At 28.6% G+C, this 205000-nt stretch carries 180 protein-coding genes, 15 tRNA genes, 2 rRNA genes, 2 riboswitches and 5 other annotated features (2 of these 204 running past the window's edge); of the genes, 39 read left to right on the top strand and 158 right to left on the bottom strand.

The window, feature by feature from the left end; all coding sequences use genetic code 11:
- Positions 1 to 668 carry the 3' portion of a DUF5050 domain-containing protein gene (locus tag ACH36K_RS02885; RefSeq protein ID WP_411169491.1) on the top strand. Its footprint begins 334 nt before the window's first position, so the window shows 668 of its 1002 coding nt (coding positions 335–1002); the start codon falls outside the window, past its left edge; it ends in the stop codon at positions 666 to 668.
- A 29-nt stretch (positions 669 to 697) separates the two neighbouring features.
- On the opposite strand, the gene murD is transcribed toward ACH36K_RS02885, so the two are convergent.
- The 40 genes from murD to purR form a co-directional block, all read right to left on the bottom strand.
- Positions 698 to 2077, bottom strand: a complete 1380-nt coding sequence (gene murD, locus ACH36K_RS02880; RefSeq protein WP_411169490.1) for a UDP-N-acetylmuramoyl-L-alanine--D-glutamate ligase — start codon at positions 2075 to 2077, stop codon at positions 698 to 700.
- 272 nt (positions 2078 to 2349) lie between these two features.
- Complete coding sequence (locus ACH36K_RS02875; RefSeq protein WP_411169489.1) at positions 2350 to 3741, bottom strand: glycine--tRNA ligase; 1392 nt, start codon at positions 3739 to 3741, stop codon at positions 2350 to 2352.
- A 43-nt stretch (positions 3742 to 3784) separates the two neighbouring features.
- Positions 3785 to 3951 (bottom strand) — a binding site (T-box leader).
- 102 nt (positions 3952 to 4053) lie between these two features.
- A tRNA-Asn gene (locus ACH36K_RS02870) sits at positions 4054 to 4128 on the bottom strand.
- Between the two features lie 31 nt (positions 4129 to 4159).
- Positions 4160 to 4234, bottom strand: a tRNA-Asn gene (locus ACH36K_RS02865).
- Positions 4235 to 4265: 31 nt separating this feature from the next.
- Positions 4266 to 4340, bottom strand: a tRNA-Asn gene (locus ACH36K_RS02860).
- A gap of 138 nt (positions 4341 to 4478) precedes the next feature.
- The gene (gene lysS / locus ACH36K_RS02855) at positions 4479 to 5984 is read right to left on the bottom strand and encodes a lysine--tRNA ligase (RefSeq protein WP_411169488.1); all 1506 of its coding nucleotides are present in this window, start codon (positions 5982 to 5984) and stop codon (positions 4479 to 4481) included.
- A 14-nt stretch (positions 5985 to 5998) separates the two neighbouring features.
- A complete protein-coding gene (gene greA, locus ACH36K_RS02850) occupies positions 5999 to 6481 on the bottom strand; it encodes a transcription elongation factor GreA (RefSeq protein WP_411169487.1) in 483 nt (160 codons plus the stop codon).
- Between the two features lie 208 nt (positions 6482 to 6689).
- The gene (dusB, locus tag ACH36K_RS02845) at positions 6690 to 7667 is read right to left on the bottom strand and encodes a tRNA dihydrouridine synthase DusB (RefSeq protein ID WP_411169486.1); all 978 of its coding nucleotides are present in this window, start codon (positions 7665 to 7667) and stop codon (positions 6690 to 6692) included.
- 6 nt (positions 7668 to 7673) lie between these two features.
- Positions 7674 to 8453 (bottom strand): type III pantothenate kinase, encoded by a 780-nt coding sequence (locus ACH36K_RS02840; RefSeq protein ID WP_411169485.1) that lies wholly within the window; start codon positions 8451 to 8453, stop codon positions 7674 to 7676.
- Positions 8454 to 8586: 133 nt separating this feature from the next.
- Positions 8587 to 10257 carry a formate--tetrahydrofolate ligase gene (locus ACH36K_RS02835; protein ID WP_411169484.1) on the bottom strand — a complete coding sequence of 557 codons (1671 nt, stop codon included), beginning with the start codon at positions 10255 to 10257 and terminating at the stop codon, positions 8587 to 8589.
- Positions 10258 to 10596: 339 nt separating this feature from the next.
- On the bottom strand, positions 10597 to 12399 hold the full coding sequence (gene ftsH, locus ACH36K_RS02830; protein WP_411169483.1) for an ATP-dependent zinc metalloprotease FtsH: 1803 nt from the start codon (positions 12397 to 12399) through the stop codon (positions 10597 to 10599).
- A gap of 48 nt (positions 12400 to 12447) precedes the next feature.
- Positions 12448 to 12987 carry a hypoxanthine phosphoribosyltransferase gene (gene hpt / locus ACH36K_RS02825; protein WP_411169482.1) on the bottom strand — a complete coding sequence of 180 codons (540 nt, stop codon included), beginning with the start codon at positions 12985 to 12987 and terminating at the stop codon, positions 12448 to 12450.
- 4 nt (positions 12988 to 12991) lie between these two features.
- A complete protein-coding gene (tilS, locus tag ACH36K_RS02820; protein ID WP_411169481.1) occupies positions 12992 to 14386 on the bottom strand; it encodes a tRNA lysidine(34) synthetase TilS in 1395 nt (464 codons plus the stop codon).
- 158 nt (positions 14387 to 14544) lie between these two features.
- Positions 14545 to 16929: a stage II sporulation protein E gene (gene spoIIE, locus ACH36K_RS02815; protein WP_411169480.1), complete on the bottom strand. Its 2385-nt coding sequence runs from the start codon at positions 16927 to 16929 to the stop codon at positions 14545 to 14547.
- A gap of 504 nt (positions 16930 to 17433) precedes the next feature.
- A tRNA-Leu gene (locus ACH36K_RS02810) sits at positions 17434 to 17520 on the bottom strand.
- A 5-nt stretch (positions 17521 to 17525) separates the two neighbouring features.
- Positions 17526 to 17602 (bottom strand) — tRNA-Met (locus ACH36K_RS02805).
- 6 nt (positions 17603 to 17608) lie between these two features.
- Positions 17609 to 17684: transfer RNA gene (locus ACH36K_RS02800), tRNA-Met, on the bottom strand.
- A 22-nt stretch (positions 17685 to 17706) separates the two neighbouring features.
- Positions 17707 to 17793, bottom strand: a tRNA-Leu gene (locus ACH36K_RS02795).
- 5 nt (positions 17794 to 17798) lie between these two features.
- A tRNA-Met gene (locus ACH36K_RS02790) sits at positions 17799 to 17875 on the bottom strand.
- A gap of 6 nt (positions 17876 to 17881) precedes the next feature.
- A tRNA-Met gene (locus ACH36K_RS02785) sits at positions 17882 to 17957 on the bottom strand.
- Positions 17958 to 17979: 22 nt separating this feature from the next.
- A tRNA-Leu gene (locus ACH36K_RS02780) sits at positions 17980 to 18066 on the bottom strand.
- Positions 18067 to 18253: 187 nt separating this feature from the next.
- On the bottom strand, positions 18254 to 18664 hold the full coding sequence (locus ACH36K_RS02775) for a S1 domain-containing RNA-binding protein (protein ID WP_411169479.1): 411 nt from the start codon (positions 18662 to 18664) through the stop codon (positions 18254 to 18256).
- 82 nt (positions 18665 to 18746) lie between these two features.
- Positions 18747 to 19031: a septum formation initiator family protein gene (locus ACH36K_RS02770; protein ID WP_322379399.1), complete on the bottom strand. Its 285-nt coding sequence runs from the start codon at positions 19029 to 19031 to the stop codon at positions 18747 to 18749.
- An 83-nt stretch (positions 19032 to 19114) separates the two neighbouring features.
- Positions 19115 to 19504, bottom strand: coding sequence for a spore cortex biosynthesis protein YabQ (gene yabQ / locus ACH36K_RS02765; RefSeq protein ID WP_411169478.1), 390 nt, complete (start codon positions 19502 to 19504; stop codon positions 19115 to 19117).
- 8 nt (positions 19505 to 19512) lie between these two features.
- Complete coding sequence (gene yabP, locus ACH36K_RS02760; protein WP_411169477.1) at positions 19513 to 19806, bottom strand: sporulation protein YabP; 294 nt, start codon at positions 19804 to 19806, stop codon at positions 19513 to 19515.
- Positions 19807 to 19857: 51 nt separating this feature from the next.
- Positions 19858 to 20118, bottom strand: a complete 261-nt coding sequence (locus tag ACH36K_RS02755) for an RNA-binding S4 domain-containing protein (RefSeq protein WP_411169476.1) — start codon at positions 20116 to 20118, stop codon at positions 19858 to 19860.
- Positions 20119 to 20180: 62 nt separating this feature from the next.
- A complete protein-coding gene (locus tag ACH36K_RS02750) occupies positions 20181 to 20456 on the bottom strand; it encodes an HU family DNA-binding protein (protein ID WP_016206851.1) in 276 nt (91 codons plus the stop codon).
- A 204-nt stretch (positions 20457 to 20660) separates the two neighbouring features.
- On the bottom strand, positions 20661 to 22133 hold the full coding sequence (mazG, locus tag ACH36K_RS02745) for a nucleoside triphosphate pyrophosphohydrolase (protein ID WP_411169475.1): 1473 nt from the start codon (positions 22131 to 22133) through the stop codon (positions 20661 to 20663).
- Between the two features lie 15 nt (positions 22134 to 22148).
- Positions 22149 to 23687, bottom strand: coding sequence for an oligosaccharide flippase family protein (locus tag ACH36K_RS02740; protein ID WP_411169474.1), 1539 nt, complete (start codon positions 23685 to 23687; stop codon positions 22149 to 22151).
- 107 nt (positions 23688 to 23794) lie between these two features.
- Positions 23795 to 24343: a stage V sporulation protein T gene (gene spoVT / locus ACH36K_RS02735; protein ID WP_411169473.1), complete on the bottom strand. Its 549-nt coding sequence runs from the start codon at positions 24341 to 24343 to the stop codon at positions 23795 to 23797.
- 171 nt (positions 24344 to 24514) lie between these two features.
- Positions 24515 to 25495, bottom strand: coding sequence for a peptidylprolyl isomerase (locus ACH36K_RS02730; RefSeq protein ID WP_411169472.1), 981 nt, complete (start codon positions 25493 to 25495; stop codon positions 24515 to 24517).
- A 96-nt stretch (positions 25496 to 25591) separates the two neighbouring features.
- Positions 25592 to 29098 carry a transcription-repair coupling factor gene (mfd, locus tag ACH36K_RS02725; RefSeq protein ID WP_411169471.1) on the bottom strand — a complete coding sequence of 1169 codons (3507 nt, stop codon included), beginning with the start codon at positions 29096 to 29098 and terminating at the stop codon, positions 25592 to 25594.
- A 20-nt stretch (positions 29099 to 29118) separates the two neighbouring features.
- Positions 29119 to 29694, bottom strand: coding sequence for an aminoacyl-tRNA hydrolase (gene pth, locus ACH36K_RS02720; protein WP_411169470.1), 576 nt, complete (start codon positions 29692 to 29694; stop codon positions 29119 to 29121).
- A gap of 117 nt (positions 29695 to 29811) precedes the next feature.
- On the bottom strand, positions 29812 to 30954 hold the full coding sequence (locus ACH36K_RS02715) for a S1C family serine protease (protein ID WP_411169469.1): 1143 nt from the start codon (positions 30952 to 30954) through the stop codon (positions 29812 to 29814).
- 29 nt (positions 30955 to 30983) lie between these two features.
- Positions 30984 to 32405: an ATP-binding protein gene (locus tag ACH36K_RS02710; protein WP_411169468.1), complete on the bottom strand. Its 1422-nt coding sequence runs from the start codon at positions 32403 to 32405 to the stop codon at positions 30984 to 30986.
- Entirely contained in the window at positions 32405 to 33091 is a 687-nt protein-coding gene (locus ACH36K_RS02705; protein ID WP_411169467.1) for a response regulator, read from the bottom strand. Before ACH36K_RS02705 ends, ACH36K_RS02710 begins: the two co-directional genes overlap by 1 nt.
- 168 nt (positions 33092 to 33259) lie before the next feature.
- Positions 33260 to 34219, bottom strand: a complete 960-nt coding sequence (locus ACH36K_RS02700) for a ribose-phosphate diphosphokinase (RefSeq protein WP_411169466.1) — start codon at positions 34217 to 34219, stop codon at positions 33260 to 33262.
- A 48-nt stretch (positions 34220 to 34267) separates the two neighbouring features.
- Complete coding sequence (gene glmU / locus ACH36K_RS02695) at positions 34268 to 35638, bottom strand: bifunctional UDP-N-acetylglucosamine diphosphorylase/glucosamine-1-phosphate N-acetyltransferase GlmU (protein ID WP_411169465.1); 1371 nt, start codon at positions 35636 to 35638, stop codon at positions 34268 to 34270.
- A gap of 233 nt (positions 35639 to 35871) precedes the next feature.
- Positions 35872 to 36156 (bottom strand): septation regulator SpoVG, encoded by a 285-nt coding sequence (spoVG, locus tag ACH36K_RS02690; RefSeq protein ID WP_322459703.1) that lies wholly within the window; start codon positions 36154 to 36156, stop codon positions 35872 to 35874.
- A gap of 132 nt (positions 36157 to 36288) precedes the next feature.
- The gene (gene purR / locus ACH36K_RS02685) at positions 36289 to 37104 is read right to left on the bottom strand and encodes a pur operon repressor (protein ID WP_411169464.1); all 816 of its coding nucleotides are present in this window, start codon (positions 37102 to 37104) and stop codon (positions 36289 to 36291) included.
- Positions 37105 to 37383: 279 nt separating this feature from the next.
- On the opposite strand from purR, the gene murC reads away from it, so the two are divergent.
- The 3 genes from murC to ACH36K_RS02670 all read left to right on the top strand — a co-directional run bounded on the left by murC (position 37384) and on the right by ACH36K_RS02670 (position 41131).
- Complete coding sequence (gene murC / locus ACH36K_RS02680) at positions 37384 to 38757, top strand: UDP-N-acetylmuramate--L-alanine ligase (RefSeq protein WP_411169463.1); 1374 nt, start codon at positions 37384 to 37386, stop codon at positions 38755 to 38757.
- A 278-nt stretch (positions 38758 to 39035) separates the two neighbouring features.
- Positions 39036 to 39854, top strand: a complete 819-nt coding sequence (locus tag ACH36K_RS02675) for a purine-nucleoside phosphorylase (protein WP_411169462.1) — start codon at positions 39036 to 39038, stop codon at positions 39852 to 39854.
- A gap of 56 nt (positions 39855 to 39910) precedes the next feature.
- Positions 39911 to 41131, top strand: a complete 1221-nt coding sequence (locus tag ACH36K_RS02670; RefSeq protein WP_411169461.1) for a NupC/NupG family nucleoside CNT transporter — start codon at positions 39911 to 39913, stop codon at positions 41129 to 41131.
- A gap of 83 nt (positions 41132 to 41214) precedes the next feature.
- Here the strand turns inward: ACH36K_RS02670 and ACH36K_RS02665 are convergent, their stop codons facing one another.
- Positions 41215 to 42291 (bottom strand): M24 family metallopeptidase, encoded by a 1077-nt coding sequence (locus tag ACH36K_RS02665; RefSeq protein ID WP_411169460.1) that lies wholly within the window; start codon positions 42289 to 42291, stop codon positions 41215 to 41217.
- A gap of 144 nt (positions 42292 to 42435) precedes the next feature.
- On the opposite strand from ACH36K_RS02665, the gene ACH36K_RS02660 reads away from it, so the two are divergent.
- The gene (locus ACH36K_RS02660) at positions 42436 to 43134 is read left to right on the top strand and encodes a metallophosphoesterase family protein (protein ID WP_411169459.1); all 699 of its coding nucleotides are present in this window, start codon (positions 42436 to 42438) and stop codon (positions 43132 to 43134) included.
- Positions 43135 to 43177: 43 nt separating this feature from the next.
- Here ACH36K_RS02660 and ACH36K_RS02655 read toward each other — a convergent pair whose 3' ends face one another.
- A complete protein-coding gene (locus ACH36K_RS02655; protein ID WP_411169458.1) occupies positions 43178 to 43606 on the bottom strand; it encodes a cytochrome b5 domain-containing protein in 429 nt (142 codons plus the stop codon).
- Between the two features lie 93 nt (positions 43607 to 43699).
- Positions 43700 to 44005, top strand: a binding site (T-box leader).
- A gap of 53 nt (positions 44006 to 44058) precedes the next feature.
- On the opposite strand from ACH36K_RS02655, the gene asnS reads away from it, so the two are divergent.
- Positions 44059 to 45453, top strand: coding sequence for an asparagine--tRNA ligase (asnS, locus tag ACH36K_RS02650; protein WP_411169457.1), 1395 nt, complete (start codon positions 44059 to 44061; stop codon positions 45451 to 45453).
- A 108-nt stretch (positions 45454 to 45561) separates the two neighbouring features.
- The gene (locus ACH36K_RS02645) at positions 45562 to 46260 is read left to right on the top strand and encodes a CDGSH iron-sulfur domain-containing protein (protein WP_411169456.1); all 699 of its coding nucleotides are present in this window, start codon (positions 45562 to 45564) and stop codon (positions 46258 to 46260) included.
- A 298-nt stretch (positions 46261 to 46558) separates the two neighbouring features.
- Here the strand turns inward: ACH36K_RS02645 and ACH36K_RS02640 are convergent, their stop codons facing one another.
- Both ACH36K_RS02640 and ACH36K_RS02635 read right to left on the bottom strand, forming a co-directional pair.
- Positions 46559 to 47626 (bottom strand): SIR2 family protein, encoded by a 1068-nt coding sequence (locus ACH36K_RS02640; RefSeq protein WP_411169455.1) that lies wholly within the window; start codon positions 47624 to 47626, stop codon positions 46559 to 46561.
- A 263-nt stretch (positions 47627 to 47889) separates the two neighbouring features.
- Positions 47890 to 49365, bottom strand: a complete 1476-nt coding sequence (locus ACH36K_RS02635) for a leucyl aminopeptidase (protein ID WP_411169454.1) — start codon at positions 49363 to 49365, stop codon at positions 47890 to 47892.
- A gap of 417 nt (positions 49366 to 49782) precedes the next feature.
- Here ACH36K_RS02635 and ACH36K_RS02630 point away from each other — a divergent pair, with 417 nt between their 5' ends.
- A complete protein-coding gene (locus ACH36K_RS02630) occupies positions 49783 to 51795 on the top strand; it encodes a penicillin-binding transpeptidase domain-containing protein (protein ID WP_411169453.1) in 2013 nt (670 codons plus the stop codon).
- A gap of 73 nt (positions 51796 to 51868) precedes the next feature.
- Here the strand turns inward: ACH36K_RS02630 and ACH36K_RS02625 are convergent, their stop codons facing one another.
- The 6 genes from ACH36K_RS02625 to nrdD form a co-directional block, all read right to left on the bottom strand.
- Positions 51869 to 52441 carry a xanthine phosphoribosyltransferase gene (locus ACH36K_RS02625; protein ID WP_411169452.1) on the bottom strand — a complete coding sequence of 191 codons (573 nt, stop codon included), beginning with the start codon at positions 52439 to 52441 and terminating at the stop codon, positions 51869 to 51871.
- Positions 52442 to 52528: 87 nt separating this feature from the next.
- Positions 52529 to 52630, bottom strand: a riboswitch (purine riboswitch).
- 69 nt (positions 52631 to 52699) lie between these two features.
- Positions 52700 to 53209, bottom strand: a complete 510-nt coding sequence (gene nrdG / locus ACH36K_RS02620; RefSeq protein ID WP_411169451.1) for an anaerobic ribonucleoside-triphosphate reductase activating protein — start codon at positions 53207 to 53209, stop codon at positions 52700 to 52702.
- 18 nt (positions 53210 to 53227) lie between these two features.
- On the bottom strand, positions 53228 to 54508 hold the full coding sequence (locus tag ACH36K_RS02615) for a CapA family protein (protein ID WP_411169450.1): 1281 nt from the start codon (positions 54506 to 54508) through the stop codon (positions 53228 to 53230).
- Positions 54509 to 54622: 114 nt separating this feature from the next.
- A complete protein-coding gene (locus tag ACH36K_RS02610; protein ID WP_411169449.1) occupies positions 54623 to 56545 on the bottom strand; it encodes an aconitate hydratase in 1923 nt (640 codons plus the stop codon).
- A gap of 21 nt (positions 56546 to 56566) precedes the next feature.
- The gene (gene nifV / locus ACH36K_RS02605; protein WP_411169448.1) at positions 56567 to 57730 is read right to left on the bottom strand and encodes a homocitrate synthase; all 1164 of its coding nucleotides are present in this window, start codon (positions 57728 to 57730) and stop codon (positions 56567 to 56569) included.
- Positions 57731 to 58176: 446 nt separating this feature from the next.
- Positions 58177 to 60294, bottom strand: coding sequence for an anaerobic ribonucleoside-triphosphate reductase (gene nrdD / locus ACH36K_RS02600; protein WP_411169447.1), 2118 nt, complete (start codon positions 60292 to 60294; stop codon positions 58177 to 58179).
- Positions 60295 to 60621: 327 nt separating this feature from the next.
- On the opposite strand from nrdD, the gene ACH36K_RS02595 reads away from it, so the two are divergent.
- The 3 genes from ACH36K_RS02595 to ACH36K_RS02585 all read left to right on the top strand — a co-directional run bounded on the left by ACH36K_RS02595 (position 60622) and on the right by ACH36K_RS02585 (position 62208).
- Positions 60622 to 61467 (top strand): DegV family protein, encoded by an 846-nt coding sequence (locus ACH36K_RS02595; protein WP_411169446.1) that lies wholly within the window; start codon positions 60622 to 60624, stop codon positions 61465 to 61467.
- 1 nt (position 61468) lies between these two features.
- Complete coding sequence (locus tag ACH36K_RS02590; protein ID WP_411169445.1) at positions 61469 to 61930, top strand: PadR family transcriptional regulator; 462 nt, start codon at positions 61469 to 61471, stop codon at positions 61928 to 61930.
- Between the two features lie 77 nt (positions 61931 to 62007).
- Entirely contained in the window at positions 62008 to 62208 is a 201-nt protein-coding gene (locus ACH36K_RS02585) for a hypothetical protein (protein ID WP_411169444.1), read from the top strand.
- 175 nt (positions 62209 to 62383) lie between these two features.
- Here ACH36K_RS02585 and ACH36K_RS02580 read toward each other — a convergent pair whose 3' ends face one another.
- The 14 genes from ACH36K_RS02580 to ACH36K_RS02515 all read right to left on the bottom strand — a co-directional run bounded on the left by ACH36K_RS02580 (position 62384) and on the right by ACH36K_RS02515 (position 76895).
- The gene (locus ACH36K_RS02580) at positions 62384 to 62572 is read right to left on the bottom strand and encodes a ferredoxin (protein ID WP_411169443.1); all 189 of its coding nucleotides are present in this window, start codon (positions 62570 to 62572) and stop codon (positions 62384 to 62386) included.
- A 71-nt stretch (positions 62573 to 62643) separates the two neighbouring features.
- The gene (locus ACH36K_RS02575; protein WP_411169442.1) at positions 62644 to 63486 is read right to left on the bottom strand and encodes an Mrp/NBP35 family ATP-binding protein; all 843 of its coding nucleotides are present in this window, start codon (positions 63484 to 63486) and stop codon (positions 62644 to 62646) included.
- Between the two features lie 12 nt (positions 63487 to 63498).
- Positions 63499 to 64347, bottom strand: a complete 849-nt coding sequence (locus ACH36K_RS02570) for a hypothetical protein (protein ID WP_411169441.1) — start codon at positions 64345 to 64347, stop codon at positions 63499 to 63501.
- 130 nt (positions 64348 to 64477) lie between these two features.
- Positions 64478 to 64930 (bottom strand): hypothetical protein, encoded by a 453-nt coding sequence (locus ACH36K_RS02565; RefSeq protein WP_411169440.1) that lies wholly within the window; start codon positions 64928 to 64930, stop codon positions 64478 to 64480.
- A gap of 108 nt (positions 64931 to 65038) precedes the next feature.
- Positions 65039 to 66436, bottom strand: coding sequence for a hypothetical protein (locus ACH36K_RS02560; RefSeq protein WP_411169439.1), 1398 nt, complete (start codon positions 66434 to 66436; stop codon positions 65039 to 65041).
- A gap of 155 nt (positions 66437 to 66591) precedes the next feature.
- Positions 66592 to 67437: a 16S rRNA (adenine(1518)-N(6)/adenine(1519)-N(6))-dimethyltransferase RsmA gene (gene rsmA / locus ACH36K_RS02555; RefSeq protein ID WP_411169438.1), complete on the bottom strand. Its 846-nt coding sequence runs from the start codon at positions 67435 to 67437 to the stop codon at positions 66592 to 66594.
- On the bottom strand, positions 67437 to 67991 hold the full coding sequence (gene rnmV / locus ACH36K_RS02550) for a ribonuclease M5 (RefSeq protein ID WP_411170647.1): 555 nt from the start codon (positions 67989 to 67991) through the stop codon (positions 67437 to 67439). Before rnmV ends, rsmA begins: the two co-directional genes overlap by 1 nt.
- Before the next feature lie 143 nt (positions 67992 to 68134).
- The gene (locus ACH36K_RS02545; protein WP_411169437.1) at positions 68135 to 69187 is read right to left on the bottom strand and encodes a 3D domain-containing protein; all 1053 of its coding nucleotides are present in this window, start codon (positions 69185 to 69187) and stop codon (positions 68135 to 68137) included.
- 258 nt (positions 69188 to 69445) lie between these two features.
- On the bottom strand, positions 69446 to 70231 hold the full coding sequence (locus ACH36K_RS02540) for a TatD family hydrolase (RefSeq protein WP_411170646.1): 786 nt from the start codon (positions 70229 to 70231) through the stop codon (positions 69446 to 69448).
- Between the two features lie 164 nt (positions 70232 to 70395).
- Positions 70396 to 72012 carry a Na/Pi cotransporter family protein gene (locus ACH36K_RS02535; protein ID WP_411169436.1) on the bottom strand — a complete coding sequence of 539 codons (1617 nt, stop codon included), beginning with the start codon at positions 72010 to 72012 and terminating at the stop codon, positions 70396 to 70398.
- Positions 72013 to 72337: 325 nt separating this feature from the next.
- The gene (gene metG / locus ACH36K_RS02530) at positions 72338 to 73879 is read right to left on the bottom strand and encodes a methionine--tRNA ligase (RefSeq protein WP_411169435.1); all 1542 of its coding nucleotides are present in this window, start codon (positions 73877 to 73879) and stop codon (positions 72338 to 72340) included.
- Positions 73880 to 73908: 29 nt separating this feature from the next.
- Entirely contained in the window at positions 73909 to 74136 is a 228-nt protein-coding gene (locus ACH36K_RS02525) for a DUF2164 family protein (protein ID WP_411169434.1), read from the bottom strand.
- 107 nt (positions 74137 to 74243) lie between these two features.
- Positions 74244 to 76208: a methionine--tRNA ligase gene (gene metG / locus ACH36K_RS02520; RefSeq protein WP_411169433.1), complete on the bottom strand. Its 1965-nt coding sequence runs from the start codon at positions 76206 to 76208 to the stop codon at positions 74244 to 74246.
- Between the two features lie 51 nt (positions 76209 to 76259).
- Positions 76260 to 76499 (bottom strand) — a binding site (T-box leader).
- Between the two features lie 54 nt (positions 76500 to 76553).
- A complete protein-coding gene (locus tag ACH36K_RS02515) occupies positions 76554 to 76895 on the bottom strand; it encodes a hypothetical protein (protein WP_322413383.1) in 342 nt (113 codons plus the stop codon).
- A 251-nt stretch (positions 76896 to 77146) separates the two neighbouring features.
- Between ACH36K_RS02515 and ACH36K_RS02510 the strand changes: the two genes are divergently transcribed.
- Positions 77147 to 77668, top strand: a complete 522-nt coding sequence (locus ACH36K_RS02510) for an FUSC family protein (protein ID WP_411169432.1) — start codon at positions 77147 to 77149, stop codon at positions 77666 to 77668.
- 27 nt (positions 77669 to 77695) lie between these two features.
- Positions 77696 to 78187 (top strand): FUSC family protein, encoded by a 492-nt coding sequence (locus tag ACH36K_RS02505; RefSeq protein ID WP_411169431.1) that lies wholly within the window; start codon positions 77696 to 77698, stop codon positions 78185 to 78187.
- Between the two features lie 57 nt (positions 78188 to 78244).
- Here the strand turns inward: ACH36K_RS02505 and ACH36K_RS02500 are convergent, their stop codons facing one another.
- Positions 78245 to 80011, bottom strand: a complete 1767-nt coding sequence (locus ACH36K_RS02500) for an aminopeptidase P family protein (protein WP_411169430.1) — start codon at positions 80009 to 80011, stop codon at positions 78245 to 78247.
- Between the two features lie 167 nt (positions 80012 to 80178).
- Here ACH36K_RS02500 and ACH36K_RS02495 point away from each other — a divergent pair, with 167 nt between their 5' ends.
- On the top strand, positions 80179 to 80634 hold the full coding sequence (locus ACH36K_RS02495; RefSeq protein ID WP_411169429.1) for a DUF5680 domain-containing protein: 456 nt from the start codon (positions 80179 to 80181) through the stop codon (positions 80632 to 80634).
- A gap of 133 nt (positions 80635 to 80767) precedes the next feature.
- On the opposite strand, the gene ACH36K_RS02490 is transcribed toward ACH36K_RS02495, so the two are convergent.
- From ACH36K_RS02490 to ACH36K_RS02465, 6 genes are all read right to left on the bottom strand, one after another.
- Positions 80768 to 82495, bottom strand: a complete 1728-nt coding sequence (locus ACH36K_RS02490) for a Na+/H+ antiporter NhaC family protein (RefSeq protein ID WP_411169428.1) — start codon at positions 82493 to 82495, stop codon at positions 80768 to 80770.
- 118 nt (positions 82496 to 82613) lie between these two features.
- Positions 82614 to 82789: riboswitch (Lysine riboswitch) on the bottom strand.
- Positions 82790 to 82874: 85 nt separating this feature from the next.
- A complete protein-coding gene (locus ACH36K_RS02485) occupies positions 82875 to 84107 on the bottom strand; it encodes an aminopeptidase P family protein (protein WP_411169427.1) in 1233 nt (410 codons plus the stop codon).
- An 18-nt stretch (positions 84108 to 84125) separates the two neighbouring features.
- Positions 84126 to 84566, bottom strand: coding sequence for an ACT domain-containing protein (locus tag ACH36K_RS02480; protein WP_411169426.1), 441 nt, complete (start codon positions 84564 to 84566; stop codon positions 84126 to 84128).
- A gap of 91 nt (positions 84567 to 84657) precedes the next feature.
- Positions 84658 to 84870 (bottom strand): hypothetical protein, encoded by a 213-nt coding sequence (locus ACH36K_RS02475; RefSeq protein ID WP_411169425.1) that lies wholly within the window; start codon positions 84868 to 84870, stop codon positions 84658 to 84660.
- A 132-nt stretch (positions 84871 to 85002) separates the two neighbouring features.
- Complete coding sequence (locus ACH36K_RS02470) at positions 85003 to 85527, bottom strand: spore maturation protein (RefSeq protein ID WP_411169424.1); 525 nt, start codon at positions 85525 to 85527, stop codon at positions 85003 to 85005.
- Between the two features lie 15 nt (positions 85528 to 85542).
- A complete protein-coding gene (locus ACH36K_RS02465; RefSeq protein WP_411169423.1) occupies positions 85543 to 86118 on the bottom strand; it encodes a nucleoside recognition domain-containing protein in 576 nt (191 codons plus the stop codon).
- 115 nt (positions 86119 to 86233) lie between these two features.
- Here ACH36K_RS02465 and ACH36K_RS02460 point away from each other — a divergent pair, with 115 nt between their 5' ends.
- On the top strand, positions 86234 to 86419 hold the full coding sequence (locus ACH36K_RS02460) for a hypothetical protein (RefSeq protein ID WP_411169422.1): 186 nt from the start codon (positions 86234 to 86236) through the stop codon (positions 86417 to 86419).
- Between the two features lie 407 nt (positions 86420 to 86826).
- Here ACH36K_RS02460 and ACH36K_RS02455 read toward each other — a convergent pair whose 3' ends face one another.
- Complete coding sequence (locus ACH36K_RS02455) at positions 86827 to 87825, bottom strand: LacI family DNA-binding transcriptional regulator (protein ID WP_411169421.1); 999 nt, start codon at positions 87823 to 87825, stop codon at positions 86827 to 86829.
- A 177-nt stretch (positions 87826 to 88002) separates the two neighbouring features.
- A complete protein-coding gene (ileS, locus tag ACH36K_RS02450; RefSeq protein WP_411169420.1) occupies positions 88003 to 91113 on the bottom strand; it encodes an isoleucine--tRNA ligase in 3111 nt (1036 codons plus the stop codon).
- A 182-nt stretch (positions 91114 to 91295) separates the two neighbouring features.
- Positions 91296 to 91557 (bottom strand) — a binding site (T-box leader).
- Positions 91558 to 91851: 294 nt separating this feature from the next.
- Here ileS and ACH36K_RS02445 point away from each other — a divergent pair.
- Positions 91852 to 92070, top strand: a complete 219-nt coding sequence (locus ACH36K_RS02445; RefSeq protein ID WP_016206921.1) for a (2Fe-2S)-binding protein — start codon at positions 91852 to 91854, stop codon at positions 92068 to 92070.
- Positions 92071 to 92153: 83 nt separating this feature from the next.
- Here ACH36K_RS02445 and ACH36K_RS02440 read toward each other — a convergent pair whose 3' ends face one another.
- On the bottom strand, positions 92154 to 92336 hold the full coding sequence (locus ACH36K_RS02440; RefSeq protein ID WP_411169419.1) for a hypothetical protein: 183 nt from the start codon (positions 92334 to 92336) through the stop codon (positions 92154 to 92156).
- A 270-nt stretch (positions 92337 to 92606) separates the two neighbouring features.
- Positions 92607 to 93323, bottom strand: coding sequence for a hypothetical protein (locus ACH36K_RS02435; RefSeq protein WP_411169418.1), 717 nt, complete (start codon positions 93321 to 93323; stop codon positions 92607 to 92609).
- Between the two features lie 265 nt (positions 93324 to 93588).
- On the opposite strand from ACH36K_RS02435, the gene ACH36K_RS02430 reads away from it, so the two are divergent.
- Entirely contained in the window at positions 93589 to 94764 is a 1176-nt protein-coding gene (locus ACH36K_RS02430) for a class I SAM-dependent rRNA methyltransferase (RefSeq protein ID WP_411169417.1), read from the top strand.
- A 287-nt stretch (positions 94765 to 95051) separates the two neighbouring features.
- On the opposite strand, the gene ACH36K_RS02425 is transcribed toward ACH36K_RS02430, so the two are convergent.
- The 10 genes from ACH36K_RS02425 to ACH36K_RS02380 all read right to left on the bottom strand — a co-directional run bounded on the left by ACH36K_RS02425 (position 95052) and on the right by ACH36K_RS02380 (position 102805).
- Complete coding sequence (locus ACH36K_RS02425) at positions 95052 to 95729, bottom strand: hypothetical protein (RefSeq protein WP_411169416.1); 678 nt, start codon at positions 95727 to 95729, stop codon at positions 95052 to 95054.
- Between the two features lie 69 nt (positions 95730 to 95798).
- Positions 95799 to 95990, bottom strand: coding sequence for a hypothetical protein (locus ACH36K_RS02420; RefSeq protein WP_411169415.1), 192 nt, complete (start codon positions 95988 to 95990; stop codon positions 95799 to 95801).
- 303 nt (positions 95991 to 96293) lie between these two features.
- A complete protein-coding gene (locus ACH36K_RS02415; RefSeq protein ID WP_411169414.1) occupies positions 96294 to 96791 on the bottom strand; it encodes a zf-HC2 domain-containing protein in 498 nt (165 codons plus the stop codon).
- Positions 96792 to 96804: 13 nt separating this feature from the next.
- Positions 96805 to 97320, bottom strand: coding sequence for a zf-HC2 domain-containing protein (locus ACH36K_RS02410; protein ID WP_411169413.1), 516 nt, complete (start codon positions 97318 to 97320; stop codon positions 96805 to 96807).
- A complete protein-coding gene (locus ACH36K_RS02405) occupies positions 97310 to 97798 on the bottom strand; it encodes an RNA polymerase sigma factor (RefSeq protein ID WP_411169412.1) in 489 nt (162 codons plus the stop codon). The genes ACH36K_RS02410 and ACH36K_RS02405 overlap by 11 nt, the downstream gene beginning before the upstream one ends.
- A gap of 172 nt (positions 97799 to 97970) precedes the next feature.
- Positions 97971 to 98225, bottom strand: coding sequence for a hypothetical protein (locus ACH36K_RS02400; protein WP_411169411.1), 255 nt, complete (start codon positions 98223 to 98225; stop codon positions 97971 to 97973).
- Between the two features lie 265 nt (positions 98226 to 98490).
- The gene (locus ACH36K_RS02395) at positions 98491 to 99327 is read right to left on the bottom strand and encodes a CAP domain-containing protein (protein WP_411169410.1); all 837 of its coding nucleotides are present in this window, start codon (positions 99325 to 99327) and stop codon (positions 98491 to 98493) included.
- A gap of 580 nt (positions 99328 to 99907) precedes the next feature.
- Positions 99908 to 100639, bottom strand: coding sequence for a 2-phosphosulfolactate phosphatase family protein (locus ACH36K_RS02390; RefSeq protein ID WP_411169409.1), 732 nt, complete (start codon positions 100637 to 100639; stop codon positions 99908 to 99910).
- Positions 100640 to 100692: 53 nt separating this feature from the next.
- Positions 100693 to 101616, bottom strand: a complete 924-nt coding sequence (locus ACH36K_RS02385; RefSeq protein WP_411169408.1) for a TIGR01212 family radical SAM protein — start codon at positions 101614 to 101616, stop codon at positions 100693 to 100695.
- An 82-nt stretch (positions 101617 to 101698) separates the two neighbouring features.
- Positions 101699 to 102805 (bottom strand): hypothetical protein, encoded by a 1107-nt coding sequence (locus ACH36K_RS02380; protein ID WP_411170645.1) that lies wholly within the window; start codon positions 102803 to 102805, stop codon positions 101699 to 101701.
- Between the two features lie 135 nt (positions 102806 to 102940).
- On the opposite strand from ACH36K_RS02380, the gene ACH36K_RS02375 reads away from it, so the two are divergent.
- Complete coding sequence (locus tag ACH36K_RS02375) at positions 102941 to 103999, top strand: transporter (RefSeq protein WP_411169407.1); 1059 nt, start codon at positions 102941 to 102943, stop codon at positions 103997 to 103999.
- A gap of 59 nt (positions 104000 to 104058) precedes the next feature.
- Here ACH36K_RS02375 and ACH36K_RS02370 read toward each other — a convergent pair whose 3' ends face one another.
- The 8 genes from ACH36K_RS02370 to murI all read right to left on the bottom strand — a co-directional run bounded on the left by ACH36K_RS02370 (position 104059) and on the right by murI (position 112304).
- Positions 104059 to 105834, bottom strand: coding sequence for a heme NO-binding domain-containing protein (locus ACH36K_RS02370; RefSeq protein WP_411169406.1), 1776 nt, complete (start codon positions 105832 to 105834; stop codon positions 104059 to 104061).
- A 130-nt stretch (positions 105835 to 105964) separates the two neighbouring features.
- A complete protein-coding gene (locus ACH36K_RS02365; protein ID WP_411169405.1) occupies positions 105965 to 107368 on the bottom strand; it encodes a peptidoglycan-binding domain-containing protein in 1404 nt (467 codons plus the stop codon).
- 62 nt (positions 107369 to 107430) lie between these two features.
- Positions 107431 to 109236, bottom strand: a complete 1806-nt coding sequence (locus ACH36K_RS02360; protein WP_411169404.1) for a S8 family peptidase — start codon at positions 109234 to 109236, stop codon at positions 107431 to 107433.
- Positions 109237 to 109362: 126 nt separating this feature from the next.
- Complete coding sequence (locus ACH36K_RS02355; protein WP_411169403.1) at positions 109363 to 110043, bottom strand: helix-turn-helix domain-containing protein; 681 nt, start codon at positions 110041 to 110043, stop codon at positions 109363 to 109365.
- Positions 110036 to 110413, bottom strand: a complete 378-nt coding sequence (locus tag ACH36K_RS02350) for a DUF3783 domain-containing protein (RefSeq protein ID WP_411169402.1) — start codon at positions 110411 to 110413, stop codon at positions 110036 to 110038. Before ACH36K_RS02350 ends, ACH36K_RS02355 begins: the two co-directional genes overlap by 8 nt.
- A gap of 30 nt (positions 110414 to 110443) precedes the next feature.
- The gene (locus tag ACH36K_RS02345; RefSeq protein WP_411169401.1) at positions 110444 to 110968 is read right to left on the bottom strand and encodes a peptidylprolyl isomerase; all 525 of its coding nucleotides are present in this window, start codon (positions 110966 to 110968) and stop codon (positions 110444 to 110446) included.
- A 142-nt stretch (positions 110969 to 111110) separates the two neighbouring features.
- Entirely contained in the window at positions 111111 to 111380 is a 270-nt protein-coding gene (locus ACH36K_RS02340; protein WP_411169400.1) for an STAS-like domain-containing protein, read from the bottom strand.
- A gap of 150 nt (positions 111381 to 111530) precedes the next feature.
- Positions 111531 to 112304, bottom strand: coding sequence for a glutamate racemase (gene murI, locus ACH36K_RS02335; RefSeq protein WP_411169399.1), 774 nt, complete (start codon positions 112302 to 112304; stop codon positions 111531 to 111533).
- Between the two features lie 181 nt (positions 112305 to 112485).
- On the opposite strand from murI, the gene ACH36K_RS02330 reads away from it, so the two are divergent.
- The 3 genes from ACH36K_RS02330 (at position 112486) to ACH36K_RS02320 (ending at position 117596) form a co-directional block, all read left to right on the top strand.
- Complete coding sequence (locus tag ACH36K_RS02330; protein WP_411169398.1) at positions 112486 to 114243, top strand: MutS-related protein; 1758 nt, start codon at positions 112486 to 112488, stop codon at positions 114241 to 114243.
- 236 nt (positions 114244 to 114479) lie between these two features.
- Positions 114480 to 116375: a glutamine synthetase gene (locus ACH36K_RS02325; RefSeq protein ID WP_411169397.1), complete on the top strand. Its 1896-nt coding sequence runs from the start codon at positions 114480 to 114482 to the stop codon at positions 116373 to 116375.
- Between the two features lie 123 nt (positions 116376 to 116498).
- On the top strand, positions 116499 to 117596 hold the full coding sequence (locus tag ACH36K_RS02320) for an HD-GYP domain-containing protein (protein ID WP_411169396.1): 1098 nt from the start codon (positions 116499 to 116501) through the stop codon (positions 117594 to 117596).
- A 27-nt stretch (positions 117597 to 117623) separates the two neighbouring features.
- Here the strand turns inward: ACH36K_RS02320 and ACH36K_RS02315 are convergent, their stop codons facing one another.
- The 3 genes from ACH36K_RS02315 to ACH36K_RS02305 all read right to left on the bottom strand — a co-directional run bounded on the left by ACH36K_RS02315 (position 117624) and on the right by ACH36K_RS02305 (position 122361).
- Positions 117624 to 117914 (bottom strand): hypothetical protein, encoded by a 291-nt coding sequence (locus tag ACH36K_RS02315; RefSeq protein ID WP_411169395.1) that lies wholly within the window; start codon positions 117912 to 117914, stop codon positions 117624 to 117626.
- 177 nt (positions 117915 to 118091) lie between these two features.
- Entirely contained in the window at positions 118092 to 121298 is a 3207-nt protein-coding gene (gene carB, locus ACH36K_RS02310; RefSeq protein WP_411169394.1) for a carbamoyl-phosphate synthase large subunit, read from the bottom strand.
- A gap of 13 nt (positions 121299 to 121311) precedes the next feature.
- Positions 121312 to 122361: a carbamoyl phosphate synthase small subunit gene (locus ACH36K_RS02305; protein ID WP_411169393.1), complete on the bottom strand. Its 1050-nt coding sequence runs from the start codon at positions 122359 to 122361 to the stop codon at positions 121312 to 121314.
- A gap of 508 nt (positions 122362 to 122869) precedes the next feature.
- Here ACH36K_RS02305 and ACH36K_RS02300 point away from each other — a divergent pair.
- Together ACH36K_RS02300 and ACH36K_RS02295 are read left to right on the top strand one after the other, a co-directional pair.
- Positions 122870 to 123601: an ATP-binding cassette domain-containing protein gene (locus ACH36K_RS02300; RefSeq protein WP_411169392.1), complete on the top strand. Its 732-nt coding sequence runs from the start codon at positions 122870 to 122872 to the stop codon at positions 123599 to 123601.
- Positions 123594 to 124778: an ABC transporter permease gene (locus ACH36K_RS02295; protein WP_411169391.1), complete on the top strand. Its 1185-nt coding sequence runs from the start codon at positions 123594 to 123596 to the stop codon at positions 124776 to 124778. The genes ACH36K_RS02300 and ACH36K_RS02295 overlap by 8 nt, the downstream gene beginning before the upstream one ends.
- Before the next feature lie 123 nt (positions 124779 to 124901).
- Here the strand turns inward: ACH36K_RS02295 and ACH36K_RS02290 are convergent, their stop codons facing one another.
- The 3 genes from ACH36K_RS02290 to ACH36K_RS02280 form a co-directional block, all read right to left on the bottom strand.
- A complete protein-coding gene (locus ACH36K_RS02290; RefSeq protein WP_411169390.1) occupies positions 124902 to 125180 on the bottom strand; it encodes a hypothetical protein in 279 nt (92 codons plus the stop codon).
- Between the two features lie 14 nt (positions 125181 to 125194).
- Positions 125195 to 125983 (bottom strand): SDR family NAD(P)-dependent oxidoreductase, encoded by a 789-nt coding sequence (locus ACH36K_RS02285; RefSeq protein WP_411169389.1) that lies wholly within the window; start codon positions 125981 to 125983, stop codon positions 125195 to 125197.
- A 181-nt stretch (positions 125984 to 126164) separates the two neighbouring features.
- On the bottom strand, positions 126165 to 127559 hold the full coding sequence (locus ACH36K_RS02280) for an NCS2 family permease (RefSeq protein ID WP_411169388.1): 1395 nt from the start codon (positions 127557 to 127559) through the stop codon (positions 126165 to 126167).
- A gap of 356 nt (positions 127560 to 127915) precedes the next feature.
- Here ACH36K_RS02280 and ACH36K_RS02275 point away from each other — a divergent pair, with 356 nt between their 5' ends.
- Both ACH36K_RS02275 and ACH36K_RS02270 read left to right on the top strand, forming a co-directional pair.
- Positions 127916 to 128311: a hypothetical protein gene (locus ACH36K_RS02275; protein ID WP_411169387.1), complete on the top strand. Its 396-nt coding sequence runs from the start codon at positions 127916 to 127918 to the stop codon at positions 128309 to 128311.
- 14 nt (positions 128312 to 128325) lie between these two features.
- Positions 128326 to 128724 carry a hypothetical protein gene (locus ACH36K_RS02270; protein WP_411169386.1) on the top strand — a complete coding sequence of 133 codons (399 nt, stop codon included), beginning with the start codon at positions 128326 to 128328 and terminating at the stop codon, positions 128722 to 128724.
- 35 nt (positions 128725 to 128759) lie between these two features.
- Here ACH36K_RS02270 and ACH36K_RS02265 read toward each other — a convergent pair whose 3' ends face one another.
- Both ACH36K_RS02265 and ACH36K_RS02260 read right to left on the bottom strand, forming a co-directional pair.
- Positions 128760 to 129410 carry a vancomycin high temperature exclusion protein gene (locus ACH36K_RS02265; RefSeq protein ID WP_322458557.1) on the bottom strand — a complete coding sequence of 217 codons (651 nt, stop codon included), beginning with the start codon at positions 129408 to 129410 and terminating at the stop codon, positions 128760 to 128762.
- A 52-nt stretch (positions 129411 to 129462) separates the two neighbouring features.
- Positions 129463 to 129933: a GNAT family N-acetyltransferase gene (locus ACH36K_RS02260; protein WP_411169385.1), complete on the bottom strand. Its 471-nt coding sequence runs from the start codon at positions 129931 to 129933 to the stop codon at positions 129463 to 129465.
- Positions 129934 to 130213: 280 nt separating this feature from the next.
- Here ACH36K_RS02260 and ACH36K_RS02255 point away from each other — a divergent pair, with 280 nt between their 5' ends.
- From ACH36K_RS02255 to ACH36K_RS02245, 3 genes are read left to right on the top strand one after another with little or no spacing between them, the layout of a single operon-like run.
- Positions 130214 to 130963 carry an ABC transporter ATP-binding protein gene (locus ACH36K_RS02255; protein ID WP_411170644.1) on the top strand — a complete coding sequence of 250 codons (750 nt, stop codon included), beginning with the start codon at positions 130214 to 130216 and terminating at the stop codon, positions 130961 to 130963.
- Positions 130964 to 130975: 12 nt separating this feature from the next.
- The gene (locus ACH36K_RS02250) at positions 130976 to 132094 is read left to right on the top strand and encodes an ABC transporter permease (protein ID WP_411169384.1); all 1119 of its coding nucleotides are present in this window, start codon (positions 130976 to 130978) and stop codon (positions 132092 to 132094) included.
- Positions 132091 to 133194 (top strand): ABC transporter permease, encoded by a 1104-nt coding sequence (locus ACH36K_RS02245; RefSeq protein ID WP_411169383.1) that lies wholly within the window; start codon positions 132091 to 132093, stop codon positions 133192 to 133194. The genes ACH36K_RS02250 and ACH36K_RS02245 overlap by 4 nt, the downstream gene beginning before the upstream one ends.
- Before the next feature lie 49 nt (positions 133195 to 133243).
- On the opposite strand, the gene ACH36K_RS02240 is transcribed toward ACH36K_RS02245, so the two are convergent.
- From ACH36K_RS02240 to ACH36K_RS02230, 3 genes are all read right to left on the bottom strand, one after another.
- Complete coding sequence (locus ACH36K_RS02240) at positions 133244 to 134488, bottom strand: glutamate-5-semialdehyde dehydrogenase (protein ID WP_411169382.1); 1245 nt, start codon at positions 134486 to 134488, stop codon at positions 133244 to 133246.
- Positions 134489 to 134514: 26 nt separating this feature from the next.
- Positions 134515 to 135324, bottom strand: a complete 810-nt coding sequence (gene proB, locus ACH36K_RS02235) for a glutamate 5-kinase (RefSeq protein WP_411169381.1) — start codon at positions 135322 to 135324, stop codon at positions 134515 to 134517.
- 75 nt (positions 135325 to 135399) lie between these two features.
- Positions 135400 to 136467 carry an AI-2E family transporter gene (locus ACH36K_RS02230; protein WP_411169380.1) on the bottom strand — a complete coding sequence of 356 codons (1068 nt, stop codon included), beginning with the start codon at positions 136465 to 136467 and terminating at the stop codon, positions 135400 to 135402.
- Between the two features lie 215 nt (positions 136468 to 136682).
- Here ACH36K_RS02230 and ACH36K_RS02225 point away from each other — a divergent pair, with 215 nt between their 5' ends.
- Positions 136683 to 138044 carry a YjiH family protein gene (locus ACH36K_RS02225; protein ID WP_411169379.1) on the top strand — a complete coding sequence of 454 codons (1362 nt, stop codon included), beginning with the start codon at positions 136683 to 136685 and terminating at the stop codon, positions 138042 to 138044.
- Positions 138045 to 138232: 188 nt separating this feature from the next.
- On the opposite strand, the gene ACH36K_RS02220 is transcribed toward ACH36K_RS02225, so the two are convergent.
- The 5 genes from ACH36K_RS02220 to ACH36K_RS02200 form a co-directional block, all read right to left on the bottom strand.
- Complete coding sequence (locus tag ACH36K_RS02220) at positions 138233 to 139666, bottom strand: DUF4179 domain-containing protein (protein WP_411169378.1); 1434 nt, start codon at positions 139664 to 139666, stop codon at positions 138233 to 138235.
- Entirely contained in the window at positions 139653 to 140198 is a 546-nt protein-coding gene (locus ACH36K_RS02215; protein WP_411169377.1) for a sigma-70 family RNA polymerase sigma factor, read from the bottom strand. Before ACH36K_RS02215 ends, ACH36K_RS02220 begins: the two co-directional genes overlap by 14 nt.
- Positions 140199 to 140425: 227 nt before the next feature.
- Positions 140426 to 141196, bottom strand: coding sequence for an ABC transporter ATP-binding protein (locus tag ACH36K_RS02210; protein WP_411169376.1), 771 nt, complete (start codon positions 141194 to 141196; stop codon positions 140426 to 140428).
- Positions 141197 to 141201: 5 nt separating this feature from the next.
- A complete protein-coding gene (locus tag ACH36K_RS02205; RefSeq protein WP_411169375.1) occupies positions 141202 to 142224 on the bottom strand; it encodes a FecCD family ABC transporter permease in 1023 nt (340 codons plus the stop codon).
- The gene (locus tag ACH36K_RS02200; RefSeq protein ID WP_411169374.1) at positions 142224 to 143228 is read right to left on the bottom strand and encodes a FecCD family ABC transporter permease; all 1005 of its coding nucleotides are present in this window, start codon (positions 143226 to 143228) and stop codon (positions 142224 to 142226) included. The genes ACH36K_RS02205 and ACH36K_RS02200 overlap by 1 nt, the downstream gene beginning before the upstream one ends.
- Before the next feature lie 145 nt (positions 143229 to 143373).
- Here ACH36K_RS02200 and ACH36K_RS02195 point away from each other — a divergent pair, with 145 nt between their 5' ends.
- Positions 143374 to 144318 (top strand): ABC transporter substrate-binding protein, encoded by a 945-nt coding sequence (locus ACH36K_RS02195; RefSeq protein WP_411169373.1) that lies wholly within the window; start codon positions 143374 to 143376, stop codon positions 144316 to 144318.
- Between the two features lie 100 nt (positions 144319 to 144418).
- On the opposite strand, the gene ACH36K_RS02190 is transcribed toward ACH36K_RS02195, so the two are convergent.
- Positions 144419 to 145108, bottom strand: a complete 690-nt coding sequence (locus tag ACH36K_RS02190; protein WP_411169372.1) for a Crp/Fnr family transcriptional regulator — start codon at positions 145106 to 145108, stop codon at positions 144419 to 144421.
- A gap of 93 nt (positions 145109 to 145201) precedes the next feature.
- On the opposite strand from ACH36K_RS02190, the gene ACH36K_RS02185 reads away from it, so the two are divergent.
- The 3 genes from ACH36K_RS02185 (at position 145202) to ACH36K_RS02175 (ending at position 146858) form a co-directional block, all read left to right on the top strand.
- Positions 145202 to 145624 (top strand): DMT family transporter, encoded by a 423-nt coding sequence (locus tag ACH36K_RS02185; RefSeq protein ID WP_411169371.1) that lies wholly within the window; start codon positions 145202 to 145204, stop codon positions 145622 to 145624.
- Between the two features lie 11 nt (positions 145625 to 145635).
- Positions 145636 to 146100: a DMT family transporter gene (locus ACH36K_RS02180; RefSeq protein ID WP_411169370.1), complete on the top strand. Its 465-nt coding sequence runs from the start codon at positions 145636 to 145638 to the stop codon at positions 146098 to 146100.
- Positions 146101 to 146168: 68 nt separating this feature from the next.
- On the top strand, positions 146169 to 146858 hold the full coding sequence (locus ACH36K_RS02175; protein WP_411169369.1) for a YjjG family noncanonical pyrimidine nucleotidase: 690 nt from the start codon (positions 146169 to 146171) through the stop codon (positions 146856 to 146858).
- A gap of 226 nt (positions 146859 to 147084) precedes the next feature.
- On the opposite strand, the gene ACH36K_RS02170 is transcribed toward ACH36K_RS02175, so the two are convergent.
- The 14 genes from ACH36K_RS02170 to ACH36K_RS02105 all read right to left on the bottom strand — a co-directional run bounded on the left by ACH36K_RS02170 (position 147085) and on the right by ACH36K_RS02105 (position 161516).
- A complete protein-coding gene (locus tag ACH36K_RS02170; RefSeq protein ID WP_411169368.1) occupies positions 147085 to 147972 on the bottom strand; it encodes an effector binding domain-containing protein in 888 nt (295 codons plus the stop codon).
- A 196-nt stretch (positions 147973 to 148168) separates the two neighbouring features.
- Positions 148169 to 148936 carry a sensor histidine kinase gene (locus tag ACH36K_RS02165; RefSeq protein WP_411169367.1) on the bottom strand — a complete coding sequence of 256 codons (768 nt, stop codon included), beginning with the start codon at positions 148934 to 148936 and terminating at the stop codon, positions 148169 to 148171.
- Between the two features lie 189 nt (positions 148937 to 149125).
- On the bottom strand, positions 149126 to 149866 hold the full coding sequence (locus ACH36K_RS02160) for an ABC transporter permease (RefSeq protein WP_411169366.1): 741 nt from the start codon (positions 149864 to 149866) through the stop codon (positions 149126 to 149128).
- Positions 149859 to 150779 (bottom strand): ATP-binding cassette domain-containing protein, encoded by a 921-nt coding sequence (locus tag ACH36K_RS02155; RefSeq protein WP_411169365.1) that lies wholly within the window; start codon positions 150777 to 150779, stop codon positions 149859 to 149861. The genes ACH36K_RS02160 and ACH36K_RS02155 overlap by 8 nt, the downstream gene beginning before the upstream one ends.
- Positions 150780 to 150863: 84 nt before the next feature.
- On the bottom strand, positions 150864 to 151565 hold the full coding sequence (locus tag ACH36K_RS02150; RefSeq protein ID WP_411169364.1) for a response regulator transcription factor: 702 nt from the start codon (positions 151563 to 151565) through the stop codon (positions 150864 to 150866).
- A 381-nt stretch (positions 151566 to 151946) separates the two neighbouring features.
- On the bottom strand, positions 151947 to 153164 hold the full coding sequence (locus ACH36K_RS02145) for an OFA family MFS transporter (RefSeq protein ID WP_411169363.1): 1218 nt from the start codon (positions 153162 to 153164) through the stop codon (positions 151947 to 151949).
- A 268-nt stretch (positions 153165 to 153432) separates the two neighbouring features.
- Positions 153433 to 154155: a LytR/AlgR family response regulator transcription factor gene (locus ACH36K_RS02140; RefSeq protein WP_411169362.1), complete on the bottom strand. Its 723-nt coding sequence runs from the start codon at positions 154153 to 154155 to the stop codon at positions 153433 to 153435.
- A 4-nt stretch (positions 154156 to 154159) separates the two neighbouring features.
- The gene (locus ACH36K_RS02135) at positions 154160 to 155764 is read right to left on the bottom strand and encodes a LytS/YhcK type 5TM receptor domain-containing protein (RefSeq protein WP_411169361.1); all 1605 of its coding nucleotides are present in this window, start codon (positions 155762 to 155764) and stop codon (positions 154160 to 154162) included.
- An 83-nt stretch (positions 155765 to 155847) separates the two neighbouring features.
- Positions 155848 to 156018: a hypothetical protein gene (locus ACH36K_RS02130; protein ID WP_411170643.1), complete on the bottom strand. Its 171-nt coding sequence runs from the start codon at positions 156016 to 156018 to the stop codon at positions 155848 to 155850.
- Between the two features lie 106 nt (positions 156019 to 156124).
- The gene (locus ACH36K_RS02125) at positions 156125 to 156295 is read right to left on the bottom strand and encodes a response regulator (RefSeq protein WP_411170642.1); all 171 of its coding nucleotides are present in this window, start codon (positions 156293 to 156295) and stop codon (positions 156125 to 156127) included.
- 936 nt (positions 156296 to 157231) lie between these two features.
- Positions 157232 to 158302 (bottom strand): acyltransferase, encoded by a 1071-nt coding sequence (locus ACH36K_RS02120; protein WP_411169360.1) that lies wholly within the window; start codon positions 158300 to 158302, stop codon positions 157232 to 157234.
- Positions 158303 to 158330: 28 nt separating this feature from the next.
- Positions 158331 to 159113, bottom strand: a complete 783-nt coding sequence (locus tag ACH36K_RS02115) for a hypothetical protein (RefSeq protein WP_411169359.1) — start codon at positions 159111 to 159113, stop codon at positions 158331 to 158333.
- A 103-nt stretch (positions 159114 to 159216) separates the two neighbouring features.
- Positions 159217 to 160920 carry an ABC-ATPase domain-containing protein gene (locus ACH36K_RS02110; protein WP_411169358.1) on the bottom strand — a complete coding sequence of 568 codons (1704 nt, stop codon included), beginning with the start codon at positions 160918 to 160920 and terminating at the stop codon, positions 159217 to 159219.
- 11 nt (positions 160921 to 160931) lie between these two features.
- Entirely contained in the window at positions 160932 to 161516 is a 585-nt protein-coding gene (locus ACH36K_RS02105; protein ID WP_411169357.1) for a DUF1836 domain-containing protein, read from the bottom strand.
- Positions 161517 to 161726: 210 nt separating this feature from the next.
- Here ACH36K_RS02105 and trhA point away from each other — a divergent pair, with 210 nt between their 5' ends.
- Entirely contained in the window at positions 161727 to 162374 is a 648-nt protein-coding gene (gene trhA, locus ACH36K_RS02100; RefSeq protein WP_411169356.1) for a PAQR family membrane homeostasis protein TrhA, read from the top strand.
- Between the two features lie 58 nt (positions 162375 to 162432).
- On the opposite strand, the gene ACH36K_RS02095 is transcribed toward trhA, so the two are convergent.
- The 4 genes from ACH36K_RS02095 to ACH36K_RS02080 form a co-directional block, all read right to left on the bottom strand.
- Positions 162433 to 163191, bottom strand: coding sequence for a hypothetical protein (locus ACH36K_RS02095; RefSeq protein WP_411169355.1), 759 nt, complete (start codon positions 163189 to 163191; stop codon positions 162433 to 162435).
- The gene (locus tag ACH36K_RS02090; protein WP_411169354.1) at positions 163191 to 164066 is read right to left on the bottom strand and encodes an ATP-binding cassette domain-containing protein; all 876 of its coding nucleotides are present in this window, start codon (positions 164064 to 164066) and stop codon (positions 163191 to 163193) included. The genes ACH36K_RS02095 and ACH36K_RS02090 overlap by 1 nt, the downstream gene beginning before the upstream one ends.
- 3 nt (positions 164067 to 164069) lie before the next feature.
- Positions 164070 to 164432, bottom strand: coding sequence for a GntR family transcriptional regulator (locus ACH36K_RS02085; protein WP_411169353.1), 363 nt, complete (start codon positions 164430 to 164432; stop codon positions 164070 to 164072).
- Positions 164433 to 164666: 234 nt separating this feature from the next.
- Positions 164667 to 165977, bottom strand: a complete 1311-nt coding sequence (locus ACH36K_RS02080) for a sodium-dependent transporter (protein WP_411169352.1) — start codon at positions 165975 to 165977, stop codon at positions 164667 to 164669.
- 481 nt (positions 165978 to 166458) lie between these two features.
- Here ACH36K_RS02080 and ACH36K_RS02075 point away from each other — a divergent pair, with 481 nt between their 5' ends.
- Positions 166459 to 168069 carry an ABC-F family ATP-binding cassette domain-containing protein gene (locus ACH36K_RS02075; RefSeq protein WP_411169351.1) on the top strand — a complete coding sequence of 537 codons (1611 nt, stop codon included), beginning with the start codon at positions 166459 to 166461 and terminating at the stop codon, positions 168067 to 168069.
- Between the two features lie 155 nt (positions 168070 to 168224).
- Here ACH36K_RS02075 and ACH36K_RS02070 read toward each other — a convergent pair whose 3' ends face one another.
- The 3 genes from ACH36K_RS02070 to ACH36K_RS02060 form a co-directional block, all read right to left on the bottom strand.
- Entirely contained in the window at positions 168225 to 169547 is a 1323-nt protein-coding gene (locus ACH36K_RS02070; protein WP_411169350.1) for an MATE family efflux transporter, read from the bottom strand.
- Between the two features lie 282 nt (positions 169548 to 169829).
- Complete coding sequence (locus ACH36K_RS02065; RefSeq protein ID WP_411169349.1) at positions 169830 to 171554, bottom strand: ferredoxin hydrogenase; 1725 nt, start codon at positions 171552 to 171554, stop codon at positions 169830 to 169832.
- Between the two features lie 208 nt (positions 171555 to 171762).
- On the bottom strand, positions 171763 to 172083 hold the full coding sequence (locus ACH36K_RS02060) for a DUF1622 domain-containing protein (protein ID WP_411169348.1): 321 nt from the start codon (positions 172081 to 172083) through the stop codon (positions 171763 to 171765).
- A 144-nt stretch (positions 172084 to 172227) separates the two neighbouring features.
- Here ACH36K_RS02060 and ACH36K_RS02055 point away from each other — a divergent pair, with 144 nt between their 5' ends.
- Together ACH36K_RS02055 and ACH36K_RS02050 are read left to right on the top strand one after the other, a co-directional pair.
- Positions 172228 to 173121: a phosphatidylserine decarboxylase gene (locus ACH36K_RS02055; protein ID WP_411169347.1), complete on the top strand. Its 894-nt coding sequence runs from the start codon at positions 172228 to 172230 to the stop codon at positions 173119 to 173121.
- Positions 173122 to 173130: 9 nt separating this feature from the next.
- Complete coding sequence (locus ACH36K_RS02050) at positions 173131 to 173937, top strand: MurR/RpiR family transcriptional regulator (protein WP_411169346.1); 807 nt, start codon at positions 173131 to 173133, stop codon at positions 173935 to 173937.
- A 120-nt stretch (positions 173938 to 174057) separates the two neighbouring features.
- Here the strand turns inward: ACH36K_RS02050 and ACH36K_RS02045 are convergent, their stop codons facing one another.
- The 8 genes from ACH36K_RS02045 to ACH36K_RS02010 all read right to left on the bottom strand — a co-directional run bounded on the left by ACH36K_RS02045 (position 174058) and on the right by ACH36K_RS02010 (position 180223).
- The gene (locus ACH36K_RS02045) at positions 174058 to 174330 is read right to left on the bottom strand and encodes a hypothetical protein (RefSeq protein WP_322382092.1); all 273 of its coding nucleotides are present in this window, start codon (positions 174328 to 174330) and stop codon (positions 174058 to 174060) included.
- 8 nt (positions 174331 to 174338) lie between these two features.
- Positions 174339 to 174722 (bottom strand): hypothetical protein, encoded by a 384-nt coding sequence (locus tag ACH36K_RS02040; RefSeq protein WP_322379156.1) that lies wholly within the window; start codon positions 174720 to 174722, stop codon positions 174339 to 174341.
- Positions 174723 to 174744: 22 nt separating this feature from the next.
- Entirely contained in the window at positions 174745 to 175107 is a 363-nt protein-coding gene (locus ACH36K_RS02035; RefSeq protein WP_411169345.1) for a DUF2089 domain-containing protein, read from the bottom strand.
- A gap of 272 nt (positions 175108 to 175379) precedes the next feature.
- Positions 175380 to 176744 (bottom strand): 6-phospho-beta-glucosidase, encoded by a 1365-nt coding sequence (locus ACH36K_RS02030; RefSeq protein ID WP_411169344.1) that lies wholly within the window; start codon positions 176742 to 176744, stop codon positions 175380 to 175382.
- Positions 176745 to 176845: 101 nt separating this feature from the next.
- On the bottom strand, positions 176846 to 177988 hold the full coding sequence (locus tag ACH36K_RS02025) for a Card1-like endonuclease domain-containing protein (RefSeq protein WP_411169343.1): 1143 nt from the start codon (positions 177986 to 177988) through the stop codon (positions 176846 to 176848).
- A gap of 144 nt (positions 177989 to 178132) precedes the next feature.
- Positions 178133 to 178209 (bottom strand) — tRNA-Arg (locus tag ACH36K_RS02020).
- A 74-nt stretch (positions 178210 to 178283) separates the two neighbouring features.
- The gene (locus ACH36K_RS02015) at positions 178284 to 179204 is read right to left on the bottom strand and encodes a sensor histidine kinase (protein WP_411169342.1); all 921 of its coding nucleotides are present in this window, start codon (positions 179202 to 179204) and stop codon (positions 178284 to 178286) included.
- Between the two features lie 257 nt (positions 179205 to 179461).
- The gene (locus tag ACH36K_RS02010) at positions 179462 to 180223 is read right to left on the bottom strand and encodes a DUF1189 domain-containing protein (protein ID WP_411169341.1); all 762 of its coding nucleotides are present in this window, start codon (positions 180221 to 180223) and stop codon (positions 179462 to 179464) included.
- Positions 180224 to 180412: 189 nt separating this feature from the next.
- Here ACH36K_RS02010 and ACH36K_RS02005 point away from each other — a divergent pair, with 189 nt between their 5' ends.
- Both ACH36K_RS02005 and ACH36K_RS02000 read left to right on the top strand, forming a co-directional pair.
- Positions 180413 to 181645: a L,D-transpeptidase family protein gene (locus tag ACH36K_RS02005; RefSeq protein ID WP_411169340.1), complete on the top strand. Its 1233-nt coding sequence runs from the start codon at positions 180413 to 180415 to the stop codon at positions 181643 to 181645.
- A gap of 101 nt (positions 181646 to 181746) precedes the next feature.
- Complete coding sequence (locus ACH36K_RS02000) at positions 181747 to 183108, top strand: CCA tRNA nucleotidyltransferase (RefSeq protein WP_411169339.1); 1362 nt, start codon at positions 181747 to 181749, stop codon at positions 183106 to 183108.
- A gap of 113 nt (positions 183109 to 183221) precedes the next feature.
- Here ACH36K_RS02000 and addA read toward each other — a convergent pair whose 3' ends face one another.
- The 19 genes from addA to ACH36K_RS01905 form a co-directional block, all read right to left on the bottom strand.
- The gene (gene addA / locus ACH36K_RS01995; RefSeq protein WP_411169338.1) at positions 183222 to 186977 is read right to left on the bottom strand and encodes a helicase-exonuclease AddAB subunit AddA; all 3756 of its coding nucleotides are present in this window, start codon (positions 186975 to 186977) and stop codon (positions 183222 to 183224) included.
- 2 nt (positions 186978 to 186979) lie between these two features.
- Positions 186980 to 190411, bottom strand: a complete 3432-nt coding sequence (gene addB / locus ACH36K_RS01990; protein WP_411169337.1) for a helicase-exonuclease AddAB subunit AddB — start codon at positions 190409 to 190411, stop codon at positions 186980 to 186982.
- A gap of 45 nt (positions 190412 to 190456) precedes the next feature.
- A complete protein-coding gene (locus ACH36K_RS01985) occupies positions 190457 to 190972 on the bottom strand; it encodes a GNAT family N-acetyltransferase (RefSeq protein ID WP_411169336.1) in 516 nt (171 codons plus the stop codon).
- A gap of 119 nt (positions 190973 to 191091) precedes the next feature.
- A complete protein-coding gene (locus tag ACH36K_RS01980) occupies positions 191092 to 191877 on the bottom strand; it encodes an endonuclease/exonuclease/phosphatase family protein (protein WP_411169335.1) in 786 nt (261 codons plus the stop codon).
- A 1-nt stretch (position 191878) separates the two neighbouring features.
- Positions 191879 to 193549, bottom strand: a complete 1671-nt coding sequence (locus tag ACH36K_RS01975) for a PTS transporter subunit IIBC (RefSeq protein ID WP_411169334.1) — start codon at positions 193547 to 193549, stop codon at positions 191879 to 191881.
- Between the two features lie 31 nt (positions 193550 to 193580).
- Entirely contained in the window at positions 193581 to 195245 is a 1665-nt protein-coding gene (locus ACH36K_RS01970; protein ID WP_411169333.1) for a glycoside hydrolase family 13 protein, read from the bottom strand.
- Positions 195246 to 195332: 87 nt separating this feature from the next.
- Positions 195333 to 196277 (bottom strand): ROK family protein, encoded by a 945-nt coding sequence (locus ACH36K_RS01965; RefSeq protein ID WP_411169332.1) that lies wholly within the window; start codon positions 196275 to 196277, stop codon positions 195333 to 195335.
- Between the two features lie 176 nt (positions 196278 to 196453).
- A complete protein-coding gene (locus tag ACH36K_RS01960; protein ID WP_411169331.1) occupies positions 196454 to 197473 on the bottom strand; it encodes a LacI family DNA-binding transcriptional regulator in 1020 nt (339 codons plus the stop codon).
- A 100-nt stretch (positions 197474 to 197573) separates the two neighbouring features.
- A tRNA-Ser gene (locus ACH36K_RS01955) sits at positions 197574 to 197664 on the bottom strand.
- A 23-nt stretch (positions 197665 to 197687) separates the two neighbouring features.
- Positions 197688 to 197778, bottom strand: a tRNA-Ser gene (locus ACH36K_RS01950).
- Positions 197779 to 197936: 158 nt separating this feature from the next.
- Positions 197937 to 198027, bottom strand: a tRNA-Ser gene (locus ACH36K_RS01945).
- Positions 198028 to 198323: 296 nt separating this feature from the next.
- Positions 198324 to 199601, bottom strand: a complete 1278-nt coding sequence (gene serS / locus ACH36K_RS01940; RefSeq protein ID WP_411169330.1) for a serine--tRNA ligase — start codon at positions 199599 to 199601, stop codon at positions 198324 to 198326.
- A gap of 66 nt (positions 199602 to 199667) precedes the next feature.
- Positions 199668 to 199867: a binding site (T-box leader), on the bottom strand.
- Positions 199868 to 199957: 90 nt separating this feature from the next.
- A complete protein-coding gene (locus ACH36K_RS01935) occupies positions 199958 to 200212 on the bottom strand; it encodes a DUF1667 domain-containing protein (RefSeq protein ID WP_322390256.1) in 255 nt (84 codons plus the stop codon).
- Complete coding sequence (locus tag ACH36K_RS01930) at positions 200205 to 201617, bottom strand: NAD(P)/FAD-dependent oxidoreductase (RefSeq protein ID WP_411169329.1); 1413 nt, start codon at positions 201615 to 201617, stop codon at positions 200205 to 200207. The genes ACH36K_RS01935 and ACH36K_RS01930 overlap by 8 nt, the downstream gene beginning before the upstream one ends.
- Before the next feature lie 22 nt (positions 201618 to 201639).
- Positions 201640 to 202146, bottom strand: a complete 507-nt coding sequence (locus tag ACH36K_RS01925) for a transcription repressor NadR (RefSeq protein ID WP_411169328.1) — start codon at positions 202144 to 202146, stop codon at positions 201640 to 201642.
- Positions 202147 to 202161: 15 nt separating this feature from the next.
- Positions 202162 to 202665: an HDIG domain-containing metalloprotein gene (locus tag ACH36K_RS01920; RefSeq protein ID WP_411169327.1), complete on the bottom strand. Its 504-nt coding sequence runs from the start codon at positions 202663 to 202665 to the stop codon at positions 202162 to 202164.
- A 116-nt stretch (positions 202666 to 202781) separates the two neighbouring features.
- Positions 202782 to 202857: transfer RNA gene (locus tag ACH36K_RS01915), tRNA-Ala, on the bottom strand.
- Between the two features lie 11 nt (positions 202858 to 202868).
- Positions 202869 to 202985: ribosomal RNA gene (gene rrf / locus ACH36K_RS01910) — 5S ribosomal RNA — on the bottom strand.
- A 55-nt stretch (positions 202986 to 203040) separates the two neighbouring features.
- Positions 203041 to 205000, bottom strand: a 23S ribosomal RNA gene (locus ACH36K_RS01905); it runs 946 nt beyond the window's last position.

Raw genomic sequence — 205000 nt, 5'->3', positions numbered from 1 at the left:
CTACATTATATTTTTCATCAACATCTAAGGATCACGGGCTTTATAAATTAGATTATGAAAAAAAGGATATAGTAAAAATTAATAATGATTCACCTAAAGGAATAGTCTACCAAAACGGAAAGTTATATTATATTGATTTAAATACTAATAATATGTACTCATATGATATTAAATCTAAGTCTAAAACTATCTTATCAAACAATAAAGCAGGAAATTTTATTTTAAATAGTAATAATATATTTTATAAAAATTTAGATGATAACTCTAAATTATATTGTTTAGTAATAGATAATAATAATGGTAAAGATAATAATTTAAAATTAACCGATATGCCTGTAGATAGTTTTATAACTTATAATAACGAAATATTATTTATAAATACCTCTGATAATAATTCTCTATATTCTTTAAATCTTTCAAATAAAGAAATAAAGAAAGTTTTAAATATTAATGCTAGTAACTTGAAACAACTAGAGAATAAAATTTATTTTATTAATAATGATGACCCAAATTCAATCTATACTATTACACAAGCTACACAAAACGATAAATTTGAATATAATAAATTATTTTCAGATTTCACAAATGAATATTTTCCTACTGAAAAAGGAATTTTTATAGAACCAGCATCGAATTTACAAGAAATAAAAATTCTTTATTCAACCTAAAAAATAAAAGGCTATACAGCCTTTTATTTTTATTTTAGTTGATTTACAATTTCTTTAAACCTATTTCCTCTTACTTCAAAGTTAGCAAACATATCAAAAGATGCACATGCAGGTGAAAGTGTCACAACATCTCCATTATTAGATAAATCTTTTGCTTTAAGTACAGCTTCCTCTAATGAGTTTACTATTGTTATAGGAATTTCAATTCCTTTTTCTTTTTTAAGCTTTTCAAAAGACTCTTTTATTTTATCCTTGGTTACTCCTAATAATATTAATTCCTTTATATAAGGATACCCTTCTTCTGCTAAAGGCTCAAAGGGAATATGTTTATCATACCCTCCAGCTATTAAAATAACTTTCTTTTCAAAAGCAAATAATCCAGCTAAAGTTCTTGTTGGGCTTGAAGCTATAGAATCATTATAATATTTAACTCCATCTAGTTCTCTAACAAACTCGCATCTATGTTCAACTCCACCAAAGGTTTCAGCAACTTTTTTCATAACATCTATGGATACATCATCTTTCGTTGCTAAAAAAGCAGCTAAATAGTTTTCTATATTGTGAATACCCCTAATTACTATATTATCCTTTTTACATACTTCTTCGTTATTTAAATATAGTATACTATCTTTAAAATATGTGCCATTTTCAACTTCTCTCTTAGAACTAAACTCTCTAACCTCTCCCCTAGCCTCAGATGTGAAACTATGAGTTATTTCATTTTCTTTATTTAAAACTAAAACTCCACTTTTTTCTTGATACAAGAATATATTTTTCTTTGCATCTATATATTCTTGCATATCTAAATGCATATCAAGGTGATTAGGTGCTAAATTAGTTACTACAGCAACATCTATAGGTGTATTCATAGTCATAAGTTGAAAACTAGATAACTCTAAAACAACTTTATCATCTTCTTTTATTTCTTCTATGTTAGAAAATAAAGGTGTACCTATGTTTCCTCCAACCCAAGTTTTATACCCTGCTTCTTTTAGAAGCCTAGATATAATTGTCGTTGTTGTTGTTTTACCATCACTTCCTGTTATGCCATATACTTTTCCTTTGCAATATCTAACGAACTCTTCCATTTCTGATGTTATATATGCACCTTCGTTTTTTACTTTTAGCAAAGCATCACAATCTATTCTCATTGATGGAGTCTTAAATACAACATCGAACCCTGATAATTTATCTAAGTATCCTTCACCTAGTTCTAAAGCAACAGATAATTCATTAAACTCTTTTGCTATATCAACTAATTCTTCTCTATTTTTTTTATCAAATGCAGTTACTTTTGCTCCAAGCTTAACCAAAAATCTTATAAGTGGTATATTGCTCACTCCAATACCAACAACAGCAACATTTTTGTCTTTTATAAACTCTTTGAATTCACTAAATTGTTTTTTCATAGCTTTCCTCCAAAACCATATATAAGATATTATATGAAACTCCTCTTACTACGTTCGAATGAGTAAGTTCACCTTGCCAAATATAAAATTTGTAGGCGTTTTATGTAACTCCTTCTCACATGCGTTCGAATGAGTAAGTTCGCCTTTCCAAATGTGAAATTTGGAGGCTCACTTATCTTTAAGTCTGTCCCAATTCTTTCTAATTATAACATTTAAGATATCCAAACTCAAAAAAGAGAGGAGAATTTTATTATACACTCCTCTCTTTTAAATTAAAACTCTAAACTTTTTTCTATATAAGATTCTAAATCTGCAATCTTTACTCTTTCTTGTTCCATAGTGTCTCTATTTCTAATAGTAACAGCTTCATCTTCTAGAGTATCAAAATCTATTGTTATACAGAATGGAGTTCCTATTTCATCTTGTCTTCTATATCTCTTTCCTATGCTTCCCGCTTCATCGTATTCTATGTTAAACTTCTTGCTTAAATCCGCATATACATCTAAAGCTTTTTCAGAAAGCTTCTTTGAAAGTGGTAATATAGCAGCTTTATATGGAGCTAAAGACGGATGTAAGTGCATAACTGTTCTAGTATCTCCACCTTCTAATTCTTCTTCATCATATGCATCTACTAAGAAAGCTAATGCAACTCTATCAGCACCTAAAGACGGTTCAATAACATAAGGAACATATTTTTCATTAGTTGTTGGATCTAAATAGCTCATATCTTGACCTGAATGGTCTTGATGCTTTGTTAAGTCATAATCTGTTCTGTCAGCTATTCCCCATAACTCACCCCAACCAAATGGGAATAAATATTCTATATCTGATGTTGCATTTGAATAAAATGATAATTCTTCTTCTCCATGATCTCTCATTCTTAAACTATCTTGCTGAACTCCTAAATTTAATAAGAAGTTCCAACAGTAATCTTTCCAATATTTAAACCATTCTAAATCTGTTCCTGGCTTACAGAAAAACTCTAATTCCATTTGTTCAAACTCTCTTGTTCTAAATGTAAAGTTTCCTGGAGTTATTTCATTTCTAAAAGATTTCCCTATTTGAGCTATACCAAAAGGAACTTTCTTTCTTGAAGTTCTTTGAACTGATTTAAAGTTTACAAATATACCTTGAGCTGTTTCTGGTCTTAAATATATTGTACTAGCAGAATCATCTGTTATTCCTTGGAATGTTTTAAACATTAAATTAAACTTTCTTATATCTGTATAATTTAATTTTCCACATTTAGGACATACTATATTATTTTTTTCAATATAATCTTTTAATTGCTCATTACTCCATCCATCTGCACTAGCAACTTCTGCTCCATTTTCAGTCATATGATCTTCAACTATTTTATCTGCTCTAAATCTAGCTTTACATTCTTTACAATCCATTAACGGATCTGAAAATCCACCAACATGTCCTGATGCAACCCACACTTCTGGATTCATTAATATAGCACAATCTACTCCTACATTATAAGGACTTTCTTGAACAAATTTCTTCCACCAAGCTTTTTTAACATTATTTTTAAACTCAACACCTAATGGACCATAATCCCAAGAGTTTGCTAATCCTCCGTATATTTCTGATCCTGGAAATACAAAGCCTCTACTTTTACAAAGAGCAACAATCTTTTCCATAGTTTTTTCTACCGCCATTTTAATACCTCCAATTTTTTATAAATAAAAAAGGCCTCAAACCTAAAGGGACGAAATTTAAATTCCGCGGTTCCACCCTTCTTGGCTTTAGCCCAACTTTCCATATTAATACTCAAAAGCGCCCTTCAACTTAAATTAATAACAATTTTCACCAACCATTGTCTCTCTAAAAGAAATACTAAGTCTACTCCTCTTTCTCATAGTATTTATTAAATTATATATTAATTTTACCAAAAGACTTATATATGTCAAGTAAAAAAGAGTTTTATAACAATAGATAATTTATCTACTCTTATAAAACTCTTTTAAAAATGGCTCCGTGGAGAGGATTCGAACCTCCAACCTATCGGTTAACAGCCGAGTGCTCCACCATTGAGCTACCACGGAATATTTTTATAAATTAATTTTAAAATTAAAATGGCTCCGTGGAGAGGATTCGAACCTCCAACCTATCGGTTAACAGCCGAGTGCTCCACCATTGAGCTACCACGGAATATTCCTATAAATTAATTTTAAAATTAAAATGGCTCCGCGAAGAGGATTCGAACCTCCAACCTATCGGTTAACAGCCGAGTGCTCCACCATTGAGCTATCGCGGAATATTAGTTACATTAGTTATTATAACAATTTTTATTAATAATGCAAGTGTTTTTTTATACTTTTTAAAATTTTATTATTTATACACTATATAATTTAGTTAGATAAGGGAATAGGAATCCCATTCCCTTATAAAAAATCTATTTTTGTGGTTTCATTGTTGGGAACATTATAACGTCTCTTATTGATGCAGAATCAGTTAGGAACATTATCATTCTATCAATACCTATTCCTAGTCCCCCTGTTGGTGGCATACCGGTTTCTAAAGCACTCATGAATTCTTCATCTATCATGTATGCTTCATCATCACCTAGTTCTCTTTCTTTTTCTTGTTGGTTAAATCTTTCTCTTTGAACTATAGGATCATTTAATTCTGAATAAGCATTACATACTTCTCTTCCAAATACAAACCCTTCAAATCTTTCTGTAAATTCAGCATTTCCTCTCTTTTTCTTAGTTAAAGGAGAAATTTCTACTGGGTAATCACAAATAAATGTCGGTTGAATCATATGTTGTTCTGCATATTCTTCAAATAACATATTTAATACTTCACCCTTAGTTACATGCTTAAGATCTTTCTTAAATTCTAAGTGTTTTTCCTTAGCTATAGCTTGAGCTTCTTCATTTGTTTTTATTTCATTAAAGTCAACTCCTGCATGTTCTTTAACAGCATCAACCATAGTTATTCTATTCCAAGGAGGCATAAAGTCTATTTCTGTTCCTTGATAATTAACCTTTGTTGTTCCATTTACCTTTTCACATACATAAGCAATCATATTTTCTGTTATTTCCATCATATCATTGTAATCAGCAAATGCTTCATATAATTCTATCATTGTAAATTCTGGATTATGTCTTACTGACATACCTTCATTTCTGAAGGTTCTTCCCATATCATATACCTTTTCTAAACCAGCAACTATACATCTTTTTAAATATAATTCTGGTGCTATTCTTAAATACATATCTATATCTAAAGTATTGTGATGAGTTATGAATGGTCTAGCTGATGCTCCTCCTGCAATTGGTGCAAGCATTGGAGTTTCAACCTCTATAAATCCTCTATTATCTAAGAATTCTCTTATTCCTTTTACAATTCCAGCTCTCTTAATAAAGTTAGTTTTTACTTCTGGGTTAGAAATCATATCGACTTCTCTTTGTCTATATCTTAAATCTGGATCTTTTAATCCATGCCATTTTTCTGGTAACGGTTTTAATGATTTACATATTAACTCAAAACTTTTAACCTTGATTGATACTTCTCCAGTTTTAGTTTTAAATACTTCTCCTGTAGCAACAACCCAATCTCCTAAATCATAAGTTTTATATGATTTTAAAGCTTCTTCTCCTACTTCATCTATTTTTATAAACAATTGAATTTTCCCGTCTCTATCTTGTACATCTGAGAATACAACTTTACCTTGCCCTCTTTTGGACATAATTCTTCCAGCTACTGTAACTACAGTTCCCTCTAAATTTTCAAAATCATTTTTAACAGCCTCTGACATATGTGTTTTTTCAACTTTGTATACGTCAAATGGATCTTTTCCTTGATTTTGTAGCTCTACTAACTTCTCTCTTCTTAATGCTTCTTGCTCACTAAACTGAGATTCTAACTCTTGTATATTCATTTCCTCAGTTGACATTAAATATCCCTCCGTTACTCTCTTCTTATTCCTAGTATTTCGAATTTATTCACTCCATTAGGTACTGATACTTCAACTATTTCTCCAACCTTTTTACCTAGTAAAGCTGCTCCTACTGGTGATTCATTTGATATTTTAAAGTTCATAGGATCTGCTTCTGCTGAACCTACAATAAAATACTCAACTTCTTCATCAAATTCATAATCCTTAACCTTAACAATTGTTCCTACTGAAACTTTGTCTGTTGGAATTTCTGATTCGTCAACAACACTGGCATTTTTCAACATATTTTCTAATTGAATAATTCTACCTTCTGTAAACGCTTGTTCATTTTTAGCTTCATCATACTCTGAGTTTTCGCTTAAATCCCCATATCCTAATGCAACTTTTATTTTTTCAGTTATTTCTTTTCTTTTAACAGTCTTTAAGAATTCTAATTCATCTTCTAGCTTTTTAACACCTTCGTATGTCATTACGAATTTTTTTGTTTCACTCATGATTTTCTCCCCTTCAAAATTACTACTTTATTTAAATACCTAACACTAGGTCTGATATTCTCCAAATCATTTTAAACATTATAAATCAGCAAGTATTATCTGTCAACTCACCAATATTATAAATAAATATATAATATTATTTTAACAGATATATATTATTCTCGCTTTTAATATATTTATTCCTTATAAAACCTATTAATTACATAATCTAATAAATTCTTCTTAACTCTTCTTTATAATTATTAAGTAATTGGATAACAGCATTGCTTTCATCTAGGGCATTCATTACGCCTCTTATATCATTGCTCTTTGGTAATCCTTTAAGATACCACGAAGCATGCTTTCTCATTTCTCTTACTGATTTATGTTCTCCATCATACTTAAGAGCTAGTTCATAGTGTCTTAAGCACATATCTATTCTATCTAAATATGTTATTTCTAAAGGTGGTTCTCCTTTTAGTTTATGTTGAATTTGTTTGAATATCCAAGGATTTCCCATACTTCCCCTTGCAACCATTATTCCATCACAGTTAGCTCTTTCCTTTAACTCTAGCGCATCTTCAGCTGTAAATACATCTCCATTTCCTAGTACAGGAATTGATATAGCCTCTTTTACTGCTCCTATTATACCCCAATCTGCTTTACCTTCATACATCTGCTCTTTTGTTCTTCCATGAACTGTAACAGCATCTACTCCAGCATCTTCAAGCCTTTTTGCAAATTCAACAGCATTTATATTATTTTCATCCCAACCTTTTCTAAATTTAACCGTTACTGGTTTATTTGATACTTTTTTTATTTCTTTTACTATATTGGCAGCTAATTCTGGATTCTTTAATAAAGCTGATCCTTCTCCATTTTTAGTAATTTTATTTACAGGGCATCCCATATTTATATCTACTATACAAACATCTTCTCTATCATTAAAATGTCTTTGTACTACTTCTGCCATTATTTTAGGATCATTTCCAAATATTTGTGCAGCAACAGGCATCTCTTCATCAGCTATTCTAAGTAATGACTTTGTATTTTCGTTACCATAATAAAGTGCCTTTGCACTTACCATTTCTGTATAAACTAGTCCACATCCCATTTCCTTACATAACCCTCTAAAAGATATATCTGTTACTCCTGCCATAGGTGCTAGAAAAACATTATTTTCAAATTCTAGGTTTCCAATCTTCATATTATACTACTCCTTATTTTTTTCGTATATTATTCTTAACCCCTCTAATGTTAAACTAGAATCTACCTTATCTATAACTTTAGTTTCTTTAGCTATTAAATTAGCCAATCCACCTGTTGCTATGACTAAAGGCTCATCAGAACCAAGATCTATCATTTCTTTTTTTATCTTGTTTACTATATATTCTACCTGCCCTATATATCCATAAATTATACCTGATTGCATGCTAGATATAGTATTTTTACATATTATATTTTTGGGTACTTCTAATTCTACTCTTGGTAACTTTGCAGCTCTATCAAATAAAGCATCTGACGCTATTCTTATACCTGGAGTAATGCACCCTCCAAGATAGTTGGCATCTTTAGTTAGCGAACAGAAGGTAGTAGCTGTTCCAAAATCTATTATTATAAGATCTCTTTTGTATTTATCATGTGCAGCTACAGCATTTACAATTCTATCGGCTCCAACTTCTTTTGGATTATCATATTTTATGTTTATTCCTGTTTTAACTCCAGGTCCTACAATCAAAGGATTTATTCCAAAACTCTTTTTTATCATATTTTCTAATGAATGCATTATATTTGGAACAACGGATGAGATTATTATTCCCTTTACTTCCTTCGGATTTAAGTTACTTTGAATAAAAAGTTGCATAACTTGAATAGAGTATTCATCAGATGTTTTTTTTGCATCAGTAGAAATTCTCCAGCCAGCAATATTTTCAGAATTATTATATACACCCAAGACTATATTGGTATTACCTACATCTACCACTAAAATCATACAAGCACCACCTTAATACAATTAAAAGCAGCTTTGAAAGCTGCCTTTATTTAAATAAATATAATCACAATAAATTTAACAATTTAATTTTAACAATTACAGAGTATTTGTCAAGTGTTGTAAATTCCATATATTAAAATAATCCTATTATTTCTCCATTATCTAATATATCCATTTTGTTAGCCGCTGGTACCTTTGGAAGTCCTGGCATTGTCATTATATCGCCATTTAATGCCACTATAAACCCTGCTCCATTAGATATTCTTACTTCCTTTACTGTTATATCAAAATTTTCTGGTCTACCTAATAACGCTGGATTATCAGAAAGTGAATATTGTGTTTTTGCCATGCAAATAGGTAATTTATCTAAGTTGAACTTTTCTAACTCTTTTATCTGCTTTTTAGCATTAGGTGTAATAACTATACCTTTAGCTCCATATATTTCTTTAGCTATTGTAAGTATTTTATTTTCTATACTATCATTCAAATCGTAAATTGGCTTGTATTTAGCCTCATCTTTTTCTAGTGTATCAAATACTATCTCACCAAGTTCTACTCCACCTTCTCCACCTTTAGACCATACATCTGATAAAGCAACCTTTACTCCAAGATTATTGCAGTACTCTTTTATAAATTTAACTTCTTCATCAGAGTCTGTTGAGAATTTATTAATAGCTACAACAACTGGAACATTAAACTTTTTAATATTTTCAATTTGCTTTTCTAAGTTTGAAATTCCTTTTGATAAAGCTTCTACATTAGGTATATTTAACTGTTCCTTATTTACTCCTCCATGATTTTTCAATGCTCTTACTGTTGCAACAATAACAACACAATCTGGACTTAACTCTCCATATCTACACTTAATATTTAAGAACTTTTCAGCACCTAAATCTGCTCCAAATCCAGCTTCTGTTACAACTATATCACCTAATTTAAGAGCCATCTTAGTTGCTATTATTGAATTACATCCATGTGCTATATTAGCAAAAGGTCCACCATGTATTATTGCAGGTGTATTTTCTAATGTTTGAACCAAGTTAGGCTTTATAGCATCCTTCATAAGTAATGCCATCGCTCCTTGTATATCTAACTTCTTTGCATATACTGGGTTACCATCTAAATCATAGGCTATTAATATATTCCCCATTCTTTCTTTAAGATCTGATAAACTATTTGATAAGCATAATATAGCCATTATTTCTGATGCTACAGTTATCATAAAACCGTCTTCTCTTAAGAATCCATTAAGTTTTCCACCTAACCCCACAACTATATTTCTAAGAGATCTATCATTTATATCTATAACTCTCTTAAATATTATTCTTCTTGAATCAATTCTTAAATCATTTCCTTGATGTATATGATTATCGATCGCTGCCGCCAATAAATTATTAGCACTAGTAATAGCATGCATATCCCCTGTAAAATGTAAATTTATATCTTCCATAGGTACTACTTGAGCATATCCACCACCAGCTGCTCCACCCTTTATCCCAAAAACCGGTCCAAGTGAAGGTTCTCTTAAAGCGATAACTGCATTTTTACCCATTTTGCAAAGTGCTTGCCCTAACCCAACTGTAACTGTTGATTTACCTTCTCCTGCTGGTGTAGGATTTATAGCTGTTACTAATACTAACTTTCCATTTTCTTTGTTCTTGTTTTTTTCAAATATATCTAATGATAATTTGCATTTATACTTTCCATATTGTTCTATATCATCTTCTGTTAAGTTTAGCTTTTGAGCAATTTTAGTTATATGCTCCATCTTAGCTTCTTGAGCTATTTGTATATCACTCTTCATACCAATACACTCCCACTTCTTTTAAAATTATTTTCTATTGTTATTTTATACATAAATTATATCATCTAATCTATAACATTCAAATATCAATTCGAATATTTACACTTTTGTATCAATCATTTTTCGTATTTTAGCCACTTTTTTTGCAATTTATTAGCTTTATGATTATATATCGTTCGAATTTTATATTGTTTAATTCTTAGAAATCTTTTATAAGCATAAAATAAATATACTTTTCCACATTTGATTATTAAAAGTCTTATATAATCACATTTTCAAAACTTTAAACTTTTATACTTTCTTATATATGAAAAAGAGCAGTCTATAGACTGCCCTTTTTTAACTTTGGCTAAAAATTCTTTCGAATTCTTCTCCATCTATTTTTTCTTTTTCTAATAAAGTTTCTGCTACTGCATGTAATTTACTTATATTTTGACTTAATAATGTTTGTGCTCTCTCATATGCCTCATCAATAAATCTCTTAACTTCTTTATCAATTTCAGCTCCAACTTCTTCACTGAAGTTTCTACTTCTTCCTAAGTTCCTACCTATAAACACTTCATTATTATCATTTCCATAAGAAATAGTTCCAAGCTTTTCGCTCATTCCATACTCCATTACCATAGCTCTTGCAATAGCACTAGCTCTATCAATATCATTCTTAGCGCCAGTACTTATATCTGATAATATTATCTTTTCAGCTAATCTTCCTCCAAGTAATCCTACCATATCATCTCTTAACTTTTCCTTTGAAGTGTAAGCCCTATCTTCCCTAGGCAAGTGCATTGTATATCCACCAGCCATTCCTCTTGGTATTATACTTATTTCATGTACTGGGTCGGCATGTTCTAATAGCTTCATTACAACTGCATGCCCTGCTTCATGATAAGCAGTTAATTTTCTATCGTGTTCACTTATTGCTCTACTCTTCTTTTCAGGACCAGCTATTACTCTTGTTATAGCTTCTTCAAAATCCAGCATTCCTATTAGCTTTTCATTTTTTCTAACAGCTAAAAGAGCTGCTTCATTTGCTAAATTCTCTAAGTCTGCTCCACTAAACCCAGGGGTTCTCTTAGCTAAAACTTTTAGTTCTACATCTTCGGATAAAGGTTTCTTTTTAGTATGAACCTTTAATATTTCTTCTCTTCCTTTTACGTCAGGAGCTCCAACAACTATTTGTCTATCAAATCTTCCAGGTCTTAATAAAGCTGGATCTAATATATCTGGTCTATTAGTTGCTGCAATCATTATTATTCCTTCATTTGCTCCAAATCCATCCATTTCAACTAATAGTTGATTTAATGTTTGTTCTCTTTCATCATGACCTCCACCAAGACCTGCTCCTCTTTGTCTACCTACAGCATCAATTTCATCTATAAACACAAGTGATGGTGCACTTTTCTTAGCTTGCTCAAAAAGGTCTCTAACTCTTGAAGCACCAACCCCAACGAACATCTCAACAAAATCTGATCCTGATATACTATAAAAAGGAACACCAGCTTCACCAGCTATCGCTTTTGCTAATAAAGTTTTTCCTGTTCCTGGAGGACCAACTAATAAAACACCTTTAGGTATTCTGGCTCCCATTTCAGTATATCTTGATGGTTGCTTTAAGAAATCAACTATTTCTTCTAGTTCTTGCTTCTCTTCATCAGCTCCTGCTACATCATCAAATGTAACTCTCTTTGCATCTGGAGGCATTATTTTGGCTCTACTTTTTCCAAAGTTCATAACACCTCTTCCTCCACCGCCGCCTTGTGACTGCTGTGTCATCATAAAGAAGAACACAAAAACTAAAACCATTAACATTAATGTAGGAATTATACTAATCCATATACTACTATTTGAAGGTTGTTTGAATTCTATCTTTATATTGTCCTTAGGATTTTGAGTCATTAACATTTGTACCATTTCACTTGGTGCATATGTAGTAAACTGTTTATTGGATGTAGTTTTTCCTGAAATTATCATTTTATCAGGATGAACCATAACACTCTCAATCTCATCATTAACCCATTTTTGTTGGAAATCACTGTATGATATTTCATCTGCCATCTTACCGCTATTCCATAGGAATGTTGCAGATAAGAAAAGTATTAAAATTACAAATATCCATACTGTTGCACTTGAATATTTTTTCATTCAAGAGCCCCCCTTTCTTCTAGTTTTTTTATTATATTGCATTTTCTTCTAATTTATATATATTTCTTCTTTCAATATACCTATAAAAGGTAAGTTTCTATATTTCTCTGAATAATCTAACCCATAACCAACTAGGAACTCATCAGGAACTTCAAATCCACAATATTTAACATTTATATCAACTCTTCTTCTAGATGGCTTAGTTAGTAAAGATATTATTTCTATACTATTAGCCTTTCTAGTTTTTAGATATTTCAATAGATAATCTAATGTTACTCCACTATCTATTATATCTTCTACTATAATTATGTCTTTTCCTTCAATGCCATGATCTAAATCCTTTAATATTCTAACAACACCAGAAGTTTCTGAAGAACTTCCATAACTAGATACAGCCATAAAATCAATTTCACATGGTATAGTTATATTCTTAATAAGATCAGATGTAAATACTACTGACCCTTTTAAAATTCCTACAATTAATAAGTCTTTTTCTTTATAATCCTCACTAATTTTACTTCCTAAATCTTTAACTTTTTTTAATATTTCCTCTTCACTTATTAATATTTTTTTTATGTCTCTTATCATTCCTTTATTCCTTTCTAGTAAAAGTAATTTTTATTATCTTTTTTGTTTCATTGGTTATTTTAAATTTATCCGAAACCTTATACCCTACTATCCAAGCTATTTCATCATCAAAACATAAAATAGGAATTTGATCTCTTAATTCCACAGGCACTTTTAAGTCTATAAATATATCTTTTAATTTCTTATTGCCTTTCATTCCTAAAGGAGTGATTTTATCCCCATTTTTTCTTTTTCTAATAACTAGCCCTTCTTTTATATTATCATAATCGAAATATTTTATTAATACATTATTAGAAAATTCTATATTATTTTTGTCTTTTATAACTTCAAAATGAACCTTGCAATTATTATAATCAAAAGAATATTTATCTAACTTATCTTTATTTATTAAGGCTTCTATATCTTCGTATTTTTCATGGTTATATTCTTTATTTTTTAAATATATATCACCATAAATATTTTCTGCCATTATACCATTAGGCAAATCTATCTTTTTATTAGTCGTATTTTTAGATAAATCAATAACTTCATAAATATGTTTCATTTCAAAGTTGTTGTGCTTTCCTGTAAATTCTATAAATGATTTCTTTATAAGCCTTGTCAATATTGCTTTATCTAGCAAAAAGGCATCCTTTGATATAACTATAAATTTATTTTTAGTTATACAATACTTTTTATAACTATTATTACATTGTTTTTCTATAAAGTCATTATCTATTTGTAATAATCTTGACATTCTATTTATTGTATCTATAATATCTTCGTTAAAATTCTCTTGCATATATGGTAATATATCTAACCTAACTTTGTTTCTACTATATATCTTTTCTAAATTAGTTTTATCTATTCTAGGATTTAAATTGTTTTCTTTGCAATAATTTTCTATTTCACTTCTTGAAAGACACAATATAGGTCTTATTATACCATTATTTCTTTTGCTCCTAATTCCACAAAGGCCCTCTATTCCAGTACCTCTCATCATATTCATAAGCACTGTTTCAGCTTGATCATTAGAATTATGAGCTACTGCAATTTTACTATAATTATGTGTATATTTTATGTCATTAAAAAATTTATATCGTTCATCTCTACCTGCCATTTCATGAGATATATTTTTTTCTTTTGCTATAGAATTTATATCTACTCTCGTAGAATAAAACTGTATTCCCATCTTCTTACATAAACTTTCTGCGTAAGCTTCATCTTTTAAAGCCTCTTCACCTCTTAGCATATGATTTACATGGGCTGCACCAATTTCTATATTTAGGCTATCTTTAATTTTGTAAAGTACATGAAGTAAACAAACTGAATCAGGCCCTCCAGATAAAGCAACTAATACTTTATCATTTTTCTCTATAAGATTGTTTTGTAAGATAAAATCTTTTACTTTGTTTATCACATCAAAACTCCTTAGTATAATTATTTTAATATATAATATAATAACCTTAACATCTATATATGTAAATATTTATAATTAGTTAATTTTTACAACATTTAAAATTGAAGAAGATGAGACACTAAAATCAGTTCCCATCCTCTTTACTTTCAAATCTTTCATTAATATACAGAATACATCTTAGATACTAGTACAGTCATGTCATCCCATACTTTTCCACCACTTAAAACTACAGCCTTTTCAAGAATATCTCTAGATAACGCCGATGGATTAGTGTCTGAATATCTCAAGTACTCTTCTAACCAAGAATAGCTACCAACATTATTTTTATCTATATCTAATACACCATCACTAATAGAAACTATTATATCACCATGCTTTAATTTCATTTTGTTTGAGCTTACGTCAACACTATCCAATATACCAAAAGGTAAACTGTTAGATTTTATAACTTTTACCTCTTCTCCACTCTTTATAAAACTAACAACCCCACCAATTTTTATAAATTCTGCTTCTCCCGTATACAAATCTATTATATTTAAATCCATTGTTGTAAATTTTTCATCTTCATTAAATTTCATTGCCATTATAGAGTTTACTGTATTTATAGCTGTTTTTTCGCTAAATCCATTTTCTATGAATTTCTCAATTAAATCTACAGCTAGCCCACTTTCTACTCCAGCTTCTGGTCCTGATCCCATACCATCACTAACTATAGTTAAATAAGTTCCATCAGTGTTCTTAGAAAAACTGTAGCTGTCTCCTGTAGAAGTTTCCCCCTCCTTAGCCCTAATAGCTGCATATGAAGACATGTGATATTTAGGAGTTTCCTCTATTATAATTGAGCATTCATCTGTATCAGGATTAATTCTACATCCTTCGCTAGATATAGATACAGGAACTCTAACTAAACCATTTATAACAGATAGAATATTTTTACTGCAGTAATTTCCACCTTCACAATTACTTAAAGTAATTTTTATTTTCATTCTTCCTTTTCTATCAAGATAACAAAATACATCTTTATATTCTATTTTATTTTTATTTAAAGCCTTTCTTAAAACCTTATCTATTTCTGAACAAACAGATATATCTTTTTCAAAATCTCTAATCATATCACCCATGGTAGAGGATATATTATTTATATGATTTGCTATTAAATTTCTACCTTCACTTAATCTAGTCTTCAAAGCCTCATTTACAGTATAATTATTTACAATCTCTTGAGCGTTTTTAATTAAACTTCTTTTTTTAACACATTTTTTCTCTAAATCCTGAGGAAAATATACATCATTATTTTCACAACTACTTATAAGTTCTGAAAATCCTTCAAACGTAGAATGTAAATTTCTATCCCAGCATCTTTGCTTAAGCTCACAATTATAACATACTCTATCTGCTAAACTTTCCACCATAGCGGTTCCTTTATTATTTAGTGATAATATGTCATTTTCACCTAAATTTAATACAGAAGCAGATAGGCTTGATAATATAGATTTCATAGAATTTAATCTATCTACAAATTCATTTTTTACACCATTTAAGTGTATATCGTTAATAACTTCAGCCTTTTTCTCTTGATTAAACTCCTTACTTATAGATTCTATAATCATTTTAGGAATAGCAATAAATATACATAAAGCAAATAAAACTTCTAGACCTCCATTGATAGTAAGCCTATTAGAATACATGGATATTATAAAGTAACTAACAAAATATGCTAGTGAAGAAAATACTCTCCCAGTATCCTTAAACACTCCAACAATAAGCCCACATAAGCTATATAAACTAATGGATGTAACTATATCATTATTAGTTATTCCTATTACAAATCCCATTGAAATTCCTATTGCAGAGCCTAATCCTACGCCTCCTACATATGAAAAAATAGCTATTGTAAATAATGCAAATATATTTCTAATATAAATCCCTAAAATACTTACATTACCTACTCCCGAAATTAATAAACATACTAGTATTCCTATACTTATTAATTCTTCTGTTGAGAAAAAATAATTACTTTCTAATTCATCTATACAGTTAAACGCATAATTAAGTATATATTTTACTGGTATTATACTTAATACCTTTAAAGCAGAAAATGTTAAATTTACACCTACAGGTTGACTATATGTAACCCAATTATATATAAAAAACGTTAAAAATATTAACCCAAATGTTATTACATCTCTTTGCTTTAACTCTAAATTGTTACATATTTCAATATAACCCATTACAATTACAGCTACTATACAGTATGCTATAGCCCCTTCTAAACTTCTATATATAGATAAATAACCCATTATAATTCCTAATAATGATAAAAGTATATCTTTGCTCTTTTCTTTTTTTATTCCTATAAGATATGCAATTCCAAAAGGTGCTATTCCCATTTCTATTGTTACAGATAATAAAACTCTACTCAGTAAAAAACCCATTATAAAAAATGCAACTGATTTAATAGGTGTTTTTTGTAACCTTAATTCTTTTTTATTGCTTCTATTCTCCAATCTCTTGTATGTTGATATATCCACTCCGTATTGCATATATTTACCTCCAACTTCCATAAAATGTAATTAAAATTATATCATTTCATTGTAGAAATATATGTCATATGATGTACCCTATTACTTTTTTTCGTTGGACAATAATGTATAAAATTCCTTATACATAGATAAATAATTTCTATATGTATATATATTTAAAATTAATATATACATTTCAAAAATCCAGATACTGTAAAGCATTACGTTTATTTTAAATAAAATAGCCTTTGTATTTATATAAACTTTTTTTCAATATAAATTTGTCACTATACCTATTTTTATGAAGAATAAACATTTTAAAAATATTAATAAATACATTTTAGTTATCATATAATTTATTTTGCACTTATCACTAATTATAAAAAAGTGGACATATATAAATTTACTTATTTCGTCGCTCTGATCCAATTCAATGCAAACTTACATATGTCCACCTACAAACTGAAGGTAAGGAAAGTATAAAACAAATATAAAAAAAGCACTTAAGAATATTCTTAAGTGCTTTGGTGCTGAAGACCGGAATCGAACCGGTACGGTATCGCTACCGCAGGATTTTAAGTCCTGTGCGTCTGCCTGTTCCGCCACTCCAGCATATATGGTAGCGGAAATAGGACTTGAACCTACGACACCCCGGGTATGAACCGAGTGCTCTAGCCAGCTGAGCTATTCCGCCATATTATGGTTGCGGGGGCAGGACTTGAACCTACGACCTTCGGGTTATGAGCCCGACGAGCTGCCAACTGCTCCACCCCGCGATATTATAAGCTAAATTCAACTTGGTGCTGAAGACCGGAATCGAACCGGTACGGTATCGCTACCGCAGGATTTTAAGTCCTGTGCGTCTGCCTGTTCCGCCACTCCAGCATATATGGTAGCGGAAATAGGACTTGAACCTACGACACCCCGGGTATGAACCGAGTGCTCTAGCCAGCTGAGCTATTCCGCCATATTATGGTTGCGGGGGCAGGACTTGAACCTACGACCTTCGGGTTATGAGCCCGACGAGCTGCCAACTGCTCCACCCCGCGATATTATAAGTTGAATTTAGCTTGGTGCTGAAGACCGGAATCGAACCGGTACGGTATCGCTACCGCAGGATTTTAAGTCCTGTGCGTCTGCCTGTTCCGCCACTTCAGCATATTTTTTCGCCGTCCTTCAACGACAAAATTAATTATATATTATGTTTTATATAGTGTCAACATATTTTTTGTTTTTTTATACTAACATTATGTAATTTACATTATAAAAGGCTATTATGCATAAAGCACTTAGCCTTTTATATAGATTTATATATTAAATTTATATGATGTCTCTAACTATTTAACTAAAAGCTTTTTCTTCCACTTTTAGATTTAAAATCTTGATTCTTCTTAACATCTTGCATTCTTTCTTCGCTGTCTTTTAAAAATCTTGACATTATATCTTCAAAATTTCCTGCATTAGAACTAGTTTTTTTGTTCTCTGAAGCCCAATCTATTTCGACAGGCTTAATTGATTTTTTTTGAACATTAGCTTGCTTTATTGATAAGCTTATTTTTCCATTATCATCGATTGATATTACTTTTACCTTAACCTTATCTTGTTCATTAAGATGTTGTCTAATATCTTTTACAAATGAATCTGCCACTTCTGAAATATGAACTAATCCTGTTTTACCCTCAATTTCTATGAAAGCTCCAAAACTAGTAATATTAACTACTGTACCCTCTAATATGTTTCCTGCCATTAAGGTCATTTTACAAAGATTCCTCCTTAAAAATTAAATAATATATGTTATTATAATAATAACCTTTTTCTATAATTTTAAAACATATTCTTTAATTTTGCTTCTGGGAATTTACAACTTTTTCTCCTTCTTTTGTCATTCCTAATCTTTCTCTAATAAGCTTTTCTATATATTCATCAGATTCGACTTTTTTTAAATCAGCCTCTAATTTACTATTTTTATCTTTAAGCTCCTCTAATTGTTTTTGACTAATAGAAATATCCTCTTGAATTCTTTTCATTGTAATTTCCTGTTTAATATAATTAAATATAAAAATTGCAAAAATAAAAACTATAACTAATCTTTTAAGAGTTAATTGCTTTTTAATTGCTCTCACCCTCTTTAAAATATATTATATATTATATTTTAAACACTATATATATTTTATTCAAGCTATTTTTTTATGTTCACGCTTTTTCCTTATTTTTTTCCTGAAATATTAGAATATATAATTTTTATAGGATAAATTAAATTTTTTAAAATTACTCTTATAACTCTACTTAATTTATCTATTATACTTCTCTCTAATTTTAAAACTATAGGACTAACAAATCTTAAGTAAATAATCAAAGTTATAGTCATGAAAATATATACATATGGTCCTAAGAAGGCATAATTGGTGTATAGTAAAAAAGTAAACACTATAATAGCAGTTAATATCCAAAATAATATATCTTGTATGATAATTATTATCTTAGGTATTTTTACTCCTCTTATTATGTTGTAAAGATCAAACATAATTCCTATTAATATTCCGGAAATAATTGAATACATAACTATGTCAAATTGAGCTTCTATTGATAAAGGCATATAATCTCCTACTTAAATAACTTAGAAATTATATTTTCTTTTTCTTTTTTAACTTCTTTACTACTATATACTATAGAGGATATATTTCCTATAATTATAACATCACCATTTTGCACATCTAGCTTATTCATTTTCAATTCCGATCCCTTGATTGTTAAAAACCCTAATTTTGTATTTAATAATATCTTTTCATCATCGAAACTTATTACTTCTTCTACTCCAGTAAGTATTAATTTTTTTCTATTCTCTAAAGTTATATTACCCCTTGGCTCTTCTAACTTATTTTCATTCTTCTTTTCCATTTTATCTCCTCCACATATTCTTTATAAAAATATATGAATGAGATAGTATTTTTATTCTTTATCTTCTTCTCCTTCTAGTATCTCGTACATTTCTTTTGCATTTTCTTTTTTAACATGTTCTACAATATTTATTATTCTAGCTTTTAATGATCTATTAGCAAATTGAATTTCTATTATATCACCTTCTTTTACAACTGTAGATGGCTTAGCTACCTTATTATTAATAGAAACTCTCCCACCCTCACATACTTCCTTTGCTACTGTTCTTCTTTTTATTATTCTTGAAACTTTAAGATATTTATCTAACCTCATAGTTAATCTCCTTATTAATTTATATTATTAAAAGAACCCGAGAAATCTCGGGTCCTATTATACTATTTATTAACTTTTTCTTTAAATTCTTTACCAGCTTTAAATACTGGAACTGTTGAAGCTGGAATGTTTATAGTTTCTTTAGTTCTTGGATTTCTTCCTTCTCTTGCAGCTCTTTCTCTTGTTTCGAAAGTTCCGAATCCAACTAATTGAACTTTCTCACCTTTTTCTAAAGCTTCTTCAACGCTTTCTATAAATGCTTTTAGAGCTAACTCAGCATCCTTTTTAGTTAATTTACTTTTTTCTGACATGCTAGTGATTAATTCTGCTTTATTCACAATTACATCCTCCTTAAATAACCCGTTATATATTTTTAGTAGTTAACTATTTCTGTTAATATGTACTATAACTACATTCTCTTATTATATATCGTCTTTTAATACTAGTCTATAAGATTATGATTTTTTTGTTATAAAAGCTATTTATTACAATAAGTTATTTATAGTATAGTATAAACCATTATATATTATTCTTCAAACATCTTATAAATCCTTCTTATTTTCGTAAAATTCTTTACTTTTTGCCTTATTCCATAGTTCATCCATTTCTTCTAATGTCATTTCACTTAAAATTTTATTAGATTTTAAAGCTGTTTCTTCTATAAACGAAAATCGTTTTATGAATTTTTGTATAGTTGAATTAACTGCTTCCTCTTCATCAACATTTAGTATTCTGGCTACATTAACACATGCAAATATTAAGTCTCCTACTTCATCTTTTATTTTTTCCTTATTATTGGATTTATATACATCTAATACCTCTTTTAATTCTTCTTTTACTTTTAAGGCTGCATCTTCTACATTATCCCAATCAAAACCTACCTTAGAAGCCTTTTTTTGCACCTTATGTGCCCTAATTAAAGATGGTAGTGCATTAGCTATAGCATTCATTTCTTCCGTTACTGTAGTAAAGCTCTTTTCCATTTTCTTAAGCTCTTCCCAGTTGCTAAGAACCTCCCCACTATTATCAGCCTTACCTTCACCGAATACATGAGGATGCCTATATATCATCTTATTGCATATAGATTCAATTATATCATAAACGTTAAAGTATCCGTCCTCCTTTCCTATAGATCCATGAAATACTACATGCAATAAAACATCTCCCAATTCCTCAATCATACCATCTATATCATCATTATTTATGCTATCTATAACTTCATATGCTTCTTCTAAAAGTTGATTTTTTATGCTTTCATGAGTTTGCTCTATATCCCAAGGACACCCATTTTCTCCTCTTAAAGTATCTATTATTTCAACTAAATCATTAAAATCTTTTTTATTATTAATATCTTTAGGTATATATATAGATGTTAAATAATCTATATCATCTTGCATATCTAACTCATATATTGGAATTTTTCTTATAGATTCTTCTGAAACTATTCCAGCTGCTCTAACATAATATATCTCAGTATCATCATTATAATATTCTAATAATTTTAACTTTACCTCAGAGGCTATTAATGGGTTATATACTTGAGTTATTATAGTTCCTATTCTCTTATCTAAAATTTGATTTTTCATATCAAATGCGTCTATAACCTTTAACCCTTCTATAGGATCTATTTTTAATACATCCATCATAGCATCTATAAAACTTACGGCTGGTAATATAGTATATTCTATCCCTTTTTCTTCACATAAATTTATAAGATTAAAAACCGATTTTTCTGCTACTAAAGGATGTCCTGGAACTGCATATATCATTTCTTTAGTATCTAAATATTTACTTACTATATCCTTTGCTATATTTTCATACACCTCATCAAAGCTATCAGATATTTCATAATAATTATCATATGTTTTAAACTCTTTTATTTTTCCTTTTAAATAATCTACTGTAGGATGTTTTTCTGTTCTAAAGTATATATTCTTTCCTTCTTCTAAAGCTTTAACCGCTCCTATTGTTAAGGCTTCTGGTGCTCCTGGTCCCAACCCTATTATCTTTATCATTAGGTCCTCTCCTTACTAATTAATTTTTATGACTTTACTTTTTATTTCATCTATACTAAATACTTTTAATATTAGTATTAATACCATATATATAATAATACCCAAAAATATAGCTACTAAGCAAGAAAATCCATTGCTAGATGTCTTATTAAATAAAAATAAATATGTGGCTAATACGCCAGCTATCATAGCTAAGGAAGCAATAATTGGCTTAATAAATGTTTGATATATACTTAACCTTAGTTTCAATCTCTTTTTTAGTGATACTAAATTTAATATAGTTGATACTAGGTATGCTGATATGCTTGCTATTACAGCTCCATATATATTAATATTAGCCATTGGTACTAGTGTAAAGGTTAATATAACCTTTACTATACATCCTATAAACAAATTTATTATAGGTCTTATATAATGACCTATTCCTTGCATAATAGATGTTGTTGTTTGAGTTATTATTATAAAAGGAACAGATAAAGCTAAATACTTAAGTATTAATATGCCATCCCATTTGCCAGGGAATATAACTTTCATTATAGGTCCTGCTAAGAAAAACAATCCCATAGTACAAGGCATCGCTATTAACATAGATAACTTTAATGACAATTGAACTTTCGATTCTAAATCCTTTCTTTTATTCATTATATAATTTTCTGCTATTATAGGAATTAAAGAAGTTCCTAATGCCATAGATAATGTTAGTGGTATATTTGTTATTACATTTGCTTTCCCTGTTAATTGAGCATATAAAATCGTTGCTCCTTCTGAGGTTAATCCTGCTTGTAAAAGCTTTTGAGGAACTAATATAGAGTCAATTAAACTCATGATTGTTCCAACAGTTGTACCTACAGAAATAGGTAATGCTATCTTTAATATAGAAGTCAATACTTCTGGATTGCTTTTAACTTTTTTATTCCACATTTGTTTCTTTACTTTTTTGTATTTTTCATAAAGATATGTTGCTCCTATTACTCCTCCTGCTGCTGCACCAAAGGCTGCTCCCCCTGCTGCATATTCTATTCCCTTTGGTAAAAGTAATATGGCAAGTCCAACTCCTATTATAACTCTTCCTATTTGTTCAAGTATTTGGGATACTCCCGATGGAGTCATATTTTGTAATCCTTGAAAAAAACCTCTATATATTGTCATTATAGATATTATAAATGGTGCAAAGGAGATTCCAAGTAATGCATAATATGATTTTGCATCCCATTGAACAAAATTAATAATAGGTTTAGCAAAAAAGAATAATATAAGGGTTGTACCAACACCTAAAAACATCATTAAAATTGTTGATTCCTTTACAATTTCAAAGACTCCTTGTATATCTCCCTTTGCTTTTTTTTCTGATATCATTTTTGAAATAGCTACTGGTACTCCTGATGCCATAGCAACGAAAAACATATATAGCGGATATGACATTTGATAGTATCCAACACCTTCGTCTCCTATAAGCATTATTAATGGCCATCTAAAAAATAATCCTAGAAATCTTGCAACTATTCCGGCTATTCCAAGCACTAAACTTGCTTTAATTAATGATTGTTTTCTCATAAAATACCTCCAAACTTCAAATAGGCTTTAGTAAATTTGTATTGTAAGTTTAGAGGTATTATTACTTTATTTTATTGATAACTTTATATTTGATTAAATATTTATTTTTATTGTTCCATTTGCTTACCTAAGAAAGCTGAAGCTGTTTCAGATAACTTTAATTCTACTTCTCCCAGCTTTTCTCCAGATTCTTTAGATAATATTATTACTGCTCCAATTGCATCGCCTTCTGCTATTATTGGAGATATTACTTGGCTAGCATATTTTCCTGCTTCATCATCATTATGTAATGGAATAGTTTTTGATTGTTCTGTTATAAGTATAGCTCTTCTATCTTCCATTATTTTTTCTAGTTCTACGCTAACCTTTCTTTCCATATAATCTCGCTTAGGAGCACCGCTAACTGATATAAATGCATCTTTGTCTGCTATTAAAACAATATGTCCAATTGCTTGTTGTAAGCTTTCTGCATATTCTTTAGAGAAATCTGTTAATTCTCCAATTGGTGAATATTTTTTTAAAATAACCCCACCTTCTCTATCAGTGAAAATCTCTAGCGGATCACCTTCTCTAATTCTTAAAGTTCTTCTTATTTCTTTTGGTATAACAACTCTGCCTAAGTCATCAATACGTCTAACAATTCCTGTTGCCTTCATTATTGTGAGATACCTCCTTTTATTAATAATAATTAGTTGCAATATTATTATTTGACTTCTTAGAAATTTTATACCCATATAACCAAATTTTATAAAATTCAATATTTGAAAGTTTATATAAAAATAAGCCCAGCTAATTTTTATATAAATTAGCTAGGCTTATTTAGTTTACTAAAGTTTATCTTCGTATGTCTTTACCTTATAATCTTTTTTCCATTGTTCAAGCGAATCTTTATACACTTCATTCTTCTTTTGATTCTCTAAAGTAGTTTTTATAGAGTCTTTTGATTCATCAAAAGTCTTTTGTTTTACATCTGTTGCTTTAATTATATGATATCCAAACTTACTCTTTACTGGTTCTGATATTTCTCCCTCTTTAAGGTTTTTAACGCCAGCCACGAATTCTGCAACATATTGAGTTGAATTATAAGGTACAACTCCTAAACTTCCACCAGCATCTTTTGTTCCTGGATCTTCTGAAAATTCTTTTGCTAAAGCAGCAAAATCTTCACCCTTTGCAGCTCTTTCTCTTATTTCTTTAGCCTTTGCTTCATCAGATATTAATATATGGGCTACATTAGCCTCCCCGAAACTATCTTTATTTTCATCATAATATGTTTTTATATCTTCATCAGATATATTTATATCTTTAAATATCTCTTCTGCCACCTTAGTTGATATTAATTGATTTTTCATACCTTCACTAAGCTTAGTAGTATATTCATCTAATGTCATACCAGTAGCTTCAAGAGCTTTATTCAATCCTTCTTCTCCGCCATAATTTGCCTTTATACTATCAATATACTTTTTAGTTTCAGTATCAACTTCTTCTTGAGTTGGAGCTAAACCTAGGTCTTCAGCTTTTTTCGTCATGATTTTTTCGTCAACTAACATGTTTAAAGCTTGAGTTTTCACAGTTTTTATTTGTTCTGCAAGCTGAGCATTTTTTTCAAAATCTTTTCCATATTGTTGTTCCATATATGGATTTACAATTTCATCTACATCTCCCTTTGTAATCTTAGTATTCCCCACCTTTGCTACAACTGTGTTTTTAATTGCTTCTGGTGTCTTTTGTATCATTTCACATCCAACTGCTGAAAAAGCAAATATACTTAAAGCTCCTGCAGCTATAATTTTTTTAATTTTAATCAATGATGTTCCCTCATTTCTCATTTAATTTGTTTCAATACCATTATACTTAATTAGTATATCAATATTGTGACAGTTATTCAATTTATAAAAATATCTTTACATATTTTTTGTTAAATTATCCAACATTTCTTTATAAAATGCTAAAGAAGTTTTCTTAATCTCTGAATCTCTTACTGCAAAATAAGGTTTTTCACCAAACATTAAGAACACTTTATCTTTGTAGTTTTCTAGTAAATACTTATATATACTGTTTAAATCTCTAATTCCCTCTGCAAATATAAATTTAACCTCTTTTGGCGTTTCTTTTATTTCTTCTATAGAAAGAATTTTAGCTCTACTCTTTATATAAGCTATATCCATTAAATTATAAACAGGTTCTGGAACTTCTGAATATCTATCTTCTAATTCAGATTTTATATCCATGTAGTCTTCTAATCCATCTATTGCAGCAATCTTTTTATAAACCTCTATCTTTTGTATTTCATCTTCAATATAAGTTCCTGGTATATATGCATCTACTTTTATATCAACTGTTGTTTCAATAGGTTCCTTTTCTATTTCTCCCTTTATAATTTTTATTGTATCTTCTAGCATTCTACAATATAAATCATACCCTATTGCAGCCATATGTCCATGTTGAGATGAGCCCATCATATTTCCTGCTCCTCTAATCTCTAAATCTCTCATGGCTATCTTGAATCCAGATCCTAGTTCTGTAAAATCTTTAAGCGCCTTCAATCTCTTTTCAGCTACTTCTGTTAAAATTTTATCTTTTGTGTACATAAAATATGCATATGCTATTCTATTGGATCTTCCTACTCTACCTCTTAGTTGATAAAGCTGTGATAATCCCATCTTATCTGAATCATGAATTATCATAGTATTAACATTTGGTATATCTATACCAGTTTCTATAATTGTAGTACAAACTAATATATCATATTCCCTATTCATGAAACTTACCATTTCTTTTTCTAACTGTCTTTCTGTCATTTGCCCATGTATAATTCCAACCTTACATTCAGGCACTAGCTCACTTATATATTTAGCCATTCCTTCTATACTTTCAACTCTGTTATATACATAGTAAACTTGGCCACTTCTATTTACTTCTCTTAATATTGCATCTCTTACCAGTTGATCATTTTGCTCAACTACATAAGTTTGAATTGGATATCTTTCTTCAGGTGGAGTTTCTATTACAGATATATCTCTTGCTCCTGTTAATGACATATGCAAAGTTCTAGGTATTGGCGTTGCACTTAAAGTTAACACATCTACATTTTTCTTTAGGCTCTTTATCTTTTCCTTTTGAGCAACTCCAAATCTTTGTTCCTCATCTATTATTAAAAGACCTAAATCTTTAAATACAATATCTTTAGAAACAAGTCTATGTGTTCCTATTAATAAGTCAACATTTCCTTCTTTAGCAGATTGAAGTGTGCTCTTTTGTTCTTTTGCACTTCTAAATCTACTTATCATATCTATTTTTATTGGGAAATCTGAAAATCTTTTTGTCATATTTTTATAATGCTGCTCCGCTAATATAGTGGTAGGAACTAAAAATGCCACTTGCTTTCCATCCATAACAGCCTTAAATGCTGCTCTAATAGCTACTTCCGTTTTTCCATAACCAACATCACCACACAAAAGTCTATCCATAGGCTTATCTGATTCCATATCTACCTTTATTTCTTCCAGAGATGTTAGTTGGTCTGGTGTTTCTTCAAATGGAAATTCATCTTCAAATTGTTTTTGCCATTCTGTATCTTTTCTAAATTTATGCCCTTTTAATGTGGCTCTTGCTGCATAAAGCTTTACTAAGTCTTCTGCTATTTCATTTATTGACTTTTTAACCTTTGCCTTTGCCTTGTTCCACTCATTACTTCCAAGTTTATTTACCTTAGGAGTCTTACCTTCACTCCCTATATATTTTTGAACTAAGTCAAGTTGATCAACAGGCACATATAACTTATCACCTTTATCATAGACAATATCTAAGTAGTCCCTCTTATGGCCTCCTACTTCAATTTGCTTTATACCTTTATAGACACCCACACCATGATTAGCATGAACAACATAATCTCCAAGTTTAAGCTCTGCGAAACTTTTTATCTTTGCTATGCCTTTTCTTGCACTCGCTTTTCGGGATATTTTTCTTTTAGCTTCTCCAAAAACATCTTTATCAGAAATTATGCATAACTTTAAATCTGGGTATTCAAATCCTTTTAGTAAGTTTCCAAAAGTTATTACAACCTCCCCAAATTCTATTGATTTTATATCCTCTCTATATGAACTTTCTATCTCTCTATCTCTTAATGTATTTACAAGTCTCTCTCCTCTTGTTCTTGTTCCTGATAATATTATTGTTTTGTATCCCTTTGACTTCTTATCTTTGATATCCTCTATTAATAAGTCTAATTGACCTTGGTAACTATTAAGTGTGATTTCCTTAATTGAGTATCTGTCTATTGGATTTAACATCTTGGTATTAACTGCAAATACATCTAAAGTTATAACTTTTTGTGTTTCTAGATTTTCAATTAATTTTTCTTTTTCTATTAAAAGCTTATTTTGTGAAGGTAAAATACCACCTCTTTGCAAAAAGGCTTCATAGTTTTCATTAAATTCAAAATAGCAGCTTTCTAACTTTCCTTCACATTTTTTAACATCATCCACTATATATTCATAGTCTTTTACATAGTTAAAAAAGCTATCTGGCTTATCATAAAAATAAGGTAAATAACTATCTAAAGTTTCAAATGTCAAAGTTTCAATTAGTGATTCTATATTAGCATTTACTATAGATTCCAACTTTTGAATTCTTTCATCCTTTTCATTAGAAGAAGCTTTAATAACTTCTAATTCTCTAAGCATATTTTCTTTTCCTCTGCTTAAGGATTCTTCACTTAAGATAACTTCTTTAGCTGGAAATATCTCTACACTGTTAACCTTCTCAATACTTCTTTGAGATTCTGTATTAAAAGTTCTTATAGATTCTATAAAATCTCCAAAAAGCTCTATTCTATATGGGTAAGTAGAAGTTGGTGGAAATACATCTAGTATTCCTCCTCTTAAAGAAAACTCACCTTTTCCTTCTACTGCCTCTACTCTTTCATAACCACTTTCTACTAGCTTTTTAGATAACTCCTTAAAGTTAACCTCATCATCAACCTCAAGTTTAAAAGTGTACTCTAAAAATAATTCCTTTGGAGTATAAACAGAGGTTAGTGAATCTATAGATGTCACTATTATTTTATTTTTGTTATTTAAAATTTCCTTAATTACTTTTAATCTAGCCCATCTTAAATCTCCTGAAATAGCGTCTATATTATAAAAAACTACTTCTTTTGCAGGAAAGTAGTAAATATCATTTGTATAAAAGCTCAAATCTTCATATATATTTTTAGCTTCCATATCACTATGAGTAAGTATTATCATGGATGATTCTAAGTTTTCGTATATTCCATAAATACTATAGCTTTTTCCTGAATCTGATAATCCATTTATATTAATTGGGTATCTTTTTTTCTTAATACTTGATATTATTTCATTAAAAGCAGAGCTGTCCCTTAAAGGCTGCAATACCCCCTTTAATCTCATTAATCTACACCGTCCTTAATCTATTGTTTTTTTGATGCTTTAAAACCATTTAATTTATTCATTGCTTCCTTAGTTCCATCTTTAATTATTCCTTCTACACCAATTAAAGAAGCTTCTATAACTTCCATTAAGACTTCTGATTCTTCCTTACTAAACCTACCTAAAACATGCGAAACTAAATCACCATTAGGTTGTCCTACGCCTATCTTAATCCTTGGGAAAACATCTCCACCTATGTTAGCTATTATACTTTTAATGCCATTGTGCCCCCCTGCACTTCCCTTTTCTCTAATTCTTAGTTTTCCAATCTCTAAACTAATATCATCATAAATCACTATAACTTCATCATCTTTTAGTTTATAGAAATTCATAACTTCTCTTATACTTTCTCCACTTAAATTCATATATGTAGTAGGTTTTAATAAAATAACTTTATTATTATTTATAAAGCCTTCACCGTATACCCCTTTAAATTTTATCCTATTTATATCTATATTATACTTATTTGAAATATAATCTATAGCTTCAAATCCTATATTATGTCTAGTGCCTTCGTATTCCTTTCCTGGATTTCCTAGTCCAACAATTAAAAACATATCCTGAAACCTCCTAATTACTATCGGCATATTTATTATTATACTATTTTTTTACAATAATAAAAGTCCTTTAAAATAAAATTGCAACCCTTTAATTGAGTTGCAACTATTATACATCTATTGGCTAATACTATCTAGTTTTATTTGTAGATTTCTGACTTCCCCATCTCTCATTACCTTACAATTTAAAGTATCTCCATCTTTTTTATTTTTTAGTATTTTAGATACTTGATTTATACTTGTTATTTCATTTCCATCTATATTAAATATTATATCAGTAGGCCTTAGTCCTGATTTATATGAATTGCTATCACGCTTTATACGCGCTACATAAAAACCAACTACAGTAAATCTATCTTTTCCATTAATGAAGCCACCTTCTAAAACACCAAGTATATCTTTAACTTCATTTGTAGAATTTATTATCTCCTCTAAGGAACTTACATCAACAGCATAATATAATCCATTTTGTTTCATATCACTAGTTATCTTATAGCTAGCAATTCCTATAAGCTCTCCATTTAAATTACTTATTATTCCACCTGTATTTATAGGTGTTATTGGTGTATTAAGCTCCAATAATTCATAAGTATTATTTTTTATTTTCAAATTTCTATTAGTTGATGTAATAATCCCTGGTATTATATTATCTATATAGTCATCACCTACTGAGTTGCTGATAAGAGCAATTTTTTGCCCTTCAAATTTCTCTGATTTTGAAGCAAATTTAATTGGTACTAATTCATTACTATAATTGACTTGTATTATTGCCATATCAAGTTCTTCATTTCCTACAATAAATTCTGCACTAATTGGTTCACTATCAATTGATGATAACTTAACATATATTTGACTTAAATCTTTTACCTTAGAATAATTTGTTAATATTTTTCCATCATTATCTATTATTATTCCTGTTGAATTATTATCAAAATATAAGTTTTCAGTTAAATGCTCTTTACTATCACTTATTGTAACTAATGACTTTTTTAACTTTTCTGCCAATCTAGAGTAATCTATAGAAGAAGCACCATTTTCTATATTTTTATTTATTTTATTAGACATATCTTTATATTTTTTTTCTATAATTAAATTAGAAAACAATACTCCTGATAATCCAGCTATAATAAATAAACATATAATCTTGCTACCTATCTTAATGTTAGATTTTATTTTTTTCCTCTTAAACTGTATTGAAGGAAAACTTTCATCCATAAATTTTTCTTTATTTTTTAGTTTGTCTTTTATATTTTTATTCATAGATTTCATTCCTCCTATACTGTGTCTCTCTACTTAACCTGTCTTCTAAGAGTAAATGTGAATTTAACACCTTTATCAGGAATATTATTAACCCAAATATCCTGATTATGCTGTGATAATATTAATCTAACAATAGGCAACCCTAGGCCAGTACTTACTTTGTTTGTTCTAGACTTATCCCTTTTATAGAATCTATCCCATATTTTATTTATATCTTCTTTGGAAATATTAGGCCCACTATTAAATATACTTACATAAACCAATTCACCTTTAGCATATGTTTCTATTTGAATTTTTCCACTTTCCATTCCATACTTTATTGCATTTTCAAGAAGATTAGTTACAACTTGTATTATTCTATCTCTATCTGCAATACAATACTCATGACTATTATTAAATATTACTTCAACATTAATTTTCTTTTGCTTTATCTTTCCTTCTAAATTTAAGGTACATAAAGTGATAATTTCATTTATATCTAATTTAACAATATTCAAATTAAATTTTCCTGACTCCATAGATGATATATCTAAAAGGTCATTCACAAGTCTTGATAGTCTGCAAACTTCATCATTTACGATATTTAAATAGTAGTTTTCTTTATCTTTAGGAATAACTCCATCTATAATCCCTGTTATAAAACCCTTAATAGAGGTTATAGGTGACCTTAATTCATGAGATACATTTGAAATAAATTCTCTCCTTATGTTATCTACTTTCTCTAAAGATTCTGCCATTATGTTAAATGAATTAGCTAGCTCACCTATTTCGTCTTGAGAATCTATATAAACTCTCTTTTCAACTTCTCCTTTAGCTAACCTTTTGGCAGCATTATTTATTTCAGATAAAGGATTTATTAATATTTTCTGAGCGAAGTAATAAGTTACTATGCTAGACAAGATAACTGCAACTATTACAGATATCCAAATTATAATATATATTTTTTTTGATTCACTAATATTTTGATTATTTTCTATAAGAACTACTGATCCATTAAAATTCTCTTCATTAAATAATGGTTTTGAGTATGATTTAAGTTTTTTGTTATCCTTATCAAAAAACTCTTTTTCTATCATTTGTCCAGATTTTAATAGTTTCATCTCTGAATCCGATATACTTAGCTTACTATATTTTAAATAAGAAAGGTTATCATTAGATACAGCATATACATAACCTTGATTATCTAAAATTATAGAGTCCATATTAACTGATATCTTAACCATCTTCATTGTATTTCTTAAATCATCATATGAAGTTTCATTATTCTGATTTAAATATTCTAATGTAGAATCTTGAATTAAGTCTATATACTTATTTGCAAGCTCAGTTCTTTTATTTAAATATTCTCTATTAATAAATGCTGATATAATCATTCCCACTAATATTAGTATTATTGAAGTAATAGATGAAAAAGCAATTAAAATTTTGTATATAACACTTTTTCTCTTCATTATTTCACCTCAAATTTATATCCAACTCCCCAAACTGTCTCTATTTGCCAGTTATCTCCACCACTAATTTTTTCTCTTAATCTTTTAATATGAACATCCACCGTCCTAGAATCACCTGGATAATCATACCCCCAAACCTCACAAAGCAATTGTTCTCTTGTAAAGACTTTATTTTTATTACTTGCTAAATAATGAAGTAATTCAAATTCTTTAGGAGGCATTTTTATTTCTACATCTTTATATATAACATTATAAGAAGCTGAATCTACAACTAAGTCAGGATAATTAACTACCTCAGTGTCTTTTTCATCATAATTATATCTCCTCATAACTGCTTTAACTCTTGCTAACAACTCTTTCGGCTCAAAAGGCTTTACTACATAGTCATCTGCTCCTAATTCTAAGGCTAAAACCTTATCGAAAGTATCTCCTTTCGCAGTTAACATAATTACAGGTATTTGACTAAACTTTCTAATCCACTTTAAAACTTCTATTCCATCCATACCTGGTAACATAATATCTAAAAGCACTAAATCTGGCTCAAACTCATCAAAAATACTACTAGCTTCTCTTCCATTATGACAAATTCTTGTTTCATACCCAGAACTTAATAAATACATATTTATAACTTCACATATATTTTCATCATCATCTACAATTAATACTCTACCTAATCTATTATCCATAATAACACTCTCCTTATTTTTATTATAATTGATTTATATCTTATTTTTAGCTTTTTACATTAATTATAAATAATAATTAATAATTGTAACAATTTATTAACTATTATTTGTAATTAAAAAGCCCCTAAAAAGTTTGTGCTTCTTAGAGGGCTTTTATCCTATTATGTATTAAACTTCAAATAGTTTACTTATCGGTTCATCATCATATATTCTTTTTATTGCTTCTGCAAATAATGGTGCAACTGATAACGCCTTAAACTTTACTAAATTATCTTTTTCAGGTAATTTAACTGTATTTAGCATAACTAATTCTTCGATAGAAGAGTCATTTATTCTTTCAAAGGCAGGACCTGATAAAACTCCATGAGTGCAGCATGCATATACATTTGTTGCTCCTAAATCCTTTAAAGCATTTGCTGCATTTGCAATAGTTCCTGCAGTATCTATCATATCATCTATTAATATACACTTCTTGCCTTCAATGTCACCTATTATGTTCATTATTTCTGATACATTTGCCTTCGGTCTTCTCTTATCTATAATTGCTATTGGTGCATGTAATCTATCTGCAAATTTTCTCGCTCTAGTTACACTTCCTAAGTCAGGTGAAACAACTACAACATCATCTCTATCATCAAATCCCTTTTCTACAAAGTATTTTGCTAAAATTGGTGATCCTAATAGATGATCAACTGGTATATTAAAGTATCCTTGTATTTGTGCTGCATGTAAATCCATAGTTAACACTCTGTGAGCTCCTGCTGCTGTTAATAAATCTGCAACTAGTTTAGCTGTTATTGGATCTCTTGACTTAGCCTTTCTATCTTGTCTTGCATATCCATAGTAAGGCATAACAACTGTAATTCTTCCAGCTGAAGCTCTCTTAAATGCATCTATCATTATTAAAAGCTCCATTAAATTATTATTAACAGGCGAGCTAGTTGATTGTACTAAAAATACATCTGTTCCTCTTACAGTTTCTGCTATATCAACTGATATTTCTCCATCACTAAATGTTGAAACTTTAGCTTTACCTAGTGGCAATCCTAAAATATCTGCAATTTCTTTTGCTAATTCTGGATGTGAGTTTCCAGTAAATATTTTAATATTTTTTCCATGGGTTATCATTGTGTGAAGACCTCCTTAAATTTTTGGCACTTTTGTTTATCTAAATAACTATTTGTTAGTAAGACCTTTTTTATCAACCCAACCTTCGATATTTCTTTGTTTCGCTCTTGCAACTGCAAGTTCTCCTTCTTTTACATCGTTAGTTATAGTTGATCCTGCTGCTATATAGGTATTATCTCCTACTTTAACTGGTGATACTAAATTTGCATTACAACCTATAAAACTATTATTCCCTATTTCTGTTTTATGTTTCTTTTGTCCATCATAATTAACAACTACTGTTCCACAACCAAAATTACAATTTTCCCCTACTGAAGCATCTCCTATGTAAGTTAAATGTGATACTTTTGTATTGTCACCTATAGTTGATTTTTTAATCTCTACAAAATCACCTATTCTAGCACCACTTCCAATTACTGATTCTGGTCTTATGTACGCAAATGGACCAACAGTTGTTCTTTCCCCAATTTTACTATCTATAATAACTGACGATTGTATTTCAACATTATTTGAAATAATACTATTGGAAATTCTTGAGTTTGGATATAATATAACACCTTCTCCAATTTTAGTATTTCCTTCTATAACATTACCTGGATATATTATAGTATCTCTTTCAATCTCAACATCATCACCTATATATGTAGAATTTGGATCTATTAATGTTACACCATTTATCATGTGTCTTAAATTTATTCTTTTTCTTAAAATTTCTTCTGCTTGCGCTAGTTGAGCCCTTGAATTAACACCTATAGTTTCCTCATAGTCTATTACAACAGCCCCAACCTTTTTACCTTCTTCTTTTAAAATTCCAATAACATCTGTTAAATAGTATTCACCTTGATTATTATTATTTGATAATTTATCTAAAGAATTTAGTAGTAATTCTATATCAAAGCAATATATAGCTGCATTCATTTCATTTATTTTTAATTCTTCTTCAGTGCAATCTTTATGTTCAACAATTTTTAAAACCTCGTCATTTGCTCTTACAACTCTTCCATAACCAGTTGGATCATCAACTATTGAACTTAATAATGTAGCACTATTATTATTTTCTATATGTGTTTTAAATAAACTTTCAACTGTTTCTGGCTTAATTAAAGGTGCATCTCCGCAAAAAACACCTACAACACCTTTTTTTCCTTTTAAAAATTCAATAGCACATTTTACAGCATGACCTGTACCTAATTGCTCTTCTTGTAATGAATAACTAACATTTTTTAAAGCAGTTTTTTCTTTTACTAACTCTGCTCCCTTTCCAATAATTACATCCATATCTTCTATGTTAGCTTTTCTCATAGTATCTATAACATGATTTACCATCTCTTTTCCACAAACTTTATGTAGAACCTTTGGTAAGTCGGATTTTATTCTTGTTCCTTGACCAGCTGCTAAAATTAATGCACACTTATACATAAAAAACACCTCACTATAAAATGTTAAGGACAAATTTATAATTAATTTAAAAAACATTCGTAAACATCTCATTATATTATATTGTATTAGAATAAGTATTTCAACCTTATTTATCCCATTACATATCTTTATATCAATTTATTGCTAAAATACAATTTAATATACAAACACTTCTCTAAAATATGACAAAAAAAATAAAAGGGCATACCCCTTTTATTTTTAAACAATATAAATTAGCCAACTATAACTTCAGCTTCATCTTCAACTCTAGCTTTTTCATAAGCTTCAAGTATTGACGTCTGAATCTTTTCTCTAGTGTCTGTGTTAATAGGATGCGCTATATCCTTAAACTCTCCATCTGGTGTCTTTCTACTTGGCATAGCTATAAATAATCCATTTTGTCCTTCGATTACCTTGATGTCATGAACTACAAATTCGTTGTCAAATGTAACAGAAACTATAGCTTTCATCTTTCCATCTGAAGCTATCTTTCTAATTCTTACATCAGTTATTGTCATTGCACTACACCTCCGTTGCTCTGATAGATAATAAATTCTATAAAAAACATAAAAATCCTTTTTTTATTTTTAAATTTTTTAAATTTTTTCAAATTTTACAATTTTCCATCTATATTAGCAAAGAATATATTTTTATATAATAATATTTGAAGGCCTAACCTCTAAATCTTTTGACTCCCCTAAATGTTTAAGTTCAACTATAGATATATAATCTGAAACTCTCTTTTGTAATACACCTATATTATCTACTAACACTCCTATTCCTATTAACTCACTTTCAAACTCTTTTAATAAATCCTTTATTCCTTGAGCTGTACCACCACCTCTTAAGAAGTCATCTATAAATATACATTTACTTTTAGCTTTCATAGACTTCTTTGAAAGTGACATCTGTTGAATTCTTCCACTAGTACCTGATACATAATTTATTGTAACAGTAGATCCCTCTGTTACTTTGCTATCTCTTCTTATTATAACTAATGGAATACCTAAATTCCTTGCAACTTCATAAGCAAGCGGAATACCTTTTGTTTCTACTGTTACTACATAATCTACTTCCTTATCATAAAATTCTGTAGATAAAATAACTCCTGCCTTACTTATTATTTGAGGATTATACATTAAATCTGTCATGTATATAAAATTCCCTGGAACTATTCTACTCTCATCCTTTAAAAGTTCACAAATATCCTCTGCAAATTTTTTTCTGCTTTCAGTTTCTATTCTAGGAATATATTTTATTCCCCCTGCTGCACCTGATATAGTTTCAACTCTTCCCATTTCTAATTTTTCTAAAACTTCTCTAACTATCACTATATCTTCACTTATAGTCGACTTTGCTGCATTTAATAAATCTGAAAATTTATTTAATCCTATAACCTTATTGGGATTTTCAGTTAAAATTTTTGTAATAGCTACTACTCTACTATTTCTGCTTAACTTTTCCAAAATATATCACCCACATCTTTATTTTTTCCGAATTATTCGTTGATTTCAAGCATCTAATATTCATATTTTATTCTATATCCTTCTCAATATCAATACATTTTAAACAGTTATCTCTCTAAATTTATTTATAATTGTCACTTTTTTTAATGTTTTTCACTAAATTATTTAATATACTGCTTTTTTATGTGTTCATTTTCTTAAATTTGTATATAATTATAAGGTGAAAACTATTTATAATAAGCTTGTAAATAATTCTTAATAATAAAGGGGTTGATTTTTTTGTCTTTTGATCTTAACAAAGATTTAAATAAGAAGGTTCATTTTATAGGTATTGGCGGAGTTAGCATGAGCGGTCTTGCTGCTGTTTTATTAACTAAGGGGTTTAAGGTATCCGGTTCTGATTCGAAAGAATCTGGCATTACTAATAAATTAAAATCTGAAGGTGCTGAAATTTACATAGGTCATAATAGAAATAACTTGAAAAATGTTGACTTAGTAGTTTATACAGCTGCTATTCCATCAGATAACCCTGAGATATTAGAGGCTAAGGAAAAAGAAATAGAGATGATGGACAGAGCAGAATTTTTAGGTTTAATTATGAATGGACATAAATATAATGTTGCTGTTTCCGGTACTCATGGAAAGACAACTTGTACATCCATGCTTTCTCATATAACCTTAAAAGCAAATTTAGATCCTACTATACTAGTTGGTGGAGATTTAGATGTAATAGATGGAAACTTTAAAATTGGAAACAGTGAGTACTTCCTAACAGAAGCTTGTGAATATAAAGAATCATTTTTAAAATTCTATCCTTATATAGGAATAATTTTAAATATAGATGCAGATCATTTAGATTACTACAGAGATCTAAATCATATAAAAGAGACTTTTGAAAAGTTCTCTAATATAATTCCTTCTGATGGATATTTAATCGGATATTGTGAAGATGAAAATGTAAATGAAATATTAAATAAAGCTCATTGTAATACTATTAGCTACGGAATAAATAAAGGTGATGTAACAGCTAAAAATATTTCCTTTAATAATAAAGGCTGTGCTAGTTTTACTGTGTGCAGAGATAACATAGAGTTATTTGATATTACACTAAATACTACAGGTAAACACAATATATTAAATGCCTTATCAACTATTTGTGTTGGATTAATATTTAAATTGCCTCATTCTTCAATAATTGAAGGATTAGCTGAATGTAAGGGAGCTCATAAAAGATTTGAATACAAAGGGGAATTTAATGGCTCAACTATAATAGATGACTATGCACATCATCCAGTAGAAATTAAAGCTACTTTAGATACTGCTAATATAATTCCACACAAAAATATTTATGCAGTATTTCAACCTCATACTTATACAAGAACAAAAACATTATTTAATGATTTTACTGAATGCTTTTCTAACTCAGATGAACTGCTACTTATGGATATATATGCAGCAAGAGAAAAAGATACTGGAATTGTAAGCTCTAATGATCTTGGAGATGCAATAAGAGCTAAAGGTATAAAGTGTATTAATGTTCACAGTCACAAAGAAGCTGCTAATTATTTAAAAAGTAAAATCACTAAAGATGACATTGTTTTAACTATTGGTGCTGGAGATGTAGTTAAAGTTGCCGACTTAATTTTAAAATAATAGATATCAAATTTTTACTTATATTATTACTTTATTAGTAAATACTATATGGATATAGAACTTATATGCTAATATTATTTGGTATTGTTCTATTTCCTTATAGTATTTATTTTGTTTTCTTTTGACTAATATCCTAATAATATTGATATTGTTTGCTTTTTATATTTATTTTTATCTAGGTTTATTTTATAATTTACGAGAACTATAAGTATTTTTATATAATATTCTTATATATTTAAAATTATATAAAATACAAATTTTAGAGTAGAGGTGATTTCATGGAATTATCAAACAAAATTCAAAGTGCTGCAGATTTTATATTACAAAAATCTAAATACAAACCTGAAATCGGTTTAATTTTAGGATCTGGATTAGGATCATTAGCTGACTCTATAGAAAATCCTGAATTTTACCCTTATGAAGACCTTCCACACTTTCCAATATCAACTGTTGAAGGTCATGCTGGAAGATTAGTTATAGGTATGTTAAATGGAAAATGTGTTGTTGCAATGCAAGGTAGATTCCATTACTATGAGGGATACTGCTATAACGAAGTAACTTTCCCAGTTAGAGTAATGAAATTAATTGGAGTTAATAAATTAATCGTTACTAACGCTGCTGGAGCTGCTAACACAAGCTTTAAACCTGGAGATTTAATGCTTATAACTGATCACATAAACTTCTCTGGAGATAACCCTCTAATAGGTAGAAACCTTAAAGAGTTTGGACCTAGATTCCCAGATATGTCTACTGCATACGATCCAGAGCTTAGAAGTAAGGCTTTAGAAGTTGCAAAAGATCTAAACATTGATATTAAGCAAGGTGTATATATGATGTTTAGTGGTCCTACTTACGAAACTCCTGCTGAAGTTAGAATGGCAAGAATACTTGGTGGTGATGCAGTAGGTATGTCTACAGCTCCAGAAGTAATAATTGCAAACCATTCAGGAATGAAGGTATTAGGAATATCATGTTTAACTAATATGGCTGCTGGAATTTTAGAGCAACCTTTAAACCACGAAGAAGTAGTAGAAACATCTAATATGGTAAAAGAGAAATTCACTTCATTTATGAATAAAATAATTGAAGTAATTTAATTCTTTAACTATGTTACTAAAGAAAAATTTATAACCAAACGAAGGAGAAATTAAACTTGGAAAGATTTGTTGGAATACTAGGAATTATTGTTATATTAGGAATAGCTTTTTTACTTTCAGAAAACAAAAAGAAAATCAATTGGCGTTTAGTTGTATCTGGTTTAGGATTACAAATAATATTTGCTATATTAATATTAAAAGTTCCAGTTGGTAGAAGAGTATTTGAAAGTGCTAGTAGTGCAATAACAAAACTACTAGACTTTACTAAAGAGGGTACAAACTTCTTATTTGGACCACTTGCCGATGTAAGTGGAATAGGATTTGTGTGGGTAGTTCAAATTTTACCTACAATAATATTCTTTTCAGCATTAATGGGAGTGTTATACTACCTTGGAATAATGCAATTTATAGTTAAATTTATAGCTAAGTTTATAGCTAAGTTACTTGGAACTAGTGGTTCTGAAACATTAAGTGCAGTTGGAAACATATTTTTAGGTCAAACTGAAGCTCCACTTCTTGTTAAGCCTTTTGTAAAGGATATGACTAGGTCTGAACTTTTAGCTATAATGATAGGTGGAATGGCAACCGTTGCTGGTGGTGTAATGGCTGGCTACGTAGCAATGGGAGTTAATGCTGGTCACCTTTTAGCTGCAAGCATAATGGCTGCTCCTGCTGGATTAGTTTTAGCAAAAATTATAATTCCAGAAACAGAAGAAAGTAAAACTAAAAATTCTTCTGATATAGTAGTTGAAAATACTTCATCTAACTTAGTTGAAGCTGCTGCAAATGGAGCAAGTGATGGCTTAGGATTAGCATTAAATGTTGGTGCTATGTTACTAGCATTTATAGCCTTATTAGCTTTAGTTAATTTCTTAATAGGTGCTATAGGGGGTTTATTTGGATTTCCTGAGTTAAGTTTTCAATGGATTTTAGGAAAATTATTCTCTCCATTAGCATTTGTTATGGGAGTACCTTTATCAGATATTTCAGCTGCTGGTAGTTTACTTGGTCAAAAAATAATATTAAATGAATTTGTTGCATACTCTGAGCTTGGAAAATTAATAGCAGCTAATGTACTACAGCCAAAGACTGTGATGATGTTAACATATGCTTTATGTGGATTTGCTAACTTTAGCTCTATTGCAATTCAAATAGCAGGTATAGGTGGTCTAGCACCTGAAAAGAAATCTACTATTGCTAAACTAGGCTTTAAAGCTCTTATAGGTGGTGTATTAGCAACCTGCTTAACAGCAACAATAGCTGGTGTACTATTTTAGTATTTAGCTAAAAAATTTATTATAATTTTCTTTAAATATAATAAGGCTGAGTTTTAGATAATATCTAAAACTCAGCCTTATTTTTAAATTATAGTTATCTCCTTACTTACAGAGTTTAATACTTCGCACCCATCCTTAGTTACTAATACTAAATCTTCTATTCTTACACCAACGTCATCTTTTAGGTATATTCCAGGTTCTATAGAAAATATCATACCTGCTTTTATTTCCTCATTATTTACAGAACTAACGTCTCCAAAATCATGGTCTTCTATTCCTATACTATGACCTGTTCTATGAGTAAAATATTCACTATATCCAGCTGCTTCTATATAAGATCTAGCTGCTTTATCTATATCAGAGAATTTCATTCCTTCTTTTACTTTTCCTATAGCACTTTGATTTGCTTCCTTAACTGTATTATAAATCTTTGCATGCCTTTCATTAGGTGCTTCACCAAAAAATACTGTTCTTGTCATATCTGAACAATATGAATTGTACACACCACCAATATCTAGAACTATACTATGCCCTTTCTTTATAGTATCATTACTAGAATGATGATGTGGGTCGGCTCCATTAGGACTAACAGCAATTATAGGTGAAAATGAAAACTCATTTACTCCATAACTTTCATATAATTCAGTTAAAAGGTTAGCATAATATTTTTCTGTTTTTCCTTCTTTTAAGCTATCCCAAAGTTCAAGCATAACCTTATCATTAATTTCAGAAGACTTTTTCATTAAAGCTATTTCCTCTTGGTCTTTTATCATTCTTAATCTATCTATTATAGGTGATGAATTAACAAAAGCTTTTGCCCCATTATTATTCATAAGCTTTATCAAGAAATGTGCTGGCCAATTTTTATCCACACCTAAGGTCTTTTCTTTGTCCACAACTGTGCATAATATGTTTATTGGATCCTCTATATCTGAATACCAAATTAAATCTACACCCAAATCCTCATATATAGGAAATAATTTATTAACTATAAATTTATGATTACCATTTGTGTTTAAATATAAAGCAATCATTCTCTCACCTGGTGAAATCCACTTTCCTGTTAAGTAAAAAATTGCTGGCGGAGATGATACTATTATTTGATTTAATCCTTGTTCCGCCATAGCTTTTAATACATTTTGTACTCTATTTAGCTTCATATCTGTACCTCCTTTTTTTAACCTATAAATATAATATACCTTATGGATGAAATAATATCTATTTATTATAATCATATTAAAATTATTTATCCTAAATATTTTAAGTGATATAATATAGAATATATTATTTAGGAGGATATACTTATGAAAATAGCTGCAATTTCGGATATACACGGAAATATTTACTCACTACTTAAGGTACTAGAGGATATAGATGAACAAAGAGTTGACTTAATAGTTTGCCTTGGTGATTTAGTTGGCTATGGTCCTCATCCAAATGAGGTTATTGCTTTAATAAAAAGAAGAGAAATCCCTTGTCTAAAGGGAAACTATGATGCATCAGTAGTAGATGAAGGCTTTACTTTTATAAGAGATAATTCAGTTAATTCATTTGCACTTCCTTGGGCATGTGAAGAAGTTAGAGCCTCAAATAAATATTATTTATCACAACTACCAACATTTTTAGACTATGATATAAATGGAGTAAAAATTAAATTTACTCATGGTAGTCCTAATATAATAAATGAATATCTTTTCCAAGATGGGCAAAATACAGAAGATATAATGAAAAATCTTAAAGAAGATGTGTTAGTTTGTGCTCATACACATATTCCTTCTTACAAAAAGTTCGACCAAAAAACCTTTATTAACGTTGGAAGTGTTGGTAAGCCTAAAATAGGAAGACCTAACGCTACATATTGCTTAATTAATATTGATGAAAATAAAAATATAGATGTTAAATTTAGAGAATTAGAATATGAATTTAAAAGAATCGTTAAAGATGCACAAATGCTTAAATTTCCTGCTCAATTAGTTTCATCATATGAAAGTGGAAATGAATAATAAAGATTGCTACACTTTTTTAGCGTAGCAATTTTTATTATTTCTAAGTACATTTTTTTGTGTACTTTACTAGTCCTACTATTCTCAATTTTGATAAAATTTTTTTATTATTATTATGACAATTTTTAAAAGTATTGCTATGGTCACGTCCTGCTTTAATACCAAAATGCTTTCCGTCTTTCCATTGAGGTATATCACAAGCATCATATATAGTTCCATTTATAGCTATATATGTTGGCATACCATTTTGTCCATTATATTTAGCTAATTCTTCTATAGTTAATTCAAGTAATCCATTATCTCTTTTCTTATTGTGAAATGTAACTTCATTCAAATAAGAATTTATTTGATTACAAACCTTGTCCATAACTTGTAATATATTTTCCTTGTATTCTTCAGGATATGTTACTAGCATGCTTTTTAGTTTATTTAATTCAATAAATTTTTCTTCTAAGAAACCTCTATTGCTCATATAATCCTCCATAAAATGCTTCCTCAAATTATCTTATGATTTAAAGTTGCAAATGTTAGTGAATTGGTGTAAAATCGTAATAAACATTATAATTTTATTACTGTGATGAGAAGAGTAGCTATACGGAAGTAGTCTTAGCGAGTAAGGAATGGTGTAAGCCTTATACGAAGCCTTTAGTGAAGAACATCTCTGAGTTTCTAACCGAACAAGTGAAAAATGATCACCTTTTCCTTATGTTAAAGGTGTAAGTTCGACTAACAAAATTAAAATTTTTGGTCTCACTTAAGTAGACTTAGACGGAGTCAAACCGTTATAATTTGAATGACATTATCTGTGTCAATTGAGTGGCTATTTATAGCAATTTGGGTGGTACCGCGAAATTATCCTTTCGTCCCTTTTTAGGGATGAGAGGTTTTTTTATTTTATAAAAATTTATCTTAGGAGGAACAATAATGGATAAAGTTAGTTTAGTAAAATCACTTTACAGAAATCAAGATGAATATTTATCTAAAGAAATAAAAATTTCTGGTTGGATAAAAACTTTAAGAGCATCAAATGCTTTTGGATTTATTGAAGTAAATGATGGTACATTCTTTAAGAATGTTCAAGTTGTTTTTGATAATAAACTTGCTAATTTTAAGGAAGTATCAAAACTACCTATTAGTTCATCAATAACCGTTATAGGTACTTTAGTTGCTACTCCAGAAGCTAAGCAACCTTTTGAAATTCAAGCTAATGAAATAGTTATAGAAGGTATGTCTCAATCAGATTACCCTCTTCAAAAGAAAAGACATAGTTTTGAATACCTTAGAACAATAGCTCATTTAAGACCTAGAAGTAATGCATTTTCAGCTGTATTTAGAGTACGTTCAGTAGCCGCTTATGCTATACACAAATTCTTCCAAGAAAGAGGTTTTGTTTATACTCACACACCTTTAATTACTGGAAGTGATGCTGAAGGTGCTGGTGAAATGTTTAAAGTTACAACTCTAGACTTACACAACGTTCCAAAAACTGAAGAAGGCGCTATAGATTTTAAACAAGACTTCTTTGGTAAAGAAAGTAATCTTACAGTATCAGGCCAATTAAATGGTGAATGCTATGCATTAGCATTTAGAAACATTTATACTTTTGGACCTACTTTTAGAGCTGAAAACTCAAATACAGCAAGACATGCTGCAGAGTTCTGGATGATAGAACCTGAAATAGCATTTGCTGATTTACAAGATGATATGGAATTAGCTGAAGATATGCTTAAGTATGTTTTAGAATATGTTTTAGCTGAGTGTCCAGAAGAAATGGAATTCTTTAATCAATTTGTTGATAAAGGAATCCTAGACAGATTAAATCATGTTATTTCATCTGACTTTGGAAAGGTAACTTATACAGACGCGGTTGAAATATTAAAGAAAGCTGATAAGAAATTTGAATATCCTGTTGAATGGGGAATTGACTTACAAACAGAACATGAAAGATACCTTACAGAAGAACACTTTAAAAGACCTTTGTTTGTAACAGATTATCCAAAGGATATAAAAGCATTCTACATGAGATTAAATGATGATGGTAAAACAGTTGCTGCAACGGACCTTTTAGTTCCAGGTATAGGAGAGCTTATAGGTGGTAGCCAAAGAGAAGAGAGATTAGACATCTTAACTAAGAGAATGACTGAACTTGGACTTAAAGAAGAAGATTACTGGTGGTATTTAGAGCTTCGAAAATACGGAGAAACTAAGCACGCTGGATTTGGATTAGGTTTTGAAAGACTAATAATGTACATTACAGGAATGTCAAACATCAGAGACGTAATACCATTCCCAAGAACTACAGGACAATCTGATTTCTAATTAAACAAACCCTAGTAAACAGCTTGTTTACTAGGGTTTGTTTATTGTCACTAATTGTTTTAGAAAATAATTTATATTTAATTATTAGCCTTGGAAAGGGGTTTTAAAATGAGTTATTACGAAAAAATAGAAGAAAGCCTAAATAAGATTTGTTTAGAATGTAATTTCTATGAGACAAGTGAATGCATAAAATCAAAATGTAATATAGGATTTGCCATAAACTCTGTAAAAGCTGCTAAAAAAAATGGTCTACAAATAATTAATGATGGTTTTAAACTAATACCTAAGAATGATATAAAAGTATATAACAAAGATCTAATTGCTAGAAGTATATCAAGTATCTGCATATTTTATAAGGAATGTAAGCAAGCGCATCACGAAAACTCCATAATATCTTTAGCTAGAAAATCATTAGAAAGTACATATTTAAAAGATGATGTTAATTATCCTGAGAATATATTAATGTATATAATTAATATAGCAAAACAAGACCAACAACTTGCTGATAAAATAAAAGCTGAATACGATGAAATGTTAAAAAAACCTAAGGAAGAAATTGTTATGGACAAGACTTCAATAGCAAAAAAGTATCCTATTTTAGTAGAATTAAAAGAAAATGAAACATACCTTTGGTGTACATGTGGTAAAAGTTCAAATGCTCCTTTTTGTAATGGTGCGCATGTAGGGACATCATTTATTCCTTTAACTTTTACTGCTAAAAAAAGTGAAAAAACATATTTATGTGCTTGTAATCATACTAAAAATCCTCCATTTTGTGATGGATCACATTTAAAACTTAAAATCTAAAAATATCAAAATAAATATTATACTGAATAAAAGGTTAGAAACTTCACATTGCTTGTTTAATTGCAAAGATCAACTGTACAGCAATATGAGGTTTCCCTATTTGTATTTTTGTAGAAAATAAAAAAGACTAGTGATTTCTACAATTAAAATTATAGAAATCACTAGTCTTTTTTCACGGTTTATATTCCCTATGAGAGAACTTATTTTCCAATTAATATTATTTTATCATTGCTACTATACTCTTTATTAATAAATCAATATTTGTATCTATAATAATAATATTATTTAATTAATACTATTATATATCTCTAATGCTATCTATTATATCTGGGATATCATCATGCTCATCTACCCATATAATATTTATTCCTAATTGCTCAAAGGATTTTTCATATAAATCATTATTTATAATATTAAACGATTTAAGAATATCGCCTTTTATATTATCATCCTCTGGAGATTTCTTAAAATCTTTTTTTCTCATAATTGCATAATGCTTTTTCATCTTATTCTTTCTATTGCTTATTGATAAAAGTCTTCTTAAATTAGGATCAGTTAAGGATAGCCCAAGCATTAATGTAGTGTTTTCCCTTAAAAAGTTTAATTGTGTTATATTAGTCCATGAATAAGGATCATTATAAAGGCTATGATATCTATCTTCTGAAAATACCAATAATCCTTCAGATAGTCGCTGATATTTATTAGGATTACGAGGTAAGAACCCATGTACATGATAAATTCCCAATTTATATGAAGTTGTATAATCTAATTCACTATATAATGAGTCATATTGTATATTATATTTGTTAAAGTTTTCTTCTAATAAATCATCAAAATTATATGTAACAATAGCTTTTATTCCAGTTCCATTTTTCCTTGTTAAACATAACCTTGAAATACTATTTAATAGTTCTGAAGTTCCCTTTCCATTATTAATATTTTTATAAAGTAAGTTAGCTAAATTTTCTTCAAAGGAATCTCCTAATGAAGCCTTTATAAATGCTGATTGCAATAAAGGTGATTTATTATTTGTTTCTTTCATTTTTTTTATAAGAAAATCTGCTTCTTTAGGAGAAATTCTAATACTTTTTTCTTTTAACTTATTCATTATCATAAATATTAATAAGTCTGACATCAAATCATTCCAATCGCTTATTCCAGCTTCTTTAGATATTCCTGCTCCCAGGAATAATACCAATTTATCTCTTTTATAAATATCCTTAAGCTCTTTTATTCTTTCTTCTCTTACTTTTTTCCAATTATCATCATTTTCACTTAATATAGCATTTAAAACTAATGATTCAAAATAATTCTCACTATTAGTTAACTCTTTATTATTAAACGTACTTTTATTTTCATTATCCATTTTTCTAGCAAATTCTCCTTTCGTAATTTTATTAAGCATTTATATTTTATTATTTAATATATTATAATTTATTAGATTTAAATTCTCTAAGTACTAATCACTTTATTAGCTATATTAATTTTTCTATTAATATTATAACAAAATCTTTAGATTAAGCTTCTAAATATAAAAAACTCTATAGAGTAGACTTTTTAAATAGTCTGTTCTATAGAGTTTATTTTAAATTGCCAAAATCTCTATTTTATAGTGATTCTCAATTATAATTATTTACTTCTTCTCTTTATTAATTCATATAATGTATGAACTGGAGTTCCTGTTCCACCTTTTACTCCTAAATCACTGTTTTTTGATGCCCAAGCAGTTCCAGCTATGTCTAAGTGTAACCAAGGTTTGTCTTGAACAAAAGCTTCTATAAATAGTCCAGCTGTTATTGTTCCTGCAAATCTTCCACCACTATTTTTTAAATCTGCTATATCAGACTTAATTATTTTTTTATATTCATCAAAAGCTGGTAATTGCCAAACCTTTTCTCCAGTATATTCTGAAGCAGCTTTAAGTTCTCCATAGAATTTATCATTATTTGTAACAACTGCTGTTGTAGTTTCACCTAGAGCAACTAATGCAGCACCTGTTAATGTAGCTAAATCTATAACTTCATCAACATTTTCATTGTTAATTATATAATGAACTGCATCAACTAAAGTTAATCTACCCTCAGCATCTGTATTAACTATTTCTATAGTCTTGCCAGCCATAGATCCTATTACTTCACCTGGCTTGTAAGCTTCTCCAGATATTAGGTTTTCACATGCTGCAACAACTGCAATTACATTTATCTTTAATTGTCTTTTTGCAATAATTGACATCGCTCCTATAACTGAAGCTGCTCCACCCATATCATTTTTCATATCCATCATACTATCTGTTGGCTTTATTGAGTATCCACCTGAATCGTAAGTTAAACCCTTACCTACTAATCCAAGAACCTTATCATTATTGTCTTTATCTCCAAAATATCTCATAACTATAAGCTTTGGTTCTTTTGCAGATCCCTTAGCAACATTATAGAATGCTTCCATTTTTAATTCTTTAATTTTATCTACTCCATTAACTTCTACTTCAAATCCACTTTCAGTACCTAATTCAACTACCTTTTTAGCTAAAGTTTCTGGATAAATAATATTTGATGGCTCATTAACTAAGTTTCTAGCAATTATGATTCCATCTGCTATTTCTTTACCTTCATTAATAGCCTCTTCTATTTCCTTAGTAGCTTCCTTTATTCCACATCTTGCTATTGATACATTAAGTTCTTTTTCTTCCTTAGCATCTGTCTTGTATTTATTAAATGTATAGTTAGCTAATTTAGCAGAACAAGCCATAGATTTTATAATTTCCTCTAGCTTTATAGACTCTGTATGTGGAACTCTTAAGAATATATTATTAATTTTTAATTCTTTACTCTTTTTAATTCCTTTACCTGTAGCAGCTTTTATATTGTCTAAAGTTAAATTTTCTTCTTTTCCTAATCCAACTAATATTACAGTTTGTATATTATCATTAACTTCTCTAGTAAATGTATATAATTCTCCATTTTTTCCTTTAAATAATTCTTTATCTTCTGCAAATTTTATATTTTTATTTAGTTCATCATTTGAAACTCTAAGGTTATCTTCTAGTAAATATATAACTAGAGCATCAGCAGTTGAACAAGTTAAACTTTTATATGATATATTCATTTTATCACCTCACGTTAATTGTCTTTTAATCATAATACCATTATTATAAAATCTATTCAATGGATAACAATTATTATTTGTTTGAAAAAATATTTTATTCTAAAAAATTTTTTTAAATTTTCTGTATAAAAATTTTATTTGTGTAAATAATACTAATGTAGATACAAAACCTGTTTAATACAGGTCCCATCCCCCATTTATTTATAAAGCGCTTCGGCGCTTTTTTATTTTATAAAACAAAAACTCTGCTCTAATAAACATTTCTATTTAAATATATCATTAAAAAACTCAATAATTTCTTAAATTCTTTAGTAAATAATATTTTAATTCTCTTAATCGAATAATATTATGTAACTATATCCAATTAATGCTATAATTTATAATAACTGAATATTTTAAGAAAGGTAGATGAATTTAATGAAAATTAAAAAACTTATTATATTCCCTATATTATTATCATTAATAGTATTAATTAACGGGTGTTCTAAATTAGATAAAGCACAAAAAGCCCTTGATACTTACTCTGATAAATGGGTTCAAAGCGATTATAAAGGTATGTATGAAATGCTAACTAGTGATTCAAAATCAAACATATCTGAGGAAGATTTTATTAAACGATATACTAATATATTTTCTGCCATAGATGCTAATAATTTATCACTAGAAGTTAATGGTGATAAAGAAAAATCTGATGGTATCATAACTATTCCATTTAAATTAAAAATGAATACAATAGCTGGAGCCATTGAACTTACAGATTATAAATTAGTTCTAGTTAAAGAAGATAAAGAATATAAAATTAAATGGGATGAAAGTTTGATTTTCCCTCAAATGAATAAAGATGATAAGGTAAGAGTCAATACCTCTCTTTCAAAAAGAGGAAGCATATTAGATAAAGATGGAAACCCATTAGCTCAAGATGGTGTTATTAAAACTATAGGGATTTATCCTGCAAAATTTAACTTATCAAATGTAGATGCAAAAGTAACTGAAATTGCAAATATTCTAGATATAAGTGAAGAAAATATAAAAAGTAAACTTGATCAAAATACTGATCCTGAGCACTTTGTACCTTTAGTAGATATATTACCAGATGATTCTAAAATAGCTAAGGTTTTAAGTATAGACGATGAGGGAATATTAATAAAACAAAAGTCTGGTAGAGTCTATACTGGTGGAGAAGCCTTTGGCAGATTAATTGGTTATATTGGAAGTATAACTGCAGAAGAATTAGAATCAAATAAAGGTAAAGGTTATAGTGATACAAGTCTTATAGGTAAAGCTGGATTAGAACAAGTTTACGAAGAAACTTTAAGAGGAAAAGATTCCGCTGAAATATATATAGAAAGAGGAAAAGAAAAAATTACTATTGCTAATAAAGAAGGAGAAGATGGAAAAGATATTAAAACTTCTATAGATTCAGCTCTTCAAAGCAAGATATACAGTGAAATGACTGGTGAAAAAGGAGCTGCTACAGCTGTTAATCCTAAAACTGGGGAAGTATTAGCTATGGTTAGTGCCCCTTCTTTTGATTCTAATGTCTTTACAACTTATGTAACCAAAACTCAAAAATCAAAATGGGAAAAGACTAATAACGCTGATGAAATAAATAGATTTAATAAAATATATTCTCCTGGATCAACTATGAAATTAATAACTTCTGCAATAGGATTAGAAAATAAAGTTATAGATCCAAATCAAACAAGAGATATTAAAGGATTAGAATGGCAAAAAGATAGTTCTTGGGGTGACTTCAAAATTACTAGAGTAACTGATCCTGGTAAGCCTGAAAATTTAAAAGATGCGGTTAATCACTCAGATAATATTTATTTTGGACAAGTAGCTTTAGAACTAGGTAGTGATAAGTTTATAAATGGAATTAAAAACTTTGGTATTGGCGAAAAGTTAGCATTTGAATACCCTATGCAAGAATCACAAATTTCTAATGATGGTGCTTTAAGTAGAGAAATTTTATTAGCTGATACAGGATATGGACAAGGGGAAATAATGGTTACACCTTTGCATGTAACTTTAGCCTACAGTTCTTTAGCTAACAATGGAGATATAATGCAACCAAGGTTAGTAACAAGTGAAAATTCTGAAGCAAAAGTTTGGAAACAAGGTGCTATATCAAAAGATAATCTGCCTACATTAATAAATTCCTTTACTGCTTTAATAAATGATGTTGGTGCAACTATTCCAGATGGGGCTGTCCCAGGATTTAGATTGGCAGGTAAAACAGGTACTGCTGAAATAAAAAAATCTCAAGATGATACTACTGGAACTGAAAATGGTTGGTTCGTATCTGTTGATCCAGATACATCTAAAATTTCCTTATCAATGATTATTGAAGATGTTAAAGATAGAGGGCATAGCCACGTAACTGTTCCTAAAGTAAGAAATGTTATGGAATATTATCTAAATAGATAGAACTAAAGCAGTATATAGACAAACACTATATACTGCTTTTTATTAAAATTATTTTTAATTATTAGTCTATATATTATTTAAATATTACCTTATTATCCTCAAATTTATCAATTATAGCTAGTGATTCAACACGAGCTCCCATATCTTCTAAAACGCTTCTTCCTTCTTGGAAGCCTTTCTCTATAACTATTCCAACTCCAATTAAGTTAGCACATGATTGTTTTACTATATCTATCATCCCTTTAGCAGCACAACCCTTGGCTAAGAAGTCATCTATTATTAGTATGTTTTCACCTTCATTTATAAATTGTTTTCCAACCCTAACTTTATAAGTCTTGTTTTTTGTAAAGGAATGGACCTCTGATTCATATACCTCTTTATCTAAGTTTAAACTTTCAGTTTTCTTTGCAAAAACTACCGGAACATAGTCAAAATATTGAGATGCTATAGCTGCTATACCAATTCCTGAAGCTTCAATTGTTAGTATTTTATCTATTTTTTGTCCATTAAATCTTTCTCTAAACTCTTGTCCAACCTCATTTAAAAACCTTATATCCATCTGGTGATTTAAAAAACAATCTACTTTTAATATATTTCCTTCTCTAACTTTTCCTTCTTTTAGGATTTTTTCTTTTAACTTTTCCATATAATTATCCCCTTTATTACTTAATGATATAGTATTCTCAAAAGCTTGTCTTCCTCAGCAATTCATGTAATAAAGCCAAATAAATACATGGCAACAATTGAATTTCGTAGTTAGGATATTTACGGTTTCCTAGTAGAAACACTTGAACCATATTTTCAAGCATATACGAATACTATTTATATCTTTTTGATTTATTATAGCATTCATATATAAAAAATATCAATAAACTATTTAAATTACAAATTTTAACCAATGGTATTAATAATCTAATGTATATAATTTATTTTCATTTAAGCTTTTTTTAACATCTACTATTCTTTGATTGGTAGAACCTCTAAATCTTAATCCATCTTTTAACTTATCTTTTTCAAATTTACCATCTACTAAAACATCTATGTTTTCAATTAGATCTCTCCATCCATTTTTAGCACTCAAGTTATTAATTATATACTCAAATGTATATCCTGTATAACTCCATACATTAATGTTGTTTTCCTTAAATTTTTTAGCCATATATGCAAACTCTTCTGCTCTCTCAAAAGGATCTCCTCCACTAAATGTTACTCCTTTAATAATAGGATTATTTAGTACATCTTCAATAAGACTATCAATATTTTTTTCTTCTCCACCATTAAAATCATGAGTATCAGGATTAAAACATCCCTCACAGTTATGCTTGCATCCTTGAGAGAAAAATACTCTTCTTATTCCAGGCCCATTAACTAAACTTTCATAAGCTATACCAGAAAGCCTTATACTACCTTTCATATATAACATCCCCTTCTTCTATTCTCTTAGTTTTATTTTATCATTATAATTCTCTATTATTACTTTAGTTCTGTTAAAGGATTCTACTACTCTTACTTTACCTTCTTCTGTTAAATACTCAGCATTATTAATAGTTGCTGGAACAACTTCATAAAATAAATTTCCATCTTTATCATACCAATTAACCCAAGTTGGTATATATGTTGGATATTTTACTTTTATTTCATTCTTATCTATATTCTTGCTTATTTTTACTGATACTATAACACCATCTTCTGTATATGGATTTTGTATTCTTTCGGTTCTTTGGCTAGACAGAAAATTTCCCATGGAATATATTACTGCTGTTTCTTTAGTACCATCACTAGACTTTAAAATATCTATAGGTTGTAATGAATGTGGATGAGTACCAAATATTATGTCTACTTTTTCATTAGCTAAAAATTGAGCAATCTTCTTTTGAGTATTATTTGGCTCTAACTCATATTCATCTCCCCAATGCATATAAAACATTATAACCTCTGCTCCAGAGCTTCTCATATCATTTATCTGATCCTTCATTTCTTGTAAATCTAAATCTAATGTATCTTCTCTAAATGTATTCATTAATGGATATATATCCTGAGGAATAACTGCTCCATTTAATCCTCTAGCTCCCCCCTCAGCCGTCATAGTGTAGCTATAAGAGATAATCCCAATTTTAATACCATTAACATCTTTTATTGTATACCTATTTTCATTAGTATTTCCTCTTGTTCCTATTATATCAAAACTTCTATCTTTTAAGATCTCTCTAGTTCTATTAAAGCCTCTTACATCTCTATCTAAGGAGTGATTATTCATATTATTAACTACATCTACTCCAGCCCATTTCATTGCATCAGCCAATTCGTCTGGTGCATTAAAACTTGGATAGCCTGAATAGCCATAATTCTCAATACCAGAAAGGGTTCCCTCCAAATTTGCAATAGTTAAATCAGCATCATTTAGATAATTTTTTACATATTGAATAGTATTTTTAAAATCATATGTGTTATCTTTATTATTATACTGGGTTTCTAATATCTCCTTATGTATTAAAAAGTCTCCTGTTGCAACCACTTCAATAGCTTTTATATTATCTTCCTTTTTAATAACATCTTTCGCTATATCCTTGTCTATATTTTCATTATCTGAGTTTTCTAAAATAGTGTTATGTTTACTTAATAATACCTGGAATTTAGATATGCAAAATATTCCTGATATGATTATAATAATTGTAACCATTAATAAAATTAAAACTTTTCTTCTTCTCATCATAAACATCCCCTTTTTTTACATATTTTAACTTAATTATATAACATTAAGTATAAAGTAAACATACTATTAGGCAAAAAAAATTGCATGTATTCTCACATGCAATTTTTTTTATATTTAACTATTTAATTTAACATAATTTAATCTTCCACCAGCTTTTATTACATCTACCTCTTTATCTGTTAAATTAACATATACATTAAAACTGGTACCGTTACTTAAATTTTTTATTCTAGCCTTCCCATTTACTAAAGCTGCTTTGATGTCATCCACAATTAGCTCATCTAAAAGATTTGCTTTATTATAATCAACTTCTGCTTCAAACTCCATAGGAATAATTCCATTATTAACCAAATTAGCTTTATGAATTCTTGCAAAAGATTTTGCTATTACAGCTTTAACTCCTAAATATAGCGGTGCTAATGCTGCGTGCTCTCTGCTAGATCCTTGTCCATAGTTATTTCCAGCAACTATTATACCTCCATTATTTTCTTTAGCTCTCTTAGGGAATCCTTCATCTAATGTATTAAAACAGTATTCTGCTAAATAAGGTATATTAGACCTAAATGGTAGTAATTTCGAGTTAGATGGCATTATATGATCTGTTGTAATATTATCTTGTACTTTTATAATCACTTTACCTTTTACATTCTCTCCTAACTCTTTATTTACAGGGAATGTCTTTATATTAGGTCCTCTTACAACTTCTACATCATCACCATTTTCTGCCGGCTCTATTATCATAGAATCATCAATCAAAAATTCTTTTGGCATTTTTACTGTGATATCTATATCTAGTTCCCTCGGATCTGTAAGAACTCCATTTATTGCAGAAACTGCTGCTGTTTCTGGACTAACTAAATATACTTTAGCAGATAATGTTCCACTTCTACCATAGAAGTTTCTATTAAAAGTTCTTAATGATACACCATCAGTTCCTGGTGCTTGTCCCATTCCTATGCATGGTCCACAAGAATTTTCTAATATTCTTGCTCCAGCACTTATTATATCACCTAACGCTCCATTCCTAGCTATCATTTCCATAACCTGCCTTGAGCCTGGAGTTATAACTAAGCTTACATCTTTATGAACCTTTCTTCCATTTAATATTTTTGCTACTTTCATTAAATCCTCATAAGAAGAATTTGTACAGCTTCCTATAGCTACTTGATCAATTTTTATTTTTCCAATAGATTCAACCTCTTCTACATTGTCAGGACTATGAGGTTTAGCAGCTAAAGGCTTAAGGTTATTTAAGTCTATTGTAATTTCTTCATCATATAATGCGTCTTCATCAGCTTTAAACTCTACCCAATCTTTTTCTCTTCCTTGTGCCTTAAAATACTCTAAGGTCTTTTCATCACTTGGAAATATAGATGTTGTTGCTCCAAGCTCTGCACCCATATTGGTTATAGTCGCCCTTTGAGGTACTGAAAGAGTTTTAACTCCATCTCCTGAATATTCAAATACTCTGGAAACACCGCCTTTAACTGTAAGTCTTCTAAGAACTTCTAATATTATATCCTTAGCTGCAACCATTGGCTTTAATTTGCCAACTAAGTTTATTTTACAAACTTTCGGAGTTGTTATATAGTAGGCTCCTCCCCCCATTGCTAAAGCCACATCTAATCCACCTGCTCCCATTGCAAGCATTCCAACCCCTCCAGCAGTTGGTGTATGACTATCTGAACCTATGAGAGTGTCCCCTGGAACTGAAAATCTTTCTAGAAATACTTGATGACATATACCATTACCTGGTTTTGAAAAATAGACCCCATACTTTGATGCTACAGTTTGTATAAATTTATGATCATCAGCATTTTCAAACCCTTGTTGAAGCATATTGTGATCAATAAAAGCTACGGATTTTTTTGTTTTTACTTTATCTATCTCCATGGCTTCTAATTGTAAATATGCCATTGTTCCTGTTGAATCTTGAGTTAATGTTCTATCTATTTTTATACCTATTTCTTTTCCTGATTCTATCTTTCCTTCTACTAAATGACTTTTTAAAATCTTATAAACTAAGTTATGCCCCATTTATTTATTGCCCCCTTTTAATTAATTGCTTTGTTCTTCACTTAGCCTTAAATATTCTTTATATATTTGAACAAGTTCTTTATCAAATAAGCTTCTCTTAAGCCTTACCGATGTTGCTCTTACCATCTCAAGTATAACTTGAGCAGATTTTTCATCTAAATTTACCCCATATTCTTTAAACTTATTTACTACTCCAGCTTTTCCTGAATGCTTACCTATAATAATTTGTCTTTCTAATCCAACTATTTTAGGATCAAAAGCTTCATAGTTTCTAGGATTTTTTATTGCCCCATCTGCATGTATTCCTGATTCATGCCTAAACATATTGTCTCCAACTATAGCTTTCCATGAAGGCAATATTCTTCCTGATGCCCTAGAGACATATTCCGAAACCTCTCTAAACATAGTTGTATTTATATTTTTATCATAGTTATAAACAAACATTAAAGCCATTAGAACTTCTTCTAGAGCAGCATTCCCAGCTCTCTCTCCTAAACCATTAACTGTTACTCCAACATGTGATGCTCCAGCCATAACTCCTGCTATAGCGTTAGCTGTTGCCATTCCAAAATCATTGTGAGTATGCATTTCAATATTAAAATTAGTATTTGAATATAAGTGCTTTATATCTTCATTAATTTTAAATGGCTCCATTATACCTACTGTATCACAATATCTAAATCTATCAGCGCCAGCTTGTTTGGCTAGTTCAATAAATTGAACTAAAAACTCTCTATCTGCTCTTGATGCATCTTCCCCATTAACAGATACATATAAGCCATTTTTCTTAGCAAACTCTACTGACTTAACCATATTTTCAAGTACCCATTCTCTAGATGTCTTAAGCTTATGTTGTATATGAATATCTGATACTGATATAGATATAGCTACAGCATCTACACCACAATCTATTGACTCTTCTATATCCTTTATTACAGCTCTATTCCAAGCCATGATACTTGATTTTTTATTTCTTTTAACAATTTGCTTTATAGCTTTCTTTTCATCTCCACCCATTGTAGGTATCCCTACTTCTAACTGATCAACTCCTATGTCACTTAACATTTCAGCTATTGCTATTTTTTCTTCATTTGCAAAAACAACTCCTGCTGTTTGTTCTCCATCTCTTAAAGTAGTATCCACAATAAAAATTTCTTTACCATTATCTAAATTTTTAATGGACATATTCAATTTCCCCCTTTTCAAAAATAATTACTGCTTATTGCTAATTAACTTAACCCCAATTAATAAATGAATAAATTATACTTTTCCTATAATTATTATTACTAATTTTAGCATACACACTAACTTCAAACAAGTAAATTTCATCTGATTTTTATAAAAATTGCAAGTTTTTATAAATTTATTTCAAATAATGTAACCCAAACACCTAAAAGAAGGTTTGAGAATCATAAAAATGAAATATTTTATAAAAATCCTGCATTGTTAACTTAGTTCAAAAAAAAGATTGTAAATTTATTAAAACCTAAATTTACAATCCTCTACTTATATTTTTTAATATTTATAACTAATATTATCTTTAAATAAATTCTACTTAAAGAAAAAACTAATCTAATGTAGTACTATAATTTTTTTATAAATTTTAATACATATTATAGACTAACTGCATTTTATAAAACTTTATAGTTATTCTTCTTACTTCCTACATGAGATATTCTATCTGCTCTTTCCTCATACTTCCCAGGTCCAAATCTTTCATCTAAGCTTAAATAACCAGTTACTCTTGATACACCTTGTATATCGTCACTTCCACATTCAATACATTTTCTTTCACTACTATTTAAGTATTTTCCACAATTTTTGCAATATCTTATATGGAAATTTATTCCTAAATAACTTATGTTAGTATTTTTATACGCATAATTTAATATATCCATAATAGCTTCACCAGATGGACAATCATCTACTTCTATATAACTTATATGACCTGCATTACATAATTTGTGATAAGGTGCTTCTATATCAATCTTATCCTTTATAGATATTGGATAATTAACTGGTATATGAAAACTATTAGTGTAATAATCTTTATCTGTTATTCCTTTAATAACTCCAAAGGCCTTCTTATCCTTTTTTATAAATTTACCTGAAAGACCTTCTGCTGGTGTTGCATAACAACTCCAATTTAATTTTGTTTCTTCTGTTGATCTATCAATAAATGCTCTTATATAACTTATTATTTCAATCCCTAATTCTCTTGATTTAATATTTTCTCCATGATGATTTCCAGTTAAAGCAACTAATGTTTCTGTAAGGCCTATAAACCCAATTCCCCAAGTTCCTTGCTTTAATATTGGCTCTATTGAATCCTCTTGCGAAAGTCCCTCAGATCCCTTCATCAAGCCCTGACCTGCAACAAAAGGTAAGTCTTTAACCTTAAGCTTTTTCAAAATATCATATCTGTGTAATAAGGCTTCTTTAGCCAGCTCCAATCTTTTATCTAATATACTAAAAAATACTTGGATATTCCCCTTTGCCTGAATTCCTATTCTAGGTAGATTAATAGTTACTGGAGCTATATTACCTCTTCCCTTACAACCAGGCTCTCCGTTAACATTTTTCATTAAATAAGTTCTGCATCCCATAGTTGCTGGCATATATCCCATATCATAATACTCTTTATTGAAATCAGCATCTATATTCATAAATGTAGGATTCATTCTCTTAGCTGCAACTTTACAAGCTAATTGATATAAATAGTGGTACTTATCTCCAGGATCCCTATTTACACCTTCTTTTACTCTAAATATTATGTTTGGAAATATAGGTTGTTCTCCCTTACCTAATCCCTTTTCATACTCTAATAAGAATACTTCACATATTAATGCAGCATCTTCAGAGTTTGGTATTCCTAAGTTTATTGAGCTAAATGGAACCTGTGATCCTGCTCTTGAATGCATAGTATTTAAATTATATACGACTCCTTGCATAGCCTGATGCACTCTCTTTTTCAATCTTGCTTCTGTTAATGTCTCTATCTTTTCTTTATCTAAGCCAAGTTCCTCCAACTCTAGCATTAACTCTCTCCTTGTAGGCTCAACAAATATACCCAGGTCATTATCAAAGTCTGGATGTGACTGCCCTCCAAACATATCATTTTGAGTTGATTGAAGTAAAATACAAGAAAGTTCTGCCGCTGTTTCTATTCTTTTAGGTGGATTTATAGTGCCATATCCAGTATTAAATCCTTTTTCTAAAATCTCTCTAGTTGGTATGTGTAAACAATTAGTAGTTAAATTATAGCTATCTAAATCATGATAATATAAATCTCCATTTTCATGGGCCTTTGCTAAATGTTTAGGCATAACAGCTAAATTGTGCCACTTATTAGACTCTGATGCTATTCTTAGCAACTTAGAGCTAAAATTATTTCCAACATTAGCATTATCTCTATCTGTTTCTATTCCTATTTTTTCTATGGCCCTCATTAAATCCGATTTAATTGCTCTAACCTTAGTTCTTTCTTTTCTGTAATTAGAGTATGCCACTTTAATATTTTCATATTTACTATCAATCAATGCTTTTTCAACTAAGTTTTGAATTTCCTCAACAGTTACTTTTTCTTTTCCTGATAATTCTATATAGCTTATAACTTTTTTAACTATATCTAAAAGTTCAATATCCCTTAAATTAATTCCTATTTCATCTCCTGCTTTTTTTATCGCCGTAGCTATTTTTATTGAATCAAACGAAACCTCTCTACCATCTCTTTTTACTACATATAGCATTTATATAACCTCCGCCATACAATATATTGTATTTAATACTATTATTTATTATACTCTCTAAAAATATTCATATCAAATTATAGGGTACTCATATTTTATAGTTTTAATTTAATTTATGGTATTTTTCTCCTTTTATTTAAACTTTTCTTATAAGTAACTAAAAATTTATAGTAAAGATTCTTATTATAAAAAACTATATCAGTACTGATAACTAAAAATAGTATCAGTATTGATATATATATTTGATATGATATAATTAAATGTATATAATTTGAATATTTTGAGATTATAAAATTATGATTTTAATTTGATATCGGGAGGATTTTTATGCAAAAAATAGCATTATTAGTTGATAGCGCTTGTGATTTATCTCTTGAAATACTTAAAGAAAAAAATATAAAGTTACTACCACTTAAAATTATTTATTCTGATAAGGAATATAGAGATAAAATAGATATATCTGCTGATGAAATTTATAACAACTTAGAAAAAGAAGTTCCTAAAACTTCTTTACCAAGTGCAGACAATACAGAAGAAATTTTGGTTTCATTAGAAAATGAAGGATATACTCACGTTATTGCTGTAACTATGTCTAGTGGTTTATCTGGAACATTTAACTCTATAAGATTGGCATTAGAGGATCATCCTAATTTAACATCACATGTTTTTGACACTAAAATTTTGGCTATGCCAGAAGGTATCATTGCACTAGAAATTTCTAATTTAATTGAAAGTGGCAAAAGCTTTGAAGAGATAGTAGATTCTATACCAAAAATAAGAGAAAAAATTAGTGGATACTTTACTATAAATACATTAGAATACTTAAAAAGAGGCGGAAGAATTGGTAAAATTTCTGGTACAATAGGTGAAATGCTCAATTTAAAACCTGTTGTATCTGTTGATGAAGATGGTATTTATTATACTGTTTGTAAAGCTAGAGGAAGAAAACAATCTATACTAAAACTAACAAATATATTAAAGGATGAACTTGCTTTAGGACCTTGTAAGGTTTGGGTTCTCCAAGGTGGAGCTTTAGAAGAGGCTAAAAAATTTATGGAATCTCTAAAGTCATTAAAAAATATAGTTAACCTTGATATGTCTCAAATAAGCCCTGCTTTAGGTGTACATGGAGGACCGGGTTTACTTGGCCTAGCAATTCAAAAGGTTTATTAACATGGATAAGTATAATCTTCACTTAAGCAGTATAGAAGATATAAAAGAAGAGGAAAAAAGACTTCATGAAGAATATAAAAGAAAATTAGCAGAACTAAAAAAGATTCAAAAAGAAAAAGAATCTGTTGGCCAAGTATTTACTAAAGGGCTATTACCTATTTATGTTCTTCATATACTTACCACAGGACCTACTAATGGAAATGATATCGCAAATAAAATAGGCCAGCGTACAAATGGATTTTGGATTCCCAGTACAGGTGGAATATATCCTTTGTTAAAAAAACTTGAAAAAGATGAATATATTACTGGTGAATGGGATGATCCTAAGAAGAAATTTCAAAAGGTGTACTCTCTTACACCTAAAGGACTAAATGAATACAATACTAGAAAACATCTTCTAAAACCCAAAATAGAAGAAGCTTTAAAAGTTTTTAAAATAATATATAAAGATCTTTATAAGTAAAGTAGTTATATTCTCCTTATGTATTTTATTTATAATTTTACACAAAATAATATTAATAATTTCTAGGTGGTGTTATTTTGAAAGGTAAAATTATTGATTATAATTACTTTGAAGCATTTGTAGCATTGGAAGATGATACTGTTGTTAAAGTTCCTCTTTCTCAAGTAAGTGATTATTTAAGTATTGGTGCTTTTGTAAATATAAATTCAAACAGCTTAAGTTGTAATACTAATAGTAATCCTAAAATTACACAAGACAAATTAGTAGATTTTTTCTAATAAAAAATTTCGCCTATGCAATTTTGCTTATTCCGTCGTGTCATCCAAGTCATCGCCAAATTACATAGGCAAACTTCAAAACTGAAGGAAGGAAATTATAAAAAGCTATTCACATGGTAAGCTTCTTATAATTTCCTAAATAATAAAAAGATGCTTGATATCAAGCATCTTTTTATTATGAAACACTTATCGCAGTTACTGGACAACTTGCTTCAGCATCCTTAGCTTCATCCTCGTTGTCGCTAGGAACATCTGGAACCTTAGCTACTGCTTTCCCATCATCATCCATTTCAAAAACTGCTTCACAAATTGATGGACATAGTCCACATCCAATACAAATATCCTTATCTACATGAGCGTTCATATAATTATTACTTCCTTTCTTTTTTAAAATTCAGTAATAATATCCCCAGTAAATATAAATATTATGTATTGTTAGTATAAACCTTCAAAAATTAATGAGTATAAATCATTATTAATTACATACTCTTCTGCTGCTCCCATTTCTAAAGCTTCAGTTAAATCTACATTTATAGGTAGCTCTCCAAGTAAAGGAACTCCTAAATACTCAGCGTGTTCTTCTGCAGATTTTTTACTAAACACCCTCATCTTTGTGTCGCATCCCGGACAAAGAATATAAGACATATTCTCTATAACGCCTCTTATTGGTAATGGCATTTTATTTGCCATCGTTATTACTTTTTTAACTATCATAGAAACCATATCTTGTGGTGTTGAAACAATTATAAGTTCTGTTATAGGAAAACTTTGCATTACTGTCAATGTAATATCTGATGTTCCAGGTGGCATATCTATTAATAAGTAATCCAATTCTCCCCAAATAGTATCAGTAAATAATTGGGTTAATACACTTGTTACTATAGGACCTCTCCATACAACTGGATCATCTTCTTTTGGTATTAGTAAATTCATTGATAATACCTTTACTCCACCCTTAGACTCTACAGGATTATATTTAAAATTATTTTCATCTATCGGTTCTATCACTGCTCTTTTATCATTTATACCAAAAAATCTTGGCATTGATGGACCTGTTATATCTGCATCTAAAACCCCAACTTTATATCCTTTTTTTCTTAGGGTACTTGCTAATATACCAGTAACTGTAGACTTACCAACTCCACCTTTACCACTAATTATTCCAATAACATTTTTTATTTCACCGTACTTCGGCAATAGTTTTCCACAACCTTGTGAGCCTACTGTTTCTTTAGAACTACATTTATTTTTACTTGGACAAGTTGAACAACCTGACATAATTATTACCTCCTACCAGTTTTTTTCTACCTCTTTCGGAACATCTTTTTTTGAGTAAATATCAATGTTCCATTCTTTAAATTCATTTTCCCCAACTACATAGTAATAATCCTCTAATTTATTCTTCTTATCTTCTACTGTTATATTACTTTTATATACAGTTGAATTATGTCCTCTATTCTTAACCTTTATAACTATATCAAACTCACTCTCATTATTCTCTACCATTTCAACATTAGGAGTAATTTTCTTAGCTCTCTCTAAAAAGTCTTCTATATCCGCTGAAAAAATATACTTAAGGCAATCTATATCTCCTTGAATATCAATTCCAACCTTATTATTTCCATCATTAAGTTCTTTTTTCTTTCGATTCATAACTTCTAATATTGAGTTATAATATATGTATTCAAAATCTCTAGGCTTTCTTATAATAGACAAATTTTGTATTATGCTCTCATCTAATCTTTTAGATACTGTAAAGCTCATATTTTCATCATAAAAATTACCATCATAGGCACCTACTATATAGTTAAATTTTTTAACTTCATCACCTATTTTTATTTCAAATATGTAATCTGGTTGTAAATCAGATTTTTTTTCACTAACTTTTGCCTTTGATAAAAGTTCATACATACTTAATATAGCTTTATCGTCTGTTACAATAAATTTAAACGACTTATCCCTAACACTTTGAATACTTATAACATCTACTTTTCCACTTCCTAAGTAGTCAAAATAACCATTATCCCTCTTAAACTTACCCTTTATATTATCCATCACTCCACAGGATGTTAAACTAACCGATAGGATTATTACTAATATAGTAATTATATTTTTTATTGGCTTTTTCAATTGTATCATTCCCCTCTATTTAAAAAGTCAATAGTGTCCCTACAATAAATTATAATTAATTAGGAGAAGCATTAGCTTCTCCTTAACTATAAATAAATTATAATACTTTAATTCTTTAATAGCAAATTTTATTAAAGAATTATTGAAAACTCTTCGATATTGTATCAAAGACAACATTTATGCTATTTTTTTCTTTTCCAGACTTATAAAAATATTTGATTATAAGAACTTTTCCCTCTGAGTATTTTCTTATATAGTATTTATTTATGAATTTCTCTTTATTAATACTTACTATATTCCAAGTATAATCATAATCATCAACAACTATAATCTTAGCATCATTAACAGCAATATTCTCCGCAATATCTTCTACATCTCCAGTTATAATAGAAATATTGCCACTTATATTATTTTTATTATTAAAAATAATATTTATATCACTATTATAGCTTGTATTTTTTTCATCTATCTCCCAACCTTCTGGCAATGAAACTTTATATTTTCCTTCTCTCAATAAATGGTCATTAAATTTTTCTATATTATTATTTGAAATTGCAACTTTTCTTATATCATTTATAAATAAATTCTTCATACAAAGAATAAGAAACATTAGGAATAACAGTAGAGCCATTATATAAATTTTTTTCTTATTCATTTAATATACTCATTAGGGTTTGTAAGTACATTCTATTATTATACCTTACTGCATAGGTACAACAACAGTTGAATTTCTGAAATCATAGAACATTAGCCAGCATCCCATACCATCCCTAGTCTCATTACTTATCCAAGTTACAAATCCAGTTTTTCCCTCATAAGGCTGCTCATCTCTATTTTTCTTTCCTGGAATACCATATACTATATATTTTAAATTCCCTTCTTTATCACATTTGTATCCTAACATGAAGTTTCCATACTTTCTTATATATGGATAGTAATTAAGCATTGGATAATATGCTACAGTATATCTATTGTAGTTTGACATATTGCACATTTCGTGTAAATCATGTATTGGAATCTTATACCACTTACAGTATTTTATTTCTCTATACTCACTTCTACAACACTCAAATCCACTTGCAATTCCTTCAAAGTACTCTCCAACACTTCCTCTAATTTTAAATATATCTGAAGTTTCCTCTATTTTTTCTTCATATTCATCAAATTTATTCTTTTCTCTATTTAATGAATTCATACCATAGTAATTAGGATCAAAGCCTTTGTTTGCAAATGGATTTTGTCCATAGCCATTGTTTATAAATGGATTGTCTGTATTGTGATATTCCATTTTCATGTTCATTCCATTTTCACTTTGGTTAAATACTTCATCTGTATTTTCCTCTTCTACATTTAAAGTATAATAATTTTGATTTTCCTTTACGTAAGGCTTTTCTTCCCTAACATCTTCTTCTCTTATTTCTTCCTTTATTTCCTCTCTTATCTCTTCTCTTATTTCCTCTCTTATCTCTTCTCTTATTTCCTCTCTTGGCTCCTCTAATTCTTCTATTATTTCATTTACTTCTTCTACTATTTCTTCTTTTATTTCCTCTTCTCTATATTCTTCACACTTCTTATGCTCTTTTTTCTTATCGTCCTTTTTCTTCTCCTTCTTCTTATCCTCTTTTTTCATATAATCCATTTTATCTTTTGAATGATCTTTTGCAGATTTAACCATCTTATAATTCTTCCAATTATCTCCCGGTTGTTCTCCATTTATAAATCCACACATAATAATTATAGGCATTTCATTTTTCATTTTAGCTATTGCAGCCCCTGATATTTTATCATAAGATAGTCCTAAGCCTGCTATGTCATCAACAGAATACTCCTTTGTTATTTCTGCCTTTCCCCCATCTGATATAGTGATTTTACCCAAGTCTACTATTTTCTTAGTATCTTTTTTATTGCATATAGCCATAATGCAATAATCATCACCGTCATTTCTTAGATTTTGAGCATAAAATGAAATTTTACATCTATCACCTTTTGCCTCTATCTTTGAATATCCTGATAAGGTTTTGTCATTAGAGCTAGAATAGCCTCTCTCATCTTCTTGTAAAATAATAAAATTTCTATACAATTTATTTAACTGCGACAAACCTCTAGAACCTCCACTTTAGATTAATTCAATACATTATATGCATAGTATAGCTAAATATGTTAAAAATAAAACTCGTGAGATTATTTGATATTACACCAAAATTCTCACGAGTCAGAAATAATTTTATTTCTATATAAACTTATTTAATATAGTTACTTTAACTGCTCATTTATTTTATCTGCTAAATTAGCAAACTCCTGTATAGTTAAAGTTTCGCCTCTTCTTTTAGGATCTATATCTGCATTATTGAATGCTAGCTCTAATTTTTCCTTACTTAATCCTATATTTTTTACACCATTCCAAAGAGTTTTTCTTCTCATATTAAAAGAACTTCTAATAATGTCAAAGAATAATTTTTCATTATCTAACTTTACTTTCGGTTCTTGTAGCTTATCTAATCTTATTACTATAGAATCTACCTTAGGTCTTGGTATAAAACATTGTGGTGATACTTTTCTTATTATTTTAGTATTACAATAGTATTGAACTAATAATGAAAGAGCACCATAATCCTTATTTCCTGGCTCTGCATTCATTCTTTCTGCCACTTCTTTTTGTATCATTATAGTCAATGACTTAAAATTATAACTTTCCTTTAATAATTTAACTATTATAGGGGTAGTAACATAGTAAGGTAAATTAGCAACTAATTTAACGCTTTCTTCGTTTCCAATTATATCATTAAAATTAACTTTTAATGCATCACTATGTATTAATGTGAATTTAGGGTTATCCCCTATTTCCTGATTTAAAATTGGTATTAAGTCATTATCAAGCTCTATTGCTACTACTTTTTTAGCCTTATTTAAAAGCTGTGCTGTTAAGGTCCCAACTCCTGGGCCTATTTCTATTACTAAGTCATTTTCATCAACTTCTGCTCCTAATACTATATCTCTTGGTACAGAATCATCAATTAAAAAGTTTTGTCCTAGACTTTTAGAAAATTTAAAATTATATTTTTTAACCAACTCTGCTGTTTTTATATCTTGTATTTCCATTATCTACTCACCCCTAAGCTTTCTTCTATTTTTTCTATTGCCGAAATAAATTCCTCTTTAGTTATAGAATATTTATTTAATCTGTTTAACATTTGATTTGCATTTCCATATCCTATTCCTAATTCTTTTCCTAAAATAATTCTTCTTCTTTTTGAATCAATATCACCTGTTAGTTTAAAATGAAACATATCTTCTGATGTATATACTTCTTCAACTACTTCTTCTGATATCTTAGCTCTATTTAAAGCTTCTATAATAACTTCTGGAGTTGCATTTTCAACACCTATATCATCACCCTTTATGCCGTCCTCTTGGGCTATATATGCATGTTTTATTCCTTTTACTCTTTTAGATATTATACTCCTAATCTTTTCTCCTGCAAAATCAGGATCTGTTAAAACTATTACACCTTTTCTTCTTTGAGCTTCTTTTATTCTTTCTATTACTTTTGCATTTATTCCAAATCCGCCTACAGCTATAACTTCAGCATCAACTGCCTGTTTTACAGCAGTTATATCATCTCTACCTTCAACAACTATAACTTCTTTAATCAAAATATTAACTTCCTTTCCGTTAATAAAAGTAATTTCCTTATCTTTATTTATTATATCCAAATAATAATTTATCCCTATAAGCTTATTATGTCAAATTAATTGCAAAATAAAAGGATGCTCTAACTTTGAGAGCATCCTCTATTTTACCATTCTCCTGGATAAGCTAAAATATAAACAGGAACATTATATTTTCTTCCCCAACTATTATATGCTTCTTCTTGAGAATTAACATATACATCAATGATATTTCCTTTTATAGCACCACCAGTGTCTGCAGCTACAGCCTTTCCATATCCCTCTACATATACTAAACTTCCTAGAGGGATAACCCTTGGATCAACTGCTATAGTACTTATCCCACTTGGATCTCTTACAGGTACAGTTCCTGTTGCTGTAACTCCGCCTCCACTATATGCAGTAGATTCACAATATATTACGCTCTTATAATTTAATAGTTGACCATCTCTACTTGCAAGGGTTTTTCTTGTTCCTTGCACAACTATTTTGTTAACTGGTTCTGCTACCACTTTGGAACTCTTAATTTCTCTAGAGAACTCCTTGCCATTTTTGTAAACTATTTCATAATTTACTTCTTTTTCTCCTGAAGTTCCATCTTGTCTTACTTGTTCTAGTCCACTATCAAGGCTTGAATCAGACTCTATAACTACATCGAAACCTATAGATTCTTTAGCTAACTCATTTTTCACTTCAACCTTAACAAGGTTAATTTTTAATTCGTCTGAAATTTCTGAATTTAATGTAGGGCTAATTTCATCTATTCCTTCATTAAATTCAACACCTTGATTCTTAAGTTCTTCTTTTTCTGCATCTAGCATTTCTTTTATAGTATCTTCTGCAGTATCAATCTTTAATTGTTTATCTCCTACAGTAAGCTCTACTGAAACAACTCTTTTAATAGCTATTGTATCGCCTTCAGATACTTTACTATTTAAAGCTGGTTGAACTTTATCTTTAGGGCCAATTTCTACCCCGTTAGTATTCAACACATCTTTAACAGTCCCTTTATATGTGACAAAAGTCTTTTCTTCTCCGTCTATTTTCATTGTTATTGTCTTTCTCATACTTATGAACGTCACTGATAGAATAATAGTAGCTACTATAGCGCCTATCAGTATTTTTGCCTTTGGACCGTTAGAAAAATTATTTTTCAGGTATTCTTTATATTTTTCTACCATCTACTTTACCTCCCTTGGCAAGAGCGTCTTTTGAATTATAATTGAAATAAACATTTTTGTCAAATTGAGACCTCTTGCATTAATGAAACTGCGAATAAATGCATACTATGCATACTAAAATATAAATTATAAATTATAAATAATAGCCAAATTGCAGTTCTTTATCAAAAGTAGATTGTTCTTTATTCTAATTTCATCCTTGTGTATCAATAATTATCAATTGTAATTTTTTTCAAGTTATTACTTTTTTATTGTACTTTATATATTATTTCCAATCAACCTCTTAAAATTATCATTTACAGCTAAATTTACTTCTTTTGGGTCTAAATCTTTTATTACAGCAATTTGTTCTATTATATAAGCTATATAGTCTGATTTATTCCTTTTTCCTCTATTTGGCGATGGAGCCATATATGGACAATCTGTTTCAACTAGTAGCTTTTCTAGTGGGACATGCTTAACAACCTCTATTATCTTCTTTGCATTTTTAAATGTTACTACTCCAGTTATACCAATATAATACCCTAATTTTATACACTCCATAGCAAATTCCGTGCTTCCTGAAAAGCAATGCACTATCCCCTTAACATTAGGAAACTCTTTTATTATTTCTAAAGTATCTCCATGAGCATCTCTATCATGAATTACAACTGGTAGATTTAACATTTCTGCTAGTTTCATTTGTTCTCTAAATACTTCTTTTTGAATATCTTTTGATGGATTTTCGTCCCAATAATAATCTAATCCAATTTCTCCAATAGCTATTATTTTCTTATTTTTTTCAATTAAACTTACTATTTCTCTTTTAACATTTTCATTAAACTCATTTGCATTCTCTGGATGTATCCCTAATGCTCCGTATATAAAATCTTTTTCTTCAGTTAACTTATTAGTTTTTTCTATACTTTTATAACTTGATGCACAATTTAAAATTCCTATAACTCCATTATCTTTAATTTGCTCTAAAACATTTTCTCTATCTTCATCAAAAGCTTCATCATCATAATGTGCATGTGTGTCGAATATTACATACTTATTTTCCATCATAATTCCTCCAATTTTATCCCTAAATTATTATAAATATTATTATATTACAAAAAATCATATAATACACACTTTATATACTCTTTACATTAAATAAATATAAAAATATAATTTCATAAATAGTAAAAAAACCTGCTTAAATAGCAGGCTTTTTCATTTATTAATTATTTTATTTTATGCTTTTTTCCTGAATTCCCAATATTATTTGCATGATCCCCTATTCTTTCTAGATTACTTATTAAATCTAAAAATATTACACTAGAAGCTGCGGAACAAGACTTTTCATTTAATCTCTTTATATTATTTTCTCTGAACTGCTTTTCTAATTTATCTATTTCGTCTTCTATTTGTTCTATTTCTTTCGGTGCAACTAACATCTTACTATTATAACTTTCAATAGCTATTTCAATAGCTTTCATAGTTTTACCAAATATAATTGATAACTCTTCTTTTGCACTTTCTCCAAGATGTATGTTTTTATTAATTTTTTCTATAGCTAAATCAGCAATATTTTCTGCATGATCTCCTATTCTCTCTATGTCATTAATTACATGATAAGTTGAGCTAAACAATTTTATATCTTCTTCTGGCAACTCTAATTGTGATAATTCAACTAAGTAATCAGTTATATCTTTTTCTAATGCATTAATTATCTTTTCATTTTGATAAACCTTATCTACTGATTCTACATTATTTTCTGTAAATGCATTCATCGCTAATGCTAAGTTTTCTTTTGCCTTAGTAGCCATTCTTAATGTTTCTTTAAAAACTTGTCCATTTGCGACGATAGGGGTTTCTAATAACTTTTTGTCTAAGTAAATAGCTCCTTCTTTTTCTATTTCAGCATCTCCTGGAAGTATTTTATTAACTATTTTAACTAAATATGCTGATAACGGTAATAACAATACTGTAACTGTAACATTAAATATAGTATGTGCATTAGCAACTTGTCTTGCTACGTTAGTTGGATCAGTTGCTGTTACTAATCTTATAAATGGATCTATAAATGGGAAGAAAATTATAGCTCCTATTGTGTTAAATAACAAGTGCACTAGTGCGGCCTTTTTAGCTGTTCTATTAGCTCCTAATGATGCTAATATAGCAGTAACACAAGTTCCTATATTACAACCTAATATTACAGGAAATGCTAAACGCATATCTATAGCTCCTGTTGTTGCTAAAGCAACTAAAATACCTGTAGTTGCTGATGAGCTTTGTACAACAGCTGTCATTCCAAGACCTGCAAGTAATCCTAGGATACTATTATCTGCAACTACTATAACAAATTCTCTAAACCAACTTGCTTCTGCAATAGGCTTCATAGCACCAGACATTACGCCCATACCCATGAATAATATACCAAATCCCAATGCAATGCTAGCTAAATCTCTAACTCTTTTCTTTTTAGCTACAAGTAATACTATTGCTCCTGCTCCTATAAATAATGGAGCAATTGCATCTAAATTAAATGATACCATTTGAGCTGTAATAGTTGTTCCTATATTAGCTCCCATTATTACTCCTGCAGCTTGAAGTAAATTCATTAATCCTGCGTTTACAAAACTAACAACCATAACAGTTGTTGCACTTGAGCTTTGTATTATAGCAGTAACCCCAGCTCCAACCAGTACTCCTATGTACTTATTACTTGTTAGTTTTTCTAATATTGATTTTAATCCTTCACCGGCAGCATTTTCTAAGCCATCACCCATAAGTTTCATTCCGTATAGGAATAAGCCTAGTCCACCTATAAGACCTGTTAAAATAGAAAACTTGTCCATTAATGTTTCTCCTTATACATTAAATAATTTTCAATTGTTAATGTGTTAATATTCTATTAACAAAAATACTATACAACTATTAATTAGAATTGTAAATATTAATAATATCGAAATTTAATTTTATTAATAAAATTATTTTTAATGCTAGGAAAAGGTTACTAATTTATTCATATTTTATTTATTTTTTTGACACATTACTGTCATATTATTAATGTATTATAATACTTGTAAAGTAGTTAAAGCATTATTATTTACCCCTAAAACCATCTAATGGTCCCTAGATTAAATTATTCCCCAAAGTAATTTAATCTAGGGTTTTTCCTTTTTATTTTATTTTTTCTTCTTTTAATCTTTTAACTTCTTCAAAGGCCCTTCTCTTATCTATTTTATCAAATAACACCTCTAACTCTGATACTTTGCCACTTTTCTTTTCTACATAACTCCATATAGGTTCATCTAAATCTAATGCTTTTCTAATTTTTTCACATGTATTTGGAATAAATGGCTCTAGCAAATTAGATAGGTTTATAACTGCTTGAATACATTCATATATTGTATTTATACACTTTTCATTATTTTTTTCTTTTTCTACAAATAATTTTTCATCATTAAAATACTTACTTATCTTTTTAATAAATGACAATATTTGCGAAAGAGCCTTTTTGAAACTTCCTTCTTCTATACTATCTCCTACATCAAAATATAAATTAAGCACTTCATTTTTAAAATCCTCTGATACTTTTCCATTTGGTATATTAGAATTATACTTATCATGAACAAGTTCAATTGTTCTGTTAACAAGGCCTCCAAAGCAATTAACCAAATCTCTATTTACTGTATTTATAAAATCCCTCCAAGTAAAATCGGTATCTTTAACCTCTGGCGAATTTAAGGATAAATAATATCTAAAAGTATCAATATTATAATTGCCAACTATATTGTCACCCCATATTGCCCAATTTTTAACTGATGAAAAATTTTTTCCTTCTAGCTTCATATATTCGCTTGATATTATTCTTAAATTAGGATTCTTTATTCCAATCCCTGCTAATATAGCTGGAAATATAACTGTATGGAAGGGTATATTATCTTTACCATGAACAAAGTAAATTCTTGAATCTTCTCCTTGCCAATATTCCTTCCAATCTTCATTTCTTTCCTCTAAACACTTCATGCTAGCAGTTAAATATCCCATAACCGCCTCAATCCAAACGAATATTTTTTTATCATCATATCCTTCTAAAGGAACATCTACTCCCCAATTAAAATCTCTTGTTACAGCTCTATCCCTTAAACCCTCATCTAAATATCTTTTTACTATCTTTTGAGCATTTTCTCTCCAACCTTTTTGCCTAATTAAAAGTCTCCTAACATCATTTTCAAATTGCGAAAGTGAAAAGAATAAATGCTTTGTTTGTGTAACTAACTTTTCTTCACAATAAGGACACTTTTCTTCCATATATGCCTTAGGTAAAAACTCATTACAGTTTTCGCAATATTTTTGATCAATTTCCTTTTCATATATGTATCCCTTTTTATATAAATCTAATATAAACTCTTTAACCTTATTCTCATGATAGGTAGAGTGAGTTTTAGCAAATATATCAAGAGAAAATCCTAAGTCATCAAAACACTTTTTAAATTCATTATGATACTTAACTACAGCATCCATAGGGGTTATTCCCTCTTCTTTAGCTCTCATAGTTACAGGAGTTCCGTGACAGTCTGTTCCTGACAAGAACACAACATCATCTCCCATAAGCCTATGATATCTTGCAATAATATCTCCTGGGAGTAATACTGCTATTCTTCCTAAATGTAGTGGCCCATTTGCATATGGCCATGCATTTCCTATAATAATATTCATAAATATCCCCTCACTATTTTCTTATTGCTTTATTTTTGTATTCCAAGTAAATCTTCTGCTCTATCTATAATATATTTATAAGAGTCTTCTATCCCCTGATTATAAAATTCTACTGCTAATTTATCCATAAAGAAATCCAGTATCATATTTGATGCTAAATCACCTAATTCCTCATCTCTTTCTTCATAGAAATAGGTTTTTATTTCATTCTTTAAAGCTTCTCTTTTTTCTTTAGATATATCGAATGTTTTTTTCATATCAATGTCTCCTTATTATAATTATTTTTTTATAAAAATTTGAGGATAGGTTCCCCTATCCTCCTTTATCATCATTTTTAAAATAAACTTAATTAAATTATAAAGATTTATCTTACTTGACTTCCAGTTGGTAATTCTCCTGGATTTACTACCTTTAACAAACTATCATCATCTGTTGATGCTGCTAATATCATCCCTTGTGATAACTCACCTCTTAATGTTACCGGTTTTAAGTTAGCTACTAATACTACATATTTCCCTACTAAATCTTCAGGCTTGTAGTATTGTGCTATTCCTGAAACTACCTGTCTTTCTTCTCCATTTAAATCTACCTTTAATTTTAGTAACTTCTTAGCTTTTTTTATCGGTTCGCAAGCTAATACTTTTACTACTCTTAAATCTATTTTTTCAAAATCCTCTATTGTGATTTCTTCTTTTATTGGAGTAATTTCTCTTTTTTCATCTTTTTTATTTTCTGCTAACTGAGCTTCTCTTAAGGCATCTAATTCTGCTAGCTTCTTATCAACATCTATTCTTGGGAATAAAGCCTCACCTTTTTGAACCTTAGTTCCTACAACAGTACCATTAAAGCTACTTAAGGATTCAAAAGAAATATTAGTTGTATTTATTTGTTCATTTATTTTCTTGCTTGTATCTGGTAAGAATGCAGATAATAAAACTGATGCAAATCTTAAACTTTCTACCAAGTTATATAATACAGTACCTAATCTTTCCTTCTTTTCTTCATCCTTAGCTAGTATCCAAGGAGTTGTTTCATCTATATATTTATTTGCTCTTCCTATTAAATCAAATATATATTCTAGAGCTTCTGGAATTCTTAAATCATCTATAGCTTTATTAACTTTATTTGTAGTTTCTAAAGCTAAGCTTATTAATTCATCATCAATAGCTTCTTTGCTTGAGTTTTCTGGTATAGCTCCATCAAAATACTTTTCAATCATAGCTACTGTTCTTGAAAGAAGGTTTCCTAAATCATTACAAAGATCTGAGTTTATCTTCTTTATAAATATTTCATTATTAAATAATCCATCTGATCCAAATGGTATTTCTCTTAATAGGTAATATCTAACTGCATCTACTCCAAAATGTTCCACTAATGTTACTGGGTCAACAACATTGCCTTTAGATTTTGACATCTTTCCACCATCAACAAGTAACCATCCATGACCAAATACTTGCTTTGGTAATGGTAAATCTAAAGCCATTAGCATAATTGGCCAATAAATAGTATGGAATCTTAAAATATCCTTACCAATTAAATGTACATCTGCTGGCCAATATTTATCATATAAGTCTTTATTTTCACTTCCATAACCTAATGCTGTAATATAGTTTGAAAGAGCATCTATCCATACATATACAACGTGTCCTTCATCAAATGTTACAGGAACGCCCCAATTGAAGCTAGTTCTTGAAACACAAAGATCTTGAAGACCTGGTTTTAAAAAGTTATTAACCATTTCATTTTTTCTTGATTCTGGTTGTATAAACTCTGGATGAGACTCTATATATTCCATTAATTTATCAGCATAATTACTCATTTTGAAGAAGTATGCTTCTTCCTTTGACTTTTCTACTGGTCTACCGCAATCTGGGCAGTTTCCATTAACTAATTGAGTTTCTGTCCAGAAAGATTCACATGGAGTACAGTATAGGCCTTCATATGATGATTTATATATATCTCCTTTATCATATAATTTTTTGAAGATATCTTGAACAGCTTTTATATGGTAATCATCAGTTGTTCTTATAAATTTATCATAATTGATATTCATCATTTTCCATAAATCTTTTATTCCTGCTACTATTTCATCTACATGCTCTTTTGGTGTTATACCTTTTTCTTCTGCTATTCTTTGTATCTTTTGACCGTGTTCATCTGTTCCAGTTAAAAACATTACATCATATCCAGTTAATCTCTTATATCTTGCAAGAGCATCAGCTGCTACAGTAGTATAAGTATTTCCAATATGAAGCTTAGTTGATGGATAGTAAATTGGTGTAGTTATATAATATGTCTTTTTACACATATCTTTTCTCCTCCCTAACATGGTTTCTTCTTTATAATAAAAAAAATCTCTATATAGGTATATTAAGACCTATATAGAGACGTATTATACGTGTTACCACTCTATTTCATACTTATTTCGCAATAAATATCTCAATAGGTGAAATTTATTCACCTTGCAATATAACGGTTGCTACCGTATCCCTCTAACTTAATAAGCTCAAAGAATCTGCTCCAAGTCCATATTCATGAAGATTACTGTCACTAGCTTTCACCTTACCTAGTTCTCTTTTAGACTATATTTCTTCACTACTCTTCTCTTCACTGCATTTTCCATTTATTATTATGATATTCTATATTAAAAATACTGTCAATTATTTTTAACAATTCACTCTTTATCAAACTTTTTCTTTATTATATTATCTATCATCAATCTTGATAAAACAACCATAAATAAATTAAATGCTAATAAAAAAGTAAAAGCACTTTCTCCAATTATAAATAATAATACTGCATTAACTATAAATAGTAATGTTCCTACAGATCCATTTAACTTAGCCACTAACTTATTTGAATATTCCCATGCTAAGCTACTTTGTGTTGAATATTTATTTTTATATCCTATTTTCATATCTGGATATTTTGTAGATTTTGATTCGTACAATCCTCCTACAATAAACAAACCTAATGGTATTATTTCTGTTAATACTAAATAAACCCAAAAACTCATATAATCAATCCTTATTAAACATATTTGTAATATTTATATTTTATAATAGTAATAACTATATCTGCAATATATATTTATAAGTATGTAGTTACTAATTAAAATTAATTAGTAACTACATACCTATAAATATAATCCTCAAATTAAAAATATGTACTATTTCATATAGTCTTATAATTTTAAGTCATATTTATAACACTAACCTTATATAAGTTATATGCTATAATATTATAAAAAAGATTGGAGTTGATACTGTGAGAAAATTTGACTTACCTCATATTGGTTATAGAAATATTAAAACAGCTCTTTCTGTTTTAATTTGCCTAATATTTTGGCCGAATTCTCTTTTTGCTGCAATTGCAGCTGTAATCTGTGTACAAGACACAGTAGAAAACTCAGTTAAAACAGGCCTTAATAGATTAATAGGTACATTACTCGGTGGTATTCTAGGCGTTCTTTTACTTTTTACAATAAATAAATTTAATTTATCATCATTCTCTGCAATAATAGCTGCAATTGGTGTATCTTTAATTATTTATTTGTGTAATCTAGTAAAAAAGCCAGCTGCCTGTTCTATTGCTTCTATTGTTTTAATTGGTATTATTATATCACCTAATTATGATAGTCCATTAATTTACTCTTTTAGAAGAACTATAGAGACAGCTTTTGGAATAATGATTGCAATTGTTATTAATAAATACATTAACCCACCAGAATATAATAAAACTAATGAAATTAATTCATCAAAAGATGATAAAACTAATGAAATCAAATGATATTATAAATATTAAGGAGAACAACATATGAACTTTACTATCCCTAAAGTTGGACTTAGAACTATTAAAACTGCAATTTCAGTATTTTTATGTTTATTGCTATTTCCCCACGAGCCCTTTTTTGCTTGCTTAACTGCTGTTATCTGTCTTCAGAGTACTGTTTCAAACTCAGTTAAAATGGCCATAAATAGGGGTGTTGGAACAATAGTTGGAGCAGCTATAGGATTATTATTTTTAATTCTGTGTAGATATTTCAAGTTTAATATTGAATCCGACATTTTAAGCAAATTATTGATTTACTTTACTATAGCTATAGGTATAATAGCAGTTATATACTCATGTAACTTAATAAAAAAGCCAGGAGCAATTAATGTATCTTGCATAGCCTTTCTTGGTGTAACAACTATTCATGCCTTTTCTGATCCAATTTTTTATGCAGTTAATAGAACTGTAGAAACTCTTTTTGGTATTTTTATAGCTTTACTAGTTAATAAGTTTATAGTTCCACCAAAAGAATAGTATATAATTTAATAAAAAATGGACAATTAGAAATTGTCCATTTTTTATTTTCAATTATTATATTTCTCTAGTTTCATTCTTTAAGAAATCTATCTCTTCTTTATTTAAATATTGATTTAACTTTTCAAATACAGTCTTATGGTAATTATTTAGCCATACTTTTTCTTCTGATGTTAGCATTTCTACAACTACTCCATTTAAATCTATAGGGCAATATGATATAGTTTGAAATTTATAAAACTCACCGAACTCTTCTGATTTAATATCTTTAACTACTAAAAGAGTATTTTCTATCCTTATTCCATGCTTTCCTTCTTTGTACACCCCTGGTTCATTAGTTATTATCATACCAGGCTCTAATACCGTTGTGTTTCCCTCTGGCCTTATTCCTTGTGGTCCCTCATGTACATTTAGGAAATATCCAACTCCATGACCTGTTCCACACTTGTAGTCAATACCATATTCCCAAAGAGGTCTTCTTGCTAATATATCTAAGTTCATTCCTGTGGAACCCTTTAAAAATTTAGCTTTACATAAAGCTATATGTCCTTTTAATACTAATGTGAAATCTCTTTTTTCTTCTTCAGATACCTTTCCTAAAATGAAAGTTCTTGTTATATCTGTTGTTCCATCAAGGTATTGTCCGCCAGAATCTAAAAGGAACATACCCTCTTGTCTTAATTCATAATCCGTTGCTTCCGTTGCTGAATAATGCATCATTGCTGCATGCTCCTTATACCCAGCTATAGTAGCAAAGCTATCTCCTTTATAATTTTCTCCTTGTGCTCTAAGGCTAGTTAATCTTTTACTTGCAGATATTTCTGTTATTTTCTCTTTTCCTATATTGTCCTTTAGCCATTTTATAAATCTAACCATGGCAACACCATCTCTAACTTGAGAATTCTCTATATTGTTTATTTCAACTTCATTTTTTATTGCCTTTAGTCTTGTTGTTATATTAACTTCATCTATTATTTCTATATCTTTACTTAAACATGAATATATTTTAGCATTCAATTTATTAGGATCTATTATAGTTGTTTCATTTATTAATTTAACATGATTTCCTATTTCATCATAATCATATATGTTAAATCCCTGAGATATTAAACTTTCCTTTGTTATATCATCAACCTTTTGCTTATCTATATATAAATTAGCATACTTTTCATTAACAATAATGTATGAAAGTGCTACAGGATTAAACTTAACATCATTTCCTCTTATATTGCATAACCAGGCTATATCATCTAAAGATGATATTATATAATTTTTAGCCTTTTTTTCTCCCATATGGCTTCTCACTTCTTCTAACTTCTTTGAAGAAGACTTACCTGAATATACCTCATCATGTATAAATATTTTATTTTTAGGAAGTTCGCTTCTTGTTAACCAAACTTCTTTTAACAAATCATTATCCATATTTATATGGAATCCAACATTTTTTGCTATCTTTAAGAAGCTCTTATATTGATTTACCGAAAATAATCTTCCATCAAATCCTAATACTTCTCCTGATTTAATATTTTTTTCAATCCACTCTTCAATAGTTGGATATCCTATCGTCCTCATTTTCATAAGTGATATTCCACTTCCAATTAATTCTTTATCAGCCTGAATAAAGTACCTTCCATCAGTCCATAAATAAGCAGAGCTTAACCCCACTAAAAGAGTACCTGCTGAGCCAGTAAAACCTGATATAAACTCTCTTCCTTTAAAATAGTCAGATACATATTCACTCTGATGAGAATCACTACTTGGAATAATATAGTAGTCAATATTTTTTATTTTCATTACTTCCCTAAGTTTAGCTAAATTGCTCATATTAAATGCCCCCTTAATAATTTTATATTTATAATTATACCCTATATACTTTATGAGATTCCATATATTCACTTAATTCTAAATATATTATATTTTCTGAAAACTCGTTGATTTACCTAAGTTTTTTATATATAATCTAAATGATGTATAAAAAAGGGGGAGCTTACATGGGAGACTTATTAAAATTTAAAAACTTTATAATTGAAGCGAAGAAAAATACTTATGCTTCAGGTGCTAAAAAAGAAACACCTTCTAGGCCAAACTCAAAGGACTATGCCTATAAAAAATTTAATTACTATTATCTAGATAGCCATCTAGGTGATAGAGAATTTATAGGAGAGGAATTAGTTTGGGAAAACGAAAAGGTTTCCTGGGGAATGAATTATAAAGGACAAGTTCTTGTTGATGAATTACCTTCAGGATTTAATAAATTTTTAAAGAAATCTTTAAAAAATGTATCCGATGATTGTCCGTTTAGAGGACCTAAATATTTTAAAGAAGATGATTTTACATATCAATGCAATTGGGATGGTGATTTAGCTTCTTTTAATGGAGTTGAATCAATATCACATAATGGAATTGAAATATTTAAGCTCTACTTTCATGGTGGAAGTCTAAAATAAATATCATTTGTTTTAAAGTAAAAGAAGCTTTACAAATAACTAAATTTATTTGTAAAGCTTCTTTTCATACTCTTAATATTTATAAGTATATATAAATATCCATTAATAATTATAACCTAAATATATCTTATTATTATTTTGCTTCTTCTACACTCTTACCTAATATTTGGATTCCTATATATACTGCTAATATAGATATAGGTAGTACAATATACCAAGCTAATCCAAAACCCGCTGGAATATATCCAAATAAAATTGTAATTGCAGCTATAAATAGTGAATACCACATTTGAGTGTTAACATGAGCAATATGATTACAACCTGCTCCCATTGATGAAAGTATTGTAGTATCTGATATTGGTGAACAGTGATCTCCAAAAATAGCTCCAGTTAAAACAGCACTTGTACTAACTATTACATAGCTCATATCTGGATTCATTGAATAAGCTAGTGGAATTGCAAGTGGCATTAGTATTCCCATTGTTCCATAAGCCGTTCCTGTTGCAAAAGAAATAACTGCACCTAATGTAAATATTAAACTTGGAAGCAAGAAATTTGGTAGTGATCCTGAAAGTAATGAAACTAGATATTTAGCAGTTCCTAAATCCTTTATTACAGAACTTAGTGACCAAGCTAATAATAAAATTACTCCTGTTATAAGTAATGGTTTCATACCATCTATCCATGTTTCTATAGCTTCAGAAACAGTAAATATCTTCTTAGATACTCCCATTATAATTGATACTATACTTGCTATTAATGCTGATTGGAATAATGCTACTGATGCATCTGATGCACTAAATGCTTCTTGTATAGCCTTAAATGATATTGGTGAATTAGTCATTATATTTTGAAGGGCAACATCTTCACCACCCATTATTACTGTATAACCACTAAAATAGAAACATATTAATGAAGTTATAACCAAAACACCTATTGGTATTATAGCATTCCATATACTTAACTCTACACCTTCTTTTGGTTCAAGGTCTGAATGATCTAAGTTAGAATCTGATGCAACTTCATCAACATTAGAGTTTAACCCTCTTTTTCTTGCCTCTACTTCCGCCTTATACATAGGACCAAAATCCTTTAATAAAACTGAAGTAATAAATACAAAAACTAATATTAGTATATTATAAAATCTATATGGTATAGTTTGTAAAAACACTCCAAAAGCATCAACTTCTTGCCCTATTCCATTTATAAAAGCATCATTTATTAGCCCTACTTCTAATCCTATCCAAGTAGATACAATAGCTAAGCCTGCTATTGGTGCTGCTGTTGCATCTATTATAAAGGCTAGTCTTTCTCTTGATATTTTCATCTTATCTGATACTGGCTTCATTATAGGACCGACTATTAATGAATTTGCATAGTCATCAAAAAATACAGCTAACCCTAATAACAATGTAACTAATTGTGTGCTTCTAGCATTCTTAGCCCTTCTTGCTAATGCTTCTGCAACAGCCTTAGCTCCCCCCATTTTAGCAACTAAGTGTATAACTCCCCCTATAACTAATACCTGAAGAATTATACCTGCATTCCATGGATCAGATAATGAGTTTAAAACTCTAGATACAAAATCTAAAAAAGATTGTGTAACTGCTCCAAGAAAAGTATTATCAACTAATTGAACTAAAAATGTACCTGATAAAGTTCCGATAAACAAAGATATAATAACATTCTTTGTTATAAATGCTAAAACTATTGCTACCACCGGCGGTATCAAAGTTAATAATCCATAATGATTTGCATTAGATGTAGATTGATCTACCTCTGCTGCGAAAACTATTGATGTTGACATTAAAATCATCATCATAGTCATTAATATTAATCTTAGATTTCTTTTATTATTCATAATGCTCCCCCTATATATTTCATGAATAATTTAAGGGCAGAAATTAAAAAGAGCCTTGAGTTCTCACTCAAGGCTATAGATACACTTTAATTAATATTCTAAATAAAGTTAAAAATCCTCAAGCGATAGCTCACCACAAATTAAGTTTGTGACAGTGTTACACATATTTTGTGAAACCCCAGCCATATGATATTAAAGCATTAATCATACGCTTCGGCGATAATTCCTTTTCTATTAAATCAAAGTGCTTACCTCATTAATAGTACTATTAATTATCGCGCCTCTACCCTTGTCGTTATTCATATTTAATTTATAGGATTATTATACAATTTTTCACTAGTTAAATCAACCTTTAATCCCAGGCTTAATTCTCTTTAACTTATCTATTAGCCATAAATTCTTCTATTTCCTCTACTGTCTTGATCATTTCTTTAGTTAATACTTCATTTCCGTTATCTGTTATTAAAATATCATCTTCTATTCTTATTCCTATACCTTCATTTTCTATGTATATTCCAGGCTCAACAGTATATACCATTCCAGCTTCAAAGGTTACATCCCTATTTTCTAACTCTATATCATGAGTATCCATACCCAAGCTATGACCTATACTATGATAATAAAATTGAGATACATCTTCCTTTTTAGAAATTAATCCAAGAGATATACATTCCTCTGCAACCCACTCTTTAGCCTTATTATTTAAATCTATGAATTTAACTCCTGGCTTCATTTCTTTAATAACTTTTTCATTTACTCTAAGAACTGCATTATAAACTTCTTTTTGTCTTTCAGTAAACTTTCCATTAATAGGGAAGGTTCTTGATATATCACCATTATAATATTTATATTGAGCACCTAAATCAAATAATATTAAGTCCCCATCCCTTAATTCTGAGTCGTTATTTACATAATGTAAAACGGTTGCATTTTTCCCTGCTGCTGCAATAGTTTTAAATGCAAAGTCTTTTACACCATTTTTCTTACAAATAAAATCAAAGTAAGCTTCAAGTTCGTACTCTTTTATGCCCGGCTTAGAATTTTTCATTAATTCTTTTACACCTTCTATAGTAATTTCTATAGCTTTCTTAATCCTACTAATTTCTTCTTCAGTTTTTATAAGTCTTAAATTTCCTATAATCTTATATGCATTTTTAACACTTACATTATAATATTTTTTCTTAATTTCATTTATATACTTATATGATGGATTATCTTTTTCTAAATCTAAATATATATTTATTTCTTCTTTATTAATTAATATTTTTTCTATAAACCCGTTAAAATCACCTAAGTACTTAACATCTTCTATACCACAAATATCTAATACTTCTTCTTTTCTAATAGTTTTACCTTCCCATTTTTCTGTAATAGGATTTATCTCTTTTATAAATAGATGTTCATTAGTTTTTCCATTCATTTTCGATAAAACTAAAATATGCTTTTCTTCATCTATTCCTGTTAAATAATAAAAATTTCTATTTGGTGTAAAAGGATATTTTTCGTCTGCAGTTTTCTTTGGCGAATTACCTGCAAATAATATTAATAAAGAATTATCTTTAATGTTTTCTAAAACCTTATTTCTATTATTCTTATAAAACTCTTTATTCATAAATTCACTCCCTCTTATTTATTCCATAGCTAACACTTTAACACTGACTACATTTGCTAACCCTCTTAAAGTATTAACTAAGTGCTTTAAATCTTTTTTCATATTAGATATATCTAATGTTATGGTTACATTTGCAGCCATATTTATAGGTATATCTTGATTTATTGTTAGTATATTTCCCTTATTAAAAGCTATACAATCTAAAACTTTAGATAAAGTTCCAGCTTCATGAGATAATAAGACAATTAATGTTATCTTTTTACTATTTATCCCCTCTGACATAGGGAAAATATAATCTTTGTATTTATAAAAGGTACTTCTACTTATTCCTGCTTGTTTTACAGCTTCGCTGATATCTTTTGCCTTTCCAATAAGAAGGTTTTCTTTAACCTCTAAAACTTTTTTAAAAACCTCTGGTAGTACCTTACCATTAACTATATAAAATTTTTCTGAAGCCACTAAATCACCTACCCTATAAAAATTAAAAAGTTATATAATTTATAATTATATAACTTTTTAAAAATAAAATACATATTATTAGTGATGTTATTTATATGTGAATCTTATTTGATTTCTTTATTCTAACAAAAAATGTTTTCAAAAGTGAAATCAATATAGATATAACTCCCCCCAAAGCAAAGCATAGCTGAACATTATCTATAAATAAACCAACTAATACTCCAATTCCTACTCCATATGCTAGAAATATAGCTAAAACTTTTATTTCTTCGTCTGACAAAAATAACCTGTCATTCCACTCCATCTCTAAAACACTTCCCTCCCTTTTTCTATACTATTATTATAGGATATTTTACTATATAACTAGTTACAAAATTATTACGTCTTTATTAAAATTTGTTAAATTTTTAAAGTAAATTTTAGTTTAATAAATTTTCTATAATATGAATTTGCTTACTAAAAAAATAGCTGCTATTATTGCCGTTAAATCTGCTAATATAGCTGCCCATAATGTATGTCTAATTTTTTTAATTTGAACAGCTCCAAAATAAACTGTTATTGTATAAAATATAGTTTCTGTAGTGCCCATAATTACCGAAGCTATTAAACCTATAGCTGTATCAGGTCCATATGTTTTTAATATATCCGTTAAAATACCCATTGCCCCGCTTCCAGATAAGGGTTTTACTAAAACTAATGGTATTACTTCTTTAGGTAACCCTACTACTCTACCTATTGGAGATATAAAATTGTTTAATATATCTAACAATTTAGCTTCTCTAAATATATGAACAGCTATAATCATAGCTAATAAATATGGAAATATGTTTAAACAAACTTGTAATCCTTCTTTTGCCCCTTCTATAAACCACTCATACACCTTTCGTCCTTTAAACATTCCATAGGTAATAATTATTACAACTATTATAGGAATGATACTTTTTGTTAAATACTGAAACATTCTAAATCACTCCTTTTAAAAGTACTTCTGTAAGATTTTACAGCAAATAACTCCCATTACAGCTGCAGTGGTACTTGCTAATATAGCGGGTAATATTATTGCCCCTGGATTACTTGAGCCACAAGCAGCTCTTATAGATATAATGGTTGAAGGTACCAATTGTATACAAGCTGCATTTAAAACTAAGAATAATGCCATGTCATTTGATGCAGTTCCTTTCTCTTTATTAAGTCTATCCATTTCTTGCATAGCTTTTATTCCAAATGGAGTTGCAGCATTGCCAAGTCCCATCATATTAGCTGTTATATTCATAACTATAGCTCCTAATGCTTTTTCATCTTTTGCAGCTTCCTTAAATATTAGTTTCAAAATTGGTCTTAGAACCTTTGCTAGTTTATTAGTAAATCCACTTTTTTCTGCTACTTTCATAACTCCGCACCAAAAACACATCAGCCCAACTAATCCTACAATAAGAGATACCGTTGAATCTGCTGAAGTTATTATTGATTTAGATATTACCTCCCCATTTCCAGTAAATAATCCTACAAGTATTCCCAGAAATATCATTATGAACCAGATATAATTTATCAAAATTTCACCCCTTATGAATTACTTATACAATATATGCCTTGCATCAAATATTTATTAGTGATAGGATAAATATATATAATACTAATTATGTTTATATACATAAAGGAGACGAAATATGAAGGAATCAAACTTAAAATTAGCTCAAAAAGATATTGATGACGCTCTAAAAACTGTAGAAGATATGGTAAGTGTAATAGATAACGCCGATCTTCCTAAGGATGTATTAAAAGAAAAATTTGTTACGCTAACAGAAAAGGTTCAAGAATTAGAAGAAATACTAAAAACTGAAGGAATTCTATAAAGTTTATAATAAAAAAGTTCATCTATGTAAATTTTGCTTATTCCGTGGCTTCTCTTCAAGTCATCGCAAAATTACATAGGTGAACTTTAAATCTGAATGAAGGAAATTATAAAAAGTTATTCACAGGGTAAATTTTTTATAATTTCCTAAAAAATAAAATAAAAATTGACTATATAAAATTAATTTTATATAGTCAATTTTTATACCCATAACTCACATTTTTAATTGATTAGATAACCCATTTCTAATCTTATAAATCATACACTCATATTTTCTCTTACACACAGTTGAAATTTGAAAACGTTTAATAACTTACTTTTATTATATCATGGTTTTTATTTCCTGGCAATATATGATTTGAAAAAATAAAAATGTAGTGGTAAAACCACTACATTTTTATCTTATTTTTATTTACAACTTTCTCTTTCAACTAATTCATAATCAAGAATAAATTGTGATTCATCTAGTTCCTTTTTATTCAACATTTTTATAAGCATTCTCATAGCTACTGATCCCATATCATAACTAGGTTGCTTTATTGTTGTTATCTTTGGATAAAATACTGAGGAAACTGCGTTATCATTAAATCCTATAACGCTTACATCTTCTGGAACTTTTTTACCACGTTCTCTTAATGCATTTATTACTCCCATAGCAATTTCGTCTGAAGCGCAAACTACTGCACTATATTCCTTTTTGCTATTTTCGAACTTTTCAACTGCTTCGTATCCAGTACCTACCTTTAAGTTTTTTGTGTACACTAGATTATCATCTAATTTAATACCTCTATCATTTAAGGCATTTTCATAACCTATGTATCTATCTCCCCAAGCGTTCATACTACCTTTTTTAGCTCCTGCAAATGCTATGTTTTTTAAACCTTTATCAATAAGATAGTTCGTAGCTTCTTGCATAGCTTTTACGTTATCTATTGTTACGCTAGGTAAACTTTCTTCCTTATCTTTAGTTTCAACTAAAACTGTAGTTAAATCTAACTCATTTATTATATCCAAAGTTTCTTCTTGTAGTGATGAACTCATATATATAACTCCATCAACCATCTTTTCTTTAAGGACCCTTAAATATTCTTTTTCCTTTTCGTCATCAAAATCAGAGTTACATAATATTACATTGTAATCATAAATATTTGCAACATCTTCAGCTCCTCTAACTATTTCTGGGTAAAAACCACTTGAAATATCAGGAACTAAAATTCCTACTGTTTTTGTCTTTTGCGTTTTTAAGCTTCTTGCTACTATATTAGGTCTATATCCTAGCTTTTTTATTGCATCTAAAACCTTCTTTTTTGTGTCCTCGTTTACAACATCTATGTCATTTAGAACTCTAGAAACAGTAGCAATAGAAACACCCGCTTCTCTAGCAACATCTTTTATAGAAGTAGCCATACCAACATCACTCCATTTTTATTTTATAGTCTTTTATCCCTATTCTAACTATATATTATACTCTTTAACGGTAATTAATACAACATTCAAGGATTTTCTTTATAAAAATTTATTATAATATAGTCAAAAAGTTAGAAGTTTAACCAAAACTTCTAACTTTTTAATCTATTTTATAATTTATCCTAATACCTCAACTGTCATATTTAGCTTTTCTCCATTTATAACAGTTTCAATATAATCAACTTCTGCATCTATCATAATCTCTTGAGTTAATGTTTCTCTTTTAATTATATCAGAATACTTATTAGCAACTTCTAATAACATATCATTTCCTGATATATATAGTTTTATCTTATCTGATACTTCAAAGCCTTTTTCTTTTCTCATATTTTGAACCTTAGATATTATTTCTCTTAAATGACCTTCTTCTTTAAGCTCTTCTGTAATAGTTGTGTCAAGAACAACCCCAATTTGACCTTCACCAGCAAAAGCATATCCTTCTAGTCCTTGCATTGTTACTAAAACACTTTCACTATTTAAAACTATTTCCGTTCCATCTACTACTATAGTTTCAGTTCCACCATTTTGAAGCTTTTGAGCAAGCTCCATTTGATTTCTTGAAGCTATTTCTTTTCTTATTCCTGGAATAAGCTTTCCATAAGCTCTTCCTAATACAGGTAAGTTAGGCTTAATTTCAAAGTTAACATATTGTGATAAGTCAGCTCCAAACTCTACTGCCTTTATGTTAAGTTCATCTTTTATAATATCACCATAATATTCTGGAATAGCATCTGTTGATAATAGCATCTTTGAAAGTGGCTGTCTATTCTTAATATTAGATCCATTTCTAGCACTTCTTCCAAGTTTAACTATTGTGTAAGCTAAATTCATTTCTTCTTCTAAATTTTTATCAATAGCATTTTCTTTAACTTCTGGCCATGTACATAAGTGAACACTTTCTGTAGCATTTTCATCTAAGTTAACTACTAGGTTTTGATAAATCTCTTCTGATATAAATGGTACAAATGGAGATGTAACTTTAACTAATGTAGTTAATACTCTATATAATGTTACATAAGCGCCAATTTTATCATCAGTTAATTCTTCTGACCAATATCTAGCTCTATTTCTTCTTACATACCAATTAGATAATTCATCAGTAAACTCTTCGATAGCTAACGCAGCTGGAGTTATTTGGTATGAATTTAAGTTGTCATCTACATCTTTAATTAAAGTATTAAGCTTAGACATTATCCATTTATCCATTACATTTTCTGATTCAAAATTAGAATATTTTAATGGATTAAATTGATCTAACTCAGCATATAACACATAGAATGAATATACATTCCATAATGTACTTAAGAATTTTCTTTGAGCTTCTGAAACATCATCTACTGAGAATCTAGTTGGAAGCCATGGAGCACTTGCAGTATAGAAATGCCATCTAGTTGCATCTGCACCTTGAGCATCTAATACTTCAAATGGATCTACAACATTTCCCTTTGATTTAGACATCTTTAAGCCCTTCTTATCTAGAACGTGACCTAAAACTATACAATTTTCAAAAGGATTAGTATCAAATATAGCTGTTGAAATAGCTAATAATGTATAGAACCACCCTCTTGTTTGGTCAACAGCTTCTGATATAAATTGAGCTGGGAAGTTCTTCTCAAATAATTCCTTATTCTCAAATGGATAGTGTAATTGTGCAAACGGCATTGAACCTGAATCAAACCAACAGTCAATAACTTCAGCTGTTCTAGTCATCTCTTTATTACACTTAGAACATTTTAAATGTATATTGTCTATATATGGCTTGTGAAGCTCTATATCTTCAGGAACATTAATTCCTTTTTTCTTTAAATCTTCTATGCTTCCTATACATTCCTTATGACCACATTCACATTCCCAAATAGGAAGCGGAGTTCCCCAGTATCTATCTCTAGAAATACCCCAGTCAATAACATTTTCTAAGAACTTACCAAACCTACCTGTTCTTATGTTATCTGGATACCAATTAACCTTATTATTATTTTCTAAAAGCTTATCTCTTAAAGTTGTCATTGCAACAAACCAGCTCTCTCTTGGATAGTAAAGAAGTGGTGTGTCACATCTCCAACAATGCGGATATGAGTGAGTATGCTTTTCTGCTTTAAATAATTGATTATGTTCTTCTAAGTATTTAACTATACTTTCATCACACTTCTTAACAAACTTACCAGCCCAAGGAGTTACTTCTTCAACAAAGTTACCACTAGCATCAACTAAGTTTATGAAAGCAATTCCATTTTTCTTTGCTACTAAGCTATCGTCTTCACCATAGGCAGGAGCTATATGAACTATACCAGTACCATCTGATAATGTTACGTAATCACCATGAATTACTTCAAACGCCTTACCTTCAACTTTTCCAAATGGAAGTAATTGCTCATATTTAGTTCCAATTAACTCTGTGCCTTTAAATTCTTTTATTATTTCAAAATCTTCGCCTAATACTTTTGCTGCTAAATCTTTAGCCACTACTAATATTTCATCATTAACTTTAGCTTCAATATAAGTGTATGATTTATTTATGCATAATGCTAAATTTGATGGAAGTGTCCATGGAGTTGTCGTCCACGCTAGTATATACTTATTTTCTTCTCCTACAACTTTAAATTTAGCTATTGCAGTTAAGTCCTTAACATCTTTATATCCTTGTGATACTTCATGTGATGAAAGACCTGTTCCACATCTTGGGCAATAAGGCATAACCTTATGACCTTTATATAGAAGTCCTTTGTTCCACATTTGACTTAAAGCCCACCAAACTGATTCAATATATGGATTATGATAAGTAACATATGGATCTTCCATATCAACCCAGTATCCAATTTGTTCAGTCATTTTTTCCCACATATTAACGTAAGTAAAAACTGACTCTTTACATTCTGTTACAAATTTTTCTACACCATAATCTTCAATTTGATCTTTTCCTGAAATACCAAGCTTCTTTTCTATTTCAAGTTCAACTGGAAGTCCATGAGTATCCCAACCAGCTTTTCTTATAACCTTATATCCCTTCATCACCTTATATCTTGGGATTATATCCTTCATAACCCTTGTTAAAATGTGACCTACGTGAGGTCTTCCATTTGCTGTTGGAGGACCATCATAAAATGTGAAATACTCTCCATCTTGATTCATATCAAAATTCTTTTTGATAACATTATTTTCTTTCCAAAGGTCTGCTACTTCTTTTTCCATACCAACAAAACCCTTTGGTAATTCAACCTTTTTGTACATATATAAACTCCCTTCTGTTGATTAATTTATATTAAAAGCTACTAAAGCTTTAAGGTTTTACTTAAATAATATAAACTATTCTTAAGTTATATCTTAGATTATTAACTATAGATAGTTAATTATTCACAACCTAGTTGTTAATAGGTAATATAACTATTTAAGTATATAAAAAAAACTTCGCCCAATAGGACGAAGATAATTCGCTATACCACCTAAGGTTAGAGGTTCCCCATAAATATAATTCATATTTGGAAACTCTTTATTTCGAGTACAATCATACTCTATCCTTTAACGCAGGCTAACGTGAAAAACTTAATCAGTAATTTATAACCTTTCAGCCTCAAACTCCTAGGTGATTTTCATTAGTCTTCTCTATGACTTTACACCAACCAGTCACTCTCTTAAAGTATCTAACTAAGTACTTCTCCTAATCATAGCTTTTAAATATTTAATAAAATAATATAAATATAATCATTATGTTAATAATAATTATATTCTACTACAAAGTAAAATAATATAAAAGATTATATTGAAGAATATTTTATATTATTTTTCACAAAATAATAATATAACTATTTGTTTAGATATTAAAAATTAACTAATAATTTTTATCAATTAGTATTGACTTCCTACAAAAGCAGATATATAATGTAAACATAAAGAATAAACATTAAATTTATTTTTTATCCCCTTTATTTTCCTTAGTAAAATTCTTATTAATATTAGGAGGAAAACTAAATGGAAAATAACTTAAACGAACAAGTCCTTGATAAGATTACTAAAGTTTGTACTTGCAAGGCAATACCAAGATCCAAAATAAAAGATGCAATCAAAGCCGGAGCTCACACTGTAGAACAAGTTTCTAAGGCAACAGGAGCTTGTACAGGTGGATGCAGAGGCTACAGATGTACCCCTACAATCCAAAATTTGATTGATAAACATCTGGAAAATAACTAATATAGTTCCCCCAAACTATATTAGCATATAGATTATATCTCCCCTAAAACCACCTGTTATTAAATCAGGTGGTTTTTTATTCTTTAGAAAATCCTAACGGATAATCCACAATTCTTAAAAGTATCTTTACTTATATCAATATGTTCTAATTCTTTATTTCTATAATTATCTTTTGTTATACTTTCACAAGTTAATTTATCTATTGTATTTTCCATATACTTTCTTATTCTTCTTGGAGTTGGTATAACAATTGCCTTAAATATCATATATATCTCCCCAAATAATTGCTTTATACTATAATTATATTTGTGTTTATATTTAATATTCATACTTAGGGGCATAAATTTATGAATGAGTTTAATATATATATTATTAAAGAAAACTAACCTTGATAAAAAAGAAAAATATAATTTAAAAAATTAATTATTAGATTATTTAAACAATCTAATAAAGGAATATTAAAATCAAAGCTTATCAGAAAAAAGTGCTGTATCATATTGAATTTTATTATTCGATATGTATAGCACTTTCCTTTATTATCGTGCAGGCCTTGGCTTATATCCCGCATTTATAGCTTCTTGTTCATTGTTAAATTGTACATAACCTTCAGCCCCCATAATGTCATACACCTTATCTCTTGGAAACACGTAGAATTTTCCACCTAATTTTTCATCCTCATATCCCCTAACTGGACTATTAGATGTTACTACTTGAGTTTTATCATTTTGTGCAACGCTAGTGTTTTTTGGTGCTAGTTGATAACCTGCTGCCTCTGCTTGTGCCTCCGTTGAAAATTCTTCATAGCTTCCAAAGTTAGATAACTTATTATATAGTGGATCAGATGGGTATCTATAAAATTTATTTCCATTCTTTAAGTCAACAAATCCTCTTATTTTCTTATTTACAGTTTGAACTTGTGAATTAACCTTTTGCTCAGCTTGCTGTGCTTCTTCTTCAGTCTTCTTGGTCTCCTCTGCTATTTTAGCTTCCTCTGTTTTTTTTGCCTCTTCAGCTACTCTTGCTTCTTCTGCCTTTTTTTCATCTTCAAGTTTTTTTATTTCCTCTTCTTTTTTTGTTTCTTCAAGTTTTTTATCTTCCTCAGCCTTTTTAGCTTCTTCGGAAGTTTTAGCACTTAGAGCTAACTTTTCCTCTACTCTATTATCAGAAAAAGCCTTATAACCTATTCCTATACCCCCAATTACTGCTATTGCTAACAATTTTGCTATGGTTGCTTTAAGTCTTTTTGATTCCATACTCATTCTCCCAATCACCATTTGATTATTTTCATATAAATATAAATTGTAGTTTTTACCCTTTTACATAGAAACTTTTATATGTATATTGTATCAAATAAATTTACCAAATTAAACCTCAGATGTACTTATCTTACTTTTAAATTTGAATTTATATTTAATATTCATAAAAATAAATGTAATACTTTATTATAACTTTATAATATTTCTTTAATTATATATATGTTATAATCTTATAAGAATTAATCTGAAAGGAGCTAATTTAATGGCAAGTAAATTCTATTTACATAAAGGAAAAAATAAAAGAGCTGAGCAAGGAAGACCTTGGATATATGTTGATGAAATAAATGAATATGATGGAGATTATGAAAATGGAGATATAGTTGAAGTATATAACCATAAAGGATTCTTCATTGGCAAAGGTTATATAAATGATAGAAGTAAAATAACTATAAGAATAATGACTAATGATATTAATGAAGAAATAGATGAGGAATTTTTTAAAAAGAGATTCTCCAATGCCTTTGAATATAGAAAAACAGTTATAGACACATCATCTTGCAGATTCATCTTTGGAGAAGCTGATTTTTTACCTGGTCTTACTGTAGATAAATTTGAAGATTATTATGTAATTCAAATTTCTACTTTAGGAATGGATCAATATAGAGATATAGTAGTAAAAATTTTAGTTGATGAATATGGTGCTAAAGGTGTTTATGAAAGAAGTGATATTAAAACAAGAGAAATCGAAGGCCTTGAACAAACTAAAGGCTTCTTAACAGAGACATTTGATACAAATATTCAAATAGTAGAAAATGGAGTTAAATACATAGTTGATTTAGAAAACGGACAAAAAACAGGTTTCTTCTTAGACCAAAAAGAAAATAGAGCTGCTATGCATAGAATCTGTAAAGATAAAGAGGTTTTAGATTGCTTTACTCACACAGGTTCCTTTGCTTTAAATGCTGGTATTGCTGGAGCTAAGTCAGTTCTTGGTATAGATGTATCCCAACATGCAGTCGATTGTGCAAGAAGAAATGCTGAACTTAATAACCTACAAGATACCGTTAAGTTTGAATGTCATAATGCCTTTGATGTCCTTGGAGAATGGTCAAGAGAAGGTAAACAATTTGATGTAGTTATATTAGATCCACCAGCATTTACAAAATCAAGAAATACAATTAAATCTGCTATTAGAGGTTATAAGGAAATAAATCTTAGAGGATTAAAGATGGTTAAGTCAGGTGGATACTTTGCAACATGCTCCTGCTCACATTATATGAGTGAGGAACAACTTAAAAAGACAGTTCTAGAAGCAGCTCACGATGCTAGAAGAACATTAAGACAAGTAGAAATTAGAACTCAGTCTGCTGATCATCCGATACTTTGGAATTCAGATGAATCATATTACTTAAAGTTCTTTATATTCCAGGTAATTTAACTTCTTTACTATTACTTTAGATAATATTATATTTACACTGCAACTAATAGATATCAGCTTATAATTAAAGATATCTATTAAAATAATATCTCCTTATTAGTAATAATTTATATTCTAATTATTACTAATAAGGAGACATTTTTATTAGATAAAAAACTATCTTTTACTCTCTCATTAAATAAATTACCTTTATATTTAAATTGCTTTTAGTGAATAGTTGAAAAATATATTTCTATAATTTATATATAATCTTCTATAATGTTTTTAATAATTAATTAATGAAATCATTACTTTAATATAGAATTTATTTTTTCATATAAAGGGCCTTCCATTGAGTTATTTAAATTACCGTAATATAATTTATTTTCATAAGATAAAATACAACCTATAAACTCTGCATCTTGAGTATTTAGATAATTTCCATAAATATAATAAATTTTATCAACTTTATTAAAGTCATCCTTATCATACTTAACTTCTCCATATTTTTCTTCTAATTTTATTAAAGTATCCTTATCAATTTGTGTCTTTGTTTCTTTACCTTCATCTCCCTCACACAAAGCGAAATCAGAATACTTTTCAAAAATATTATTACTTAAATTAGGATTTTCTAAAAACTCTGCTTTTGAATAAAATCTTGAATCGTCTCCTAAAGTTTTTACATGAGTATTACTTGAATCTGTTTTATCAGCAATTATTTGATGATCCATAATTAAATAAACAAAAAAGCTCATATTTTTAGGTTCTACAGTGCCTAAAGGTTCTGATTTTAATTTCTCAGGAAATTTAAATCTTGATGGAAAATATATGTTTCCATTAAACTCCATAGGAGCATACTCCAAACTATTACTTGTCAGCATTTTAGCAACTATTTTTTTACTTTTAAATCTTCCTTTTTTGTTGTAATTAAATCCAATTACTACAGCAAAACAAATAATCAAAGCTCCTATCGCTACTATTGACATCATGTCTTTTCTCTTATTAATAATTTTAATCTCCCCCTTATATTAATTTAATACAAAGCTATCCCCACTTTACTTAAATTTTTCAAATTCTTCTGCATATAGATTTATATATCCACAATCTAAACACATATATTTCCTAATTTTTGAGTTTTTCGGATTGATTGTTATCTTCTTAGGAATTTCTACTGCTGTAAAAGCCCCTTTTAGCACAATTTCTATTTCTTTTAAATTTTGTGATTTGCAAGCACTACATATTTTCATAATTTTCTCCTCTCACCATAGTTAAATCATATATAAACTTTTAATAATACTTCCAATATAAACTAGATTACTCTTCAGCTTTTATACTCAAGTCTAGCCCCCTTTACCTTCTATATATTTTTATTTCAGCAATACTCATAAGCAGCTTGTACGCGATATTTTTCTATACTCAATTCATTGTTATTCCCTAAAATACATACTCAGTTCAATAAATATTAAGGCACATCATCTACTCTAATATTTCAAAATTTCTTATATCAATATTATTAATTTAATAAAATTGTAAAGTTTTGAAATTAAAATTTAATAATATATTAGATTTCTTATATAAATATATAAAGATTTAAATAACCACATACTACATATAATTATTGGAACAATAAGAAATTTTTTATGTGTTTTCTTTAAATATATGATGCTAAATATTAATCCAATTAATGGAATTATAAATTTTATTATTATTGCAATAATAATAAAACTTAAAAATATTAATGTTAAAATCCCCTCTTCAAAATTGGGTTCAGTGTAAAATGTCAATAATACAGTGGAAATAACTGTAACTATTAATGATAATATTAGCATAATTAGAAATTTTTTATTAATTTTTTTTAAATAGTTAACTTTTACCTTATCTACGGTATTTATATTAATGGTAGAACTTATAACTTCATATTCTTTCCTACAATGAATACAACTATCAATATGACCTTTCACTAATTCATTTCCCTCATTACTTAATATATTCTCAATATAATTAGGCAATAAATCCTTAATTATCTCACATGATACTATATGTTTCACGATACCCCTCCTACTAAAATTTTAATAAGTTTATATATCTATATAGTAAATTGATTATTAAATATATAACTATAATTATTAAAGATATAAAAAATGCATTCGAAACATTATAGCTACTACTTCCATATGAAGCTTTCTTCCATATCCAACAAAATAATAATGCCATCATTGGAATAAAATAAATACCTATATTTAATACTAACATTAAAGTAATTTCTTTTGTGGAAATTATATCCATACCATATTGAATCTTATTACACATAATTGATAAACTTATACAAGCCACACTTATTATTATTAATGAAATGAATTTTAATATAATTTTCAATTTAAATTTTTTAAATGTATCCATTTCGCTATTTTTTTCATTAGAATTATCAACATTGCACATTCTATAATATTCTTTTTTACAAATATCACATTCACTTAAATGTTGCTTAATACAAACATTAGTTTCTTTGCTTGCAATTCCATCAATATATATAGATAATAAATCCTTAATTATGCTACAAGACAATTTATTCTCCATTCTCTAACCTCCTAATAAGCTTAGATTTACCTCTATAAAATGTAACTCTAGCCCAATTTTCTGATTTTCCTAAAACCTCACCAATTTCCTTAAAACTTAAATCTCCTGTTAATCTAAGATACATAACTTCTTTATAAGGATTCTCTAAAGATTGTATTATTTTATATATACTTTTTTTATTTTCATTTGATATAACTAATTCTTCTGTAGAATCTCCACTTATTTTTATATTCTCATCAAATGAAACATTTATTGTTTTCCCTCTTTTGCTCCATTCCTGAAATAAAAGATGTTTAGCTATTTGACAAAGCCATACTGAAATCTTGCACTTTCCATTGTATTTATGAATTGATTTAATTGCCCTTAAGAAAGTTTCCTGTGTTAATTCTTCAGATAAGTTCACATCTTTTGTATAATTAAGTAAAAACCCGTACACAATCTTAGAATTTTCTTTATATATTTCACCAATAGTAAGCAATGTTTCACCTCCCATAACATATATCCTATTTTTGGTAAATTCGTTACAAAATAAAAAAGTATTTCTCTCTAGCGAATTAAATTCATAATCAAGAAATACTTTTTACTTTAAATACAGTATTATTTATTTGCATTTTTTAAACATCTACTTTTGAGAAATCATTATATTCATATCATTTATTTTTATCATAGCTACAGTATTTAGGACGATCATATTTATAATGTAATATAAATATAGCTGACTCAATTACAACAGAAAATACTATTAATTTAAAACCATGTGTTTTAAATGTCTTAGTGTACTCTTGAATTCCTCTAGAAATATATTGATAATCAACTACTATACCTTCTTCTTTCAAAATTATATTACTCACTATTTCTTTTAACTTATCTCTGTGTTCTTTATCACCGTTCTCCTTATTTTCCAATAATTATTAATTTTAATATAAATGACTTTTATTGTCAATTTATTACTAATTATTCAGAATTAACATCTGCAAATTTATTAATATCATATTTCTTTTTATTCATTAATATTTTTTATAAGCACCAATAATTCCCTATAGAGTAAAAAAGCTATTATCTCCCATATATCTATGAGAAATAATAGCTTTTTACTACTTGTAAGTTTCTGTGAGAGTTTTATTTTCAGTGGTTATTTTTTAACTAGTTTTAGATTATTTACTATTCTAATTATTTATAGAACTCTTGTGTTGCATAGTAAGTGTTCCCTATTTTATAGACTCCAACACCTATGCTACTAAAGTTTGATGAAAGTATGTTTGCTCTATGTCCTGGAGAGTTCATCCAGTTGTCCATAAATTGTGTTGCTAAAGTTGAATTACCATTTACACCTTGGATATAGGCAATGTTTTCTCCCCAAGCTCTGTATGATACTCCATCAGCCTTCATTTTTTCTGTTATTAATCTACCTTCTGGGTCTTTATGATCAAAGTATCCTCTGTCTCCCATATCTTTTGATTTAATTCTTGCATAACTTTCCATAGTTCCATTGTAGCTTAATGCCGGAAGTCCTGCTGCTGCTCTTTCTTGGTTTACTCTTTGGAAAATAGCTTGTTCAATCTCCGCTATATAGCTACTGTCAGAAGTACTTGGTTTTTCAGTAGGTGCTTGTCCACCACCTTGAGATGGAGTTTCTACTGGATTTTGTCCTTGAGTATTTTGTCCATCTGTATAGCAGTTTTCACCAGATTGATTATTTCCGCCTGACTTATCAGCTTGTACATTTGTTTCTTTATTATTATTTAAAGATTCATTATTTGCATTAGTATTTGATTCAGTTGAAGCCTTATTTTCTGAAGCTACAGCATTATTAGATACCTCTGTTGCTTTTTTAGCTTCTTCATTCTTTATTTCTTTATTTTCAGATGAAGCTTCACTGTTAGATTGAATCTTTACACCATCATTATTAGTTACATTAGTTTTAGAAGGCATAAGGAAGCTTCCTACCCCTAAAGCAATTGATAATCCTGTTGATGCTAATAACATTATTAATTTTGATTTTATCATTTGTAAATTCCCCCTTCAGATTTGTAATTCATCTGTCGAAACTATACTAACATATGACCTATAGCTTCTAAATATGAGTTAGTTTCTATTTATTGAATAATGTTCTATCAATAGTAATTGTCTTATTGTAATTGATTTTTTTCCCATAAAACATTTTCATAAAATTCAATTTATTTTTTTATATAATTTTTATTAACTAGATATTATTTAAACTATTGATATCACAAGGATTACAATATGTGTATTTTTATAATAAAATGCATCCTATTCATTAACATCACTATAATTTTCATATTTTTCCCTAGATATAATTACCAGAATATTTTTATTGCTTTTATGATTTATAGCAGATTTAAAAAATAAAAGATGACTAATCATCATAATTAGTCATCTTTTATTGAAATAAATTCTATAATTATAGGAGTTAAATTTGTTTGTATATAGTTTATATTATTAAAAGTGTGGAGCTAATAATAATATATTTATTCCGTTAATTGATATTGATTATCAATCTATTATTATAATATAACCTTTTTATATTATTGTCAATAGTAAAAAAGTGATTATTTGAAATTTATTATCAATTACCTATTATTTCTATAAATCCAGTGTTTTTATTAACATTAGGAACAATATCTATAGTACTTTTTCTACAACAATATTCTAAATCCTTTTCTAGATTCAACTCTTTTAATATATTGTAGTGTCTTGCATCCTTTATATAATCTAATATATTAGTATTGCTTTCATATATATACTTCGCTGTTTTAGATATATCTGATAAGTTATAAGTATGTTTTTTACATAGTAAACTTATTATATATCCTGAACATATAAAGTCATCTATTGAAAACTCTCCATTTGTACCTGAATTTATAAGAACTATATCTGTTTCTTCTTTACTTAACGAGTTCGCAACAGCCTCTGCATTTATCATTGCACCTATAAGTATCTTTTTTGCTTTCAAACTTAAATTAATTGCTCTTGTTCCATTAGTGGTACTTAATATTATATTTTTTCCTTTTACATTTTCTTCAGTATACTCTAATGGTGAATTTGTGAAATCAAAGCCATCTATTTTTACAGCTTTTCTTTCTCCTCCTAGCAAAGGTTCTATTCCTTTTTCTAAAAACTCTTTTTGCTTTTCAAAGGCCTCTTCTACAGTTAACATTGGAATAACTCTTTTTGCTTTATTTGCTAATGCTGTTATAATAACAGAAGTTGCTCTTAGCATATCAATTACTACAACTATCTTATTATTTAAATACTCCTCTTTAATATGGTCTGCAGATATAATAACATCTATATTCATAAGTACTTCCCCCTAACTTTTATAACTCACCCTATATATTGTTTATATTTTCTCTACTTAAAATTCTTACCTTGCCATATATCATTATCTTCTAATGCTTTATCTATAGCATTTAAAACTTCCCACTTTTTTAAACTCCACATAGGTCCTATTAATAACTCTCTTGGAGCATCACCTGTTAATCTATGCACTACCATATCTTCAGGTATCATAGCAACTCCTTTGCATACTAGGTCTATATACTCTTCTTGAGTTAATAACTTTAATTCTCCACTTTCGTATTGTTCAACCATTTTTGTTCCTTCCATTAAGTGAAGTAAGTGAAACTTTATTCCCGTTGCCCCTGAGTGTGCTATATAATCAACAGTTTTTAACATATCTTCTTCTGTTTCACCTGGTAGTCCAAATATAGTGTGAGCTACTACTTCAATGTTTCTTTCCAATAGTCTTTTTAATGTATTATCAAAAACTTCAAAATCATATCCTCTATTAAAATTTCTCGCTGTTTCATCATTTATTGTTTGAAGTCCAAGCTCAACAATTAAATATGTTTCTTTATTTAATTCTGTTAAGAAATCTAAAACATCATCATCAATACAATCTGGCCTTGTTGCTATTGATATAGCTACTACATTTTTTTGCTCTAAAGCTTCTCTATACTTTCTCCTAAGTTCTTCTACTGGAGCATAAGTATTAGTGTAGGCTTGAAAATATGCAATTAGCTTTCCATCTTTCCATTTTTTCTCCATCATATCTTTTCTATCTTCAAATTGCTTTGTTATAGATAATGTTCTACTACCCGCAAAATCCCCAGATCCTCTTGCACTACAAAATGTGCATCCTCCTTTTGCGACCTTTCCGTCTCTATTTGGACATGTAAAACCTCCATCTAAAGATATTTTATATACTTTTTCATTAAATTTATTTCTAAGATAATAGTTTAAACTATGATATCTTTTTCCATTCCATTCTTTCATGCTTCCTCCTAAAAAAATAAAAGTACCACTTTATTTAAGTTGTACTTTTATTCTACTACAATATTTTTATATGTTAAGTCTTTTAAATATTTTTTTTAACTTCCTCTGCTTCCATATTTACCTTATATTCGCCTGTAACATCACTGTTTATATCATTTCTGCCCTCTTTGCCACTAACTTTAACTGTAATAGTATTTTTATCGAAACTCTTTAATTCTACATTATACTTGTCTTCTGGAAACATTTCATTAAATTTTATTTTAACAAGATCTCCTTGAGCACTATTATATATATTTATTCTATTTAATTTATTAGAATTTAAATATTCTACTATTAAATATCCTTCTTCTTTTGAAAAAACTAAATTTTTTACTATTGCATTATCTAATATATCTAAAGGAACAACCTTCTTTACTATAGGTTTATCTAATACTTCTTCTATTGATTTACTTGCATCTGCTCCTCCAGCTTTACTACTTCCTTGATCTGCCTGAGATGGTTGAGCTGCTTGAGTTGCTTTACTTTCTTCTATATATGCAATTGATAAAAATGTTTTGTTATTTCCTATTGTTGATAACGCTACCTTTTGACCTTTATATCCCACTGATATAGGTCCAAAAGCTTCTACTGGTGCTTTTTCTTTATATAACATTATTCTATTTTCCTTTATATACACATCTTTAGGCAAGTTATTTAAATTTAATATTAAATCACTCTTTCCTCCTTCTTCACCTATAATCCTTAAGGAGTTATTTCTAACAAAAACTTGTTTTTTATTCATTGATTTAATTTCATCAATTTTATATTCATTACCCACTTTAACTACTTTTATAGCATAATTATCTAAATCACACTTTGCCTCTGTTGGTGAATTTCTAACAACATTAAATGTAGCATATGCTGATCCTGTTGATTCTATTAAGTTATCTGGTTCATAAGATACAATTCTTGATGTTCCAGTAGTTATTTCCTTATTTCTGCTTAATAAACTATCTGTACATAAGCTATTTGCCATATCCATATTATTTTCCTTAACAAAATTTAAATAGGTTTCTGCAACATCAACTGCAGTTTTAGGGCTAAATAAATCTATCTTAGCTTCTCTATTATTTTCTTTTTTTGTACATGCAGATAATAAATAAAAACTCATAATTATTAATAAAAAGCATATTGTTAACTTTCTTCTCATCACTTTTATTACCTCCTAATATATATTCCTTAAGCTTATTTTCCCTAAGAATATATACCTTATTCATTTTTAAAGAATAAAAGTAATTTAACATATATATATTTGTTAATAGAGAGAATATAGGGGGATATAAAAATGAAACGTGAACTTTCTAAAATTTTTCAGATAGCAGTTGTTTTTATTGGAACAATTGTTGGTGCTGGACTAGCTTCTGGACAAGAAATTAAAGAGTTTTTTACATCTTACGGAATATCAAGTTTTATAGGAGTTATAGCCTGTGGTATATTTTATATAATTATGGGTTCTATAGTTTCAAAAATTAGTATTAAGTATAAACTAAACTCTTATGGTGATGTAATAAAAGTAGTTAGTCCAAATATTCTTGGTAAAATCACAGGTATAATCACAACATTATATCTTATATCCAGTGCATCAATAATCTTGGCAGGTAGTGGTGCTTTAATAAATCAATTTTTCGGAGTTCCTAAAATAATCGGTTCTATTATAATGATAGTCTTAGCTGTGTTCTTCCTTTTAAAAGATACTGATGGTTTAATTGAGGTAAACTCATTTATAGTTCCAACTCTAGTAATAACTATTACTACAATAACCATACTGTACTTTATGTTTTGTAAAGATATGATGTCATTAGAATTTTTAACTAAATTTGAACCCAAAAAAACAGGTATAGCCTTATCAACAACATTGTATGCAGGATATAACACTCTTTGCTGCTTAGGTGTATTAGTACCTTTAAGTAACCAAGTTGGAAAGCCTAAAACTATGTTTTATGGTGTTGCATTAGGTGCAATAGGATTGGCTCTATTGAGTTTTGCAATAAACTTCTTGCTAATGATAAATCAACCTTATATACATCAATATGAAATACCTTTATTATTTGTAGCACAACGTTTTGGAAATATAATACAGGCATTATTGTTGATTGTAATTTGGCTAGAGATGTTTTCAACTGAAGTTTCTGATGTTTATTCTATAAGTAAGACTCTCGACAATAACTTTCATATAGAATTTAAAAAAGCAATTTTCATAGTTCTTATTATAGCTCTGCCTATATCCAGAATAGGATTTTCAAAACTTATCGGATCACTATATCCTCTTTTTGGATTGCTTAGCCTAGTTTTCATAGGTCAAACAATTTACTTTTATTTTAAACATAAAGAAGAGTTAAATTAATTCTTCTTATAAAAATACCCCTATTGAAATATTACAATAGGGGTATCTTTATACATAAATTAAGAATTTACATCATTTACAAAATTTTCTCCAACAGCTTTAACCTTTTGAAGAGTTTCTATCATATCTTGAATATTTCTAGTAAATTCTTCTATATCCTGATTAACTTGTTGTGATGATGCAGCATTTTCTGCTGCAATAGCTGCTAATGAATCTATTGTTTTAAACATTTCTTCCACAGATTGAACTTCACTATTTAATTGAGCTATTGATTTATTAGTTTCATTTGACACAACTTCAATTAAGTCATTTGCTTCTGAACTTATATTTCTTACATTTTCTAAATTAGTTGTTTCTAGCTCTAATACAGTGTATTGACTTTCTATACTTTTAACTAATGAATTTATTTCTCCTGCAAAGAATGATAAATTACTATTAATATCCTTAACTGCTTGTTGAGATTGCTCAGCTAGCTTTCTAACTTCTTCTGCAACAACTGCAAATCCTCTTCCTTGTTCTCCAGCTCTCGCAGCTTCTATAGATGCATTTAGTGCCAAAAGATTAGTTTGTTCAGAAATCCCTGAAACTAATGATACTATATTAGTAATATCCTGAGCTTTATCTTGAAGATTTCTACCTTTTTCTTTTACATCCATAAATGATTTTAATGATTCTTTTATTGCCTCACTTGATTTATCTACATTAGTATGACTTTGATTAATTTTTTCTACTGACTTATCAAGTTCATTTTTATTTCTATCTTCAGACTTTACAAGTTCTTTTAATGCTAATATATTTTCATTTATTTGTTTTACAAGAACTTCTGTGCTTATTTCTTGTTGTGTTGCAAGCTGAGAAACTTGTTCCGAGTAGCTAGATATTTCTTCTGTTGTTTCTCTCATTTTTTCTGTTGTATTATACATAGCCTGAGTAAACACTGCTAATTCATTTATTGCAAGGTTAGCAGATGTTGAATCTTTACCTATATTATCCTTAAGCTTTGATATCCCTAAGTATATTTTCTCAAGTTTATCATTAGTAGAAATATTTTTATCTATCGCTTCAAAATTATTATTCTCTATATTTTCTACTATGTCATTTAAAGGCTTAATTGTCATATAAGTTATAAAAGCTGATATAACCCCAGATACTCCCCCAATTATCAAACCCTTAGTTAATCCTGCAAGAGGTATCCCTACTAAAGTCATAATTAGAAATATAGGTATTGAAATCTTTAATTCTAAGCTTCTCAAACCTACAACAGATAAACTTCTGCTTAGCATATACTTCTTACTATACTGGATAGTATTTTCAAATTTTATATGTACCTTTAATTCTCCTTTTTTTCTTTCTACCTCTTTTATTTCTATTTTTTCACCAAAATACTTAGCACTTCCCTTTAATAGTCCTAAAAAATAATCAAATAACTCTCTTTCAGATCTATAAGTAAAATGAATACTATCTTCTGAAATTGGCTCTAAAACCATTTTAGGAGGCTTTGCACCTTTTATTTTTTTCATTATTATTGAGTGTATAAAGTTAAGGGAATTTAAAAACTTAAATAAGTTTACTCTTTTAAAGAATACTGGATAGTCCTCTGCAAATTTATTTAAATTATTTTCTCCAATTACTTGCCACAAATCATTAACTGAAGTGTTTACATTGTTTGCTATTATTTGTATAAGCTTAAATATATGATTATCATCTACATCTTCAAGAGGTGTAAAGACTATGTCTTCTGACCAATTTACTGATTTTAAGCTTTTGTTTATAACTTCATTTCCGTACAAATCTCTACAAGTTCTTATCCATGTAGATACAACTGTACCTTTCATATTTTATTCCCCCTATTTTGAATTTTAATATTTATACTAAAAAATATAACTTATATAGATAGCCACATATATTATATATCTATTAACATAGAAAATATAGATGGATTGGAAAATTTCCAATCCATCTGTATTATAGTATATCATCTATATAATTAAATTTAGGAACTGTAGAATCATAGTAATTGTCAAAGGACCTAGGTGGTATAAATATTCTTTGTACAGTTTCAGCACTACCTCTTAGTTCTGCTATTCTTGTTACTCCTACATAAACATCTGATATCTTATACCAAGTTGCATAATCAACTATACCTGTTTGAGGTAAATTGAAAACTCCCTGAAATACTTTAACAGCTTCTGCAGTGCTAGTTCCATACACACCATCTTGTGCTACTTTTGGAATTAATGGATAGTTCTGAGCTATTCTATTTAAATATTCTTGTATACTTCTAACTTCTGGCCCTGCTGATCCTACTATTAAATCATATCCAGGATATGATTTAGGAATTCCTTTAACTTGCTCTGCTGTTACTAGCTCTAAATCACTACCATAAAAGTTTTTTAATATTTCGAATGGAGCCTTTCCTTGATCGCCTAAATACTTACTTCCCCACTGAGTCATCCACCCTGGACATTGTACATTTTTTCCATCGCAATATTGAGCTAATAAAGGCTGCTTTCTTCCAACTCTTCTTATATAAGTGGCAAAAATATCATCTACTACTGCACTTATACTTTCAAATATATTTCTTCCATAAGTAAATGCATGATCATAAGCTGTTGAGTTAGTTATGTCAAAGTTTTTGCCTTTTCCTCTATACCATTCTGTATATATTCTATTTAAGGTAAATGAAATTATGGCATATATATTTGCTCTAATTGTATTTTCTGACCAAGTTGAATAAATTTCGCAAGATGCAACATTCTTTATATAATCCTTATATAAAACTCTATAGTTTGGTGCTGATGTATTATTGGGTCCTCCTGCATGTACAATTATAAATTCAGGAACTACCGGCTTTGGTAAAACTACTCCGCTTGTTGGTGGTGGTAGTGGCTTATCTTCCTCTTCAGGAATTTTCTCTGGGTAATTGCCATTTAATGTATTAGGCCCAACATTTATTATTTCATTTACATTCCCACCTTGTTGATTTTGTGGTGTATTAGCTGTATTTGGTGGTATATTTATATTTTCCATTCTAGTTAATATTCCTGAGGATTCTATAAGATTACACTGTTGTATTGCTAGTTCATCTGGGAAAACCTGACACCTATTTATTAAAATACTTTGAAACCCTTCTCTCTCAACTCTTACATCATACATACTATAAGGAACTTGTCCTGTTGGCTGTTGAGAATATTCTAGTGGTGGCGCTTCTAAATCAACAATTTGAGACTCCCCCATAGAATTTGTAGATAATGATATTACTTGCGCACTTGGGCCACCTGTTGACGGTCTTACAGTTATTTTTGTATTGTCAACAGGTATATACGTTTCATTAACAAAACATTGAACCTTTAATCTGCCTTGAGCCATATAATACTCCTTTAATATTTTTCCTTTAATTAATATATGTCTTTAATATCAATTTTGTTCTTTCATATATATTTTGGCTTACTTATAAATAAGTTTCCAACTCTATATTTTTCAACTTCACTTCTATCATTTCTCATTCCAATAAATCCTATATTACTTATAATGCTTTCTATTGCGTTATTTAAACATACTTCTCCATACCCCCAACTAGGATCTGGGTAGGTTATATCTGTTCTAGGTCTTTTAGCTGAAACAACTAAATAATATTTTAGTCTCTCCGCATATAAATAGGGATCATTTCTTTTAACTATTCCCCACTCCATCATTAACCCAGCAATTCCTGACACATGTGGTGTAGCCATAGATGTACCACTTTTAGTATCGAAAGACCTATTAGGGGTTGTTGAAGATATATTTTCTCCTGGCGCAACCAAATCTGGTCTTATTCTTTGAAATACAACTGGCCTTCCTCTTCCACTAAAGGATGATATATTATTTGTAACATAATTATAGCTTCCTACTGCAATTACATTATAAACTGTTGCAGGTATACCCAATGTATTTAAAACTGTAGGCTGAAGAAACTTAGTATTTGTATTTAATCCTTCTGAGATAGGTAACCACATATCAAATATACCTTTATATTCATTTAATAAAGATAATCTAATTTCCCATTGTCCAGATGATATATACTGAGCATTTGTAATTAATGCAATTGATATTTCTCCTATTATATCAAAAGGCTTAGGCCCTGTATAAAAAATTTGATATCTATCTCTTCCTATTATTCCTTCAGTGTAGCCTTCTCTTATTACTATTTCACCACTGGTAAATGCACTAGGCGTAGTAATTCTTATAGATATATTAGACAACACTGGTTTATATAGATTTAATATTACTATAGCCTCATCTTCAGCTACATTTATAGCGATTCTTTTTTCTCCTTCTAAGTCTCCACCAACATGATGTGCCGCATCCCCCTCATTTCCAGCTGCAATAACAATAGATATTCTCTCTAGTGTGGAAATGGTTGATATATATTGCTCTAAAAGACTTGTTCCATTATGTGCCCCATCATTTGTACTTAAGCTTATATTTACTACCAATGGTTTTTTAAGTTCTTTACCTCTGTCAACTAAAAATTTAAGCCCTCTCATTATATTAGTACTAAGAGCAAATTGACCTCTAGTGCATTTAACCATAGCAATAGAACTTTTAGGTGCAACACCATAGAAAGACGGGTTTATATTTCCTCCTGCACAAGCAATTCCTGCCACATGTGTTCCATGCTCAGTACTATCATAAGAAGGAACTACTGAAAAAGGATCTGGATTCTGGAGTGCAGTATTTATAGTCTCTCTGTTATAAATTTTACCATTGTCACTTAAATCGTATATATAATCTATTCTTGTTGTTCCGTCTTGATTTCTAAAACCTGGATGAGTATAGTCTATTCCTGAATCTATAAATCCTATTAACACACCTTCACCTAGAAGGTTAAAATTTTCTCTAGCTGTAGTTACACAAGCTGCCCTATTACTTTGAGAATCTGTTGTATATAGGCTTTTGGGTAACTCTATATATCGTATTGAATCACTACTTGCTAATTTTCCTAAATTACCTATGGGTATAGTAACTATTCCAAATCCAAAACCTAAATCTTCATATTTCCCACCTAAACTTTCTACGATTTTTGTAACATTTTCAGGAGTATCTCCAGATATTATAGTAACTTCTATTAAGTTAGTCTCTGTAAATTTAGTTCCATAGTTTATTCCTAATTTGCTTAATATATTCTTTGGTACATTTTGTATAAGTCCTAACCCGGCATCTACTTTATTTGGATTTATGTTTTCTATAGTTATCACCTCATGTACTTTGTTTATATTTAATATATGTACCTTTTAAAAAAAGTGAGAACCTAATTTAAAATTTGTTTTGTATATAAAAAAAGTTATTTTAAAATGAATACATTTTAAAATAACTTTTATCTTTTATAATGATATCTCTAACTTTTCTAATTTAGCCAGTACAGTTACTTCCTTAAGCTCCATAGTTTCTGTTAATAAACTTCCTCCATTGCTTACTAATAGGATTTTTGAATTTCCTAGACTCTTTATTTGTCTTATAGCTCTTTTACCTTTGTACTCAACTAAAAATATTCCATTATTACTTATTTCTTTAACTAAATAAGCAAATGCTAAATCACCTTTTAAAATTCTAAACCCAGACATTTCATCATCCTGAATTTCTAAGTATAAAACCTTATCTTGAGGATGACCTTCTATTTTATTAGAATGTATAGGCAATTCCTTAAATCCTTTTTTATTTTGAAGTGAATAATCAAAAATAAGAACATTCTTTAATACTGATGAAAAAGCATTAGTCCAAACCTCATCATTTTCAATTTTGTTCTTAGTTTTTTTAGCTAATGATTCTTTTATAGCTTTTCTCTCTTCTAATAAAGCCTCATCTGTAACAACCATACTTACATCATTAAAATCAGTATTTAATACTTTTGCTGCCTTATCTATAAAAGACTCTTGAGCTACCTTTCTCCCTAATTCAACTTCATTTATAAACTTCTCTGCTACACCTAGCTTTTTTGCTAGCATCTTTTGACTCATACCACTTTTAAGTCTTGCCTCTTTTATCTTTTCCCCAACTCTACTCATTTTGAGATCTTCCCTTCTGATGTTTTAAATACCATTCCCTTTCTTCAACTAAGTGTTCAACTAAATAATTAAATTTCCACTCCATTGAAGTTGGTGTTACTGTAGCTAATATTCCGCCTTTAAATTTTTGTCTAATACTTTTTATGGTTTTGTTAAGTTCATCATCTGAAAAATTATTGAAAAGAATAACAGATTCCATTCTTATATTTTGATTAAATGTTTCAAACTTTAATCCATTTAATATATCCCTAATAGTCATTTCTACCATGTCATGTGAAATAACTATTAATTTAAATCCTTCTTCCTTTAATATATTTAACTCTTTTTCTGGAATATTATAAGCTAAAATACACTTATTATTATCAAGCATATAACTATAACCCCTCCTAATAACCCTTTATTAATCTTCTATTATTTCTGGTGCATCATAAGTTTCACCAAAAGTATCTACTGTTACCTTTAGCATTTTTTGATCTTCGTATGGTCTATCACTATAATCTCTTTTTGAGCTTACTATCTTATCTGCAACTTCCATTCCCTCTATAACTTTTCCAAAAGAGGCATATTGTCCATCTAAGTGTGGTGAATCTTGAACCATTATAAAGATTTGACTTCCAGCTGAATCAGGTATCATAGTTCTAGCCATTGAAAGTACTCCTCTTGAATGCTTTAAATCATTCTTAAAGCCATTTCTACTAAACTCTCCCTTAATGCTATATCCAGGGCCTCCTATTCCAGTACCTTCTGGGCAGCCTCCTTGTATCATAAAACCTGGTATTACTCTATGAAATATAATTCCATCATAAAAACCTCTGTTAATTAAATCTATAAAATTTCTTACTGTATTTGGTGCTATTTCCGGATATAATTCTGCTTTTATAACTCCTCCATTTTCCATGTTTATAGTTACTATTGGATTTTTCATAATAAATCTCCCTTCAAAATTTAATTTTTTATTAGTATTATCATATTTTGATTTATGAATTCAAAATCATATTATAATACTAAATTATTTCTTATGGTAATTATATATTATTTAATAGAAAAAGCATAGATTTCTCTATGCTTTATTGAAAAGTAGTTCCTAGTACCACTCTATAATAATCCGTATTATTTGATAAATTTTTAACATCTATTTGTTTAAAAATAAGTTCTCTTCCAAACTTATTTATTAAGTCTCCAAGTAACAAGTTTAAAAAAGTTGTTGGAATTCTATTAAATCCCTCAAAATCAAGAGATACACCTAGGTTTATATTATTCCTAATCATTTCTCTTAATAAAATAGCATCTTCTATAGTCATATTTGCTCCAAATACCTCTTTTATTTTAATTTCCATAAATATACCTCCGTTTCACTTTTTTGAATTTTCTGAAAATTTACCCTTTACTATAATATATCAACTTACCTATTTTTTGTCAACAATTTAACAAATATTTTTATAAAAAATTAAGCTTAGAAGATCTTTAATCCTCTAAGCTCAATTTAATTATATACCTAATAATTCTTTACTTAACTCTATAACTTCTATTTTGTTAGATGAATTAATAATTTCTATAGATCCCTTTTTATTGGACCCTGTTAATAAACCTTTATCATTTAGTCTTCGTCTTAATTCTTTTACTGTTCCTAAACTTCCATCTATTATAGTAATATCACTACCTATAACTTTAATTAAGCTTTCTTTTATAAATGGATAATGTGTGCACCCTAAAACAATAGAAGCTATCTTTCCCTTATTGTATGTATTTATCTTATTAAATAGGTACTCTTCAACCTCTTCTCCTTCAAGTTTACCTTCTTCAATAAATTCCATGAGTCCAGGACATGGAACAGGAACTATAGATGATCTATCACTGTATTTATTCATTAATCTATTAAATTTCTCTTCTTTTAACGTCATTGCAGTTGCCATAATTAATATATTTCCTTCATTATTTAACTCAACTGCTGGCTTTAAAGCAGGCTCTATCCCCACTAAAGGTAAATCTGGATATACTTTTCTTAAGTCGGCTACAGCTGCACTAGTTGCTGTGTTGCAAGCAATTGCTATTCCCTTTACCCCTTTACTTAATAGAAATTCTACTGCCTTAAAAGTTAAATCTCTAACTTCATCTACACTTTTCATACCATAAGGTACATTTTTAGAATCTCCAAAATATATATAGTTTTCATTAGGCATTATTTTTATTGCCTCTTTCATTACACTTAATCCGCCTAATCCTGAATCAAAAAAACCTATTGGCCTATTTTTGTTGTCCAACTCTCTCACTCCATTTTCTTTAATTCTATAATTTATTTTATACCTTTCTTTAGTATAAGTCCATAAATTTATAATGTTACTTGTATGGTGTCAATATTAATAAATTATTCTTATAAATCTATTTTTTAGCTTTATGTTATATTATAATAAAATATACAAATTATGTAATAGGGGTGGTATTTTGAAAAAAAATTTATTAATTTACAGGCTTTTTACTTACTTTTTTATATTCTTATCGATACTTACAATTTACTTTACATTTAATATGGGGTCTCTTTTAGGTGGACGAATATATCAAATAGGAATAATATTATTTATTATATTTGTACTCATATCCTCTAAACTTTTTGACAAGTTAAAAAAGATGCAAGAAATAAACTATTTAATTTCTTCTTGGCCAGATGCTTATGATGCTAAATTTGATTTTAAAAAAATACATAAATTCTATGATGAATACGGCCCAGAATCATTAAATGAGTCTAACTTTCATAATATAGATGATCAAACAGCTCATGATTTAAATATAGATGAATTAATAAAAAATATAAGTATCTGCTCATCTACTCCTGGTGAGCAAATGTTATATTACATCTTAAGAACTCCTAAAACAAATATAGAAGAATTAGAAAAAAGAAATAAAATAATCGAAAAACTTAAAAATGACAAAAATTTAAGGGGTAATATTCAGCAAATATACTCTAACTTAGGAAGGCAAAAAAAAGGTGAAATTTTCAACCTATTTAATACTGATGCAATTGTTAATAGATTAAAAATATTATTGTACAATTTTATAGCCTTATCTGCTGTTGCAGTATTAATTTGGTTTTTAATTGATGGCTCTGATAAGATTGCAATGTTTTTTGGTATATTTGTTATGTACATGTTAATTTCAATGAAGACAGCTTCTGAAATAGAATACGAGCTTACCTCTCTTCAGTACTTAGGAAATTTTATTAGGACTGCTAAAGAACTATGTAAAATAGAAGATTCTGCATTAAATGAAGATATAAATATAATAAAGGAAAAATTAGCTCCTTTTTCAAAAATAGATAGAAAAACATTATTTATATATACCCAAGGGGAACTAGATATATTTCTTGAAACTATAAATGCATTATTTTTAACTAAAATAAGATCTTATTACTCTATAATCAATATAATAAAAGAAAATAGACAATCTTTAATAGAAATTTATGCACTTGTTGGAAAAATAGAAGCTTATATTTCTATAGCTTCATATAGAAGTAGAGTTAAAAATTATTGTTTACCTACATTTGTAAATAATGAAGATAGATTTTTTGAAGTAAAAAATGCACTTCACCCTTTATTAGAGAAGGGAGTGCCTAATAGTATATATCTAAATAAAAAAGGGGTAATTTTAACTGGCTCTAATATGTCAGGTAAATCTACATTTATGAGAACTTTAGCCTTAAATATACTACTATCTCAATCTATTTATACATGCTTATGTGATGAATATAAAGCATCTTTCTTTAGAGTAATGTCTTCTCTTAGTATTTCTGATGATGTTTTATCAGGGACTAGCTACTATTTAGAAGAATGTAATGCAGTGCTTAGAATTCTAAATTCATTAGAAGATGAAATCCCTGCATTTTGTATAATTGATGAAATTTTTAAAGGAACAAATCCAATTGAAAGAATTGCAACATCTAAGCAAATATTAAAATATATTATGAATAGAAATGCACTTTCAATTGTTGCAACCCATGATTTAGAATTAGCTGAAACTTGCGATGATAAGTATTTAAGGTATTACTTCTGTGAGAATGTTGATAAAAAAGAAGGCTTGGTTTTTGATTTTAAACTAAAAGAAGGTATTTGTAATACAGGCAATGCTATAAAATTATTAGAATTTTTAGGATATCCAGATGAAATAATAAAAAGTTCAATTAAAAATATTTCTTTAAATAAAATATAAATGAAATAGAGAGAGTTTTAAACATAAAACTCTCTCTATTTCTCTTTCTATTTTTAGTGAAATATTTTTGCTCACTTTATAAAATTAATTATTGACATCATACGGTGTATATAATAGAATTTCTTTATAAATTAAAGAAATTCACGAATGTTATGATGTCTATACCAGTTGAATATTCGAATTAAAACAGAAAGGAAGTGAATTTTCCTTGTTATATTTCGGCAAGGAAGCTTTTTATGAAAGATTTAATTTTTACAATTCCCAAATCAAAACACAATAAAGAAGACTTATTTAAAATCTTTAAAGACCATCCTGAAATAAAATTTGTATCTATTGTTGGAATAGATTTATCAGGTAACGATACCGACGAAAAAATTCCTGCAAGATTATTTTTAGACGACATTGACTCATTTTTAAACGGAGTTGCAATTCAAACGGATGGTTCTTCAGTTGTACTTCCTGGAATCGCAACACTAAATGATGCAAAAGTAGATATGGTTGCAGATCTTAATGCTAATTGGTTTGTTGACTATAATTTCGATCACATTGACACTTCTACTAACAAGCCTGTTGGTACTCTTAGAATCCCTTCATTTCTAATTCATAATAATAAAGCAGTATGTTCAAGAAACACCCTTACTTCAGTAGTAAACACCTTTAAATCAACTCTTTTAGATATCTTTAAAAATAAACCAGAAACTTTGAAACCATTTAAAATTAAATTTGATGATATTGATCAAATCGTAATTACTTCAGCTTCAGAATTGGAATTTTGGGTTAATACTCCAAATGAAAAAGCACATATTGAGGAGCTATCTACATCTCAAGTATTACAAGAACAATATTGGACTAGAACTAAAGGAGCCGTAAGAACTGCTCTTGAAGAAACCTTATTGCTTATGGAAGAATACGGATTTGAACCTGAAATGGGTCATAAAGAAGTTGGTGGAGTTAAATCCAAACTTGATGCTAATGGACAATTTAATCATATAATGGAGCAACTTGAAGTTGACTGGAAGTATAGTGATGCTATTCAAGCTGCTGATAATGAAATATTTGTTAAAATCCTTATTCAAGAAACATTTAGAAGACATGGATTAGATGTTACATTCAAAGCAAAACCTATAGATGATGTTGCAGGATCAGGTATGCATATTCACCTAGGAGTTAGTTTAAAACTTAAGGATGGAAAGAGAATAAACCTATTCCATGCGACTAAGGAGGATTTCTTAAGCTGCATAGGTTATGGAGCAATAATGGGAGTATTAAAAAATTATGAAATTATGAACCCATTTATTTCTTGTACTAATGGGGCCTTTAAAAGATTAAAGCCTGGTTTTGAAGCTCCTATATGTATAGTAACATCACTTGGGGTATCTCCTGATAACCCTTCAAGAAATAGAACTATATTAATAGGTTTAATAAGAGATTTAATGAACCCATTGGCAACTAGATTTGAGCTTAGATCACCTAATCCTCATACAAATATTTACCTTGCTCTTTCAGTGTCATATATGGCAATGCTTGATGGAATAATGTATGCTCTTGAAAATGATAGAACGGAAGAAGAACTTTTAGCTGAATTATCTAAAAAACCTGGTGAAGAAGCTAAATACCTAGAAAAATCTAGAGCTTATAGAAGTGAGGAAGATGTATTTGAATTCTATTCTGATGAGGAAAGAAATGAATACTTTGGTAAGGCACCTGCTACTGTATATGAGAATTTACTTCAATTAGATAAATATCGTGAAAAGTTAAATATATTAAAAAGAAATGATGTTTTTAGTGATAAACTAATAAATAGCTTTAAGCTTGCTATAATTCAAAGATGGATGACTGACATAATTCATAGAGTTATATTAAACCACTCATCTGAAATCCGGAACTTTAAAAAACTTCATTCTAATGCTGCTTTAGATTTAGATGTATCAAATTGGATGACTATAAATGATCTAAGACACTATATAATGAAGGATACTTATACAAATAAAAGCTTATTCTCTCGTATAAAAGAATCCTTAGCTAATGAAAACTACTCTTTAGCTTCTGATTTATATCTTGAACTAGATGATAAAATGAAAAATTTAAGAAACCTTTATGATAACTATACAAAAAATTTATTGGATATATAAATATAAAAAAAGTTAAGCTCACTGCTTAACTTTTTTTTATGCAGTAACATCATTATGTAAATGCTAGTATTATATCACTAAAATTGATATAATATATACAAATATAAAATAGAGGTGTAAAATATGAGGCTTATTCCTTTAGAAAGTATTAGGGCTAATTCATACCTTAGTAAAACTCTATATGATATTGAAGGAAGAGTTTTATTAAATTCAGGATCTGTACTAACGAATAGTTTAATAAAAAAGCTCAGAAGCTTAAGTATAACTTCATTATATGTTATTGATGATGTAAGTAATTACGAAATAGAAAATATAATAAAACCGGAACTTAGAAAAAAGGCTTCAGAACTAATAAAAAGCACCTTTGATAATGTTAGTTGCATAGATTCCATAAAAGCTGATTCAGAAAAGGATGATTCTTATTTAAAATCTATTCACCTACTGGCTGAGGATCTTTTAAACAGTATTTTATCTAATGAAAACGTAATATATTATTTAGTAGATATTAAAAACTTACATTTAAATACTTATTCGCATTCTATAAATGTTGCTCTTATATCATTAGTTGTTGGAATAAGTTTAAATCTAAATAGAGATGAGCTTTTAAATTTATGCATTGGAGCATTGTTGCATGATATAGGTAAGGCCTTTATAGAAAAAGAAATTGTAGCCAAGGAAGATCCTTTGACTTATGATGAATTTGAGTTAATGAAAAGTCACTGTGAAAAAGGTTATTGTTATTTAAAAGATAAAGATTTTTTGCATAATGATAGTAAAATAATAATTTTACAACATCACGAAAGAATCGATGGTTTAGGCTACCCTAAAGGCTTAATTGGAAATCAAATAAATAAATTAGCTAGAATAGTTTCAATTGCTGATGTGTATGACACATTAACATCTGAGAAATATTATATTCAACCTATGTGCGCTAGTGATGCACTAGAGTATATAATGAGTCACGCTAACACAATATTTGATTTCGAAATGGTTAAAGTATTTTCTAGAGTCATTGTTCCATTTCCAAATGGAACGGTCATTAGATTAAGTAATGGCGATTTAGGTGTAGTTCAACAAACCTTCCGTAATTTCCCTTTAAGACCAAATGTTAAAATAGTAAAAAGTAGTCTAAAGGATAAAGAAGGAGTTACTATAAGTTTAATAGATGAATTATCTTTAGTTATATGTGGTGTAGAAAAAAACATATCAAAATCATATTAAGGTAGAGGTTTTACTCTGCCTTATTTTTTATATCCATGCTTGTATATGAACTTTTTCTCTATCTATCATAGTTATATTATTATTTAAAACATTTTTAATACTATTTCTTTTTGCTCTTAATGAATTATTATTTATAAAATCTTCAGCTTCTTTTATACTATTTGCTTTGAATATAAAAGTCCATCCATTTTTATCATATTTTCCTGTGCACATTAAGTACTTTGCACTTTCTTTATCTATATGCTGTCTATCTATAATTAAGCTCTTAAATTCTCCCATTGTCTTATAATTTAATTTTACAAAAATATCATTATTCATAATTACCCTCCAACCAAACATAAGTTCTATAATCATATTATACGAACGTACGTTTTATGTCAATACTTGTAGAAAACTTTCTATATAAATTTCGAAATTTTTATTTTTTGTAATTATGATACTAATTTCATAATAATTTTACACAAAAAAGTGGTGAATAAATTCACCACCTTTTAACTATTCTACTATATTAAATACTTCTAAGTCCTTTTTATCAATTCCAGCTACTTTAACCTCAGCTATTGCTTTTAAAGTATCTAAAGCTGTTATAACCCCTATATTACGCTCCACAGCAGCTCTTCTAATTAAGAATCCATCTCTCTTAGAGTCATTTCCCTTTGTAGGTGTATTAACTACTAAATCTACCTCTTTATTCTTAACCATATCCAGTATATTTGGAGTTTCTTCATTTAGCTTTCTAACTTCTTCAGCATCTATTCCTGCATCTCTTAATAGCTTAGCTGTTCCTTTTGTTGCTACAAATTTATATCCTACATCTGATAACATTTCAGCTATTGGTAAAAATTCTTCTTTATCATGCTTGTTTATAGTTGCTAATATTTTACCCTTTCTATTTGAAGGATACATACTTCCACCTACAAAACCTTTATAAAGTGCTTCTAATACGTCTCTACCTACACCTAAAACTTCTCCCGTAGATTTCATTTCTGGTCCTAATGACACTTCAACCTTAGGTAATTTTTGAGTTGAGAATACAGGAACCTTAACTGATACTAATTCTGGTTCTGGATATATATCAACACCGTATCCTAAATCTCTTAATTTATTACCAATCATTACCTTAGTAGCTAAATCTACTATTGGCACCTTACTTACCTTGCTAATGTATGGAACTGTTCTTGAAGCTCTTGGATTTACTTCTATTATATAAAGCTCTCCTTCAAATTCGATGAACTGAATATTTATCATACCCTTAATTCCTATAGCTACTGCTAATTTTTTTGTGTAATCTAAAACCTTATCTTTTATATCATCACTAATATTTTGACTTGGGTACATTGTAACTGAGTCTCCAGAGTGAACTCCTGCTCTTTCTAAGTGTTCCATTACTCCAGGTATTAGTATTTCTTCTCCATCTGATATTGCATCTACTTCAATTTCTCTGCCCATTAAGTATTTATCTACTAATATAGGATTTTTTCTATCTTTTATAAATGCATTTTTTAGATAGTATGTTAATTCTTCTTCATCAAAAGTTATTTCCATCCCTTGACCACCTAAAACATATGAAGGTCTTACTAGTACTGGGAATCCTAATCTTCTCGCTTCTTCTAATCCTTCTTCTATAGTCCAAACTCCCTTACCTTTTGGTCTGTCAATTGCTAACTCCTCTAATAAAGCATCAAATTTTTCTCTATCTTCAGCCATATCTATTTGATCTGCTGTAGTTCCTAAAGTTTTAATTCCTTTTTCCTTTAAGAAATTAGCAAGCTTAATAGCTGTTTGACCACCAAATTGAAGTATAACTCCATATGGATTTTCTTTTTCTATTATGTTTAATACATCTTCCTCTGTTAGTGGTTCAAAGTATAGCTTATCTGAAATATTAAAATCAGTACTCACTGTTTCTGGGTTATTATTTACTATTATAGTTTCAATTCCCATCTTCTTTAATGCCATTACACAGTGAACTGAAGCATAGTCAAACTCTATTCCTTGTCCTATTCTAATAGGACCTGATCCTATAACTATTACCTTCTTTTTATCTGATACTTCTACTTCGTCAAATTGCTCATATGTTGAGTAATAATATGGTGATAAAGCTTCAAATTCTCCTCCACAAGTATCAACCATCTTATATGCAGGCTTTATGTTCCAAATGCTTCTTAATCTATATACATCATCTGGACTAACTCTAAGCATATCTGCTATAGCTTTATCTGAGAATCCTTTTTTCTTTAAATTTAATAACCATTCTTTATCTAAATCTTCTATCTTACTTAACTTTAATCTTGTTTCTTCCTCAACAATCCATTTAAACTTTTCTAAGAAGAATATATCTATTCCTGTAATTTTTGCTATACTTTCGATTCTATAATCTCTTCTTATCATTTCTGATAAAGCAAATAATCTTTCATCGTCTGGCTTAACTACTATTGATTTTAATTCTTGGATGCTTAATTCTTTAAACTTTGGATGATCTAAAGAATACTTTCCTATTTCTAAGCTTCTTACTCCTTTTAATAGTGCTGCTTCTAGGTTTGCGCCTATAGCCATTATTTCTCCAGTTGCCATCATCTTAGTTCCTAAGGCTCTATCAGCAGTAAAGAACTTATCAAAAGGCCATTTTGGAATTTTAACTACTACGTAATCTAATGTTGGCTCAAAACAAGCATATGTTTTTTGAGTTACAGCATTTTTTATTTCATCTAATCCATAACCTAAAGCTATTTTAGCTGCAAGTTTTGCTATTGGATATCCTGTTGCCTTAGATGCAAGAGCTGATGATCTTGAAACTCTTGGATTTATTTCTATTACTGCATACTCAAATGAATTTGGATTTAATGCAAACTGTACGTTACATCCACCTTCTATTCCTACTGCATTTATTATATTTATTGCTGATGTTCTAAGCATTTGGTATTCTTTATCTGATAAAGTTTGCGATGGTGCTACTACTATACTATCTCCTGTATGTATTCCAACTGGGTCTATGTTTTCCATGTTACATACAGTTATGCAGTTTCCATAAGAGTCTCTCATAACTTCGTACTCTACTTCTTTCCATCCCTTAACTGACTTTTCTAAAAGAACTTGTCCTATTGTACTTAATTGTAATCCTGAAGCTAATATTTCTCTAAGCTCTGCTTCATTTTCAGCTATTCCGCCACCTGTTCCCCCTAGCGTATAAGCCGGTCTAACTATTACTGGATATCCTATAATTGAAGCATACGCTACTCCTGCTTCCATTTCAGTTATGATTTCACTTTGTATAACTGGTTCATTTATTCTATTCATCATATTTCTAAAAAGCTCTCTATCTTCGCCTTCTTTTATTGATTGAATAGATGTACCAATTACTTTTACATTATACTTTTCAAGTATTCCTGCTTCATGTAAATCTACTGCAAGGTTAAGTCCTGTTTGACCTCCCATTCCTGTAAGTAAACTATCTGGTCTTTCCTTATCTATAACTTTTTCTAAAAATTCTACAGTTAATGGTTCTATATATATCTTGTCAGCAATTTCTGCATCAGTCATAATAGTCGCTGGGTTTGAATTAACTAAAACTACTTCTATTCCTTCCTCTTTAAGTGCTTGGCAAGCTTGAGTTCCTGAATAATCAAACTCTGCAGCTTGACCTATAACTATTGGACCTGATCCTATAACTAAAACTTTTTTTATCTCTTTATTTAATGGCATATCTTAAATCCTCCTATAATGCATATTTCATAAATTTATCAAATATATATTCGCTATCCTTTGGGCCCGCTGCAGCTTCTGGATGAAATTGAACTGAGAATATTGGAAGTGTTGCATGCTTCATTCCTTCAATTGTTCCATCATTTATATTTAAATGTGTCGCTACAACATCATTTGGTAGAGTCTCTACTACATATCCATGATTTTGTGATGTAATATGAACTTTATTTTCTTCTAAATCTTTAACTGGATGGTTACATCCTCTGTGACCAAACTTCAATTTAGTAGTTTTACCACCTAAAGTTAATGCTAAAAGCTGGTGTCCTAAACATATACCTACTATAGGTTTATTTCCTACTAATTTCTTAATATTTTCTATTACATCTCCTAAGTCCTCTGGATCCCCTGGTCCATTTGATAAAAACACTAAGTCTGGATTTACTTCTAAGATTTCTTCTGCTGTTACATTCATAGGAAAAACTGTTAATTTACAGCCTCTATTTTTGAAATTTCTTATTATATTTTCTTTTATTCCAAAGTCAACTATTGCGACATGTTTTCCTTCACCTTCTATTGAATACTTTTCTTTAGTGCTTACTATACTAACAGCGTCTTTATTTGAAAAAGAAGTTATTCTTTCTTTTACATCTTCTAAAGTAACCTCTTCTAAAGAAATCATCCCTTTCATAGTTCCATAATTCCTTAATACCTTTGTTAATGCTCTAGTATCTATGCCCTCTAATCCAATTATCTTATTTTGCTTTAAGTAATTTTCAAGGTCCATTTCACATCTAAAGTTATTTGGAAAATTACATTTTTCTCTAACTATAAACCCTTTAACCTTAGGGGATTTTGATTCCATATCCTCTAAGTTGATTCCATAGTTTCCTATAAGAGGATAAGTCATTGTAACTATTTGTCCATAATATGATGGGTCTGTTAAAACCTCTTGATAGCCTGTCATTCCTGTAGTAAATACTACTTCTCCTATACTGTCTTTTAAGTGTCCAAAGGCTTTACCTTCAAAAGTCATGCCATTCTCTAATATTAGTTTTGCTTTCATATTTAGCCCTCCTCAAAATTAAATATGTTTAGCTAAAAATACACTTTACAAAAGCTCTACTTATCTAAAAATAAAAGGATACTAAGGAGAAATTTAACTATATTTTCTCCCTACTATCCTTATATACTTAATATCAGCATTAGAAAACGTCCTTACTGACATAGCTATGCAATTATTTTGTAAATATAAATATAACATAATTATATACTCCCTTTCTGGCCTCACAGGACCAATTTAAAGTGTACTTTTTAACTTTATTTAAAATTTATTTATCTTTTTGATAATATTCTATATTTTATATAAATATATGTCAAGAAAATTTAATATGGTTATTATAGACATATTTTTTAAAATATTAATAGCTTTGCTTATACCTAACATTAAATATACCTTTTGTAAAAATATTCTATATTTATATTGAAAACAATAATTCTCAGTGTTATAATATTGTACATTATAACTCTTAAAGTTATATAAAATACCACAAACTTATGGGGAGGTTAATATTTTGCTTAAACTAAATAATGTTAGTAAGAAATTTAAGAAGTCTAAGGTAGTTGATAGTTTATCCTTTTCTGTTGATAAAGGAGAAATTGTCGGCTTACTGGGAGAAAATGGAGCAGGGAAAACAACAACACTAAGAATGATTTCAACTATGTTAGAAATAACAGAGGGAGAAATCAAAGTAAATGAAATTGATGTAAAATCAAATCCTGAAAAAGTTAGAAAAGAAATAGGTATTTTATTCGGTGGAGATGTAGGCTTGTATGATAGATTAAGTGGCAGAGAAAATATTAGATACTTTGCTAATCTTTATGGAATGAATAAAAAAGAAGCTGATGCTAGAATAAATGCTCTGGCTAGAAGCTTTAGTATGGAGGAATATATAGACAAGCCTGTTGGAAAATATTCTAGAGGTATGAAACAAAAAATATCAATTGCTCGTTCAATAGTTCATAACCCATCAGTTATGCTATTTGATGAACCAACTACTGGTTTAGATGTTAGTGCTGCTAGAATAGTACAAGACTTTATACTTCAATGTAAAGCTGAAAATAAAATAATATTATTTTCCAGTCACTCAATGAAAGAAGTTGAAAAGCTATGTGATAGAGTTGTAATAATAAATAAAGGAAAGTTAATAGAAAATTGTACTTTAAGTCATTTAAAGGAAGAATATAATAATGAAGATTTAGAAGAAACATTCTTAAAACTTATAGGAGGTAAATCTAATGAGTAATTTTTTAACAGTTTTAAAGAAAGAATTGACGGACATTATAAGAGATAAAAAGACATTAGTATTTACTCTAATACTTCCTATTCTTATTTATCCTATAATGTTCAAATTTATGTCTTCTGCAATGGAAAAAACTCAATCAGATGTTCAAAAAGAAATTAATATATTCATAGATGGTGATAAAAATTCATCTATGGCTAAGGCTATAACATCATTAGATAATATCAAAACTCCCGAAGTTTCTTCACCAAGTGAAGCTCTAAAAAATGGAGATATTCAGATTATAGTAAAAATACCTGAAAACTTTGATAAAAATATATCTTTAGGGAAAAATGACACTATAGAGCTTTTAATAGATGAAGAGTCAAATAAATCTATGATTGCAAGTGGCATGATAAGTGAGGTCTATGAAGGCTATAAAAAGTCTATAGTTGAACAAAGATTATCAGATAAAGGCATAGATTCATCTATATTAACTCCATTTGAAGTCTCTGTGAAATCTGGAATAAACACTGATAGTGAAGATGTTAATGGTGGGGCTGCAATGCTTCTTACAATGATTCCAACTTTAATAGTAATTCTTATGGTATCTTCTACTGTTGGTATGGCTGCTGACCTTGGTGCTGGTGAAAAGGAAAGATTTACTTTTGAACCACTTCTTTCAACCTCCGCTAAGAGATATTCTTTACTTTGGGGTAAAATAGCAGCTTTATGTACAGTTTCCTTTATAGCTTTAATGGCAAACCTTACAGCAATGGTTATTTCAATGCAAAAATTTATGACATTTGGTGAAGAGGTTAACTTTACGATTACTCCAAAAACTGTACTTGGAATGCTTATAGTTGGAGCTTTAGTTTTAGTTACTTTAGCTGCATTACAAATTTCAGTAAGTATATATGCAAGATCAACTAAAGAAGCAAACTCATATTTAGCTGCTATTACTATGCCAACTATGATTTTAGCCTTCTTGCCTTATATGATGGACGCTAAGGGAATAAATCCAGCATTTTTCAATATACCTATAACAAATGCAATTTGTTTAATGAAGGAATTTACCGTTGGAATATTTGATATTAAACATATAGCTATAGTTGTTACTTGGCATATAGTTTATATAGTAGCATCTATATTATTTGCTAAGTTTATGTTCTCTAAAGAAGAAGTTATCTTTAGAAATTAGAAAAATATATTAGTTAATTATAAAATTGTTATAAAATTAAAAAATGCTAAAAACTTAGATAGTTTTTAGCATTTTTTAATTGATTTTACTTAATCTTTTTTAAAATTCTCTCATTATTAATTCTTAATTATTTATCTCTTGTATTTTCAAATCAAACTTTCTTATATCAGGCCAATTATGATAATTCGCGCCTTCCTTTGAATGACATTCTTGAAATTCATCTAATGTAATTTCATATGTTTCAAATCCATCTACTTCTATATTAATGATTCCTTCATCATTTATGTCAAAGCTTGTTATCTCTCCTGTAGGTATAACTTCGCTTCCATAGTAAAATACAACTCCATTTTCTATAAGTGTTTCGTATAAATTCAAAATTTCTTCTTTGTGTTTTTTATACATAAAAATTAATTCACCTATCCCTTATTCATCATTAAAATTATCTTTCTCGATAAGCTTCTAGGTATAACCTTATTTAAGGTAACTATTAACTTATTTTTAAAACCAGGAATTATTATTAACTTTCCCTTTTTAAAGTCCTTATAAGCAATTTCTGCTACCTTTCTTGGTGTCATTAAAGCTTTTTTAGCACTTTCTTTTTTTCTTATTCCAGCTTTATCTTGAAAAGCAGTACTTACAGGGCCTGGACATAAACAGCTAATTTTTATTCCAGTTCCTTTAAGTTCTTCATATATAGCCTCTGTGAAATTAAGTACATATGCTTTAGATGCATAATAATTTGCCATTTTAGGCCCTGCACAAAAAGCTGCTGTAGATGAAACATTCATTATTGAACCTTCTCCATGGCTTATCATTATTGGTAAAAATAATTTGGTTAACTCTGTTAAAGCTCTTATATTTACATCTATTAATTTAAGTTCTTTTTCAATTTCTATTTCACTTAGGTAACCAAAGGATCCTAATCCTGCATTATTAATTAAAATATCCACAGTTAAATTTTTTTTATCAACAAAATTTAATAGTTTTTCACAAGAGTTATCCTCAGCTAAATCTAAAGATATACTATAAACATTAATATTATATAATAATATTAATTCCTCTTTAACTACCTCTAGCCTCTCCTCATCTCTTGCAACTAGAATTAAGTTGTTTCCATCATTAGCATATAACTTTGCTAACTCATATCCAATCCCAGCAGTAGCTCCTGTTATTAATACGCAGCTCCTACCATACGGCTTACCCATAAAAAATCCTCCATAAAATTTATTAAAATTTATATTTAAATATACCATATAGCTTCCAATATATAAATATTAAATAAAGGGAGAATATATTATATAATTAGCCATTTGACATAAAAAAATGGAGAAAGGTTACCCCCTCTCCATTTTACTAAGTTTATCTAATATATAATGAAAATAATATTTACTTTATCCCATTTATTATAAAGTTTATTAAGAATAATGCACTTACAATATACATTATTGGATGAACATCTTTCATTTCCTTTTTTACTATTTTAGCTATGCAATAAGATACAAATCCAGCTGCCACTCCATTTGAAATACTATAAGTAAATGGCATAAATGTTACTATAAAGAATGCTGGCATAGCTACCTCAAATATACTCCAATCAATATTTTTGAATGATTCCATCATTAATATCCCAACAACTATTAAAGCTGGTGCTGTTGCTGCAGCAGGAACCATACCCATTATTGGAGCTATAAATAATGATAATAAGAAAAGAATTGCAACTGTTACTGATGTTAATCCAGTCCTTCCACCTTCACTTATTCCTGATGCACTTTCTACATAAGTTGTCGTATTACTTGTACCCAATAATGCTCCAATTGAAGTTGCAGTTGCATCTGCAAACAATGCTCTTTCAAGCTTTGATGAGAAATTATTCCCTTCTGCAAATAACTTTTCATCATTGTCATCAAATATTCCTGCTTTTCTTCCTGTTCCTAAGAATGTTCCTATAGTGTCAAATGTATCTGATAAAGAAAAAGCAAATACAGTTGTAAAAACTAAAAATATCTTAGCTGGATCACTAAATAATCCTGCAAAATCTAGTTTTAAAAATGTTGGTGCTATACTTGGAATGCTGAAGCTAATTTGAGAAAAGTCTGGAACTTGAGTAACTCCCATAAATATACCTATTACCGTTGTTGAAAGTATCCCTACTAAAATTGCACTTTTAAGTTTTAATAGCATCAAAACAATTGTTATTATAAGTCCAATTAATGCTAATTGAGCTACTGGATCTTTAAAACTGGTTAATGATGGTAATATATCGCTGTAACCTGATGAATTTTGGGAAGCAAATATTTGATTTACACCTTCGCCAGTGAAGTTTAAGAAATGGGCTTGTTTAATTCCTATATAAGCAATAAATAAACCTATTCCACCTGATATAGCATATTGAAGTGATTCTGGAATAGCTTGAATAATCATTTTTCTTATCTTAGTAGTAGTAATTATTATATTTATAATTCCGCAAATAAAAACCATAGCTAAAGCTTGTTGCCATGTGAAACCAAGACCTAATACTACAGTAAATGTAAAGAATGCATTTAATCCCATTCCAGGTGCTTGAGCAAAAGGAACATTTGCTACTAGCCCCATAACTAAAGTTCCTATAGCTGCTGCAATAATCGTTGCTACAAAAACTGCTCCCTTATCCATTCCCGTTAAAGATAGAATTGATGGATTTACAAATAATATATATGCCATAGTTAAAAAAGTAGTTAATCCAGCAACTAATTCTGTTTTTACATCAGTTCCATTTTCTTTTAGTTTAAAAAACTTTTCCATAAAGAGCCCCCTTAATTATAATTCGAATATTGTATTATTATAATATCATTTTATTCGTATTTTGACAATTATATTTTTTGTTTTTTATAAATTTCGCTAAAATTTTATCTTAATAAAAACTTTTAAGCTATATATATGTGCTGTTTTTTAATTCCCTTTCTAAAAACACGAATATTATGTTGAGTCTTTAAATTTTGAAACCTATTCAACATACTACTTTTAATACTATAATTTAAATTAAAACTATAAACCTCCGATATAATATTTCAAATCTAATTATAATGTTTGCAATACAATTTTAAGATGGTATAATATGTATATAATGTAAAATATTTTACCATTTAGGAGGAATTACTATGAAACGAGAAGCACAAAAAATACCAGTGCCTATATTGATTTGGGGAACTGGCCTTAGTATGGATAACACAATTATTTATATAAAAAACTACACTTCTAACAATTTAGAGGAAGCAACTATTGAACGAACCGGTATCGGTGGGCATCCTATTAAGTTAGGAACTATAAAGGCAATGAGTAATGATATTAATGAAGAAATATGCCCTTCACGAGTGATGGAAAAATCAGATTTAATTTTTAATTATGTGTTAAATGGAACAAATTATAGCTCCGTTATACACGGTAATATAACTCTTACTGATATAAGACCTTTAGTTATTGATATAACTGAAGAAAATGGAGAGTTAGTATTTACTGCAACACGTATAACTCATAATGATATTGATCAAATTTAGTTAGGAGGATTAATATGAAAAGAGAAGTGCAAAAAATACCAGTACCGAACTTAATTTGGGCAAGTGGTCTTAATAAGCGTAATACAATTGTTTATATAAAAAATCATACTTCTAAAAAGTTAGAGGAAGCAACTATTGAACACACTGGTATAGGTGGGCATCCTATTAAGTTAGGAACTATAAATGCAATGAGTAATAATACTAGTGAAGAAGTATGTCCTCCACCAGTAATGGAAAAATCAGATTTAATTTTTAATTATGTGTTAAACGGAACAAATTATAGCTCCGTTATACAAGGTAATATAACTCTTACTGATATAAGACCTTTAGTTATTGATATAACTGAAGAAAATGAACAATTAATCTTTTCTGCAACACGTATAACACATGATGATCCTATTAATTACAGATAATAAAGAATAAACTCGGTAAAAAATACTTACCGAGTTTATTTGTTATCATCAGTAATTCTTCCATCAGAATTATTTATAGGTATAGCTTCTCCTAAAAATTTAGGCTTTGGCTTTAATATATTTACATAAATAAAATCCTTTAATTGAGCTAGTAATTCCCTTTCTCTATATTTATCCATTAACTCATATTCTCTTATATCTGATGCCACTCCATATGCATCTATCCCCAATTTTCTTGCTATATATATTGCTCTTGGCAAATGATACTCATTAGTTACTATTACTGCTTTATTTACTTTAAATATTTTCTTTGCTCTATACATGGTATCATAAGTGCTAAAGCCCGCATGATCCATAAATATCCTTTTTTCGTCTAAATTATACTTCATAACATAATCTTTCATAACTCTTACTTCATTATAACCATCTTCTTCATGATCTCCAGATAAAAGTAATATTTTATCCATACCTTTACTATATACATCCACTGATGTTTCCAATCTATCAGCTAGTATATCTGAAGGAGTACCATCAACTCTTACTCCAGCTCCTAAAACTATAATAACATCATATTCCTTAGGAATACCTTCTATATTATATATATACTTTTTATAACTTTGTACTCTAACAATGGTAGTTAATGTAGTTATTATACATATTATTATAAATACTAAAATAGTAATCATAACTTTTACCTATTTACCTCTTTTAAATTTTCTCATACCACTCTCTAAAATATTATATTCCAAACTTCATTTTTATGTGAGAAATTCCTGCTTCATCATACTCATCAGATACTTGCTTAAAGCCTACCCTCTCATACATCCCTTTTATGTAACTCTGAGCCGATATAGTTATTTTATCTTCACCATAATGAGTTTCTATTTCCTTAATTGCAACTCTCATCATTTCAGCTCCAATATTCTTCCCTCTATATTCTTTTAAAACTAATACTCTTCCTATAGAAGCTTCTTTATAAGCAAACCCTGGAGGTAATAACCTACAATACCCAACTATCTTTTCCTTATTACCTTCATTATCTATAGCAAATAAATGTACACATTCTTTATCCTTATCATCAAAATCATTTTCACAAGTTATTTTTTGCTCACAAGCAAATACTTCATATCTAACTTTAGCTATTTCGTATAGCTCTTCTATAGTAAGATCACTGAATCTTTTTGATTTATATAAATATTTTTTTCTCATAATAAACTCCTTTAATAAAAATTTTATATAATACTATTATAATATTATAAAACTATATTTTATAGAAAGCACTTTATCTATACACTTTTATTTTAATTAAACCCACTTTTGATAATAGTTGTTAATTAAAATCAGATATTATAAGAAAACGGGCACTAATCTATAATATAACTGTTTTCATAGCGAAAATTCCTTATTTTTAAGGAATTTTAAACTTTGTAACAATTGTGATATAGTATTAATATAATTTTAAATGAACAATGTTCATAAGGAGGATTAAATTATGTTAGTTGAAATAAAAAATTTAACAAAAAGCTATAAAGATTTTAAAGCTGTAGATATTAGCTCTCTAGATATAAAAGAGGGGGAAATTTTTGGCTTTTTAGGACCAAATGGTGCTGGTAAAACAACTACTATTAGCATTTTAAGTGGCCTTTATTCAAAATATGATGGTGATGTAAAAATTTTTGGTAAAGGCATAAAAGATGATTCTATTTTTATAAAAAAGAATATGGGTGTTGTTCCTCAAGATTTAGCTCTTATAGATGATTTAACAGCTGAAGAAAATGTAAAGTTCTTTGGTGAATTATATGGTTTAAAGGGTCAGAAACTTAAGGATGCTGTACAAGAAACCTTAGAATTCGTTGGTTTATGGGATAGAAAGAAGGATTTCCCACCTAAATTTTCTGGTGGAATGAAAAGAAGACTAAACATAGCTTGTGCTATTGTTCATAAACCTAAATTAATTATATTTGATGAACCAACAGTTGGGATTGATCCACAATCAAGAAACAATATACTTGAAACAATTAAGAAATTAAATGAACAAGGCTCAACAGTTATATATACTTCTCATTATATGGAAGAAGTTGAAGCCATCTGTACTGATATCTGTATAGTAGATCATGGTAATATTATCGCAAGAGGTACTAAGGAAGAACTTAAGGATTTAGTAAAAACTGAAGATGGCAGAAGAGCATCCCTAGAAGAAGTATTCCTTCAATTAACTGGCAGAAGCCTTAGAGATTAAGGGGGATGTGTTATGAAATTCCTAACAATAGCCAAATATAGATTACTACAATCTTGGAGGGATAAGCAAAGTCTTGTTTTCATGACTTTAATACCTATATTTTTAATATTAATTCTTGGAAATGCATTGAAAAATAATGAAGATTTTTCAGCTAGAACAATAGATAAGGTCAATGTTCTATATGTAAATAATGAAGCTTCCCAAGGAGGAGCTGCTTTTGAAGACTTCATAAATCGAAAAGAGCTTAATGACATTATAGAACCTAAAAAGATAGATACTGTAGATGAAGGTAAAAAGTTAATTCAAAATAGAAAATATGATGCATTGGTTATATATGATGAAGAATTAGATGGAAAACTTCAAGTTGTTGGATCTGATTATAACCAACTAGGTGTATCTATAGTTAAAAGTATTATAGATACTTATAGTTCTTCTGCTAACTCTTTTGAAGCTTTAGGAAAGATACATGCTAAAGACTTTTCATTTACAAAGTATGATAATTTAAAGGAAGAGATTATTACTGTATCAGGTAAAAAACCTTCTGCTATAGATTATTATTCAGTTACTATGCTAGTTATGATAATAATGTATGGTTCAATTTATGCTAACTTTGCTATAGATAAATCCTACTACAGTACAGTAGGAAATAAGATAAAGTCATCTCCTGTAAGACTTGCAGATATGTTTATTGGAGAAGGAATTGGTGTAGTTATTACCATAATGCTACAAGTTATAATATTGCTTTTAGTTTCTAACTTTGCCTTTGGTGTTAATTTTGGTAGTAGCATACCTGTTATACTATTAACAGCTTTCTCTCTTTCTGTTGTATCAACAATTCTTGGAATATTTGCATGTATGGCTACTAAAAAAGGTCTAATAGGACTTGCACTTTTAAATGTACTAGTTCCTATATTTACTTTCTTAAGTGGAGGTTTTGTTAAGGTAAACTTTAGTGGAGTATTAGGTTTCTTATCAAAATTAACTCCTAACTATTTAGCTACAAATGCTATATTCAAAGATATATATGGTGGAGCTGCTAAAGAAGTGTACTTAAGTATCCTTGGTCTTTGGATTATAGCTGCATTATTATTCTTCGGTGCGAATGTAATCGGAAGGAGGGAGAGAATATGACAATTTTTAAGACAACATTGAAAAGGCTATTTAGAGCAAAATCTAATATATTATTTTTAATATTATTACCTCTTATCTTTATGTTGATTGCCTTTTCAGGATCAAATGGAACACCTCCATTAAAAGTTACTGTAATAGATAATGATAAGACAGCTGTTACAGAAGGTATTATTAATAATATTACCTCCAAAGCAGAAGTTAATTTTAATGATGAAGATACAATACAAAGCGCTCTAATAAACAATGAAATTGATTATGCTATTATTATACCTGAAGGCTATACTAATGATTTAATATCAGGTAAGAACCCTGAAATAACAAGTTTTGAAGCTAAAGAGGGTAACAGCTCTATGGCAATTAAAACTTCTTTAGATAGTTATATTAACACCTTAAAATCCTTTGCTAAAAATGCTAACGGAAATGAAGATGAATTTTATAAAGCTTTAAATTATTATTCTGAAGGCTCATATAAAGTTTCATATGTTAGTGTAGATAAGGGTGAAGGAAATAAGGCTAAGACTTCTGCAGCTATGGGATTTATAGTTTTAAATATGCTATTCTCAGCTACATCAGCTACTAACATTATTTTAAAAGATAAAGAGAAAAACATATTTACTAGACTATTCACTACTCCTTTAAGCAGATTTAAATATATACTTCAAAGTTTAGCATCATTTTTAGTAATTACTTTTACTCAAGTAACTTTATACTTCTTAATGTTCAAATTTATATTTAAATTTAACTTAGGAGATAAACCATTAAATCTTTACTTATTATTCTTAATCTTTGGTGTATTTACAATTTCACTTGGAGTATTTATTACTACTCACTCAAAAGATTTAAGAATTTCTGGAACAATAAGTACACTTATAATTTTACCTTTTGCAATGCTTGGTGGTTGTTTCTGGCCAAGAGATATTATGCCTAGCATATTAAAAACTATATCTGAGTTTGTACCAACAACTTGGATAAATGTAGCTAATAATAATGTTTTATATGGTGCTCCATTAAGTGAAGCAATTACAACAATTTCTTTATTAATTAGTATTGCTGTAATACTTCTTGGATTATCATCTTATAGATTAAAGAATAGAGCATAATACAAAAAAATTAAAAGGTCGTAGATTTTAATTCTACGACCTTTTAATACTATCTAATTTGTCCATTACCATAAATTATATATTTTATAGTAGTAAGCTCTTTAAGCCCCATAGGCCCCCTTGCATGTAGTTTTTGAGTGCTTATTCCTATTTCTGCTCCAAATCCAAATTCACTACCATCAGTAAATCTTGTTGATGCATTTACATAAACTGCAGCTGCATTTACTTTATTTAAAAACTTTTGAGAATTTTTATAGCTATTTGTAACTATTGCTTCTGAGTGCCCTGATCCATACTTATTTATATGATTTATTGCTTCATCAACATTTTTAACTATTTTAGCACTTATTATATAATCTAAGTATTCCTTGCTCCAATCTTCCTCATTAGCTTTCTTAATGCCTTCTATTAGATATTTTACTTTTTCATCTCCTCTAATTTCAACATCCTTTTCTCTTAAAGCATTTACTATAATAGGTAAAAACTCCTCAGCTACATTTTCATTTATAATCATCTTTTCTGCTGCATTACAAACTGCTGGTCTTGAAGTCTTAGCATTTATTATTATATTCTTAGCCATATCAAAGTCGCAATCTTCGTCAACGTATATATGACAGTTTCCAACTCCAGTTTCTATTACAGGAACAGTTGCATTTTTCACTACTGTTTGAATAAGCCCTGCTCCCCCTCTTGGAATTAAAACATCAATAAACTCATTTAATTTCATCATTTCTAATGCAATTTCTCTACTTGTATCTTCGACTAACTGTATAGAAAACTCAGGTAATCCAGACTCTTTTACTGCATTAGATAATATTTTTACTATTGCCTTGTTTGAATTTATTGCTTCACTTCCACCTCTAAGTATTACAGCATTTCCTGTTTTTAAGCATAGACCAGCAGCATCACAAGTAACATTTGGTCTTGCTTCATATATTATACCTATTACTCCCATAGGAACTCTTTGTTTTCCTATTTGAAGTCCGTTTGGTCTTTTCCACATTTCAACAACTTCACCAATAGGATCTTCTAACATTATAAGATCTCTTAATCCCTTTGCCATACCCTCTATTCTTGTATCATTTAATGATAATCTATCTAGCATGGCTTTAGAAGTTCCTTTTTCTTCTGCTAATTTTAAATCTTCTTGATTTGCTTTTAATATTTCATCTTTATTATAAATTAAAGCATTTGCCATTGAATCTAATGCTTTGTTTTTTTCTGTAGTTGAAGCTATTCCTAAATCATAAGATGATTCTTTAGCTCTTTTACCTAAAACTTCTAGGCCCTCCATTAAAGTTCCACTCCTTTTGATTCAATTTAATTATTTGAAATAAATAAAGTCCCTATTTCTTCTCCATTTAATATATTTAAAATTATTCTTGGATCCTCTCCATTAGCTAACACCATATCCACACCAGATTCAGTAGAAGTTTTTGCAGCTGTAAGTTTAGTTATCATACCACCAGTGCCTAGGTTACTTCCAGCACCTCCACAACACTCTTCAAGTTCTGGAGTTATTTCTTTTATTTCTCTTATTAATTTCGAATGTGGATTTTTTCTAGGATCTGAGTCATAGAACCCATCTATATCGGATAATATTATTAAAAGATCAGCTTTAACTAATTTAGCTACTATAGCTGATAAGTTATCGTTGTCTCCGAATCTAACTATATTTTCTATTTCATCTATTGATACTGTATCATTCTCATTAACTATAGGTATTATTTTATTTTCCATTAAAGTTTCAAAGGTGTTACATACATTTTCTCTTATATGATCATCCTCAACTACATCTCTAGTTAAAAGAACTTGCCCAACAGTATGACTATACTCTCCAAAAAACTTACTATATATGTGCATTAATTCACATTGCCCAACTGCAGCAACAGCTTGTTTTTCCCTTATAGTTTTAGGCTTTTCTTTTAATTTTAATTTTGATACTCCAACTCCAATTGCTCCTGAGGTCACTAGAACAACTTCTTTTCCTGAATTCATTACATCTGATAATATTCTAGCTAGTTTTTCAATTCTCGTTAAGTTAATACTCCCATTTTCATAAGTTAATGTTGAAGTTCCTACTTTAACTACTATTCTCTTGGAATCTTTTATTTTACATCTAAAACTCACCCTGCTATCCTCCCAGTTTATTAATTCTTTTTTAATTATAATTTTTTTTATATATTTTTTCTACACTATTTCTCTTTATTCCTTAAACTCTCTTAATTTTTCTTCTAGTTCTTCATCAAAATATTTGAAAACCACTTTTAGTAAAGCATAAGTAGGTACAACAACAAATGCGCCTATAGGCCCAACTAGACTGGCTGCTCCAACAACTAAGAATATATCTGTAATAGGGTGTATCTTCATCGTTTTTCCCATTATTAACGGAACTATAAACCTTCCTTTAAGTGTTTGAGCTATAACAATTAATATAGATAATTTTATTATCATATTCCAACCTAACGCTATTGCTATTATAAAAGGAATTATCATTGATATAAAAAAACCTACAAATGGTATAAATGCAAGTACAAATGTAAAAGAGGCTAACAATAAGGGTGTTGCCATTCCTATAATTTTATATCCTATATATACCATAGAAGCCAAGGAAAAAGCTACTTTAGCTTGCCCTAAAATATATGATGATAGAACTTCATCACCTTCTTTTATAATGCAATTTATCTTATCTTTATATTTCCTAGGAAATATATTAACTATATTTTCTTTTATTTCCTTTTCATCTCTAAGTAAATAAAAAACTATCAAAACAACAAGTAGTATATTAGAAAATAATTGCATTCCCTTATCAAAGGCGCCTCTTAAAATAGTTACTAATAAATTTGAATACTTCTGTATGTCAAACAAAAACTTATTATAATAATCTAATTTAAACAAACTTCCATTAAATATATCTCTTATTCCATCGTCTATTCCGCTATATTTTATTATCGTAAGAAAGATTGATTTTAAATTAGTAAATTGTTCAATAAAATAATCTCCAAAGTATTTAGCTACTCCAGAAGCAATAAAGAAAAATATTAATAAAGTTAAAGCAGCTGCTTTACCTCCTTCTATTTTTTTCTTTATAAATATGTTATTTAAAGGTTTTAATATATAAAACAAGAATACTCCAAATATTATAGGAACAATAACGACAGCAAATACTACACTTATAAAATTTTTTAATATTGATATTTTTCCTAACGATATTATTAGTACTGCTAAAAGATTGAAAATTATTAAATATGTAATTACATTTTTCTTATGCATAAACTTACTCCTCTTATTAAATTAATTAAAGTTAGTTTATCCTCTAAGATACTTTTTATTATATTTATAAAATATAGAATTACTACCTAATATTTAATATTATGCATAAAATATAATTGTTTTTGTATAAAATTCTATTGATTTTATGTATGAAAATGTATTAAAATAAAATTCGCTGTATAAATATTAAAATTTTGGACATAAAGGAGATCGGAATGAATAAATTAAAAAAAGGTGACTTTTCAATAAAATCATCATTATTCTTTATTATTCCATCGTTAATAGGAATACTTTTATTCATGATTCCTGTTAATTTTAATGGAGAAATAACAATACCCGTAGCTATATTATCTAAGTTTCTAGCTAAAGCTCTTGGAGAATGGCTAACACCAATAATAGCTACCTCTGTTTGTATATCAGTAATAATAAGCATAATAACAAAAGTATTTAAACCCAATTTTATTATAAATAATGAATTTTTAAATACTTTATTCAATATAAAGCCAATATGGTTTGTTACTAGAATTATAGGTGCTGTGTTTTGTGTTTTATCACTATTTAAAGTTGGACCTGAGGCTATAATAAGTGACTCAACTGGAGCTTTTGTATTAAATGGTCTTCTAACAATTTTATTTACTATATTCTTTTTTGCAGGATTATTATTGCCTTTATTATTAAACTTTGGACTTTTAGAGTTTTTTGGTGCCCTGCTAACTAAAGTAATGAGACCTATTTTCACATTGCCAGGTCGTTCATCCATAGATTGTATAACTTCTTGGCTTGGAGACGGTACACTTGGAGTAATGTTAACAAACAAACAATACGAAGAAGGATTTTACTCTAAAAGAGAGGCAGCCATAATAAGTACAACATTCTCAGCTGTTTCAATAACTTTTAGTTTGATAGTAATAGATACTGTAGGGCTATCACATTTATTTATTCCATTTTACTTAACAGTTAGTCTATCTGGAGTAATTGCAGCAATTATAATTCCTAGAATTTATCCATTATGCAAAGTTCCAGATACATATTATAACAATCAAGAAAATAAAGATAATGAATCAATACCAGAAGGATATACCCCTCTTTCTTGGGGATATAAAAAGGCCTTAATTAAGGCTTCTGAGAACTCTGATATAAAACAATTTTTAATAGATGGAATTAAAAATGTAGTAGATATGTGGTTAGGTGTGCTTCCTGTTGTTATGGCACTTGCTACTACAGCTTTAATGATAGCTGAGTATACATCTGTATTTCAAATTTTAGGGCTACCTTTCATTCCATACCTTAAGCTATTACATGTTCCAGAAGCTGTTGCAGCATCTCAAACTTTAGTTGTAGGATTTGCCGATATGCTACTTCCATCTGTTTTAGCTGCTAATACTATAACTAGTGACATGACAAAATTTATAGTTGCTTGTACTTCCGTTTCTCAGCTAATATATATGTCTGAAGTTGGTGGTGTATTACTTGGATCAAAAATCCCCGTATCTCTAAAGCAACTATTAATAATCTTTGTAGAGAGAACCTTAATTACATTACCTGTAATTGTTATTGTTGCTAACATATTATTTTAGACATTATTTAATAAAATGATAATAGATATTCTTTTATAAAAATTTTATAATTTCGTGTACTATAAACAAAGCTTAAACAGTTATAAATAAATGTTTAAGCTTTGTTTTTTATAAATTTATTTATTATAAAGGGAAATGCCTCCACAAATTATTTTTAATCATCTATGGAGACATCTCCTTCCATAAGACTATTTATTTAAATTAACAGTAAAGGCATTATCATTATATACCGTTACTTTTTCTGATATATCATAATATTTCACCTCATAACTTTCTCCAGTCAACTCTCCATTAAACTCTACCATAACTTCGCCTGTCTCATTTAAATATCTTGCTGTAGTTACTTCAATAAAATTTAAAGTATCCACAGATGATATTACTTCATTAGTGTTTTTATCCACAATTTCCTTTGGAGCTGCTAATAACCCATAATCTGATTTAAAATATAATTTAGTTTTTCCATCACTAATTTCTATTCTTGTAATTGTGCTATAATCATTTCCATCTTTATTCTTTAATTTTGTTTCTCCGCTAAGATTTAATGTCTCACTTAAATTAAAATCTTCTATTACATTATTATCAGTTGATGTTATTTCTTTCGGTATTTTTGCATAATTTCTCTCATACGGTATAAATGTTAATGATTTAGTGTCTTCAAATATTTGCTTAAAGTTAGTATTAAAATACATTTTATAATTGTTTTCCTTATTGATAGATCCTAGAGCACTTCCATTCTTCTCTGCTATATATCTACCTTTATCATCAATAACTATAAAATATAAGTCCATATCACTTAATCCTAAATATCCTTGAATAGTTGTATTTATAGGAGTTAATATGAGCTTATTTACTACTGACCCATTATAAATACCATCTAAACTAGCATTTAAATCATATTCTTTAACCATATCTTTTAACTTTTCATTACTAACTGGTATATCAAAATCCCACTCTCCAGAAGTAACATCATTTTCCTTAATATCTCCTATTTTATTAAATTTTATAGAGAGCAAAAACTCATCAGGTATTTCTATATATCCTCCATAGTAGTTTTTTGCTTGTTCTTCTTTAGGAACTATAGAATCTATCCCTACACTATAACTTATAACCCCTGCATATACTTTATTATTATCTAAAAACTCTCCGCCACTTCCCTGTCCAAAGAATGTTGATTCACCATTTATTTTTATTTCTTTTTCTAAGAAGTATGGGACATTAACCATTGGAGTTTCACTTTCAATTGTATAAAAAATAGATAATTCTATTCCATCATATATAACTTTATTTATAGTTGTTTTTATTCCATTGCTTTCTTTCGTTATATTTAAATCAGAGGAATACTTATCATAATTTTCATATCGATTTGATTTAAATATTTCTAATATATTTGCTATAATAGGCAATTTACTTGCATAGGTAGTTATAGTACTTCCAAATATCATAGCTATTACAAGTAAAGATGCACATATTCCTACAACATTCCTAAATTTATTTTTTTTCTTTCTTTTTGCTTTATTTATAGCTTTATCAAAGACTTCATCAATGTTTTGTGAAATATATGAATTTTCAGCATTTATTTTTTCTCTAATTTTTTTATCTAAAATATCATCAGACATTTTCATTTAAATCTACCTCCTCAATAACTTTCCTTAATTGTTGTCTAGCTCTTGAAAGTCTTGATCTAACAGTTCCTTCAGGTATTTCTAAAATCATAGCTATATCTTTAGTTGTCATGTCTTCAAAATAAAATAGTACTGTTACTATTCTCAGTTCTTCACATAACAAATTTATGGCTCTAGTTAAGTCTATATCTTCATATACATCGTTATATGTTTCATGATCTATACCTTCATCTAATGATATTATTCTTTTATTTTTCCTTATTATTTCATTACATTCATTTATTAAAATTCTTATTATCCATGTTCTAAATAAATTATCGTTTTTCAAGGTACTGATCTTTTCATAAGATTTTATGACAGTATTTTGTATTGCATCTTCTATATCATATTGGTTATTTAGAATACCTTTTGCGACTTTATAAATACTCAATCTATTCTCATTTATTAGTGCTAAAAAATCTTCTTTATTGCCACTTTTAGCTTTTGCTACACTTGATTTTTTCTTATAATTCAAAATAGAAATAAGCTCCATATTCCTCCTCCTAATTTTTACTTAGCTAAGTATTTCACTTATTAGATGGATATAACCACTATAATGTTCAGGAATTTTTATACTTTTTTATTAATTATATCAAGTAATTTTATTTCTACTAACTACTAAAGCTATTCCAATTTTAATTTTATATTAGATATCGCTTATTAAACAACAAAAAATAGTAGCTTTCTGCATAATAGAAAGCTACTATTTATCTATAAAATTTATATGAATGGTATACACAATTTACAATTATCTATAGGAGAGTCAATAAGTTTACACTCAACATCAAATACATTTTTTATAAGCTCTTCATTTATTACCTCATCTTTTGATCCTTGAGTTAATATATTGCCATCCTTTATAGCAACAATATTATCAGCATATTTTAATGCATGATTTATATCATGAATAACCATTACTATTGTTCTATTTTCTTTTTCATTTAAATCTTTTAAAATATTTAAAATTTCTAACTGATACTTTATATCTAGGTGATTTGTAGGTTCATCTAGAAGTATGATATCTGTATCTTGTGCTAGAGCTAATGCAATCCATGCTCTTTGTCTTTGTCCTCCAGATAAATTATTTAATGTTCTGTCCTTTTCATCTATAAGTCCTACTTTTTTTATAGACTCTAAAACTATATCCTCATCTCTTTTGCTCCAAAATGATAGTAAGGTATGATACGGGTATCTTCCTTGCTTTACTAAATCATAAATAGTAATATCTTCTAAGGCATTACTGCTTTGAGGAAGCATTGCTAATAACTTAGCCACTTCTTTTGAAGGCATTTTAAGTATATCCCTATCCTCCATTGATATGGTACCACTTTTAGGAGCAAGTATTCTTGCTATAGCCTTTATTAATGTAGATTTTCCACATCCGTTTGAACCTATTAACGCTGTAATCTTTCCTTTTTCTATATCTAAATTAATATTATCTAATATAATTTTTTCGTCATAACATAACTTTAAATCTTTCGCTTTTATCATCTCTATCATCCCCTCTTATAATTTCTTTTCTTAATTAAAAGGTATATAAAGTAAGGTGCTCCTATAAAGGCTGTAAATATACCTATAGGTAAATCCTGTGGATAAAATAACCATTTGGATGCAAAATCAGCTAATAATGTTATTATTCCACCTATGAATATTGAAAGAGGTATTATATTTTCAAATTTAGAATCTACCAACTTTCTTGCAATATGTGGAGCTATTAAACCTACGAAAGATATACCTCCTCCAATAGTTACAGCTCCAGCAGCTAATGCAGCAGAAAGACCTAACAGTATTATCCTACTTTTATGTACACTATTACCAAGTACTGTTATAACATCATCTTCAAGCTGATGAAGATTTAAATCCTTAATAAATATTACAGTTAATATTGTAAAAATACTGAATATAACTATAATTATTGCTGCATGAGTCCAATTGGCACCATATATACTTCCAGTTATCCATGTAGTAGCTTCCTTTATAAAAACTACTGGTCCATTTACTATAAGAATATTAGTTATAGCCTTACAAATAGCAGAAATCCCAATTCCTATTATAATTAACTTATTTGTTGAAGAAGATTTCCCAATTATAAGTAAAATAGATATTAAGGCTATAAATGAAAATGCAAAAGTAAAGATCGGCATATAAAATATAGATGTTGTTAATGAATTATTTTTAGGATCTGTAAAAATAGTTAAAAATACTAATGCTCCAACAGATCCCCCATTAACTACTCCTAATATATCAGGAGATGCTAAATCATTTTTAACTACTCCCTGAAGTATAGCTCCTGATAATGCTAAAGATGCACCTACAAAAAATGCAACAAGTATTCTCGGTAACCTTATATTCATTACTAAAACAGATGAAAACCCAGTATTCATACCTAATATACTTTTTAAAGCATCTAGTGGGCTTACCATTACTTCACCTATACATAAAGAAAATATAAATATTAGAATAGTAACAATTAATAAAATTATACTTAATTTGATAGTCTTTTTGCTTACATTTATCATTATCTATTCCTCCTTTTTGCAATGTATATGAAGAATGGTCCTCCTATAAGTGCGGTTAAAGCACCTACTGGAACCTCTTTAGGATATACTATAAATCTTGACATTATATCTGCAAGCAATAATATAGATGCTCCTGTTAATATTGAAAATGGTATTAACCATCTATAATCCGTTCCAACAAACTTATGTACTATATGTGGAGTTATAAGCCCAATAAATGCAATTGGGCCTGCTAAAGCTACAGATACCCCAGATAAAACTGCAACTATAGCTATTATGGCTATCTTTAAATACATTGTTTTCATTCCTAGTGATCTTGCCATTTCTTCTCCTAATGAAAATACATTAAGTTTTTTTCCAATAAATAATGTAGCTATCATTACTACAAGTATCACTGGCATAAATTCAATAATTACCTCTAACTTTTTACCTTCAACAGAGCCTGTCATCCAATAAATAACCTGCTCTAAAGCAACTTCATTTTTATATAAAATTCCTTGTGCTAAGGAAAAAAACAATGCACCTAATGCTGTCCCACCTAATGTTAAATCCATAGGCTTTATATCTCCTGAAAGTCCTCCACATAATAAATAAACTAATATAGAGGCCCCTAATGCGCCTAAGAATGCTAACCATGCAAGGCCTAAAGAAGAGATATTAGGAAAGTATGTAAGGGCTATAACTAAAGTAAGTACTGCTCCTGAGTTTATACCTAATATACTTGGTGATGCTAATTTATTTCTAGTTAATCCTTGGGTTAAAAGTCCTGATACGCCAAGAGCTCCCCCCACAAGAAGAGAATTTAATGTTCTTGGCACCCTAGAAGCTCTTATGATTATATGTTCTTGAGAATTATTAAAATTCTTGTATGCATCTATTAATGTATCATAAGAAGTATGTATGAATCCTTTAGTAATGCTTAAGTAGCACAATATAATAGTTGTTATTATGAGCAATAAAAACAGTATCAATTTACTACTATTACTCTTTAGTATATTTTTCATATAAATTCCTCCGCCCAACTCTGAAAAATATTATCATTTGTTATTGATAATCTCTATCATTTATGATATCATAAACACGTATTAAAATCCATATTAAATAAATTTAATTTTGTATTATTTAATAAATTATATAGGAGGCATAACTATGCAAAAAAGATTATTATCTATAATTTTATCAAGCGTTTTAGCTGTAAGTCTATTTGTAGGTTGCTCTAATAAAAAAGAGGACACAGCAACAAACTCTAGTACTATAACTATAGAAGATGCAATGGGAAAAGCTGAAATTCCTACAAACCCAAAGAAAGTTGTCGTATTAACTAATGAGGGTTTAGAAGCACTTCTTACTCTTGGTGTAAAACCAGTTGGGGCTGTAACCGGTGTTACTGGCGAATGGTATGGACATACTAAAGATGAACTTGAAGGTGTAAAGCCTCTTGGAAAAGAAACCTCTGTAAATATAGAAGCTGTTGCTGCATTAAAACCTGATTTAATAATTGGTAATAAAATGAGACATGAGAAAATATATGATCAATTAAAATCAATAGCACCAACTGTTTTTTCAGATACAATAAGAGGAGCATGGAAGGATAATTTTAACTTCTATGCTAAGGTTTTAAACAAAGAAACTGAAGGAAATAAGGCTATACAGGAATATGAAAATAAAGTTGCTTATATACAAGAAAATTTTAAAGATAAATTAGATACAGAGATATCACTTGTTAGATTCATGGATGGAAAAACTAGAATATATCTTGGAGATACTTTTGCAGGAACTATTCTTAAAGAAATAGGATTTAAAAGACCTGCCGCACAACAAGGAACAGAGTTCGTTAATGAAATTGGTAAAGAAAGACTAAATGAAGCTGATGGAGATGTAATGTTCTACTTTACTTATGAATTAGGAGATGGTAAAGGATTAGCTAGAGAACAAGAATGGTTAAATGATCCTATGTTTAAATCTCTAAATGTTGTAAAAAATAATAAAGCTTATAAAGTTGACGATATTATATGGAATACAGCAGGTGGTATAAAAGCTGCTAATTTAATGCTTGACGATTTAACTAATATGTTAAAGGAAGAAAAAATATAAACCTTAATACATAATTAAAAAAGCTTAGTGATATAAAAACTAAGCTTTTTTTACTTTATATAACTAAATTTTTGTACTTATTATTACATTTAGTTTTTTATTACAAAGTTTTTATAAATACATTTTTAGATAATTCTCTAAGTTTCTCTTCATGTAAAATATATATTATTTTATTATCACATTTTATAATTGACTTCTCCTCTAATTCTTTAAAAGTTCTATTTAAATGTCTATATGTTGTTCCTAAAAATTGAGCAATTTCTAAAAATGATGAACTTAAATTTATATGGTCTTTATCTGTTATATGCTCAACTAAATATGTTGCTAATCTATTTATAAGTGGATATACAAAGTTATATGAACTATTATTAATAGTCGCATAAAGCTTATCACTTAAAGAATCCACTAAATGATGTAAAAGCTTTGTATTATTAAAATACTTTTTTCTAAGTATATCTGATGGTATTGCTAGTAAATAAGTATCTTCAACTGCATCAATATTACAGAGTATAGGAATATTCTTTAAAAGCTCTAAATCTCCTATAGTATTAAAGTCTCTATAAAACTTTAAAAGCATAGATTTCCCATTTTCAAAAGGATAAAAAATTTTAACTTTTCCATCTACAAGCAAATAATAATACTCAAGACTACCTTCCGCTTCTAATATGTATTCTTCTTTTTCATAAAAATGAAGCTGAGCATATTTTAAAATCTCTTCATCTAATATATTTTCTATATTATGTTTGTGAATATAATAATTTAAAAGTTTATCATCAGAAATTCTTTTCATAATTCCTCCCATCATGACATATGTCACGTCTAGATTAATATAGATAGTGTAATTTATTTATAAAAGATTGTAAAGTTTAGGAGGAGTTTATATATGTACACTAATTTAGCTTTTGTAAATGGAATTATACTTGCTATAATGATTTTCCTTAATGGAATACTAGCAAATATAATAGGCCCTTATATGAGTACCTTAGTATTTCACTTGCTAGGACTTATATTAATTATAATTATATCAATAATAAAGAAGAATAAATTTTCCAATTTAAAAAAGATACCACTTCTACTTTTTATACCAGGAATTCTAAGCGTTATAACTATATTTTTAAATAATATCTGCATACCTAAAATAGGATTAACTCTTACTATTGGTATTACTTTATTTGGCCAAATTATAATGTCTAGTTTTGTAGAGCACTTTGGATTATTTGGAATGCCTATTAATAAATTTAAAAAAGAAAAATTATTGGAATTATCTATAATTTCTATTGGGATGATCTTTATGATTGCTGTATAAGGAGAAATAGAATGATATATATTTTTTTATCATTTATAACTGGAATAACTATAGTTATAAACATGATGTTGAATGGAAAACTTGCACAAACCGAAGGTAAGATAAATGGAGTTATTATAAACTATTTAATGGCTACAATATCATCAATTCTTCTTTGTATTATTATGATAAAATCTCTGCCTTCATATGCTTCTATAAAATCTATTCCACTATTTTATTTATTAGGTGGCATTATAGGTGTTTTAACTACTTATATTTTTAATATTATTGTTCCTAAAGTACCTGCAGTATATATAGTTATACTTCGTTTTATAGGTCAAATGTTTACAAGTGCACTTATAGACTATTTATACTTAGGTATATTTTCCAAAGGAAAGATAATAGGAGGCTTCTTATTTCTTATAGGGCTTATAATTAATGCAAAAGTAGATAATAAATATGAATCTCCAAAAACTAAATTGCAAAATAATATATAACTATTTATTAATGTTTATATAAATTTATATGTTATAATTATAAAATTAACTATATATGGAGGATTATTATGAAATATGAAATTATAATATTTGATGCAGACGAAACATTATTTGATTTTAGAAAATCCGAAAAATATGCTTTTGAAAATACTATGCTTGAATTTAATATGGAATATGATGAGGCTTATCATTTAAAAATTTATTCAGATATAAATAAAATTATTTGGAATGAGTTTGAAGAAGGTCTTATTTCTCAAGAGAAGTTAAAAACAGAAAGATTTAAAAGACTGTCAGATAAATTAAATATACATTTTGATGAAATTAAGTTTTCAGAATCATATTTAAAACATTTATCTAATGCATCATTTTTATATGATGATAGTATACCGCTTATAGAAATCTTAAGTGAAGATTACAGACTTTCTATAATTACTAATGGTCTTAATGATGTTCAAGATAATAGAATAAGAAAATCTATTATATCTAACTACTTTGAAGATATAATTATATCTGAGGTAGTAAAAGTAGCAAAACCAGATCCCAAAATATTTGAACTTGCTTTAAATAATATAAATCATACTGATAAAAGTAAAGTATTGATGGTAGGAGATAGCTTAACTTCTGATATACAAGGTGGTATAAATTTTGGTATAGATACTTGTTGGTACAATCCTAATAGAATTATAAATAAAACTGGAATTAAACCAACTTATGAAATTTCTAATTTAATGGACCTCCCTAAAATATTAAAAAAATAGCGGCTTCATTGTCATATTTGAAGATTACCTAAAAATGTATTAGTTTAATAGCTTACACTTTTTATAATTTTCATGAATAATGTTTGATTTTATTAAGATACTTAAAAGGTACAAAAATATTACTGGAAATGAAAATTTCCAGTAATATTAATATATTAAATAAACCACACAAATTTATCTTTCTTCTTCATGTTATTATAAGCTAATTAACAATTAAAATTGTAAACTATTTTTTTACTATTGGTATATAAATATCCATTACAGTATCTTTTCTCCCATGACACCTTTCATCATAAAATTCAAAATCCAGCTTACTTTCATCAAAACTATATTCGCTATCCTTAAACCATTCTTCAAATATATATTTCCAAGTTTGTTTTATTATATCAGAAAAGTCATTTTGCTCTGAATCATTTGTTGTATCTACTGGTGGAGTTGTAAATACTGCATAAGTTGCCTCTGGTACTTCCATAGTTATCATATTATCTGTAACTTTTGTAAAATCATTAACTATAACACCAAGAAGGTATATTCCATCTCCATCTATTTTACTAGATGATACACATAAACCAACCTCACCATGTTTTGGTGGTTCTAAAATTTTATACATTTTACTTTCTAAATTTTCACCATAATAATTATTCCAAAATGAAGCGACATCTTTTGTATAATTCCCATTAGAAACATTAGTCTTAATACCATAACCAGCAACTTTAAACGCTGACTTTTTAACAATAATAGGATTCATTATATAACCTCCAACTTTTAATTTTGATTTTTCACCAAAATAACCATTCATACGTTTTAGATATTGTGTAGGAGTAAAGCCATACTCCTTTTTAAATGCCTTTAAAAATCCATTATGTGTATCAAATCCATATTCTACTGCAATATCTATTATTCTATTTCCATTAAATAAGTCTATTGCTGCTAATGAAAGCCTTCTCTTCTTAACATAATCCATTAAAGTCATACCTTGATGTATGCTAAATATCCTACAAAAATGAAAAGTTGAATATCCACATTCTCTGGCTATTAATTCTGGTGTTAAATTCACCTTTATATTTTCTTCGATATACTCAATGCATTGTAATATAGTGCTGCTATAGTTCAAATTATCACCAACCTTTTTCCACGTGGTAATTATATTTTATCAATAAACTTAAGGTTAAATTGTTCCTAACTTGCTAATTTAAAATATTTATAAATTTTCTAAAAATTAAATAGTATTATTAAAGAAGAAGATTAATATCTTAATAAAGAAAAGCTTAACAATCCTTAAAATAGATTGCTAAGCTTTTTTTATTCAATTATATGTTTTTTATTTTCCACTTTATTATTATACTGAGTCTTCCATCCTTTAGTTCTGATGAAACTTCATGTCCCATTTGTTCTACTAATTCTTTTGTTATAGCAAGACCAATGCCGGTACTCTTACCACTTCTAGTACGATCCGCTGTAAAAAATCTTTGAAACAAGCACTTTGAATCTTCTTCACTTAAGTTTTTAGCCTCATTTGCAAAAGTTGTAATTATATAATCATCTCTATGCTTTAAACTTATTGATATAAAGCTTTCCCCATACTTCAATGCATTTTGTATTAAATTAAATAATATCCTTTTTACAGCATTTTCATCTCCAATAATACTAGGTGCATTTTCATCTATATCAATATAAGGCTCTATACCTTTATTTGTAAAGTCATTATAAAATGAAGCTATTGAATCACAAATTAAATTAGATACATTAATTAATTCGAAATTAAATTTATATTCCCTTCCCTCAAGCCTTGATAAATCATAGAAACTAGTTATTAACATCTGTAAGGATTTTGTTCTGTCCTTTATTATATTCATATACTCGTTTCTTTCTAACTGGCTTATATTAGGATCCTCCATAAGCTGTAAATATCCCATTACTGATGTAAGCGGTGTTCTAAGATCATGTGATATATTGGAAATTGATTCTTTAATTTCTGAATCCATCTTTCTGTAATCAACTTCTGTTTTCTGTTTCAAATCTATAGTATTATTTATTTCTAAGATTAACCGCTCAACATTCTTATTCCCTGTCTTCAATAATACCCTTGAATTCGTTTTATTTTTATTTATATACCTAAGTTGATTCTCCACACTTTTTATTTCTTTTCTTAATAAGATGTAAAGTGTGACAACTATACTCAATATAATGGTAAGACAAATAACTATTATAAAAATCATATAGGTCACACCTTTCTATTTAATCTTTAGAATTAAATTAATAAATATCTATTTAATTTCTTTCTTCCTTAAATATAGCATACTTAATCCTGTAAATACTATAGTGTATATAACTCCTACTAGTATTGCTGGTCCTATATTCTCCATAATTAAAGGTTCTTTTGCTAAAATATTTAACTTAGTAGAAATAAGAAACTTATTTAAATAACTAAATTTATCCCAAACAAGTAATGATACTAAAGATATAATATTTTTCGTCATTAAAAATATTCCAAAATATACAATGGCAGAAATATTACTACTATTAAAAACTAATGCTATAAATGTACCTATAGATATTGCTGCTATCCATAATACACTTGCTAGTGAAAATCTTATAAGAAATTCTGATAAGAAGTCACTTGGTCCCCCTAAAAGTATTAAACCACTTATTGAAAATGCAGTTAATATAATAAATGCTGATAATATTGAAAGAATAACTGCAGTAATAACCTTAGAAATAGCTATTGTATTTCTTGTAACTCCAAAAGACACTACATTTTTAAAGGTTTGATTCTTTTGCTCATCACTAGTTGCCATTTCAACAAATGCTCCTACTAAATATATAGGAAGAGTAAATGCTTGAGTAGCTATATTAAGTACTAAATTAAAATCTTTATCTGGAATTCCGTTTGAAATATAAAAAAGTACTGTAACTAATACTGCCATTGCAGCTATTATTCCTGTATAAATCCAAAAATATTTTCTATTAAGATTTCTGTAAATATCTGCTCTTATATAATTAAGCATTATGTCCACCCCCAATTAAATTTATAAAGTAGCTTTCTAGGTTTACTCCCTCTGAACTCATGGAGTATAACATAATATTATTATTTATAAGAACTTTAGATACCTTTTCTGGAACACCTATAAGATCATACAATCTTATTTCATTATTATTTAAAATTTCATATTCACTACTTCCAAGCTCTCTCTCAAGGATAACAGCTGCTTTTGCTGTATCATTTACAGTTATAGCCAAGGCCTTTCTACAATTGTCACTTAACTCCTTAGAAGATACTTGCTCTAAAAATACACCATTATGAATAAATCCATAAGTATTTGCAAGCTGAGAAAGTTCGCCTAATATATGACTTGATATAAGTATTGTAGTGTTTCTTTCTCTATTAAGCTTTAATAATATTTCTCTAAATTCCACTATTCCAGTAGGGTCAAGACCATTTATAGGCTCATCTAAAATAAGCATATCTGGGCTAGACATTATTGTAAGTGCTAGTCCTAGCCTTTGCTTCATACCTAAAGAAAAATTCTTGAATTTTTTATTTCCTGTATCATTTAGTCCTACAATTTTAAGGGCATAATCTATGGAATCTTTTTCTGCTATCCCTCTTTGAATCCTATAATATTCAAGATTTTTTCTTGCAGATAAATAAGAGAAAAAACTTGGAGTTTCAATTATAGCTCCAGTTCTCATTCTTGATTTATTTAACCCTTGAGATGAAGTTTCATTAAACAGGTCAATTTCTCCGCTAGATGGCATTGTAAGCCCACTTATCATTCTAAGTAAAGTTGTTTTTCCTGCCCCATTTTTCCCAACAAGTCCATATATATCTCCTTGTTTTATTTCCATATTAACATTATTTACTGCTAATTGATTACCATACTTCTTAGTTAAATTTTTTGTTCTAAGTATTGTGTCCATAACTTAAATTATCCTCCTTTTCTTGTATAACTATATATTAAAGTATAATCAACAAGATACCTTAAAGAAAAACTTAAGAAAGTATTAATTTCGCTGACTTATTTTAAATCCAATTCCCCATACTGTATGAATATACTCATCATTTGGTTTGATTTTAGAAAGCTTTGAGCGCAGGTTGCTTATATGAACATTTATTGTATTGTCGTCTCCTAAGAATTCTTCATTCCAAACATGTTCAAATAAATTTGACTTTGTGAATACCTTATTTGGATTAGCCATCAAAAGCTCTAATATACAAAATTCTCTTGCTGTAACAATAACAGGCTTTCCATCTAATGTAACCTCTACAGTATCTCTATTTAATACTAAATCCTTATGTCTTAATATTCTTTCTTCTTCTTTAGGTTTAGAAAATACCATATAGCGTCTCAATTGTGACTGAACTCTTGCTATAATCTCATTAGTATCAAAAGGTTTTGATATAAAATCATCTGCTCCAAGGTTAAGTGCTTCTACTTTAACACCTTGTTCAGTTTTTGCAGATATAACTATTATAGGCATTATTTTCAGCTTTCTTACGGATTTAATAATATCCTCTCCATTTATTCCTGGTAACATTAAATCAAGTAAAATAAGGTGAAAATCATAATGCTCCATACACATTTTAGCTTCTGTCCCTGAATATGCAGCTCTTACATTGTATCCTTCTTTAATTAATATCTTGCACAGAAGATTATTTATATCTAAATCATCTTCTACAACTAATATATTCACATTATTATCCATAAACTTTCTTTAGTCTGGAAGTAAATTATATACCTCCACACCTAAGTTCCCCCTTCCGTTTTACATCTATAAAATTATATTATAAACAATTTACTTGTTGTATAACTCCAAACAGCTACTTAAAGTGATATTTTTCCATTTATATCTTATCTTTATTTTACATAATTACTGTATAATATCCAAGTTAAAAATACAATTCTTTATGTTATGTCTAAGAGTAAATATGATTTTTACAATCTTGGGTTATTGTTGATTCACATTAATATGAAATAGACAAGATCTATGTACAATACAGAGTTCTTTGCATATAATTCTAAAGTTATTTATAAATAATTAAAACCCCTCAACATTTGTTGAGGGGTTAAATATATCAATAAATTTTTAAGCAGCTTTTGTAAGTATTTCTAAATTTCTATTAGTAGCTTCAACCTTTTTAGGAGGTTTTATTGTAGCTACTATTACAACTGAAGCAATACACAATATTCCAACGACTATAAATGTAGGTTTAAATCCTCCTACTAGTGTAGCAATGACTGATCCTGAAAGAGCTCCAAGTCCGAAACCTTGATATATAATTCCATAATTTTTACTATGATTCTTTAAACCGAAAAAGTCTCCTACTATAGCTGGGAAAACTGTAATGTTTCCACCAAAACAAAATGCAATTCCAGCGACACAGGCAAAGAAAATTCCAAAGTTTAAATGTACAAAGCTTAATACAAACACTGCGATAGCAGTAACTGTAAGTGTAAATACTAATACTTTTAATCTACCTACTTTATCTGATAAGGCTCCTAATATAATTCTTCCAGAAGTATTAAATATTGCAACCATAGCTACTGCACTTGCTGCTACAGTAGGTTCAAGTCCAGCTAATTGAACACCTATATCTTTAACAATTCCTATTAAGTAAAGCCCACTCATACATGCTGTAAAGAATACTGTAAATAAAAGATAAGCTTGTCTAGTTTTTAACATTTCACTTACTGTAAAGTTATTTTCCTTTGTAATGTTATTAGCACTTACCGCTTCAGATGCGGCATCTTTTAATAATTGAGCACCAGTAAATACTAAAATCATTACTATAACTCCCCAATACAAAAACGCTACAGAAACACCTTTCGAATTTATTAAACTTGCATTAATATATTTAAATACCAAGCTTCCAGCTCCATAGGCTCCTACCGAAATACCAGATATAAGGCCTTTTTTCTCAGGAAACCACTTTATACAATTAGAAAGAGTAGTAATATATGCAATACCATCTGCAGCTCCAACAATTAAACCAACCATAACATACAGCATAGATACTGATGTTACCTTAGAGGTTAACATTAAACCAGCTCCCATTATTATTCCAACTATTGATATAAGCTTTCTTATTCCTAGTTTCTCTTGAAGTTTACCTGCAAATAATGTTGAAAATGCTAAAGCAAAACTTGTAATTGAAAAAGTAAGAGCTACTTTACTTAATTCCCAGCCAAATTTATTTACAAGTGGCTGATTAAATAAACTCCAAGTGTATATTGTCCCTAATCCTAATTGAGTAATTATTGTACCTAATACTATTAACCAATTACGTTCTTGTTTACTTTTCATTTTAAAAATCTCCCTTCACTCACTCTTTAATTTTAGTTTTATACTATAATAAATAAGTAAAATCTTTATCCCTTCGTAAACCTTTTCTGATTTATTCCCTTTACTTATTTTAAATTATATAGCAGCACTCCATAAAATTATTAATTATTGAATGAGATGCAAAGAAATCTACATTAAATGCATAAATAAGATAACTAAATACTATTAATACTCTTAACTCTAAGAACTAATATGTCATAGTACTTAATTATCTTATTGAAAACTTGAATTATATATTCATTAGTTGTTTAAATTCCTTTAAATTACTTCTGCTTACTGGTACTTCATAATCTATATCTTGAAGTCTTAAATTATATGTATTATTAAACCAAGGTATTATTTCTCTTATTTTATTTATGTTAACAATATAAGACCTATGAGACCTAAAAAACTTATCTTTTGGCAAACTATTATAGAATTCAGTTATACTCACACCTACTGAGTATTCTTCATCCTTTGTAAAAACATGAGTTATTCTTTCTTTAGCAACACAATAGTATATATCATCTAAATCTACTACTCTTATCTTTTCATTCTTCCATAAATTCATTTTGTTAGGTATACTGTTTTTATGTAAATTATGTTTTTCCTGGATATAGCTACTTTCTAACTTTTTTAACATAGATATAATTCTAGATTCATGGTATGGCTTTAATATGTAATCGAAAGCCTCTATTTCAAAAGCCTCTACGGCATGCTCTTTATAAGCTGTTATAAATACTATATAAGGCCTTTTAGAAAAATTACTTATATTCTTTGCAAGTAGAACTCCATCAAGTGATGGTATATTTATATCTAAGAATATAGCATCAACTTGATTTTCTTGAATAAATTTAAGTACCTCTATTCCATCTTCAAATTCATCTACTATCTCTATACTACTATAATTTTTAATAAAATATTTAAGTTCTTCTCTTGCTAGAAATTCATCTTCAACTATTATAGCTTTCATAATCTTACCTCTTTACATAGAATTCTATTTTAGTTCCTTTATCAAGCCTTTTTATTATAAGTCCTTCCCCATAAATAAGTTTAAGTCTTAAATGTACATTATAAAGACCAATTTTGTTTTCAGGCATAGTATCACTATAAATTCTCTCTATTATACCTTCACTTATACCAACCCCACTATCAGTTATAGATATTTTCACCCTTTCATCATACTTCTTTACACTAATATTTATAGTTCCCGTACCTTTATCTTTTAAAATACCATGGACTATAGCATTCTCAACTAAAGGTTGTATTGAAAGACTTGGAATTTTAATATCTACATCATCTATATCATAAATTATACTTAATTTATTTCCAAACCTAGCTTTCTCTATTTCTATATAATCTTTAACTTGTTTAAGTTCTTTTTTTATATCTATAAACTCACCATTTAATTCCAAGTTATACCTTAAATAACTAGCTAAATTTATTATAAGCTCCCTTGCTTTATCAGGGTCTATTCTTATAGATGAAGTTATAGCATTTAATGCATTAAATAAAAAATGTGGATTTATTTGAGTTTGAAGAGCTTTAATTTCAGATTTATTTGCCATTTCTTTTATTTGCTCAATTTTTGATATTTCCATCAAAGTAGAAATAATTTGTGAAAGTCCCACCGCAAGACTTTGCAATGAATAAGTTATTTTGTGCTCTTTTCTATAGTATATTTTTAAAGCTCCTATAACTTCATTTTTTTCCTCAAGAGGGATTACAATAGCCGACTTTAGCATTGCGCCTTTATCCTCTAGGTTATCATTTTTTATAACTATTCTACCGCTCTTTATTGCTTCTTTAGTTACTTCAGTTATTATTTCATGACCTATATTATAGTTTTCTTCTCCAACTCCAACATAAGCTAATATATTTTTTTTATCTGTTATGGATACTGCATCAGCTTCTATATCATCCTTTATAATATTGCATATCTTATTTAAAGAATCACTATTTATATTCCTAAAGTATGGCAGCGTTTTGTTTGCAATATCAAGGGCCAATTTTGCTTGTTTTGCAGCTATCTTTTCTTTATCATCTGCTACACTTTGAACTAACAAAACAATAAATCCTACACTAATTTGCCCAAGTATCATTGGTATAGCAATTTTAGATACTATATCAACTCCTAATAAATGAGGTTTACTTAATATAAGTATTAGTATCATTGTTATTGTTTCACTTAGCATTCCTGCAGCTATACCAGCTATCCACCTATACTTCCTCTTAATCTTTTTATTTATATATCCAGATACAATTCCTGAAATTATACTACTAATAAGACATGGTATTGATGTTATTCCATTTATGTCTATTAAATATCTGTGTAGCCCAGATACTACTCCTGTTACTATTCCTACAAGTGGTCCAAATATTACTCCTCCAGAAACTATAGTAATTGTTCTAACATTTACTAACGATCCTTCTACATCTACCCCTGTATAATTTGCAAATACAGCAAATATACTAAATACTATGCAAATAATGGCATAATCCTTTCTTTCATAATTCTCCTTTAAAAATATTTCTCTAAAACTTTGTAACCTAGTTATAATAAATAAGCATATAACCAGCAATGTAGCTCTATCTACAACTTGAAATAATATATCGTATATATAATACAGCTTAAATTCATCTCCATTCCTTAGATATTAATAAACTATAAAATCAATTTTCTATATCTGTTATAGGTAGCCATAACTTCTTGCTTCCTTGGCATAGCTAAGCTTCCTGACCCTCCATATATTTTATCTATAGAAATTAATCCATTTTTATTTATTTTACTATATACTTCTTCAATCATCGCTTCAAAAGGTAATGATTTTTTCATCAGCTCCAAGGTTAAGTGCCTCCACTTTAACACCTTGGTCAGCCTTTGCATATATAACTATTATAGGCATTATTTTCAGTTTTCTTACAAACTTAATAATATCCTCTCAATTTATTCCTGGTAACATTAAATCAAGTAAAATAAGGTGAAAATCATACTGCTCCATACACATTTTAGCTTCTGTCCATAAATATGCAGCTCTTACATTATATCCTTCTTTAATTAATATTCTGCACAAAAGATTATTTATATCTAAATCATCTTCTACAACTAATATATTTGCATTATTATCAATAAACTTTCTTTAGCTTGGAAGTAAATTATATACCTCCACACTGAAGTTCCCCCTTTCATTTTATACCTGTAAAATTATATTATAATTAATTGTGGTTTTGTTCAACTACTAATAGTACACTTCAATTGCTTTTAATTCTCTCATCTATAACTATTCTAAATTATATTTTCCCATTTTATTATTATGTATATAATATACACAATTATTATATAACTCTAAAGTATAATTTTGAATTCTGTAATTGATTACTACTTGAGTTGTGAGTGCTTTATTCACCTTGGAATATCTAAATATTTCAATTAAATTTATTAGTCTTAATATTTAATTAAAAGCAGAAAAAGATGCCCATCCTCACAATAGTGGCATCTTTTTTAATTAATTTAATACAATAGATCTAAAGCCAAATAAATATTGCATTTACTTACTTTTTTACTATTGGTACATAAATATCCATAGCTATTCTTTCTGGAGTTAAATCCATTTTTATATTTTTTTCAATATAGTCAATACATTGGGATATAGCATTACTATAGTTCACTTTATCACCAACCTTTTCCCATATGGTAATTATATTGTATCAATAAAATTAAGGCTCCATTATTCCTAAATTGATAAATTAAGATATTTACATTATATATTAGCTTTCTTGTTGCTTCTTAAACAATTGCTGCTATATTTGAATTATATATAGTCTATGCTTTTCTTATAAATTACTCTAATACATAATTACATATTTTATCATTTCATATATAATTCTTAAACCATATTATTCCTCCTACTCCATAGTTATCTCTAAATCTATCTCTTAACTAAGTTCACTTATACTTGAATTTTTATCTACTTCTCTAAACCTTTCTTAAAATATATAAATAAAAAAGCACCTTATTTTTATAGGTGCTAATTTTTATTTATTAAAAACTATTTAATTATTGTTTTAGTAAGAAAATTAAATGTTTTAAAAGCTATTATTGAAGCCACTATTGTTAATAAACTTACAATTGATATAACAAAAAAACACTTAAAAAATAAATTTCCTACAAATAAATTTATTTTTAATATATCTTTAACTATTAATATAAAGATTGGATGTAATAAATAAATATAAATACTACTAACTGATATACTCTGTATTATTGAAGTTACTGATTTATTTAATTTAATTACTTTAAGATTAAAATAAATAAAAATACTAACTGATTGTACATATATATTTAATGTCATTGGATAAATAAAATAATTATTATATATTCCTGTTTCTCTATTTAAGTAAAAATGATTTCCTGCAATAGTAGTTAATACAGCTACTAAATATATTAATAAAACCCAATTTTCTTTTCCTTTGAAAAAACTCTTATAGTAATTGCTTATGGCATACCCCATTATAAAATATCCTAAGTAGTTTACTACTTCTATTCCATACCTAATACTGCTTAAACTATAAATATTAATTATTGTTGGCAGTATTATTCCTAGTGATGTCCATATAGCTAAGTATCCATTTATTATTATTTTTTTATTATTATTTTCTAAATATACTATTACCTTACGAATTAATGGAACTATTAAATATATTCCTATTAATGGTTCAAAGAACCATAAGTGATAATGGGCGTCAAAAGTTAAAATATTTTTTATTATAATCTCCAAAGATATTATACCATTTTTTAAAATTTGATTACCTATTGAATAAAATATTGAAATTAATATATATGGAACAACTATTTTTATTAATCTTTTCTTATAAAAAGTTATTGCACTTTCTTTAAAATTCTTAATTAGTAATGCTCCACTTATCATAAAAAATATTGGTACAGCAAATCTAATAAATGACTCAAATATATTTATAAATGTCCAAAAAATTTCTCCAATTTCATTATAATTTAAAATATAAAAATCTATTATGTGTATTATGACTATAAATATTGAGCAAACAACTCTAAGTATATCAATATTTAAATTTCTATCTCTATTCTCTTTTCTCGTGTTCATTTTTAACTTATCCTTATTTTAAATTTTTCTAAAGCTTTAATATCACTCTTAAAATATCCTTAATATAACTAGGGAAAAATAATGTTAATTCAGCATGACTACTATAATCCTCCTTATCATGATAAGCTGTTAATTTAACACTATTTACTTCGTCTAATAAAGGTTTTATATCTGACTCATAAGTCTCTTCCTTTGTAGAATAGTGAATATATATAGAATTATTATTATCCCTATTTAAGTAAAGCTTGTCCCTCATTAAATTATTAAGCTTTTTAATACCCTCATCACTACAATCCCCTATAATATATTTAAGTATATTCTTATGATTAGGAAGATTTAAATAATCTCCTAATTTGTACTGTGGCGCTCCAGTTATTATATTGCTACTTTCTCTTTCTAAACCAAAATACAAAGCTGCATATCCACCTTTACTTGATCCAATATAAACTTCATTTACAGGTTTTATTTCTTCTGATATTTTATTTATTAAAGCTCTTACATCTTCTTCAATTTTAAAATCATTATCTTTACCTAAATAATAAGCACCTCTTCCATCAAATCCAAAGTCATCTAAAATAAATAACTTATTACATTTAAATTCATCTAAAGTCCTAATGTAATTATATCTAGCTTTTTGCCCTATCTTTGTACAAGCAGAAAATATTATAAGTAAATCCTTTGACTTGCTATTTCTCTCTAATAGGTAATTAACCTTGTAGTTATTACCCATATAAGTTTTTTGTTTAAACTTCATTAAGTACTTTGTTTTCATTAAGTCTATTAACTTATTAACCTTATTCATTATATCCATTCTTCTACCCCTAAATAAATTTTTCAAAAATAAAACAACATATATATTTTGTATATACCTTATTTTATATTATTATAGTATATCAGATAACTAATATATTTTTCTAATTTATATTAAGTTTTCTATATCTGTTATAGGTAGCCATAACTTCTTGTTTTCTTGGCATAGCTAAGCTTCCTGATCCTCCATATATTTTATCTATAGAAATTAATCCATTTTTATTTATTTCACTATATACTTCTTCAATCATCGCTTCAAAAGGTAATGATTTCTTCATCATATTCTCCTCTGCCCACTTCATAATAGCACCTATTGAATTTAATTGTTCTGTATCAACTATTTGTTCAACAGCTCTTAAATCTATATTTTCTTTATTTATACTAATTGAGCTTAATCCCATAGCTTTAATTTTTACACCTTTATATGTGCTTTCTATAGTTCCTTTTTTAATTTTTCTATCAAATTTTATATTTACCTCTATATCTTTTTCTTTTATCCTCTTATTTATTTCACCTCTCATAAGGAATTTTGCTTCTTTTGTAACATCTTTTGCTTCATAATTATCCATTTGAATTACGTAGTCTGCTACATCAAAAAAGTCCCCAGAGCTTCCTACAACTATTATTGTGGATATATTATTTTGCTCATAAAGAGGTTTAACTATTTCTATAAATGGTGTTATTGGTTCTTTTTCTCTTGAAACTAACTTTTGCATTAATTCATCTCTAATCATAAAATTAGTTGCAGATGTATCTTCATCTATAAGTAAAAGATTTGTTTTACTTTCTATAGCTTCAACTATATTTGCTGCCTGTGATGTACTGCCACTAGCATTTTCAGTTGTAAACTTCACAGTATCTTTTCCATTAGGCAGGTTATCTATAAATAATGATATATCTGTATTTTTAATACTTCTTCCATCTTCTGCCCGAACCTTTACAGCTGTGTTATCTGTAATAACGAATTCTCTACCATCACCTTCTATATGATTATAAACACCTAATTCAATCGCGTTTAAAATAGTAGATTTTCCGTGATACCCTCCACCTACTATTAATGTTATTCCTTCCTTTACTCCCATTCCCTTAATTAAACCTTTATTAGGAAGATTAAGTTCTACCTCTAAATTCTTAGGAGATTCAAACTTCTTTCCATTTCTTAAAGGTTTTGAAGATACTCCACTTTCTCTTGGAAGTATAGATCCATTGGTTACGAAGGCAATTAACCCCTTATTTTTAAGTTCACTTCTTATGTATTCTTGATCTTCTACTAAATTTATTCTTTCTATAAGTTTTTCTTTATTTATATTTTGATAAATTAAAGTATTTTCTATTATGCTAGGAATAACACTGTATAATATCTTTTCTAACTCTTTAGCTAAAACACTTCTTCCCCTAGCTGGAAATCCTACATAAAACCTAGCCTCTATATTATCATTATTTATTACTATAGCTGTTCTTTCTAAAATTTCTTGAGGGGATTTACTTATAGTTACCAAACCACTTTTACCTGATCCAAATATTTTTTCTCCATATTTATTTATATTAAAATAAAATAATCTAGTTAGAAAATCTGAAACTGCTATTTTTTTGTACTTTTTATCTAATAAATTTTCTGGGAAATTAGATATATTTTTATCTACAACCACTCTTAACCTTGATGGAGAAGCAAATGGATCTCCTTGAACATAATCTATACATAAAGTATAGTCTTTAAAGTGATATTCACCTTGTAGATTTTTATATAATTTATATCCCTTTCCATCTATTTTATTTAATTCATTTTTTAAAATAATAGAATTTTTCATATCTTTACCTCTTATAACTTGCTAAAATACTCATCTATTAGCTTTTCACCCATTCTTCTATACATATTACTCATATTTATAAAAGAACTTAATAATAGAAAGTTTTTTTCAAATTCATCAGATTTTAAATTTTCTTCTTTTAAAAGCATATTCTGTATATCATTTAATTTATATTCCATTGACTTTTCTACATCAATTAAGTCATTTTCATATTGCTCTAAATAAAGTTTATATAGATCTCTTAATTGATAAGCTTCTTTATTTTCTAAAGATGTAACTATCTTGTTTAATGAACTTTTTATATCACTTATTGATAAAGCTCCCTTTAAATTATATATAAGGCTCATTAAAATTAAGTGTTCTTTACTATATTTTTTATTTTTAACAGACATTAAAAGCTTACCTTTAGCATAATTATTAACCATTGTTTTAGTTAAAGCTTTATCTTCTTCTGTTCTTTTTGAATCATTAAACTTATTATCAAAAAGTTGAGTTACTTGATCCATATATAAATCTATTTCTGGTATCTCTTCTAAAGTTAATTGATTTTGTAAGTTTAGTTCATTAAATTTTTCTTTTAATTCATTTAAATCCATATGTACCTCCATGTAGTTTTATAAACTACTTATTAAAATATATATATTTAAATATACTAGTAATAAAGAGATATTTCAAGAAAATCAAAAAATATATTAATATTTCTAACTATTTCGTCTATTATAACCTTTGACTTTCAAAGTTTATTTTAATAATATAATTATAACAGTACATAGTTTTTAAAACTACTTGTAAAGGAGTGTTTATTTTTGGAAAAATATTTAAGAGAACCTATAAATAGTTTAACTCATTGGATCGGCGCAATTCTTTCTCTTTTTGCTTTAATTGCAATGCTAACAAAAGGCTTAGTAAATAACTCATCTAGTATAGCAATAGTTTCTGTAGTAATATTCGGTATTAGTCTAATATTACTATATAGTGTTTCTGCAACTTATCACGGTGTAATAACAAGTGAAAAAATAATATTTAGACTTAGAAAGTTAGATCATTCTATGATTTTTATCTTAATAGCTGGGTCTTATGCACCATTTTGCCTAATAGGCATTAGCGGCTTTAAGGGAACTGTATTCTTTGCAACTATAGCATCCATAGCAATTGCTGGCATATTATTTAGGATGCTTTGGTTTAACTGCCCTAGATGGTTACAAACTTCTCTTTATATAGGCTTAGGTTGGGCTGCTATATTTATGATTAAACCTCTATCAGCAGTTCTTAGTCCTACTAGTTTATTTCTACTAGTATTTGGAGGAGTTCTTTATACTATTGGTGGAGTTATATATGGATTAAAGCCAAAGAAATTTCAATTAGGTAAGTTTGGTTTTCATGAAATATTTCATATATTCATCATTTTAGGAAGCTTAAGTCACTTTATATGTGTTTTTATATATTTAATATAAAATCAAAAACAGAAGGCTCTAATTAAAACCTTCTGTTTTTTTAATCTATAGAATCTAATTATTTTTCTTTAATTATCATTTTTCTTATCAATAAATATGCAGCTATAATTAATGCTATGAATAAAATAATGAACGTCAATATTGCTGTATATACATTTCTAGGAGTAATTCCAAATATATAAAATAAGAATTCAAGTACTTTTTGTGCTGCATAAGGAAAAATAGATACAAGCGCACCAAAAAGTATAAATAACATTATTGGAGAAATAGATATTACTGTTTTCATAAGCTTATTACATTTATAATAAACCATTGTTATTACAAATCCTAATGCAAATAACATTAAATACAATGCTGCTTGAAATAAGAAAGTATTAAAAAGTGTTACTATATCATTTCCTTGAATCCAGTTAGAAGTTGCCGTTGTAATATCAACATTATTGGAGAAATCAGTAAAAATCATATCATAGTTCGTAGGGCATTTAGAGAATAAACTATATACTCTATTTATTATTATATCTATAACAGACATTAAGGTTGCTATAGGTAATATTGATAAAACTGTTCCTAAAAAATAGCTTTTTCTTGATACATTATTACTCTTCATAAAATAGAAGTTTTCCTTAAACATATTTAATCCTACAATAAATATAAATATCGCTGAAGATAATTCTATTCCTGAGGTTCCAAAATTACCATAATATATTTTACTAAGTGTAACTAAAAACATACATACAGCAATAAATATTAAATAATATACAAATAATGACTTTTTTAAACTATTAATATTATATTTAGCAATCTTATAAGCTTTCATTATTTAATACCCTCCTCTCCAGTTAAATGTATAAACAGCTTTTGAAGTTCAACTTTTGAAACTTCTATCCCTAACCTTTCTATATCCCTTTTATCTTCTTTACTTAATATTTCAACTATAGTTGCTTCCTTAAATCCAGAGATAGTATTAATATTTATACATTTTTTATTTTTAATATATTTATCTATACTTTCTGAAGCTCCTGAAACTATATAAGCTTCACTTAAAAGATTTTCAACTTCTTTATCACTTAAAAGCTTTCCTTCTTTTATTATTATTACTTTTTCTAGAATCTCTGCAACTTCTTCAATTATATGAGTTGAAAGAATAATAGTTTTAGGCTCATCTATATAATTAGCAACTAACTCTTTATAAAATAAATCTCTATGATTTGCATCTAAACCTAAAACTGGCTCATCAAATATCAGTATTTCTGCTCCTGATGAAAGCGTAATAATTATTTTGCATATTGATGAATATCCAGTTGAAAGCTCTTTAAACTTCTTATTAGTATCTAACCCAAACTTCTTACAAAGATTTAAAGCATATTCCATATTAAAGCTTTCATAGAATTCAGATGTCCATTTAAATAGTTCTTTTACTTTTAATCCTTGAGGATATAAATCCTGTTCTGTCATAAAGTATATCTTTCCTATAGGTTCATCTGATTCAATAACACTTTCATTATCTATAGTTATAATTCCTTCACTTGGAAATATTCTGTTTGTTATAAGATTTAATAGTGTTGTTTTTCCTGCCCCATTTCTTCCTAATAAACCATAAATCTTATTTTCTTCAATTGTTAAAGAAACATTGTTTAACACCGTACTCTTGTCGTACTTCTTTGTTAAGTTAGATATCTTTATTAGCCCCATATACTATTCCCCCTTTTCTATCATATCTATAATATCTTCTGTTGATATATTTAACTTTTTAGCTTCCTCTATTAATGCAACTATATAATTTTTATAGAAACTATCTTTTCTCTTTTGTATTAGTATTTCTTTGCTACCACTTGAAACAAACATTCCAACACCTCTTCTTTTATATATAATGCCTTCATCTACTAATAAATTAAATCCTTTAGCCACTGTAGCTGGATTTATTTTGAATTTTACTGATATCTCTGTAGTAGATGGTATTACTTCATCCTCCTTAAATATTCCATTTAAAATGCTATCCTCTATGGCTTGCGCTATTTGAATATATATAGGGATTTCGCTTGTAAAATCTAACTTCATATTAAACCTCCTTATAGAGTTCTATAATATATTATATTCAATTTTAGTTATTTGGTTCATTACTCTTGTAATTAACTATATATCTATTAGAATATTTTGTCAATATCTCCAATAAGTTTTTGTAAATTTATCCATATAAGTATTTATTCTATATTTTATTTAATAAATGATATAAAAATAGAGATTTGAATTATCTCAAATCTCTATACATTACTATATTAAAAATTTTAATTATTATATTCCACCATATATTACTCCAAGTACTATAACTAAAACTGTTATAGTCGTAAAGCCATACTTAGAAAACATTATAAATTTATCTCCAACCTTCTTACTTGCTCCCATATTAATTTCACTTAAAATATCTTCTTTATCTCTCATAAAGTAAAATACGATAAGTACTATCAATGCACCAATTGGAGATATAATTATTGTCATTAAATCTGAAAATCCATTAAATAAGTCCATATTTAAATTTAACGGTATTGAAAGTATAAATAGTATTCCAACAATTAAAGTAGTTGCTTTCTTCCTATTTAACCTTGTTTGAGACATCAATGCTTCTACTGGCCCCTCTAGCATATTTATAGATGAACTTACAGCTGCAAATATTACACTTAAAAAGAATAATACAGATAGTATTTGACCTGCTGGCATTGATTTAAATATTGTTGGTAATGTTATAAATAATAAAGGTGGACCTGACATTGGATCAAGTCCGAATGCAAATACTGCTGGCATTATAACAAATGAAGCTAGTAGTGCTGATATAACATCTAATATTGCTGTGCTTATTGCTGCTGTTGGTATATCCATATCCTTTCCTATATAACTACCATATACAACCATTCCACATCCATTTAATGATACTGTAAAAAATGCTTGCCCTAAAGCCATTACCCATGTATTTACTTTAAATAGATATTCCCATTTAGGTGTTAACAAGTATTTAACGCCTTCCATTGCTCCTGGTAATGTTAATGATCTAACTGCTAATAATATAAAAATTATAAATAATAAAGGCATTATTATTTTATTTATTTTTTCTATACCTTTTGTTACACCTATAATAACTATAATAAGCGCTATAAATATAGCAATTGCATTCCAAAGTATGGTTTCTTTACTTCCTGAAAAATTATTAAAAAAACTGTTTATTTCTATTGCATTTATTTCTCCTGTTACACTTAAGGTAAAATATTTAATAATCCAACCTACTACGACATTATAAAACATGAAAACTCCTGCTAATCCTACCGCTGGTATTACTCCTAATAATATTCCACCCTTCTTACCCTTTTTTTCGAAGGCTCTCTTTATCCCTGTTAATGATCCTCCTTGTGATGCTCTTCCAAATGCAAACTCTGCAATAAGCCCTGTAGAACCAAGTAATAAAACAAATATAAAGTATGGTATTAAAAATACTGCTCCTCCATTTTGCCCCAGTCTATAAGGAAACATCCAAATATTCCCTAACCCTACTGCTGCTCCTATGCAGGATATTATAAATCCTGCTCTACTTGTAAAATGTTCTCTTTTCTTCATAACCTACATTCCTCCTTATTTTATAAAAAAACCACATAGACTACGCTATGTGGTAAATAAGCATCTTAAAAATTAAAGCCACATAGCATTTATCTATGTGGCTAAATTAACTCTGTAAATTTGAGCACAACTAACAATAATAACCATCATAGATACAAACCCCGAATCTTCTTACCGGCCTGTATCTATAATTATTTTTATAAACACAAGACCTATCTATAATAGTTACAATAATATTCTATATTAACTTTTATTTTTTTTAAGTTAATATTACTGCCCATTTCTATTCTCCTAAAACTTCCATTTTAATACATAGTATCACCCCCCTATATAAGTGTCAATCTTTAATTTTTTCAAAATTTTAATAATTTACTTCTTTTCCATTAAGTTTTCTAAATATTATTTTACCTTTAAATGAAAATATGTTAAGTTTATGATATAATAACGAAATGAATAAGATTAGAAATGAGGTCGGTTTTTAGTGATAACTGTATCAAACGTAAGTTTAAGATTTGGTGCTCGTAAGCTTTTTGAAGATGTAAATATAAAATTTACTCCTGGTAACTGCTATGGTGTTATCGGTGCTAATGGTGCTGGTAAAAGTACATTCTTAAAAATATTATCTGGGGAGATTGAACCAAACACAGGAGATGTTTCTATTGCTCCAAATACAAGAATGTCTGTTTTAAAACAAGATCATTATGAATATGATGAATTTGAAGTTTTACAAACAGTTATAATGGGAAACAAAAGATTATATGAAATAATGGAAGAAAAGGATTCCTTATATGCAAAGCCAGACTTTTCTGATGAAGATGGTATAAGAGCTTCAGAATTAGAAGGTGAATTTGCTGATATGAATGGTTGGGAAGCTGAATCAGATGCTTCTTCATTACTACAAGGATTAGGAATCGGAACTGATATGCACTACAAGAAGATGTCAGAACTTGTTGGGGGAGAAAAGGTTAAGGTTCTTTTAGCTCAAGCCTTATTTGGTAACCCTGGAATACTAATTCTAGATGAGCCTACTAACCACTTAGATATACAATCAATTAACTGGTTAGAAGATTTCCTTTTAAGATTTGAAGGAACTGTAATAGTTGTATCCCATGATAGACACTTCTTAAATACAGTATGTACTGTAATGGCTGATGTTGACTTTAGCAAAATCAAGTTATATGTTGGTAACTATGATTTCTGGTATGAATCAAGCCAATTAGCTTTACAAATGTCTAAGGATCAAAATAAGAAAAAAGAAGAAAAGATTAAAGAATTACAAGATTTCATTGCTAGATTTAGTGCTAATGCTTCAAAATCTAAACAAGCAACATCTCGTAAAAAACTTTTAGATAAGATTACTTTAGATGATATTCAACCTTCAAGCAGAAGATATCCTTTCATTGGTTTTAAACCTGAAAGAGAAGTTGGTAATGAAATATTAACTGTTGAAGGATTAACTAAAACAATTGATGGAGTTAAAGTTTTAGACAATGTTAGCTTTAGAGTTAATAAAGACGATAAAATAGCCTTCATTGGAGACAATGATATTGCTATAACAACTTTATTTAAAATAATTAATGGTGAAATGGAAGCAGATAGTGGAGAATTCAAATGGGGAATAACTATAACAAAATCTTACTTCCCTAAAGATAATAATGAATTCTTTGATAACTGTGATCTAAGCCTTGTAGATTGGCTAAGACAATATTCAGGTAACACTGTTGAAGAACAATCAGAATCTTACTTAAGAGGATTCTTAGGCAGAATGTTATTCTCTGGAGAAGAAGCTTTAAAGAATGCTAGCGTTTTATCAGGAGGAGAAAAGGTTAGATGTATGTTATCTAGAATGATGCTTACAAATGCTAATGTATTAGTACTAGATCAACCTACAAACCATTTAGACCTTGAATCTATAACAGCTGTTAATAATGGACTTAATGATTATAAGAGCGTTATACTATTCGCTTCTCATGACCACCAATTTATACAAACTATTGCTAATAGAATAGTAGATATTAAAAAAGATGGTTCAATAGTAGATAGAACTATGACATATGATGAATACTTAGAGTTCGCTGGAAAAACTAAGTAATATCTTTATAAAAAGCTGTACTAAAGGGTATTTTACTCCTTAGTACAGCTTCTATTTTTAATAATCTTTTCTCTAATCTTAGCTCAATAAATGGGTCAATTATAATGAAATACTATTCATATTTTTAAATTAAATAGTCTTTTATTAAACATTACTTAGATAAGTATTTTTTTGTTTTTATTGTAAAATTTAATACTTATAATTAATGTTATTAATTCAGCTAGAGGAATAGTTATCCAAACCCCTGGCATTCCCCATATTCTAGGTAATATAAGTATTAAAGGTATTATAGCAATACATCCTCTCATAATAGATATAATAAATGACTCTCTCGGTTTATTGATTGATGAAAATAATGATGTCGTTACAATGTTTACTCCCATTATGAAGAAAGCAATGAAATAAATTTTAATTCCTTCATCTGCTATACTTAATAAAATTTGATTTTGTTCTTTATTAAATACAGCAATTATTTGATTAGAGAATATAATCCCCATTAAATAACAAATAGTTCCAAGTGTTATTGCTGTTATTAATGCATAATGATATAGTTTTCTAACATTACCACCTTTACCTTGTCCATAATTTTTACTTATTATAGGCTGTATGCCCTGTGCTATACCAGTAAAAATAGCAACTACTATTAGTGCTAAATTTGCCATTATTCCATAGGCTGCTACCCCAATATTTTCAGCAATATTTAAAATTGTAAAGTTAAAAACAAGCATTATTATTCCAGAAGAAAATTCTGTGATAAAAGATGGAACTCCTAATGAAATTATATTTTTTATATACCTTCTATTAATTTTACATTTTATAAGCTTGAAATTATTTTTTTTCTTAATTAAGTGTATTGATAAAACTATTAAGCTAAATATTGGAGCAAGTCCCGTTGCAAACGCTGCTCCAAACATACCAAGCTTCAATGGAAATATAAAAACATAATCTAGAATTATATTACTAAAACTTCCTAAAAGCATTGCTATCATAGATAAATTAGGCCCATTATCATTTCTTATAAAGCAGACCATTATATTATTTATTATGAAAGGACAGGAAAACATTAAAATAGTTTTTAAATACATTCCGGCTAAAGGATTTACATTTTCATCAGCACCAAGTAATGCTGCAATATCATAGGAAAAAAATATACCTATAATAGTTAATATAACACCAATTAAAAATCCCATAATAATAGCATGGGTAAATACTTCATTTGCACCTTTATTATTGTTTCTTCCTCTTAATATAGAGTATTTTGTTCCAGCTCCCATACCTATCATTAGTCCTACCCCACTAACTAAGCTATAAACAGGTAAAACTAAATTTAAAGCTGTAAGTCCAACACTCCCAACTCCATTAGCAACAAAAAATGTATCAGCTAATATATAACATGATAGTCCTATCATACTAATAACATTGAATGATACATATTTAATAAAATTTTTAAAGATATTATTACTTAATTCTACTCTCATAATTGATTCCTCCTATAAATAAAAAAGCATTAGGTGGTTCATACCCAAAGGCCTAATGGTATGAATCCCTAATGCTTGTTATACGAATATTATGTCCGGCGACATAATCACTCAAAAACTATTTAATTGAAATAATTTTATTACAATATACTAATATTGTCAATGTATAAGTTTCTGTACCATAGGGGTATTTTACTATTTAAGCATTTTTTCTATACACTAAATTACTAATAAATTAAAATAGAGGATGCCTATACGACCTCCTCTATTTATAATTAAAATTTATTTTTTATATTTTATATGAAGTAACTCGTGAGCTTTTCCTGTACCAGGCTCTCCCATATATGTTTCATACATTTTATTTAAAGAACCATTTTCATGTGATTTTCTCTTCTTTAAGTTTTTATCTTGATTATATAATACAGATGCTCTTATACTTCTAATATCCATATCTAATCTATCTGAAGCATTTACATGAGGTTGTCCACCACCATTTACACATCCACCTGGACATGCCATTACTTCTATAAAGTGATACTTCTTATCATTGATTTTGCCGCTCTTCATAAATTCAAATACATTTGAAGATCCATTTATAACAGCAACATTATATCCTTGTCCACCTATTTCAACTGTAGCTTCCTTTATTCCTGCTAATCCTCTTACTTGTTCATATTCTATATTTTCTAAATCCTTACCTTCAACAAAATCCTTAGCACTTCTTAAAGCTGCTTCCATAACACCACCTGTTGCTCCAAATATAGCACCTGCTCCGGTGTATTCTCCCATCGCTGGATCTACTTCGCTATCTTCTAATTTAGCAAAATCTATCTTAGCATCTTTAATCATTTTTGCTAATTCTCTTGTTGTTATTACAGCATCTATATTTCTTAAATCCTCATTCTCCATTTCAGGTCTATCTGCCTCATACTTCTTAGCTGTACATGGCATTATAGTTACTGTAAATACTCTCTTTGGATCTATATCAGCAACTTGTGGGTAATAGGTTTTACTTGCTGCACCAAATATTTGTTGTGGTGATTTAGCACTTGATAGATTGCCTATAAACTCTGGATAATAATTTTCAACTTGTCTAACCCATGCAGGGCAACAAGATGTAAACATTGGAAATGGGCCACCTTTTTTAATTCTCTGAACTAATTCTGTAGCTTCCTCCATTATTGTCATGTCAGCTCCAAAGTTTATATCAAATATTTTATCAAAACCAAGTTGTCTAAGGGCAGTATATATTTTTCCTGTAACATCTACCCCATATCCCATTTTGAACAATTCACCCATAGATGTTCTAACTGATGGTGCCATTGCAACTATAACATGCTTTTCTTCATCTGCTAAAGCTTCTTTTACTCTATCCATATGAGATTTTTCTGATAAAGCATCTACAGGACATGCAACAACACATTGTCCACATAATAAACAGTTAGTATCATCAAAACATTTTAAGTTTTCTGGTCCAACTATTTTTTCTCCATCTACTTCTATGAATTTTATTGATTCTGTTCCAGTCTTAGTTTTACATGCTGCAACACATCTGCCACATGTAACACATTTTGTTCTATCTAAAACTATTGATTTACTTCTATCATCCACATATTCTGATTTATCTGCAACAATAAAAGGCTTAGAAGCTCTTGCTTTAGTTTTTATTACTAACTTTAAGAATTCACAGTTTTCTCTTCTTTTACAAGGTCCACATTTAAATTCATGCTTATCTAATAATGAAGAAACAGTTTTTTTAACTTCTTCTTGAACTCTTTCTGTATTTGTATTAATAACCATTCCATCTTCTGGAATAACGCAACATGCTTTAACTAGCTCTTCTTGTCCCTCTACTTCAACTAAACATACTCCACACTGTCCAACATTGCTACAATCCTCTAAAAAACATAAAGCTGGAATATCTATCCCGTTATCTTTAGCTATTTTTATTATACTTTTATCCTCATTAACTACGATTTTATTTCCATTTATAGTTATGTTTTTCATTTAACTTCCCCCTGTATTGCTTTATATAAACATCTTTTGTAATTGATATTTTATTAACAAACTCTATTTTACACTATTTCTCCAATAATTACTATCTTTTAATTATTATTATTTTAATATATTCTCCATATATGATTGTACGACAAATTTATATAACGGACAATGCTAAATTGTAGTCAAATATGCATACTTTTTACTATTATATTAATTAATGTGAGTCTTCCTTCATCTCCCAATGAATAACAAAGGCTAATATTGCTCTTAAAACTATTATTGCAGCTAATATGTACATTTCATCTAAAGACCTCACAATTACTGTTTTTAATATCTCTGCTCCTAACTTAAATTCCAGTGCAAGAGTTAGTGACTGTGCAAACTCTACTTTTATTGGAAAATTATTTTTAGTTACAATATTTAATACAAATTTATAGAAAGCTTTAATTGCTCCTACAATTATTATTAATATTCCCATAGACTCTAACAAATGTATAGCTATGGGAGTTATAGTCTCCACAAAATGATTTAACAAACCTATCCCTCCAAAAATTTATTCCCAACCTTAATTATCTTGTATAATAAAATATATGTAAAGGAACTTTATATATTTTTTAGAATTTTTATTGCGTTTTTATGTTAATATAATAATATAAAAATTTTTTATTCGAGGTAACTTATGATACAAATATATAATAGAAAAACTAATAATTATGAGACAGAAAAAGTAGCAGGAGAAAACTATATAAAATGGTCTTATGAATCACCTGTAGGGAAAAGCTTCACAGAGCTTTTATTAAAGAAAAAGTTGTTTTCTAAGCTTTATGGATCTTATTGCAATACTTCACTTAGCAAAAAGAAAATAGATAAATTTATAAAAGATTTCGATATAGACATGAACATAAGCTCAATGAACGTTTCTGAGTTTAATAACTTTAATGAATTCTTTATTAGGACATTAAGTAAAGATTCAAGACCTGTTCCAACTGACGATAGTTTGCTAACTTCACCTGGAGATGGTAGGTTATTTGCTTTTGAAAATATCTCTACTGACAAACTAATACAAGTTAAAGGTATTCACTACAGTTTATCTGAATTAATAGGTGATGCTTCTATAGCTAAAGATTATGAAGGTGGCGTTTGCTTAGTATTAAGGCTTTGCCCTACAGATTATCATAGATTTCACTTTGTTGATAATGGAATTCCATTGGAAAGTAGTTTTATAGCTGGTAATTACTATTCTGTTAATCCTGTTGCCTTAGAGAGAATCCCTAAGTTATATTGTCAAAATAAAAGAGAATGGAGTATCTTTAAATCTGATAATTTCGGAGATATAATTCATATTGAAGTTGGGGCTACCTGTGTCGGTACAATAGTTCAAACTTATACTCCTAATAAAAGAGTTATAAAGGGAGAGGAAAAAGGCTACTTTAAGTTTGGTGGCTCAACAACTATACTTTTATTTAAAAAGGATAGTATTAAAATTGATGATGATATACTATGTCAAACAGAACTTGGATTTGAATGTAAGGTTTTAATGGGTGAAGTAATAGGTAAAAATTTTAATTCTTAGAGGTATTTTATGGGGGATTTAATATATAGATTATTATTATTTTTAAATAGCAGTAAAGAAAATGATATTAACTATAATATAGCAATAACTATGCTTAGAAATATCAGAGTAATTCCAGATATGTCTATAAATAAATTAGCTGATTTATGTTATACATCTCCAGCTGCTATAACAAGATTTTGTCATAAGCTAGGTTATTCTAACTTAATTGAGTTTAAAGAAAGTATAAAAATAAATATAGGTTATTATAATGTTGGTCTTATGAAGCCAAAAGCTATACATTATAATCTTTCTAGAGAAGATATTCTAAATAATATGTCTTTAGAAATAATGAATGAAATTAAAACTTTTAAATCCTTTGTTGATTTAAAAGTTGTAGATAGGGTTGTAGAGCTTATATTTAATAGTACTAATGTGTGTATATTTGGAACTCAATTTTCTCAGCTTATGGCTCAAGAGTTACAGCGTAAGCTAGTTAATTTATCTAAATTAATTTACCATGCTAACGATGTTCAAGAACAAGAAAGGTTAGCCGATGAATTAGATGAAAATTCTTTAGCTATTCTTATTTCTCCAACTGGAAGATTTACTCTATATCATGAAAGACTTTGGAAAAAGATTGAGAGTAGTTCATCTAAAGTAGTTATAATTACAGAGAAAGAAAAGCCTGAATATATAAGAAGAAGTGATTATATAATTTACCTTCCACCAAGAAACGACTCAAATGAATATGTTCAAAATCATAGATATGATTTAAGTTATCTTATTGAATATATTTATGTTAGATACGGAAGTTTATATAGTTCTAATTCTTAAATTTTCTAGAATATAAATTATAAAAATAAAGTAATATGTTTATATAAAACAAATATATTACTTTATTTTTATAATACTATTTGAAGCAATAGGAGATATTATATAAATTTGTGTAGTTTTTTAAACACGTACTAACACATAATCTCCATCATTAGCATTAATCTCGACTAATATTAAACCCTTATGCTTCTTTAGTTCTTTCATCCCTAGCATAATAGATTCCATATCTATATAGTCTATATATTTAATAAAATTTTGTAAATCTTTATCTGAATTGTTATGCTTGTGATATTTTGTACTAATATAACTCGTAAGCTTTATACCACTAGTTAATATAAACATAGGTATATATAATGTAAAATTAGTTTCCTTTGATTTTACTACTATTTTCATTTTTCTACCTATTCAACAACAACTCTAACAACGTCGCCCTTACTTGAATCTACAGTTACTATCTCTCCAAGCATTTCATTATCTAAAGCTGCAATTATTGATTCACTTAACACTTCAAAGTCAATGCCTTCCATCTCTGCACTTTTAATTGGTAATTTTCCTGTTGCCTTAAGTATTGATGTTATAACAACTATCGGCAAATTAACCTTTACATTATCTCCTTGTGCTGAATCTACAAAGACCTTGAGCATTCTCTTGTCATAGTTCTTATCTACTACTTGTATTTCCTTTTCTTCCTTCTTATACATTGCCTCAATTAATTCTGCACTTTTTTCCACATTAAGCTTTCCCTCTGATAGCATTGTTAATACTTTTACTAAATCCTCTCTCATTCCTTTTCCCTCCAAATACTTATTATTCTTTCATTCTCTCTATGGCTTCCTGCGGAGAAATCTCTCCTTTTTCTAATGCATTGATAACATCACTTGTTGATGTTTTTAAAGGTTTTGAACTATTTTTATAACCCAAGGAATTAATTACCTCATCTAGCTTTGCTCTAACTGTTGGATATGAAATTCCAAGTTCTCTTTCTACATCTTTAATATTTCCTCTACACATAATAAAAACCTCTATAAATTTTAATTGGTCTTTAGATAAATAATCAAACTTAGAAAACTCAAATTCATTTTCAATAACAGTCTTACATGAAGAACAGTTTAATCTAGTAGCCTTCATTTTTTTATTACATACTGGACAAGAAGTTATTACTTTATACATTCCATTATCCCTCCTGTTAATTATATATTATGCCTCCCCCTTATATTTGTCAACGAAAATATTGAATTTAATCATTTCATAATTAATATTTTTAATTTTATACTTCAAATTAATTGATTTTATTTATTTCACAATTAATTTTATTTGAATCCCTCTTAATTATGCTATACTTTACATAAATAATAATTATACCACTTTATAAAATAAAAATTAATTACACATAAAAGGAGATTAACTATAAAAGTTAATCTCCTAAATTAGTAATCACTATATTAAAATTCTGCTCTTTCAACCTTTTCAATCTTTTCTATAACATCTTTAAATTGCGGTAGATAATCTTTATGAGCAACTAACATTTCATTTAATAATTTTCTTCCTCTTATATCATCTGATATTAATGGATTTGTTACCATTGCTAATAATGCTGTATTATAATCTCCTGTATAAGCTGCTTCAGCTGCTAATCTTTCAAATGACTTTATTTGTGCAACTAAGCCTTGAGCAAATACTGGCAATTCTGTAACTGTTTCAACTGGTACAGGACCATTCTTTCCTACATAACAGCTTACTTCTATAGCTGAATCATCTTCAAATTGCTTTAAAGTTCCATTATTTTTAGTATTTACTGCAATAATTGTATTTTTATCATTGTATATACCATTTATAACATTACATGCTACATCTGAATAGTGAGCTCCACCACGCTTAGCCAACTCTTCTGGCTTTTCTTGTAGATTAACATCTTTATACATCTCAAATAATTTCTTTTCAACTTCCATTACTACTTCTGCTCTAGTTTTTCCTGTTTTGAATTCTTCTAACTCGCTATTAAGCATATCTCTAGTTTTGTAATAATATCTATGATATGGACATAGTATAACTCCTAAAGCTTTTATAGTTGCTACATCCCAATTAAATCCTTTGATATTTGCCATAGTTTGTGACTTAGCATTACCTGATGTTAACTCTTTTATTATATCTGCTGTAACATCTTTTCCTTCTAAATAAACTCTTTCTGCATAAACCATATGGTTTAATCCTGCAAAATCAACAGTCACCTTATCCTTATCTACTCCTAATATATCAGCAAAAGAATATTGTAAACCTACAGGAACATTACAAACACCAATTACCTTTTTATGAACTCCATATCTTAATAATGCTTCAGTAACTATACCTGCTGGATTTGTAAAGTTTATAAGCCATGCATTTGGACATAACTCACTTATATCCTTAGCTATATCTAATATAACTGGAACTGTTCTTAAAGCTTTAAATAATCCACCTGCACCATTAGTTTCTTGTCCTAAAAATCCATGACTTAATGGAATTCTTTCATCTTTTACTCTTGCTGGCAATAATCCTACTCTTAATTGAGTAGTTACAAAATCTGCATCTTTTAATGCTTCTCTTCTATCTAACGTTAAGTGTATATTCATTGGAACGCCAGCTTTTTCAACCATTCTCTTAGCTAGTGCTCCTACTATTTCTAGTTTTTCTTTACCTTCTTCAATATCAACTAACCAGTAATCGCTTACAGGCATCTCATCATATCTTTTAATTAATCCTTCTACTAATTCAGGTGTATAGCTTGATCCTCCACCTATAGTAACTATTTTTATTCCTTTTTTAGCCATATGCCAACCCCCCATAATGTTTAAATTATTTTCTATATCTTAATTATACATATATAAACCTTTAAACAATTTCAAAATTTGAAAATCCTTATTACATTAAATTAATTCCTTCTAATAATTTTCTGTATCTTATCTTTAAACTTTTCTTCATCTCCATCAAATATAACAATATCTATGTCCATTTCCTTTGCTCTTTCAATTACTGCAGATTTTATTGGATTTTTTGTTGCAACTAATATCTTATATGCCTTGTCTCCACCAATTTGTTTACTATATACATCTAATTCATTTAATGCGTCTTCATTGTATTTATCGCTATCTTTACAAGATATACATATGGGAATTGAATCTTTTACTGCAACTACATCGACTTCATTTCTTACTATTTTGCTCTTATCATTCCAGAAGAACATAACTCCACTTTTCACTTCATCCATTTCTTTTATTTCGCGTATTATAATATCTGTTGCTATTTCAAGCCATGTACCACTTTTAAAAATAAAAGACTTTAAATATTCATTTTTAAAATTTACTTCTATTTGGTTTTTATCGATTTCTAAATAGTCTATTCCATTAAGCTTTTTTAACTCACTAAGTATTTTGTTTAATAATTGTATTTCTTCTCTATTTAAATTTTCTTTTTTAATTATAACCTTTTCAGAATCTTGATAATCATGCACAAATATATTCATATCATATAGCTTTTGCTTATATTTATGCCATAGATTTAAGTTCTTATATATTTTCTTTGTTAAATATATAAGCTCCTCTTTATCACAAAGTCTAGTAGAATCAGATATAAGTTTTCCTCCTGCAGACTTTATAAGGCTATCTAAGTTCATATCATCAAACTCTTCTTTTAATAACTCTATTTCATTACCTATCTTATACAAAATCTTTTTTCTTATATCTACATATATTGATTCTAATGAATTTTTATTACATATATCCAAAAGTATTAATGAATTTATTCTACTTCCTCCTGTTAAATTAATTAAGATATCTTTATTTTTATTTATGTTTATAACTTTTTCTAACTCCTCTATATTTCCTTCGCTAATACATCTTCTTTCAAATATTACTAGTGGTTCATACTTTAAATAATAGTCCTGTAATGAATTCATTAAATCTTCATCTTTTTTATCATATATAAATAAAACTTCTTTAGGCTTAAATTTTTTAGCTACTAAAATACTTGATTGATTATGTTCATCTAGTTGATTTACTAATATATCTACACTCATAATTAAATTCCTTCTTTTTTTAATTTATATGATTCTAATTTACCCAAAGGAATCAAATTTTATTTTAAAAATAATTAATAGTACATTATTACTATATAATATTTATCTAAAAGTAAAAAAACCTGCAACTTAAGTTACAGGTTATGGTACGGCGGAGAGGATTCGAACCCCCGACCAACTGGTTCGTAGCCAGCTACTCTATCCAACTGAGCTACCACCGCATATAAAATTTTAACAATAATTATATTATCATAATTACTGAAATAAATCAAGCAACTAATTAGCTTATAGCAAACTAATTATTATATATATCAGAGAATTCTACTTCTAACATTTGAATTTTATTACTATCGCCTCTTATGCAGAAATCTTCACTTTCTTCTACAATAGTTATTGGTAATGTTACTATAAATTCACATCCATTTCCTTCTTCACTATTTAACTCTATATTTCCATCAAGTGACTTTACTAAGTAATTTACTAAATCCAACCCTATGCCACTTCCTGAATTTTCTCTTTCTTTTTTGCTTGATATTTGATAAAATCTATTAAATATTTTTTCTTGATATTCTTTTGATATTCCTGGACCTTCATCCTTTATAGAAATTTTTATAGCTTCTTTTAGTACTAATATATTTATATATATATTAGTACTACTATAAGAAAATTTAATAGAATTAGATAGTAAGTTCATAATAATTCTATCTATAACCTCTGGATCAACTGCCATGATACATTCTTCTTCATTTGTATCAAATATTAATTGAATTTCTTTTTGCTTCGCATATTTATCTATACAACTTATAGTGCTTTCTATCATAGATATTATATCTATGTTTTTCTTATTTAGAACATAGTAATTATTTTCTAGTTTTGTTGTATCTATTAAATTATTTATTAACTTTAACATTTTTAAGCTATTTCTCTTCACAATTTTCATATATTCTAATGCCTTTTTATCTTTTATATTTACGCTACCATAATCAATACATTGCATAATACTTAATATAACATTTAAATGACCTCTTAGGTCATGAGAAATATTAAGCAAAAAATTTTCTTGATTAATCCCCTTTCCTATTAACTCTGTTATGACATTAATTAATTCTTCATTTTTAAAATTAAAATTTTCATTTAATATAATCTCACTTATATCTCTTTTATTATCTAATAATTCTATAACTTCACTAATAATCATGATAATAATTCCTTTCATAACAGATTTAGATTTATTTACATAAATACCATATAAACAGTTTAACATATACACATTTTTCCAACAATGCTTTTTGTTGTTTTTTTCCAATTTCCCTTTTGTTTATTTAATTATTAATTATCTAGTGGTATTTTTAATACATTATTATTACACTTTTTTGTATAATAATTCTTTCTATTATGTTAATTTTCATTTTCATTAGTAAAAAGATACATGAAATCAATCTAATATTATTTTATAGGATTTTAAATTTATAATTAAATATTTGCTTCTAGCTTAATTTTACTTATAGCTATCATTAGATAAAATCCCGATACTAATATGCTAAGTGGTCCTATTGGATAAATTAATTTAATTAATGTAGGTAAAGTCATTGCATATAAAGATAATTTAAATATATCTCCATAATCTAAATTTATACCTTGAGTTTTGTTAATAATTGCTCCTCCTAAGGAAATTATAAATGCATAAAATAAGAGTGTTAAATAAACTAAAAAAATATTCACTATAAATACTATATATTTAAGTGGTTTCATAGCATCTATAGCTTTAATAATTAGTTCATTATCAAAATTTTGTGGTAATGGAAGTTCTTTATACTTATAGGTTACTTTTTGATAATTATTTCTTACAGATATTCCATCTTTAAATATTACTGTGGAAATATCCTTGTGTATTACTATTTTTCTTACACTTTCTTCATCTTCTAAAGACTTATTAGTATCTATAAGTAATATTAACTTTCCTTTTTCCTTTATTATAGGAGACTCATTAAAATTTAGTACACCATCCTTCATTTCAAAACTAAATTTATCATCTGTTAATGCATTTCTACTAGCTTTTTGCACTAAATTTATTGCTGCAAACTGAGCAATTCCAGTTACTACCCCAACTAAAATGCTTAATAAAATAGAATAAATTAAGGCTTTAGAAAAGCTTAATCTTAATAGCTCCTTATATTTTCCTATATTTAATACACTAATTTTAACTTTATTTACAAAACTTATGTTTTCTTCCATAAATACCTCCAAATATCTGGATTAAACGCTTACTAAATATTTTACCATATATATTTAATTTTATAAACAATAGTTGTTTTTTATAGCAATATTCATATATAATAGCTATTTTTATAAAAATATTTTTTTCAGATTAAAATTCCCTCTTTTGGTTAATGATTATAGTATGAATTATAAGGAGGGGTACTAATGTTTAATAATAAGCCCAAACCTAAAAATAAATTTTCTATTTTTAAGCTTCTTTCTATTTTAACTTTATTTATTTTATTATGGTTTGGAGTAAATATTTATTTAAACTATCAATACAAGCAAGTAACTTCTAGTTTCTATAAATCATTTAATAATTGTGAGTTTTCAGAAGCAAAAGATACTTTGAACAAAAAAATTATATCTTTTAAGAAAAATCAAACTAGTTCAGACTTAAAAACATACTTTACAGAAATTGTTAATAAGTTATGTATTTCTTTAAAGAACAATGAAATTAGTAATAAACAAGCACTAGCTGTTTTATCTGAAATTAAAAGCTATAATGTATTAAATTCTTCATTAGATAAATTAATTTTAGCATTAGAAAATTCTCCTATTGAAAACAGTGCTTCAAATAGTATATCTTCAAAATCTAATAATTCAAGCACTAATTCATCAAAAAAAGATAATTATCTAAATTTAGGAATTTCAGCTTTTAATTCAAAAGATTATTCTAAGGCGATAAAATACTTTAATCTAGTTCCAAAATCATTAGCTGAAGATTATTCAATGGCACAAGAATATATAAAGGATTGCACAGTAAATTATAAGGGCTATCTTCTTGAAACTTCTGATAAACTAGTTGCAAATAAATATTATACTAAAGCAATTAATCTTTTGTCTGAGTATGATTCAAACTTATTAAGTAAAAATGATATAACAGAAATAAATAATAAAATTAGTTCTATAAAATTATTTAGAGAAGAATATCAAGGAGATGACTCGGAGTATACATCTAATGCAATTCTTCAAGCAATAACGACTCAGAATGTTAATACCTTATCTATTAGTAGTAAAACATCTTATTTTGTTTATTTAAATTTAGCTGAGCAAATGACGTATGTATATAAAGGTTCAACAAATAATTGGGAGTTGATTAAAAATTTCCCTTGCTCCACAGGAATATCTGGAAAAGAAACTCCTAAGGGCATATTTGCCGTTACTAATAGAGGAGATTGGTTCTTCGCAGAGGAATTCGGTCAAGGTGGAAAGTATTGGGTTCAATTTATGGGAGATTACTTATTTCACTCTATTCCCTTTGATAAAACTCAAACTGTTGTATTAGACGATACTCTTGGTACTCCAGCCTCTCATGGTTGCATAAGGTTAAAGGTAGAAGACGCCAAATGGTTATATGACAATATTGCAAATGATACTAAGATAATAATAAATTAACATATAATTAAAATAACCTTAATCACTATTTATGTAATGATTAAGGTTATTTTACCATTTCTTATAAATATTTAATTATGCTATTATATTTATATAATATTTTGAAAGTAGGACAAATAATGCATATATTTATTCCAAATGAAGTTGATTTTATTATAGATACATTTTATAGAAATAACTTTAAAGCATTTATGGTAGGTGGGTGCGTTAGAGATAGCTTACTAGGAATTTCCCCTAAAGATTATGACATAACTACTTCTGCAAAACCTGACACCACCTTATCTCTATTTGAAAAAACTATTCCAACAGGTTTAAAACATGGAACAGTAACAGTTATTATAAGTAATAATCAATATGAGGTAACTACATTTAGAACAGAAGGAACCTATCTAGACAATAGAAGACCATCATCAGTCGAATTTGTTTCTGATATAAAAGAGGATTTATCTAGAAGAGATTTCACTATAAACGCTTTAGCTTACAATAAGTCTATTGGACTTATTGATTATTTTGGTGGAATTGATGATATTAATAATAAAATAATTCGTTGCGTAGGTAATCCTGATGAACGTTTTAAAGAGGATTCCCTCAGAATGCTTCGTGCAATTAGATTTAGTTGTCAATTAGACTTTAATATAGATGAGATTACTTATAAGGCTATAATAAATAATAATAAGTTAGTAAGTAATATAAGTCATGAAAGAGTAAGAGATGAGCTATGTAAAATTTTAATTTCTAATAATTCATCAAAAGGTCTTGTTTTATTAAAAAATACAGGATTACTAGAAATAATTCTTCCAGAAATTCATAGTTTAACTAACTTTACTCCAAAATGTAATAATCATAATAAAGATGTATTTAGCCATACCCTTAAAGTTATTGATAATACCTATAATAATCTTTTATTAAGATTATCAGCATTACTTCATGATGTAGGAAAATTAAACACACTCACATTTAATGGAAATGGATCTTATTATTTTCCTAATCACAATATAGAAAGTTCAATAATGGCCAGAAATATATTATCTAAATTAAGATTTGATAATAATACTATAAATATAGTTTGTAAATTAATAGAACATCACTTAGTTTTAGATGTTAATTATCTTCCAACCAAATTTGAAGTTAAAAAGCTATTAAATGTTATTGGTAAAGACAATATAGGTCTTTTATTTGATTTGCAACGAGCAGATATAAACTCCTTAGATAATCCTAAAATATTTTTAGCTAAGGTTGATTATATGGATAATTTAGTAGATGAAATATTAAACAATAATGAACCGCTTTCAATAAAAGATCTTCATACTAGTGGTGAAATACTAATTAAAAACTTTAATTTAAAACCTGGTAAATTAATTGGCGATACATTAAGCTTTTTACTAAATAAAGTTTTAGAAAATCCTAGTTTAAATGATGAAGAGTCATTATTTAAACTAGCTAAAGAGTTTATCTATAAATAAATTGTATTATTAGCAAGCAAAGAGGTGGTTTAATTTTAATCCACCCCTTTGCTATTTCATACTTATAAAATTATTAACCTTTAACTTTATATTTGTAAATCATAATCTTTTCATTATAGATTCATTCTAAACTCTTTGTTTAATCCAAATAAATATAGATAGCTTTCTTTTACTTTCTTTCCTGTAATTCTTTCTACTGCATCTTTATAATATTTAATTTGAATTCTATATTTATCTAAAATTTCATTCTCTTTGCCATACTCAACATAATCAGTTTTATAATCTAATAAAACAATACAATCATCTTCTTCAAATATGCAATCTATTATTCCTTGAAGTCTTACATTTTCATTTTCATATATCTCTTTAGGTAATGTATTGTCTATGTTTAAACTACTAATTTCGGTATAGAAAGGTAACTCCCTTTTTAATAACTTTCCTTCATTAAATGCATTTAGTAATCTTTTTCCTAGATTACTTTCAAAAAAGCTTATAAAACTAATTTTTTGTACTGCTTTGATTTCTTCTTCTGTCAGTAGATTTTTATCTTCCATAGAATTTATTTGAGCGTCTATTTCTTCTTTACTACTTACTTTATTTAAATCTAGTTTTTGCATTATAAAGTGGGCTATAGTTCCTTTTTCTGATGCTGATAATCCCTTTTTCTCTTGTAAAAACTTTGGCCTTAACACTTCTTTATCACTAAATATATTTAATGTAATAACATTATCATCCTCATTATTATAAAGAGATCTTTTTAAATCAGAAACTGAAACATTACTAGGCAATCCCCCTGATAAACTATACTTATATCTATAATTTAATCTTCTTTCAATTTCCTTATCTATATAATTTATATCTGAGTTTATAAATAAATCAGACTCACCATTTTCATCCACAGCCACTTCACTTTTTTCCACAGTTAATAAATTTTTAGTCCACATTTGTATATTCCATGTTGAAAAATCATTTATTACTGAGCTATTATTTACTTCTATATACTTTCTAAGCTTTTCTCCATCTCTATGCTTACATATAGCCATTCCAACCCAATCTAAATAACTTTTTCCTTTTAAAACTTCTGATGGTGGGATTATATAATCGTCTAAAGCCGCTGCTGAAGCCCACTTTGATATTGATTTTTCTAGATTTTTTGTTGCACCTGTAATAATAAGTTTTTCTTTTGCTCTTGTAAATGCGACATATAGTATTCTCATTTCTTCTGAGAGAGTTTCAAATAGTATTTTTTTCTTTATTGCTTCCTTAGCTAATGTACTGTAGGAATTTCTTCTTTCTAAATCAACATAATCTGGTCCTAACCCTAACTCATCATGATATAAAATAGATTTATTTAAATCCATTAAATTAAACTGCTTACCAAATCCTGATGTAAATACTACAGGAAATTCTAGACCTTTACTTTTATGAATACTCATTATTCTAACAACATCTTCATTTTCACCAAGTATTTTTGCACTTCCCATATCCCCTGATGAATTTCTAATTTTATTTATAAAGTTTATAAAATTAAATAATCCCTTAAAGCTAGTTTGTTCAAATTGCTTTGCTCTTTGGAATAATATTTTTAAATTTGCCTGTCTTAGCTTACCATTTGGCATAGCTCCAACATATCCATAATAAGCTGTATCCATATAAAGATACCAAATAAATTCATCTATAGGAGTATATATTGATTTATTTCTCCACTTACTTAAACTATTTACAAATACAGTACATTTTTCTCTAAGATTTTCATTTACTTCATAGATATCATTTGCAACTTCTTTTATTATCTCGTAGAAATATTTTTCTTTATCCAATAACCTTATATCACCGAGCTCCTCTGCACTAAAGCCTACTAAAGGAGATCGTAATACTGAAATCATAGGAACATCTTGCATTGGATTATCTATAATTTTTAATAGAGCCATCATTGTTCTTATTTCTATAGTTTCAAAATATCCTGTACCTGTATCAACATAAACAGGTATTCCTTCTGAACCAAGCTCTTCTAAAAATATTTCTGACCAATTTCTAGTTGCTCTTAGTAATATAACTATATCCTTATACTTTAAAGGTCTGTAATCTCCTGTTTCTTTATCTAAAACTTTATATATTTTTCCTGTTTTAGGATCCGGATTTAAAAGTTCTTTGATTCTTCTAGCAACTATTCTTGCCTCTAAGCCTATTGAATCAATATCTTCTTCCTCTTCAGTCACACCTTCACCGTCATAATCATCCTCTACCTCAGTAGTGTATTCCCCTGACTTATCAAGAATATGAAGTTCTATTGGACCTGCTATAATTGTATCTTCATCATTATTTTCTTTATAATTAGCTCCAAGATTAAGTGCTTCATCATCATTATACTCAAGCTCTCCTACTGTTTTAGACATTACTTCCTTAAATATATAATTTACACCACTAATTACTTCTTCTCTACTTCTAAAATTTTTATATAATTGTATTTTTCTATTTAAATCACCAGCTTCTAAAGGATATTTATTATACTTATCTAAAAACAACTCCGGCTTTGCTTGCCTAAATCTATATATACTTTGTTTAACATCTCCAACCATGAATACATTTGGATTTTCTAAATTTTTTCTAGATACTAATTCTATTATAGCTTCTTGAACGTTGTTAGAGTCTTGATATTCATCCACTAATACTTCATTAAAATATTCTCTAAAACCTTTTGCTACACTAGATGGTATTAAACTATAATTTTCTTCATTTATAAGTATCTTTAAGCACAAATGCTCTAAGTCATTAAAGTCTAATATATTTCTTTCCCTTTTCTTTTCTTTAAATCTATTTATAAACTCTAAAGTTAAATGGCTTATCATCTTCATATAAGAATAAGAGTTTTTTATTCCATTTAGAGCATCATCTATTGTCATAGAAAAACTATCTTCAATTAACTTTGACGTTTTCTTTTTAATGCTATCTCTTATACTCTTAACTACTTCTAAACTTTCTTCATTTGATACTTTATCTTTTTTTACTGATTTTAATCTAGAAAAACTTATATTGCTAATAGATGAATAAAGCTCTGCTATACCGTAATTTAATGACTCTTCAATATTTTTAAACATATTTAAATCATCTAAGAAAGTAATTTCATATGGATCTAACCCTTCAGTATCTTTTATAATTCCTATAGCTTTTTCTAACATTTTTATATATCCAGAAACTTCAATTTTTATAGTTTCCTTTAATATATCTATCCATATGGTTTTGTTTAAATCATCTATGTTTTCTATATTAAAACTTTCTGCATTTTTAGTTAACCACTTTTCTGGCCATGGTCCACTCATTGAGAATCTATATAAATCAAGTATTATATCTTTTAATCTTTGATCATCTCTTGAACCACTATATGCTTCTATTAAACTTCTAAATTCTTGATTTTCATCTTCATAGTAATCCTCGAATATATCATTTATAACTTCTAACTTTAATAAGGTATTTTCTGTTTCATCAGAAATTCTAAATGTAGGATCCAAATCTATAACATGATAATAATTTTTTATAACATCTAAACAAAATGAATGCATTGTTGTTATATTTGCTCTACTTAAAAGTGTTAATTGTCTTTGTAAAACCTTAGAATTAGGATTTACTTCTAGAGCCTTTGATATGGCAGCTGCTATTCTTTCTCTCATTTCTGCTGCTGCTGCTGAAGTAAATGTAACAACTAATAATCTATCTATATCAACTGGATTATTTTCATTAGTTATTATTCTTATAATTCTTTCTACTAATACTGCTGTTTTACCTGAACCAGCAGCAGCAGCTACTAGCAAATTGCATCCTCTTGTAGTTATTGCCTTAAGCTGATCTTCTGTCCATTTTGTATCTCCCATAATTAGTTATTACCTCCCTTCTCTACCTCATCCTTTATTAACTTCCAAGCTTCATCGTTACTCTTCTTTAAAACCACTCTATATTTATTATTTTCTATTGTTGTATCAAATTGACATACTGATGAGTAGTCACAATAATTACAATATGGAGTACTATTATTTTTACAAGGCTCTATTTTTATGTCACCACTTAACATATCTTCACATATTTCTGCCATTTTATCATTAACATATTTTCGTAATATATCAAATTGCTCTTCTGTAATTACTGAACTACTGGATGTAAAATCACCGTCTTTCTTTATCGCTGCTGGTATTATTAGTGAATATGATTCCATATCATTATCCATAGCCTTAACAACATTTATATCTTTAAGAAGTAATCCACTCATCTTTAATTCTTTTAATATATTCTCTTTTATTTCTTCCTCTGTAAGTTGTTTTTTAGACTTTATTATGGGATCATCTATTCTGAAATATAATATTGCGCCTGGCATTGCTTGCTTGTGCAATATATACTTTGAATTTTTTATAAGAGCATCTAAGTAAACTAATAACTGTATTTGGAGACCATAATAAACTTCTGTTAAATTAAACTTTTTAGCACCTGATTTATAATCAACTATCTTTATATATGTATTCCCATCCAAATCTAAGGTATCAATTCTATCTACTCTTCCAACTAAATATACTGTTTCATTTGATGGTAGGTCTATCTTAATTGGTTCACCATCTTTAAATCCTCCAAAAGCAAACTCATTTTTAAATACTTCAAATTTTCCTTTTCTCATTTGCTCTGATATAACCATTACTGACTTAGTTATAGTTCTCTTAAATCTATCTGCAAAATATTTATATTTTTTTGTACTATTTAATATTGAATTAGAATCATTCTCTAACCTTTTATCAACCAGTTCATTTACTATTAACTTACATCTTTCCTTATTTAAATCAGACCATGCTATTCTCTCATCTCTTATGGTATTTGTAAAATCATCTAATACGTTATGCATAAATGATCCTAAGTCTGGAGCAGAAAATTCATATACTTTTCTATCCTTTGCCTTTAATCCATATTGTACATAGTATGAAAAAGGACACTGCGCATATTTTTCTATTCTAGATACATTAAATATTAGCTTCTTATTTTCTGACTCATATAATCTCTTTATTTTTTCTCTAGGAACCTTCTCAACTAGATTTGTATATGTTAATCCTTTAAACATTCTACTTGACTTATTTTTAAATTCCTCATTATTTTCAAACCACTTAAAAGCTTGAGCCCAATAGTCATCTACCTTTTCTTTTTCAAACTCCATTCTTAACGCCGAAATAAGTTCATTAAAAGTTGGAGTTGGTGCTGTTATTTTATTAAATCTATCGTCTTTATCTCTTTTATTGTATATTTCACTTTCCTCTGTTACATTTGGTAAAATCTTTTTAAGTCTTGGAATAATTATAGATGGTCTTAAAGATTTGCCCTCGAAATCTGCCATAGGGAAAGTTACCATTAGATACTCAGAAGGAATTGTTAATGCTGTATAAACTATAAACTGTTCTTCAAAAGCTCTACTTTTAGTATCTGATGCTAATCTTATTCCTATATTTCTTAATATATCTCTTTCTCTATCGCTTATAATTCCTTCATCCTTATTTGCAGCTGGTAAGACACCATCATTTACTCCTATTAAATACAATGCCTTTACTTCTCTACCTTTAACTCTTGATATATCACCTATATTCACTTGATCTAAAGACATAGGAATTACCCCTATTTCTTTCTCCTCAAATCCTGATATAAGTATTTTAGTAAATTCTTTTATTTCTAAAACTTCGTCTCCTAAAACTTCTACAACTTGATCTAGAATTTCTATTACCATCTCAGGAACTTGTATATATTCTTTTATTTTATCTTGAAGTCCTAAGGTATCAAATTCTTCTAACCAAGTTTCTAAAGTTTTAAATACACCTAGTTCATTCATAAATTCATATATGTTTATAGCAGAATCCTTTACCATATGCTTTCCTTTTATCTTATTATGTAACTTAATTAAAGGTGTTCTTATTTCTTCCATAACCTCAAGAATTATATTTTCTTCTTCAGAAATATTCTCTTTATCATAAAGATCCTTAGTCCATTTATACCCCTTTATTCCATTAGATAATATATAATTTTCTAGTATATCGATATAATCTCTTTCAATATTTACTAACCCACTTTTCAAATATTTAAATACACTTTCATATGACCAATTGCTTGATAATATCTCTAATGATGAAATAATAACTACAACTAATGGATTATTAAGTATTTCTCTTTTTTTATCTATAAAAAATGGAATGTTATATTCATTAAAAATAACTGTAGATATCTTTTCATACTCATCTATATTTCTACATACAACTGCTATGTCTTTAAATCTATAGCCATTATCTCTAACCATTCTTAAAATATCTTTAGCTACAACCTCAATTTCATCATAGCTATTGTTTGCTTTATATACCCTTACATTATTTGCTTTACCTTTATATTCTTTGAATGGATAAGTAAAAAAGTGACGTTCTAAATGTTGCAAATCTTCACTATTTAAAAATCTATATGAATATCCTTTATTTAAATTAATAGGTTCTAAATATGATATATTTCCTTCTTGCATAATTCTTAATATAGAGTTTTCAGTATTCTTTATTGCATCAAATATATCAGTATAATCTATATTGGCACCACTACTTAAAGAATCACTACATAAAGTTATATTTACAACCTTCGCCTTCTTTGCAAGTACCTTTATAACCTCTAACTGTTGAGGTGTGAAAGTAGTAAATTCGTCTATCCATATTTCAGAATCATCATATATAGTACAATCTTTTAATCTCTTTGCTAATAAAGTTAATTCATCATCTGAATCAATAAACCTCTTATGAAGAACCTCATTAAAATTATTAAAAATTAGTTTTAAATCATTGATTTTCTTTTTAAGTTCATCATCATTTATTTCTTCTTCTTTTATATTTAATATTTCCGTGGAAATATTATATTTTTTAAATTCTGTAATTACTTTTGATACTATTGATGAGAATCCTTGTTGCTTAGACATTCTGTTAAAGTATTTCAAGTCTTCTCCTTTATCTTTTAATAATTTATAAATGAGCATATTCTTTCCAGAATCGCTCATTCTAACCTCTGTTCTTCCTCCACATTCTTCTGATACTCTATGAGCCATTCTTTTAAAGCTTAATACTTCCCCCCTCAATAGTCCCCTTTCAGTTACTATGTCTAGGAATTTCTTTTCTGTATCGAAGGTGTATTGTTCTGGAACTATTAAAATTAACTTATTTTCATTATCATTGTTTTCTATTTTCTTTTTTATTTGTTCAAGACAGAATCTACTTTTTCCTGTACCTGCCCTTCCAAAAATAAACCTTATTCCCATAAACACACTCCTAATAATATTCTATCTTAATTATTCCCCTCAGCCTTAAATAAATTCTTCTTTAAATAAGCCCATTACTATGGTATCAAGATATTTTCCGCATATATAGTACTTACTTCTTCTTACTCCCTCTTCCCTAAATCCACATTTTCTATAACAATTTATAGCTCTAATATTTTCCTTAACAACTTCTAGTTCTATCTTATGAGCTTTTCTCTTATTAAATAAATAATTGCATAACGTTCTTATTGAATCTTTACCATATCCATTTCCCCAATATCCCTTACCTATAGTTATACCTATTGAATATACATCTCTTGTATAACTATTTTCTTTATAATAAACATATCCTATTAAATCACTATCTTTGGTTACTATAACCAATTCCTTTTTATTCGGCTTTGTAAAGTGATGGAATTGACTTCTTATATATTCCTTAGTCATAATTCCTGTAGATAAACCATTATACTTAAGTACCTCTTTATCTGCACAAATATCATATAAAGTATCTATATCTTCTCTTACTGGATCTCTTAAATATATATTTTCTCCGTATATCATAATGCCATCTCCCTAAGTAAAGTTTATACCATAAAATAAACCTTTGTATACTTTATTATAAATCTATTGTTATAGTAAAAAAAAGAGTTCAATTAAAAATTGAACCCTTAATTTTCATATTACTCTGAAATATATACTTCTACTCCATAGTGATCAGAAATAACATTTTTGTTTATATTATTAAATATTACATTAGACTTTTTTACATTAACACTTCTATTGGTAAATATTATATCCAGTCTTTTATTCTCCTTTTTACCTTCCCAACCTGCAATTTCACCCTTTACTGTTATACCATCATCTTTCTCAACTGCTATTGTATAAGTATCAATCAATCCACTATTTAATAAATAATCATATCCTTCTTTTTTAATCATAGCATCATTATTAAAATCCCCCATAATAAAACTTAATCCATCAACTTTATTAATAAGATTTTTCACTTGGTACCTGAAGGATTCCTCTTCATCATTCCACCATCCTAAATGACATGTGAAAAAGCTAATTATATTATTATTTATATTTATAGTACATTTAATTATTTTTCTACTTTTATAAAAGGCTTTATCACTACTTTCAGTTATATAAAAAGCTTCTGAATCCTCTATTTTATGTTTAGTTAATATAGATAACCCCTCTTCATATATATCATAACCTATATGTGAAAAATCCCAAATATAATTATATTTACTTTCTCCTAATTCCTTAAGTTCTTCATTTAATAAATGAACAAAATTATCTTTTTTTATAATTCCTTTAATTATATCTTCTTTTATACTTTGACTAACTTCTTGAAGGGCTATAACGTCATATTGATTTTCCTTTATTATTTTTGCTAAATACTTTATTTTTTCTACTTGATCTTCTTCCATCCATGAATGACAATTAAGTGTTAATAATCTCATCTTAAACTCCTAATATATCTTGTATGTTTGATTTCAACACATCCGCCTTAGGTCCATATATAGCTTGAACACCATTATCTCTTAAAATAAGCCCTAAAGCCCCATCTTTCTTCCATTCCTTTTCCTCAGCTACTAGATTTATATCTTTTACAGTAACTCTTAATCTAGTCATACATGCATCTATGTCTTCTATATTATCTTTTTCTCCTAATAATGATATTATATTTACAGCTTGTAAATCATTTACTGCATTTGAATCAGTCTTAGATTTGTCACTTGCTGAATCTTCATTTTCTGAATCTATATAGTTTCCATTACGTCCTGGTGTTGGTATATTAAACTTTTTAATTAATATATTGAATATTCCATAGTTTAATCCAAAGAAAACTAAGCATGTAATTATAAAATTAATTAAATCTCTTATTAACCCTGCATTAATCATCATTGGTGTTCTTGTTAAAAATTCTATAAACCCAAATGCATGAACTCTTAATTGTATTATATCAGCTAAAGCAAATCCTATTCCTGTAATTACTGCATACACTCCATATAATATAGGTGATATAAACATAAACATGAATTCTATTGGCTCTGTAACTCCTGTTAGGAATACTGCTAATCCAGCTGATAAGAATACTGTTTTATATTTACTCTTTTTATCTGACTCAACATTCTTATACATTGCAAATGCTATACCTAGTAATGATGCACTTGAAAGTATAACTTGCCCAGCCTTAAATCTTGCTGGAACAACACTTGTTAATAATATATTATACTCTGAAATATTTCCAGCATCCTTGAAGTTAATTAGATCACCTATCCACGCTAACCATAGTGGATCCTGACCTGCTACTAATGTGCCTGCTGATGAACCTGTCATTATTTGATATACTCCACCTAGCTCTGTATAGTTTACAGGAACCGTTAACATATGATGTAAACCAAATGGTAATAATAAACGCTCTAATGCACCATACACGAAAGGTGCTAAAACTGGTGCTGTATCTTTTGATTCTGCTAACCAAACTCCAAAACTATTTAAAGCTCCTTGTATAAATGGCCAAACTATTGACAGTACTATAGCTGTAACTGTTGATCCTAAAATAACTACAAAAGGAACAAATCTTTTTCCATTAAAGAAATCTAATGCTTTAGGTAACTTATTATAATTATAATATTTATTATATAAAGCTGCTCCTAAGAAACCTGCAATTATCCCTACGAAAACTCCCATATTAAGTGCTGGTGCACCTAATATATTAGTAAAGTAATTTTTAACTATAAGTTCTGTTCCAAATAATGAATTTACTTTTGCTGAAGCATCACTTAGCATTCCTGGATTTACTCCAAATATTGCACCTGTAATACGATTAATTAATATAAAGGATAGTAATCCAGCAAAAGCACCACCAGCTCTTTCTTTTGCCCACGATCCACCTATAGCAACTGCAAATAATACATGAAGATTTCCGATTATAGCCCAACCTATATCTTCCATAACTCTTCCTATAGTATTTATTATTGATATATCTACTGACATTCCTATTAGCTTTCCAATAGAGATCATAAGCCCTGCTGCTGGCATAACCGCTACTACAACTAATAATGCCTTCCCAAATTTTTGCCAGAAATCGAATGATACCAATTTACCTTTTTTCTCAACTTTCCCCATTATTATTCACTCCTTATTTTTATTAAAAATCTTAATCTATTTTATACATTCTCGCTTCATATGGCTTTAAATCTAAATATTTCAAATCATCATGTGGTAAAACCTCATAATTTGATATTAATAAGTTTTCATATTTTAATATTTCATTCTCATACTTATACTGTGCTTTATTTTCTGATAAATTAGTTATAATAATAAACTTTTCCTCATTAATTTCTCTTATATATGCATAAATCTTATCATGATTTTCTAAAATTAATTTGTACTCACCATATATAAGTATCGGATTATTTTTCCTTATTCTTATCATATCTTTATAAAAATTAAGTATTGATTCTTTATCATTAATTTGATCTTCAACATTTATATATTTATAATTTGGATTAATTCCTATCCAAGGTTTACTATTAGAGAATCCCGCATTTATTGAGTTACTCCATTGCATTGGGGTTCTAGCATTATCTCTAGATACTGCCCATAAATGTTTTATGCATTGTTCCTCAGTAAAACCATTTTCTAACATATCATTATAAGCATTTATACTTTTAACATCATTATACTCATCAACAGATTCGTATTTTACATTTGTCATCCCAATCTCTTGCCCTTGGTATATAAATGGAGTTCCTTGCTGCATAAAGTACATCAAACCTAACGCAGTAGCACTTTCTCGCCAATACTCTTTATCATTTCCCCATGTTGATACTACTCTTGGAATATCATGATTCTCTATAAATAATGCATTCCACCCTTTATTATATAAACCCTCTTGCCATCTAGTTAGAACCTCTTTGCACTCATTTACATTAAATGCTTGATTATCTTCATTGTTCCATAAATCTAGATGTTCAAATTGGAATACCATGTTGAACTTACCTGTTTCTTCTCCTACCCACTCTTCTGCTTCTTCAGCACTTACTCCATTTGCTTCTGCAACTGTCATAACATCATATTTTGAAAATGTATTTTCAGTTAATTCATCTAAAAAATCATGTATACCTTCAACATTCATATGCTTTTCGAAACAACTTACATATTGTTGATTTTCTATATTAGGCATATCATTAAATTCTGTATCTTTCTTAATATGACTTATAGCATCTATTCTAAATCCATCTATTCCCTTATCAAGCCACCAATTTATCATTTTATAAATTTCTTTTCTTAAATTCTCATTTTCCCAATTTAAATCTGGTTGCTTTTTCGTGAATAAATGTAAAAAATATTCATTAGTATCTTTATCATATTCCCAAGCTGATCCTTTAAAAATACTCTCCCAATTGTTAGGTTCTAACTCACCTTTTCCTTTTCTCCAAATGTACCAATCTCTTTTAGGATTATCCCTAGATGACTTTGACTCTATAAACCACTCATGTTCATCACTAGTATGATTTATTACTAAGTCTATTATTAACTTCATTCCTTTCTTATGAACCTCTGATAGTAACTCATTAAAGTCTTCCATAGTTCCAAAATCAGTCATTATATCTTTATAATCGCTTATGTCATAACCGTTATCATCATTTGGCGACTTATACATTGGACAAATCCATATAACATCTATACCTAAATCTTTCAAGTAATCTAACTTTGAAGTTATTCCTTTTAAATTACCAATCCCATCATTATTATAATCAAAAAAACTCCTTGGATATATTTGATATGCTACTGCTTCTTTCCACCAAATTTGTTTCATATATTCCTCCAACATAGCTAAATCTGTGCAATCGTTTGCCTAAAATGTTTTAAAATATGTGTACAGAGAATATCTGTACACATCATTCTATTTGCTTTCTAATATTGCTAGTGCAGCTGCACCTAAAACCCCTGCTTGATTACCTAATAAAGCTTTTTCGACTTTACAGTGATTATAAATTGTCTTTAAGCATCTTCTTTCCATTTCATTTTCTATTTTGTCAAATACAATTCTACCAGCTTCACTAACGCCGCCACCTATAACTATTTTATCAGGATCAAAAGTGTTTGCTATATTTGCAACAGTTATTCCTAAATATGATAAAGCATCATTTAATATATCTTGTGAAACTTTATCTCCTTTTTCAGCTTCTACGAATACTTCCTTAGCAGTAACTTTTTCATAATTCTTTAAGCTAGTTTCTACCTTACTTTCAAAAGCTTCCCTTGCTCTCTTCATAATTGCAGTTCCTGATGCAACTGCTTCTGCACATCCAGTGTTCCCACATCCACATCTAGGACCACCTTTCATAACAGTAGCATGTCCTATTTCTAATGCATTTGATGTACTACCTCTAAATAGATTGCCATTTATTATAGCTCCTCCACCTATTCCCGTACTTACAGTAATGAAGACCATGTTTTTACTTCCCTTACCTGCTCCAAACATAAATTCACTTAGTGTTGCTACATTTGCATCATTATCTAAGTAAGTATCTAATTTATATCTATCTTTTATAGGTTGAACTATGTTAAAGTTCTTAAATGGTAAATTAGGAGTATATACTATTAATCCCTTTTCTACATCTAAAGGCCCTGGAGAACCTATCCCTATTGCTTTAACTTCATTTATATCTGTTCCTTCTAATACATCATCTATTGTTTTTAATAATTTCTCTAAAACTACACTCTCACCTTTATGAGCTTCTGTTTTAACGGTAACTTCTTTTATTATAGATCCCTCTAGGTCAACTAAAGCAGTATATATTTTAGTTCCTCCTAAATCAACACCTACTACATATTTCTTTTCCATTTCCATCCCCCTAGATATAAATTTAATTTTATTTCTCTTATATTATAAAAATAGTATATCATACAAGAGAAATTGTTTACAATAATTTAATGTTTTGTTTTACGCGAAAATTGCTAATCATTTTAAATTATCTTCATTTTTCTCTATAATTTAAAGTTTCGTGCAATCGGTTGCACTCACTCTTGAATTTTAATCTTTTGTATGGATTTTCTTTCTATTAATTTTGTATCTATTATGTATGAATTTTTCTCCATATCTCTATCTTCTAATTTATTTATTATAAGCTTTGTCGCATGAAACCCTAATTTTTCTGCATTTATATCTACTGATGATAATGGTACGTTTTGATACTCAGACATAGGTATATTATTAAACCCTACAATAGATATATTATACATATTAAGCTTATTTAAAGCTTCTTGAACTCCAAGTGCTAATAAATCATCAGTAGCTATTATGGCTGTTGGTTTATTTAATTTTAATATTTTATTCGTTGCACTGCTTCCATTTTTTTGTGTAAACTCTTTTCCTTCATATATCAAACTTTCTTCAATATCTATATTATTGTCAAGTAGTGCTTGCTTATATCCATTTAATCTATCTTTAGATACATTTAGATTTGATTTAGCTCCCACAAAACCTATTGTTCTATGTCCATAACTTATAAGTTTTTCTACTAATTTATACATAGCTTTAAAATTATCATTATCTACCCATAATACATTTTCTATATCATCTGGTCTCCCTATAACGACAAAAGGAAATTCCCTTTCCTTCAAATATTTTATAGAATCATCATCTTCTTTAGAATTTAATAAACAAATACCATCAACTAAATTACTGTCTATAAATTTTTCAAACCATTCTTTATCATTTTTTCCTTCTTGCTTAAAGGCATACATTATATAATAATTTTCTTTTTGTGCATATATGCTCATCCCCTTCATTGCTTGAACAAAAAATGGATTAGAAAATATATCTTCTGCCTCTTTTGGTAATATTACTGCTAAAATTCTAGTTCTATTATTAGCAAGGCCCCTTGCAATTATATTAGGAGTATAATTTAATTTTTTTATTGCTTCATTTACTTTTTCTTTTGTTTTATCACTTATTTTATCACTGTTCGATAATACCCTTGAAACTGTTGATGTTGCAACATTTGCTTCCTTAGCTACATCTTTAATTGTAACTTTCATCTTATTTTCCCCCTAAGAATTACTTAATAAGATTATAGTATATTTTAAATATAAAATAAATCTAAAATAAAAAAGCATCCAACTACTGTTAGATGCTTTCTGGCGGAGAAACCGGGATTTGAACCCGGGCGCCAGTTACCCGACCTACGCCCTTAGCAGGGGCGCCTCTTCAGCCACTTGAGTATTTCTCCACGTGCCTTCTATTGAAGTTTTATGGCGGAGAGAGTGGGATTTGAACCCACGGTACCCGCAAAGGTACGCCGGTTTTCAAGACCGGTGCCTTAAGCCAGCTCGACCATCTCTCCATATTCCGTCTTGCGACAAATATTATTATATCAAGTACTATATTTATTGTCAATTATTTTTTTAATTTTTTATTACATAATAAATATTAAAATAATACTTAACTATAATGAGCTAATACTTTAATTAAAAAGCATCTAAGAAAACTTAGATGCCTTTATGGCGGAGAGAGTGGGATTTGAACCCACGGTACCCGCAAAGGTACGCCGGTTTTCAAGACCGGTGCCTTAAGCCAGCTCGACCATCTCTCCATACTTCGTCTCGCGACAAATATTATTATAGCAATGACTTTCTTTATTGTCAATTATAAATTTACATATTTTTAAATTAAATAATAAATCTAATAAAAACAAATTTCTACCTCTTCATCCCCCGCTGAAATTACTGCTTATTAATCTAATAGTAAAATTTAAATAACATATATACTTAGAAAAATCAAACATATTACTTTCTTTTGCAATATATTCCATTACGACTTAATTTTATCTTTCAAATAAATAAGTAAAGACTAAATCTAATAGCATAGATTTAGTCCTTAAAATTAAAACTACTTAATTACCTTCATATTTCCCATGTATGGTTGAAGTGCAGTTGGAATATTTACTGAACCATCTTCATTTAAGTTGTTTTCTAAAAATGCTATTAACATTCTTGGTGGCGCAACAACTGTATTGTTTAATGTATGAGCAAAGTATTTTTTATCCTTAGCATTTACACGAATTTTTAAACGACGAGCTTGTGCATCTCCTAGGTTTGAACAGCTTCCTACTTCAAAATATTTCTTTTGTCTTGGTGACCAAGCTTCAACGTCTACTGATTTAACTTTAAGATCTGCTAAATCTCCAGAACAGCATTCTAAAGTTCTAACTGGTATATCTAAAGAACGGAATAAATCTACAGTATTTACCCATAACTTTTCATACCAATCCATACTTTCTTCTGGTTTACATACAACTATCATCTCTTGTTTTTCAAATTGATGAATTCTATATACTCCTCTTTCTTCTATTCCATGAGCTCCTTTTTCTTTTCTAAAACAAGGAGAATAACTTGTTAAAGTTTGTGGTAATGAATCTTCAGGTAATATAGTATCGATGTACTTCCCTATCATAGAGTGTTCACTTGTTCCAATTAGATATAAATCTTCACCCTCAATTTTATACATCATAGCATCCATTTCAGCAAAGCTCATAACACCCGTTACAACTTCGCTACGAATCATGTATGGCGGAATACAATAAGTAAATCCACGATCTATCATAAAATCTCTAGCATATGAAATTATTGCTGAATGAAGTCTTGCAACATTGCCCATTAAATAATAGAATCCATTTCCAGCTACTTTTCTAGCACTATCTAAATCTAATCCACTTAACTTTTCCATTATATCTGTATGATATGGAACTTCAAAATCTGGAACCTTTGGATCTCCGAAACGTTCAACCTCTACATTTTCGCTATCATCTTTACCGATTGGAACGCTTGGGTCAATTATATTTGGTAGAGTCATCATTATTGTCTTAACTCTTTCATCTAACTCAACTTCCTCAACTTCTAACTCAGATAAACGCTCTGAATTTTCAGTTACCTTCATTTTCATTTCTTCTGCTTCTTCTCTTTTTCCTTGAGCCATTAAAGACCCAATTTGTTTTGAGAATTTATTTCTATCAGCTCTTAAAGCCTCAGCTTGTTGTTTAGCTTCCCTAAGCTTTTTATCTAATTCTATTACCTCATCTACTAGTGGAAGTTTGCTATCTTGAAACTTATTTTTTATATTTTCCTTAACTATCTCTGGATTCTCTCTTACAAATTTTAAATCTAACATTATGTATGCCTCCTAATAATTTATATCTATTAATTTTTTTCAATAAAAAAAGAACCTTTCCCCTAAACAAGGGACGAAAGATTCCGCGTTGCCACCCTAATTAATAGCAAAAAATGCTATTCTCTTTAATAAATTTAACGGTTTAAGCCGTACTGCTCATCGCAGTCCCTCCAAGGTGGATTCATAACATTTTACTATCGATTCACACCAAACATCGACTCTCTTAAAACAAATATTGTTATTACTAGCCTCTTCAACAGTTTTATTATATTTATTCTTAATATATTATAAAATATTATGTATGTCAATATTTTACTAAGATGATTTTTATATATTATTTGTTTTTTGTACTATAATTATTCATCTAATATATCTTTTGTACATATTACGTCAATCCCAGTATTTAATATATTTTTGCAAATTATACTTCCTTCTTTAATTGGAGTACTAACATATATTCTAGCTAAAACTTTAGATAGCTCTATCCATAATGATTTATCTACTTCTTTATTAGTTCTAACTGGTACAACCTTATATTTTTCATTGCCCTTAATTCTAACTATTGATGTAAATATATCTTTATTATCAACTTTAGATTCTGAATTAAACATCCTTAAACTCCTTTATTCGGCTTGATATAATTTTAGAATTCTTAGAATCCTCAACTATATCTGTAACTTTTTTATCAAGCTCTCTAGCTAATATATTTACTATTTTTTCATAGCAGTAGGAACCATGACAACTTCCAAATCCAGATCCTGTTCTCCTCTTAACTCCCTCTACAGTTCTAGCTCCCAAAGGTCTTCTTATACAATCTACTATTTCACCTTCAGATATATTGTTACATACACATATAATCTTCCCATATCTTTTATCTACAGCTATTATTTCATTAGCTTCTTTTTTTCCAAGTTCTCTAAATTTATAAATTTCTCTTCTTTTATCAATAAAGTTTTTCTTTAATGTACAATTTAAATTATTAGCTATAGTATCACAAAGCATTTTTGCTATTGCTGGTGCTATAGTAATTTTCCCATAATGAGTGCCTGTTACTCTTATATATCCTTTATCTATCTCACTATCATCTATTACCATAGAATCTTTATTGTAACTTTCTCTAAATAAATTATTTATATTATTTTTATCTAAGTCTATTAATAAGCTATTTGCATACATTAAATTATCTTCTAAGCTAGTTTTTTCTGTACTTTTTATTCCTATTAACGATCCTGTAGTTGTTGTTGGAGTACTTAGTACAAAAGTATTTTTATCAAAAGTTTCTATTACTATTTTATTTAATTTATTTTTATAATTATCATCGACTAATAAATAACTCATATTTTTAAAGCAAGATTCATTATTATCTATTTCTTTATCTTCAACTTTTCCATTTTCTCTTATATAGATTTCATGAGGAATTGTATTTATAACAACCTTGCATGTAAATTTATTTTTATTGGTAGTTACTTTAAATCCTCTAGCTAAACTTTGTATATTTAAAACTTCTTCTTCTAGCCTAAAATTAACTCCATTATCTGAAGCCACTTCAGCATATGCAATAGCTAGATCATAAGGTGCTACTATTCCTATATTTTCAGAATATAATCCTTTTTTTATATTAGGATTTATATTGGGTTCTATATCATATACATCTTTATCATCTATTAAATAAACGCCGTCTATCCCTCTTTTTTTTGCTCTATCATACATCTCTTGTAATTTCTTAACACCATTTTCATCATTTACAACTCTTAAGGCTCCAATTTTCCTAAAAGGAACTTTAAACTTTTTACAAGTATCCATCATTATTGAATTTCCTATATATTCAAGTCCAGCCATTACATCATCAGATGTCTCTGATCCGTCATATACTATAGATGTATTTACAAATGAAATATCATCTGCTATATCATAATCTCTTTCTATTAATGCTATATTAAAATTATATTTTGATAACTCATATGCAACTGAACACCCTATTATTCCTCCACCTAATATAAGAATATCATAGTCCATAAATATTAAATCCTCCTAAACTCTATAATAAAAATCCTTTTTTCGATAATTCCATCTTTATTGCTTCAATGTTCTCTTCATTATCTGCAGCTATAGTATGAAGATGAACCCCATTAGTCAAATTTGAAAGAGGTTTAATATTTTTTCTTTTAAATTCACTTTCAAATTTATTTAAATCATTTAAGTTTTTTATCATTAAATTTCCTTTTATTTCACCATAGATAGGATGATCTATTATAACATCTTCTATTATACCACCATATTTAACTACGATTTTTAATTCTTCTATAGTTTCGCTACTTCCATGATTAACTGCAATAATAGCTTTTACTTTATTAATATCTTTATTATAAATATATCCATCTGGAGTGGCTATTATATTTTTACCAGCAGCTCTTAATATAGCTATATCTTTTACTATTATTTGCCTTGTAACTCCAAATAAATCAGCTAATTCTGTTCCTTTAATTGCTCTATTCTTTTCAATTATCAACTTTATAATTTTTTCTCTTCTTTCAATAGCTCTCATAAATACACCTCTGTACTAATTTTTATCATCACAAGTACTTATTATATTAAGTATTCTATTATTATTTACTTTATTTTTATTATGATGATATCTTACCACTTGTAAAAATTCTTTATCATAATTAAAATCTTTAAGCATATCTAATCCTATTTTAGGATGATTATAATATATATCTATTTGTTTTACTTTATTGTACTTTTTAATTTTACCTTTAGTTGTCTTATCTAATAACACAATTACAGATTTTTCTATTAAACTTAAATGTTTTTTACTCTTTCCTACATCATGCAATAACGCTGCCTTAGCTAGTTTATTTATATCAACATCTATATTAAAATCTTCTTTCATTTTTATTGAATCTTTACATACTCTTATACAGTGATGCTTATCATTATGTTTTAACTTATTAAATATTTTAATTTCATCTTCACTTAAAAACTTATTTATATAATCATGATCTATATCCTTAAATAATGAAGTAAATCCCCATATAAATTGTTTTATTCTATATAAAGCCATTCTAATCACCTATATTTATTATATCTATATATATATAGATAATAACACTATATATTTTCATTATCAATTATATATATTTTTATAAACAAAAAAAGCTACGAAACCAATCGTAGCTTTGGTGGAGGTAAAGGGATTCGAACCCTTGACCCCTTGCGTGCAAGGCAAGTGCTCTCCCAACTGAGCTATACCCCCATAAAAAAATAACCTGGCGACGTTCTACTCTCCCACACAGTTTCCCATGCAGTACCATCGACGCTGTAGAGCTTAACTTTCCTGTTCGGAATGGAAAGGAGTGTTTCCTCTACGCCATCATCACCAGATATCAGAGTGTTCTCTGAAAATTGCACATGAATTATTGCCAAAATCTTTTAATTATTGGTCAAGCCCTCGACCTATTAGTATCAGTCAGCTAAATATGTTACCACACTTACACCTCTGACCTATCAACCTTGTGTTCTTCAAGGGGTCTTACTAGCTTATGCTATGGGAAATCTCATCTTGAGGGGGGCTTCACGCTTAGATGCTTTCAGCGTTTATCCCTTCCCGACTTAGCTACCCAGCCATGCTCTTGGCAGAACAACTGGTGCACCATAGGTCAGTCCATCCCGGTCCTCTCGTACTAAGGACAGCTCCTCTCAAATTTCCTACGCCCGCGACGGATAGGGACCGAACTGTCTCACGACGTTCTGAACCCAGCTCGCGTGCCGCTTTAATGGGCGAACAGCCCAACCCTTGGGACCTACTACAGCCCCAGGATGCGACGAGCCGACATCGAGGTGCCAAACCTCCCCGTCGATGTGGACTCTTGGGGGAGATCAGCCTGTTATCCCCGAGGTAGCTTTTATCCGTTGAGCGATGGCCCTCCCACGAGGTACCACCGGATCACTAAGCCCGACTTTCGTCCCTGCTCCACTTGTGGGTGTCGCAGTCAGGCTCCCTTCTGCCTTTGCACTCTTCGAACGATTTCCGACCGTTCTGAGGGAACCTTTGGGCGCCTCCGTTACTTTTTTGGAGGCGACCGCCCCAGTCAAACTGCCCACCTAACAATGTCCCGTCACCAGATTCATGGCGTCCGGTTAGAATCCCAATACTGTCAGGGTGGTATCCCAAGGGTGACTCCACTAAGGCTGACGCCCTAGCTTCTCAGTCTCCCACCTATCCTGTACAGACAATATCGAAACTCAATGCTAAGCTACAGTAAAGCTCTACGGGGTCTTTCCGTCCAATCGCGGGTAGCGAGCATCTTCACTCGCACTACAACTTCGCCGGATTTGCAGTTGAGACAGTGCCCAAGTCATTACGCCATTCGTGCGGGTCAGAACTTACCTGACAAGGAATTTCGCTACCTTAGGACCGTTATAGTTACGGCCGCCGTTTACTGGGGCTTAAGTTCACACCTTCGCTTGCGCTAAGTGTTCCCCTTAACCTTCCAGCACCGGGCAGGCGTCAGCCCCTATACATCAGCTTACGCTTTAGCAGAGACCTGTGTTTTTGCTAAACAGTTGCTTGGGCCTATTCTCTGCGGCCTGCTCTCGCAGGCACCCCTTCTCGCGAACTTACGGGGTCAATTTGCCTAGTTCCTTAACTGCAATTCTTCCGATGGCCTTAGGATTCTCTCCTCATCTACCTGTGTCGGTTTGCGGTACGGGCACTACTTCTCTCTCTAGATGCTTTTCTTGGAAGCATGGAATCAGATACTTCGGCCAAATTGGCCTTCCCCATCACACCTCAGAATTGCTAAGACGGATTTTCCTGTCTTAACTCCCTAAATGCTTAGACTAGCATTTCCAATCGCTAGCACATCCTATCCTTCTCCGTCACACCATCGATAATAACGATAATAGTGGTATTGGAATATCAACCAATTGTCCATCACCTACGCCTTTCGGCCTCGGCTTAGGTCCCGACTAACCCTGGGCGGACGAGCCTTCCCCAGGAAACCTTAGATTTTCGGCCTGTAAGATTCTCACTTACATCTCGCTACTAATGCCAACATTCTCACTCGTAATCAGTCCACCGCTCCTTACGGTACGACTTCAGCCCGATTACGACGCTCCTCTACCGCTCAAGTTAAACTTGAACCCGTAGCTTCGGTGGTAAGTTTGAGCCCCGGACATTTTCGGCGCAGGATCTCTCGACTAGTGAGCTATTACGCACTCTTTAAATGAGTGGCTGCTTCTAAGCCAACATCCTAGTTGTCTTAGAAATCCCACATCCTTTACCACTTAACTTACACTTTGGGACCTTAGCTGACGATCTGGGCTTTTTCCCTTTTGACTACGGATCTTATCATTCGCAGTCTGACTGCCGGACTCATAGTATATGGCATTCGGAG

This window comes from Clostridium sp. MB05 (genome assembly GCF_046581255.1).
In the GTDB taxonomy this organism is placed as follows: domain Bacteria; phylum Bacillota; class Clostridia; order Clostridiales; family Clostridiaceae; genus Clostridium.
This window is presented reverse-complemented; position numbering and strand designations above follow the sequence as displayed.

Coding starts and splice junctions, on each gene's coding strand:
- ACH36K_RS02130 (WP_411170643.1), bottom strand. CDS start 156,018: ATGAAAAAATCATTACCTTTTGAAGCGATGATTGAAGAAGTATATAGT.
- murD (WP_411169490.1), bottom strand. CDS start 2,077: ATGAAAAAACAATTTAGTGAATTCAAAGAGTTTATAAAAGACAAAAAT.
- ACH36K_RS01920 (WP_411169327.1), bottom strand. CDS start 202,665: ATGGCTTTATATAGAATAAAACAATTTATATGGGGATTTACTTCATTA.
- ACH36K_RS02540 (WP_411170646.1), bottom strand. CDS start 70,231: ATGGAAAATAAGTATGTAATATTCGACACACATGCACATTATGATGAT.
- ACH36K_RS02015 (WP_411169342.1), bottom strand. CDS start 179,204: ATGAAAGGAATTATTATCATGATTATTAGTGAAGTTATAGAATTATTA.
- ACH36K_RS02320 (WP_411169396.1), top strand. CDS start 116,499: ATGAGGCTTATTCCTTTAGAAAGTATTAGGGCTAATTCATACCTTAGT.
- ACH36K_RS02740 (WP_411169474.1), bottom strand. CDS start 23,687: ATGAGAAAACAATCATTAATTAAAGCAAGTTTAGTGCTTGGAATAGCC.
- ACH36K_RS02635 (WP_411169454.1), bottom strand. CDS start 49,365: ATGAATATATCATATAAAAGTTTAACTTGTTCAACTGCTGATGCTCTA.
- ACH36K_RS01985 (WP_411169336.1), bottom strand. CDS start 190,972: ATGATATACGGAGAAAATATATATTTAAGAGATCCAGTAAGAGAAGAT.
- ACH36K_RS02565 (WP_411169440.1), bottom strand. CDS start 64,930: ATGAAGAATTTATTTATAAATGATATAAGAAAAGTTGCAATTTCAAAT.
- ACH36K_RS02090 (WP_411169354.1), bottom strand. CDS start 164,066: ATGGGGCTAATAAAGATATCTAACTTAACAAAGAAGTACGACAAGAGT.
- lysS (WP_411169488.1), bottom strand. CDS start 5,984: ATGTCAACTGAGGAAATGAATATACAAGAGTTAGAATCTCAGTTTAGT.
- ACH36K_RS02515 (WP_322413383.1), bottom strand. CDS start 76,895: ATGAGTTTTTGGGTTTATTTAGTATTAACAGAAATAATACCATTAGGT.
- ACH36K_RS02700 (WP_411169466.1), bottom strand. CDS start 34,219: ATGATAACCCATGGAAAAAATATTAAAATATTTACTGGAAACTCACAT.
- ACH36K_RS02295 (WP_411169391.1), top strand. CDS start 123,594: ATGAGTAATTTTTTAACAGTTTTAAAGAAAGAATTGACGGACATTATA.
- ACH36K_RS02275 (WP_411169387.1), top strand. CDS start 127,916: ATGAAACGAGAAGCACAAAAAATACCAGTGCCTATATTGATTTGGGGA.
- ACH36K_RS02225 (WP_411169379.1), top strand. CDS start 136,683: ATGAATAAATTAAAAAAAGGTGACTTTTCAATAAAATCATCATTATTC.
- ACH36K_RS02205 (WP_411169375.1), bottom strand. CDS start 142,224: ATGATAAATGTAAGCAAAAAGACTATCAAATTAAGTATAATTTTATTA.
- ACH36K_RS02220 (WP_411169378.1), bottom strand. CDS start 139,666: ATGAAAATGTCTGATGATATTTTAGATAAAAAAATTAGAGAAAAAATA.
- ACH36K_RS02580 (WP_411169443.1), bottom strand. CDS start 62,572: ATGAACGCTCATGTAGATAAGGATATTTGTATTGGATGTGGACTATGT.
- ACH36K_RS01960 (WP_411169331.1), bottom strand. CDS start 197,473: ATGAAAGTTACAATTAAAGATGTAGCTAAGGAAGCAAATGTTGCAACA.
- ACH36K_RS02040 (WP_322379156.1), bottom strand. CDS start 174,722: ATGAGAGAGGATTTAGTAAAAGTATTAACAATGCTATCAGAGGGAAAG.
- ACH36K_RS02395 (WP_411169410.1), bottom strand. CDS start 99,327: ATGATAAAATCAAAATTAATAATGTTATTAGCATCAACAGGATTATCA.
- ACH36K_RS02030 (WP_411169344.1), bottom strand. CDS start 176,744: ATGGCTAAAAAAGGAATAAAAATAGTTACTATAGGTGGAGGATCAAGC.
- yabQ (WP_411169478.1), bottom strand. CDS start 19,504: ATGCCTTTATCAATAGAAGCTCAATTTGACATAGTTATGTATTCAATT.
- spoIIE (WP_411169480.1), bottom strand. CDS start 16,929: ATGCAATACGGAGTGGATATATCAACATACAAGAGATTGGAGAATAGA.
- ACH36K_RS02575 (WP_411169442.1), bottom strand. CDS start 63,486: ATGTCAGGTTGTTCAACTTGTCCAAGTAAAAATAAATGTAGTTCTAAA.
- ACH36K_RS02440 (WP_411169419.1), bottom strand. CDS start 92,336: ATGATATTTAAGGCAATTGTTATACCAACTCCAAGAAGAATAAGAAAG.
- ACH36K_RS02025 (WP_411169343.1), bottom strand. CDS start 177,988: ATGAGTGTAGATATATTAGTAAATCAACTAGATGAACATAATCAATCA.
- ACH36K_RS02290 (WP_411169390.1), bottom strand. CDS start 125,180: ATGTATAAAAAACACAAAGAAGAAATTTTGAATTTATACGAAACACTT.
- ACH36K_RS02710 (WP_411169468.1), bottom strand. CDS start 32,405: ATGAAGAGAAAAAGTGTTATATACAAAATTTTAATTGCTTTTTCATCT.
- ACH36K_RS02210 (WP_411169376.1), bottom strand. CDS start 141,196: ATGATAAAAGCGAAAGATTTAAAGTTATGTTATGACGAAAAAATTATA.
- ACH36K_RS02370 (WP_411169406.1), bottom strand. CDS start 105,834: ATGAAAGGTACAGTTGTATCTACATGGATAAGAACTTGTAGAGATTTG.
- ACH36K_RS01965 (WP_411169332.1), bottom strand. CDS start 196,277: ATGGAAAAGAAATATGTAGTAGGTGTTGATTTAGGAGGAACTAAAATA.
- ACH36K_RS02570 (WP_411169441.1), bottom strand. CDS start 64,347: ATGATACAATTGAAAAAGCCAATAAAAAATATAATTACTATATTAGTA.
- ACH36K_RS02175 (WP_411169369.1), top strand. CDS start 146,169: ATGAAATATGAAATTATAATATTTGATGCAGACGAAACATTATTTGAT.
- ACH36K_RS02455 (WP_411169421.1), bottom strand. CDS start 87,825: ATGGCTACTTCTATAAAAGATGTTGCTAGAGAAGCGGGTGTTTCTATT.
- ACH36K_RS02080 (WP_411169352.1), bottom strand. CDS start 165,977: ATGAAGAAAAGAGAACATTTTACAAGTAGAGCAGGATTTATAATATCC.
- ACH36K_RS02610 (WP_411169449.1), bottom strand. CDS start 56,545: ATGGGGCATAACTTAGTTTATAAGATTTTAAAAAGTCATTTAGTAGAA.
- hpt (WP_411169482.1), bottom strand. CDS start 12,987: ATGATAAGAGACATAAAAAAAATATTAATAAGTGAAGAGGAAATATTA.
- ACH36K_RS02180 (WP_411169370.1), top strand. CDS start 145,636: ATGATATATATTTTTTTATCATTTATAACTGGAATAACTATAGTTATA.
- ACH36K_RS02840 (WP_411169485.1), bottom strand. CDS start 8,453: ATGATTTTAGTGGTAGATGTAGGTAATACCAATATAGTCTTGGGTGTA.
- ACH36K_RS02365 (WP_411169405.1), bottom strand. CDS start 107,368: ATGGCTCAAGGCAGATTAAAGGTTCAATGTTTTGTTAATGAAACGTAT.
- ACH36K_RS02215 (WP_411169377.1), bottom strand. CDS start 140,198: ATGGAGCTTATTTCTATTTTGAATTATAAGAAAAAATCAAGTGTAGCA.
- ACH36K_RS02420 (WP_411169415.1), bottom strand. CDS start 95,990: ATGAAAATATGTAGTGCTTGCAAATCACAAAATTTAAAAGAAATAGAA.
- ACH36K_RS02055 (WP_411169347.1), top strand. CDS start 172,228: ATGATACAAATATATAATAGAAAAACTAATAATTATGAGACAGAAAAA.
- spoVT (WP_411169473.1), bottom strand. CDS start 24,343: ATGAAGGCAACAGGAATTGTTAGACGTATTGATGACTTAGGCAGAGTT.
- ACH36K_RS02340 (WP_411169400.1), bottom strand. CDS start 111,380: ATGGAAATTAAAATAAAAGAGGTATTTGGAGCAAATATGACTATAGAA.
- ACH36K_RS02070 (WP_411169350.1), bottom strand. CDS start 169,547: ATGAGAGTAGAATTAAGTAATAATATCTTTAAAAATTTTATTAAATAT.
- ACH36K_RS02485 (WP_411169427.1), bottom strand. CDS start 84,107: ATGAATAAAGAGTTTTATAAGAATAATAGAAATAAGGTTTTAGAAAAC.
- ACH36K_RS02140 (WP_411169362.1), bottom strand. CDS start 154,155: ATGAAAGCTATAATAGTTGAAGATGAATTTCTAGCAAGAGAAGAACTT.
- ACH36K_RS02590 (WP_411169445.1), top strand. CDS start 61,469: ATGGATAAGTATAATCTTCACTTAAGCAGTATAGAAGATATAAAAGAA.
- ACH36K_RS02250 (WP_411169384.1), top strand. CDS start 130,976: ATGAAATTCCTAACAATAGCCAAATATAGATTACTACAATCTTGGAGG.
- ACH36K_RS02385 (WP_411169408.1), bottom strand. CDS start 101,616: ATGAAAGAATGGAATGGAAAAAGATATCATAGTTTAAACTATTATCTT.
- ACH36K_RS02045 (WP_322382092.1), bottom strand. CDS start 174,330: ATGAAAATAGTAGTAAAATCAAAGGAAACTAATTTTACATTATATATA.
- ACH36K_RS02065 (WP_411169349.1), bottom strand. CDS start 171,554: ATGAAAAACATAACTATAAATGGAAATAAAATCGTAGTTAATGAGGAT.
- ACH36K_RS01930 (WP_411169329.1), bottom strand. CDS start 201,617: ATGGACTATGATATTCTTATATTAGGTGGAGGAATAATAGGGTGTTCA.
- mfd (WP_411169471.1), bottom strand. CDS start 29,098: ATGAGATTAAAGGGGGTATTGCAGCCTTTAAGGGACAGCTCTGCTTTT.
- ACH36K_RS02260 (WP_411169385.1), bottom strand. CDS start 129,933: ATGAGAAAAAAATATTTATATAAATCAAAAAGATTCAGTGATCTTACT.
- ACH36K_RS02350 (WP_411169402.1), bottom strand. CDS start 110,413: ATGCTTGATAATAATAAGTGTATTTTAGCTTATAATATTCCAGAAAAA.
- ACH36K_RS02705 (WP_411169467.1), bottom strand. CDS start 33,091: ATGGATAATAGATTAGGTAGAGTATTAATTGTAGATGATGATGAAAAT.
- ACH36K_RS02325 (WP_411169397.1), top strand. CDS start 114,480: ATGAAAGATTTAATTTTTACAATTCCCAAATCAAAACACAATAAAGAA.
- carB (WP_411169394.1), bottom strand. CDS start 121,298: ATGCCATTAAATAAAGAGATAAAAAAAGTTTTAGTTATAGGATCAGGT.
- ACH36K_RS02240 (WP_411169382.1), bottom strand. CDS start 134,488: ATGGAGGGCCTAGAAGTTTTAGGTAAAAGAGCTAAAGAATCATCTTAT.
- yabP (WP_411169477.1), bottom strand. CDS start 19,806: ATGGAAAAGAAGAATGAAAATAAGTTAGAAGAGCCAAGGGGTAATATA.
- ACH36K_RS02375 (WP_411169407.1), top strand. CDS start 102,941: ATGAAACGTGAACTTTCTAAAATTTTTCAGATAGCAGTTGTTTTTATT.
- pth (WP_411169470.1), bottom strand. CDS start 29,694: ATGTTTTTAATTGTTGGACTAGGAAATCCAGGAAAGGAATACGAAGGC.
- metG (WP_411169433.1), bottom strand. CDS start 76,208: ATGTTAGGGAGGAGAAAAGATATGTGTAAAAAGACATATTATATAACT.
- ACH36K_RS02545 (WP_411169437.1), bottom strand. CDS start 69,187: ATGGTAGAAAAATATAAAGAATACCTGAAAAATAATTTTTCTAACGGT.
- ACH36K_RS02270 (WP_411169386.1), top strand. CDS start 128,326: ATGAAAAGAGAAGTGCAAAAAATACCAGTACCGAACTTAATTTGGGCA.
- ACH36K_RS02005 (WP_411169340.1), top strand. CDS start 180,413: ATGTTTAATAATAAGCCCAAACCTAAAAATAAATTTTCTATTTTTAAG.
- ACH36K_RS02410 (WP_411169413.1), bottom strand. CDS start 97,320: ATGGAGAATAAATTGTCTTGTAGCATAATTAAGGATTTATTATCTATA.
- ACH36K_RS02150 (WP_411169364.1), bottom strand. CDS start 151,565: ATGGATAATAATGTGAATATATTAGTTGTAGAAGATGATTTAGATATA.
- ACH36K_RS02085 (WP_411169353.1), bottom strand. CDS start 164,432: ATGAAGTTAGATTTTACAAGCGAAATCCCTATATATATTCAAATAGCG.
- nrdG (WP_411169451.1), bottom strand. CDS start 53,209: ATGAAAGGTAGTATAAGGCTTTCTGGTATAGCTTATGAAAGTTTAGTT.
- ACH36K_RS02490 (WP_411169428.1), bottom strand. CDS start 82,495: ATGAATAATAAAAGAAATCTAAGATTAATATTAATGACTATGATGATG.
- ACH36K_RS02875 (WP_411169489.1), bottom strand. CDS start 3,741: ATGGCGGTAGAAAAAACTATGGAAAAGATTGTTGCTCTTTGTAAAAGT.
- addA (WP_411169338.1), bottom strand. CDS start 186,977: ATGGGAGATACAAAATGGACAGAAGATCAGCTTAAGGCAATAACTACA.
- ACH36K_RS01980 (WP_411169335.1), bottom strand. CDS start 191,877: ATGAGATTATTAACACTTAATTGTCATTCATGGATGGAAGAAGATCAA.
- ACH36K_RS02285 (WP_411169389.1), bottom strand. CDS start 125,983: ATGGGTAAGCCGTATGGTAGGAGCTGCGTATTAATAACAGGAGCTACT.
- ACH36K_RS02035 (WP_411169345.1), bottom strand. CDS start 175,107: ATGTATAAAGTAATAACTTCTTGTCCAGTATGTAATAAAAAAATGAAG.
- ACH36K_RS02495 (WP_411169429.1), top strand. CDS start 80,179: ATGGGAGACTTATTAAAATTTAAAAACTTTATAATTGAAGCGAAGAAA.
- ACH36K_RS01975 (WP_411169334.1), bottom strand. CDS start 193,549: ATGGGGAAAGTTGAGAAAAAAGGTAAATTGGTATCATTCGATTTCTGG.
- ACH36K_RS02110 (WP_411169358.1), bottom strand. CDS start 160,920: ATGAAAAATTCTATTATTTTAAAAAATGAATTAAATAAAATAGATGGA.
- ACH36K_RS02115 (WP_411169359.1), bottom strand. CDS start 159,113: ATGGATATAATGAATAAGGTTAATAAGTTAATAGACTTAATGAAAACA.
- ACH36K_RS02625 (WP_411169452.1), bottom strand. CDS start 52,441: ATGGAAAAGTTAAAAGAAAAAATCCTAAAAGAAGGAAAAGTTAGAGAA.
- ftsH (WP_411169483.1), bottom strand. CDS start 12,399: ATGAAAAAATATTCAAGTGCAACAGTATGGATATTTGTAATTTTAATA.
- ACH36K_RS02535 (WP_411169436.1), bottom strand. CDS start 72,012: ATGGACAAGTTTTCTATTTTAACAGGTCTTATAGGTGGACTAGGCTTA.
- ACH36K_RS02595 (WP_411169446.1), top strand. CDS start 60,622: ATGCAAAAAATAGCATTATTAGTTGATAGCGCTTGTGATTTATCTCTT.
- dusB (WP_411169486.1), bottom strand. CDS start 7,667: ATGAAGATTGGAAACCTAGAATTTGAAAATAATGTTTTTCTAGCACCT.
- ACH36K_RS02305 (WP_411169393.1), bottom strand. CDS start 122,361: ATGAAAGCAAAACTAATATTAGAGAATGGCATGACTTTTGAAGGTAAA.
- ACH36K_RS02345 (WP_411169401.1), bottom strand. CDS start 110,968: ATGAAAAATCCAATAGTAACTATAAACATGGAAAATGGAGGAGTTATA.
- ACH36K_RS02645 (WP_411169456.1), top strand. CDS start 45,562: ATGAGTTATTACGAAAAAATAGAAGAAAGCCTAAATAAGATTTGTTTA.
- ACH36K_RS02265 (WP_322458557.1), bottom strand. CDS start 129,410: ATGATTACTATTTTAGTATTTATAATAATATGTATAATAACTACATTA.
- ACH36K_RS02640 (WP_411169455.1), bottom strand. CDS start 47,626: ATGGATAATGAAAATAAAAGTACGTTTAATAATAAAGAGTTAACTAAT.
- glmU (WP_411169465.1), bottom strand. CDS start 35,638: ATGTATAAGTGTGCATTAATTTTAGCAGCTGGTCAAGGAACAAGAATA.
- ACH36K_RS02630 (WP_411169453.1), top strand. CDS start 49,783: ATGAAAATTAAAAAACTTATTATATTCCCTATATTATTATCATTAATA.
- ACH36K_RS02835 (WP_411169484.1), bottom strand. CDS start 10,257: ATGAAGAGTGATATACAAATAGCTCAAGAAGCTAAGATGGAGCATATA.
- ACH36K_RS02380 (WP_411170645.1), bottom strand. CDS start 102,805: ATGAGAAGAAAGTTAACAATATGCTTTTTATTAATAATTATGAGTTTT.
- ACH36K_RS02470 (WP_411169424.1), bottom strand. CDS start 85,527: ATGTTTCAGTATTTAACAAAAAGTATCATTCCTATAATAGTTGTAATA.
- ACH36K_RS02230 (WP_411169380.1), bottom strand. CDS start 136,467: ATGCATAAGAAAAATGTAATTACATATTTAATAATTTTCAATCTTTTA.
- ACH36K_RS02665 (WP_411169460.1), bottom strand. CDS start 42,291: ATGAAGCTAAATAGAGTACAAAATGTATTAAAAGCTATGGCGGAACAA.
- ACH36K_RS02715 (WP_411169469.1), bottom strand. CDS start 30,954: ATGAATAAAAATATAAAAGACAAACTAAAAAATAAAGAAAAATTTATG.
- ACH36K_RS02105 (WP_411169357.1), bottom strand. CDS start 161,516: ATGGATTTAAATGAATTAAAAGAAAAATTTAATGAACTAAACTTACAA.
- asnS (WP_411169457.1), top strand. CDS start 44,059: ATGGATAAAGTTAGTTTAGTAAAATCACTTTACAGAAATCAAGATGAA.
- ACH36K_RS02315 (WP_411169395.1), bottom strand. CDS start 117,914: ATGAATAATGATATTTTTGTAAAATTAAATTATAAGACAATGGGAGAA.
- rsmA (WP_411169438.1), bottom strand. CDS start 67,437: ATGGAAATACAAGATATAAAAACAGCAGAGTTGGTTAAAAAATATAAT.
- ACH36K_RS02120 (WP_411169360.1), bottom strand. CDS start 158,302: ATGAACACGAGAAAAGAGAATAGAGATAGAAATTTAAATATTGATATA.
- ACH36K_RS02050 (WP_411169346.1), top strand. CDS start 173,131: ATGGGGGATTTAATATATAGATTATTATTATTTTTAAATAGCAGTAAA.
- ACH36K_RS02500 (WP_411169430.1), bottom strand. CDS start 80,011: ATGAGCAATTTAGCTAAACTTAGGGAAGTAATGAAAATAAAAAATATT.
- ACH36K_RS02525 (WP_411169434.1), bottom strand. CDS start 74,136: ATGAAAAAAACATTCGATATATCTAAAGAAAAAAGAGAAGCTTTAAAG.
- ACH36K_RS02095 (WP_411169355.1), bottom strand. CDS start 163,191: ATGAAAGCTTATAAGATTGCTAAATATAATATTAATAGTTTAAAAAAG.
- greA (WP_411169487.1), bottom strand. CDS start 6,481: ATGAGTGAAACAAAAAAATTCGTAATGACATACGAAGGTGTTAAAAAG.
- ACH36K_RS02145 (WP_411169363.1), bottom strand. CDS start 153,164: ATGAAAAGTAAACAAGAACGTAATTGGTTAATAGTATTAGGTACAATA.
- ACH36K_RS01935 (WP_322390256.1), bottom strand. CDS start 200,212: ATGTTTAATTCAGAATCTAAAGTTGATAATAAAGATATATTTACATCA.
- ACH36K_RS02390 (WP_411169409.1), bottom strand. CDS start 100,639: ATGAATATAGATGTTATTATATCTGCAGACCATATTAAAGAGGAGTAT.
- nifV (WP_411169448.1), bottom strand. CDS start 57,730: ATGTCCATTAAAAATTTAGATAATGGTAAAGAAATTTTTATTGTGGAT.
- ACH36K_RS02200 (WP_411169374.1), bottom strand. CDS start 143,228: ATGAAAAATATACTAAAGAGTAATAGTAGTAAATTGATACTGTTTTTA.
- ACH36K_RS01970 (WP_411169333.1), bottom strand. CDS start 195,245: ATGAAACAAATTTGGTGGAAAGAAGCAGTAGCATATCAAATATATCCA.
- metG (WP_411169435.1), bottom strand. CDS start 73,879: ATGAATATTATTATAGGAAATGCATGGCCATATGCAAATGGGCCACTA.
- ACH36K_RS02755 (WP_411169476.1), bottom strand. CDS start 20,118: ATGAGGTTAGATAAATATCTTAAAGTTTCAAGAATAATAAAAAGAAGA.
- ileS (WP_411169420.1), bottom strand. CDS start 91,113: ATGTACAAAAAGGTTGAATTACCAAAGGGTTTTGTTGGTATGGAAAAA.
- ACH36K_RS02435 (WP_411169418.1), bottom strand. CDS start 93,323: ATGGAATCAAAAAGACTTAAAGCAACCATAGCAAAATTGTTAGCAATA.
- ACH36K_RS02775 (WP_411169479.1), bottom strand. CDS start 18,664: ATGACCTTAATGGCAGGAAACATATTAGAGGGTACAGTAGTTAATATT.
- ACH36K_RS02280 (WP_411169388.1), bottom strand. CDS start 127,559: ATGGAAAAGTTTTTTAAACTAAAAGAAAATGGAACTGATGTAAAAACA.
- ACH36K_RS02355 (WP_411169403.1), bottom strand. CDS start 110,043: ATGAGTAGAGTTGGGGAAAAGATAAAAGAGGCAAGACTTAAAAGTGGT.
- addB (WP_411169337.1), bottom strand. CDS start 190,411: ATGGGAATAAGGTTTATTTTTGGAAGGGCAGGTACAGGAAAAAGTAGA.
- ACH36K_RS02160 (WP_411169366.1), bottom strand. CDS start 149,866: ATGCTTAATTATATAAGAGCAGATATTTACAGAAATCTTAATAGAAAA.
- ACH36K_RS02615 (WP_411169450.1), bottom strand. CDS start 54,508: ATGATGAGAAGAAGAAAAGTTTTAATTTTATTAATGGTTACAATTATT.
- spoVG (WP_322459703.1), bottom strand. CDS start 36,156: ATGACAATAACTGATGTAAGAATTAGAAAGATAGCTTCAGATGGAAAG.
- ACH36K_RS02660 (WP_411169459.1), top strand. CDS start 42,436: ATGAAAATAGCTGCAATTTCGGATATACACGGAAATATTTACTCACTA.
- ACH36K_RS02185 (WP_411169371.1), top strand. CDS start 145,202: ATGTACACTAATTTAGCTTTTGTAAATGGAATTATACTTGCTATAATG.
- ACH36K_RS02430 (WP_411169417.1), top strand. CDS start 93,589: ATGGCAAGTAAATTCTATTTACATAAAGGAAAAAATAAAAGAGCTGAG.
- ACH36K_RS02475 (WP_411169425.1), bottom strand. CDS start 84,870: ATGGAGTGGAATGACAGGTTATTTTTGTCAGACGAAGAAATAAAAGTT.
- ACH36K_RS02195 (WP_411169373.1), top strand. CDS start 143,374: ATGCAAAAAAGATTATTATCTATAATTTTATCAAGCGTTTTAGCTGTA.
- ACH36K_RS02675 (WP_411169462.1), top strand. CDS start 39,036: ATGGAATTATCAAACAAAATTCAAAGTGCTGCAGATTTTATATTACAA.
- mazG (WP_411169475.1), bottom strand. CDS start 22,133: ATGATAAAGATAATAGGGTTGGGACCAGGAGCACCAGAAGCCTTAACA.
- ACH36K_RS02655 (WP_411169458.1), bottom strand. CDS start 43,606: ATGAGCAATAGAGGTTTCTTAGAAGAAAAATTTATTGAATTAAATAAA.
- ACH36K_RS02505 (WP_411169431.1), top strand. CDS start 77,696: ATGAACTTTACTATCCCTAAAGTTGGACTTAGAACTATTAAAACTGCA.
- ACH36K_RS02445 (WP_016206921.1), top strand. CDS start 91,852: ATGGAAAATAACTTAAACGAACAAGTCCTTGATAAGATTACTAAAGTT.
- ACH36K_RS02010 (WP_411169341.1), bottom strand. CDS start 180,223: ATGGAAGAAAACATAAGTTTTGTAAATAAAGTTAAAATTAGTGTATTA.
- ACH36K_RS02425 (WP_411169416.1), bottom strand. CDS start 95,729: ATGTCAATAGTAGCGATAGGAGCTTTGATTATTTGTTTTGCTGTAGTA.
- nrdD (WP_411169447.1), bottom strand. CDS start 60,294: ATGCTATATGTAGTAAAAAGAGATGGTAGAGAGGTTTCGTTTGATTCA.
- ACH36K_RS02155 (WP_411169365.1), bottom strand. CDS start 150,779: ATGGACACAATACTTAGAACAAAAAATTTAACTAAGAAGTATGGTAAT.
- ACH36K_RS02190 (WP_411169372.1), bottom strand. CDS start 145,108: ATGAAAAGAATTTCTGATGATAAACTTTTAAATTATTATATTCACAAA.
- ACH36K_RS02245 (WP_411169383.1), top strand. CDS start 132,091: ATGACAATTTTTAAGACAACATTGAAAAGGCTATTTAGAGCAAAATCT.
- ACH36K_RS02460 (WP_411169422.1), top strand. CDS start 86,234: ATGAAGGAATCAAACTTAAAATTAGCTCAAAAAGATATTGATGACGCT.
- serS (WP_411169330.1), bottom strand. CDS start 199,601: ATGTTAGATTTAAAATTTGTAAGAGAGAATCCAGAGATAGTTAAGGAA.
- ACH36K_RS01925 (WP_411169328.1), bottom strand. CDS start 202,146: ATGAGAGCTATTGAAAGAAGAGAAAAAATTATAAAGTTGATAATTGAA.